This is a genomic window from Streptomyces sp. NBC_01306 (genome assembly GCF_026340465.1).
Taxonomy (GTDB): Bacteria; Actinomycetota; Actinomycetes; order Streptomycetales; family Streptomycetaceae; genus Streptomyces.
Map to the genome: position 1 here is coordinate 2,940,001 of NZ_JAPEPC010000001.1, position 230,686 is coordinate 3,170,686.

Annotated in this window: 189 protein-coding genes, 2 tRNA genes and 3 pseudogenes (2 of these 194 running past the window's edge); 80 read left to right on the forward strand and 114 right to left on the reverse strand. The window is 70.4% G+C overall.

What is annotated here, in order from left to right; translation table 11 throughout:
- A protein-coding gene (gene trpS, locus OG385_RS12800) for a tryptophan--tRNA ligase (protein WP_266854617.1) crosses the window boundary here: on the forward strand, nt 1-673 show its 3' portion. The gene continues 323 nt to the left of window position 1, outside the view; 673 of the gene's 996 nt are visible here — the last part of the coding sequence; its start codon lies beyond the left edge, outside the window; the stop codon is at nt 671-673.
- Nucleotides 674-697: 24 nt separating this feature from the next.
- On the opposite strand, the gene proC is transcribed toward trpS, so the two are convergent.
- The 4 genes from proC to OG385_RS12820 all read right to left on the reverse strand — a co-directional run bounded on the left by proC (nt 698) and on the right by OG385_RS12820 (nt 4,014).
- The gene (gene proC / locus OG385_RS12805) at nt 698-1,507 is read right to left on the reverse strand and encodes a pyrroline-5-carboxylate reductase (protein WP_266854618.1); all 810 of its coding nucleotides are present in this window, start codon (nt 1,505-1,507) and stop codon (nt 698-700) included.
- Nucleotides 1,508-1,661: 154 nt separating this feature from the next.
- A complete protein-coding gene (locus OG385_RS12810) occupies nt 1,662-2,399 on the reverse strand; it encodes an ABC transporter permease (protein ID WP_266854620.1) in 738 nt (245 codons plus the stop codon).
- Nucleotides 2,396-3,157, reverse strand: a complete 762-nt coding sequence (locus OG385_RS12815) for an ABC transporter ATP-binding protein (protein WP_266854622.1) — start codon at nt 3,155-3,157, stop codon at nt 2,396-2,398. The genes OG385_RS12810 and OG385_RS12815 overlap by 4 nt, the downstream gene beginning before the upstream one ends.
- A 104-nt stretch (nt 3,158-3,261) precedes the next feature.
- Complete coding sequence (locus OG385_RS12820) at nt 3,262-4,014, reverse strand: class I SAM-dependent methyltransferase (RefSeq protein ID WP_266854623.1); 753 nt, start codon at nt 4,012-4,014, stop codon at nt 3,262-3,264.
- Between the two features lie 102 nt (nt 4,015-4,116).
- Here OG385_RS12820 and OG385_RS12825 point away from each other — a divergent pair, with 102 nt between their 5' ends.
- Nucleotides 4,117-4,587: a hypothetical protein gene (locus tag OG385_RS12825; RefSeq protein ID WP_266854624.1), complete on the forward strand. Its 471-nt coding sequence runs from the start codon at nt 4,117-4,119 to the stop codon at nt 4,585-4,587.
- A gap of 74 nt (nt 4,588-4,661) precedes the next feature.
- On the opposite strand, the gene OG385_RS12830 is transcribed toward OG385_RS12825, so the two are convergent.
- The 7 genes from OG385_RS12830 to OG385_RS12860 form a co-directional block, all read right to left on the reverse strand.
- Nucleotides 4,662-5,420, reverse strand: a complete 759-nt coding sequence (locus OG385_RS12830; protein WP_323183753.1) for a methyltransferase domain-containing protein — start codon at nt 5,418-5,420, stop codon at nt 4,662-4,664.
- A gap of 173 nt (nt 5,421-5,593) precedes the next feature.
- Nucleotides 5,594-6,049 (reverse strand): hypothetical protein, encoded by a 456-nt coding sequence (locus OG385_RS12835; RefSeq protein ID WP_266860814.1) that lies wholly within the window; start codon nt 6,047-6,049, stop codon nt 5,594-5,596.
- A gap of 236 nt (nt 6,050-6,285) precedes the next feature.
- On the reverse strand, nt 6,286-6,873 hold the full coding sequence (locus tag OG385_RS12840; RefSeq protein WP_266854628.1) for a hypothetical protein: 588 nt from the start codon (nt 6,871-6,873) through the stop codon (nt 6,286-6,288).
- A gap of 114 nt (nt 6,874-6,987) precedes the next feature.
- Entirely contained in the window at nt 6,988-8,838 is a 1,851-nt protein-coding gene (gene ilvD / locus OG385_RS12845; RefSeq protein ID WP_266854629.1) for a dihydroxy-acid dehydratase, read from the reverse strand.
- 141 nt (nt 8,839-8,979) lie between these two features.
- The gene (locus tag OG385_RS12850; protein WP_266854631.1) at nt 8,980-9,651 is read right to left on the reverse strand and encodes a TetR family transcriptional regulator; all 672 of its coding nucleotides are present in this window, start codon (nt 9,649-9,651) and stop codon (nt 8,980-8,982) included.
- On the reverse strand, nt 9,648-10,466 hold the full coding sequence (locus OG385_RS12855) for a sugar phosphate isomerase/epimerase (RefSeq protein WP_266854633.1): 819 nt from the start codon (nt 10,464-10,466) through the stop codon (nt 9,648-9,650). Before OG385_RS12855 ends, OG385_RS12850 begins: the two co-directional genes overlap by 4 nt.
- A 66-nt stretch (nt 10,467-10,532) precedes the next feature.
- Nucleotides 10,533-11,465 carry a Ppx/GppA phosphatase family protein gene (locus OG385_RS12860; protein ID WP_266854635.1) on the reverse strand — a complete coding sequence of 311 codons (933 nt, stop codon included), beginning with the start codon at nt 11,463-11,465 and terminating at the stop codon, nt 10,533-10,535.
- A gap of 88 nt (nt 11,466-11,553) precedes the next feature.
- On the opposite strand from OG385_RS12860, the gene OG385_RS12865 reads away from it, so the two are divergent.
- Entirely contained in the window at nt 11,554-12,399 is an 846-nt protein-coding gene (locus tag OG385_RS12865) for a hypothetical protein (protein ID WP_266854637.1), read from the forward strand.
- A 192-nt stretch (nt 12,400-12,591) separates the two neighbouring features.
- On the opposite strand, the gene OG385_RS12870 is transcribed toward OG385_RS12865, so the two are convergent.
- On the reverse strand, nt 12,592-14,304 hold the full coding sequence (locus OG385_RS12870; RefSeq protein WP_266854638.1) for a hypothetical protein: 1,713 nt from the start codon (nt 14,302-14,304) through the stop codon (nt 12,592-12,594).
- Nucleotides 14,305-14,487: 183 nt separating this feature from the next.
- On the opposite strand from OG385_RS12870, the gene radA reads away from it, so the two are divergent.
- Together radA and disA are read left to right on the forward strand one after the other, a co-directional pair.
- Nucleotides 14,488-15,885, forward strand: a complete 1,398-nt coding sequence (gene radA, locus OG385_RS12875; protein WP_266854640.1) for a DNA repair protein RadA — start codon at nt 14,488-14,490, stop codon at nt 15,883-15,885.
- Between the two features lie 56 nt (nt 15,886-15,941).
- Entirely contained in the window at nt 15,942-17,093 is a 1,152-nt protein-coding gene (gene disA / locus OG385_RS12880) for a DNA integrity scanning diadenylate cyclase DisA (protein WP_266854642.1), read from the forward strand.
- 123 nt (nt 17,094-17,216) lie between these two features.
- Here the strand turns inward: disA and OG385_RS12885 are convergent, their stop codons facing one another.
- Nucleotides 17,217-18,065, reverse strand: a complete 849-nt coding sequence (locus tag OG385_RS12885; RefSeq protein ID WP_323183936.1) for a hypothetical protein — start codon at nt 18,063-18,065, stop codon at nt 17,217-17,219.
- Between the two features lie 183 nt (nt 18,066-18,248).
- Here OG385_RS12885 and OG385_RS12890 point away from each other — a divergent pair, with 183 nt between their 5' ends.
- The 6 genes from OG385_RS12890 to cseC all read left to right on the forward strand — a co-directional run bounded on the left by OG385_RS12890 (nt 18,249) and on the right by cseC (nt 23,485).
- The gene (locus OG385_RS12890; protein ID WP_266854645.1) at nt 18,249-18,857 is read left to right on the forward strand and encodes a phosphatase PAP2 family protein; all 609 of its coding nucleotides are present in this window, start codon (nt 18,249-18,251) and stop codon (nt 18,855-18,857) included.
- Nucleotides 18,858-18,933: 76 nt separating this feature from the next.
- On the forward strand, nt 18,934-19,884 hold the full coding sequence (locus OG385_RS12895; RefSeq protein ID WP_266854647.1) for an A/G-specific adenine glycosylase: 951 nt from the start codon (nt 18,934-18,936) through the stop codon (nt 19,882-19,884).
- A gap of 175 nt (nt 19,885-20,059) precedes the next feature.
- Nucleotides 20,060-20,611, forward strand: coding sequence for a SigE family RNA polymerase sigma factor (locus OG385_RS12900; protein WP_266854649.1), 552 nt, complete (start codon nt 20,060-20,062; stop codon nt 20,609-20,611).
- Nucleotides 20,599-21,348 carry a hypothetical protein gene (locus OG385_RS12905; RefSeq protein ID WP_266854650.1) on the forward strand — a complete coding sequence of 250 codons (750 nt, stop codon included), beginning with the start codon at nt 20,599-20,601 and terminating at the stop codon, nt 21,346-21,348. Before OG385_RS12900 ends, OG385_RS12905 begins: the two co-directional genes overlap by 13 nt.
- 12 nt (nt 21,349-21,360) lie before the next feature.
- A complete protein-coding gene (gene cseB / locus OG385_RS12910) occupies nt 21,361-22,059 on the forward strand; it encodes a two-component system response regulator CseB (RefSeq protein WP_266854652.1) in 699 nt (232 codons plus the stop codon).
- A 112-nt stretch (nt 22,060-22,171) separates the two neighbouring features.
- Nucleotides 22,172-23,485 (forward strand): two-component system sensor histidine kinase CseC, encoded by a 1,314-nt coding sequence (gene cseC, locus OG385_RS12915; protein ID WP_266854654.1) that lies wholly within the window; start codon nt 22,172-22,174, stop codon nt 23,483-23,485.
- Nucleotides 23,486-23,584: 99 nt separating this feature from the next.
- On the opposite strand, the gene OG385_RS12920 is transcribed toward cseC, so the two are convergent.
- Nucleotides 23,585-25,135: an MDR family MFS transporter gene (locus OG385_RS12920; RefSeq protein ID WP_266854655.1), complete on the reverse strand. Its 1,551-nt coding sequence runs from the start codon at nt 25,133-25,135 to the stop codon at nt 23,585-23,587.
- A gap of 132 nt (nt 25,136-25,267) precedes the next feature.
- On the opposite strand from OG385_RS12920, the gene OG385_RS12925 reads away from it, so the two are divergent.
- Nucleotides 25,268-25,900: a TetR/AcrR family transcriptional regulator gene (locus tag OG385_RS12925; protein ID WP_266854656.1), complete on the forward strand. Its 633-nt coding sequence runs from the start codon at nt 25,268-25,270 to the stop codon at nt 25,898-25,900.
- Here the strand turns inward: OG385_RS12925 and OG385_RS12930 are convergent.
- Nucleotides 25,857-26,549 (reverse strand): M23 family metallopeptidase, encoded by a 693-nt coding sequence (locus OG385_RS12930; RefSeq protein WP_266854658.1) that lies wholly within the window; start codon nt 26,547-26,549, stop codon nt 25,857-25,859. The genes OG385_RS12925 and OG385_RS12930 overlap by 44 nt on opposite strands.
- Nucleotides 26,550-27,055: 506 nt before the next feature.
- Here OG385_RS12930 and OG385_RS12935 point away from each other — a divergent pair.
- Nucleotides 27,056-27,925, forward strand: coding sequence for an alpha/beta fold hydrolase (locus tag OG385_RS12935; RefSeq protein WP_266854660.1), 870 nt, complete (start codon nt 27,056-27,058; stop codon nt 27,923-27,925).
- A gap of 123 nt (nt 27,926-28,048) precedes the next feature.
- Here OG385_RS12935 and OG385_RS12940 read toward each other — a convergent pair whose 3' ends face one another.
- On the reverse strand, nt 28,049-30,574 hold the full coding sequence (locus tag OG385_RS12940; protein WP_164264107.1) for an ATP-dependent Clp protease ATP-binding subunit: 2,526 nt from the start codon (nt 30,572-30,574) through the stop codon (nt 28,049-28,051).
- 429 nt (nt 30,575-31,003) lie between these two features.
- Here OG385_RS12940 and OG385_RS12945 point away from each other — a divergent pair, with 429 nt between their 5' ends.
- The gene (locus tag OG385_RS12945) at nt 31,004-31,678 is read left to right on the forward strand and encodes an SCO3374 family protein (protein ID WP_266854664.1); all 675 of its coding nucleotides are present in this window, start codon (nt 31,004-31,006) and stop codon (nt 31,676-31,678) included.
- Here the strand turns inward: OG385_RS12945 and OG385_RS12950 are convergent.
- From OG385_RS12950 to OG385_RS12995, 10 genes are all read right to left on the reverse strand, one after another.
- Nucleotides 31,657-31,992 carry an Lsr2 family protein gene (locus OG385_RS12950; protein ID WP_266854665.1) on the reverse strand — a complete coding sequence of 112 codons (336 nt, stop codon included), beginning with the start codon at nt 31,990-31,992 and terminating at the stop codon, nt 31,657-31,659. The two genes, OG385_RS12945 and OG385_RS12950, sit on opposite strands and share 22 nt — an antisense overlap.
- Nucleotides 31,993-32,137: 145 nt before the next feature.
- Nucleotides 32,138-32,659: an amino-acid N-acetyltransferase gene (locus OG385_RS12955; RefSeq protein WP_164264100.1), complete on the reverse strand. Its 522-nt coding sequence runs from the start codon at nt 32,657-32,659 to the stop codon at nt 32,138-32,140.
- 10 nt (nt 32,660-32,669) lie between these two features.
- Nucleotides 32,670-33,068, reverse strand: coding sequence for a BlaI/MecI/CopY family transcriptional regulator (locus tag OG385_RS12960; protein WP_266854666.1), 399 nt, complete (start codon nt 33,066-33,068; stop codon nt 32,670-32,672).
- 107 nt (nt 33,069-33,175) lie between these two features.
- On the reverse strand, nt 33,176-33,355 hold the full coding sequence (locus OG385_RS12965) for a hypothetical protein (protein ID WP_266854668.1): 180 nt from the start codon (nt 33,353-33,355) through the stop codon (nt 33,176-33,178).
- A 13-nt stretch (nt 33,356-33,368) separates the two neighbouring features.
- Nucleotides 33,369-33,935, reverse strand: coding sequence for a hypothetical protein (locus OG385_RS12970; protein ID WP_266860817.1), 567 nt, complete (start codon nt 33,933-33,935; stop codon nt 33,369-33,371).
- A 197-nt stretch (nt 33,936-34,132) separates the two neighbouring features.
- A complete protein-coding gene (locus OG385_RS12975) occupies nt 34,133-34,930 on the reverse strand; it encodes a type III pantothenate kinase (RefSeq protein ID WP_164267894.1) in 798 nt (265 codons plus the stop codon).
- A 3-nt stretch (nt 34,931-34,933) separates the two neighbouring features.
- Nucleotides 34,934-35,950, reverse strand: coding sequence for a carboxylating nicotinate-nucleotide diphosphorylase (gene nadC, locus OG385_RS12980; protein ID WP_266854671.1), 1,017 nt, complete (start codon nt 35,948-35,950; stop codon nt 34,934-34,936).
- 2 nt (nt 35,951-35,952) lie between these two features.
- The gene (locus OG385_RS12985; RefSeq protein ID WP_266854673.1) at nt 35,953-37,818 is read right to left on the reverse strand and encodes an L-aspartate oxidase; all 1,866 of its coding nucleotides are present in this window, start codon (nt 37,816-37,818) and stop codon (nt 35,953-35,955) included.
- Entirely contained in the window at nt 37,815-38,801 is a 987-nt protein-coding gene (panC, locus tag OG385_RS12990) for a pantoate--beta-alanine ligase (protein ID WP_266854675.1), read from the reverse strand. The genes OG385_RS12985 and panC overlap by 4 nt, the downstream gene beginning before the upstream one ends.
- The gene (locus OG385_RS12995) at nt 38,798-39,697 is read right to left on the reverse strand and encodes a Rossmann-like and DUF2520 domain-containing protein (protein WP_266854676.1); all 900 of its coding nucleotides are present in this window, start codon (nt 39,695-39,697) and stop codon (nt 38,798-38,800) included. The genes panC and OG385_RS12995 overlap by 4 nt, the downstream gene beginning before the upstream one ends.
- A 298-nt stretch (nt 39,698-39,995) precedes the next feature.
- Between OG385_RS12995 and OG385_RS13000 the strand changes: the two genes are divergently transcribed.
- Nucleotides 39,996-41,093, forward strand: coding sequence for a low specificity L-threonine aldolase (locus tag OG385_RS13000; RefSeq protein ID WP_266860819.1), 1,098 nt, complete (start codon nt 39,996-39,998; stop codon nt 41,091-41,093).
- Between the two features lie 48 nt (nt 41,094-41,141).
- Here OG385_RS13000 and OG385_RS13005 read toward each other — a convergent pair whose 3' ends face one another.
- Complete coding sequence (locus tag OG385_RS13005) at nt 41,142-41,438, reverse strand: hypothetical protein (RefSeq protein ID WP_266854678.1); 297 nt, start codon at nt 41,436-41,438, stop codon at nt 41,142-41,144.
- Nucleotides 41,439-41,543: 105 nt separating this feature from the next.
- Here OG385_RS13005 and OG385_RS13010 point away from each other — a divergent pair, with 105 nt between their 5' ends.
- Nucleotides 41,544-42,656, forward strand: coding sequence for a DUF5937 family protein (locus tag OG385_RS13010; RefSeq protein WP_266860821.1), 1,113 nt, complete (start codon nt 41,544-41,546; stop codon nt 42,654-42,656).
- 147 nt (nt 42,657-42,803) lie between these two features.
- On the opposite strand, the gene OG385_RS13015 is transcribed toward OG385_RS13010, so the two are convergent.
- Nucleotides 42,804-43,481, reverse strand: coding sequence for a response regulator transcription factor (locus OG385_RS13015; protein WP_266854679.1), 678 nt, complete (start codon nt 43,479-43,481; stop codon nt 42,804-42,806).
- A gap of 168 nt (nt 43,482-43,649) precedes the next feature.
- Nucleotides 43,650-44,849 carry a sensor histidine kinase gene (locus OG385_RS13020; protein WP_266854681.1) on the reverse strand — a complete coding sequence of 400 codons (1,200 nt, stop codon included), beginning with the start codon at nt 44,847-44,849 and terminating at the stop codon, nt 43,650-43,652.
- Nucleotides 44,850-44,945: 96 nt separating this feature from the next.
- Between OG385_RS13020 and OG385_RS13025 the strand changes: the two genes are divergently transcribed.
- Together OG385_RS13025 and OG385_RS13030 are read left to right on the forward strand one after the other, a co-directional pair.
- Nucleotides 44,946-45,902: an SAM-dependent methyltransferase gene (locus OG385_RS13025; RefSeq protein ID WP_266854683.1), complete on the forward strand. Its 957-nt coding sequence runs from the start codon at nt 44,946-44,948 to the stop codon at nt 45,900-45,902.
- A gap of 184 nt (nt 45,903-46,086) precedes the next feature.
- Entirely contained in the window at nt 46,087-47,229 is a 1,143-nt protein-coding gene (locus OG385_RS13030) for an NADH-quinone oxidoreductase subunit D (RefSeq protein WP_266854684.1), read from the forward strand.
- A 93-nt stretch (nt 47,230-47,322) separates the two neighbouring features.
- Here OG385_RS13030 and OG385_RS13035 read toward each other — a convergent pair whose 3' ends face one another.
- The 4 genes from OG385_RS13035 to OG385_RS13050 form a co-directional block, all read right to left on the reverse strand.
- Entirely contained in the window at nt 47,323-48,426 is a 1,104-nt protein-coding gene (locus OG385_RS13035; RefSeq protein ID WP_266854686.1) for a hypothetical protein, read from the reverse strand.
- 113 nt (nt 48,427-48,539) lie between these two features.
- The gene (locus OG385_RS13040; RefSeq protein ID WP_266854688.1) at nt 48,540-49,520 is read right to left on the reverse strand and encodes an ABC transporter substrate-binding protein; all 981 of its coding nucleotides are present in this window, start codon (nt 49,518-49,520) and stop codon (nt 48,540-48,542) included.
- Between the two features lie 145 nt (nt 49,521-49,665).
- On the reverse strand, nt 49,666-50,334 hold the full coding sequence (locus tag OG385_RS13045; protein WP_266854689.1) for an ABC transporter permease: 669 nt from the start codon (nt 50,332-50,334) through the stop codon (nt 49,666-49,668).
- A 2-nt stretch (nt 50,335-50,336) separates the two neighbouring features.
- The gene (locus OG385_RS13050; RefSeq protein WP_266854690.1) at nt 50,337-51,038 is read right to left on the reverse strand and encodes an ABC transporter permease; all 702 of its coding nucleotides are present in this window, start codon (nt 51,036-51,038) and stop codon (nt 50,337-50,339) included.
- Between the two features lie 170 nt (nt 51,039-51,208).
- Here OG385_RS13050 and OG385_RS13055 point away from each other — a divergent pair, with 170 nt between their 5' ends.
- Nucleotides 51,209-52,354, forward strand: coding sequence for an ABC transporter ATP-binding protein (locus OG385_RS13055; protein ID WP_266854691.1), 1,146 nt, complete (start codon nt 51,209-51,211; stop codon nt 52,352-52,354).
- Here OG385_RS13055 and OG385_RS13060 read toward each other — a convergent pair.
- Nucleotides 52,341-53,453, reverse strand: a complete 1,113-nt coding sequence (locus OG385_RS13060; protein WP_266854693.1) for an esterase family protein — start codon at nt 53,451-53,453, stop codon at nt 52,341-52,343. The genes OG385_RS13055 and OG385_RS13060 overlap by 14 nt on opposite strands.
- A gap of 151 nt (nt 53,454-53,604) precedes the next feature.
- Here OG385_RS13060 and OG385_RS13065 point away from each other — a divergent pair, with 151 nt between their 5' ends.
- From OG385_RS13065 to OG385_RS13090, 6 genes are all read left to right on the forward strand, one after another.
- A complete protein-coding gene (locus OG385_RS13065; protein WP_266854695.1) occupies nt 53,605-55,437 on the forward strand; it encodes a phosphatidylglycerol lysyltransferase domain-containing protein in 1,833 nt (610 codons plus the stop codon).
- Nucleotides 55,438-55,606: 169 nt separating this feature from the next.
- Nucleotides 55,607-56,467: a dihydropteroate synthase gene (folP, locus tag OG385_RS13070; protein ID WP_266854697.1), complete on the forward strand. Its 861-nt coding sequence runs from the start codon at nt 55,607-55,609 to the stop codon at nt 56,465-56,467.
- On the forward strand, nt 56,464-56,934 hold the full coding sequence (locus OG385_RS13075) for a nuclear transport factor 2 family protein (RefSeq protein WP_266854699.1): 471 nt from the start codon (nt 56,464-56,466) through the stop codon (nt 56,932-56,934). The genes folP and OG385_RS13075 overlap by 4 nt, the downstream gene beginning before the upstream one ends.
- Before the next feature lie 189 nt (nt 56,935-57,123).
- Nucleotides 57,124-57,483, forward strand: a complete 360-nt coding sequence (gene folB / locus OG385_RS13080; RefSeq protein ID WP_266854700.1) for a dihydroneopterin aldolase — start codon at nt 57,124-57,126, stop codon at nt 57,481-57,483.
- Entirely contained in the window at nt 57,480-58,091 is a 612-nt protein-coding gene (folK, locus tag OG385_RS13085; protein ID WP_266854702.1) for a 2-amino-4-hydroxy-6-hydroxymethyldihydropteridine diphosphokinase, read from the forward strand. Before folB ends, folK begins: the two co-directional genes overlap by 4 nt.
- 99 nt (nt 58,092-58,190) lie before the next feature.
- Nucleotides 58,191-58,673 carry a DUF3180 domain-containing protein gene (locus OG385_RS13090; protein ID WP_266854704.1) on the forward strand — a complete coding sequence of 161 codons (483 nt, stop codon included), beginning with the start codon at nt 58,191-58,193 and terminating at the stop codon, nt 58,671-58,673.
- Between the two features lie 78 nt (nt 58,674-58,751).
- Here OG385_RS13090 and folE read toward each other — a convergent pair whose 3' ends face one another.
- The 6 genes from folE to dacB all read right to left on the reverse strand — a co-directional run bounded on the left by folE (nt 58,752) and on the right by dacB (nt 66,448).
- Nucleotides 58,752-59,357 (reverse strand): GTP cyclohydrolase I FolE, encoded by a 606-nt coding sequence (folE, locus tag OG385_RS13095; RefSeq protein WP_266854705.1) that lies wholly within the window; start codon nt 59,355-59,357, stop codon nt 58,752-58,754.
- Nucleotides 59,358-59,464: 107 nt separating this feature from the next.
- Nucleotides 59,465-61,507: an ATP-dependent zinc metalloprotease FtsH gene (gene ftsH, locus OG385_RS13100; protein WP_266854707.1), complete on the reverse strand. Its 2,043-nt coding sequence runs from the start codon at nt 61,505-61,507 to the stop codon at nt 59,465-59,467.
- Nucleotides 61,508-61,724: 217 nt separating this feature from the next.
- Nucleotides 61,725-62,264 (reverse strand): hypoxanthine phosphoribosyltransferase, encoded by a 540-nt coding sequence (gene hpt, locus OG385_RS13105; protein ID WP_250305594.1) that lies wholly within the window; start codon nt 62,262-62,264, stop codon nt 61,725-61,727.
- Nucleotides 62,265-62,328: 64 nt separating this feature from the next.
- On the reverse strand, nt 62,329-63,453 hold the full coding sequence (gene tilS / locus OG385_RS13110) for a tRNA lysidine(34) synthetase TilS (protein WP_266854709.1): 1,125 nt from the start codon (nt 63,451-63,453) through the stop codon (nt 62,329-62,331).
- Nucleotides 63,454-63,623: 170 nt separating this feature from the next.
- Nucleotides 63,624-64,757: a zinc-dependent metalloprotease gene (locus OG385_RS13115; protein WP_266854710.1), complete on the reverse strand. Its 1,134-nt coding sequence runs from the start codon at nt 64,755-64,757 to the stop codon at nt 63,624-63,626.
- 149 nt (nt 64,758-64,906) lie between these two features.
- Nucleotides 64,907-66,448 carry a D-alanyl-D-alanine carboxypeptidase/D-alanyl-D-alanine-endopeptidase gene (gene dacB, locus OG385_RS13120; RefSeq protein ID WP_266854712.1) on the reverse strand — a complete coding sequence of 514 codons (1,542 nt, stop codon included), beginning with the start codon at nt 66,446-66,448 and terminating at the stop codon, nt 64,907-64,909.
- 108 nt (nt 66,449-66,556) lie between these two features.
- Between dacB and OG385_RS13125 the strand changes: the two genes are divergently transcribed.
- Both OG385_RS13125 and OG385_RS13130 read left to right on the forward strand, forming a co-directional pair.
- Complete coding sequence (locus tag OG385_RS13125; protein WP_164264904.1) at nt 66,557-67,051, forward strand: inorganic diphosphatase; 495 nt, start codon at nt 66,557-66,559, stop codon at nt 67,049-67,051.
- A gap of 175 nt (nt 67,052-67,226) precedes the next feature.
- Nucleotides 67,227-68,879: a threonine/serine exporter ThrE family protein gene (locus OG385_RS13130; protein ID WP_266854714.1), complete on the forward strand. Its 1,653-nt coding sequence runs from the start codon at nt 67,227-67,229 to the stop codon at nt 68,877-68,879.
- 26 nt (nt 68,880-68,905) lie between these two features.
- Here OG385_RS13130 and OG385_RS13135 read toward each other — a convergent pair whose 3' ends face one another.
- The gene (locus tag OG385_RS13135) at nt 68,906-69,604 is read right to left on the reverse strand and encodes a DedA family protein (RefSeq protein ID WP_266854716.1); all 699 of its coding nucleotides are present in this window, start codon (nt 69,602-69,604) and stop codon (nt 68,906-68,908) included.
- Between the two features lie 158 nt (nt 69,605-69,762).
- Between OG385_RS13135 and OG385_RS13140 the strand changes: the two genes are divergently transcribed.
- The gene (locus OG385_RS13140) at nt 69,763-70,128 is read left to right on the forward strand and encodes a YbjQ family protein (protein ID WP_266854717.1); all 366 of its coding nucleotides are present in this window, start codon (nt 69,763-69,765) and stop codon (nt 70,126-70,128) included.
- A gap of 168 nt (nt 70,129-70,296) precedes the next feature.
- Nucleotides 70,297-71,718, forward strand: coding sequence for a glutamate decarboxylase (locus OG385_RS13145; protein WP_266854719.1), 1,422 nt, complete (start codon nt 70,297-70,299; stop codon nt 71,716-71,718).
- 35 nt (nt 71,719-71,753) lie between these two features.
- On the opposite strand, the gene OG385_RS13150 is transcribed toward OG385_RS13145, so the two are convergent.
- From OG385_RS13150 to OG385_RS13160, 3 genes are all read right to left on the reverse strand, one after another.
- Nucleotides 71,754-72,395 (reverse strand): PadR family transcriptional regulator, encoded by a 642-nt coding sequence (locus OG385_RS13150; RefSeq protein WP_266854721.1) that lies wholly within the window; start codon nt 72,393-72,395, stop codon nt 71,754-71,756.
- Between the two features lie 21 nt (nt 72,396-72,416).
- The gene (locus OG385_RS13155) at nt 72,417-73,874 is read right to left on the reverse strand and encodes an aldehyde dehydrogenase family protein (RefSeq protein ID WP_266854723.1); all 1,458 of its coding nucleotides are present in this window, start codon (nt 73,872-73,874) and stop codon (nt 72,417-72,419) included.
- Between the two features lie 79 nt (nt 73,875-73,953).
- The gene (locus OG385_RS13160; RefSeq protein WP_266854725.1) at nt 73,954-74,787 is read right to left on the reverse strand and encodes a helix-turn-helix transcriptional regulator; all 834 of its coding nucleotides are present in this window, start codon (nt 74,785-74,787) and stop codon (nt 73,954-73,956) included.
- Between the two features lie 339 nt (nt 74,788-75,126).
- Between OG385_RS13160 and OG385_RS13165 the strand changes: the two genes are divergently transcribed.
- Nucleotides 75,127-75,618, forward strand: a complete 492-nt coding sequence (locus OG385_RS13165; protein WP_266854727.1) for an ATP-binding protein — start codon at nt 75,127-75,129, stop codon at nt 75,616-75,618.
- 230 nt (nt 75,619-75,848) lie between these two features.
- Here OG385_RS13165 and OG385_RS13170 read toward each other — a convergent pair.
- Together OG385_RS13170 and OG385_RS13175 are read right to left on the reverse strand one after the other, a co-directional pair.
- Nucleotides 75,849-75,986: pseudogene (locus OG385_RS13170) on the reverse strand (IS1380 family transposase); the annotation flags it as partial.
- Nucleotides 75,987-76,030: 44 nt separating this feature from the next.
- Nucleotides 76,031-76,642 carry a TetR/AcrR family transcriptional regulator gene (locus OG385_RS13175; RefSeq protein ID WP_266854729.1) on the reverse strand — a complete coding sequence of 204 codons (612 nt, stop codon included), beginning with the start codon at nt 76,640-76,642 and terminating at the stop codon, nt 76,031-76,033.
- A gap of 125 nt (nt 76,643-76,767) precedes the next feature.
- Here OG385_RS13175 and OG385_RS13180 point away from each other — a divergent pair, with 125 nt between their 5' ends.
- Nucleotides 76,768-78,219: an amidase gene (locus OG385_RS13180; RefSeq protein WP_266854731.1), complete on the forward strand. Its 1,452-nt coding sequence runs from the start codon at nt 76,768-76,770 to the stop codon at nt 78,217-78,219.
- Between the two features lie 111 nt (nt 78,220-78,330).
- Here OG385_RS13180 and OG385_RS13185 read toward each other — a convergent pair whose 3' ends face one another.
- A complete protein-coding gene (locus tag OG385_RS13185) occupies nt 78,331-78,576 on the reverse strand; it encodes a DUF397 domain-containing protein (RefSeq protein ID WP_266854733.1) in 246 nt (81 codons plus the stop codon).
- Between the two features lie 258 nt (nt 78,577-78,834).
- Between OG385_RS13185 and OG385_RS13190 the strand changes: the two genes are divergently transcribed.
- Nucleotides 78,835-79,323 carry a hypothetical protein gene (locus tag OG385_RS13190; protein WP_266854735.1) on the forward strand — a complete coding sequence of 163 codons (489 nt, stop codon included), beginning with the start codon at nt 78,835-78,837 and terminating at the stop codon, nt 79,321-79,323.
- Here OG385_RS13190 and OG385_RS13195 read toward each other — a convergent pair whose 3' ends face one another.
- From OG385_RS13195 to OG385_RS13205, 3 genes are all read right to left on the reverse strand, one after another.
- Nucleotides 79,324-81,408, reverse strand: a complete 2,085-nt coding sequence (locus OG385_RS13195) for an FUSC family protein (RefSeq protein WP_266854737.1) — start codon at nt 81,406-81,408, stop codon at nt 79,324-79,326. It lies immediately after the preceding gene.
- Between the two features lie 163 nt (nt 81,409-81,571).
- The gene (locus OG385_RS13200) at nt 81,572-82,702 is read right to left on the reverse strand and encodes a DUF2786 domain-containing protein (RefSeq protein ID WP_266854739.1); all 1,131 of its coding nucleotides are present in this window, start codon (nt 82,700-82,702) and stop codon (nt 81,572-81,574) included.
- A 184-nt stretch (nt 82,703-82,886) separates the two neighbouring features.
- Nucleotides 82,887-83,798: an NADP-dependent oxidoreductase gene (locus OG385_RS13205; RefSeq protein WP_266854741.1), complete on the reverse strand. Its 912-nt coding sequence runs from the start codon at nt 83,796-83,798 to the stop codon at nt 82,887-82,889.
- A 264-nt stretch (nt 83,799-84,062) separates the two neighbouring features.
- On the opposite strand from OG385_RS13205, the gene OG385_RS13210 reads away from it, so the two are divergent.
- Together OG385_RS13210 and OG385_RS13215 are read left to right on the forward strand one after the other, a co-directional pair.
- A complete protein-coding gene (locus OG385_RS13210) occupies nt 84,063-85,745 on the forward strand; it encodes a bifunctional 3'-5' exonuclease/DNA polymerase (protein ID WP_266854743.1) in 1,683 nt (560 codons plus the stop codon).
- 100 nt (nt 85,746-85,845) lie between these two features.
- The gene (locus OG385_RS13215; RefSeq protein ID WP_266854745.1) at nt 85,846-86,319 is read left to right on the forward strand and encodes a DNA starvation/stationary phase protection protein; all 474 of its coding nucleotides are present in this window, start codon (nt 85,846-85,848) and stop codon (nt 86,317-86,319) included.
- Nucleotides 86,320-86,416: 97 nt separating this feature from the next.
- Here OG385_RS13215 and OG385_RS13220 read toward each other — a convergent pair whose 3' ends face one another.
- Entirely contained in the window at nt 86,417-88,090 is a 1,674-nt protein-coding gene (locus OG385_RS13220; protein WP_266860823.1) for a SpoIIE family protein phosphatase, read from the reverse strand.
- A 395-nt stretch (nt 88,091-88,485) separates the two neighbouring features.
- On the opposite strand from OG385_RS13220, the gene OG385_RS13225 reads away from it, so the two are divergent.
- From OG385_RS13225 to OG385_RS13235, 3 genes are all read left to right on the forward strand, one after another.
- Complete coding sequence (locus tag OG385_RS13225) at nt 88,486-89,541, forward strand: aldo/keto reductase (protein WP_266854747.1); 1,056 nt, start codon at nt 88,486-88,488, stop codon at nt 89,539-89,541.
- A gap of 190 nt (nt 89,542-89,731) precedes the next feature.
- Entirely contained in the window at nt 89,732-90,961 is a 1,230-nt protein-coding gene (locus OG385_RS13230; RefSeq protein ID WP_266854749.1) for a hypothetical protein, read from the forward strand.
- Nucleotides 90,958-91,299 (forward strand): hypothetical protein, encoded by a 342-nt coding sequence (locus tag OG385_RS13235; RefSeq protein ID WP_266854750.1) that lies wholly within the window; start codon nt 90,958-90,960, stop codon nt 91,297-91,299. The genes OG385_RS13230 and OG385_RS13235 overlap by 4 nt, the downstream gene beginning before the upstream one ends.
- Here the strand turns inward: OG385_RS13235 and OG385_RS13240 are convergent.
- Nucleotides 91,241-93,574, reverse strand: coding sequence for a tetratricopeptide repeat protein (locus tag OG385_RS13240; protein ID WP_266854751.1), 2,334 nt, complete (start codon nt 93,572-93,574; stop codon nt 91,241-91,243). The two genes, OG385_RS13235 and OG385_RS13240, sit on opposite strands and share 59 nt — an antisense overlap.
- A 235-nt stretch (nt 93,575-93,809) precedes the next feature.
- Between OG385_RS13240 and OG385_RS13245 the strand changes: the two genes are divergently transcribed.
- Nucleotides 93,810-96,995 (forward strand): BTAD domain-containing putative transcriptional regulator, encoded by a 3,186-nt coding sequence (locus OG385_RS13245; protein WP_266854753.1) that lies wholly within the window; start codon nt 93,810-93,812, stop codon nt 96,993-96,995.
- A 340-nt stretch (nt 96,996-97,335) separates the two neighbouring features.
- Here OG385_RS13245 and OG385_RS13250 read toward each other — a convergent pair whose 3' ends face one another.
- Entirely contained in the window at nt 97,336-99,246 is a 1,911-nt protein-coding gene (locus OG385_RS13250) for a glycoside hydrolase family 2 protein (RefSeq protein ID WP_266854754.1), read from the reverse strand.
- Nucleotides 99,247-99,469: 223 nt separating this feature from the next.
- Between OG385_RS13250 and OG385_RS13255 the strand changes: the two genes are divergently transcribed.
- The 4 genes from OG385_RS13255 to OG385_RS13270 all read left to right on the forward strand — a co-directional run bounded on the left by OG385_RS13255 (nt 99,470) and on the right by OG385_RS13270 (nt 103,883).
- Nucleotides 99,470-100,501, forward strand: coding sequence for a LacI family DNA-binding transcriptional regulator (locus OG385_RS13255; RefSeq protein ID WP_266860825.1), 1,032 nt, complete (start codon nt 99,470-99,472; stop codon nt 100,499-100,501).
- A gap of 158 nt (nt 100,502-100,659) precedes the next feature.
- On the forward strand, nt 100,660-102,000 hold the full coding sequence (locus OG385_RS13260; protein WP_266854756.1) for an extracellular solute-binding protein: 1,341 nt from the start codon (nt 100,660-100,662) through the stop codon (nt 101,998-102,000).
- A gap of 11 nt (nt 102,001-102,011) precedes the next feature.
- On the forward strand, nt 102,012-102,971 hold the full coding sequence (locus OG385_RS13265) for a carbohydrate ABC transporter permease (protein ID WP_266854758.1): 960 nt from the start codon (nt 102,012-102,014) through the stop codon (nt 102,969-102,971).
- A 12-nt stretch (nt 102,972-102,983) separates the two neighbouring features.
- The gene (locus OG385_RS13270; RefSeq protein WP_266854760.1) at nt 102,984-103,883 is read left to right on the forward strand and encodes a carbohydrate ABC transporter permease; all 900 of its coding nucleotides are present in this window, start codon (nt 102,984-102,986) and stop codon (nt 103,881-103,883) included.
- Here OG385_RS13270 and OG385_RS13275 read toward each other — a convergent pair.
- From OG385_RS13275 to OG385_RS13320, 10 genes are all read right to left on the reverse strand, one after another.
- Nucleotides 103,876-107,322 carry an SAV_2336 N-terminal domain-related protein gene (locus OG385_RS13275; RefSeq protein WP_266854761.1) on the reverse strand — a complete coding sequence of 1,149 codons (3,447 nt, stop codon included), beginning with the start codon at nt 107,320-107,322 and terminating at the stop codon, nt 103,876-103,878. The two genes, OG385_RS13270 and OG385_RS13275, sit on opposite strands and share 8 nt — an antisense overlap.
- Nucleotides 107,319-108,341, reverse strand: a complete 1,023-nt coding sequence (locus OG385_RS13280) for a MoxR family ATPase (protein ID WP_266854763.1) — start codon at nt 108,339-108,341, stop codon at nt 107,319-107,321. The genes OG385_RS13275 and OG385_RS13280 overlap by 4 nt, the downstream gene beginning before the upstream one ends.
- Nucleotides 108,338-110,482 (reverse strand): trypsin-like peptidase domain-containing protein, encoded by a 2,145-nt coding sequence (locus tag OG385_RS13285; protein ID WP_266854765.1) that lies wholly within the window; start codon nt 110,480-110,482, stop codon nt 108,338-108,340. Before OG385_RS13285 ends, OG385_RS13280 begins: the two co-directional genes overlap by 4 nt.
- Before the next feature lie 2 nt (nt 110,483-110,484).
- Nucleotides 110,485-110,955 (reverse strand): CU044_2847 family protein, encoded by a 471-nt coding sequence (locus OG385_RS13290; RefSeq protein WP_266854766.1) that lies wholly within the window; start codon nt 110,953-110,955, stop codon nt 110,485-110,487.
- A gap of 320 nt (nt 110,956-111,275) precedes the next feature.
- Entirely contained in the window at nt 111,276-112,175 is a 900-nt protein-coding gene (locus OG385_RS13295) for a Gfo/Idh/MocA family protein (RefSeq protein WP_266854768.1), read from the reverse strand.
- Nucleotides 112,172-113,023, reverse strand: coding sequence for a carbohydrate ABC transporter permease (locus OG385_RS13300; protein ID WP_266854770.1), 852 nt, complete (start codon nt 113,021-113,023; stop codon nt 112,172-112,174). Before OG385_RS13300 ends, OG385_RS13295 begins: the two co-directional genes overlap by 4 nt.
- Nucleotides 113,020-113,976: a carbohydrate ABC transporter permease gene (locus tag OG385_RS13305; protein ID WP_266854771.1), complete on the reverse strand. Its 957-nt coding sequence runs from the start codon at nt 113,974-113,976 to the stop codon at nt 113,020-113,022. The genes OG385_RS13300 and OG385_RS13305 overlap by 4 nt, the downstream gene beginning before the upstream one ends.
- An 82-nt stretch (nt 113,977-114,058) precedes the next feature.
- A complete protein-coding gene (locus tag OG385_RS13310) occupies nt 114,059-115,312 on the reverse strand; it encodes an ABC transporter substrate-binding protein (protein ID WP_266854773.1) in 1,254 nt (417 codons plus the stop codon).
- Nucleotides 115,309-116,763: a sulfatase gene (locus OG385_RS13315; protein ID WP_266854775.1), complete on the reverse strand. Its 1,455-nt coding sequence runs from the start codon at nt 116,761-116,763 to the stop codon at nt 115,309-115,311. Before OG385_RS13315 ends, OG385_RS13310 begins: the two co-directional genes overlap by 4 nt.
- Nucleotides 116,760-117,806 (reverse strand): hydroxyacid dehydrogenase, encoded by a 1,047-nt coding sequence (locus tag OG385_RS13320; RefSeq protein WP_266854777.1) that lies wholly within the window; start codon nt 117,804-117,806, stop codon nt 116,760-116,762. The genes OG385_RS13315 and OG385_RS13320 overlap by 4 nt, the downstream gene beginning before the upstream one ends.
- 89 nt (nt 117,807-117,895) lie before the next feature.
- On the opposite strand from OG385_RS13320, the gene OG385_RS13325 reads away from it, so the two are divergent.
- Nucleotides 117,896-119,113, forward strand: coding sequence for an ROK family protein (locus OG385_RS13325; protein WP_266854779.1), 1,218 nt, complete (start codon nt 117,896-117,898; stop codon nt 119,111-119,113).
- A gap of 158 nt (nt 119,114-119,271) precedes the next feature.
- Here OG385_RS13325 and OG385_RS13330 read toward each other — a convergent pair.
- From OG385_RS13330 to OG385_RS13380, 11 genes are all read right to left on the reverse strand, one after another.
- Nucleotides 119,272-119,345: transfer RNA gene (locus OG385_RS13330), tRNA-Thr, on the reverse strand.
- Nucleotides 119,346-119,442: 97 nt separating this feature from the next.
- Entirely contained in the window at nt 119,443-121,011 is a 1,569-nt protein-coding gene (locus OG385_RS13335; protein WP_266854781.1) for an alpha/beta hydrolase, read from the reverse strand.
- A gap of 227 nt (nt 121,012-121,238) precedes the next feature.
- Nucleotides 121,239-122,450, reverse strand: coding sequence for a DNA polymerase III subunit delta' (locus OG385_RS13340; protein WP_266854782.1), 1,212 nt, complete (start codon nt 122,448-122,450; stop codon nt 121,239-121,241).
- Nucleotides 122,451-122,644: 194 nt separating this feature from the next.
- Entirely contained in the window at nt 122,645-125,959 is a 3,315-nt protein-coding gene (gene tmk, locus OG385_RS13345) for a dTMP kinase (RefSeq protein WP_266854784.1), read from the reverse strand.
- Between the two features lie 358 nt (nt 125,960-126,317).
- On the reverse strand, nt 126,318-129,194 hold the full coding sequence (topA, locus tag OG385_RS13350; RefSeq protein ID WP_266854786.1) for a type I DNA topoisomerase: 2,877 nt from the start codon (nt 129,192-129,194) through the stop codon (nt 126,318-126,320).
- Between the two features lie 438 nt (nt 129,195-129,632).
- Nucleotides 129,633-129,830, reverse strand: coding sequence for a hypothetical protein (locus OG385_RS13355; protein WP_266854788.1), 198 nt, complete (start codon nt 129,828-129,830; stop codon nt 129,633-129,635).
- 189 nt (nt 129,831-130,019) lie between these two features.
- On the reverse strand, nt 130,020-131,531 hold the full coding sequence (locus OG385_RS13360; RefSeq protein WP_266854790.1) for a class I SAM-dependent methyltransferase: 1,512 nt from the start codon (nt 131,529-131,531) through the stop codon (nt 130,020-130,022).
- Between the two features lie 198 nt (nt 131,532-131,729).
- Nucleotides 131,730-132,299 carry a small secreted protein gene (locus tag OG385_RS13365; RefSeq protein WP_266854792.1) on the reverse strand — a complete coding sequence of 190 codons (570 nt, stop codon included), beginning with the start codon at nt 132,297-132,299 and terminating at the stop codon, nt 131,730-131,732.
- Nucleotides 132,300-132,621: 322 nt separating this feature from the next.
- A complete protein-coding gene (locus OG385_RS13370; RefSeq protein ID WP_266854794.1) occupies nt 132,622-135,027 on the reverse strand; it encodes a sodium-translocating pyrophosphatase in 2,406 nt (801 codons plus the stop codon).
- A gap of 439 nt (nt 135,028-135,466) precedes the next feature.
- Entirely contained in the window at nt 135,467-135,931 is a 465-nt protein-coding gene (locus OG385_RS13375; RefSeq protein ID WP_266854796.1) for an ATP-binding protein, read from the reverse strand.
- A gap of 84 nt (nt 135,932-136,015) precedes the next feature.
- A complete protein-coding gene (locus OG385_RS13380) occupies nt 136,016-136,369 on the reverse strand; it encodes an STAS domain-containing protein (protein ID WP_003967428.1) in 354 nt (117 codons plus the stop codon).
- Between the two features lie 79 nt (nt 136,370-136,448).
- Between OG385_RS13380 and OG385_RS13385 the strand changes: the two genes are divergently transcribed.
- Nucleotides 136,449-138,968 carry a DEAD/DEAH box helicase gene (locus tag OG385_RS13385; protein WP_266854798.1) on the forward strand — a complete coding sequence of 840 codons (2,520 nt, stop codon included), beginning with the start codon at nt 136,449-136,451 and terminating at the stop codon, nt 138,966-138,968.
- Here the strand turns inward: OG385_RS13385 and OG385_RS13390 are convergent.
- From OG385_RS13390 to ssd, 7 genes are all read right to left on the reverse strand, one after another.
- The gene (locus OG385_RS13390) at nt 138,880-139,416 is read right to left on the reverse strand and encodes an Rv3654c family TadE-like protein (RefSeq protein ID WP_266854799.1); all 537 of its coding nucleotides are present in this window, start codon (nt 139,414-139,416) and stop codon (nt 138,880-138,882) included. The two genes, OG385_RS13385 and OG385_RS13390, sit on opposite strands and share 89 nt — an antisense overlap.
- The gene (locus OG385_RS13395; protein ID WP_266854801.1) at nt 139,413-139,922 is read right to left on the reverse strand and encodes a TadE family type IV pilus minor pilin; all 510 of its coding nucleotides are present in this window, start codon (nt 139,920-139,922) and stop codon (nt 139,413-139,415) included. The genes OG385_RS13390 and OG385_RS13395 overlap by 4 nt, the downstream gene beginning before the upstream one ends.
- A 43-nt stretch (nt 139,923-139,965) precedes the next feature.
- Nucleotides 139,966-140,157, reverse strand: coding sequence for a DUF4244 domain-containing protein (locus OG385_RS13400; RefSeq protein WP_266854803.1), 192 nt, complete (start codon nt 140,155-140,157; stop codon nt 139,966-139,968).
- Nucleotides 140,158-140,502: 345 nt separating this feature from the next.
- Nucleotides 140,503-141,306 (reverse strand): type II secretion system F family protein, encoded by an 804-nt coding sequence (locus tag OG385_RS13405; RefSeq protein WP_266854804.1) that lies wholly within the window; start codon nt 141,304-141,306, stop codon nt 140,503-140,505.
- Complete coding sequence (locus OG385_RS13410; RefSeq protein ID WP_266860827.1) at nt 141,303-142,121, reverse strand: type II secretion system F family protein; 819 nt, start codon at nt 142,119-142,121, stop codon at nt 141,303-141,305. The genes OG385_RS13405 and OG385_RS13410 overlap by 4 nt, the downstream gene beginning before the upstream one ends.
- 47 nt (nt 142,122-142,168) lie before the next feature.
- Nucleotides 142,169-143,359 carry a TadA family conjugal transfer-associated ATPase gene (locus OG385_RS13415; protein ID WP_266854806.1) on the reverse strand — a complete coding sequence of 397 codons (1,191 nt, stop codon included), beginning with the start codon at nt 143,357-143,359 and terminating at the stop codon, nt 142,169-142,171.
- Complete coding sequence (gene ssd / locus OG385_RS13420; protein WP_266854808.1) at nt 143,356-144,459, reverse strand: septum site-determining protein Ssd; 1,104 nt, start codon at nt 144,457-144,459, stop codon at nt 143,356-143,358. The genes OG385_RS13415 and ssd overlap by 4 nt, the downstream gene beginning before the upstream one ends.
- Before the next feature lie 483 nt (nt 144,460-144,942).
- On the opposite strand from ssd, the gene OG385_RS13425 reads away from it, so the two are divergent.
- Nucleotides 144,943-145,800 (forward strand): HAD family phosphatase, encoded by an 858-nt coding sequence (locus OG385_RS13425; protein ID WP_266854810.1) that lies wholly within the window; start codon nt 144,943-144,945, stop codon nt 145,798-145,800.
- 376 nt (nt 145,801-146,176) lie between these two features.
- On the opposite strand, the gene OG385_RS13430 is transcribed toward OG385_RS13425, so the two are convergent.
- Nucleotides 146,177-147,037, reverse strand: coding sequence for an oxidoreductase (locus OG385_RS13430; RefSeq protein ID WP_266854812.1), 861 nt, complete (start codon nt 147,035-147,037; stop codon nt 146,177-146,179).
- Nucleotides 147,038-147,139: 102 nt separating this feature from the next.
- On the opposite strand from OG385_RS13430, the gene OG385_RS13435 reads away from it, so the two are divergent.
- The 4 genes from OG385_RS13435 (at nt 147,140) to nhaA (ending at nt 155,500) form a co-directional block, all read left to right on the forward strand.
- Nucleotides 147,140-148,129 carry an ATP-binding protein gene (locus tag OG385_RS13435; RefSeq protein ID WP_266854814.1) on the forward strand — a complete coding sequence of 330 codons (990 nt, stop codon included), beginning with the start codon at nt 147,140-147,142 and terminating at the stop codon, nt 148,127-148,129.
- A 502-nt stretch (nt 148,130-148,631) separates the two neighbouring features.
- Nucleotides 148,632-151,406: a SulP family inorganic anion transporter gene (locus OG385_RS13440; RefSeq protein WP_266854816.1), complete on the forward strand. Its 2,775-nt coding sequence runs from the start codon at nt 148,632-148,634 to the stop codon at nt 151,404-151,406.
- Between the two features lie 216 nt (nt 151,407-151,622).
- Nucleotides 151,623-153,617, forward strand: a complete 1,995-nt coding sequence (gene acs, locus OG385_RS13445) for an acetate--CoA ligase (RefSeq protein WP_266854818.1) — start codon at nt 151,623-151,625, stop codon at nt 153,615-153,617.
- A gap of 518 nt (nt 153,618-154,135) precedes the next feature.
- Complete coding sequence (nhaA, locus tag OG385_RS13450) at nt 154,136-155,500, forward strand: Na+/H+ antiporter NhaA (RefSeq protein ID WP_266860829.1); 1,365 nt, start codon at nt 154,136-154,138, stop codon at nt 155,498-155,500.
- A 7-nt stretch (nt 155,501-155,507) separates the two neighbouring features.
- Here nhaA and OG385_RS13455 read toward each other — a convergent pair whose 3' ends face one another.
- Nucleotides 155,508-155,642, reverse strand: coding sequence for a hypothetical protein (locus OG385_RS13455; protein WP_266854820.1), 135 nt, complete (start codon nt 155,640-155,642; stop codon nt 155,508-155,510).
- 65 nt (nt 155,643-155,707) lie between these two features.
- Here OG385_RS13455 and OG385_RS13460 point away from each other — a divergent pair, with 65 nt between their 5' ends.
- The 3 genes from OG385_RS13460 to OG385_RS13470 all read left to right on the forward strand — a co-directional run bounded on the left by OG385_RS13460 (nt 155,708) and on the right by OG385_RS13470 (nt 157,461).
- Complete coding sequence (locus OG385_RS13460) at nt 155,708-156,226, forward strand: phage holin family protein (RefSeq protein ID WP_266854822.1); 519 nt, start codon at nt 155,708-155,710, stop codon at nt 156,224-156,226.
- Nucleotides 156,223-157,149, forward strand: a complete 927-nt coding sequence (locus OG385_RS13465) for an alpha/beta fold hydrolase (protein WP_266854823.1) — start codon at nt 156,223-156,225, stop codon at nt 157,147-157,149. The genes OG385_RS13460 and OG385_RS13465 overlap by 4 nt, the downstream gene beginning before the upstream one ends.
- 129 nt (nt 157,150-157,278) lie before the next feature.
- Nucleotides 157,279-157,461 carry a hypothetical protein gene (locus tag OG385_RS13470; RefSeq protein ID WP_266854825.1) on the forward strand — a complete coding sequence of 61 codons (183 nt, stop codon included), beginning with the start codon at nt 157,279-157,281 and terminating at the stop codon, nt 157,459-157,461.
- Nucleotides 157,462-157,476: 15 nt separating this feature from the next.
- Here the strand turns inward: OG385_RS13470 and OG385_RS13475 are convergent, their stop codons facing one another.
- From OG385_RS13475 to nth, 4 genes are all read right to left on the reverse strand, one after another.
- Entirely contained in the window at nt 157,477-158,955 is a 1,479-nt protein-coding gene (locus OG385_RS13475) for a 6-phospho-beta-glucosidase (protein WP_266854827.1), read from the reverse strand.
- Between the two features lie 166 nt (nt 158,956-159,121).
- Nucleotides 159,122-160,327, reverse strand: coding sequence for a MarP family serine protease (locus tag OG385_RS13480; RefSeq protein ID WP_266854829.1), 1,206 nt, complete (start codon nt 160,325-160,327; stop codon nt 159,122-159,124).
- Nucleotides 160,328-160,444: 117 nt separating this feature from the next.
- Complete coding sequence (locus OG385_RS13485) at nt 160,445-161,155, reverse strand: CoA pyrophosphatase (protein ID WP_266854831.1); 711 nt, start codon at nt 161,153-161,155, stop codon at nt 160,445-160,447.
- 133 nt (nt 161,156-161,288) lie between these two features.
- Entirely contained in the window at nt 161,289-162,401 is a 1,113-nt protein-coding gene (nth, locus tag OG385_RS13490) for an endonuclease III (protein WP_266854833.1), read from the reverse strand.
- Nucleotides 162,402-162,867: 466 nt separating this feature from the next.
- Between nth and OG385_RS13495 the strand changes: the two genes are divergently transcribed.
- Complete coding sequence (locus tag OG385_RS13495) at nt 162,868-163,542, forward strand: Crp/Fnr family transcriptional regulator (RefSeq protein ID WP_164258843.1); 675 nt, start codon at nt 162,868-162,870, stop codon at nt 163,540-163,542.
- A 231-nt stretch (nt 163,543-163,773) separates the two neighbouring features.
- Here OG385_RS13495 and OG385_RS13500 read toward each other — a convergent pair whose 3' ends face one another.
- The 4 genes from OG385_RS13500 to OG385_RS13515 all read right to left on the reverse strand — a co-directional run bounded on the left by OG385_RS13500 (nt 163,774) and on the right by OG385_RS13515 (nt 166,312).
- Nucleotides 163,774-164,604: an MBL fold metallo-hydrolase gene (locus OG385_RS13500; protein WP_266854835.1), complete on the reverse strand. Its 831-nt coding sequence runs from the start codon at nt 164,602-164,604 to the stop codon at nt 163,774-163,776.
- 82 nt (nt 164,605-164,686) lie between these two features.
- A complete protein-coding gene (locus OG385_RS13505; RefSeq protein WP_266854837.1) occupies nt 164,687-165,556 on the reverse strand; it encodes an NUDIX domain-containing protein in 870 nt (289 codons plus the stop codon).
- 130 nt (nt 165,557-165,686) lie between these two features.
- Complete coding sequence (locus OG385_RS13510) at nt 165,687-166,154, reverse strand: RidA family protein (RefSeq protein WP_266854839.1); 468 nt, start codon at nt 166,152-166,154, stop codon at nt 165,687-165,689.
- A complete protein-coding gene (locus OG385_RS13515; protein ID WP_164258849.1) occupies nt 166,151-166,312 on the reverse strand; it encodes a DUF4177 domain-containing protein in 162 nt (53 codons plus the stop codon). Before OG385_RS13515 ends, OG385_RS13510 begins: the two co-directional genes overlap by 4 nt.
- A 59-nt stretch (nt 166,313-166,371) precedes the next feature.
- Here OG385_RS13515 and OG385_RS13520 point away from each other — a divergent pair, with 59 nt between their 5' ends.
- Both OG385_RS13520 and OG385_RS13525 read left to right on the forward strand, forming a co-directional pair.
- On the forward strand, nt 166,372-167,331 hold the full coding sequence (locus OG385_RS13520; RefSeq protein WP_266854841.1) for an ArsA-related P-loop ATPase: 960 nt from the start codon (nt 166,372-166,374) through the stop codon (nt 167,329-167,331).
- Nucleotides 167,328-168,782: an ArsA-related P-loop ATPase gene (locus tag OG385_RS13525; RefSeq protein ID WP_266854843.1), complete on the forward strand. Its 1,455-nt coding sequence runs from the start codon at nt 167,328-167,330 to the stop codon at nt 168,780-168,782. The genes OG385_RS13520 and OG385_RS13525 overlap by 4 nt, the downstream gene beginning before the upstream one ends.
- 28 nt (nt 168,783-168,810) lie before the next feature.
- Here OG385_RS13525 and OG385_RS13530 read toward each other — a convergent pair whose 3' ends face one another.
- Nucleotides 168,811-169,158, reverse strand: coding sequence for a WhiB family transcriptional regulator (locus OG385_RS13530; protein WP_164258855.1), 348 nt, complete (start codon nt 169,156-169,158; stop codon nt 168,811-168,813).
- A 412-nt stretch (nt 169,159-169,570) separates the two neighbouring features.
- Between OG385_RS13530 and OG385_RS13535 the strand changes: the two genes are divergently transcribed.
- A complete protein-coding gene (locus OG385_RS13535; RefSeq protein WP_266854846.1) occupies nt 169,571-171,835 on the forward strand; it encodes a transglycosylase domain-containing protein in 2,265 nt (754 codons plus the stop codon).
- 208 nt (nt 171,836-172,043) lie between these two features.
- On the opposite strand, the gene OG385_RS13540 is transcribed toward OG385_RS13535, so the two are convergent.
- Nucleotides 172,044-172,508 (reverse strand): GatB/YqeY domain-containing protein, encoded by a 465-nt coding sequence (locus tag OG385_RS13540; RefSeq protein ID WP_266854848.1) that lies wholly within the window; start codon nt 172,506-172,508, stop codon nt 172,044-172,046.
- Nucleotides 172,509-172,585: 77 nt separating this feature from the next.
- Between OG385_RS13540 and OG385_RS13545 the strand changes: the two genes are divergently transcribed.
- The 7 genes from OG385_RS13545 (at nt 172,586) to OG385_RS13575 (ending at nt 184,278) form a co-directional block, all read left to right on the forward strand.
- Complete coding sequence (locus OG385_RS13545; protein ID WP_266854850.1) at nt 172,586-173,524, forward strand: metallophosphoesterase; 939 nt, start codon at nt 172,586-172,588, stop codon at nt 173,522-173,524.
- A 113-nt stretch (nt 173,525-173,637) separates the two neighbouring features.
- Nucleotides 173,638-173,711, forward strand: a tRNA-Pro gene (locus tag OG385_RS13550).
- Nucleotides 173,712-174,224: 513 nt separating this feature from the next.
- Complete coding sequence (locus OG385_RS13555; RefSeq protein WP_266854851.1) at nt 174,225-175,853, forward strand: class I adenylate-forming enzyme family protein; 1,629 nt, start codon at nt 174,225-174,227, stop codon at nt 175,851-175,853.
- A 1,206-nt stretch (nt 175,854-177,059) separates the two neighbouring features.
- Entirely contained in the window at nt 177,060-181,100 is a 4,041-nt protein-coding gene (locus tag OG385_RS13560) for an AAA family ATPase (protein ID WP_266854853.1), read from the forward strand.
- Nucleotides 181,101-181,651: 551 nt separating this feature from the next.
- On the forward strand, nt 181,652-182,440 hold the full coding sequence (locus OG385_RS13565; protein WP_266854855.1) for a GntR family transcriptional regulator: 789 nt from the start codon (nt 181,652-181,654) through the stop codon (nt 182,438-182,440).
- Nucleotides 182,441-182,443: 3 nt separating this feature from the next.
- The gene (locus tag OG385_RS13570; RefSeq protein ID WP_266854857.1) at nt 182,444-183,205 is read left to right on the forward strand and encodes a glycosyltransferase family 2 protein; all 762 of its coding nucleotides are present in this window, start codon (nt 182,444-182,446) and stop codon (nt 183,203-183,205) included.
- 140 nt (nt 183,206-183,345) lie between these two features.
- Nucleotides 183,346-184,278 carry an FkbM family methyltransferase gene (locus OG385_RS13575; protein ID WP_266854858.1) on the forward strand — a complete coding sequence of 311 codons (933 nt, stop codon included), beginning with the start codon at nt 183,346-183,348 and terminating at the stop codon, nt 184,276-184,278.
- 210 nt (nt 184,279-184,488) lie between these two features.
- Here OG385_RS13575 and OG385_RS13580 read toward each other — a convergent pair whose 3' ends face one another.
- Complete coding sequence (locus OG385_RS13580) at nt 184,489-185,712, reverse strand: amidohydrolase family protein (protein ID WP_266854859.1); 1,224 nt, start codon at nt 185,710-185,712, stop codon at nt 184,489-184,491.
- Between the two features lie 214 nt (nt 185,713-185,926).
- Here OG385_RS13580 and OG385_RS13585 point away from each other — a divergent pair, with 214 nt between their 5' ends.
- Both OG385_RS13585 and OG385_RS13590 read left to right on the forward strand, forming a co-directional pair.
- Nucleotides 185,927-186,376 carry a DoxX family protein gene (locus OG385_RS13585; RefSeq protein ID WP_266854861.1) on the forward strand — a complete coding sequence of 150 codons (450 nt, stop codon included), beginning with the start codon at nt 185,927-185,929 and terminating at the stop codon, nt 186,374-186,376.
- Between the two features lie 74 nt (nt 186,377-186,450).
- Nucleotides 186,451-187,026, forward strand: a complete 576-nt coding sequence (locus OG385_RS13590) for a hypothetical protein (protein ID WP_323183754.1) — start codon at nt 186,451-186,453, stop codon at nt 187,024-187,026.
- 159 nt (nt 187,027-187,185) lie between these two features.
- Here OG385_RS13590 and OG385_RS13595 read toward each other — a convergent pair whose 3' ends face one another.
- Together OG385_RS13595 and OG385_RS13600 are read right to left on the reverse strand one after the other, a co-directional pair.
- Nucleotides 187,186-188,139 (reverse strand): nucleoside hydrolase, encoded by a 954-nt coding sequence (locus OG385_RS13595; protein WP_266854862.1) that lies wholly within the window; start codon nt 188,137-188,139, stop codon nt 187,186-187,188.
- A 170-nt stretch (nt 188,140-188,309) separates the two neighbouring features.
- On the reverse strand, nt 188,310-189,632 hold the full coding sequence (locus tag OG385_RS13600; RefSeq protein WP_266854864.1) for an MFS transporter: 1,323 nt from the start codon (nt 189,630-189,632) through the stop codon (nt 188,310-188,312).
- 265 nt (nt 189,633-189,897) lie between these two features.
- On the opposite strand from OG385_RS13600, the gene OG385_RS13605 reads away from it, so the two are divergent.
- Nucleotides 189,898-190,716 (forward strand): GntR family transcriptional regulator, encoded by an 819-nt coding sequence (locus OG385_RS13605; protein ID WP_266854866.1) that lies wholly within the window; start codon nt 189,898-189,900, stop codon nt 190,714-190,716.
- A gap of 120 nt (nt 190,717-190,836) precedes the next feature.
- Here OG385_RS13605 and OG385_RS13610 read toward each other — a convergent pair whose 3' ends face one another.
- Nucleotides 190,837-192,966: a glycoside hydrolase family 3 C-terminal domain-containing protein gene (locus OG385_RS13610; RefSeq protein ID WP_266854869.1), complete on the reverse strand. Its 2,130-nt coding sequence runs from the start codon at nt 192,964-192,966 to the stop codon at nt 190,837-190,839.
- Nucleotides 192,967-193,426: 460 nt separating this feature from the next.
- Between OG385_RS13610 and OG385_RS13615 the strand changes: the two genes are divergently transcribed.
- On the forward strand, nt 193,427-194,467 hold the full coding sequence (locus tag OG385_RS13615) for a glycoside hydrolase family 16 protein (protein WP_266854871.1): 1,041 nt from the start codon (nt 193,427-193,429) through the stop codon (nt 194,465-194,467).
- A 144-nt stretch (nt 194,468-194,611) separates the two neighbouring features.
- Here the strand turns inward: OG385_RS13615 and OG385_RS37370 are convergent, their stop codons facing one another.
- From OG385_RS37370 to OG385_RS13635, 4 genes and pseudogenes are all read right to left on the reverse strand, one after another.
- Nucleotides 194,612-194,983 carry a chaplin gene (locus OG385_RS37370; RefSeq protein WP_323183755.1) on the reverse strand — a complete coding sequence of 124 codons (372 nt, stop codon included), beginning with the start codon at nt 194,981-194,983 and terminating at the stop codon, nt 194,612-194,614.
- Nucleotides 194,984-195,149: 166 nt separating this feature from the next.
- Complete coding sequence (locus OG385_RS13625) at nt 195,150-200,027, reverse strand: DNA repair ATPase (RefSeq protein ID WP_266854872.1); 4,878 nt, start codon at nt 200,025-200,027, stop codon at nt 195,150-195,152.
- A 181-nt stretch (nt 200,028-200,208) separates the two neighbouring features.
- The gene (locus OG385_RS13630; protein ID WP_266854874.1) at nt 200,209-202,287 is read right to left on the reverse strand and encodes a flotillin family protein; all 2,079 of its coding nucleotides are present in this window, start codon (nt 202,285-202,287) and stop codon (nt 200,209-200,211) included.
- Between the two features lie 123 nt (nt 202,288-202,410).
- Nucleotides 202,411-203,031 (reverse strand): annotated as a pseudogene (locus OG385_RS13635) (hypothetical protein); the annotation flags it as partial.
- A 392-nt stretch (nt 203,032-203,423) separates the two neighbouring features.
- On the opposite strand from OG385_RS13635, the gene OG385_RS13640 reads away from it, so the two are divergent.
- The 4 genes from OG385_RS13640 (at nt 203,424) to OG385_RS13655 (ending at nt 208,861) form a co-directional block, all read left to right on the forward strand.
- Complete coding sequence (locus tag OG385_RS13640; RefSeq protein WP_266854878.1) at nt 203,424-204,533, forward strand: CdaR family transcriptional regulator; 1,110 nt, start codon at nt 203,424-203,426, stop codon at nt 204,531-204,533.
- Nucleotides 204,534-204,774: 241 nt separating this feature from the next.
- Entirely contained in the window at nt 204,775-206,073 is a 1,299-nt protein-coding gene (locus OG385_RS13645; RefSeq protein ID WP_266854880.1) for an ArsB/NhaD family transporter, read from the forward strand.
- Between the two features lie 93 nt (nt 206,074-206,166).
- On the forward strand, nt 206,167-207,933 hold the full coding sequence (locus OG385_RS13650; protein WP_266860833.1) for a prolyl oligopeptidase family serine peptidase: 1,767 nt from the start codon (nt 206,167-206,169) through the stop codon (nt 207,931-207,933).
- A gap of 88 nt (nt 207,934-208,021) precedes the next feature.
- The gene (locus OG385_RS13655; RefSeq protein WP_266854881.1) at nt 208,022-208,861 is read left to right on the forward strand and encodes an SURF1 family protein; all 840 of its coding nucleotides are present in this window, start codon (nt 208,022-208,024) and stop codon (nt 208,859-208,861) included.
- Nucleotides 208,862-208,913: 52 nt separating this feature from the next.
- On the opposite strand, the gene OG385_RS13660 is transcribed toward OG385_RS13655, so the two are convergent.
- From OG385_RS13660 to OG385_RS13680, 5 genes are all read right to left on the reverse strand, one after another.
- Nucleotides 208,914-210,209 (reverse strand): hypothetical protein, encoded by a 1,296-nt coding sequence (locus OG385_RS13660; RefSeq protein WP_266854882.1) that lies wholly within the window; start codon nt 210,207-210,209, stop codon nt 208,914-208,916.
- A complete protein-coding gene (locus tag OG385_RS13665) occupies nt 210,206-210,784 on the reverse strand; it encodes a SigE family RNA polymerase sigma factor (RefSeq protein ID WP_266860835.1) in 579 nt (192 codons plus the stop codon). The genes OG385_RS13660 and OG385_RS13665 overlap by 4 nt, the downstream gene beginning before the upstream one ends.
- A 388-nt stretch (nt 210,785-211,172) precedes the next feature.
- Entirely contained in the window at nt 211,173-212,261 is a 1,089-nt protein-coding gene (locus OG385_RS13670) for an aspartate-semialdehyde dehydrogenase (RefSeq protein WP_266854883.1), read from the reverse strand.
- Nucleotides 212,258-213,541 carry an aspartate kinase gene (locus OG385_RS13675; protein WP_266854884.1) on the reverse strand — a complete coding sequence of 428 codons (1,284 nt, stop codon included), beginning with the start codon at nt 213,539-213,541 and terminating at the stop codon, nt 212,258-212,260. The genes OG385_RS13670 and OG385_RS13675 overlap by 4 nt, the downstream gene beginning before the upstream one ends.
- Before the next feature lie 195 nt (nt 213,542-213,736).
- Nucleotides 213,737-214,549, reverse strand: a complete 813-nt coding sequence (locus OG385_RS13680) for a helix-turn-helix transcriptional regulator (RefSeq protein ID WP_266860836.1) — start codon at nt 214,547-214,549, stop codon at nt 213,737-213,739.
- A 253-nt stretch (nt 214,550-214,802) separates the two neighbouring features.
- On the opposite strand from OG385_RS13680, the gene OG385_RS13685 reads away from it, so the two are divergent.
- The 7 genes from OG385_RS13685 to OG385_RS13715 all read left to right on the forward strand — a co-directional run bounded on the left by OG385_RS13685 (nt 214,803) and on the right by OG385_RS13715 (nt 225,102).
- Nucleotides 214,803-215,882, forward strand: a complete 1,080-nt coding sequence (locus tag OG385_RS13685) for a zinc-binding alcohol dehydrogenase family protein (RefSeq protein WP_266854885.1) — start codon at nt 214,803-214,805, stop codon at nt 215,880-215,882.
- A gap of 117 nt (nt 215,883-215,999) precedes the next feature.
- Nucleotides 216,000-219,554, forward strand: a complete 3,555-nt coding sequence (locus OG385_RS13690; RefSeq protein ID WP_266854886.1) for a DEAD/DEAH box helicase family protein — start codon at nt 216,000-216,002, stop codon at nt 219,552-219,554.
- On the forward strand, nt 219,551-220,957 hold the full coding sequence (locus OG385_RS13695) for a restriction endonuclease subunit S (protein WP_266854887.1): 1,407 nt from the start codon (nt 219,551-219,553) through the stop codon (nt 220,955-220,957). Before OG385_RS13690 ends, OG385_RS13695 begins: the two co-directional genes overlap by 4 nt.
- Nucleotides 220,954-222,516: a class I SAM-dependent DNA methyltransferase gene (locus OG385_RS13700; protein WP_266854888.1), complete on the forward strand. Its 1,563-nt coding sequence runs from the start codon at nt 220,954-220,956 to the stop codon at nt 222,514-222,516. The genes OG385_RS13695 and OG385_RS13700 overlap by 4 nt, the downstream gene beginning before the upstream one ends.
- Before the next feature lie 781 nt (nt 222,517-223,297).
- Nucleotides 223,298-224,125 carry a helix-turn-helix transcriptional regulator gene (locus tag OG385_RS13705; protein WP_266854889.1) on the forward strand — a complete coding sequence of 276 codons (828 nt, stop codon included), beginning with the start codon at nt 223,298-223,300 and terminating at the stop codon, nt 224,123-224,125.
- Nucleotides 224,122-224,337, forward strand: coding sequence for a DUF397 domain-containing protein (locus OG385_RS13710; RefSeq protein ID WP_266854890.1), 216 nt, complete (start codon nt 224,122-224,124; stop codon nt 224,335-224,337). The genes OG385_RS13705 and OG385_RS13710 overlap by 4 nt, the downstream gene beginning before the upstream one ends.
- A gap of 111 nt (nt 224,338-224,448) precedes the next feature.
- Nucleotides 224,449-225,102, forward strand: coding sequence for a hypothetical protein (locus OG385_RS13715; protein ID WP_266854891.1), 654 nt, complete (start codon nt 224,449-224,451; stop codon nt 225,100-225,102).
- A 24-nt stretch (nt 225,103-225,126) separates the two neighbouring features.
- Here the strand turns inward: OG385_RS13715 and OG385_RS13720 are convergent.
- From OG385_RS13720 to OG385_RS13745, 6 genes and pseudogenes are all read right to left on the reverse strand, one after another.
- Nucleotides 225,127-225,429 (reverse strand): annotated as a pseudogene (locus tag OG385_RS13720) (radical SAM protein); the annotation flags it as partial.
- Nucleotides 225,378-225,983, reverse strand: a complete 606-nt coding sequence (locus OG385_RS13725) for a DUF5753 domain-containing protein (protein WP_323183756.1) — start codon at nt 225,981-225,983, stop codon at nt 225,378-225,380. The pseudogene OG385_RS13720 and the gene OG385_RS13725, both read right to left, overlap by 52 nt.
- Before the next feature lie 322 nt (nt 225,984-226,305).
- Nucleotides 226,306-226,446, reverse strand: a complete 141-nt coding sequence (locus OG385_RS37375; protein WP_323183757.1) for a DUF6879 family protein — start codon at nt 226,444-226,446, stop codon at nt 226,306-226,308.
- A 25-nt stretch (nt 226,447-226,471) separates the two neighbouring features.
- Nucleotides 226,472-226,828, reverse strand: coding sequence for a DUF6879 family protein (locus OG385_RS13730; RefSeq protein ID WP_323183758.1), 357 nt, complete (start codon nt 226,826-226,828; stop codon nt 226,472-226,474).
- Nucleotides 226,829-227,168: 340 nt separating this feature from the next.
- Nucleotides 227,169-227,870: a class F sortase gene (locus tag OG385_RS13740; protein ID WP_266854892.1), complete on the reverse strand. Its 702-nt coding sequence runs from the start codon at nt 227,868-227,870 to the stop codon at nt 227,169-227,171.
- Nucleotides 227,871-228,029: 159 nt separating this feature from the next.
- Complete coding sequence (locus tag OG385_RS13745; RefSeq protein WP_266854893.1) at nt 228,030-228,308, reverse strand: hypothetical protein; 279 nt, start codon at nt 228,306-228,308, stop codon at nt 228,030-228,032.
- 21 nt (nt 228,309-228,329) lie between these two features.
- Here OG385_RS13745 and OG385_RS13750 point away from each other — a divergent pair, with 21 nt between their 5' ends.
- Nucleotides 228,330-229,163 carry a hypothetical protein gene (locus OG385_RS13750; protein ID WP_266854894.1) on the forward strand — a complete coding sequence of 278 codons (834 nt, stop codon included), beginning with the start codon at nt 228,330-228,332 and terminating at the stop codon, nt 229,161-229,163.
- Nucleotides 229,164-229,354: 191 nt separating this feature from the next.
- Here the strand turns inward: OG385_RS13750 and OG385_RS13755 are convergent, their stop codons facing one another.
- The gene (locus OG385_RS13755; protein WP_266854895.1) at nt 229,355-229,540 is read right to left on the reverse strand and encodes a hypothetical protein; all 186 of its coding nucleotides are present in this window, start codon (nt 229,538-229,540) and stop codon (nt 229,355-229,357) included.
- Between the two features lie 29 nt (nt 229,541-229,569).
- Between OG385_RS13755 and OG385_RS13760 the strand changes: the two genes are divergently transcribed.
- Nucleotides 229,570-230,313 (forward strand): phytanoyl-CoA dioxygenase family protein, encoded by a 744-nt coding sequence (locus OG385_RS13760; RefSeq protein ID WP_266854896.1) that lies wholly within the window; start codon nt 229,570-229,572, stop codon nt 230,311-230,313.
- A 94-nt stretch (nt 230,314-230,407) separates the two neighbouring features.
- On the opposite strand, the gene OG385_RS13765 is transcribed toward OG385_RS13760, so the two are convergent.
- Nucleotides 230,408-230,686, reverse strand: the end of a protein-coding gene (locus tag OG385_RS13765; protein ID WP_266854897.1) for a DUF5063 domain-containing protein. Its footprint extends 378 nt past the window's final position; the window shows 279 of its 657 coding nt (coding positions 379-657); its start codon lies beyond the right edge, outside the window — the gene reads right to left on this strand; it ends in the stop codon at nt 230,408-230,410.

The window sequence follows — 230,686 nt, forward strand, 5'->3', positions numbered from 1 at the left end:
GTACAAGGAGAAGAGCGCTCAGGCGAAGACGGCCGGGGACAGTGTGCGGCTCTCCCTTCTCACCTATCCGGCGCTGATGGCCGCGGACATCCTGGCGTACTCGGCCGACGAGGTTCCGGTCGGTGAGGACCAGACGCAGCATGTCGAGCTGACCCGGGATCTGGCTGTGCGGTTCAACCAGCGGTACGGACACACCTTTGTGGTGCCGAAGGCCATTGAGCCCGCGGTGGCCGCGCGGGTCATGGACCTTCAGGACCCCACGTCGAAGATGGGGAAGTCGCACGCGTCGGGTGCGGGGATCGTCTATCTCCTGGACGAACCCGCTGTGGTGCACAAGAAGGTCATGCGGGCCATGACCGACAGCGGTTCGGAGGTCGTCTACGACCGGGCCGCGAGTCCCGGGGTCGCCAATCTGCTGGAGGTGCTGGGCGCCTGTACGGGGAAGGAGCCCGGAGCGCTCGCCGGGACGTACGCGTCGTACGGGGCGCTGAAGAAGGACGCGGCCGACGCGGTGGTCGAGCTGCTGCGGCCGCTCCAGAAGAGGCATACGGCGCTGGTCGCCGATCCCGGGTATCTGGAGGAGGTCCTCAGGCGGGGCGCCGCGCGGGCACGGGCGATGGCCCGGCCCACGGTCGATGCCGCGTACCGGGCCATCGGGCTGCTGGAGCCGTAGCCGTCGCCGGCTGGGGGTGGCGGGTCAGCCGTTGCCGGAGGCCAGTTCGCGGCTGCGGTCGCGGGCTGCCTCCAGGGCGGCGATGAGAGCGGCCCGTACGCCGTGGTTCTCCAGCTCGCGGATCGCGTTGATCGTGGTGCCTGCCGGACTGGTGACCGCCTCGCGCAGTTTCACCGGGTGTTCGCCGCTGTCCCTGAGCATCACGGCAGCGCCGATGGCAGCCTGCACGATCAGGTCGTGCGCCTGGGCGCGCGGCAGGCCGAGGAGGATTCCTGCGTCGGTCATCGCCTCGACCAGGTAGTAGAAGTACGCCGGGCCGGAGCCGGAGAGTGCGGTGGCCGCGTCCTGCTGCGTCTCCGGGACGCGGAGGGTCTTGCCCACACCGCCGAAGATCTCGTCGGCGTGGACCAGGTGTGCCTCCGTCGCGTGGCTGCCGGGCGAGATGACGGACATCGCCTCGTCCACCAGGGCGGGGGTGTTCGTCATGACCCGGACGACCGGGGTACCGGCGGCGAGGCGCTCCTCGAAGAAGGAGGTGGGGATGCCGGCGGCGCCGCTGATGACCAGGCGGTCCGCGGGGACGTGGGGGGCGAGCTCGTCCAGGAGCTTGCCCATGTCCTGCGGCTTCACCGTGAGGATGAGGATGTCGGCTCGCTCGGCCGCTTCCTGGTTGGTGACCGGTTCCACGCCGTAGCGGGTGCGGAGTTCTTCCGCTCGGGCGGGGCGGCGGGTGGTGACGAGGAGGTTGGCGGGGGGCCAGCCCGCGCGGAGCATTCCGCTCAGGAGGGCTTCGCCGATCTTGCCTGTGCCTAGGACTGCGACTGTCTGGGCCATGGCTCTGTTCACCTCGCCGGTTGGGGCTTTCTGCCTGTCCGTCTGTCTGTCTCTTCCGTTCCCGGGTCATCCTTGCATCGGGGTGGTGGGTGGGCGCGGGGGTGTCCGACGGGTGGTACGTGGGGGTCACGTCCGGCTTCTCGGACTCCCCCTGTTACGTCGTCCGGCGGCGCAGTGTTGCCGCGCCCAGGGTCAGGACCAGGAGTGCGCAGCCTCCTACGATCCCGATGTCGCGTACGAACGTCGCCGTTACCGCGCTGTGGTGCATCACCTGGTTCATCGCGTCCACCGCATACGACATCGGCAGCACGTTGGAGAGGCCCTCCAGGAGCGGCTGCATCTGGTTCCGTGGGGTGAACAGGCCGCAGAGCAGCAGCTGGGGGAAGATCACCGCCGGCATGAACTGGACTGCCTGGAACTCCGAGGCCGCGAACGCCGAGACGAACAGGCCCAGCGCCGTGCCCAGCAGTGCGTCCAGGAGGGCCACCAGGAGCAGGAGCCAGGGGGAGCCCGTGACGTTCAGGTCCAGGAGCCAGACCGAGAGGGCCGTGGCCAGGGCGGACTGGACGATGGCCAGGAGGCCGAAGGCCAGTGCGTACCCGGCGATGATGTCGGCCTTGCCGATCGGCAGGGACAGCAGGCGCTCCAGGGTGCCGGACGTGCGTTCGCGCAAGGTCGCGATGGAGGTCACCAGGAACATCGTGATCAGCGGGAAGATGCCCAGCAGCGACGCGCCGATCGAGTTGAACGTCTGCGGGGACGCGTCGAATACGTACCGCAGCAGCGTGATCATGACGGCGGGGATCAGCAGCAGGAGCGCGATCGTGCGGGGGTCGTGGCGCAGTTGGCGCAGGACCCGGCTGGTGGTGGCGAGGGTGTGGGTGACGTTCACCGGGCCGTCTTCCGTGCCGCGTCGACCAGGTGGAGGAAGGCCGCCTCGACCGTCGGGGCCTGGGTGCGGGTGCGCAGTTCGTCCGGGGTGCCTTCGGCCAGGATCTCGCCGTCGCGCATGAGGAGCAGGCGGTGGCAGCGCTCCGCCTCGTCCATGACGTGGGAGGACACGAGCAGGGTGGTGCCGTCGTCGGCCAGGCGGTGGAACAGGGCCCAGAGGTCTCTGCGCAGCACCGGGTCCAGTCCTACGGTCGGTTCGTCCAGGACCAGGAGTTCCGGACTGCCGAGCAGGGCCGCGGCCAGGGAGACTCGGCTGCGCTGGCCGCCGGAGAGGCTGCCCGCCAGGGCGGTCGTGTGCGTGGTCAGGTCAACCTGTTCGATGACGCGCGGGACGTTGGCGCGGGCGCCGAGGATCGATGCGAAGTAGTCCAGGTTCTGCTCGACGGTGAGGTCGTCGTAGACGGACGGGGCCTGGGTCACATAGCCGATACGGCTTCGCAGCGGGGCGGCGCCCGCCGGGTGGTCCAGCACCGTGAGGGTGCCGGTGACCTTGGCCTGGGTGCCGACCACCGCCCGCATCAGGGTGGACTTCCCGCAGCCGGACGGGCCGAGCAGACCGGTGATCCGGCCGCGGGGGACGGTGAAGTCCAGGTCGCGCAGGACGGTTCGCGAGCCTCGGACCACGGACAGGCCCCGGGCGTCGATGGGGGGTGGCGGTGCCGCCGGGTGGTCCGGTGCGCAGCTCGGAGATTTATTCATCACGTGGTGAATAATTCTCCCGCCGGGTTGGTTCCGTCAAGGGACGTCGCCTGCCGCGGGTGCATGTCTGCCGGGGTGCGCGTCCGCCGGGTGCGCCGTCGCCGTCAGCGGATCGCCACGCAGAGGTCGACCGCGTACGCCTCGCTCACCATGCCCTGCGGGAAGAGGTCCCTCAGGACGGTGCGCTCCTGGTCGGCGAACTCCCTGGTGGCCTCCTCCCCCGCGACCAGGAACACGGAGTGGCTGGCCAGATTGGCGAGGTGCGTGTCGATGGAGACCTCGCGGGTCCAGTGGACGGTGCGGTCGGCGAAGTCCAGGCCGCCGGTCTGGAGTGTCCGCGCGGCCGTGCCGTGCGCGCCGAGCACGATGTCGGAGCCGCCGAAGAAGCGCTCGATCCTGTTCTTCTGGTCGGCGATCCACTGCACCCCGTGGTCCGCGATGTTCCACCAGAGGGCGAGCGCGCCGCCGGGACGCAGGACGCGCATCGCCTCGGGTGCCGAACGGGCCGGGTCCGTCCAGTGCCAGGCCTGGGCGTACGTGATGAAGTCCGCCGACGCGTCGGCGAGCGGGAGGTTGTTCCCGTCGCCGCGCACCACCGGTACGCCGGGCAGCGTGCGGCGGAACTGTTCCGCCATGCCGTCGCCCGGCTCGACCGCGACGATCCGGGCGCCGCGCTCGTGGAGGAGGGCGCTGGCTATACCCGTGCCCGCGCCGACGTCGGCGACCCGGGCGCCGGCCAGCGGGCGCCCCGCGAGTTCTTCGACGGCGTCGAGGAGAGCGGGCGGATAGGACGGGCGGTTCGCCGCGTAGGCGGCTGCTGCCGCGTTGAAGGAGTGGGCGCGTGAGGTGGTTGTCATACGCCAATTCTGCGCGCGCCTCAGGGTTTTGGCTCCCACGTCGGGGGTGCGTCAGGGGCATCCCCCATAGCCTTCGGCAGGTTGGCGGCGGACCGTTGGGGCATGACGCAGAACCTTGGAAAGTCCGGGTCGGAGATGTCCGGATCCGAGCAGCGCAGCCTGGCCGTCGCCTCCGCGACGCTCGGGCCGTGGCGGTCCGCCGCGGCCGTCGGCGCGATGGGTGGCGCGGTCTCGTTCGGGATCGCGGCGCTCGCCGAGGGGGTGGGGGCGCACGCCGTGACCACCGCGGTCTCGGTCGCGCTCACGCTGTTCTTCATCGTGGGCGGCGCGGGGGCCGCGCTCGGCGGGCGGCAGGCGGCGCGGGTCGACCAGCGGATCAGGCGGTGGTCCGCCGCGCACCCCTGGCGGGTCGCGGCCGTGCCCGCTGTGCTGATGGCTGTCAGTGACGTTGTGGTGCGCCAACTGCTCGGATCGGAAAGCTTTTTCAGCAGTTTGGGGGACGCGGTGTGGCGCGGTGTTGTCGTCGGTGGAGTCGTGGGACTTGTGGGGAGGTTCGGGGGGCGGCGGGGGTGAGAGCCGGTCCGGGGTACGGGTGACTGCGCTGGTTGCCGTTCCGGTTCCGGTGGCTGCTCCGGCTTCGGGGGAGGTCAGTTCGCCGGTTTCCGTACGGCCGTGAGGTTGATGACGTACTCCTCCCGCACTCTGCCCTCCGGGAAGATCCGCAGCAGTTCCGCCCGCTCGTCCGCCAGGGCCCGGGCCGCCTTCTCCTCGGGTGCGGCTGCCACGTACGAGCGGCTGCTCAGCTGGGCGATGTGGGTGTCGATGTCCACCTCGCGCGACCATTGCAGGCGTCGGAAGGCCGGGGTCAGGCCGTCGTACAGGGTCTTGATGATCACGGGGGCCTTCGGCGCCGTCCCGTAGCGGTAGTACTCGGGGAGCCGCTTCTTCAGCCGTGCCTCCTGGTCGGCGGCCCAGCGGACGGACGGGTCCGGGACGTTCCACCAGAGGGCCAGCACCCCGCGCGGCTTCAGGACCCGCAGGGCTTCGGGGACCGAGCGGGTCGGTTCCGTCCAGTGCCAGGCCTGCGCGTATGTGACGAAGTCGGCGCAGCCCGAGGCGAGCGGGAGCGCGTCGCCCACGCCCTGCACCAGCGGCACACCGGGGAGGGCGGAGCGCAGCTGTGCGGCCATGCCGGGGCCCGGTTCGACCGCCACCACCTCGGCGCCGCGGTCCCGCAGCAGTCCGGTGGCGATGCCCGTGCCCGCGCCGACGTCGACCACGTACGCGCCCTTGAGCGGGCGGTGCGCCATCGCTTCCACGGCGTCGAAGAGCTCGGGCGGGTATCCGGGGCGCGCTGCGGCGTACTGGGCGGCGACCGGGTCCGAGGACAGTGCGAGTTCCGTCATGTCTGACATCTTCGTGGCGGACGGCCGCAGGGAACAGAGGCAGGGGCGGGGGGAGACAGGGGGCCGGCCAGGCAGCAGGGCATGGGGCAATGGGGCATGGGGCACAGGTGGGCTCACGCGCCGGGGTGCCCGGATGGCGGGGTGCCCGGATGGCGGGCGGTGTGCGTGCGTCCTCAGCCGCGCTTGGACTTCGGCTTCCTGCGGGCTGCCGGGTTTCCGGCACGGGCTCCCCGGCGCTTCTCGTACGCCGCGGCGGCCGTCTCGTACTCGGTGCGGCGCAGTTTCTCGCCGGGGGCCTCGGTCAGGGAACGGATGAAGTACGCCAGGAGCGAGCCGATGAAGCCGATCGCCTTCAGGCTGCGCAGGGATTCCTCGCGGGCCGGATCGGCGGGGCGGCGGCGGAAGCCGTCCCAGGTGCGGGCGAAGGCGACGGCGCTGCAGACGGCGAAGACGGCCACGAAGAGGGCGGAGGCGAAGCTGCCGATGTCGGCGGTCTGCACACCCTGGTAGGCGAGCCGCATCACGAAGCACGCGGCGACCGTCGTGACCAGCGCGCCGGCCGCGACCGCGGCGCGCCGCAGCCCGTATCCGCTGTCGTGGCCGACCCAGGTCGTACCGAAGAAGCGGATGGTCTCGGGCTGCGGCCCGCCGGGCGTGCGGTCCTGGCCGGTCCGGCCGTGCCCGCCGGTCCGGCCGGCCCTGCCGCCCGGAGCGGCGGTCTTCGCGGTGCCGTCGCCGTTGTCGCCGTTCTCGCCGTTGTCGCTCACGGGCCCGATTATCCCTCGCTGCCGGGCGGCGGACGGCCGCCGGGGTCCAGCGGGTGTGGTTCGAGCCGGTGGAGTCCACGCGGGCCCGGTGCGGTTGTTCAGCCGCAGTGGGTCCATGGGCTGGTGTACGTGTACGTACCGACGCCGGCCTCGATCATGCCGCCCCACTGCACGCAGGAGTGGACGGCCTTGAGCCGCACCGGGCCCGCGTACGAGGAGAACGTGCCCTGGTCCTTGGCCTGGCCCTTGCCGTCGCCCTGGACGTCGATCCAGGCCCCGGTGGGCAGGGCCATGCCCGCGGTGGCGCGGCTGTGGTCGGTGACGACGCAGTTGTAGCCGGTCGTCGCGTTGTAGAGGAGATGGACGCGGGCGAATTCGACCCGCCCGTTGGTGAAGGTGTGGGAATCGATCTCCCGGTAGCCGGAGCCGCAGATGCTCGCGGGTGTGGCGGCGGGTGCCACGGCGGGCACGGCGGCGGGCGCGGCAGCGGGTGCCGCGGTCGCCGGGACGATCCCGAGCGCCGCGAGGCCTCCGACGGCTGCCGCGATGACGGCCGGCCTCTGGATGAACCGGCGGATGAGCCGGGGGACGGACCGGCGGACGGACCGGGCGATGGACTGGTGGGTGGGCTGACGGGTGGGCTGAAGCGTGGGCTGACGGGTGGGCCGGCAGATGGGCTGACGCATGGTGCCCCCAATGGTGACCAAGGCAGGGAAGGGGGCAGCGTAACGCACCGGCCCGGACACACACAGTGATGACAAGGTGTGGGTCCGGGCCGGCAGGCGGGTCGGTGCGGCGGGTCAGCCGAGCTTCGAGACGTCCCTCACGGCGCCGCGGTCGGCGCTGGTCGCCATCGCCGCGTACGCCTTCAGTGCCTGCGAGACCTTGCGTTCGCGGTTCTTCGGGGCGTACACGCCGTTCAGTGCGGCGCGGCGGGTCGCCAGCTCCTCGTCGGAGACCAGCAGCTCGATGGAGCGGTCCGGGATGGCGATGCGGATGCGGTCGCCGTCCTCGACGAGCGCGATGGTGCCGCCCGCTGCCGCCTCGGGCGAGGCGTGTCCGATCGACAGACCCGATGTACCGCCGGAGAAGCGGCCGTCGGTGACCAGGGCGCAGACCTTGCCGAGGCCGCGGCCCTTCAGGAAGGACGTCGGGTAGAGCATCTCCTGCATACCGGGGCCGCCCCTGGGGCCCTCGTAGCGAATGACGACGACGTCGCCCGCGGTGATCTCCTTGCGGAGGATCTTGTCGACGGCCTCCTCCTGGGACTCGCAGACCACGGCCGGGCCCTCGAAGTTCCAGATCGACTCGTCGACGCCGGCCGTCTTCACGACGCAGCCGTCCACGGCCAGGTTGCCCTTGAGGACCGCGAGGCCGCCGTCCTTGGAGTACGCGTGCTCGACGTCGCGGATGCAGCCGCCGGCCGCGTCCGTGTCGAGGGTGTCCCAGCGCTCGGACTGCGAGAAGGCCTCGGCGGAGCGGACGCAGCCGGGGGCCGCGTGCCACAGCTCGACCGCATCGGCCGACGGGGAGCCGCCGCGCACGTCCCAGGTCTTCAGCCAGTCGGCCAGCGACGGCGAGTGGACCGAGTGCACGTCCTCGTTGAGCATCCCGCCCCGGTACAGCTCACCGAGGATGGCGGGGATGCCGCCGGCGCGGTGCACGTCCTCCATGTAGTACGTGCCGCCGGGGGCGACGTTCGGCGCGACCTTGGACAGACACGGGACGCGGCGCGAGACCTCGTCCATCTCGGCCAGGCCGTACGGCAGTTCGGCCTCCTGTGCGGCGGCGAGGAGGTGCAGGATCGTGTTGGTCGAGCCGCCCATGGAGATGTCGAGCGCCATCGCGTTGTCGAAGGCGGCGCGGGTGCCGATGGCGCGCGGCAGGACGGTCTCGTCGTCCTGCTCGTAGTAGCGCTTGGCGATCTCCACGACCGTGCGGCCCGCGTTCTCGTACAGCGCCTTGCGGGCGGTGTGGGTGGCGAGCACCGAGCCGTTGCCGGGGAGCGCCAGGCCGAGGGCCTCGGTCAGGCAGTTCATCGAGTTGGCCGTGAACATGCCCGAGCAGCTGCCACAGGTGGGGCAGGCGTTCTCCTCGATACGGAGGATGTCCTCGTCCGAGACGTTCTCGTCGACCGCGTCGCTGATGGCGTTGATCAGGTCGAGCTTGCGGACCGTGCCGTCGACCAGGGTCGCCTTGCCGGCCTCCATCGGGCCGCCGGAGACGAAGACCGTGGGGATGTTGAGGCGCATGGCGGCCATCAGCATGCCCGGGGTGATCTTGTCGCAGTTGGAGATGCAGATCAGGGCGTCCGCGCAGTGTGCCTCGACCATGTACTCGACGCTGTCCGCGATCAGGTCGCGCGAGGGCAGGCTGTAGAGCATCCCGCCGTGGCCCATCGCGATGCCGTCGTCCACGGCGATCGTGTTGAACTCGCGGGGCACCGCGCCCGCCGCCTTGATCGCCTCGGAGACGATCCGGCCGACCGGCTGGAGGTGGGTGTGGCCCGGGACGAACTCGGTGAACGAGTTGGCGACCGCGATGATCGGCTTGCCGATGTCCTCGCTCGCTACGCCCGAGGCTCGCATGAGGGCACGGGCGCCCGCCATGTTGCGGCCGTGGGTGACTGTGCGGGACCTCAGCTCGGGCATCGTGGCTCGCTCCTTAGGCAGATGTGACTGCCGTCGAGCGTACGCCTGCCCTCCAAGATCCGGACGCCTCGTCCGGATTACGGGACGGACGGGGGGACGGTTCACGGGGCGGGAAGAGCCTGCCACGGGCCGCACGCGGCCTCACTCCGTCAGGTACCTCTGCAGCGTCGGGGCGACCATCGCCACGATGTCGTCCACCTCGGCCGACGCCATCGGCTCCACCTGGATCACGTACCGCATCATCGCGATGCCGATCATGTGGGAGGCCGCCAGCTCCGCCCGGAACTGCGGGTCCGGTACGTCGAGGTCCGCCGCCACCCGGCCGAGTACGCGCTGGAACACGAAGCCGCGCAGCACCTTCCCCGCCGCCTCGTGCGTCAGTGCCGAGCGGATGATCGCCAGCAGCGGGGTGCGGGTCCCCGGGTTCTCCCAGGCGCCGAGGAAGGAGCGGGCCAGCCGCTCACCGATGCCGTCGGGGCCCGCTTCGAGCAGCGAGGTGACGAGCTGGACGGGCTCCATGGTGACCTCGATCGCCGCCTCGAAGACCTCGTCCTTCGTACCGAAGTAGTGGTGGACGAGCGCCGGATCGACCCCGGCCGCCTTCGCGATGGCGCGTACGGAGGTCTTGTCGTATCCCCGCTCGGAGAACTCCCTGCGGGCCGACTCCAGGATGCGTTCCCGCGCACCGCCGCCCTCGGCCGCCCGGTCACGCGGCGGGCGGCCCCTGCGGCGCGCGGGGGCGGGACCGGGCGCGGACTCGGCGCCGGTGGGGGCGCCGCTGTCGCCGCCGGCCGGGCCGGGCCGGGGTGTCATGGGTGGCGGACCCGGGTCGCCAGGTGGAGGCGGGTGAAGGCGAGGGCCTCCGCCAGGTCGGCCTCGCGCTCCGCCGTGGACATCGCGCGGCGGGTGTTGACCTCGATGACGACATGGCCGTCGAAGCCGCTGCCCGCGAGCCCTTCGAGCAGCTCGGCGCAGGGCTGTGTGCCGCGGCCCGGCACCAGGTGCTCGTCCTTGCCGGAGCCCCGGCCGTCCGCGAGGTGCACATGGGCCAGCCGCGGGCCCATCCGGCCGATCATCGCCATCGCGTCGGTACGGGCGGTCGCCGTGTGCGAGAGGTCGGCCGTGAAGTGGCGGTAGTCGTCGCTGGTGACGTCCCAGTCGGGGGCGTACGCGAGCATCTCGCGGTCCCGGTAGCGCCACGGGTACATGTTCTCCACGGCGAACCGCACATCGGTCTCGTCCGCCATCCGCCAGATCCCGTCGACGAAGTCACGGGCGTACGAGCGCTGCCAGCGGAAGGGCGGGTGGACGACGACGGTGGAGGCCCCGAGCCGCTCGGCGGCCGACCTGGCGCGCTGGAGTTTGGTCCAGGGGTCGGTGGACCAGACCCGCTGGGTGATCAGCAGACACGGCGCGTGTACGGCGAGGACCGGCATCCGGTAGTGGTCGGAGAGTCTGCGCAGCGCCTCGATGTCCTGGCTGACGGGGTCCGTCCACACCATGACCTCGACGCCGTCGTAGCCGAGGCGCGCGGCGATCTCGAAGGCCGTCGCCGTCGACTCCGGATACACGGATGCCGTGGACAGCGCGACCTTCGCATCCGGGATGCGCACCACTGGTTCTGCCACGGAAGACAGCGTACGGGCCGCGCCCGGGGACCTCCGTCCGGATCCCGGGCGGATCGGGACGAGGCCCTACCTGACCGGCAGGTGGTCGAGGCGGCGCAGGATGACGCCCTCGCGCAGCGCCCAGGGGCAGACCTCCAGCTCCTCGACCCCGAGCAGGTCCATCGCACCCTCCGCGACCAGCGCTCCGGCGAGGAGCTGGGGGGCTCGGTCGGCGGAGACCCCGGGCAGCCGGGCGCGCTCCGCCGAGGTCATCGCGGCGAGCTTGGGGACCCAGTCCTCAAGTGACTTACGACTCAGTCCGCGCGGCACGTACGGGCCGTCGCCGGAGCGCGCGGCGCCCGCGATGCGGGACAGCTGCTTGAAGGTCTTGGAGGTCGCGACCACCCGGTCCGGCCTGCCGAAGCGGGTGAACTCCCCGACGGTCCTGGCGATCTCCGCGCGGACATGGCGGCGCAGCGCCCTGACGTCCTGCGGGTCGGGTGAGTCGTCCGGCAGCCAGGCGTGGGTCAGCCGGCCGGCGCCGAGCGGCAGCGAGACGGCCGCGTCGGGGTCCTCGTCGATGCCGTACGCGATTTCGAGGGAGCCGCCGCCGATGTCGAGCAGCAGCAGCCGGCCAGCGGACCAGCCGAACCAGCGTCGGGCCGCGAGGAAGGTGAGCCGGGCCTCGTCGGCGCCGGTGAGGACCTGGAGGTCGACGCCGGTCTCGTCGCGCACCCGGGTGAGGACGTGGTCGGCGTTGGTCGCCTCGCGCACGGCGGAGGTCGCGAACGACAGGACGCTCTCGGCGCCCTTGTCCTCGGCGGCCTGGAGCGCGTCGTTGACGGTGGCGACCAGCCGGTCTATGCCCTCGGGGCCGATCGCACCCTCGCTGTCGAGCAGTTCGGCCAGGCGCAGCCCCACCTTGTGCGAGTGCGCGGGCAGCGGTCGGGCGCCGGGGTGGGCGTCGACCACCAGCAGGTGGACCGTGTTCGAACCGACGTCGAGGACTCCGAGTCTCATGGACGGAACGCTACTGGGCGCGGGCAAGCGGGTGGCTGTCCGGGCTGATGGGGGCGGTGTCCCCGCACTGTCCCCGTACGCTGGGTGCGTGCCAAAGACGAAAAAGGCGAAGCCGGGCAAAGCCACCAAGCAGCCGAAGCCGAAGAGTGCCCAGAAGAGTAGCGACGAGCGCAGTAGTGACGAGCGCGTCAATGACGAGCAGGGTCTGGACTTCGCCCGGGCCTGGGTCGAGTTCCCGGACCCCGCCGATGACGAACAGGTCTTCCGCTGCGACCTGACCTGGCTCACCTCGCGGTGGACCTGCATTTTCGGCAGCGGCTGCCAGGGCATCGAGGCGGGCCGCGCCGACGACGGCTGCTGCACGCTGGGGGCGCACTTCTCGGACGAGGAGGACGAGCAGCGGGTGGCCGGTCATGTGGAACGGCTCACGCCGGACCTCTGGCAGTTCCACGACGTCGGTACGGAGACGGGGTGGGTCCAGCTCGACGAGGACGGGGAGCGCCAGACACGGCGCTGGGAGGGTTCCTGCATCTTCCAGAACCGGCCCGGGTTCGCGGGCGGCGCGGGGTGCTCGCTGCACATCCTGGCGCTGCGGGAGGGCAAGGAGCCGCTGGAGACCAAGCCGGACGTCTGCTGGCAGCTGCCGGTCCGCCGGACGTACGACTGGATCGAGCGGCCCGACGATTCGCGGGTGCTGCAGATCTCCATCGGCGAGTACGACCGGCGCGGCTGGGGTCCCGGCGGCCACGACCTGCACTGGTGGTGCACGTCGGCGACGTCCGCGCACGGCGCGGGTGACCCGGTCTATGTGACGTACCGGCCGGAGCTGATCGAGCTGATGGGCGCACCGGCGTACGACCGCCTGGTGGAGCTGTGCGAGGAGCGGGTCGCGGCGCTGCTCCCGATGGCCCCGCACCCGGCCGACCCTCGGTAGGACCGGCGGCGTCCGAGCCAGGGCTGGTCCGCGGGCTGGCCCTGGTTCGCGGCCGGTCCTGGTTTCCGGCCGGTCCTGGTTTCCGGAGCGGCCGGACCGCTGGTCTCCGGGTACGGCTTTCTCGTTACGGGTCTCTCGTGCGGGTCTCTCGTGCGGGTCTCTCGTGGCGGCTTTCCCGTGGCGGCTTTCCCGTTAGGACGCTGAAGGTGTGCCCGGAGTCGACGGCGGTGCTGTCGTCGGGGGGTCCGAGACGGTCGGGGTGGGGGTGGGCGTCGGGGCCGAAGAGGTCGGTGTCGGCGTGGGCGTCGGGCGGCCCGAAGGGGCCGGTCCCGAGGACGGACCGTTCGACGGGGTCGGGCTGCCGTGGCCGTGGTGACCGTGCCCATGGCCGTGGCCCCGGCCGTGGTTTCCGTCGCCCCGGCCGTACCCGTGGATCGACACGACGGCGCCCGACGGGTCCAGGGCGATCCGGGCCGACCAGGCGCCCGACGGTTCGCTGCGGTGGTCCACGTACACCCGGATCGTGATCGAGCCGCCCGGCGACAGGACCCCCGACGAGCTGCTGAGGTAGAGCCACGGCGCGCTCCTGGTGGCCGACCAGGAGAGGGGGCGGTCGCCGCCGTTGGTCAGGGTGATCGAGGTGCGTCCGCCGGACGCGCGGGCCGCGACGGTGAGGCCGCCGGCGGCCAGTGAGCCGTCACCCGCCTTCTGGTCCGCCGCGTCCGGGCTGATGACCTCGACGGACACGTCCGGCGAACTGCCGTCGTCGGCGAACGGGGTGTGCTGGGTGCGGGCGTTGCCCGCGTTCTCGTAGTGGTCGTACGGGCTCGCGCCGTTGCCGCCCTGCCCGTCGGCCTCGCTCGATGTCACCGAACCGCCGTGCCCCTCGCCGGTGGAGGGAGCGTGGCGGTACGCCACCCACAGGGCCAGCACCGGGGCGGCGACAACCGTCGCGACGACGGTGGTCGTCACGGCGCGCGAGCGCAGCCGGTCGCGGCGGGCGGCCCGGTCCTTCGGGTCCAGCGGGAAGCCCGTGCGGCCGAAGCGCGGGGCGTGGCCACGGGGGGCGTGCAGCATCGCCGTGTACGCGGCGGATCGTTCCGCCACGACGAGCGGCAGGGCCGCCGGGGTGGCCGGTGTGACGGTGGAGCCGGGCCAGGGGCCCGTCGCTCCGGCCCGCTCGGCGACCCGGCGGCAGCGCGGGCAGTCGTCCACGTGCCGGACGAGTTCGCGGCGGAGCGCCGTGGAGAGCAGGACCCGGTTGTCGCCGGTGAGCCGGGCGACGCTCGGGCAGTTGCCGGTCTCGACGACGGCGAGTGCCGCGCGGGTCCGCTCCACCTCGCAGGCTCCGGCGGCCAGCAGCTCGCGGGCTGCCGCGTGCTCCAGGCCGAGCACGGCGGCGACTTCGCGCGGGCCGAGGCCGTGGCGTACCGCGAGTTCCAGCGCCTCGCGCTGCTCGGGGGTGGTGCCGGCGGCCTCGGGCCAGGCGAGGGTGGCGAGATCGCGGCGCTGCCGCTCGGCGGCCTCGGCAGCTCCTGGCTGCTCGGGCGCGGGCGCGGGCTTGGGCTCCGGCGTGCGCCCGGTGTGCGCGCCGGGACGCAGCCGCTTCCGCTCGGCGAGCTTGCGCAGACAGGCCCAGCGCGCGAGGGCGTACAGCCAGGCCCGGCGGCTCTGTTCGCCCGAGGGGCAGCGGCTGAACTGGCGTTCCGAGACGGCGAGCACCTCGCCGAGTACGGCGGTGGCCTCCGTGTGGTCGCACAGAACGGAGAGGCAGTAGGTGAAAAGACCGTCCAGATATGCCTCGTAACGGACCGGCGGCCGCTGCTCCGCCGGGTGGGGGGCGCGCCGGTGCGCCCGGTGTGCGCCGGTGGTGTGTGTGGGGTTCTCCAGCCTGCTGCTCGTCACCCGGCGACGGTAGGCCGGTAATAGCCGCCTCCTAGCACCTCTTGAGGGCATTTAATCCTTACGGGTGAACGTATCCCTCAAAAGGGGACAGGAATCCCGGATTCCGGCAGCTGGCTCCCGGCCCCGCGCCCGCTGTCCCTGAGGCGTACGGCCACTGTCGGTGCGGCCGGTTACGGTGGCGCCATGGCCACCCGTGCGAAGACCAGAGAACGGCCGTCCTACCGCTGCACCGAATGCGGGTACACGACGGCCAAGTGGCTGGGCCGCTGCCCCGAGTGCCAGACGTGGGGGACGGTCGAGGAGCAGGGCGGCGGGCCCGCCGTACGGACGACCGCGGCCGGTCCGGTCAGCAGCGCCGCCGTCCCCATCGGCCAGGTCGACAGCCGGACGGCGACGGCCCGTTCGACCGGGGTCAACGAGCTGGACCGGGTGCTCGGCGGCGGTCTGGTGCCCGGCGCGGTCGTGCTGCTCGCGGGCGAGCCGGGCGTCGGCAAGTCCACGCTGCTGCTCGACGTCGCGGCGAAGGCCGCCGGCTCCGACCACCGCACGCTCTATGTGACGGCCGAGGAGTCCGCGAGCCAGGTCAGGCTGCGCGCCGACCGGATCCACGCGATCAATGACCACCTCTATCTGGCCGCCGAGACCGATCTCGCCGCGGTGCTCGGCCACCTCGACGCGGTGAAGCCGTCCCTGCTGGTCCTGGACTCCGTACAGACGGTGGCCTCATCCGAACTGGACGGTGCGCCGGGCGGTATGGCGCAGGTGCGCGAGGTGGCGGGCGCGCTGATCCGCGCATCCAAGGAGCGCGGGATGTCCACGCTGCTCGTCGGGCACGTCACGAAGGACGGCGCCATCGCCGGGCCCCGGCTCCTTGAGCACCTGGTGGACGTCGTGCTGTCCTTCGAGGGCGACCGGCACGCCCGGCTGCGGCTGGTCCGCGGTGTCAAGAACAGATACGGGGCCACCGACGAGGTCGGCTGCTTCGAGCTGCACGACGAGGGCATCACCGGGCTCGCCGACCCGAGCGGGCTGTTCCTGACGCGCCGTGACGAACCGGTGCCCGGGACCTGTCTGACGGTCACCCTGGAGGGCAAGCGCCCCCTGGTCGCCGAGGTCCAGGCGCTCACGGTCGACTCACAGATCCCCTCACCCCGGCGCACCACCTCCGGTCTTGAGACCTCCCGGGTCTCGATGATGCTCGCCGTCCTCGAACAGCGCGGCAGGATCAGCGCGCTCGGCAAGCGCGACATCTACACGGCGACGGTCGGCGGCGTGAAGCTCACCGAACCGGCCGCCGACCTGGCCGTCGCGCTCGCCCTGGCCTCCGCCGCCAGCGACGTCCCGCTCCCGAAGAACCTGGTGGCGATCGGCGAAGTGGGCCTCGCGGGCGAGGTCAGGAGGGTCACCGGCGTCCAGCGCAGGCTTGCCGAGGCCCACCGCCTCGGCTTCACCCACGCCCTCGTACCGACCGATCCGGGGAAGGTCCCCGCAGGGATGAAGGTCATCGAAGTGGCGGACATGGGGGACGCGCTGCGGGCCCTTCCGCGCCGTTCAAGGGCCCGCGCGCCCCAGGACGAGTGAGTGCGCCGGTAGACTTTGCCCTGGTCTCGCCTGTCCGTACGAGCCGGAGGAGTGCAGTGGCAGCCAATGACCGAGCAGCACCCGGGAGATCCGGCGGGAGCTCGTCCGGCAATGAAGCGCTGATGCGTGCCACGCTGAGCGCTGTCGCGCCCGGTACCGCTCTGCGCGACGGCCTGGAGCGGATCCTCCGCGGGAACACCGGCGGCCTGATCGTCCTGGGCATGGACAAGAGCGTCGAAGCGATGTGCACCGGCGGTTTCGTCATGGACGTGGAGTTCGCCGCGACCCGCCTGCGGGAGCTGTGCAAGCTCGACGGCGCGCTGATCCTCGACAAGGATCTGACCAAGATTCTCCGGGCCGGCGTCCAGCTCGTCCCGGACGCGTCGATCCCCACCGAGGAGACCGGCACCCGCCATCGCACGGCGGACCGGGTCTCCAAGCAGTGCGGCTTCCCCGTCGTCTCCGTATCGCAGTCGATGCACCTGATCGCGCTGTACGTGGACGGGGAGCGCCGGGTCCTGGAGGAGTCGGCGGCGATCCTGTCCCGCGCCAACCAGGCCCTGGCCACGCTGGAGCGGTACAAGCTCCGGCTGGACGAGGTGGCGGGTACGCTCTCCGCCCTGGAGATCGAGGACCTGGTGACGGTCCGGGACGTGACGGCTGTCGCGCAGCGTCTTGAGATGGTCCGGCGGATCGCCACCGAGATCGCCGAGTACGTGGTGGAGCTGGGCACCGACGGCCGGCTGCTCTCCCTCCAGCTGGACGAGCTGATCGCGGGGGTCGAGCCGGAGCGGGAGCTGGTGGTCAGGGACTACGTGCCGGAGCCCACCTCCCCCAGAGCTGCCTCCGGGAGGGGCCCCCAGCGTTCGCGTACGGTCGCCGAGGCGCTGGTCGACCTCAACACGCTCAGCCACACGGAGCTGCTCGAACTGCCCGTGGTGGCAAGGGCGCTGGGGTACAGCGGCTCCCCGGAGACGCTCGACTCGGCGGTGTCGCCGCGCGGGTTCCGGCTGCTGGCCAAGGTGCCGAGGCTGCCGGGGGCGATCATCGAACGGCTGGTGGAGCACTTCGGCGGGCTGCAGAAGCTGCTCGCCGCCAGCGTGGATGATCTGCAGGCGGTGGACGGCGTCGGGGAGGCGCGGGCCCGTAGCGTCCGGGAAGGCCTTTCGCGGCTCGCGGAGTCGTCGATTCTGGAGCGGTACGTCTAGGCAGTGGCCCGGGGTGGGTGGGGTGCGGGCCTTTTCGGGGCTCCGCCCCCGGACCCCGCTCCTCAAGCTCCCCCAGGAGGGGGGGCTTGAATTCGCCCGCCAGGACTTGATGTTTCCGGCTGGTCAGTCCTTCGTCAGGACCACCGATGTCTGCTTCACCGGCATTCCCGGGGCCTTCGCCTCGACCAGATAGGTGCCGGCCCCCGCCGTCTGCGGGCCCGGCTTCGTGCACTTCGGGGCCGACTTCTTGCGGTCCCATTCCACCGTGTGCTTGATGGTGCTGTTGGCCGGGACCTGGAGGAGCACGGAACCGCCGTCCTTCGGGCAGTCCTTGGACGACCAGACGGCATGGTCGTCCGTGGTCGAGGTGATCGTGAGCACGGTGGCCTTCGGGCCGAAGTCGACCTTGCAGGCCGTCCCCGAGGTGTTCTTGGCGATCAGGTCGAACTTCAGCTTCTCACCGGGGGGATAGCTGTTCTTGGGGTTGTGCAGCGTCAACTGGACCGATCCCGCAGTGCAGTCGGGGAGGCTGGAGCCCGCAGAGACTCGCCGGCCGTCGACGGCGCCTGCGGCGTCCGCGCCCGAACCGCCGCTTCCGGCCGTGCCGTTGGCACCGTCACCGCTGCCCGGGCCCGTACCGCCGGAGCCGCTGCCCGACCCGCCCGAACCGCCCGAGCCGGAGCCAGAGCCGGAACCCGTATCCGAACCGGAGGACGAGCCCGATCCGCCGGAGCTGCCCGAACCACCGCTCCCGCCGGGCGCTTGACTGATCGCGGGACCCGTTCCGGAGGGGCCCGGGGTGATGGAAGGGGCGGGATTGGCCCCCTTCGCGCCCGAACTGCCCTGCTTTCCTCCGCCGCCCGATGTCACCATCCACACGACCAGCAGGGCGAGCAGCGCAACCAGAGTCGCCGCTACTGCCCTCCGTCGCCAGTAGATGGAGGAGGGAAGCGGCCCGACCGGATTGCGCATAGATCCCACGGCGCAAACTGTACGAGAGATCAGACCCAACTCAGGCCCCACCCGCCGCCGTCCGTACAACTTTTACGGATCATCATTCCGCAGACCGTGCCCGGTGCCCCCGTCACGGGCCGCACAGCGTGAGCAGGATCGCTCGTGGTCACCGCTCCGGGATGATCCATACTGTCCGTCACCATGGACAGTTCTTCCGAGCTCTACCGAAATATCGTCGAATTCGCGCACTCCACGCCCTCCTGGGTGCAGCAGCTCATGGAGCTGTGGACCGAGGGCGGACTGCTGCTCTTCGCCGTGCTGTTCGTCTTCGTGTGGTGGCGGTCGCGTACGGCGTCCGCGCAGGCGATGGCGCTGGCGCTGATCGCTCCGCTGGGGACCGCCATCGCGTACGTCCTCAGCGAAGTGCTCAAGTCGGTGATCCACGAGGAGCGCCCGTGCCGGGCCGTGGCCGGGGCGATGAAACCGCTGATCGACTGCCCGGCGCCCGGCGACTGGTCCTTCCCCAGCAATCACTCGATCATCGCGGCCGCCGCGGCGGTCGGACTCTCCGTCGCCATGGTGCGGCTGGTCTGGCTGACCGTGCCGGTCGCGGTGCTGATGGCCTTCTCGCGGGTCTTCGTCGGTGTGCACTATCCGCATGACGTGATCGTCGGGCTGCTCCTCGGCGCGCTGATCGGGCTGCTCGTCATCGAGGGGCTGACCCGGCCCGTACGGTCGCTGGTGGAGACGGTGCGGTCGAGCGACATCAGCGCGGCGGCCTGGTTCGTGGGGCCGGGAGCCCCGAACTGAGAGGATCGGATGTGCCATGACTACAACCACTGAACCTTCGACGAATCCGACTAATCCCCCGAATCCGCCGACTCAGATGACTCCGACGCCTCAGACGCCCTCGGCGACTCCGGCGTCCGCTCCCGACGCCGCCGGCCTGCCGGACTCCGGCACCGCCGCCGGCCTGCACTCCTCCGTCATCACCTGGTTCGGCGCCAACGCCCGCGATCTGCCCTGGCGCCGCCCCGAGGCGGGCGCCTGGGGGGTCATGGTCAGCGAGTTCATGCTCCAGCAGACCCCTGTCGTACGGGTGCTGCCGGTCTACGAACAGTGGCTGGCCCGCTGGCCGCGCCCGGCCGATCTGGCGGCCGAGGCCCCGGGTGAGGCGGTCCGGGCCTGGGGCAGGCTCGGATATCCGCGCCGCGCCCTGCGCCTGCACGGAGCGGCCCAGGCCATCACGGAGCGGCACGGCGGCGAGGTGCCGTCCGAGCACGGGCAGCTGATCTCGCTGCCCGGTATCGGCGAGTACACGGCTGCGGCGGTCGCCTCCTTCGCGTACGGCCGGCGCCATGCGGTCCTGGACACCAATGTGCGGCGGGTCTTCGCCCGTGCGGTCAGCGGCGTCGAGTACCCGCCGAACGCCACCACGGCCGCCGAACGCAGGCTGGCCCGCACCCTGCTCCCCGACGACGAGACCACCGCGGCGCGCTGGGCCGCGGCCTCCATGGAGCTGGGCGCGCTGGTCTGCACGGCCAAGAACCCCGAGTGCGGGCGCTGCCCCATCGCCGGGCAGTGCGCCTGGCGGCTGGCCGGCAAACCGGCACACGCGGGGGCGGCGCGGCGCGGACAGACGTACGCCGGTACGGACCGCCAGGTACGCGGCAAGCTGCTCGCGGTGCTGCGGGACACGCCGGGTCCCGTACCGCAGTCGCAGCTCGACGCGGTGTGGCACGAGCCGGTGCAGCGGGCCAGGGCGCTGGACGGGCTGGTCTCCGACGGGCTGGTCGAGCCGCTGGCGGGCGGGGTCTACCGGCTGCCGCTGACCTGAACCGATCATCCGGATCTGCCCGTTCCCGTTTTAAACCTGATCGCCGTTACACAATCGATGGGCAGCCGTGCGTCTGCCGACGGCTGGTACGCACAGCTCCGTGACAACGCCTCCGTAGCTTCGTGGACAGACCACAGAGCAGTTTGAACACGGGGAACGACGGAGGCGGTTGGGTATGGCGCACGGTGAGGTGCTCGAATTCGAGGAGTATGTACGCACCAGGCAGGACGCCCTGCTGCGGAGCGCCCGCCGGCTGGTGCCCGACCCCGTCGACGCCCAGGACCTGTTGCAGACCGCGCTGGCGCGCACCTACCGCCGCTGGGAGGGCATCGCCGACAAGTCGCTGGCCGACGCCTACCTCCGCCGCGTCATGATCAACACCCGTACGGAGTGGTGGCGCGCCCGCAGGCTGGAGGAGGTCCCCACCGAGCAGCTGCCCGACGCGAGCGTCGAGGACGGCACGGAGCAGCACGCGGACCGCGCGCTGCTGATGGACATCCTGAAGGTGCTCGCTCCCAAGCAGCGCAGTGTGGTCGTCCTGCGACACTGGGAGCAGATGAGCACCGAGGAGACGGCTGCCGCACTGGGCATGTCGGCCGGTACGGTGAAGAGCACACTGCACCGGGCCCTTGCACGGCTCAGGCAGGAGCTGGAGAGCCGCGACATCGACGCGCGTGCGCTGATCCGTGGGGAACAAGAGATGGGGCGGGAGCGGTGCGCGGCCTGACAGAGGGCCCGGAGGACGGTCCGGGCGGCCCCGGAGACGACGACGGCCGGGGTGCGGTGGCCGGGTCCAGGGTGGCCAGAACCAGAAGAGGGACTCTGGCGGCGAGCGTCACGGCGGTGGCCGGGCTCGCCGTCGTCGGCCTGTTCGTGGCGGGCTGCGACTCGGGTGGTACGGGGACACGCGACGAGGGAGCGGCCCATTCGGTCCCCGCGGTCGCGCCCACCAAGGATCCGGGGTCGGCGGCCGCGACCAAGCCCGGCGAGCGGGTGAACCCGGTGGATCTCCTGAAGCAGGACCCGATGGTCAGCCCGGCGGTCAAGCGCGACCTCAAGCCGTGCTCGGGCAGCGACTACCCGGTCGACGTCTCGTACGCGCGGCTGACCGGCGGCGACGTCGCCGATGTCGTGGTGAACGTGATGACGTGCCGCAGTGCGGTGGGGGTCGCCACGTACGTCTACCGCGCGCACGGCGGCTCGTACAAGAACGTCTTCGGTTCGGAGGCCGCGCCCGTCTACTCCGAGATCGACCGGGGCGATCTCGTGGTGACGAAGCAGCAGTACGCGAAGGGCGACTCGATGTCGTACGCGTCGAGCGAGGACGTCATCACGTACCACTGGACGAACAACAAGTTCGCGCAGACCGACGCCGTGCACACCGACTTCAGCCGGGCGGTCGGTGATGGGGACACCGACGGAGACACCGGCGGGGACACCGCCACCACCAGCCCCAGCAACTGAGAGAGCAGCGGGATGGCCGAGACCCATGTCCTCTTCGTCGAGGACGACGATGTGATCCGCGAGGCGACACAGCTCGCCCTGGAACGGGACGGTTTCCGCGTCACCGCGATGCCCGACGGGCTCTCCGGACTCGACGCGTTCCGCACCAACCAGCCCGACATCGCCCTGCTCGACGTCATGCTGCCGGGGCTTGACGGGGTCTCCCTGTGCCGCCGGATCCGTGACCAGTCGACCGTCCCGGTGATCATGCTGTCGGCCCGCGCCGACTCGATCGACGTGGTGCTGGGGCTGGAGGCCGGAGCCGACGACTACGTGACCAAGCCGTTCGACGGCGCGGTCCTGGTGGCCCGCATCCGGGCCGTTCTCCGCCGGTTCGGACATGCGAGCGGCGCAGGTACGGACAGCGACGCCGAGCCGGACGAGCGCGGCGTGCTGGCCTTCGGCGACATCGAGGTCGACACGGAGGGCATGGAGGTGCGCAGGAGCGGCACCCATGTGGCGCTGACCCCGACCGAGATGCGGCTGCTCCTGGAGTTCTCCTCGGCGCCGGGCACGGTGCTCTCCCGCGACAAGCTCCTGGAGCGGGTCTGGGACTACGGCTGGGGCGGTGACACCCGGGTCGTGGACGTCCATGTGCAACGGCTGCGGACAAAGATCGGACAGGACCGGATCGAAACGGTCCGCGGCTTCGGATACAAGCTGAAGGCATGAAGCACCTCGCCCTGCGCACCGGCGTCCGGTGGCTGCGTCCACCGGGGGACAACCCCCGGACCCCCTGCCGGAGAAGCCCCGTGGTCGGCCCGCGTCGAACAGGAACGCCGACATGAAGCACCTCGCCCTGCGCACCGGCGTCCGGTGGAAGATCAGCATCGCCATCGCCGGGGTCGGCGCGCTCATCGCTGTCGCGCTCAGCCTCGTCGTCCACAACGCGGCCCGCGTCTCCATGCTCGACAACGCACGGGACACTCAGGTCGTCCGGCTCCAGTTCGCCCTGCGGCTCTTCGAGGCGAAGAAGCAACAACAGCAGCAGCCGCAGCTCGGCTCCAAGGTCAATGACCCCAGCCTGCCCAGGGAGCTGCGGCGCCGGGCCGCCGAGAACCGGATCTCCACCCTGGTCGTCGAGCACTCCAACGGGATCCCCGACGTCTGGGCGGCCGCCCCGCTCTCCGACGGCGACGTGCTCTCGCTGCACAGCCGTTACGGCAGCAGCGCCTCCGTCCTGCAGGACCTCGACCGGGCGCTGATCATCGGCTCGGTCTCGGTGGTGCTCGGGGGCAGCGCGCTGGGCGTGCTGATCGGCGGCCAGCTCTCGCGGCGGCTGCGCAAGGCGGCCGCGGCCGCGACCAAGGTGGCACAGGGCGGCACGGACGTCCGGGTGCGGGCCGCCATCGGCGGTTTCGTACGGGACGAGACGGATGAGCTGGCCCGCGCCGTGGACGCGATGACCGACACCCTGCAGGAGCGGGTGGAGGCCGAGCGCCGGGTCACGGCCGATATCGCGCACGAGCTGCGTACGCCGGTGACCGGGCTGCTGACGGCCGCGGAGCTGCTGCCGCCCGGCCGGCCGACCGAGCTGGTACGCAACCGGGCGCAGGCGCTGCGGACCCTGGTCGAGGACGTACTGGAGGTGGCCAGGCTGGACAGCGCGTCCGAGCGGGCCGAGCTCCAGGAGATCGCGCTGGGCGAGTTCGTCAGCCGCCGGGTGTCGATAGTGGCGCCGGACGCGCAGGTCCGGGTGGTGCACGAGTCCTGGGTCAACACCGATCCGCGGCGCCTGGAGCGGATCCTCGGCAATCTCCTCGGCAACGCGGCCAAGCACGGCGGGACGCCGGTGGAGGTCACGGTCGAGGGACGGGTGGTGCGGGTGCGCGACCACGGGCCCGGCTTCCCCGACACGCTGCTGCGGGACGGGCCGAGCCGCTTCCGTACGGGCAGCAGCGACCGGGCGGGTGTCGGGCACGGTCTGGGGCTGACGATCGCGGCCGGGCAGGCCAAGGTGCTCGGGGCGCGGCTGACGTTCCGCAACGCGGCACCGGAGGGGGCGAAGGAGACGGGCGGCGCCATCGCGGTGCTCTGGCTCCCGGAACACGCGCCGACCGTCACGGGAAGCTTCCGCGCCCTGACCCGGCCCTCGTGACCACATAACGGCGGTTCCGGCGCCGGTATATGTACGCGTACGAAGCGGGCCCCGGATGCATCGCGCATCCGGGGCCCGCTCTCGTACACGTACTGCGGCCTACGGCTCCTGCACCGGTGCAGGGACGTCAGGGCCGCCGCGCAGGGCGACTTCCTTGACGAAGACGGCGGCCGCGATGACCGCGAGTCCGGCGACGGCACCCAGCAGGAATCCGCCGTGGGTTCCCGCGGCGACCGCGTACTGGTAGGCGTCCCGGGCCTTCTCCGGCAGCTTCGCCAGGCTCGCCGCGTCCAGCTGCGCCGAGGGGAGCGAGACGCCCTTGCCCATCCGCGCGGTCATCTCGTCCTGCACCTTGCTGGTGAAGAGCGCACCCATGATCGAGACGCCGAAGGAGGAGCCGAGCGTACGGAAGAGGGTGGTCGAGGACGAGGCGACGCCCATGTCCTTCATCTCGACGCTGTTCTGCGCGACCAGCATGGTGATCTGCATCAGGAAGCCCATACCGGCGCCGACCACGGCCATGTAGACACCGGTCGTCAGCCGGGTGGTGTGGACGTCCATCGTGGACAGCAGATACAGCCCGACGATCATCAGGGCGCCGCCCGCGATCGGGAAGACCTTGTACTTGCCGGTGTTGGTGGTGATCCGGCCCGCGACGAGCGAGACGGCCATCATCGCCAGCAGCATGGGCATCAGCAGCAGACCGGAGTTGGTCGCGGACGCGCCCTGCACCGACTGCTGGAACAGCGGCAGGAAGAGCATCGCGCCGAACATCACGAATCCGGTCAGGAAGCCGATGACCGACATCAGTGTGAAGTTGCGGCTGCGGAAGATGTGCAGCGGCACGATCGGTTCGGCGGCCTTGGTCTCCCAGAAGACGAAGCCGATCAGCGCGGCGACGCCGATGAAGATGAGCTCCATGACGATGGCCGAGCCCCAGGCGTACTGCGTACCGCCCCAGGTGGTGACCAGCACGATCGAGACGATGCCGATGGTGAGCAGCGCCGTACCGAGATAGTCGATCCGCCCCCGGGACCGCTTCTTGGGCAGGTGCAGCACGGTCGTGACCATGGCGAGCGCGACCGCGCCCAGCGGCAGGTTGATGTAGAAGGTCCAGCGCCAGCCGAGGTGGTCGGTGATGGCACCGCCGACGAGCGGCCCGCCGATCATCGCGACCGCCATGACGCCGGCCATCATTCCCTGGTATTTGCCGCGCTCACGCGGCGGAATCAGGTCGCCGATGATCGCCATGACGCCGACCATCAGGCCGCCGGCGCCGAGGCCCTGGATGGCCCGGAAACCGATGAGCTGGCTCATGTCCTGCGCCATCCCGCTCAGCGCGGAGCCGATCAGGAAGATCACGATGGAGGCGAGGAAGGCGCCCTTACGCCCGTACATGTCGCCGACCTTGCCCCAGATGGGCGTGGAGGCCGCCGTCGCCAGTGTGTACGCGGTCACCACCCAGGACAGGTGTGCCAGCCCGCCCAGCTCGCCGACGATGGTCGGCATCGCGGTGTTCACGATCATGTTGTCGAGCATCGCGAGCAACATCGCGATCATCAGCGCGAACAGCACCACCCGGACGCTGCGCGGCTGTGGCTCGGTCTTGCCCCCCGCTTCCGATCTCGCCAGTTCTGCGGTTTCCGACACGTACCCCACCACTCCCCTGAACCTGCCGGGCTCGGTCTGTTTACTTACTTGCCGCCCGGCTAGTTTGATTACACCGGGAGAAGGTAGCCTTGTACTAGCCGGGCGTCAAGTAAGTATCGCGGGAGAGCACCAATGGGCAGCAGAGGAAACACCCGCCAGCGGATCCAGGACGTCGCGCTGGACCTCTTCGTCGAGCAGGGATACGAGAAGACCTCGCTCCGGGAGATCGCCGAGAAGCTCGATGTCACCAAGGCGGCGCTGTACTACCACTTCAAGACCAAGGAAGACATCCTCATCAGCCTCTTCCACGACCTCTCGGCACCCATCGACGAGGTCATCGCGTGGGGCCAGGGCCGGCCGCGCAGCCTGGAGACGAAGACGGAGGTCCTGCGGCGCTACAGCGAAGCACTCAGAGGCGCGGCCCCGCTCTTCCGCTTCATGCAGGAGAACCAGGGGACGGTACGGGAGCTGAGCGTCGGCGAGAACTTCAAGGACCGGATGCTGCTCCTGCTCGACCTGGTCAGAGCGCCCGACGCGTCACTGACCGACCAGGTCCGCTGCTTCTCCGCGCTGTTCACCATGCACGCGGGATCGTTCGCGCTGAAAGACGCCGAAGGCGACCCCGAGGACAAGCGCAAGGCTGTCCTCGAAGTCGCCATCGATCTCATGACCCAGGCCCACCTGGAGGCGGGCGCGGGGCGTCAGGATCCGACCGGGCAGGTCAGAACTTCACGCCGTGGGCCTTCAGGAACGGCATCGGGTTGAAGCCCGAGCCGTAGTTCGGTCCCGTGCGGACCTCGAAGTGCAGGTGCGGGCCGGTCACGTTGCCGGTCGCACCGGACTTGGCGATGACCTCACCGGTCTTCACGGTCTGGCCTATGTGGACGTCGATCTCCGACAGGTGCGCGTACTGCGAGTACGTGTTGTCGCTGTGCTTGATCTCGATCGCGTTGCCGTACGCCGGGCCGTCGCCGCCGCCGTTGGGGCCGGCCTTCACGACGGTGCCGCCGTGCGCGGCCATGACCGCGGTGCCGGTCGGGACGACGAAGTCCTGACCCGAGTGCTTGTGGGACCACATGTGGCCGGCCTCGCCGAACGGCTCACCGATCACGGGGTGCGCGACGGGCGAGATCCACTCGTTGGCGGCCTTCTTCGCCTGGGCGGCCTTGGCGGCCTTGGTGTCCTTCGCCGTCTTGGCGGTGTGCTGCGCGGCCTTCGCCTGGGCGCTGGCCTGGTGGGCGAGCGCGGTGGCGACGTTCGGGGTTCCTGCGGCTGCGGTGGCCGGGTGTGCGTCGGCAGCGACCGCGACCCCGGCTCCCAGCGCGACCGACACTCCGAGCCCGGCGGCTACGACCGCAGCGCGGGTGCGAAGCGGGGACCGGCGGGACACGTGGGACGTGGTGTGCTTCTGCATACGTGGGATCTCCGTACGTAAGTGGACCCAACCGAACAGGTCGGGCGGACCACTCATTGGTAACCCATTCCGCGTAGCACCCAAAACGTCCATCTACGACATTGCGTCGTAGGGCAAGCGCGGGAGAAGTCCCCTCGGATCACGGGCCCGGACCGCCCCGCATCCATGGACACCGATCCGCGCGGGGACGTTTAAGCGCAGATCGCCCGGGCAGGGATCGGCCCCGCGCGGTCCGTGCCCGCCGAGGGCCGAAAGTCCCGGGCGGCCCGGTCCGGAAGGCCCGGCAGCCGTCGGCACCGCGCCCCCTAGGCCGGGTAGTAGGCCAAAACACCCCTGTGGTCCATGTCACCGGCGAGGGACCAACGCCTGTCCGTTTCGGGACCTTCGGCGGGGTCTTCCCTGTCGGTCCTGGTGCCATTACCTCCGGCGTAATCGACCCGCGGCGGCGTCTGCAGCAGGCTCTTGGCTTGCAAGCACCGAAGCCCGGACCGACAGGGGAGGCCCCGATGCCGTACTTCACCACCACCACCGATGGCACCCGGCTGCACTACATCGACTACGGGGACCGCGAGGCGGACCGGACCGTCGTCTTCATCAACAGCGCGTACTTCGGTACGGAGATGTGGGAGCGCCAGATGCTTCCGCTGGCCGCCGACGGCTACCGCTGCGTCGGCCTGGACCGGCGCGGCCACGGCCGGTCCGACGACGTGTGGGGCGGGTTCGATCTCGACACGCTCGCCGACGACATCGGGGCGCTCCTGGACCATCTCGGTCTGACGGACGTCACGCTCGTCGGGCACTCGCTCGGCGCGGCGGAGGCCGTCCGGTATCTGACCCGGCACGGCAGCGGGCGGGTGGCACGGCTGGCACTGGTTGCGGGTCTGGTGCCCGGGCTCGTCCGTACCGCCGACCATCCCGGCGGGCTGGACCCGGCGGCCGTGGAAAAAGGCAATGAGGCGATCCGCCGGGACCGGTACGCGTTCTTCGCGGACGGGGTCGATGCCTTCTTCGCTCTGCAACTCCCCGAGAACCAGCGCCGGCTCCCCGATGGCCGGCATCCGGAGAACCGCCTCTCCGACGCGTACATGAGCCATCTGGCAGCTCGCTGCACCGGAGCGACCCTGCGTGCCACGGCTGCCATGTGCGACCTGGTCGTCACGCTGGACCTCGCCCCGGAGATGTCCGCGATCGACGTCCCGGCGCTGGTGGTCCACGGGACGCACGACGCCTCGACGCCCCTCGACCTCACCGGGCGCCGCTCGGCCGCGCTGATCCCGGAGTCCGAGCTGCGGATATACGAGAACGCCGGGCACGGCCTGTTCGCCACTCACGGGGACCGGCTCACCGCGGATCTGCGGGAGTTCGCGAAGGCGTGAGCTGCGGACGGCACCGGCCCGGGCGAGGGCAGGGCTGCCGGTGACGCATAAAGGGCGGCCCCGGAACCGATGACCGGTTCCGGGGCCGCCCTTTCGCTGCTCGGGCCGTTCAACGCATCGGCGTCAGACGTCCTTCGTCATGTTCGGGCCGGAGCCACCGGCCGCCTGCTCGATCGGCGGGGCGTCGGGCAGAGCCGACTTCTCCTCGCCGCGGAAGGTGAACTTCTTCTCCTCACCCTCGCCCTCGACACCGACGACCACGATGTGACCGGGGCGCAGCTCACCGAAGAGGATCTTCTCGGAGAGGATGTCCTCGATCTCCCGCTGGATCGTGCGCCGCAGCGGACGCGCGCCCATGACCGGGTCGTAGCCGTGCTTGGCGAGGAGCGACTTGGCGTCCGGGCTGAGCTCCAGGCCCATGTCCCGGTCCCGCAGCCGCTCGTCGACCTTCTCGATCATGAGGTCGACGATCTGGATGATGTCTTCCTCGGTCAGCTGGTGGAAGACCACCGTGTCGTCGACACGGTTCAGGAACTCGGGGCGGAAGTGCTGCTTCAGCTCCTCGTTGACCTTGGCCTTCATCCGGTCGTATCCGGTCTTGACGTCGCCCTGGGCCGCGAAGCCCAGATTGAAGCCCTTGGAGATGTCCCGGGTCCCGAGGTTGGTCGTCATGATGATGACCGTGTTCTTGAAGTCCACGACCCGGCCCTGGGAGTCGGTCAGACGACCGTCTTCCAGAATCTGGAGCAGGGAATTGAAGATATCGGGGTGGGCCTTCTCGACCTCGTCGAAGAGAACGACCGAGAACGGCTTCCTGCGCACCTTCTCGGTGAGCTGGCCGCCCTCTTCGTAACCCACGTATCCGGGGGGAGAACCGAAGAGACGGGAAACCGTGTGCTTCTCGCTGAACTCCGACATGTCGAGGGAGATCAGTGCGTCCTCGTCGCCGAAGAGGAATTCGGCGAGCGTCTTGGAGAGCTCGGTCTTACCGACACCGGACGGGCCGGCGAAGATGAACGAGCCACCGGGGCGCTTCGGGTCCTTCAGACCCGCACGCGTACGGCGAATCGCCTGCGACAGGGCCTTGATGGCGTCCTTCTGCCCGATGACGCGCTTGTGGAGCTCGTCCTCCATGCGGAGCAGCCGCGAGGACTCCTCCTCGGTGAGCTTGAAGACCGGGATACCGGTGGCCGTGGCCAGGACCTCGGCGATCAGCTCGCCGTCGACCTCGGCGACGACGTCCATGTCGCCGGCCTTCCACTCCTTCTCCCGCTTGGTCTTCGCGGCCAGCAGCTGCTTCTCCTTGTCGCGGAGCGAAGCTGCCTTCTCGAAGTCCTGGGAGTCGATGGCCGACTCCTTGTCGCGGCGGACGTTCGCGATCTTCTCGTCGAACTCGCGGAGGTCCGGCGGCGCGGTCATCCGGCGGATGCGCATCCGGGAGCCGGCCTCGTCGATCAGGTCGATCGCCTTGTCCGGCAGGAAGCGGTCCGAGATGTACCGGTCGGCCAGGGTGGCGGCCTGGACCAGGGCCTCGTCCGTGATGGAGACACGGTGGTGGGCCTCGTAGCGGTCCCGCAGACCCTTGAGGATCTCGATGGTGTGCGGGAGGGAAGGCTCCGCCACCTGGATCGGCTGGAAGCGGCGCTCAAGGGCCGCGTCCTTCTCCAGGTGCTTGCGGTACTCGTCGAGCGTGGTGGCACCGATGGTCTGGAGCTCTCCACGGGCGAGCATCGGCTTCAGGATCGAAGCCGCGTCGATCGCGCCCTCGGCGGCGCCCGCACCCACCAGGGTGTGGAGCTCGTCGATGAACAGGATGATGTCGCCGCGGGTGCGGATCTCCTTGAGGACCTTCTTCAGCCGCTCCTCGAAGTCACCGCGGTAGCGGGAACCGGCGACGAGCGCGCCGAGGTCGAGGGTGTAGAGGTGCTTGTCCTTGAGGGTCTCGGGCACCTCGCCCTTGACGATGGCCTGCGCCAGGCCCTCGACGACCGCCGTCTTTCCGACGCCGGGCTCGCCGATGAGGACCGGGTTGTTCTTGGTACGGCGCGACAGCACCTGCATGACCCGCTCGATCTCCTTCTCGCGCCCGATGACCGGGTCGAGCTTGGATTCGCGGGCGGCCTGGGTGAGGTTGCGACCGAACTGGTCCAGGACGAGCGAGGTCGAGGGCGTGCCCTCGGCGGGACCGCCTGCGGCGGCGGTCTCCTTGCCCTGGTAACCGGAGAGCAGCTGGATGACCTGCTGCCGTACCCGGTTCAGATCGGCGCCCAGCTTCACGAGGACCTGGGCTGCGACGCCCTCGCCCTCGCGGATCAGGCCGAGCAGGATGTGCTCCGTACCGATGTAGTTGTGGCCGAGCTGAAGAGCCTCCCGGAGCGACAGCTCCAGAACCTTCTTGGCACGAGGGGTGAAGGGGATGTGGCCGGACGGGGCCTGCTGCCCCTGACCGATGATCTCCTCCACCTGCTGGCGGACCGCCTCGAGCGAAATCCCGAGGCTCTCCAGGGCCTTAGCGGCGACACCCTCACCCTCATGGATAAGGCCCAGGAGAATGTGCTCGGTGCCGATGTAGTTGTGGTTGAGCATCCGGGCTTCTTCCTGAGCCAGGACGACAACCCGCCGCGCGCGGTCGGTGAACCTCTCGAACATCGTTAATCGCTCCTCAGAGCGGTCGGGCAGCGAGGGGTCGGTCCCCTCCCAGTCCTTCCGCATGCTAGTCCCGCGGGGCGGGACAGCTCATTCCAACTGCCGACACCCGTCCATGGCCTCCGGCCCGAACAGCCGACAACTGCTCCAACCCGATGGTGCGAGACGATGTTCCCGCAGGCCAGGCAGATACCCCTGTCTCCAGTACGCCGATGGCGAACGTGAGACCGCCTGAACCGCGTGTCGCCCCTCCCCACTAGGTATGTCTTACCCGCAGACACTGACAGTCCATGCGGCGCGCGACGGTTCCCCTCAGCTACGGGCGAACATCCGGGCGCCCCTGAACACATCCGCGCGCCTCTTGTTCATCAACAGAACGCAATCAAACGGAAGCACTCCGTAACCCTGGCGCATTCCGGGAGTTGCTCAGTCATGGCCTGTACCGTTCCGTCCCCCCGCGAACCGGCCGACAGCACGCGCACCATCACCGGAAGCGCCAGAACCGGAAGCGGCAGCGGCAGCACCGACAGCACCCTGCACTGGTACGAGTCCCGGCTGGGCTGGGCCGCGGTGGCCGGACCGCCGGTCCGGCTGCTGACCGGGCTGCGTTTCGACGTACTCGACCTGCCGTCCGACGCCGGGTTCGCGCTGCTGCGCAGGACGCCCGTCACGGGACCGGTGGCGCTGGAGGGCTCCCGGGTGCGGCTGCTGGTGGCGGCGGGCAGCGCCGACGAGCTGCCGGGGCTGCTCGACTGGCTGGAGTGGGGCGGGATCGCACTGGATCTGACCGCCATGGGCGCGGGCGGCCTGATCGGGGCTCCCGTGCCTCCCGGACTGCGCGGCGCACAGGGGGCCGCCCGCTGGTTGCGACCCCCCGGGCCGGGGCGCGATGTGGAGCCGGCCCTGCCCGTGTTCAGCCGGTTCGGGGAGCGGGGCGGCGCTCCCGACCTGGTACGGCTCGTGGAAGCGGCGGCGACGGAATGCCACCGGGCCCGGATGGTGCGTATCGCTGCGGCTTTCCGGGGGGCGCCCCCCGGAGCCCGGACTACGGTTGTCCGGGGTGCGAACCCCGGACCTCCCGGAAATCAGCCGTTGGCCTTCTCGTAGGCCTCACGGATGTCCGCGGGCACACGGCCGCGGTCATTCACGTTGTAACCGTTCTCCTTGGCCCACTTACGGATCTCGGCGGTGTCCTTGTTGCCGCCGACCGCGATACGGGCCTTGCCGCGGCCGCCCGCGCCACGGCCACCGGTGCGCCGGCCACCCTTGGCGTACGGCTCAAGCAGCGTGCGGAGCTTGTCCGCGTTCGCCGTGGTGAGGTCGATCTCGTAAGTCTTGCCATCCAGAGCGAACGTCACGGTCTCGTCCGCCTCGCCGCCGTCGAGGTCATCGACAAGAAGGACCTGAACCTTCTGTGCCACTGGATTTCCTTTCATCGAAAAATTCAGTACGCGGAAAGGAAACCGCTTTTCCCTGGAAAACACAAACCCCCGGCAGAGGTTCAGGAGTGCAAGAACACGGGAAACATGCGCGATTCGGACATAGGGTTCCGATGCGAAGTGCCCCTCACAGGTGCAGAAGCATCCGGCTGTTGCCCAAGGTGTTCGGCTTCACCCGTTCGAGACCGAGGAACTCGGCGACTCCCTCGTCATAGGAACGCAGCAGCTCGCTGTAGACATCTCCGTCGACAGGAGTCTCACCGATCTCGGTGAAGCCGTGCTTCGCGAAGAAGTCGACTTCGAAGGTCAGGCAGAATACCCGGCGCACCCCGATCCACCGCGCTGTCTGCAACAGCTTGTCGAGGACCTGGTGGCCCACTCCGGCGCCCTTGAACTCGCGGTCCACCGCGAGAGTGCGCACTTCTGCGAGGTCTTCCCACATCACATGGAGTGCGCCGCAGCCGACGACCCTCGCGTCGTCGTCGCGTTCCGCGACCCAGAACTCCTGGATGGACTCGTAAAGCGTCACCGTCGCTTTGTCGAGCAGGATCCGCTCGCGCACGTACGCGTCCAGGAGTCCGCGCACCGCCGGGACATCGCTGGTCCTGGCTCTGCGGACGGTGAGGGCTTTTGCTCGCGTACCTGGCATGTGCAAGACGTTATCGCCCTGCGTCTCCCTCACGGTCATCGCGGTCCGCATCCCCCTGAACGATGCGCAAAGCATCACGGAGTGCATCGCGCTGCTCGGAGGACATCATGCCGAAGAAGGCGACAAGCGCGGCCGCGGAGTTGTCACTCGTGGACCAGGCTTCGTTCATCAGTGCGGCCGAGTAGGCGGCTCGGGTGGAGACCGCCGTATATCGATAGGCACGGCCGTCCACTTCCCGGCGTACCCAGCCCTTCTGATGGAGATTGTCCAATACGGTCATCACGGTGGTGTAGGCGATGGTCCGGTCGCGTTCGAGGTCTTCCAGGACTTCCCTGACAGTGACCGGACGGTTCCACTCCCAGACCCGTGACATCACGGCGTCTTCCAGCTCTCCCAATTGACGGGGCACATCTGCACCATAGTGCGAGATGTCACGAATAGCTGGTTATTAGCGCAGAAAACACAGAAAAGGGCGTACGGCATGAAATGCCGTACGCCCTCCGAGCACAGACGCGGTCAGGCGGTGCTGCCGCCTGTCGGCTGGACCGCGGCCTCGGCGCGAGCGATGGCCGCGTCCACGGCCGCGTCTTCCTTGGCCTTGTTCGGGCCGCCCTGGGTCTTCACGATCGTTCTCACGACGATCGTGAAGAACACGGCCATCACCACGGGGGGCACAAGCGCGGAAACGTAGTCCATACGGACAGAGTAGCTATCCGGTCAGTGAGTGTTGCGACGGGGGCGCCGCCGGCTTGCGGCGTGGCGGGAAGACCTCGGACGGCTTGGGGGCCGGGCGGGGCTTGACCGGGGCCTTGTCCGGTGCCGGACGCTTCGGCTGTTCGGGGTCGTCCGACGTGCGGCCGCCGGGCAGTGCGAGCAGCCGGGTGCGCGGGCCGGGGGTCACGGCGCGGCCGGCGAGCCGGGCGCGTACCGACTGCTCGGCCAGGGCCCGGCAGCGCCTCAGCAGGGCCTCGCCCGACGGTGCGCCGCGCAGGGCGCGCAGTGCGGCGAGGTCCTCGGGGCGGGGGTCGTAACCGGCGGCCAGGGCGTCCTGGAGCAGCTCCGTGTAGCTGCTCGCCGTGCCGGGGAGTGCGTCGCGGTAGCGGGCGAGGTCGGCGAGGAGGAAGGCGCGCAGTCTGCCCGTCTCGGCGATGGTCTCGTCCACGGACTCGGCGAGACGCAGACAGTCCTGGACGTCCTCTTCTGCGACGGGGGTCGGGTTGAGGGCGATGGCAAGGGCGCGTCGGAGCACACGCAGCTCATCCGCGCTGAAGGCCATGCCGCCTCGGGATCCGTAGGGCGTGGGCATGGAACGACGATACGTACTAAAGGGACAATATCCGCTTAATGGACTGGTGGCGGCGCGGCGGGGGATACGGCGGGGATACGGTCGGCCCCGCCCGCCCCGTGCAGTCGCCCCGCCCCGGCCGCCACCCGCGTCATGGACCGGGGTGGCGGCTGCGTCCGGCTACCGGTTCACAGCCGGGCGACGTTCCGCTCGTACACCAGGCGCAGCCCGATCAGCGTCAGCCACGGCTCGTGCTCGTCGATGACCGTGGCCTCGCTGAGCACCATCGGGGCGAGACCGCCGGTGGCGATGACCGTGACGTCCGCCGGGTCGTCGGCGAGTTCCCTGGCCATCCGGTTCACCACGCCGTCGACCTGTCCGGCGAAGCCGTAGATGATGCCGGACTGCATCGCCTCCACGGTGTTCTTGCCGATCACGCTGCGCGGGCGGGCCAGCTCGATCTTGCGGAGCTGGGCGCCCTTCACGCCGAGCGCCTCGACCGAGATCTCGATGCCGGGGGCGATGACACCGCCGGTGTACTCGCCGCGCGCCGACACCGCGTCGAAGGTCGTCGCCGTACCGAAGTCGACGACGACGGCGGGGCCGCCGTAGAGCTCGACGGCGGCGACCGCGTTGATGATGCGGTCCGCGCCGACCTCCTTCGGGTTGTCCACCAGGATCGGGACGCCCGTCCTGATGCCGGGCTCGACCAGGACGGCCGGGACGTCGCCGTAGTAGCGGCGGGTCACCTCGCGCAGTTCGTGCAGGACGGAGGGGACGGTCGAGCAGACCGCGATCCCCTCGATGCCGTCGCCGAGTCCGCGGCCCAGCAGCGGGTGCATACCCATCAGGCCCTGGAGGAGTACGGCGAGTTCGTCGGCGGTGCGGCGGGCGTCGGTGGAGATGCGCCAGTGCTCCACGATCTCGTCGCCGTCGAACAGGCCGAGGACGGTGTGGGTGTTGCCGACGTCGATGGTGAGCAGCATGGATTACTCCGCCTCGCGCAGGTCGAGACCGATGTCGAGGATCGGCGAGGAGTGCGTGAGCCCGCCGACCGCCAGGTGGTCGACGCCCGTCTCCGCGTAGGCGCGGGCCGACTCCAGGGTGAGCCGCCCCGAGGACTCCAGAAGGGCGCGGCCGCCGACGAGTTCGACGGCCTCCGCGGTCTGCTCCGGGGTGAAGTTGTCCAGCAGGATGAGGTCGGCGCCCGCGTCCAGGACCTCGGTGACCTGGGCGAGGGTGTCCACCTCGACCTCGATGGCGAGGTCGGGGAACTCGGCGCGTACAAGCTTGAACGCCTCGGCGACACCACCGGCCGCGACCACGTGGTTGTCCTTGACCAGGGCCGCGTCGGAGAGCGACATCCGGTGGTTGACACCGCCGCCGCAGCGCACCGCGTACTTCTCCAGGGCGCGCAGCCCCGGTGTGGTCTTGCGGGTGTCGCGGACCTTGGCCTTGGTGCCTTCCAGTACGTCGGCCCAGGCACGGGTCGCGGTCGCGATGCCGGAGAGGCGGCACAGCAGGTTGAGCGCGCTGCGCTCGGCGGTCAGCAGGTCACGGGTGCGGGTGGTGACCGAGAGCAGCTTCTGGCCGGCGGTGACGCGCGCGCCGTCCTCGACGTGCCGCTCGACCTCGAAGGCCTCGGTGCAGACGATGGAGAGCACCGCTTCGGCGACGCGCAGGCCCGCGACCGTACCGGCCTCGCGCGCGGTGAAGTCGCCGGTGGCGACGGCGTCGGCGGGGACGGTCGCGACGCTCGTCACGTCCACGCCCCCGTCGAGGTCCTCGTCGATGGCGAGGTGCGCGATGTCCTCGACCAGCACCGGGTCGAGCCCCGAAGCGGCCAGGAGCTCGGCGAGGGCGGGGTCGAGACCGCACTCCATCGGGTCGGCATCGGCGTCGCCGAAGCCGTCGCCGCAGGCGCACGCGTCGCCGCAGCCGCCCGCCGGCTCGGCGCTCACGGCGTCGTCGCCGATCTGGTGGAGGGGGAGGTCGGGGGTGGTCACGGTCACTGCTCCTGGGGACGGTGAGGGAGGGTCGGTGGGAAGTCGGCGCTGTCCGTGGTGTGCACGGCGAGCGAACGGTCGGGGCGCAGCCGTACGACGAGGTGGCGGCGCCAGGCGTTGTCGTCGCGGTCCGCGTGGTCCTCGCGCCAGTGGCAGCCGCGGGTCTCCTCGCGGCGCTGCGCTGCGGCGGTGAGGACGCGGGCGACACAGAGGAGGTTGGTCGCCTCCCAGGCCTCGACGCCCGGTTCGGCGGGCTTCAGGGCGACGGCGGGCAGCGCTTCCGGGGCTCCCGCCGCTGCCGCGTCCATGGCGGCGCCCGCCGCCGCTTCCGCCACTGCTTCGGCTGCGGCTTCCGCCTCCGCCTCGGCGCGGATCGCCTCCAGCCGGTCCGCCGCACCCGCGAGGCTCTCCCCGGAGCGGAGCACTCCGGCGCCCGCCGTCATGATGCGCTGGATACGGAGGCGGGCCTCGGGCGGCAGGAGCGGGAGCGTAACGGGCTCCGCCGGGAGGACGGCCGCTCCGGCGCGCACGCCCGCGCCCGAGCCGGCCGTGCCCGAGCCGCCCGCGCCCGTACCGGCCGTGCCCGAGGCGGCCGCACCCGTACCGGCCGCGCCTGAGCCGGCCGTGACGATGTCGTCGGCGATGCGCTCCGCGAAGACCAGGCCCTCCAGGAGGGAGTTGGACGCCAGGCGGTTCGCGCCGTGCACGCCGGTGCAGGCGACCTCACCGCAGGCGTACAGACCGGGGACGGTCGTGCGGCCGTGCAGGTCGGTGCGGACACCGCCGGAGGCGTAGTGCGCCGCCGGCGCGACCGGGACCGGCTCGGTCACCGGGTCGATGCCGTGGCTGCGGCAGGCGGCGAGGATCGTCGGGAAGCGCTGCTCCCACATCTCGGCGCCGAAGTGCCGGGCGTCGAGATACATATGCTCGGTGCCGTGCTCCTGCATCCGGCGGGTGATGGCCTTCGCCACGATGTCGCGGGGGGCCAGCTCGGCCAGCTCGTGCTGCCCGGTCATGAAGCGGACGCCGTCGGCGTCGACGAGATGGGCGCCTTCGCCCCGTACCGCCTCGGAGACCAGCGGCTGCTGGCCCTCGGCGCCCGCGCCGAGGAAGAGCACCGTGGGGTGGAACTGGACGAATTCCAGGTCGGAGACCTCCGCGCCCGCCCGGAGCGCCAGGGCCACGCCGTCGCCGGTGGAGACGGCGGGGTTGGTGGTCGCCGAGAAGATCTGGCCCATGCCGCCGGTGGCGAGCACCACCGCGGGTGCCCGGACCGCGCCGACGCCGTCGTGCTGGCCCTCCCCCATGACGTGCAGGGTGACACCCGCCGTACGGCCTTCGGTATCGGTGAGGAGGTCGAGGACCAGGGCGTTCTCCACGGTGCGCAGCGCGGCCGCGCGGACCGCGTCGACCAGGGCGCGGGAGATCTCGGCGCCGGTGGCGTCGCCGCCCGCGTGCGCGATGCGGCGACGGTGGTGGCCGCCCTCCCGGGTGAGTGCGATCCCGCCGGTCTCGTCGGTGTCGAACTGCGCGCCGGTCGCGATCAGCCTGCGTACGGCATCGGGGCCCTCCGTCACCAGGGTGCGGACCGCCGCCTCGTCGCAGAGCCCGGCCCCCGCGACCAGCGTGTCGTCGAGGTGCTGCTGGGGGGTGTCGCCCTCGCCGAGCGCGGCGGCGATACCGCCCTGGGCCCAGCGGGTCGAGCCGTCGTCGAGGCGGGCCTTGGTCACGACGACGGTCCGCAGCCCTGCCGCTGTGCAGCGCAGCGCGGTGGTCAGGCCGGCCACTCCGGATCCGACGATCACGACGTCCGCGTCGATCTCCCAGCCGGGGGCGGGTGCGTGCAGGCGTATTCCGGTTCCGGTCACTGTGGTTCCCCGAAGGTCAGCGGGATGTTGTCGATCAGACGCGTCGTACCGACCCGGGCGGCGACCGCGAGGACCGCTTCGCCCCGGTGGCCGTCGGTGGCCTCGGTGAAGTCGGACGGGTCGATCAGGGACAGGTAGTCCAGGGAGAGCGCCGCCCCGTCGAGGACGGCCTGCGCGGCGGCGCGCACGGCCGCGGGGGTGGCGGAGGCGGCGCCGGTGAGGGCGTCCCGGCCCGCGAACAGGGCGCGGGACAGGGCCAGCGCGGTGGCCCTGTCCCCGGTGGAGAGGAAGCGGTTACGGCTGGACATCGCCAGCCCGTCCGGCTCCCGGACCGTCGGCACGCCGACAATCCCGACCGGGAAGTTGAGGTCGCGCGCCATCCGCCGTACCAGGGCGAGCTGTTGGGCGTCCTTCTGCCCGAACAGCGCGACATCGGGGCGGGTGAGGTGCAGGAGTTTGGCGACGACGGTGAGCATCCCGTCGAAGTGGCCCGGGCGCGCCGCGCCTTCGAAGCGCTCCCCCATCGGGCCCGCCGCGACCCGGACCTGCGGCTCGCCGCCCGGGTAGACCTCGTCGGCCGAGGGAGCGAAGACGGCGTCCGCGCCGGCCAGTTCGGCGATGGCGAGGTCCGCTTCGAGGGTGCGCGGGTAGCGGTCGAGGTCTTCACCCGCGCCGAACTGCAGCGGGTTGACGAAGACCGTCACGACGACCTGCCCGGCCTCGCCCACCTGCTCCCTGGCCGCCCGGACGAGGGTGGCGTGGCCCTCGTGCAGGGCGCCCATGGTCATGACGACGGCGCGGGGGGCGGGGGGCTGCGTTGTGCGGGCTCCGTGGGCTCCGGGTGTGCCGGTGCCGGGCTCGGTCCCCGTCCCGGGCCCGGTGCCTGGCTGCGTACGCCCGGTCCCGGCAAGCCCGGTCCCGGTGCGCCCGCGCGGCAGGGCGTGCAGTTCGGCTGCCGTGTGCAGCAGCGCGGTCGTGGTCATCGCGTCTCTCCGTCCGCGAGGACTCCCAGCAGGTCCTCGGCCAGTTCCGGCTTGAGCAGCCCGTGTGCGAGGGCGCGGTCCGCCGTCGTACGGGCCATCGCGAGATAGCCGGCGACGGCCTGCGGGGCGTGCTTGCGCAACTCCTCGACGTGCGCCGCGACCGTACCCGCGTCGCCCCGGGCGACCGGCCCGGTCAGCGCGGCGTCGCCGGACCTGAGGGCGTTGTCGAGGGCGGCGCCGAGGAGCGGCCCGAGCATCCGGTCGGGGGCCGCCACCCCCGCCTTACGCAGCAGCTCCATCGACTGGGCGACCAGGGTGACCAGGTGATTCGCGCCGAGGGCGAGCGCCGCGTGGTAGAGCGGACGGGACTCCTCCGAGATCCACTCGGGTTCGCCGCCCATCTCGATGACCAGCGCCTCGGCCGCGAGCCGCAGCTCATCGGGTGCGGTCACGCCGAAGGAGCAGCCGGCCAGCCGCTGGACGTCCACGGATGTGCCGGTGAAGGTCATCGCCGGGTGCAGTGCGAGCGGCAGGGCTCCGGCGCGCAGGGCGGGGTCGAGCACTCCGGTGCCGAACCGGCCCGACGTATGGACCAGGAGCTGTCCGGGCCGGACGGCGCCGGTCTCGGCCAGGCCCTCCACCAGCGCGGGAAGCGCGTCGTCCGGCACGGTCAGCAGGACCAGCTCGGCGCGGGCCAGCACCTCGGCCGGGGTGACCAGGGGGACGTCGGGGAGCAGGACGGCTGCCCTGCGGACGGATGCGTCGGAGACACCGGACGCGGCGACCGGGCGGTGCCCGGCGAGCTGGAGCGCGGCGGCGAGCGCGGGGCCCACCCGGCCCGCTCCGACCACGCCGACGGTGAGCCGCGCGGGGCGGGATTCTGCTGATGCGTTCACGTGGGACGGCCTTCCGTTCCAGTCCGCGAGGGGTACCGGACGATTTCCCCGTCATGCTACGCCCAGGATTCGGGGGAACTCGTTGGACTGTCCACAGGCTGCGGACGAGGATCGGCGCATGACGAACGAGGCGGACATCACCGGGACCGACGGCGCCGGGCAGCACAGCAGGACCGGGCACGACAGTGGAAAGAAGCAGGCCGGCGGGGGCGAGCAGCCCCGGCGGGCCGAGCAGAACGAGCAGAACGAGCAGGCCGAGCAGCCCCCGCAGGACGCTGCGCAGCGCAGGGTCGCGGCGATGCGGGGCGCGAAGCGGGTGCTGTCGAGGCCGCACGCGATCGTCACCCTGGGCGAGCAGCTGACCGCACTGGCGGCGGACGCGGGCACGGTGTACGACCTGGACGAGCCGGTGGACATATACGGCGGCGGGGTCGTCGCCGCGCTGGAGGAGCGGGTCGCCGGGCTGCTCGGGTTCCCGGCAGCCGCCTTCTTCCCCACCGGCACGATGGCGCAGCAGGTCGCGCTGCGGTGCTGGGCGGGACGTACCGGCGATCCGGTGGTCGCGCTGCATCCGATGGCCCACCCCGAACTGCACGAGCGGGGCGCTTTCGGAGCCGTGAGCGGGCTGCGTACGGTCCACCCGACGTCCGCGCCCCGCCTCCCCACGGCCGCGGAAGTACGCGACTTCGAGGAGCCGTTCGGCACCCTGATGCTGGAACTCCCCCTGCGCGACGCCGGTTTCGTCCTCCCGACATGGGACGAGCTGGTGGCCGTCGCCGGGGCCGCCAGGGAACGTGATGCGGTGGTGCATCTCGACGGCGCGCGACTCTGGGAGTGCGCCCCGCACTTCGGCCGCGAGCTGGCGGAGATCGCCGGGGTCGCGGACAGTGTGTACGTCTCCCTCTACAAGTCCCTCGACGGCCTTTCGGGCGCCGTGCTCGCGGGACCGGCTTCGCTGATCGACGAGGCCAGGACCTGGCGCCACCGGTACGGGGGCGCGCTCTTCCAGCAGTACCCGGCCGCGCTGTCGGCCCTGCTGGGGCTGGAGCGGGAGCTGCCCCGGCTGCCCTCGTACGTCGCGCACGCGAAGGTCGTCGCCGCGGGGCTCACGGACGGGTTCCGGGCGGCGGGTGTGCCCTGGTTCCGGGTCAATCCCGAGGTGCCGCACACCCATCAGTTCCAGGTGTGGCTGCCGTACGAGGCGGATGTGCTGTCGGAGGCGGCGGTCGTGCAGGCGGAGGAGACGGGGGTGGCGCTGTTCCAGCGGTTCCATCCGGCGCCGGGCGGGGTGCCGGGGGTGTCGCTGGCCGAGGTGACGGTGTCGGCGCCGGGGCTGTCGTGGAGCGCGGCGGATGTGACGGGGGCGGTCGGGGAGTTCGTACGCCGGGTGAGGTGACACAGGGGCGAGGGGGCTGAAGGGGCTGAGGGACGGAGGGGCGGAGGCTCAGCGGGGATCGGATGTGTGCTGTCCGTTGGTGGTCCGCGCCGGGGTCAGCAGCCTCCGCAGCCGGCCGTTCCGCGACAGCCAGTGCGTCCGGGCCTTCCCCCTCGCTCTCTTCTCCGTCGCCCTCTTCTCCGTCGCCCTCTTCTCCGTCCGTCTCGCGCCCGGCCGCCCCGTGCTCAGGTGGTCGCGGATCTCGCCGATGGCCTCCCAGTCGTGCCGGCCCGGCAGGGGCGGCGCCGTCTCTCCCCGCTGGGCGGCACGGTAGGCGTCGAGCATGTGCTGCTGGTTCGCGTTCATGGCCCCACCCTGGGCACCAGCCGGGGCCCAGGGCTCTCCATTTGACGAGCGCAGTCAATCGACGGCCGGACTGTCGGTGGGGGCAGGCACGATGGATCCATGAGCGTGGACATCGACATCACGGGGCTGCCGCCCGGGGGGATCACTTTCGAACTGTCTCCCCTGGCGGAGCTCGGCAATGCCCTGCATGTGCTGTCCGAACCGGGACACCATCCGGGGCTGCACGGCTGGGCCACGGCGACGGCCGCCGGGCTGGAGCCGGACCTCGCCGACCGGCTGCACGAAGCGGACTTCCTGTGGCGCTCCACGTTCTCGGACATCTTCCTGCCGTTCGCGGGCGCCCGGCACGGCGGCGGCAGGCCCGGGGCGACTCTCGCCGAGGATCTGGATCTGCTCGACCTGCTGCCCGACGACGAGTTCGTGAATGTCGCGCTGGAGTTCACCTGCTCCGTCACCTACGACCTCGGCGGCCCCTCACCGCTCACGGACACGGGGGTCCGCAACCGCGCGCTGGATCTCGCGGCGGCCCGCGGGCCCCGGCAGCTCGACTTCACCGGACATCTGCTGAACGACCCGGTCACCGTGCGGGCCTGGATCCGGCGGCTCTTCGAGGACTGCGAGCAGGCGTTCTTCGGCGACACCTGGCGCCGGGTACGGATCCAACTGGCGGCCGACGCCCGGCACAAGACCGAGATCCTGCGGCACAAGGGCCTGGCCGACGCGATGACCGCGGTCTCCGCCGCCCTGTCGCTGGACAGCACCGGGACCAGGATCAGCGCCGACAAGCTCGCGGAGGGCCGTTCGGCCGCGGTGGGCGCGCCCGCCGGGGACGGGCTCACCTTCGTACCGACCAGTTTCGGCTGGCCCCATCTGCTGGTGCTCCACCGCCCGGACTGGCGCCCGGCGATCCAGTACCCGGTCGCCGCACCCGAGTTGCCGTCCCCCGCGTCGGTCGAGCTGCTGAAGCTGCGGCTGGAGGCGCTGGCCCACCCGATGCGGATGCGGATGTGCCGGGGGCTGGCCCGCTCCCCGCGCACCACGGGCGAACTGGCCGACACACACGGCATATCCGCGCCGGAGATCTCCCGCCATCTGGCGGTCCTGAAGCGGGCCGGCCTGATCACCACCAGGCGGCGTGGGCGGTATGTCCTGCACCAGCTGGACCTCACCGTGGTGGCCAGGCTCGGCAGCGACTTCCTGGAGGGGGTGCTGCGCTGACGGCCGCCTCAACGCGCCCGGCTCAACGTGCCCGGCTCTACGCGCCTGCCTGCCCTGCCGGTCTCAGTACCCCGGCCTCACCCTGCCTGTCTCAGCGCGCAGGCCTCACCCTGCCCAGCTTCAGCACGCCCGCCTCACCTGCCGGTCTCAGCGCGCCCCGGAGCCGCCGGCCCGCACCAGACCCGTCTCGTACGCCATCACGACCACCTGCACCCGGTCCCGCAGTTCCAGCTTGGTGAGGATGCGGCCCACATGCGTCTTCACCGTGGCCTCCGACAGCACCAGCAGCGCCGCGATCTCGCCGTTCGACAGGCCCTGCGCGACCAGCAGCATCACCTCGCGCTCCCGGTCCGTGAGCCGCTCGATCTCCTTCTGCTGCGGATCCGCGACCGTGCTCGGCAGCATCGGTGAGAAGCGGTCGAGCAGCCGCCGCGTGGTCGACGGCGCGACCACCGCGTCGCCGCTGTGCACGGACCGGATCGCGCCGAGCAGTTCGGCGGGGGGCACGTCCTTGAGCATGAATCCGCTGGCGCCCGCCTTCAGCCCGGAGAAGGCGTACTCGTCCAGGTCGAAGGTGGTCAGGATCAGCACCTTCGGCGCATCCGGCCGCGCACAGATCTGCCGGGTCGCCTCGACACCGTCCAGCTTCGGCATACGGACGTCCATCAGCACCACGTCGACCGCCGTCGACCGGAGAACGGCGATCGCCTCCGCGCCGTCGCCCGCCTCCGCGACGACCTCCATGTCCGGCTGGGCGGCGAGCACCATCCGGAAGCCGGTGCGCAGCAGCACCTGGTCGTCGACGAGCATCACGCGGATCGCCATCTCGTAAGGATCCCTTCTCATGGGCCGGTGCCGATGGGCACCCGGGACAACGGCAGGCTGGTGGGCTGGTGGCAGGCTGGTGGGCTGGTGGCTGGCTGGTGGGCGGGCTTGTGGCGTGGTGGGCTTGTGGGCTGTGGTGGGCTTGCCTGTGGTCCGGCCAGTGGCCGGCTAGTGGGCCGGTTTGAGCGGCAGCAGCGCGCTGATCCGGAAGCCGCCGCCCGGCCGCGGGCCCGCGTCCAGCGTGCCCCCGACCATGCCGATGCGCTCCCGCATACCGATCAGACCGTGCCCCTGACCGTCCGCCCCGCCGTCCTGGTACAACTCGTGCGCCGCGCCCCGGCCGTCGTCCTCGACCAGCAGGCCGAGCCCGTCGTCGAAGTAGACGAGACGCACGCTGGCGCCCACGTCCGGTCCGCCGTGCTTCCGGGTGTTGGTGAGCGCTTCCTGCACAATGCGGTACGCGGTCAGCTCCACGCCACTGGGCAGCGGCCGCGGCGTCCCCTCGATACGGAAGTCCACGGTCAGCCCGGCGACCCTGACCTGCTCGACGAGGTCCTCGATCTGCTGCACATCGGGCTGCGGCACGTACTCACCGCTCTCCGGCGCGTCACCGGTCCGCAGCACCCCCAGCAGCCTGCGCATCTCGGCCAGCGCCTGGCGGCCGGTGGACGAGATCGTCTCCAGCGCCTGTTTGGCCTGGTCGGGCGAGGCATCCAGGACATAGGCGGCGCCGTCCGCCTGGACGACCATCACCGAGACGTTGTGCGCCACGACATCGTGCAGCTCGCGGGCGATCCGGGCACGCTCACCGGCGACCGCCACCTTCGACTGCGCCTCCCGCTCCCGCTCCAGACGGGCGGCCCGCTCCTCCAGCTGCGCGAAGTAGGCCCGGCGGGTCCGTACCGAGTCACCCAGCACCCAGGCCAGGACGAACGGAACCGTCGCCACGACCGTGAAAACCGCCTGCTGCACCCAGCCGGTGACCCCCGCCTCGTGCCAGCGCAGCTGCGCGAGCGTCCCCGCGCACAGGCCGCCGATCAGGCCGAGCCGGGAGGCCCAGCGCTCCCCGTCGGCGGCGACGGTGTAGATCAACGCCAGCATGGCGAAGTCGGCGGGCCCCGTGCTGACGTCGAAGACCAGCTGCGCCACCCCCAGCACCGTCACGAGCAGCAGCATCTTCTCGGGCGCCCGGCGGCGCAGGGCGACAGCCGTACAGAGACCCAGGAAGACCGGGACGGCCTTGTAGTTCCACCCGTGCTCCATCCGGGACGCGTCCCACTGCATCGCGGAGAGCCCGAGGAGGATGACGGCCCAGAAGCCGTCGACCAGAGTCGGGTGTCTGCGGATGAAGGCGTAGAGACGCTGCACGTAACCCAGCGTAGGGAAGCCGGACAGGTGCAAGGGTCAACCGGAGGACCGATCCGGTCGCCCATGGAGTACTCCCCAAGGTGGAGACTTGACGCCGTGACTGATGAGTGGCGCGGGTGGCGTGAGGCGACGGAGGCCGCTCTGTACGGGGCGGACGGCTTCTATCTGCGGCCGGAGGGCCCCTCGGCCCACTTCCGCACCTCGGTGCACGCCTCCCCCCTGTTCGCAGCGGCCGTCGCCCGGCTGCTGACGGGGCTGGACATCGCGGAGCCGGCCCTGGTCGACATGGGGGCGGGCCGCGGTGAGCTGGTGACGGGGGTCCTGGCCGCGCTGCCCGCGGACTTCCCGGTACGGGCGTACGCCGTCGAGCGCGCGCCCCGTCCGGCCGGGCTCGACGAGCGCGTCGTCTGGTGCGCCGAGCCGCCGGCCGGGGTGCGCGGGCTGCTCTTCGCGAACGAGTGGCTGGACAATGTGCCGGTCGACATCGCGGAGGTGGACCCGGCCGGGACGCCGCGCTATGTGCGGGTCAGGACGGAGGACGGCGCCGAGCGGCTGGGCGAGCCGGTGACCGGGGCGGACGCGGAGTGGCTCGACCGCTGGTGGCCGCCGGACGGCCCGGGCACCCGCGCCGAGATCGGCCGTCCGCGCGACGAGGCGTGGGCGGCGGCGGCCGGAACGCTGGAGGCGGGTCTCGCGGTGGCCGTCGACTACGCCCACCCGCGCACGGCCCGCCCGCCCTTCGGCACGCTCACCGGCTTCCGGGAGGGCCGCGAGGTGCGGCCGGTACCGGACGGGAGCTGCGACATCACCGCCCATGTGGCGCTGGACGCGTGCGCGCTGCCGGGAGCGGAGCTGCGGACCCAGCGGGAGGCCCTGCGCGCCCTGGGGATCAGTGGCGAACGCCCACCCCTGGCGCTGGCGTCGACGGACCCGGCGGCATACGTCAGACGCCTGGCGACGGCGGGCGAGGCCGCGGAACTGGTGGCGCGGGGCGGGCTGGGGGACTTCGGGTGGCTGATGCAACGGGTGGGCGGGCCCGGCCAGGGGCGGTGACGCGGAGAGGCCGGGGCACGGGCAGGAGACGCGGGCAGAAGCCGGGACACGGGCGGCAGCCGGGCAGGGCACCGGACACCGGCGGCAGCCGGGGCACGGGCATGAGCCGGCACCGGCGCACCGGCAGGGCACCGCGCGCGGGCCCCGGTGAGGCCGCAGCCGTCCGCCGGGGATACTGGCCCGTATGACGGAGACGACGGTCGGCATCGGCGGTGCCGCGGAGAGCACCGACATGGTGCTCAACATCGGCCCCCAGCACCCTTCCACCCACGGAGTGCTCCGCCTCCGCCTGATCCTGGACGGCGAACGCATCCAGCAGGCCGAGCCGGTCATCGGCTATATGCACCGGGGCGCCGAGAAGCTCTTCGAGGCCCGCGACTACCGCCAGATCATCATGCTCGCCAACCGCCACGACTGGCTCTCCGCCTTCTCCAACGAGCTGGGCGTCGTGATGGCCGTCGAGCGGATGCTCGGCATGGAGGTCCCCGAGCGCGCGGTCTGGACCCGCACGCTCCTCGCCGAGCTGAACCGGGTGCTCAACCACCTGATGTTCCTCGGCTCGTACCCTCTCGAACTCGGCGGTATCACCCCGGTGTTCCACGCCTTCCGGGAACGCGAGGTGATCCAGGCGGTCATGGAGGAGGTCTCCGGCGGCCGGATGCACTACATGTTCAACCGGGTCGGCGGCCTCAAGGAGGACCTCCCGGCGGGCTGGCTCGGCCGGGCGCGGGACGCCGTCGCCGATGTCCGGTCGCGCATGGACGTGTACGACGACCTCGTCCTCGGCAACGAGATCTTCCGGGGCCGCACCCGGGGCGTGGGGGCCCTCTCCGCCGCCGCCGTGCACGCGTACGGGGTGAGCGGCCCGATCGCGCGCGGCTCGGGCGTCGACTTCGATCTGCGCCGCGACGAGCCGTATCTCGCGTACGGCGATCTCCAGGACACCCTGAAGGTCGTCACCCGCGAGGAGGGCGACTGCCTGGCGCGCTTCGAGGTGCTGCTGGGCCAGACGCACAACTCGCTGGACCTGGCAGACGCCTGTCTGGACCGGCTGGCCGCGCTGGCTCCCGGACCGGTCAACCAGCGGCTCCCGAAGGTGCTGAAGGCCCCGGAGGGTGAGACGTACGCCTGGACCGAGAACCCGCTCGGCATCAACGGCTACTACCTGGTGTCCAAGGGCGAGAAGACCCCGTACCGGCTCAAGCTCCGCTCGGCGTCGTTCAACAACATCCAGGCGCTGACCGAGCTGCTGCCCGGCACTCTGGTCGCCGACATGGTGGCGATCCTGGGCTCGCTCTTCTTCGTGGTCGGCGACATCGACAAGTAGGCCGGCTGCCGGCGGGACAGCTGCCGCAAGCGGTCCGGACGCAGTGCGGCCCGGACCCCGCCGGGGTCCGGGCCGCACACGATCGGTCCGCCGCTACGAGATCGCGGTGCGCAGCACGCCCACGTCGATCTGCTCCGTCTCGTCGTGCTCGGTCAGGTCGATGACCTGGCCCACCCCGCGGTCGGTCTCGTTCCCGAAGCTGTCATCCGCACTGTCGTCCGCGCTGTCCGCCGGGCCCGACCCGGCCGCGGAGACCGACGCGGCGGCGTTGTGTGCCGCGATGGCCTCCGCACCCACCACGTCCGCGAGGTCCTCGTTCTGAACCGAGGCCAGCTGCGCGGGCTCCAGGGCCGAGGCGGACGTCCTGTCCTTCTGCGTGTTCTGCATGTTCTGCATACCGAAGAAGTCGAAGCCGCCCACGGGCCGGGGCGCGCGGCCCTGCTGCGGGGTGTACGGGGTGATGGCGCTCGCCGGAACGCGACGCGGAGCAGGGAGAGCCGACGGCGGGCGCGTGTGCTCGGCGGCGGCCGCCGCCGGCTTCCCCTCCGGATCGGCCGTCTCCCGCTGTTCGCGCTGCTGCCGCTGCTCCCGGTGCTCGCCGTGGTCCCGGCCCTCGCGCTGTTCGCGCTGGGCCGCCGCGTTACGGCTCAGCGCACCGAGTGCCTGGGCGGCCTTCGCGTACGCGGCCGGAGTGGGGGTGGAGCGCGCGGCCGGCAGCGCGGCCCGGGTCGGGGCCGGGGCCGCGGCCTCGATCGCCAGGAGCCTGCGGCCCTCCAGCGCACCGGCCCGCGCGGTCTCGGCGGTCGCGTACCGGCGCAGCAGCGCGGCGTGCTCCCCGCGCAGCCCGGCCAGCTCGGCCCGCTTGGCCCGCAGCTTCGTCTCCAGCTTGACGCGCAGGGCGCGCGACTCCTCCAGATCGCCTTCCAGTTCGGCGGTGCGCTCCTCGGCCCGCCACTCCTCGGCGGCCCGTGAACGGGTCAGTTCGGCGACCCTGCGGCCGGCCACCCGGTCCCAGTTGCGCATCAGGACCGCGCCGGTCACCGCGGCGGCGGCCGCTGCCGCTGCCAGACAGCGGAGGACCAGGGGATCCGCGAACAGCCAGGCGCCGGCGGCGAAGAGAAGCGAAGCACCGGCAACGGCCGAAGGCTGGAGAAGCCGGTGCAGGGGTGGGGAATGGCGGTGGCGTCCACGTGGCATGGCCCGAAATTTACCGTGCGGGTGAGCCGAATGGATGACCGCACCGGGATTTGTTCCCCAGCGGTTACCTCGAACGGTTACCCCGGTGCTCCCGCCATTCCCCCGGGAACCCGCTAGTTGATCAAGCTCTTCGACTTCAGATAGTCCTTCGCGACATCGTCGGGCTTCGCACGCTCGGAGTCGACCTTGCGGTTCAGCTGGACCAGATCGGCGGTCGTCAGCGCGGAGGTGAGCTTGGCGAGAGCGGCCGCGATGTCGGGGCTGCCCGCGTGCTCGGCATTCACGACCGGCAGGACATTGTCCGCGTTCTGGAGCTTCTTGTCGTCCTGGAGCAGCACCAGACCGTAGGTGTCCAGCGTCGCGTCGGTCGTGGTGGTCAGCACCAGCTGGTCGGTGCCGTCCTTGACCGCCTGCTTGGACTGCGGGGTGCCGACGCCCTTGGGGTCGATGCCGGTGACATCAATGCCGTACTTCGACTTCAGGCCCGGTGCGCAGAACGGCCGGACCGTGCATTCGTCACCCGCGGCGATCTTGACCTTCACCTTCGACTTCCCCAGATCCGAAAGGGTCTTGAGCTTGTTCTTGGCGGCGAATTCCTTGGTCACGGCGAAGGCGTTCTGGTCGACCGCAGCGCCGGCCGGAAGCACCTTCAGCCCGCGCGGCCCGGCGAGCTTCTTCAGGGCTGCCACGGTCGCCGCGGCATCACCGGAGGCGACGGGCTTCTTCTCGGCCTGCTTGGCGCCGTTCGTCTTGGCGTTGAGGAATTCGGCGAGGGTGGCCGCGTATTCCGGTACGACGTCGATCTGCCCCTTCTCCAGCGAGGGTTCGTACAGTTCGCGGTTGTTCACCGAGGTGACCGAGGTCTTGTATCCGGCGTTGGCCAGCACCTGGCTGTACAGCGCGGCGAGGACCTTCGACTCGGTGAAGCCGGCCGCGCCGATGACGAGCGAGCCCTTCTTGCCCGAACCGGTCGCGGCACTCGACCCGCCGCCGTCCTTGCCCTTCTCCAGGCTGTCGCCGCCGCACGCCGCGAGGGAGCCCGTCAGAGCCACCACGCCGAGCACCGCGCCCGCTATTCGCGAGGTCTTGATCATGAGGTCCACTCCAAGTGACAGGTGATTGAAGAACGTTCGAGAAATTCAGCGTAGGAAAGCGTAGGAAGCAGAGAAGGCAGCTTGAGCAGAAGCACCAGCGCCGGCAGACGCAGCAGCAACGCAGCGCAGCGGACGCGGGCCGCCCTCAGGCCGCCCTGCGCCGCGGGTCGAGCAGCCGGTCCGCCACCACCAGCAGCCCCTCGACGACGAGGGCCAGCGCGGCGACGAGCAGCGCGCCCGCCACCACCTGCGCGGTGTCGTACGTGTTGAACCCGGCGGTGATGATCCGGCCGAGGCCCCCGCCTCCGGTCATCGCGGCCAGCGTCGCCGTGGCGATCACCTGGACCGCGGCCGACCTGAGCCCGGTCATGATCAGCGGATAGGCGAGCGGCAGCTCGACCCGCAGGAACAGCTGACGCCCCGACATCCCCATCCCCCGGGCCGCCTCCACCACCGACCGGTCCACCTCACGCATCCCGGTGTACGCGTTGGTCAGCAGCGGCGGCACCGCGAACAGCACCAGGGCGATCACGGTCGGCAGATCGCCGTGCGAGCGCAGCGGGGTCAGCAGCAGCAGCGCGAGCACCGCGAACGTCGGTATCGCGCGCCCGGCGTTGGAGATGTTCACGGCCAGCGCGCCGCCCCGGCCGATGTGCCCGAGCCGGAGCGCGACCGGCAGCGCGATGAGGCACGCCAGCGCGAACGCGATCCCGCTGACCGTCAGATGCTCGGCGAGCCGGTGCTCCGCACCGCTCTCCCCCGACCAGTTGGACCCCGTCGTCAGCCAGGTCCAGGCATCGGTCAACTCACCCATGATCAGCCCGCCTCAGCCGTACGGACCGCTCGCGGCGTCCGTATTCGGGTCCAGGGCGTGAGCAGCCGCTGCACGCCGAGCAGCATCAGATCGGCCAGGACGGCCAGCAGTACGCAGAGCACGGACGCGGTCAGCACCTGCGCCTTGAAGAGGGTCGGCAGCGCGTCCGAGATGAGATTGCCGAGCCCGCCCTTGCCGACGATCGAGCCGACCGTCGTCAGCGCGACCGTGGAGACCGTGGCGATTCGCAGACCGGCGAACAACGCGGGCAGCGCCAGCGGCAGTTCGACCTCCCAGAGCAGCCTGACCGGTCCGTACCCCATCCCCCGCGCCGCCTCCCTCGCGTCCTCGGGGACCGCGGCGAGACCGGTCATGATGTTCCGTACGAGGATGGTCAGCGAGTAGAGCACCAGGCCGGTGACCACCAGGGCGGCCGACAGGCCGAACCACGGCAGCAGCAGCGAGAACATCGCCAGCGACGGCACCGTGTAGAGCACGGTCGTCAGCCCGAGCACCGGCCCCGCGAACACCCGTCCGCGGCGCGCAAGCAACGCCAGCGGCAGGGCCACCACCAGCCCTATCGCCACCGACACCGCGGTGATCCAGATGTGCTGGACGGTCGCGTCGGTCAGCTCCTGGCTGCGGGATGTGACGTAGTCCCAGCAGAGCCAATCGTTCCTCGCCATGCAGTTCTGCCCGCTCATCGCGCCCCGCTTCCCGGCCCCCGCCGCGCTCCGGCCCGACAGGACCCGTTGTCCGCCCCCATCGGTTTCCTCAACTCAGTGGCGACCCTATCCCCGGCCACTGACAATGCCGGGATCCGTCGCACTGCAGCAACATGGCCTTCACAACCGGCCCGTCACAATGGGGAATCATGATCCGATTCGAAAACGTCACCAAGCGGTACGCCGACGGCACGACCGCCGTCGACAACCTCTCCTTCGAGGTCGCCGAAGGTGAACTGGTCACGCTCGTCGGCCCGTCCGGCTGCGGGAAGACCACCACGATGAAGATGGTCAACCGGCTCATCGAGCCGACCGGCGGCCGGATATTCGTCGACGGGGACGACATATCCGCCACCAACCCCGTCGAACTCCGCCGCCGTATCGGCTATGTGATCCAGCAGGTCGGCCTCTTCCCGCACAAGACGGTGCTGGACAACACCGCGACGGTCCCGCACCTGCTGGGCATCAAGCGCTCCGCCGCCCGCGCCAGGGCCGCCGAACTCCTCGAACTGGTGGGCCTCGACCCGTCCGTCCACGGCGGCCGCTACCCCGAGCAGCTCTCCGGCGGCCAGCGCCAGCGGGTGGGCGTGGCGAGGGCGCTGGCGGCCGACCCGCCCGTACTGCTGATGGACGAGCCGTTCGGCGCGGTCGACCCGGTCGTGCGCGAACACCTCCAGAACGAATTCCTCGCGCTCCAGAAGTCCGTCCGCAAGACCGTCCTCTTCGTCACCCATGACATCGAGGAGGCGGTTCGGCTCGGCGACCGCATCGCGGTGTACGGGCAGGGCACGATCGAGCAGTTCGACGCCCCGGCCGCCGTGCTCGGCGCCCCCGCCACCCCCTACGTGGCGGACTTCGTCGGCGCCGACCGCGGCCTCAAGCGGCTCTCCGTCACCCCGATCGAGCCCGGCGACCTGGAACAGCCCCCGGTGGTGCACCTCGACGACCCGCTGCCCGCCACGCTCCCGGGCTGGGCGGTCGTCCTGGACCGGGACGAGAATCTGCACGGCTGGATCTCCGCGGGGCAGGCCGCCACCGCCAGGGGGGCGGTGCGTGAACACGCCCGCCGCATGGAGGCCCGGCTGCCCGTCGGGGCCTCGCTCAAGCAGGCGTTCGCCACGATGCTCCAGCACGACGCCGGGTGGATCGCGGTGATCGACGAGGCCGGCGCCGGCCGCTTCCTGGGCGTGCTGACCCCGGCCCGGCTGCACGAGGCGCTGCGCCGCTCCACCGCGGCCGACGCCCGGGACATCCCGCGCGACGAAGTGGAGCTGGACACCGTCAGCGGCCGGTGAGCCGCTGGCTCAGCCACACCATGCCCGCGGGGATCTCGCGGCGCCAGGTGTTGAAGTTGTGCCCACCGCTGGTCAGGGTGATCGACGAGAGCCGGGTGGGCGGCTTCACCTTGTCCATGAACCGCATCGTGCTGCGGTAGTTCCCCTCGCCCTTCTTGCTGGTGGTCACCAGGAGCGAGGTGGCCGGGGCGGGCCGGTGCTCCAGGCTCCACGTCAGATCCGCGCGCCGCCGCTCAAGGCCGTTGCCCTGGAAGAGGTCGCCCGTCGTCGGGTCCTCGGCCGCGCGGTAGTACGCGGAGAGCCCGGCCCCCGCCCCGTACACACCCGGGTGATGGACCGCCAGTTTCAGCGCGCAGTAACCGCCCGTCGAGTCCCCTATGGAGCCCCAGTTCCCGGGCCCGGGCCCGACCCGGTACGCGGCCCTGACGGCGCCCGGCAGGTCCTTCGCGAAGAACGTCTCGCTCTGCGGTCCGCCCTTTATGTCCACGCACTCGGTGTCCCGCGGCGGGGCGACCGTCGGCCGCAGCATCACCAGCACCATCGGCCGCATCTTCCCGGCCTTCAGCTGGTCGAACTCCGTCCTCGGGTAGTGCAGACCGTGGATCAGGTTCTCCGCCGTGCCCGGGTAACCGGTGAGCACCACGGCCGCCGGGAAAGTTCGCTTCATGTACGCCCGCTGGAAATACTGCGGCGGCAGATAGACGTAGGCGGAGCTGGCTATCTTCGACGTACGGCCCTGGATCACGACCTTCTGTATCTGCCCGGCGAGCTCCGGCTTGGTGCCGCCGGGGACGTCCAGGCCCTTCCTCGCCACGACCCGGACGTCACGGCTGCCCGCGTCGTGGTCGACGACCACGCCCGGCGTCTGCTCCTGGCCGAAGAGGTCGGCCCACGACCCGTAGAAGAGGAAGGAGTTGTTGGCGATGAGCCCGACCGTGACGAAGACCGCCAGCTGGGTGGCGAGGAACAGGCCGACCCGTCCGGCCACCGCGCGGCCGCTGCGCCGCGCGAGCCGTGGCCAGAGCCAGATCGTCGCGGCGAACAGGGCGATGGCCAGCAGTGCGGCGAGCGCCAGAACCTTGTGGCTGGTGAGACCCATGAGGAGCCGAGCTTTCTGGGGAGAGATTTTTCCGGGTGACGGATGAACCCGCGCCCCGTAATTGCCGTCCTAGAGGACACAAAATGTCCGGATGCTGCGCCGACTTCGGCGATCGGCGGACACAGAACCTCTTGTGGAGCCGTGGGAAGCGATGTCTGTGCCGGTAGATGGGGAAAAGTCGGTAATGGTTCCGAAGAGTGTCCGACGGATCTTCCGGGGCCCCCGCCCCGAGACCGTCCCCTCCCTGGTCGGGACGGCCTGTGCGGTCGTCGGCCTGCTCGACATCGCCGGCGGGGCGTTCCCCCGGTTCCGGCACAGCCGGATGCATACCGTCGCGGAGGTGCTGCCCGGTGCGCTGGGGCCGTTCACCGCGGCGCTCGCGCTCTGCGTGGGGGTGCTCCTGCTGCTCCTCGCCCATGGCCTCAAACGCCGTAAACGCAGGGCCTGGCGGGCCGCCGTGGTGCTGCTTCCGATCGGCGCCGTGGCGGAGTTCGGCTACCGGCACTCGATCGTCGGGGTGCTGATCTCGCTGGTGCTGCTGACCCTGGTCGTACGCCACCGCTCCGAGTTCGAGGCGCTGCCCGACCCGCGCAGCCGGTGGAAGGCGCTCGCCAACTTCGTACTGCTCGGCGCGGGATCGCTGGGCCTCGGCCTGGTCATCGTCAGCGTCCACCCCGGCCGGGTCGTCGGCAGCCCCAGCATCGCCGACCGCCTCCAGCACGTGCTGTTCGGGCTGTTCGGCTTCGAGGGCCCGGTCGAGTACCAGGGCAACACCTCCTGGACGGTCGCCTACTCGCTCGGCTCCCTGGGGCTGCTCACCGCCGTCACCACCATCTATCTGGCCTTCCGGCCCGAACACCCGGCGGCGCGCCTCACCGACGAGGACGAGAAGCAGCTGCGGGCCCTGCTGGCGAAACACGGCGGACGCGACTCGCTCGGCCACTTCGCGCTCCGCCGCGACAAGGGCGTCGTCTTCTCCCCGAGCGGCAAGGCGGCCGTCTGCTACCGGGTCGTCTCCGGGGTGATGCTCGCCAGCGGTGACCCCATCGGCGACGTCGAGGCGTGGCCCGGAGCGATCGAACGCTTCATGGACGAGGCCAAGCTGCACTCCTGGACCCCCGCGGTGATGGGGTGCAGCGAGACCGGCGGTGAGGTCTGGACCCGTGAGACCGGCCTTGACGCGCTGGAACTCGGGGACGAGGCGGTGGTGGATGTCGTGGATTTCTCCCTCGCCGGGCGGGCGATGCGCAACGTACGCCAGATGGTGAAGCGCATCGAGCGCGGTGGCTACGAGACGCGGGTCCGGCGCGTCCGTGACGTGGGCGAGGTCGAGCTGGAGCGGATCAGGGCGGCCGCGGCGGCCTGGCGCGGTACGGACACCGAACGCGGCTTCTCGATGGCGCTCGGCCGGATCGGCGATCCCGGCGACGGGGACTGCGTCATCGCGACCGCCCACAAGGCCGACGGGCCCGAGTCCCCGTTCGGCGACCTGAAGGCGATCATCCACTTCGTGCCGTGGGGCAAGGACGGCATGTCTCTGGAGCTGATGCGCCGCGACCGCGCCGCCGACCCCGGCATGAACGAGCTGCTGATCGTCGCGGCCCTGGAGGCGTCCCCCGGGCTCGGCGTCGAGCGGGTCTCGCTCAACTTCGCGATGTTCCGCTCTGCGCTGGCCCGCGGCGAGAAGATCGGTGCGGGTCCGGTCCTGCGGGGCTGGCGGGGGCTGCTGGTCTTCCTCTCCCGCTGGTTCCAGATCGAGTCGCTGTACAAGTTCAACGCGAAGTTCCGGCCGCGCTGGGAGCCGCGCTTCGTGGTCTTCCGCAACACCGGCGACCTGCCGCGCATCGGTTTCGCGGCAATGCAGGCCGAGGGCTTCGTCAATCTGGGCCTGCCGTGGCCGTTCGCACGGCGCGGACGGGTGGCGGACCGTCCGTGCACCCACCTCAAGGGCGCGAACGGCGAGAGCGGGGCCCGGGCGGCGTAACGCGGCCCGGGGCCCGCGGCCACCCCCGCGATCACCCGCCCGGAGGCACGCGGCCCGGCCCACCGCCTCGCCCCGGCCCCGCCCCGGTCCCGCAGTCCGCCTCCCCGCCCGTACGGCATCCGGCGTCCAGGCCAGATCTGAGCCGCAAAAAAGGCCCTAGGCTGGGGGTATGAGTACGTTGCACGGGCGGGGCCGGGTGGCAGGGCTGCCGGAGTGGGACCGCTGCGCGGTCATGGGTGTCGTCAATGTGACGCCCGACTCCTTCTCCGACGGCGGTCGCTGGTTCGACACCAACGCCGCCGTCAAGCACGGCCTCGACCTGGTGGCGCAGGGCGCCGACCTGGTCGACGTGGGCGGTGAGTCCACCCGCCCGGGCGCCAGCCGTGTCGACGCCGGTGAAGAGCTGCGCCGGGTCGTCCCGGTCGTACGGGGGCTGGTCTCCGAGGGCGTCACCGTCTCCGTCGACACCATGCGCGCCGCCGTCGCCGAGCAGGCGGTCGAGGCCGGTGCCGTCCTGGTCAACGACGTCAGCGGCGGGCTCGCCGACCCCGCCATGGTCCCGGTGGTCGCCGCGGCCGGAGCGCCGTTCGTGGTGATGCACTGGCGCGGGTTCAGCGAGTCGATGGCCGGACGCGCCGTCTACGCGGACGTGGTCGCCGAGGTCGTCGCCGAGGTGCGCGCCCGGGTGGACGCGGCGGTCGCCGGAGGCATCGCACCCGAGCGGATCGTGGTCGACCCCGGCCTCGGCTTCGCCAAGGACGCCGAGCACGACCTGGCGCTCGTGGCCCACCTGGCGGAGCTCCGCGCGCTCGGCCACCCGCTGCTGGTCGCCGCCTCCCGCAAACGTTTCCTCGGCCGGGTACTGGCCCGGGAGGGCGCGGCCCCGCCGCCCGCCCGCGAGCGGGACGCCGCCACCGCCGCGGTCTCCGCGCTCGCCGCTCACGCCGGTGCCTGGGCCGTCCGGGTCCATGAGGTACGGGCCACGGCCGACGCGGTCCGCGTGGCCCGCGCCATCGAGGGTGCCGCATGACGGCGGCCACCGACGTGGAAGAGGTCGAGCTCGCCAACACGGCCTTCTACGAGACGATGGAGCGGGGCGACTTCGACGTCCTTTCCACGCTCTGGCTGGAGGACGAGATCTCCTGCGTCCACCCGGGCTGGCCGGTGCTCTCGGGGCGCGGTGACGTGCTCAGGTCGTACGCGCTGATCATGGCGAACACCGAGTACATCCAGTTCTTCCTGACCGATGTGGTGGTCAACGTCGCCGACGACACCGCTCTGGTCACCTGCACCGAGAACATCCTCAGCGGCGGTCCGGCCGAGGAGGCCGGTGAGCTGGGCCCGCTGGTCGGACAGCTCGTGGTCGCCACCAACACTTTCCGCAGGACGCCCGACGGCTGGAAGCTCTGGTCCCACCACGGCTCGCCCGTGCTCGCCGATACGGGCGAGGGCGAAGGCGGCGAGGGTACGCCCGAGGGCGACGAGGCACCCGCCTGAGTGGGTTGTGCCCTCCGCAGGGTTCATTCCCGCAGTCGGGGGTAGGGGCGAATATCACCCACCCGGAACCATGACCACAGCCCCCGTGGCGGGGTGCTGTCGGTAGCCGCAGGTAGATTCGAATATGTGGGCCGCGCCGACCGCATTCGGCGCCGGCCCGCCTACCGACGAACAGCAGGAGTGATTCGCGTGGATCGTGTCGCGCTGCGCGGCCTCAAGGCCCGTGGGAACCATGGCGTCTTCCCGAAGGAACGCGCGGAGGGCCAGACCTTCATCGTGGATCTGGTGCTCGGCCTCGACACCCGGCCCGCGGCGGCTGACGACGACCTGACGAAGACCGTGCACTACGGGGTGGTGGCGGAGGAGGTCGTCGATGTCGTCCGGGGTGAACCGGTCGATCTGATCGAGACCCTGGCGGAGCGGATCGCCCAGCAGTGCCTCAAGCACGAAGGCGTCGAGGAGGTCGAGGTGATCGTGCACAAGCCGGATGCCCCGATCACCGTCCCCTTCGACGACGTGACCATCACCATCATCCGGAGCCGAGTATGACCGTGTATCCCAGCGAGCCGCAGAGCGACCCGACCGTACAGCCGGTACCGGCCTCCGTGGTCGCCCAGGTCGATGCGGCCGATGTGACGCTGTCCAATCCGAAACGGGCCGTGATCTCCCTCGGCGCCAACCTCGGCAACCGCCTGGAGACTCTCCAGGGCGCCATCGACGCCCTGGAGGACACCCCGGGTCTGCGGGTCAAGGCTGTCTCCCCGGTGTACGAGACGGAGCCCTGGGGCGTCGACCCCGGCTCGCAGCCCTCGTACTTCAACGCGGTGGTCGTCGTGAAGACGACGCTGCCCCCCGACTCGCTCCTGGAGCGCGGCCAGGCCATCGAGGAGGCCTTCGACCGGGTGCGCGACGAGCGCTGGGGCCCGCGCACCATCGATGTGGACATCCTGTCGTACGCGGACGTGGTCTCCGACGACCCGGTGCTGACGCTCCCGCACCCCCGCGCGCACCAGCGGGCCTTCGTCCTGGTGCCGTGGCACGACGTGGATCCGGCGGCCGAGGTGCCGGGCCGCGGTCCGGTCGCCGAACTGCTGGCGGCGGTCGGCAGCGAAGGTGTGCTGCCCCGCGCCGATCTGGAACTCTGCCTGCCCGAGTAGCCGTTAGCCTCTGGGGGATCGCTCCGGGTGTCCGGCGCGGCAGAGGGACGGGCCCACGGCAGGGCAGACAAGGAACAGCAGAGTGAAGAGCAGAATCACGTGAAGCAACTACGGCTCGGGGTACTGGCCGGCCTGTTCGTCGTCGCCGGAGTGCTCTCCTGGGCGGGCGCGCGGCTCTGGAACTCGGTGGGCACCCTGCCGAGCGTGCCGCTCGCCGCGCCCATCGTGCTGGGCGCCATCGCGGTGGTGCTGCTCGCCACGGCGCTCTCGCTCCGTGCCCGGCTGCGGGCCCAGCGGGAGCGCCGGCCCGGCGCGAAGGGCGTGGACCCGCTGATGGCGGCCCGCGCGGTGGTCTTCGCGCAGGCCAGTGCGCTGGTGGCGTCGCTGGTCTGCGGGATGTACGGCGGCACGGGCGTCTATCTGCTCAGCCACCTCGGCGACCCGGCCCGCCGGGACCAGGCCATCTATGCCGGCTTCTCACTGGTGGCGGGGGTCGCGGTGGTCGCGGCTGCGTTCTTCCTGGAGCGGGTGTGCAAGCTCCCGGACGACGATGACCACAACGGCCGGGACGCAGCCGTCTGACCCGGGGCGCGGCCGAGCCGCCCGAACCAGGGATCTGCTCCGGCTCACCAGGCCTTACCGCTCGTCGGGCTCCACGGCTCAGCGGGCCATGATCAGGCTCATCGCTTCGGCGCGGGTCGCCGCGTCGCGCAGCTGGCCGCGGACCGCCGATGTGATCGTCTTCGCCCCCGGCTTCCGGACCCCGCGCATCGTCATGCACATGTGCTCGCACTCGATGACCACGATCACCCCGCGCGGCTCCAGTATGTCCATCAGCGACTCCGCGACCTGCGTGGTCAGCCGCTCCTGGACCTGGGGGCGCCGGGCGAAGACGTCGACGAGCCGGGCGAGTTTCGACAGGCCGGTGATCTTCCCGTCGGATGACGGGATGTAGCCGACGTGGGCGACCCCGGTGAACGGCACCAGGTGGTGCTCGCAGTGGCTCTGCACCTCGATGTCCTTGACCAGGACCATCTCGTCGTGGCCGAGGTCGAACGTCGTCGTCAGTACGTCCTCGGGCTTCTGCCGCAGACCGGCGAAGATCTCCTTGTACGCGCGCGCCACCCGGGCCGGTGTCTCCAGCAGCCCCTCGCGGTCCGGGTCCTCCCCGACGGCGATGAGCAGCTCCCGTACGGCGTCCTCGGCCCGCTTCTCGTCGAACTCGCGGATCTGGCTCGCGCCGTCCAGCGTTATCGGGTCGGTCATCTGTTCCTCGTTCCTCGTTCTCCAAGAAAAACGCCGCGTCCCCCAGGCTAGAACCTGGGGGACGCGGCATACATTCCGGGGCCTGCCCGGTAGGGAAGGGCTCCGGGTCAGCTCTCCGGCCGGTCCTCGGGGACGGCCTCGATGCCGCCGCCTTCCGAGGGGGTCGTGCCGTTGGCACCCGCGGTGACCGCACCGACGGCGCCGTTGGTGAGCGCCAGCTCCCTCGGGGAGAGCACCGGCGGGCGCGTCGAGGGCGTACGCCGGTTGGAGCCGGTCCACGCGGGGCGGGCCGGACGCTTCACAATGCCGGAGAAGACCTCAGCGATCTGCTCCTTGTTCAGCGTCTCCTTCTCCAGGAGCTGGAGGACCAGGTTGTCGAGAACGTCGCGGTTCTCGACGAGGATCTCCCAGGCCTCGTTGTGCGCGGTCTCGATGAGCTTCTTGACCTCTTCGTCGACCAGCGCCGCGACCTCTTCCGAGTAGTCGCGCTGATGACCCATCTCCCGGCCGACGAACGGCTCGGTGTTGTCGCCACCGAACTTGATCGCGCCCAGGCGCTCGGTCATGCCGTACTGCGTGACCATCGCGCGAGCGGTGGCCGTGGCCTTCTCGATGTCGTTCGCCGCGCCCGTGGTCGGGTCGTGGAAAACGAGCTCCTCGGCCGCGCGCCCGCCCAGCATGTAAGCCAGCTGGTCGAGCATTTCGTTGCGCGTGGTCGAGTACTTGTCCTCGTCGGGCAGGACCATCGTGTAGCCGAGAGCACGGCCTCTGGAGAGGATCGTGATCTTGTGGACCGGGTCCGAGTTGGGAGAAGCCGCCGCGACCAGGGCGTGTCCGCCCTCGTGGTACGCGGTGATCTTCTTCTCCTTGTCGGACATGATCCGGGTCCGCTTCTGCGGGCCCGCCACGACACGGTCGATCGCCTCGTCCAGCGCCTCGTTGTCCACGAGCTTCTGGTTGCCGCGCGCCGTGAGGAGCGCCGCTTCGTTCAGCACGTTGGCCAGGTCGGCACCGGTGAAGCCGGGCGTACGACGGGCAACAGCGCCCAGATCGACGTCCGGGGCGACCGGCTTGCCCTTCTGGTGAACCTTGAGGATCGCAAGACGGCCCTGCATGTCCGGACGGTCGACCGCGATCTGCCGGTCGAAACGGCCGGGACGCAGCAGCGCCGGGTCCAGGATGTCCGGCCGGTTGGTGGCGGCGATCAGGATGACCCCGCCCTTCACGTCGAAGCCGTCCATCTCGACGAGCAGCTGGTTCAGCGTCTGCTCGCGCTCGTCGTGGCCACCGCCGAGGCCCGCACCGCGGTGCCGGCCGACGGCGTCGATCTCGTCGACGAAGACGATCGCCGGAGCGTTCGCCTTGGCCTGCTCGAAGAGGTCACGCACTCGGGAGGCACCGACACCGACGAACATCTCGACGAAGTCGGAACCGGAGATCGAGTAGAACGGCACGCCGGCCTCGCCCGCGACGGCGCGCGCGAGCAGCGTCTTGCCCGTTCCGGGCGGCCCGTACAGCAGGACGCCCTTGGGGATCTTGGCGCCGACGGCCTGGAACTTCGCCGGCTCCTGCAGGAACTCCTTGATCTCATGGAGCTCTTCGACAGCCTCGTCGGACCCCGCCACATCGGAGAAGGTCGTCTTGGGGGTGTCCTTGGTGATCAGCTTGGCCTTTGACTTGCCGAACTGCATGACCTTGGAGCCGCCGCCCTGCATCTGATTCATCAGAAACAGGAAGACCACGACGATGAGTACGAAGGGCAGCAGCGAAAGCAGGATCCCGACGAAGGGGTTCTGCTTCGACGGCGAGACCGTGTAGCCCTTCGCGATGTCGCCGCTGTCGACCTTGCTCTGCAGCTTGGCGGCGAGGGCAGTGCCCTGTGCGTCGCCGATGTAGTTCGCCTGGAACTTGCCGCCCGACTCGCCGCCCAGCTTCTGGCCGTTCTTCAGCTCGATCTTGATGACGTTCTCGTCACCAGTCGTGACCTTGGCCTGCTCGACCTGGTTCTTGTCGATCGCCTGGACGACCTTGGAGGTGTCCACTGACTTGTAGCCGCCCGACGAGCCGACGACCTGCATCAACACGACCACGGCGAGGACGGCCAGCACGATCCACATGACCGGCCCACGGAAGTATCGCTTCACGTCCATCCATACGGGGCGGAACTACGCCCCGTCCCTCCTGCCCGTAGGTAAATGCTGCTGTGAGTAAAGAGTGTTCTTCGGACGGTACCCCAGCATTGCCGCCCGCGACCTCACGGGAGTGCCGACGAACCTGCCTTCCCCTGCTCCAACGGCGGGAAATAGGTGAGGGTTCCCGTTCGGCTCACGGCTGAATGCGGGTCGCCCGGCAGAGCCGGACGGGGAGTCAGCCGCCGTACACGTGCGGAGCCAGCGTGCCGACAAACGGGAGATTGCGGTACTTCTCCGCGTAGTCGAGTCCGTATCCGACGACGAACTCATTCGGAATATCGAACCCGGCCCACTTCACATCGAGGGAGACCTTGGCGGCATCCGGCTTACGGAGCAGCGTGCAGACCTCCAGCGAGGCGGGCTCGCGGGATCCGAGGTTCGACAGCAGCCAGGAGAGAGTCAGACCCGAGTCGATGATGTCCTCGACGATCAGGACGTGCTTGCCCTTGATGTCGGTGTCCAGGTCCTTGAGGATCCGGACGACACCCGACGACTGCGTACCGGCGCCGTACGACGACACCGCCATCCAGTCCATGGTGACCGACGTGGACAGCGCACGGGCCAGGTCGGCCATCACCATCACAGCGCCCTTGAGAACACCGACGAGCAGCAGATCCTTGCCCGCGTACTCCGCGTCGATCTTCGCGGCCAGCTCCGCGAGCTTGGCGTCGATCTCTTCCTTGGTGATGAGCACCGACGCGAGGTCGGTGCCCATGTCTTTCTCGTTCACCCGGGCCACTTTCAGTTGCTTGTGCTTCGGCTTGCGGCGCAGCTTCGCGTCAGCCTTGCCGGATAACCAGTCTGCCACCCTGCCGCTGAGCCTCGACGCGGCCCGGGAGGTTGATGGCACCCTGCCCGCGCCAGCCGGTGATCAGCCGGTCGATCTCCTCGATGTGGCGGGCGAAGAGGGAACCGGCGGGCGAGCCGGCGGCGATGGCGGAGCGGCGCAGCACCCGGCTGCGGACGGCGGGCGGCAGGGCGTAGAGCTTGGCGCACTCCAGCTGCCCTGCCTCGTCCCTGGACGCCTCCTCGGCGTTCGCCGCCCAGGCGTCCAGGGCGTCGGCGTCGTCGCGGGAGAGGCGTGCGGTGCGGGCCAGCGCCTCCACGACCCCTTTGCCGAGTGACTTCTCCAGGGCGGGCAGCCCTTCGTGGCGCAGCCGGGAGCGGGTGTACGAGGGGTCCGTGTTGTGCGGATCGTCCCAGACCGGGAGGTGCTGGACGAGACAGGCCTTGCGGGCCGTCTGGCGGTCGAGCTGGAGGAAGGGCCTGCGGTACCGGCCGGCCGCCCCCGAGACGGCCGCCATACCGGACAGGGAGCGGATCCCGGAGCCCCGTGCGAGGCCGAGGAGGACGGTCTCCGCCTGGTCGTCCCTGGTGTGGCCCAGGAGGACGGCCGCGGCGCCGTGGCGCTCCGCCACGGCGTCGAGCGCGGCGTACCGGGCGTCCCTTGCCGCGGCCTCGGGCCCGCCGGCGCGGCCGACCGTCACGGCGACGGATTCCACGGGGCCGAGTCCGAGGCCCCTGAGCCGGGAGACGACTTCGTCGGCGCGGGAGTCCGAGCCGTCCTGGAGACCGTGGTCGATGGTGACGCCGCCTGCGCGGATGTCGAGTTTGCGGGCCTCGAAGGCCAGGGCCGATGCGAGCGCCATGGAGTCGGCGCCACCGGAGCACGCGACCAGCACCAGTGGCCGGTGCTGCTCGGACGGGGTGCCTCCGGGGCGCGCACCCGGGGAGTGCGGGGCCGCGGGGTGTCCGGGCCCTTCGCCGGGGGCCGGGCGTCCGGCCGGGGTTCCGTCACTGGCCGTGCGACCGCTGAGGTCGATGGCCGTCTGTTCGTTGAGTACGTCGTGGAGTACGCGGCGGACCGCCAGGCGTATCGCTGCGACCGCAGGATGGGGACCCATATCCGGTGCCCTTCGGTGGAGTTGGGGGGGTGCCTCGGAGGACGGCTGCGTCACACAGAGTGCATAGATGGTGACAGAACCAGGCCGTTACCCGAGCATCGCACGCCAACTCCTCGCCGACGGTCCCTCGGATGGGTGATTACCACGGCGTACTTCTGCCGTGGGCCGGGTCAGAGCGCCTTGTCGCCCTTACCGTGCACCCGCGCGATCCAGTCCGCCGGTTTGGCGATCTCCGCCTTGGTGGGCAGCGTGTTCGGCGAAGTCCAGACGCGGTTGAAGCCGTCCATGCCGACCTCTTCGACCACCGCCCGTACGAAGCGCTCGCCGTCGCGGTACTGGCGGAGTTTGGCGTCAAGACCGAGCAGCTTGCGAAGGGCCTGGTCGAGGCGGCCCGCACCCTGTGCCCTGCGCTTCTGGAACTTCTCGCGGATGTCGTCGACCGACGGCACGACCTGGGGGCCGACGCCGTCCATCACGTAGTCCGCGTGCCCTTCGAGGAGCGACATGACCGCGGTGAGCCGGCCGAGGATGTCCCGCTGGGCAGGCGTCTGGACCAGTTCGACCAGTGAGCTGCCGCCGTCGCCCTCGTCGGCCGGACGGTTGCCCGCGAAGGACTGGGCGGCCTCGCGCAGCCGCTCCAGGACGGTCATCGGGTCGACCTCGGTCTCCTCCAGGAACGACTGGATTTCGCCCTCCAGATGGTCGCGGAGCCAGGGCACACCGGTGAACTGGGTGCGGTGGGTCTCCTCGTGCAGGCAGACCCAGAGGCGGAAGTCGTGCGGGTCGACGTCCAGCTCGCGCTCCACATGGACGATGTTCGGCGCGACCAGGAGCAGCCGGCCGCCGCTGCCCGCCCCCGCGGGCAGGTCACGTCCGGCGGGGGCGAACGTCTCGTACTGCCCGAGCACCCGTGAGGAGAGGAACGACAGCAGCATCCCCAGCTCGACACCGGTGACCTTGCCGCCCACCGCGCCGAGCACGGCCCCGCCCGGCGAGTTGCCGCGCCGGTCCTGCATCTTCTCCAGCAGGGGTTTCAGGACCTCACGGAATCCGGCGACGTTGGCCTTGACCCACCCCGCGCGGTCCACCACGAGGACCGGGGTGTCCTCCAGGTCCGTGCCCTCGGGGATCATCCGGGTGAAGGCGCGGACGTGCTCCTCGGCGGACTTGGCGTGCCTGCGCAACTCCGCCACCACCGCTCGGGCCTCGTCCCTGCTGACGTCCGGACCCTGCTTCGCGAAGCGGGTCGCAGTCGCCGTGGCGAGGTTCCAGTCGACCATCTCGGCACCACCGATGCGCGTCATGCGTCAACCGTACGTTCTCGGATCCGCGGACGGTGAGGTGTTGCACCGGCTGCTCACGGCTCACGGGCGGTGCACACGCGGCGCCGTACGGACGGGGGGTGGGCCACCGAAGCCTCCCGGGGGAGCTCCGGGCGGGCTCCCGGAGGGCTTCAGCCGGTGCAGCCGCAGGCCGCCACGGCCGTGCCCAGGCGGTCGAGGGCCGACTGGGCCGCCGTCGGGGACGCGGTGTCCGACGCCATGAACGCGAAGGCCAGCAGCCTGCCCCGGGTGTCCACCACCGTCCCGGCCAGGGTGTTCACCCCGGTCAGGGTGCCGGTCTTGGCGTGGATGAGACCGGCAGCACGGCCGGCGCCCGACGGGTCCGTGAAGCGTCCGTCGAGTGTGCCGGTGAATCCGGCGATCGGCAGCCCGGTGAGGATCGGGCGCAGTTCGGGGTGGGCCGGGTCGCCCGCCCGGGTGAGGAGGGTGGCGAGCAGCGTCGGCGAGACCTTGTCCTGCCTGTTCAGCCCGCTGCCGTCGGCGAAGTGGGCCCCGCCCAGGGGCAGGCCGAGCTTCTTCAGCCGGTCCCGGACCGCCCGGCCCGCGCCCGCGAAGCTCGCTGGTTCGTGCGCGGCGAGCGCGGTCTGCCGGGCGACGGCCTCGGCGATGTCGTTGTCGCTGTTGGTGAGGGCCCGCTCGACCAGCGCCGAGAGCGGCGCCGAGTACGTGCTGGCCACCGTCTTCGCGCCCTTGGGGGACTTGCCGGGCGACGGTGCGCCCTTGCTGTGGACGGACCGGTCGGCCAGCATCGAGGCGAACGTACGGGCGGTGTCGCCCGCCGGGTCGCCGGAGCGCGGGGCCGGTCCGTGGTCCCCTTCCTCCGGGGAGCCGGCCGAGCCGCCGGAGGAACTGGAGTCACTGGAGTCGCTGGGGTCCCCGGAGCCGCCGGAATCCCCGGAGCCGCCGCCCAGCCGCCCCTCGTCCGTCATGAGGGCGCTGACCGGGGCGAGGTTGTCGTTGGGGCCGATGGGGTGCAGCACGGGTCCCGAGTAGAGCGAGGTGTCGTACGAGATACGGACGGAGCTGACGCCCCGGTCGCGCAGCACCTTGGCCGTCGCGTCGGCGAGCGCCCGCAGCCCGTCCCGGTCCAGGGTCGGGTCGCCGCCGCCCCTGAGGGTCACCCGCTTCCCGTCGGGGGTCGCGGTGACGGTGGTGGCGATGCGGTGGCCGGGACCGAGCGCGGAGAGCCCGGCGGCCATCGTCGCCAGCTTCACCGTGGAGGCGGGGGTCATGAGCCGGCCGGCGTCCGATCCGTACAGGGTCCGGCCGGTGACGGTGTCGATCACCACGCCGCCCGCGGTGGGGCCCAGCGCCGGGTCGTCCATCAGGTGGCCGAGCGCATCGCCGAGCCCTTTGCCGGTCGGTGCGGCGCTGCTGCCGAGTGCGGCCAGCACGCCGGGCGCATGGGGCGCGGGCGCCGGGCCGGCCGGACCGCCGGGGTGCGCGGGGCTCCCGTGATGTGCGCCACCTGTCCGGTCCCGGGCAGCGGCCCAGTCCCGCTCGGCCTTACGCTGACCTGAGTCCCAGGGTCCGGTCGCCGCGATCAGCCCGGCCGCGAGCGCGAGACCGATCACGGCGGAGCCCGCCGAGAGTTGCCACGTCGTCACCTTCGGCACCGGCACCTCGGAGCAGCCCCTTTCGCGATCACACATCGTCGTGGGGGACACTTAACCACTGCGTTTGCCGTGCGCGCGGCATCCGGCCGGTCCGGCAGGACGCAGCACCACCCGAAGTTCGTGTTGATCATGGAGGAGCCACCCGTGGAGTTCGACGTCACCATCGAGATTCCGAAGGGTTCGCGGAACAAGTACGAGGTGGACCACGAGACCGGCCGGATCCGTCTGGACCGTCGGCTCTTCACCTCGACCAGCTACCCCGCGGACTACGGATTCGTCGAGAACACCCTCGGCGAGGACGGCGACCCGCTGGACGCCCTTGTCCTGCTGGACGAGCCGACCTTCCCCGGCTGTGTCATCAAGTGCCGCGCGATCGGCATGTTCCGGATGACCGACGAGGCCGGCGGCGACGACAAGCTGCTCTGCGTCCCGGCCTCCGACCCCCGGGTGGAGCACCTGCGCGACATCCACCACGTGTCGGAGTTCGACCGCCTGGAGATCCAGCACTTCTTCGAGGTCTACAAGGACCTGGAGCCCGGCAAGTCCGTCGAGGGCGCCGACTGGGTCGGCCGTGCCGACGCCGAGGCCGAGGTCGAGAACTCGTACAAGCGCCTCCAGGCGCAGGGCGGGTCGCACTGAGCCACAGCTGATGCGGTGCCGGCCGCACAGCCCGGCCCGTGCCGAGACTGCTCCTGCGGGCGGTGTGTCCCTCCGGGGCGCACCGCCCGCAGTGCGTCCGGAGGCGGTACAGGCGGTATCCGTGCGCATACTGGGCAGGCGCTGATCAGGTACGGGAGAGGTGGGAGCGGAGCGAGTGGCTGAGACCGACGGTCCCGAGGACCGCAAGCCGCAGTCGGACGAGGTACGGAGCGCCTTCGTACCGCCGACGGGCACGGGGACCCCGGCCCCCGAGGACTCCTCCACCACCTCGGAGTTCGCCGTGCCGCCCGGGCTGGCCGCCGAGACGCCTTCCGAACCCGAGGGTTCCGCCTTCACCACCCCGCAGACGTACAGCGCCCAGAACTCGCCGCCCGCCTTCACCCCGGCCCATGGCTTCCCCATGATCAAGCTGGCCAAGGAGGCGCCCTGGCAGGACCGGATGCGCACGATGCTGCGGATGCCGGTCCATGAGCGGCCGACGGTGGAAGCGGCGCAGAAGCAGGACGACGAGTCGGGTCCCGCCGTACCGCGCGTGCTCGACCTGACGCTGCGTATCGGCGAGCTGCTGCTCGCGGGCGGCGAGGGCGCCGAGGACGTCGAGGCGGCGATGTTCGGCGTCACCCAGGCGTACGGGCTCGAACGCTGCGAGCCGACCGTCACCTTCACCCTGCTGTCGATCTCGCACCAGCCGTCGCTGGTGGACGACCCGGTGACCGCGAGCCGTACCGTACGCCGCCGCGGCACCGACTACACCCGTCTGGCGGCGGTCTACCACCTCATCGACGACATCACGTCCGAGGACGTCGACGTCTCGCTGGAGGAGGCGTACCGCGGCCTCGCCGGGATCCGCCGTAACCGCCACCCCTATCCGGGCTGGGCGCTGACGACCGCCAACGGGCTGCTGGCCGGTGCGGCCTCCGTGCTCGTCGGCGGTGGCGCGCTGGTCTTCATCGCGGCGATGGTGGGTGCGATGCTCGGCGACCGGCTTGCCTGGTTCCTCGCCGGGCGCGGGCTGCCGGAGTTCTACCAGTTCTCGGTGGCGGCGATGCCGCCGGCCGCGGTGGGGGTGCTGCTCACGATCCTGGACGTGCCCGGCCTGCGCGCCTCAGCGGTGATCACCGGTGGGCTCTTCGCCCTGCTGCCGGGACGGGCGCTCGTCGCGGGTGTCCAGGACGGTCTGACCGGTTACTACATCACCGCGTCCGCGCGGCTCCTCGAAGTCGTCTACTTCTTCATCTCGATCGTCATCGGCGTGCTGATCGTGATCTCGGCGGGGCTCCAGCTCGGCGCCGGCGGGCTCAACGCGGAGGCGGCGCTGCTGAGCGTCAACAGGCCCGTCGTCCAGATCATCGCCGCGATGGTGCTGACCTTCGCCTTCGCGATCCTGCTCCAGCAGGACCGCTCGACGGTGCTGATGGTGACGCTGAACGGCGGGGTGGCCTGGATCGTCTACGGGGCGCTGCACTACGCGGGACGCATCTCGGCGGTGCCGTCCACCGCCATCGCGGCCGGACTCGTGGGTCTGTTCGGGCAGTTGTTCTCGCGCTACCGGTACGCATCGGCGCTGCCGTACGTCACGGCGGCGATCGGGCCGCTGCTGCCCGGTTCCGCGACGTACTTCGGGATGCTGTACTTCGCACACAGCGACGTGAACAAGGGGCTGGCCTCGCTGACCAAGGCGGCCGCCCTGGCGCTGGCCATCGCGGTCGGGGTGAACCTCGGCGGTGAGATCTCCCGGCTCTTCATGCGGGCGCCCGGCGTGGTCGGCGGCCAGCGCCGGGCGGCGAAGCGGACGCGCGGCTTCTGAGCCGTAGCCGTGTTTTGAAAGCGCCGCTACCGCTTGGCGTGCCGGCGGCGCTGTGTGCCGGACCCCTGGCCCTCCGGTGCGTCGCCGCCCGGCGTGCCCTCCCGGGCGGCCTTTCCGCGTGAGCGCAGGTACTCGATCACGATCGGCACCACCGACACCAGCACGATGGCGACGAGGATCAGCTCGATGTGCGCGTTGACGAACGCGACCTTGCCGAGCCCCGCGCCGAGCAGGGTGACGCCCACGCCCCAGAGCGTGCCGCCGATGAGGTTGAAGATCACGAACGAGCGGTAGTTCATCCGGCTCACGCCCGCGATGATCGGCGTGAACGTCCGCACGATGGGCACGAAGCGGGCCAGTACCAGGGACTTCGGGCCGTACTTCTCGAAGAAGTCGTGCGCCTTCTCGACGTTCTCCTGCTTGAAGAGCTTGGAGTCGGGGCGCCGGAAGAGCGAAGGTCCGACCTTGCGGCCGAACAGATAGCCCACCTGGTCGCCCGCGACGGCGGCGAGCGCGACCAGCACGCAGAGCAACCAGAGCGGAGTACCGAGCTTGCCGGTGGTGACGAGCAGACCGCTGGTGAACAGCAGGGAGTCGCCCGGCAGGAAGAAGCCGATCAGCAGCCCGGACTCGGCGAAGATGATCACCAGCAGGCCGGCCACCCCGAAGGTGCTGATCAGGTAGTCCGGGTCCATCCAGCTCGGTCCGAGCGCGAGAGTAGTCACGGGTTCCGGGCTCCTGGGGTCAGTCGGCATGGGTGCCATGCGGGTAATGGCTGGCCAAAGTTATCAACGCCCGCGCGGGGTTACTGGTTCCATCGCCTCGCCACGGGTGCGAGGTGACCTGGTTTTCGGGCAAGGTGATCACCAGGAGGTGATGCCGGATGAGCATCGCGGATTACGGCGGCGGCCAGTCGCCCCAGGCCGACGTACTGGTCGTCACGACGAACGACGTCCCCGGGTACACGGTGCAGCAGGTCGTCGGCGAGGTGTTCGGGCTCACAGTCCGCTCCCGCCATCTGGGCAGCCAGATCGGCGCCGGCCTGAAGTCGATGATCGGCGGCGAGCTCAAGGGGCTGACGAAGACCCTGGTGGAGACCCGCAACCAGGCGATGGAGCGACTGATCGAGCAGGCCCGCGCGCGCGGCGCCAACGGTGTGCTCGCGATGCGGTTCGACGTCACCGAGGCGGCCGACATCGGCACCGAGGTGTGCGCGTACGGCACGGCGGTCGTGATCGCCAAGCAGTGACGGCGGGGCGGTACGGGTACGGGCGCCCCGCCCAGCACCCGTACCGTCTCCCCCGCCGCCCCCGCCTGCCCCACCTCGCACACCGGCACGGCCGGGCGCACCACCCGCACCATTTGTCCGCATCGTCGCGACAGGAGAGCGCGGCTCAGAGGAAGGCGAACGCGAACCATGCCACTGCACCGAGGCGCGAACGGGTCCGACGACTCCGGGAAACCGTCCACCATCGCCGTGAACCCCTTCTTCGGCGACGCGAACCCCGTCGGCGGCATGGACACCGCCCCGCCCAAGCACCGGCTCCCCGACGGCCCGCTGCCGCCGATGAGCGCGTACCAGCTGGTCCATGACGAGCTGATGCTGGACGGCAACTCGCGGCTCAATCTCGCCACGTTCGTCACGACGTGGATGGAGCCGCAGGCCGGGGTGCTCCTGGCGGAGTGCCGCGACAAGAACATGATCGACAAGGACGAGTACCCGCGCACCGCCGAGCTGGAGCGGCGCTGTGTGGCGATGCTCGCCGACCTGTGGAACGCGCCGGATCCCACGACCGCCGTGGGCTGTTCGACGACCGGTTCCAGCGAGGCGTGCATGCTCGCGGGCATGGCGTTCAAGCGGCGCTGGGCGAAGCGGAACGCTGACCGCTATCCGGCCACCGCGCGGCCGAACCTCGTCATGGGGGTCAATGTCCAGGTCTGCTGGGAGAAGTTCTGCACCTTCTGGGAGGTCGAGGCGCGGCAGGTCCCCATGGAGGGCGACCGCTACCACCTGGACCCGCAGGCCGCCGCCGATCTCTGCGACGAGAACACCATCGGTGTCGTGGGCGTGCTCGGCTCCACCTTCGACGGGTCGTACGAGCCGATCGCCGAGCTCTGCGCGGCCCTGGACGCCCTCCAGGAGCGCACCGGCCTGGACATCCCCGTCCATGTCGACGGGGCGTCGGGCGCGATGGTCGCCCCCTTCCTCGACGAGGAGCTGATCTGGGACTTCCGGCTCCCCCGGGTCTCGTCCATCAACACGTCGGGCCACAAGTACGGGCTGGTCTACCCGGGTGTCGGCTGGGCGCTGTGGCGCTCCGCCGAGGAACTGCCCGAGGAGCTGGTCTTCCGGGTCAACTACCTGGGCGGCGACATGCCGACCTTCGCCCTCAACTTCTCCCGGCCGGGCGCGCAGGTGGTGGCGCAGTACTACACGTTCCTCCGGCTCGGCAAGGAGGGATACCGCGCCGTCCAGCAGGCAACACGCGACGTGGCGCAGGGACTTGCCGGCCGGATCGAGGCGCTGGGCGACTTCCGGCTGCTGACCCGGGGCAATGAGCTGCCGGTCTTCGCCTTCACGACGACGCAGGACACCACGAGCTTCGACGTGTTCGACGTGTCACGCCGGCTGCGCGAGCGGGGGTGGCTGGTGCCCGCGTACACCTTCCCCGAGAACCGGCAGGACCTCTCGGTGCTGCGGGTGGTCTGCCGCAACGGGTTCTCCGAGGACCTGTCCGATCTGCTGATGGACGATATGGAGTCGCTCCTGCCCGAACTCCGGCGCCAGTCCGGACCGTTGGAGCGGAGCAAGGCGCAGGCCACGGCGTTCCACCACTAGGTCCTTCCCGACCGGCTTCGGGCCGGCCGCACCCGTCAGGCGCTGTTCCCCGGGTGCGGCCCGCCACTCGCGTACGGGTTCTCCTCGCCATCGGCGAGTACGCCCACGAACGGCTCGCCCTCACCCGCGAAGACATACGCCCCGCCCTCGATCCGCGCGATCAGTCCGCGTGTCCACTCGGCCCCGCCGTCCGCCGTGTGGACCCAGAGGTTCATGATCTCCCCGATGTGGCCGAGCTGCTGCGGGCCGCCCTCGGGGATGTAGTGCTCGGTGACCGAGGCCCGCCAGGTCTCCATCGCCCGGACACGTTCCTTCAGGAGCGCGACGGCCTCGGCCCGCTCCAGGTCGACGATGCAGCCGAGCGCGGCCGACATGACGTCCATCTTCTGGTCGTAGGTGACGAGCGCCTCGCGGAGCAGTCTGAGGTACTCCTCCCGGCCCGCCGACGTCATCTCGTACTCGGTACGCGGCGGGCCGCCCGCCGTGCTCGGAGCGGTCTCGTGAGCCAGCAGCATTCCCTGCTTCGCCAGCTGCTTCAGGGCGTGGTAGATCGACCCCGGCTTGGCGTTGGACCACTCGTGGGCGCCCCAGTACTCCAGGTCGTTGCGGACCTGGTAGCCGTGTGCCCGCCCGTGCTGGCGGACCGCTCCGAGGACGAGCAGACGGATCGCTGACATGGGGCCAGCCTAGATCCTGTCTCAGAACGGGAAGCGGCTGCGCCCGTGCTGGATCGAGATCCACTGCTGGGTGGTGAACACGTCGACCATCGACTCACCGTTCAGCCGCCCGAGCCCGGAACGCTTCTCGCCGCCGAAGGGGACGATCGGCTCGTCGTGCACGGTGCCGTCGTTGATGTGGATCATTCCGGTACGGACCCGCCGGGCGAGCCGGACACCGCGCTCCACGTCCCCGGTGTGCACCGCGCCGCTCAGGCCGTACGGGGTGTCGTTGGCGATACGGACCGCCTCGTCCTCCCCGTCGAACGGGACGAGCAGCGCCACCGGGCCGAAGATCTCCTGCTGGAGCGCCGGGGAGTCGGGGGCCAGACCGGTCAGGACCGAGGGCGAGACCAGGCTGCCATCGGCGCGCCCCTGCACCAGGGCCGTCGCTCCGGCGGCCACCGCCTGCTCGACGACCGAGGTGACGGCCTCGGCCTGCGAGGCGTTGATGAGCGGGCCGATGTGGGTGGCCGGGTCGGCCGGGTCGCCGGTCCTGAGCGTCCGCACCTTGGCGACGAACTTCTCGGTGAACTCCTGCTCCACGCTGCGGTCCAGCAGGATGCGGTTGGCGGCCATACAGACCTGGCCCTGGTGCACGTACCGGCTGAAGACCGCCGCGTCGACCGCGTAGTCGATGTCGGCGTCGTCCAGCACGATCAGCGCGCTGTTGCCGCCGAGCTCCAGGATCGCGTGCTTGAAGTGGGCGGCGCAGACCGTGGCGACGTGCTGGCCGACCTTGTCGGAGCCGGTGAAGGAGATGACCTTGGGCACCGGGTGGGTGAGCAGTGCGTCGCCGATCTCGGCGATGTCGGTGACCACCACGTTCAGCAGGCCGGCGGGCAGTCCCGCCTCCTCGAACACCTTCGCCACCAGGGTGCCGCCGCAGACCGGGGTGTTCTGGTGCGGCTTGAGAACCACGGCGTTGCCGAGCGCAAGTGCCGGGGCGACCGACTTCATGGAGAGCAGGAAGGGGAAGTTGAACGGGCTGATGACACCCACGACGCCGACCGGGACGCGGTAGACGCGGTTCTCCTTGCCGTCGACCGGCGAGGCGAGGATGCGGCCCTCGGGGCGCAGCGCCAGCTGCACGGCCTCGCGCAGGAACTCCTTGGTGAGGTGCAGCTCGAAGGCGGCCTTCAGCCGGGTGCCGCCCAGCTCGGTGACGATCGCATCGGCTATCTCGTCCTCGCGCTCCTCGATGATGCGCAGGGTGCGTTCGAAGACGGTGCGGCGGGTGTAGGGATTCGTCTCGGCCCAGGTCTGCTGGGCGCGTTCGGCGGCGCGGTACGCCTGGTCCACTTCGGCTGCGGTGGCCACCGTGACCGAGGCCAGCTTCGTCCCGTCGTACGGGTTGAAGTCGATGATGTCCCAGGAACCGCTGCCGGGCTTCCACTCACCGTCGATGTACTGAAGAGCCAGCTCGCTGAAGAAGGACATGGAATCCCTAACTGCCGCTGCCGCGCGCGCAGATGCTCATGACGCCAAAGGCCTGATGGCATCTCATCGTACGTGCGTTTCAGGCGGTGCGGAGGATGTCCCTGATGATGGCTCGGGCGTCTTCCGGCGGCGGGCTGTCCTGCTGGAGCTGGCTCATCGCCCGGTCGTACTGGGCGACTTCGTCTCCCTTGTCGAGATAGAGGGAGCCGGTCAGCTGCTCCAGATAGACGAGGTCCGACAGGTCCGACTCGGGGAAGCGCAGCATCGCGAACGATCCGCTCTCGCCGGCGTGCCCGCCGAAGCTGAAGGGCATCACCTGGAGGGTGACGTTCTCCATCTCGGAGATCTCGATGAGGTGCTCCAACTGGGCCCGCATCACGTCCCGTTTACCGTACGGACGCCGCAGGGCGGACTCGTCCAGTACAGCGTGGAACTGCGGCGCGTGCTCGGCGACGAGGACCTTCTGGCGCTCAAGACGCAGCGCGACCCGGCGGTCGATGTCGGAAGCCGACGCCGAGGAGTTGCCCCGGGTGACGACCGCGTGGGCGTACGCCTCGGTCTGCAACAGGCCGTGCACGAACTGCACTTCGTACGCGCGGATCAGCGAAGCGGCGCCTTCGAGGCCGATGTACGTCTGGAACCAGCCCGGCAGTACATCGCCGTAACTGTGCCACCAACCGGCGAGGTTGGCCTCCTTGGCCAGACCCAGCAGCGCTTCGCGCTCGGTCGCATCGAGCACTCCGTAGAGCGTGAGGAGGTCCTCGACGTCCCTGGACTTGAAGCTCACCCGTCCCAACTCCATGCGGCTGATCTTGGATTCCGAGGCCCGGATCGAGTATCCGGCGGCCTCCCGGGTGATCCCGAGTGAATCGCGCAGCCGTCTGAGCTGTGAGCCCAGGAGGATGCGCCGCACGACGGACCCACCTCCGGTGCTCAGCGTCTGGGAAGACCCCCAGGACTCGCCTGCTGACACTTTCCAACCCTCCCCGGTCGTGATGTGGGGGGCAGTCTGCCACTAAAACGCTCCGCCCTGTACTCGATCGATTACAGAAAGAGCAAAGCCCGGCAGGCGGCTGTAAGAAGAGGGCAAGAAGAAATCCGCAAGAACCGGCACGGGGCCGCTCAAGTCCGGCGCGTGCACGTGCATCTGCCCTTGCATCTGCTGTGCGCATTCGGAACCATGGGCCCCGCGCACCTGCGTTCTCGTACCACCGCACGCTGGCCACGGCCGCGAATCCGGGGAGTGCCTCGCATGGGGACGAATGGATCGACCATGCTCAAGCCGTTAAGGCAGGGGCTTCCTCCCATTGACCCCTCGACCGTGTCGAGTTCCGCCTCCTGCGCATTGCCGCCGAAGTTCGAGGCAGTACGGGGTGCACGGCACTTCACCAAGTCGACGCTCACGTCCTGGGGCATCGGCGAGCGGTTCGACGATGTGGCGCTGGTCGTCTCGGAACTCGTCACCAACGCCCTGCGCCACGCTCTGCCGACCGACGCCCCGCGCGACGAGGACGCCCCGGTGCGGCTGCACCTGATGCGGTGGACCACCCGCCTGGTGTGCGCGGTGCGCGACCCGAGCGACAGCGCCCCCGCGGCCCGCCCGACGGACGACTTCGCGGCGGAGTCGGGCCGGGGCCTCTTCCTGGTCGACTCCTTCTCCGACAGCTGGGGCTGGCACCCACTGGCGGGAACACTGCACGGGAAGGTCGTCTGGGCGCTGTTCCGGTTGCAGGCGGAGCAGTAAGGGGCGCGGCGCCCAGGAAGCCGACACGGCCGACGCCGCAGCGTCATGCGCCTGTGCTGGAAGTCCAACCAGGCGTCAAGCAGGGCGCGTTCACCGGCGCAAGGTGATGGGACGAGCCGCCCCTCCGAAGTCGTACTCACACGGGGCACCTTTGCACGGAGTGCCGGGCGCGCGACAGACCACCCGTGGCTGCGCGGGCAGGACAGCCACCGCCGCCACCGGGTGAGCCGGGCCACGAAGTCGTGGGTGCCGCCCGCGGAGTCGGCGCGGATCAGGGCCCGCCGCCCGCGCCGGTACTTCTTCGGCAGCTGGGCCAAGGCCAGTTGGGCGGCGGTCATGTGGTCGGCCGCCGTATTCGATCCCGTGTCGTCACTTGTATGCCCACGCTGAGGGCGGCGGTCGGGCGGGGCGGTCAGTAGGCGCCGAGGTGGGAGCGGTGCCGGTCCACGATTCCCTCGACGATCTTCATCAGTCGGTCTCCCGTCTGATCGATGCTTCCGTTCTGTGTGCTGACCTGCGCCCCTTCGAGTACGAAGGTGATCTCGGCCGCGGCCTGTCCGGGGTCGGGCATCCGGGCTTTGGTGCACATGCCGATCAGCCTGCGGGTCTGGTCGGCCTTGTGCTCCTCGATCACTTGCCGTGCCGGATGGAGGCGGTCGGGCAGCTCGGCAAGGGAGTTGATGAACGGGCAGCCCCTGTATGAGATCGCCGGCAGCCCCTCGGCGATGAAGCGGGCCAGGCCCAGAATCTGCTCCTCGGGTCGGTCGGGGTATTCGGTTTCCACGCGGTCGAAGGCCGCCCGATAATCGGCGGCGACGATCCGCAGCCATTCCGCGACCAGCGCGTCCTTGGTGTCGAAGTGCCGGTAGATCGCCATCTTGGTGGTCTCGGCCTTGTCGGCGATCGCCTGAACCCCCACCTGCCGGATCCCTTCTCTCTGGAAGAGCTCTTCGGCGGCGTCGAGAATGCGCTCACGAGGCGGCAGCTTCGCCACTCTGCTCGGCCTTCTGGGGGTCGATGCCATGACTACTCCGTCACTCCGGCCGGTCGATCGTGGGGTTCGCACCCCTTACGGTACCAGCCCGACCCTTTCGATACCGTAGGGTATCGTCCGGTGCTCGACGGTATCGTTCTTGTCAGGGAGTGACAGTGAGAGTTTCTGAATACGTGAGCTTTGACGCGGTCGGGCTGGCGGAGCTGGTGGCCAGGGGCGAGGTGCTCCCCGCCGAACTGGAGGCAGCCGCACGCGAGGCTGCACAGGCAGTTGATCCGCAGATCAACGCCGTCATAGAGACATGGCCGACCGACGACGAACCTGTCCCCGGCAGCGCACCACTGGCCGGCGTCCCTTTTCTGATCAAAGACATCGCGGTGGCCATGACCGGGAGGCGAATGGAGCTGGGAAGCCGTCTGGCGGCCGGTAACGTCGCCGGCGCCGACTCCTCACTGATGCTGCGCTTCCGTCGCGCCGGCCTCGTGACGTTCGGGCGCACCGCGACACCGGAGATGGCTTACGGCATCTCGACGGAATCAGCGTTGTACGGCGCGACCCGCAACCCGTGGGACCTGGAGCGGAGCGCGGGCGGATCCAGTGGAGGCGCGGCCGCCGCTGTCGCCGCCGGGGTGGTCCCGATCGCCCATGGCACCGACGCCGCCGGATCGGTCCGCATCCCCGCCGCCTACAACGGCCTCTTCGGGATCAAGCCCACCCGTGGCCGGGTCTCCATGGGGCCCGACATGGACGAGGTCTTCAGCGGCCTGGCCGTACACGGTAGCGTCAGCCGCACCGTACGCGACAGTGCGGTACTGCTCGACCAGATACGCGGCCCGGAACCGGGCGACCCCTACTTCGCCCAGCAGCCGTCACGGCCGTACGCGGAGGAAGTCACCCGTCATCCGGGCTCTTTGCGCATCGGTGTCCTCGCCCAAGCGTGGGGCGGACGCCGCACTACCGCACCGGTGACCGACGCCCTCTCCCGCACCGTGCGGTTGCTTGAATCCCTCGGCCACCAGGTGAACGAGGTTGAGGTCGACCTCGGCGCCGACTGGGAGGAATTCGTCCTGGCCAATGCCCGGCTCATGACAGTGAATCTCACCACCCTGGTCGACGGGTTGGCCGCCGCCTTCGGCCGTCCCATCGACTCCTCGACCCTTGAGCCGGCGACCCTCGCCGGCTACCACTACGGGCAGCGGGTCGGCGGCGCGCAATTCCTCACCGCTCTCGCGATGCGGAACCGGGTGGCCCGAAGCCTGGCGCGGTACTTCGACGCGTACGACATCCTCCTCACGCCGACCCTGCCGGAGCCTCCAGTCCCTCTGGGCACCCATACCGAGGGCGCGGAGACACTGGACGGCCTCGGCTGGATCGAGCGCATCAACGACCTGTCGCCGTTCACCATGCCGTTCAACGTGGCGGGCACGCCCGCCATGTCCGTACCCGTGACGGCCGACGCCGGGACGGGGCTCCCGGTCGGTATGCAGTTCGCTGCCGGATACGGCCTTGAAAGCCGGCTCTTCCGCCTCGCCGGACAACTCGAACAGGCAAGCCCGTGGTCAGGCCGAACCCCCACGGTATGGGCTGGGAACCACCCGGGCCGCTGAAGAACGCCGGACCAGCGCTTCCAGCACTCCATCGAGATCAAGTACTACGGATGTCCCACTGTCCGGAGACGGAGCTGCCCTGGCCTTCACCGCACCCAAGTAACCGTCTACTCAAGCCTGTTCCGCGACCAGGTGGTCGAACTCCCCCGCCTTCGCGCCGTGCAGCATCGCCGCTATCTCGGCCGGGGTGTAGACGAGAGCCGGTCCGTCCGGGTGGCGGGAGTTGCGTACCGCCACGTCTCCGCCCGGCAGCCTGGCGAACTCCACGCACGAGCCCTGCGAGTTGCTCAGCTCGCTCTTCTGCCAGATGACCCCGTGAAGTGCCGTTGACGCCATGCCGTTGTACGCGTGGTGCACAGGTCGCTCCCGGGTAGTGCAGATAGTGCAGAAGTACGCGGTACCGGAGTACGGGCGTACAGAAGTACAGGTCTCAACTGTCCTGGATCATAGCTGTGTTCACTTGCATCTGCATGAGCAGATGCACGTGCACGCGGGGTGGTCGCTCCACTACAGCCTTGCCGGTGAAACGTTCCTCATGCACTGGGACGCACCGCGTCCCGATCCGGCTCCCTGGTAGTTTGGCGCGTTCCGTCATCCAGATCAGGGGGAAACGAAGTGAACAGGTTCGTACGTACCACCGGCATAGCGGTCGCCGGGCTTGCGGCGGCGCTCGTGATGAGCGGGTGTTCCAGCAGCGACAGCAAGAGCTCCGACGCGTCGAACGACCAGGGCAAGGGCGCGAACACCGCGGCCCCCGCGCCCTCCTCGTCCAGTGGCGGCGGCGCCGACGGTGCAGGTGCGAAGGCCGGGGCCATCGAGGGCAGCTGGATCGCCATGACCGGCGGCAAGTCCACCGCGCTGGTGATCCAGGGCAAGCAGGCGGCCATCGCCGGGCAGCACGTCTGCACCGGCGTGGTCGCCGCCATGGGCAAGCAGATGCTGACCCTCAAGTGCCCCGACGGCAACAACGACCGCACCATGGGGACGATCGACTCCTCCGACGGCAACATCATGAAGGTGTCGTGGGAGGCCGGGATCAAGGACACCTTCCGGCGGACCGATGGCGCGAAGCTCCCCGACGGGCTGAAGATGCCCAAGCCCTAGCTAGGGGCTGTCGTCCGGATCGGGCCGCGGGCGGGGCGGCTCCTCGTCCAGGGCCGCGGTGAGTTCGTCGAGGGTGTCGAGCAGCAGCCCCGCCCCGCTGCGTACGACCTGGTCGGGTACGCCTTCGCCGTCCCACGCTGCGAGGTTCTCGCGCACCTCGTCCCAGTGCGGTACGCGCCGCTGCCGGATGTCCTTGGCGCCCCGCTCGACCGCGTGCAGCAGCGCCTGCGCGACGTCGCGCGCGTCCGGTACGGGGGTGGTGGAGCGGCTGGGCAGATGGGCCTCCATCAGCATGGCGGCCCGGCCCAGTTGTGCCATCGCCTCCTCCGCGTCGGCGGCTGCCGACCTGGACAGGCCGCGGTGGCGCACCGGTTCGTGGGTGGCCCGCTCCACCGCCTCCTGCCAGGCGATCCTGGCGGTGCGCGCGGCCAGCACCGCGTCCCGGACATCGGTCCTGCGGGCGCCGGCCGGGTCGGCGTAGTGCGCGACGACCGCCGCCGCGTAACGGCCGTCGGCGAGCAGCCAGTCGGCGAGCCGGTTGCGCAGCCTGGGTGTCTCCCAGGCCGGATAGACGGCGTACGCGACCATCGCGAGCAGTCCGCCGATCAGGGTGAGCAGCACCCGGTCCCGGACGGTCTGGCCGACGTCGAGTCCGCTCATGCCGAGCAGGAAGACCACATAGGCGGAGACGCAGGCCGAGCCGGCCGCGTACCCCGTGCGCATCAGGAGGAACATCAGCCCCGCGCAGACCACCGCGAGCGCCCCGGACGGGTACGGCCCGGGATGCGCCAGCTGGACGACCGCGGTGGCGACCGACACTCCGACGAGCGTGCCGCCGAAGCGCGCGACGGCGCGGCCGTACGTCTGGGCGAAGGCCGGGCGCATCACCATCACGGAGGCCAGCGGCACCCAGTAGCCATGCCCGAACGGCAGGGCGACGCCGATGAGATAGCCCACCGCCGCGACCACCGCGGTGCGGATCGCGTGGCGCAGGACCGCTGAGTCGTGGCTGTGCAGTTCCTTGCGCATGGTCCGCAGCACGACCGGGGCCATCCGTACCAGCGTGGGCCGTACCAGCGGCTCGGTGTCGTTCGTGGTGCCCTCGCCCTGCGCCGTCTCGACGACGTCGCGGAGCAGGGTCGCCAGCCGGGCGCCGGCGCGGCGGGCGGGTCCGGTGAGCACGTCGGGGTTGTCGGGGGCCTCCAGTACGGCGAGGGCCGGGGCGGAGATGACCACCGGTTCGCCGTGCCGGACGGCGTGGGCGGCGGAGTCCAGTACGGAGCCTGCGGCGGCCAGGAGTTCGCGTACCCGGTCGCGTTCGGGGCCCTCGGCCGCGGCGCCGACGGCCGGGTCGGCGAGGGAGGCGAGCACCGGCCTGACCCGCTCGGCGAGGCCGCGGGTGCCGTGCAGTTCGGCGGGGCGCCTGCGGGCCTCCCGGCGGGTGACGGCGGCGGCACTGCGGGCCGTCACGAACGGCTCCGGGTCGAAGGGGGCGATCGGGTCCTGGCGCAGCCTGCGTGCGTAGTCGGCCTCGGCGGCCAGCGCGTCGGCGAGGGCGTCGCGCTGGGCTCCCCATCGCCGGACGGGGAAGAGGACGATCAGGCCGGCCTGGACGACCGCGCCGCAGGCGATGATCGCGGCGTGGCCTGCGGCGGCCAGCACGGAGGTGGGGAGGGTGACGGTCACCAGCATCATGGCGACGTTGGAGGCGGCGATGATGCCCGCGGTGGGGCCCACGGCCCAGGCCAGCCCCGCCACGAACGCCCAGAGCGCGATCAGCGTCATGAACAGCGCGGTGTGCACGCCGGAGAGATAGCCGAGGAAGGTCGACACGGCCAGCGTCCCGCCCGAGAACAACGCCAGGACCGGCCGGGCGCGCCAGCTGCGCTGGAAGCTGGCGATGGCGGCCTGGTAGGCGCCGAAGGCGGAACTCGCCGCGACGGCGGGGCCGAAGAGGTCGAGGCTGAGCAGGACGACCAGGGCGAGGCCCGCGGCGCCGCGGAACGCGATGAGCGGTTCCAGGCGCCGCCGTTCGATCGTCAGCCCGGAGCGGGCGGTGGCGTACAGGGCCCGGAGCCAGGTCATGGGTCTGAGAGTAGCGGGATATGGGGGCATATCGGGCGCATGGAAGTACGGGGGGGGGAGGCGGGGGGCGCTGGAGTGTTGGGGCGCTGGAGTGCTGGGCGGGCTCGCCCGCGGGGGAGGGCCGCCCGCACCTGGCCGTTGGGGCCGGGGACGGCCTCCGCCGTCAGGCCCCCGGCTCCAGCCGGGCCTTCGGCCCCAGCCCCGCCGCGTCCGCCGCCGCCGTGCCGTCCAGCCAGCCCGCCTCGTCCGTGACGCCCCGCACCCGGCTCACGGTCGTCTCGGGGAACATCCGGTCCGCCTCCGACACCACCGCCACGTCCCGCTCCGCGAGCACGGGCAGCAGCGAGCCCGCGGCCTCCGCCGTCACCTCGTCCGCCGTCCGGGCGAGCCGGTGGCCGAGCCTGCTGGCGTACGCCGCCAGGAACGACTGCCGGAACGTCTTGGTCCGCTTGCGCCCGCCCGCGCGCTGCGCCGCCTCCGCGCGGGTCATCGCAGCCGTCCCCTGGACCAGGAGTGAGGTGTGGAGCAGTTCGACGACCTCCAGGTCGGGCTCGAAGCCGACGACCGTGGAGAAGCCGAACGCGCTGTTCCACACCGCGCGGCAGCGGTTCGCGGTGGCGACCGCGTCGAGCAGGACCGCCTTGGCCGTCTCGTACGGGGCGTCGACGCCGATGCGGCAGGCCGCCGGGGTGTCCGTACCGTGCCCGTCGGCCGCGAGCCGCGCCTCGTCGATGCTGTGCCGGGCCATCAGCTCCTGCGCCTTCCCGCTGAGCGCCTCGGCCTCCGCCGCGTAGTCCGTCGCCTCGGCCTTGGCGAGCAGCGCCCGGATCCGGCCGAGCGTCCGCGGCTCGGCGTGGTGGTGGGGCGGGAGGAGTACGTCGGCGCCCGGCGCGGGGCCCACCGGTTCGATGGCCGGGAGGCGCAGGAGCAGCCGGTACAGCTCCAGGAGCGCGGTCGCGTACGAGAAGCGGTCGGCCTCCCAGGGCGGTGCGGCCAGTTCGTCCAGCTGGGTCTGCCAGCGCGGCGGCAGCCGCTTGTACGCCCGTACCTCCGCCGTGATCAGCGCCGAGAGCAGCCGGACGTGCCGGTCGGCCAGATCGCGCCGGACGAGCCGTACGACATCGGCGGGCTGCCACCCCCGCTGCCAGGCCCGGCGCAGGAACTCCTCGCCGCGCCGCCCCACCTCCGCGTCGGCGGCCGGGTCGGCGGCGAGCAGGGAGGCTCCGGTGTCCAGGCCCGCGTCACTCTCGCTGTAGAGGGCGGCGGCGAAGGCCCGGTCGGTCACCGATTCCATACGTCGTCCCCGCGCCCGGCATCCCTGCGGCCAGTCTCCATACCGCCAGTCTCCATGCGGCCAAGGGTAGGTCTCGGCCGGCACCGCTGTGGTCTTGACCGGCACCGCCGCAGGGGGCACCCCGGGCCGTGAAGCCCGACGGATTCTCTGTCCACAGCCTGTGGACAGAGAATCCGTCGCCGCCTCACACCCTCAGCACCAGCTTCCCCCGTACATGCCCCTCCTCGCTCAGCGTCTGCGCCTGCGCGGCCTGCTCCAGCGGAAGCACCTTCGCCACCTCCACACGCAGCGTGCCGTCCGCCGCCAGCAGGGCCTGCTCCGCCAGGTTCTCCGCCGCGTCGGCGGACATGGAGCCCCCGCTGAAGACCACACCCAGCTCCCGCGCCGCCGGGTCGGCGATCGTGACGACGCGGTCCGTCGTACCGCCGCGCAGCTCGATCGCGTCCGGGAGCGCCCCCTTGCCCGCGATGTCGAAGACCGCGTCCACCCCCTGCGGGGCGACCGCGCGGACCCGCTCCACGAGCCCTTCGCCGTATGTCACGGGCGTCGCGCCGAGCTCCCGCAGGAAGTCGTGGCTGGCCTCGGACCCGGTGGCGATGACCGTCGCGCCCCGGGCCGCCGCGAGCTGGACGGCGATCGAACCGACCGCCCCCGCACCGCCGTTGACGAGCAGCGTCTCGCCGTTCTTCAGCTCCAGCAGGTTCAGGACGCGCTGCGATGTCTCACCGGCCACCGGCAGCGCGACCGCCGACTCCCAGGGGAGCGCGTCGGGCTTGGGCGCGTAGGTCTCGACGAGTGCGTAGGGCGCGTACCCACCCATGACGCTCCAGCCCACCACCTCGTCGCCGATCGCGGTCCCGGTGACGCCCTCACCGATCTCGTCCACGGTCCCGGCGACCTCCGACCCCGGGATCGCGGGCAGCACGGTCGGGAAGAATTCCTCCGCCCAGCCGCTGCGGATCTTGTAGTCGAGGGCGTTGACCCCGGCGGCGGCCACCTTCAGACGGACCTGGCCGGGCCCCGCGTGCGGCTCGGCGGTCTCCTTGAGCCGGAGCACCTCGGGGCCGCCGAACTCCTCGAACACGATCGCTTTCATGGAATCTCCTCCGTCAGTCGCAAAGTCTCGAAGTCGCAAAGCCGCAAAGCCGCGGGGCCGCGGGGCCGCGAAGCCAGTCGCAGAGTCAGTCGCCCTATCGTTCCCGGCCCCGCCCGTCTTCCACACGGTTCCACCCGTCCGAACGGACCGGGGCCGGTACAAGTGCCGCCCGTACGCAGTCGTTGCCCGGCGGCTGAAGCCCCCTCACCGTGCCCCACCGCGGCATCCGGCCGATTGTCAGTGGTGGCTGCCACACTCGATCGCATGACCGATCGGTGGGCTCTGGCGACGGCGGAGGGCGGCGGGGCACACCTCGCGCCACTCGGCGGAGACGGGCTGCCCGCCGGGGACGTGGTGTTCGAGCCGGACCTGGCCGAGGCGGTGCGGGCCCGGCCGGATGTCGGGCGGTGGGTGTGGCGCTCGACCGCCGAGATCTATCCGCGGCTGCTCGCCGCCGGGGTGCGGGTCGAGCGGTGTTACGACATCGAGGACGCGGAGCTGCTGCTGCTCGGCCACGACGGGCGGTACGGCGAGCCACGGTCCGCTGCGGCGGCCTGGGCCCGGCTGCACCGGGCGCCCGTGCCGCCCGATCCGCGCCCCCGGTCGGCCGAGCCCGGCGCACAGTCCTCCCTCTTCGAACCGGCCCCCGTCCCCATGGAGTTCGGCGCGCTCCTGGAGGTGTACGCGGACCAGCTCGTCCGGTACGGGACCACCACCCACCCGGACCGGATGCGGCTGCTGACCGCGTCGGAGTCGGCGGGGATGCTGGTGGCGGCCGAGATGCACCGGGACGGGCTGCCCTGGCGGGCCGATGTGCACCGGGCCGTTCTGGACGAGCTGCTCGGCGAGCGGTATGCGGGCGGCGGCGAGCCGCGCCGGATGGCGGAGCTGGCGGACGAGGTGTCGGCGGCCTTCGGACGCCGGGTCAGACCGGAGCTGCCCGCCGATGTCATCAAGGCGTTCGCCCAGGCCGGGATCAAGGTGAAGTCGACCCGCCGTTGGGAGATCGAGGGCATCGCACATCCGGCGGTGCGACCCCTCCTCCAGTACAAGAAGCTGTACCGGATCTGGACGGCCAACGGCTGGAGCTGGCTCCAGGACTGGGTGCGGGACGGGCGTTTCCGCCCGGAGTACCAGCCGGGCGGGACGGTCTCCGGGCGGTGGACCACCAATGGCGGCGGGGCACTTCAGATCCCGAAGGTGATCCGGCGGGCGGTCGTCGCGGACCAGGGCTGGCGTCTGGTGGTGGCCGACGCCGACCAGATGGAGCCCCGGGTGCTGGCGGCGGTCTCCCGCGACCGGGGCCTGATGGAGGTGGCAGGACAGGACAGGGATCTGTACTCGGCCCTCTCCGACCGGGCGTTCAGCGGGGACCGCGACCATGCCAAGCTCGCACTGCTCGGCGCGGTCTACGGCCAGACCTCGGGGGACGGCCTGAAGAACCTCGCGGCGCTGCGGCGCCGGTTCCCGGCAGCCGTGGCCTACGTCGACGACGCGGCGAAGGCGGGCGAGGAGGGGCGGCTCGTACGGACCTGGCTGGGGCGGACCAGTCCACCGGCGGCCGGGGCCGAGGACGGCGACGAAGCGGGCATCCCGCAGGAGGACCCGCCCCACGGCCGGTTCCCGGAGGCCGGACCCCGCTCGTCGGACGCCCGCGCCTGGGGCCGGTTCACCCGGAACTTCGTGGTCCAGGGCAGCGCGGCCGACTGGGCGCTGCTGATGCTGGCCGCGCTGCGCCGCGCTCTGCACACCGCGGGGCTCCGCGCCGAGCTGGTCTTCTTCCAGCACGACGAGGTGATCGTGCACTGCCCGCGGGACGAGGCGCCACAGGTGGTCGAGGCGATCCGCGCGGCCGGTGAGCTGGCCGGGCGGATCGCCTTCGGGGAGACGCCGGTGCGGTTCCCGTTCACGACGGCGGTGGTGAAGTGCTACGCCGACGCGAAATGACCGGTTCGCACCGCGACGACTGTTCGCCGGGCCGTCGGGTACGCGGAGGGACGAGCAGACAGCAAGCGAACAGCGAATCGACGCAAGGAGTGCACGCACCATGACTGCCACCGTGAAGAGCACCCTGCCGGACCCGGCACGTGAGACCACCGGGAAGGCGCTCCAGGACGCCCTGGTCGATCTGCTCGGCCTCTCCCTCCTCGCGAAGCAGGCGCACTGGACCGTGGTGGGGCCTCGTTTCCGCTCCATCCACCTCCAGCTGGACGAGGTGGTCACCACGGCCCGCGACTACGCGGACACGGTCGCCGAGCGGTCCTCGGCCATCGGCGTGCCGCCGGACGGGCGCATCACCGCGCTGGCCAAGACGAGTGAGCTGCCCGAGCCCGCCACCGGCTGGACGCCCGACGACGACGTCGTGGCGCTCCTGGTGGACGCGCTGGGTGGCACGATCACCCGGCTGCGCGCCGGGATCGCGGCGACCGAGCAGGCGGACCCGGTGTCGCAGGACCTGCTGATCGGACTGACCGCCGAGCTGGAGAAGCAGCGCTGGATGTTCCAGGCGGAGAACGTCTGACCCGGCCCCGCCCTCCCTCGCCGACTACCGAGCCGCCGCCCTACCCCTGGGCCGTGTTTGAGAAGTCCCGTCTGTCGCGCCCTCCGGGCAGACGACGCTACTTCTCAGACACTCCCTGGGTCCGCCCCGAGCGGATCCGGGACGCGAGGACCGCGATGTCGTCCGTGGCGTCCCGGCCGAACCGGTCGAGCACCTCGTCGAGCAGGCCCTCCAGGGTCCCGCCGACCGGCAGCCGCAGGTCGGCCAGCCGGTTGACGGACACATCGATGTCCTCGTCCCTGCGTTCCACCAGGCCGTCGGTGTACATGAACAGCACGGTTCCCGGGCCGCAGGGCAGCGAGGCGGTCCGGTAGCCGCCGAGCCCCGTGCCGAGCGGCGGCCCGACCGGTATCCCGGCGATCACGGCGCCCGCTCCGTGGTCGATGAACACGGGCGGCAGATGACCGGCGCTGGCCACCTGACACTCCCCCCGGAAGCGGTCCACGACCGCCAGCAGACAGGTGGCGGCCCGGTCGATGCCCGCCTTCTCCACCATCAGGTCGAGCCGTTCCAGGATGACGTGCGGCGGCAGTTCGTCCTGGGCGAGGAGCCTCACCATGGACCGGTAGTGGCTCATCGCCACGGCCGCCTCCACCCCGTGCCCCATCACATCGCCCATGACCTTCAGATGGCGGGCGTCCGACAGGGGTACGACGTCGAACCAGTCGCCGCCGACCTCCGCGCCCTGGCCGACCGGCAGATAGCGGGTGGCGACCTCGATGTGCGGGTGCGGTTCGCGCGGCTCGGAGAGCAGGGCACGCTGCAGTTCCAGGGCGATGCCGTGCTCACGCGTGTAGCGGCGGGCGTGGTCGAGGTCGACGGCGGCCCGGACCGCGAGCTCCCTGGCGACCGCCACGTCCTGGTCGGTGAAGGCCGGCGAGTCCCCGGCCCGTACGAGTGCCAGGCAGCCCAGCGGACGGCCCCGGGAGGTGAGCGGCACGATGCACACGGAGTGGAAGCCGAGCGCGCGGTAGACGGCGACCCGCTCGGGGCTGGGGGCGGACGCGGTCAGCTGGGCGTCGGTGGAGAGGTTCTGCACGACGGGCTGGTTCGTCTCCAGACAGACCGGGATGGCTCCGCCGTCCTGGTAGTCGGCGTACTGCCCCGGCTCCCCGAACTGCCGTACCGCCTCCGCGAGACCCGGTACGGCCGCCAAACCCGCTCTGCGCAGCCGGACCACCCCGGCGGGCGGCGGCCGGACCGGATGGCCGATCTCCGGTACGAACACCTCGACACTCGCCACGTCGGCGAGCTCGGGGACCACGAACTCGGCCAGCTCCCGGCAGGTGGTGTTCATGTCCAGTGTGGTGCCGATCCGGTTCGTCGCCGTGTCGAGCATCGTCAGATGCCGGCTGACCCGTTCGTACTCCACATGCCGGCGGCGCGGCGCCAGGACCTCCAGCATGATCAGGACGAGCCCGCGGACCTCCCCGTCCTGTTCGACGCGGTGACATGCGCCCTGCCAGAACCGCAGCCCAGGATGGTCCGACGAGGGCGTACGGCCGCTCGACGCCACCTCACGGGCCCGGCCGTCGGCCAGCGCCCCGCGCAGCAGGTCCGTGGGCACGTTCAGCTCCGGAAGGATGTCCTCCACGGTGCGGCCGAGATGTTCGGCTGCCGGAATGCCGTGCATCTCTTCGAGTGCCGGGTTGACGTACAGATAGCGCAGCTCGGTATCCAGCACGCAGATACCCGCCGGGGTGCCCCTGAACAGCGATTCCAGGCATTCCACGCCCTCTGGGGGCTCGACAGGCGGAACATCCGGCGCATCGGCGCACACGGGACCTCCTGGGACGGGACGGTGATCGCCCTGACCTCCATGGTCGGCCGCGCCGGCGCCGCGCGCATCTGCCAGGGTCCGTCCGCCGGGGCTCGTCCGCCGGGGCCCGGCGGATGCGCGCGGCGCCGGTGCGGGACCCCGGAGGCAAGACCCCAGAGGCAAGGCCCCGGAGACGGAACCCCTGAGACGGGGCTTGCGCTGGAGCGCGCTCCAGCTCCTAGCGTCGTGCCTCGTGCCCACCACGCCGTGCGTACCACGCCGTACGTATCGCGTCACGCCGATACGTATCGCATCACGCCGTACGTACCGCCACCGTACGTACCACCACCCGACCGAAGGGCAACACCGTGCGCTACACACTGTTCGGCAGGACCGGTCTGCGCGTCAGCGAACTGAGCCTCGGCGCCATGACCATCGGCGACGACTGGGGCTGGGGCGCCGCCGAGGACACGAGCGAACGCATCGTCAACTCCTATGCCGAAGCGGGCGGCAACTTCATCGACACCGCCAACAAGTACACCGACGGCAGCTCGGAGCGCATTCTCGGGAAGCTGCTGGAAGGGCGCAGGGACCGGTTCGTCCTGGCGACCAAGTACACCTGCGCGATCGACCCCGACGATGTCAACTCGGCGGGCAACCACCGAAAGAACCTCGTGCAGTCGGTGGAGGCCAGCCTCGGCCGGCTGCGTACCGACCGGGTCGACGTCCTGTGGGTGCACGCCCGTGACAACTTCACCCCGGTCGACGAGGTGATGCGGGCCCTGGACGATCTGGTCAGGTCCGGAAAGGTGCAGTACATCGGGGTGTCCGACTGGCCCGCGTGGGAGATCGCGCAGGCGAACACCCTGGCCGAGCTGCGCGGCTGGACCTCCTTCGCGGGCTCCCAGCTGCGCTACAACCTTCTGGAGCGGACCCCGGAGCGCGAACTCCTGCCACAGGCCCGCGCGTTCGACCTGGCCGTGCTGGCCTGGGCACCGCTCGCGGCGGGCAAGCTCACCGGCAAGTACCGCAGGGGCGAGACCGGCCGTCTGGACGGCGCCGATCCGGACGACCGGGACCAGAACGAGGACGCGGTGATCACCGCGGTCCTCGACGTGGCCGAACAGGGCGGCTGGACCCCGGCCCAGGTGGCGCTGGCCTGGCTGCGCAGCCGCCCCGGCAACATCATCCCCATCATCGCCGCCACCAAGGAGAGCCAGCTCGCGGACAACCTGGCCTCGGTCGACGTCCGGCTGGACGACGAAGCCCTGGCCCGCCTGAACGAGACGAGCGCCGTCCCGCACGGCTTCCCGCACGACTTCCTGCGGGAGCCGGGCACCACCCGGACGGTGTACGGGGACCACTGGGCGGAGATCGACGACCGCCGCTCCACCTACCGGCGCACCACGGGGGAGGTGCTCTGAGCAGTGGCGGGGCGGCGTCCCCCAGCGAACCTCCCGGGCCCGAAACCCGCGTTCTCCGGGCCTCTCCGCGGCAGTGCAAGGTTTCGTCAAGGCCGCGGCAAGGCTCCTGCGCCGCGCCCCGGGCAGGCCCTCTGTGCACGGATCCCGCTCCGGGGTCCGTGACAGGCGCTCAAAGGCAACGGGGGAACGCATGCCAGTAAGCGAAACCGGAAGGCAAGCAGCGGCGGAGGGAGCCGGGGCGGCGCAGTGGCGCACGCTGCCCGAGCGGAAGAAGGTACTGGTACTCGTCCACACGGAGGTCTACGGCAAAAGGCTCCAGGAGGTACTGCCCCTGCTGGATTCCGATCTGCGCGTCGAAGTCGCTTTCACCGTCGCACCGCACGCGTTCAACGACGGCGCGGCGCACTTCCTGCGCGGCATCGGTGCGACGGTCATGCCCTGGCGCGAGGCGAGGAGGACCCGGTTCGACCTGGCGCTCGCGGCGGGATCACAGGGCATGGAGCAGGTACGGGCCCCGCTGATCCGGATGTCCCACGGCGGCGGTCACATGTCGCTGGCCCGATCGCCGGAGAGCGGCGGCCGGGACACCGAACGGGAGCCGGGCGGGATCACCGGGCGCAAGCATCTGACGTGGAAGGGGAGGGTCGTGCCGCGCGCGGTCGCACTGCCGCACCGTGATGATCTCGGCGCGCTGAGGCGGTGGTGCCCGGAGGCGCTGCCGGTCGCCGAGGTGGTGGGCGACCCCTGCTACGACCGCATCGCGGCGAGTCTGCCGCTGCGGGAACGCTACCGCGCGGCACTCGGCCTGCGGCACGACGAGCGACTCGTGCTCGCGACCTCGACCTGGGGCCCCAAGTCGGCGTTCAACCGGCTCGACGCCCTGCTGCCCCGGCTGCTCACCGAACTGCCCGCCCGCCGCTACCGCACCGCGCTGCTCGTCCACCCCAACGTCTGGTCCCGGCACGGCCACTGGCAGGTACGGGCATGGCTGGCCGACTGCCGCCGGGCGGGCCTCATCCTGATCCCGCCGGACGTCGACTGGCGGGTACCGCTGATCGCGGCCGACTCGGTCATCGGGGACTACGGCTCGGTCACGCTCTACGCGTCGATGACCGGCGCCCCCGTCATCCTGTCCCGCTACCCGCACCACGACGCCAATCCGCTCTCGCCCGGGGTGGGCCTGGCGCTCGCCGCGCCCTCGCTGTCCCCCACCCGGCCGCTCGCGGAGCAGCTCGAATACGCGGCCGCGGAGTATCCGCGGCGGGCCTACCGGCGCATCGCGGCGGGCATCTCGTCCGAACCGGGCCGGTTCAACCGCCGGATGCGGAAGCTGATGTACCGGGTCCTGGGCCTGGGGCGGCCCGCCTGCCTGCCGGCCACCGAGCCCGTACCGCTCCCCGACCGCCAGGTCGCGGCATGACCGGGGTGACGGTCTCGCACGACCACATCCGGGTGGACATCGACAGCGACCCGGGCGACACGTGGCTCTGCTGCGCCGATGTCCTGTACGGAACCGGCAGCGCCGGCCGGGCCGTCGAGACGGCGCGCAGCTACCCCGGCTGCCAACTGGTCGCGCTCCGCGATCCGGCGGACGGCCTGTGCGTGGTGGTGGTGCGCGGTCGCGCCGCCTTCACGGTGGGCCCGCTGTGCGGGGCCGGGGACATGGGGCCGCATCTCTCGGTGCTCTACCGGTGGCTGCTCAGCCCGCGTCCAGGGCCCGAAGCCGCTCCTGGAGACGCCGGGTGTCACCGGGACTGACCGGCGCGTAGCGGGCGAGGGACTGCCGGTACCGTGCCGCGGCGGCCCGCCGGTCGCCGCGGTCCTCCGCGCACTCCCCGAGCATCTCCAGCACCCGCCCCTGCCAGTGCACCGACCCGGTGGCCGCGAACTCATCGAGTGCCAGAAGGAGTTGGCGGTCGGCCGCGGCGAAGTCCGCGATGCCGTCCGCCGCTCTGGCCCGGCCGAGAAAGGCCAGGGCGCGCGCAGCGTCGTAGGGGTCGGGTACCGCGAGCAGGTCGCTCCGCGCGCGGGTCAGCAGTACGACGGCACGGTGCGGGTCCCCGGTGGCGAGCGCGATATCGCCCAGGCACAGCCTGCTCAGGGCCGCGCCCCGCACGTATCCGATCTTCTCGCGCAGAGCGAGGGCCTCAGTGAAGTACCCAGTGGCCCGGTCCAGCCGCCCCGCCAGCCGGTGCGACTGGCCCAGGCCGTGCAGCGCCTGGGCTTCCGCCCGGCGGTCGGCGTCCCGGCGGGCGCCGTGCAGGGCCCGGGTGAACCACCTCACCGCCTCGTCGTAATGGCCCGCGTTGTACAGCCCGCTGCCCCCGGTGGTCAGCATGCGGCTCTCGCCGTCCGGATGACCGGCCAGGCGCGCGGCGGCCAGCCCGTACCGGTGGGCCTCGATCCACAGGTCGTAGGGGCGCAGCCGCAGGAACAACGGCTGCATGCTGTCGGCGAGTTGCCACACCGGAGCGGACCAGCCGTGCTCCACAGCGGCCCGCAGCGCCGTCATGAGGTGCAGCCGCTCGCTGTCCAGCCAGCGCAGGGCGTCCTCCGCGGAGCTGAAGGGCGTCGGCAGCCCGACGGGCTCGTAGGCGTAGTCCCTGCGCAGCGTGCGGTGCGTGGGTGAGAGCAGCGCCCTGGCTTCCGTCGCGGTGCGCAGATACCAGTCGACCGTCCTGCGTACGGTCTCGTCGCGGGTGCCGGGGGTGTCCTCGGCGGCGGCCCGCTGGGCCGCGTGCAGCCGCACCAGATCGTGGAACCGCCAGCGTTCGGAGCCGAGTTCCTCGATGAGGTTGACCTCGATCAGCTCGTCGAGCACCCGTTCCGCTTCCTCGGCGGAAAGGGCGCAGGAAGCGGCTGCCAGGAGCGGTCCGAACTCCCCGACCGGCAGCAGGCCGAGCCGCCGGTAGCCCCGGGCGGCACCGGCGGAGAGCGTCCGGTAGGAGTCGTCGAGCGCGGTCTGCACGGCCCGCTCACCGCCCGCGTTGAGGGCGCCGAGGCGGTCGTCGGACCTGCTCATGGCAGCGGCGAGGGAGGCAAGGGACTGCTGGGGCCTGGCGGCGATACGGGCTGCGGCGACACAGACCGCGAGAGGCAGCCCGGAGCAGGATTCGGCGAGCCGGTGCGCGGCGGCGGGCTCGCCGGCCACCCGTCCACCGCCGAGCCGGTGGCTCAGCAGCTCGACGGCGGAGCCGATGGCCAGGCCGTCCAGCTGGTGGAAGGAGGCGCCGTCCAGGGTGAGCCCGGGCAGCCGCCGTCTGCTGGTCACCACGACGAGCGCGCCGGGACCGGCCGGGAGCAGCGGGCGGACCTGCGCCGCGCTCAGCGCGTTGTCCAGCATGACCGCGACGCGCAGGTCGGCCGTGACCGTACGCCACAGGGCGGCCTGTTCTGCCAGCTCGGCCGGTACGTGATCGATACCGAACGCCCTCAGGAACTGGCCCAGGGCCTCGCCCGGACGGAGCGCCGCGTGCCGGGCGTGGCCGCGGAGGTCCACGTAGAGCTGACCGTCCGGATACTCGCCGGCCACCGCGTTGAGCCAGTGGGCCGCCAGGGCGGTCTTGCCGACTCCGGCCGCGCCGGTGACCACCACGGTCGGCGGCGCGACGCCGGGGTGGCCGGTACGGAGTGCCTCCAGCGCTGCCAGGTCCGGGGTCCGGCCGGTGAAATGGGCGGGCCCGGGGATCAGTTGCCGGGGCCGGCCGGAGCGGTGCGGGGGCGGTGTCAGCTGGTGGACATGGACGTTCTTGATGTCTCTCGCCTGGACGACCGTTCCCTCGACGCGCGCCTCTCCCCCGATGCTGTTGGTCATGGGCACGGCCGTCAGCCAGAGGCGGAGGGCCGCGCCCAGCTCCTGGCGGGCGGCGGCCGCAGCCGCCAGTGCCTCGGCGAGAGCCGCCGTCCCCACGGGATCCGTCGGCGGACGCCGCGGAAGTCCCTGCCCGGGCAGCAGATCCGCCAGTGCCTGCCACGCAGCGTCATCGACCCGGCCGAGAACGGTGGCGAGCCGGGCGGCGGTCACCGGTTCCATGGCCGACCCCCCTGGTGTCGCCGTTTCCTACCCGCGCTGCGACCCGGTGCCCCGGACCGGTGGAATCCAGAACCGGTGGAATCCAGAACTCTCTCCCGACCTTGAAAGACCGAAGGCGGCAACATAAGGAACATTTGAGCCAAGCATGAGAGCCAACTGGTGTATCTATTGACCAGAGTTGACGATCTGTCACCCTTGTTGGTCTACCTGTCGGGCCGGCCGGGGGGAGCTGCTGGTGCACTTCGACATTCTTGTTCTGGGACCGGTCGAACTGCGCGTGGACGGGCGCCGCGAGATGTACGGGTCCGCGAAGGCCGTCCATATGCTGGCCGCGCTCGCCCTCGACGTCGGCACCCCGGTGCCGCTGAGCACACTTGCCGAACGCCTCTGGGACGACGACCCACCCGGTAAACCGAACTCGTCACTGCACTCCTACGCCACCCGGATCCGGAGAAGACTCGGTGCCGACCGATTACCCAACGAGGCACACGCATATGCCCTGGACATAGATCCGGACGTGGTGGACCACCATCGGTTCCTCCGTCTCACCACCCAGGCCCGTTCGCTGTCCGACAGCGGCGACGACACCCAGGCGCTGGCGCTCCTGCGGCAGGCGGAGAGCCTCTGGCGCGGGGAGCCGCTCACCGGTCTCGGCGGCCTGTGGGCAGAACGGATACGCCGCGGCCTCGGCGAACGCCTGCTCGCGGCGACGCTGTTGCGGGCGGAGATCGAACTGGGCATGGGACGGTTCACCGCGCTCGTCCCGGAGCTCACGGCCCTGGTCGAACAGCGGCCCACGGACGAGACAGTGGCGCGCCACTTCATGACCGCCGCCTACGGCTGCGGCCGGCAGACCGACGCCCTGCGCGCGTACGAGACGCTGCGCACGCTCCTGCGCCAGGAGGGCACCGAACCGGGCGAGGCCCTCAACCGCACCTACCGGCTGATACTGGACCGCTCTCCCGTCGGCGAACTGCTCCCGCAACGCGTACCGGGCGCCCCGGCCGCGCCCGCCCCGGACAACCTCCCCGCTCACGCGGAACTGGTGGGCCGCACGAGCGAACTGCGCCACCTGGAAACGGAATCACCCGACATCACCTACGTCCACTCCGTCTCCGGGATGGCGGGGGTGGGTAAGACCCTGCTCGCACTGCACACCGCGCGCCGGCTCTCCCAGCACCATCCGGAAGGTCTCCACTACCTGAACCTCCACGGCCACAGTGCGGGCCGGCAACCGCTCCCGCCGGAGACGGTGATCGCCACGCTGCTGCGTCAGCTCGGCGTCCCGGCCGGAGCCGTTCCGCACGAACTGGACGAACTCAGCGCACTGTGGCGCACCGTGCTCGCCACCCGCCGCGTGGTCGTCGTGCTCGATGACGTCGCGGACCCGCGGCAAGTACGGCCGCTCCTGGCCGGAAGCCCCTCATCCGTGGTGCTCCTCACCAGCCGCCGGCGCCTGAGCGGGCTGCCAGGTGTCCGCCACATCAGTCTGGATGTGCTGCCCGCGAAGGAGTCGGCCGCGCTCTTCGCCGGGCTGGTCGGCCGTGAGCGGGGCGGGACCCCGTCCGAGCGGTCCGCGCTCGCCACTCTCTGCGGCCACCTGCCGCTGGCCCTGGAGCTGGTCGCGGGACGGCTCAACTCCCGTCCCTCGTGGACCGTCGCGCACCTCATCGAGCGCATGTCCCGGCCCAGTGACCGGCTCTCCGAGATCCGCGACGGCGACACCGAGATCGCCTCCGCCTTCGCACTGTCCTACGACACACTGCCGGCCGACCATCAAGAGGTCTTCCGCCTCCTCGGCCTCCACTTCGGCCATGACTTCGGCCCGCACGCCACCGCCGCCCTCACCGGCCGGTCCGTGGGAGCCACCGAGCGCATCCTCGAATCGCTGCTCGACTCGCATCTGCTGCAGGAACCGGCCCCGGACCGTTACCGGTTGCACGACCTCATCGGGGAGTTCGCCCTCGGCCTGACCACCGCGCACGACACAGTGTCCGCCCGGGAGGCCGCGCGGGACCGCCTGGCCGACTTCTCCCTGCACGCGGCGGCGGCAGCCGTGCGGCTCGCCCACCCGCGTCGCTCCCCCGAAGTCCTGCCCGGCCGGCCGGCTGCCCGGGCACTCCCGGGATGGCAGGAGCCCGAAGAAGCCAGAGCCTGGCTCGTCGCGGAGCAGGCCGCCCTGCTGGCCGTGGAGCGCCACTCACGGAGCCACGGCCGGCCGGCCAGGGCCGCGCGCCTCGCGCATGTACTCGCCGACTTCCTCGACGCCGAGGGCTACTGGGAGGCGGCAGAGCTGCACACCCACGCGGTCGGCCACTGGTGTGCGGTCCATGACCGGGCATCCGAAGCCCGCGCCCTGGTCGACCTCACCACCGTTCAGTACCGGACAGGGCGGTACGGGCAGGCCGAAGGGAACGGGCACCGCGCCCTCGAACTGGCCAGGGCCATGGGTGACATCGCCACGGAGGCCGAGTCGCTGCGAATGCTGGGACTGCTGGCCTGGGACGTCGGCCGACTGGACGACTCGCTCGTCCTCCAGCGGGAGGCACTCGACATCAGATCAAAACTCGGAGACCCCTGGCACATCGCGCGGTACCAGAATAATCTTGGTATCACTCTCCTCCAGCTGGGCGACCACGACGGCGCGATGAAGAACTTCCGGCTGTCGCTTTTCGGCTTCGTGCGCGCCAAAGACGAAAGGGGAGAGGCGCAGGCCCTGAACAATCTGGGCGACCTGCACCTCCACCGAGGGGAGAACGAGGCAGCTCGCGCCTCATTCTCCCGGTCCCTCGACCTCGTCATGCGCGTGGGCAGCAGAACGGAACAGGCAATTGCCCAGCTGAACCTCGGGAGCTCACTCCTGACACCGGAGAATTCAAGCCAGGCTCTCACTCTCCACCGCCAGGCTCTTTCCACTTTCCGCCTCATCAATGACAAAAGGTGCGAGGCAATCACCCTGAATGCTGTCGGGAAGAACATGCTCTCGGCGGGCCGCCCGATGGAGGCTTCGGCTCACTATGCGGCGGCACTCGACCTGGCGCGGCGCATAGGTGCGGTGCAGGAAGAGATTCAAGCGCTCCGGGGTGTGGCCATGGCCGAGTTGAGTTATGGCCGCGGCGCCGACGCCGAGGAGCAACTGACCACGGCCCTCTCGCTGGCGGAGCGGATCCACGCGACGGATGAGGAGGCGGGCTCCCACGCGGACCTCGCCACATTCCATCTCGCGGCAGGACGGCAGGGTGAGGCCGCGGCACACCTGGAGGAAGCCATCGCCTTCTTCAGCGGGCACAACGAGAATGAGTCCGACCGCCTCCGGAGACTGCTCCTCGACATCCGTGCCGATCAGTCCGCAGAGGCTCAGGAAGCTGCCGGACACAGCCAGAACGGGCACCCCAAGAACGGTACGTACAAGCGATTTTGAACCCGCGCAGCCCGTGTCGTATGGTCCTCGCGAAAGATCACTGTGAATCACATCACGAGGACACTCCTTGCTCATGTTCGTGCCATACGTGCCGCCTCAGCATTTCCCGGTCACGGTCAATTCGGCCGAATCTTTCATACCCTTCGGGTCGGCCCGGGCGTACGGAACTCCCCGAGCCGACCCTTCGGTTCTGACAGAATTCGACACATCCGTCGTCGTGCCGGTCCTGCCGGTCCACTGCATGTCCTCCCGGGTTTATTCCAGCAGGTAGACATCCCCGATCGCGGACCGAAAACCGAGCGTCTCGGACTTCGGTCCGCATACGCCGCCCCGCCCCCGCTCAGCCCCCCGCAGCGCCCTCCGCGCCCGTCGCCCCCTTCGTTCCCTCCCCGTCCACGACCCCCGTGACAATCCCGCGGATCGTCTCCAGTGGCAGTTTGGGGGTGCCGTCCGGGAAGAGCAGGCCGTTCGTCTCCTGTGCGGTGTCCATGAACTGCGTGTAGCAGAAGCCCGCGACCAGCGGGCTCTTCCGCAGTTCGCCGAAGAGGGCGCCGAGCAGTTCCGCGTACTGGGTGCCCGAACTGGTCTGCGTGTAGAAGAAGTCGTCGTCGCCGCCCCCCAGCGAGAGGCCGCCGAACTCCGTGATCATCAGCGGTGCTTCACCCGCGGCGAAGCGCTCGGTCTGCCGCTCGGAGAGGGAGACCACGCGGCCCTGCGGGCCACCGCCCGCCAGCACCGCCGCGAAGCCCTTCGCATCTCCGTAGCGCTCCTTCAGCAGAGCCGCGTCGCCGGCGTAGTCGTGGACGCCCAGGATGTCGCTGTCGGTGTGCTCCCAGCCCTCGTTGGACAGCACCGGGCGCGTCGGGTCCAGGGCCCGGGTCAGGGCGGCCAGGGCCGTCGAGTACTGCTGCTGCGCCGGGTCGTGCGCGATGTCGGAGAGGCCCCAGCTCTCGTTGAAGGGCACCCAGGTGACGATCGACGGGTGGCTGCGGTCGCGCCGCACCAGGTCCAGCCACTCACGCGTGAGCAGTTCGACGGCGTCCGTGCCGAATTCGTACGCCGCGCCCGTCTCGCCCCAGACGAGCAGGCCGAGCCGGTCGGCCCAGTACAGGAACCTCGGATCCTCGGCCTTCTGGTGCACGCGGACCGCGTTGAAGCCCATCTCCTTGATCAGCTCGACCTCGCGGCGCAGTTCGGCGGTACCGCTGTTCGCGAGCAGGGTCCGCGGCCGGTAGCCCTGGTTCAGTACGGAACGCACGTAACAGGGACGGTCGTTGAGCAGGAAGGCACCGCCCCCGACGCCCGCGCTGCGCAGGCCCAGATAGCTGTCCACGCTGTCGGTGGTGTGGGCGGTGTCGGTGGTGTGGGCGGTGTCGGCGCACTCGGGCGTTCCGGGGTCGCGCACGGTGACCCGGGCGTCCACCAGGGTGGGCGATTCCGGGCTCCACCACAGGGCTTCCCGGTCGATGCCGTTGCGCAGGGCCGGGATCGCGATGTCGATCCGGGTGCGGCGGCCGGTGGTCACGGTGGAGGTCTCGGCCAGCACGCGGTCGCCGACGCGGAGCACGATGTCGACCGTGAGCGGCCGGGGCAGCGGCCGGGCGAGGACGAGCTCGGCCACGACTCCGCGCTGGGGGTCGGGGATCCAGGCGAGGTCGGTGATGTGCTGGTCGGGGACCGTCTCGGTCCAGACGCTCTGCCAGATCCCGGTGGTCCGCTCGTACCAGACGGCGTGCGGCCGCTCCTGCCAGTCCTGCTTGCCGCGCGGTACGGAGAGGTCGGCCGGGTCGTCCTCGGCCCGTACGACGAGTACGTGCTCGGTGGCGCCCGGCCGCATCGCGTCGGTCACGTCGGCGGTGAACGGGGTCTGGCCGCCCACGTGTTCGGCCACCAGCCGGCCGTCCAGCCAGACCCGGGCGCGGTGGTCGACCGCACCGAAGTGGATCAGCGTGCGGCCACTGGAGGAAGCGGCCGGGACCAGCGTCTCGTGGGCGATGCGGCGGCGGTACCAGACGATCGGGTGCGGCGCGGTCTCACCTATCCCGGAAGCGGGCGCCTCGGGCGGGAAGGGGACGGTGATCTCCCGGTCGAATCCGCCGGCGAGGTGACCGGCGTCGCCGGAGAACCACGACTCTCGCTCGCCCGCGTCGGCGTCGTCGTACCCGAAGTCCCAGGTGCCGTCCAGGCTGTTCCACTGCTCACGGCACATGAGCGGCCTCGGATACGTGCCCTCCTGCTCGCTCGCCCTCACGGCTCCTCCTTCTTCTGCCTCACCGGCCATCGGGTTTCGTACAATCGAATTCCGCTCATCATGAGTGAACCTTTGCATCGATGCAAGGAACAGCGGAAAGCCCGAACCAGGCACGAACAGCAGCACAGCAACGAACAGCAGCACAGCAGCACAGCAACGCACGACCGCCGGCCACCACCGGCGGGAACCGACCGAGAGGGACGCGCCGGTGGGCAGGGTACGGATGCGGGACGTGGCCGAGCACGCCGGTGTATCGGTGCGGACCGTGTCCAACGTGGTCAGCGGCTACACACACGTCAGCCCGGAGATGCGCGCCCGCGTGCAGCACTCGCTGGACGCGCTGGGCTACAAGATGGACTACCTGGCCCGCGGCCTGCGTTCGGGCCGCACCGGGTTCGTCGCGCTGGCCGTGCCCTTCCTCGCCGAGCCGTACTTCGCCGAGCTGGCCCAGGCCGTCATCCGCGCCGCGGCCCGGCGGGGCATCACGGTGCTGGTCGAGTCGACGGAGGGCGACACCGAGACGGAGCGGCGCATCCTCGCGGGCGGCCTGACCAATGTGGCCGACGGCGTCCTGTTCAGCGCCCTGACCGTGCCGGCCGCCGACGTCGCAGCCAGCGCTCCGGACTTTCCGCTGGTCATGCTCGGCGAACACGATGTCGGCGCCCGCTTCCCGCGCGTCGGGATCGACAACGTGGCCGCCGCCCGCACCGCCGTGGAACACCTCGTGGAGCAGGGCTGCCGCCGTATCGTCGCGCTCGGCCGGAACGGCAGCGAGAACGGCCGCCAGCGCGTCGAGGGCTACCGGCAGGCCCTGTCGGCAGCCGGGGTGCGGCGGGTGAACTGGCTGGTCGAGCCGGTCAAGGACTGGAACAGGGCCCAGGGTTACGAGGCCGTGCGGCAGCTCCTGGAAGGCAGCGGCCCCCTGCCGGACGCGATCTTCGCCTTCAACGACGCGCTGGCCGTCGGCGCCCTGCACGCGCTGAACGCCTCCGGCGTCCGGGTGCCCGACGACGTCGCCCTGGCGAGCATCGACAACGTCCCGGAGTCGGCGTACACCCACCCGCCGCTCACCTCGGTCGCCCCCGATCTGGACGTCATCGCGGAGCGCGCCCTCACCCTGCTCGACGAGCAGATCAACCGGAAGCCGGACAAGGGAAACACCGGCCCGGATTCAGGTGATGCTCCCGCCCGGCGGGAGTCGACGCCCTTCCGGCTGGTCGTCCGCGAGTCCTCGCAGCGCCTGCGTACGAGCTGACCCCGGCCCTCCACCGCCTTCACCTGTACCGATAGCTGCACCGATAGCTGCACCGATAGCTGCACCAAACAGCCGTACCGATCTATTGCATCGATGCAAATCGTATGCCAAGGTCTCGGCCATCGAGTTCACATCGAATTGACGAGGTGAATACCCTTATGAGCGGAGCGATGGCGCGCCGGCGCTTCCTGGCTCTCGGCGGCGGTCTGGCCCTGGCCGGCGGGCTGTCCGCGTGCTCATCCCCGCTGGCCTCCGGACTGACGGGTTCTCAGCCGAACACCGCCGACGTCATCTTCTGGAACCTGTTCACCGGCGGCGACGGCGCCAACATGACGCTGATGGAGAACTCCTTCCGCAGGACGCATCCCGGAACGACGGTCGAGGCGACCATCCTGGGCTGGGGAAACCCCTACTACACCAAGCTGGCCCTGGCGACGGCGAGCGGTACCCCGCCCGACGTCGGTATCTCCCATCTGTCCCGGCTGCCGCTGCTCGCGGCCTCGGGCCTGCTGGAGCCGGTGGCCGAAACGGGCGTCACCGAACTGGGCGTCACCCCGGACCGGTTCACCCCGGCGGCCTGGAAGAAGGCCACCGTGAACGGCACGGCGTACGCGGTGCCGCTGGACACCCACCCGTTCGTGCTCTTCTACAACGTCGCCCTGGCGAAGAAGGCCGGCCTGCTCAACGACGCTGGTGACGGGCTGAAACCGATGAAGGGCAGGGCCGCCTTCACCGACGCGGTCAAGGCGATGAAGGAGGCGGGCGCGCAGTACGGCGCCGCCATGTCCATCACCGCCGACCCGTCCACCGCCTGGCGCTGGTTCAGCATGATCTACTCCGGCGTCGCGGGCCCCGTCGTCACCGGCTCCGGCACCACGATCGACATCGACGCCGATGCGATGCAGGAGACGTTCGACTTCATGCAGAGCCTGACCGGGCCCGGCCTGATGCCGAGCAGCCTCAACGGGTCGGGCGCGAACGCCCTGTTCAGCACCGGAAAGGCAGGGTTCCTCTTCGACGGGGAGTGGCAGATCCCCTCGTACCGGCTCGTCAAGGGCCTGGACTTCAACGTGGTGCCCTTCCCCGCCCTGCTCGGTCCTGAACCGGTGGCGTACGCGGACTCGCACGCGCTCGTCGTGCCGCGCAACCCGAAGCGCTCCCCCGCACGGACCGCGCACGCGGCGCAGTTCATCAAGAGCCTGCTCGACAACAGCGCCACCTGGGCGCACGGCGGCCATGTGCCGGCCTGGCTCCCCAGCCAGCGCAGCAAGGCGTTTCTCGGGCAGTCCCCGCAACGCAACTACGTACAGGCGGCGTTCAACGCCCAGTACGACCCCGTCGCCTGGTACACCGGCGCCGGTTCGGACTTCCAGAACACCGTGGGTGCGACCGTCATCGAGGTCCTCGCGGGGCGGCTCGGGCCGAAGAAGGCGGTCGCCGCCATGCGGGCGGATCTGAAGCGCTACACCACGGCCCGACCACCGGTGACGATGAAGTAGGAGGCAGTTCCATGACGACCGTCGCCTCGACGCGGCCGGCCCGGCGCCCAGCACCCGTGCGGACGGCGCGCGGCCGGCCGCCCCGCTCCGACCGGCGGGCGGGCCTGCTGCTCAGTACCCCGTTCCTGGTCGTCTACCTGCTGTTCCTGGGCGGCCCACTGCTGATGGGCATCGTGCTGAGCTTCTTCAACACGACCACCGTCAAGGACGGCCTCGGCGACTGGGTGGGGGTGTCCAACTACACCCAGGTGCTGCGGGACTCCCTCTTCTGGGACGCCATGTGGCACTCGGTGCTGTTCACCCTGATCACCACCCCGCTGCTGGTGGTCCTCGCGCTGCTGTTCGCCGTCCTCGCGTCCCGGATCCGGCGCGGCCGGGTCTTCTACCGGCTGGCGTTCTTCGCGCCGTACGTGGTGCCGTCGTCCGTGGTCGCCCTGATCTTCCTGTGGATGTACACACCCCAGGTCGGGCTGCTCCCCAAGCTGTTCGGCGCCGTCGGCCTGCCGGTGCCCGACTTCATCGGCAGCACGTCGGGCGGCTGGACCGCGGTCATCCTGATGACGCTGTGGTGGACGTTCGGCTTCAACTTCGTCCTCTACACGGCCGCGATCCAGGACGTACCGCCGGATGTGTACGAGGCCGCCGCGATCGACGGGGCGAGCCCCTGGCAGCAGATCCGGCTGATCACCGTGCCGCTGCTGCGCCCGACCACCGGGCTGGTGCTGATCCTCCAGATCCTGGCCTCGCTGAAGGTCTTCGACCAGATCTACCTGCTTCTCGGCGGCGGCCCCGACCAGTCGACGCGGCCGGTCATCGAGTACATCTACGACACCGGATTCACCTCCTACCGGGGTGGCTACGGCGCCGCCGCCACCATGGTCTATTTCGTCATCATCGTCGCGATCTCGACAGCCTGGTACGTGCTGCGCCGCCGGTCCGCGACCCCGGCCGCGCCCCGCACCGCGGCCTGAGCGGAGGACACCTTGAGCAGCATCACCCAGCCGCGGCCCGCCGGCGCCGGGGGACCGGCCGCATCGACCGGCTCGCACCCACCGCCCGGCGTCAACGGCGCGAAACTCTTCAACCGGCTCTGCGCCGTCTGTCTCACCCTGTTCGCGCTGATCTGGCTCGTCCCGTTCGCGTGGGCGCTCATCACCTCGCTGCGGCCGGACGGCTCGATCACCGCGAACCCGACGTCGCCCTTCGCCGGGGGCTGGTCCCTGCACGCGTACTCGTACGCCTGGGACACCTATCCGATCGGCTCCTGGTACCTCAACAGCCTGGTCATCGGGGTCCTCGCGGTGGTCTTCACCGTGGCGTTCTGCTCGATGGCGGGCTTCGCCCTGGCCTTCCTCCGCTTCCCCGGCCGGAACGTCCTCCTGGCGCTGGTCACGGCGGGGCTGATGCTGCCGACCGAGGCGCTGATCCTGCCGCAGTTCATCGAGTACCGGTCGCTGCATCTGCTCGGCACCTACTGGGCGCTGGTCCTGCCTTCGGTGGCCGCGCCGGTGTCGGTCTTCATCTTCCAGGCGTTCTTCAAGGGCATCCCGGTCCCGCTGATCGAGGCCGCGCGCATCGACGGGGCGAGCTGGTGGCGGGTCTACTGGACGATCTGTATGCCGATCTGCCGTCCGGCGGTCTCGACGGTGTCGATCCTGACGTTCATCAACTCGTGGAACGCGTTCCTGTGGCCGCTGCTCGTCCTGAACCAGACCAAGTCGCAGACGATCCCGGTGGGTCTGGCGTCCCTGGTCAACAACAGCAACATCCAGTACGCGGAGGTCATGGCGTCGTCGGTGCTCGGATTCCTGCCGCTGATCGCGGTGTTCCTGGTCTTCCAGCGGCGGATCGTGCAGGGCGTGGCGACCACCGGGATCAAGTAGCGGGCGGGGAACCGGGATCCGGGGCCGGCGCCGGCGCCGGGTCTCCGGCTCCGGTGCCGTCGGCGCCCAGGACCAGCTCCGCGAGCCGGAGGTACGCGTTCACGGTGGCCGCCCGCAGCCAGCCGAGCTCCCACCCGGGCGACTGCAGCGCCGTGTCGAAGGGGACGTGCACCACCTGGCCGGGGTCCACGCCGAGCCGCCCGGCGAAGGAGGCGGGCAGCCGCCGGCCGGACGACCCGCCGACCTCGGCGGCCACCACGACCGCCTCGCTCGCCATCCGCTCGTGCCCCGCCTCCCGTACGTCGTCGAGGGTCCGCACCGCAGCGTCGAGGAACCAGTCCGCGGTGCCGCAGCAGAGGACCAGCCGGTCGGTGTGATCCAGGACCACCTGGGCCGAACGGTCGAGCCGCAGCCGGGACCAGTCGGTCAGCACACAGGAGTAGTGCCGAGCGGTCTGCGCCAGCACCCGGGCGTACTCGTGTGCGTGCGCCGGATTCTGGCTGAAGTGCCCCCCGCGGTGGGCCATCACTTCGAGGCCGGACGGCAGCCGGGTGGTGAGGGCGCGGATCTCCGCGTACGAGGGGGTGGGTTCGAGCGCAGCCAGATCACGTACGACGGCCTCGTTGCGCCGGGTGAGGAAGGCGTCGAGCGACCCCTCGGACGCGGCGCCGTCGAGGGCCAGGACCGGCTCGGCGCGTACGGAGGCGAGCAGCGAGCCGAGCACCATCGTCGCCGTGGCCCGCCCGCTGTAGTGGTAGGCGCCGGCCAGGGTCACCCGCCTGCTGTACGGCAGTGGCCTGCGCAGCCGCTCCAGGCGCGCCAGCGTCTCGCGGCGGGCGGACCCGAAGCGCGGCAGTCGCAGCCCGCTCCCCGCCGGCCGCTGTTCGTTCTCGTCCCGGGGCGGGTCGAGCGGCACCCGCGCCGACGGCCGGTGGCTGCCGGTGGCGAGCGGGGCGGGGCCTTCGGCGCCGCCGCGCTGGAGCCGCACCCTGGCGACGTACCGGGCCAGGAGTTCGGCGACCTCGCTCGCCGCGGGACGCCGCGCCGGATCCACGTCGAGGCAGCGCAGCACCAGGTCGCGCAACTGGTCCCAGGCGCCGCCCTGCCACAGGTGCATCCCTTCCGGCAGGCCCGGCAGCTCATAGCCCACCTTGCTGCTGATGAGCTGGAGCAGCTCGCCGAGGGAGCGCATGTTGTCCTCGCGGGTGGGGACCGGTCCCGACCCCGCATACACCCCGTCGACCGCACAGTCCGAGAGATCCGCGAGCACCACGGAGCGGCGCAGGACGAACACACTGTCGGCACTGAGGTCGGCGAGCACGATGCCGTTCACATGGCACACGCTGAGGGCGTTCGCGAGGTAGCAGGCGACGAGCAGCCCGCGCAGGATGTCGAAGGGAGCGGTGTAGCCCCGCACGGCCTGCGCGTAGATGTCCCCGAGGCGCGGGGGCTGCGCGGCCGGCGAGTCCGCGTCCGCGATCGGCGTCATCGCGAGCCAGCGCGGCGAGTCCCGGAGCCCGTCGGCGAGCAGGACGGGTGCGCACTGCCCCTGGAGCCGGCGGAGCACCTCGGCCTCCACGTCGATCAACCGGCCGTTGGACGCGGGGAGATCGGGGCGCGGTATCCGCAGCACGGCCTCCTCGCCCTCTGGATCGACTCCCCGGTAGACGACCGTGCGGCGCCCGCGGCGACGGCCGCGCAGCTCGTACCCGCCGAGCCGGCGCGGGTCGTCGTCGGTGAGCGGTTCCCAGTGGTCGGCGTCGGGGCCTTCGGGCTCGCGCTCAGGGCCCGGGGTGGACGCCGGGTCGCCGAACGAGACACCGAACCGGCTGAGCAGCCGCCGCTCGACGCTGGTGAACGGCTGGTGCGAGCCGGGCAGCTGGGCGGAGCCTTCCGGATGGGCCAGCCAGGCCGGGAAGTCGGGCGAGTTTCCGGCGAGTTCCCCGAGGCGGCGTCCGATCCGGCGGCTGGTGTGCAGGAGTTCGGCCTGCGGGACCGCGTCGAGCAGTACGGCCTTGGTCTCGTCGGAGAAGTCGAAGACCCGGTGCTTGGCGGGCAGCGGACCTGGTACGGGCGCCGGATGCGGGCGTACGAGCCCACCGAGGAACACCTCCGCGAGGTCGGACGTACCGGCCTTCCAGGGCACCGCGCTCTGCACCAGCCGCATCACCGGTACGGACAGCGGGGAGACCGCCGCGAGATGGGCCGCGAGGCGGTACGCCTCCGGGGTGGCCGCGTCGCGGAAGTGCTGGACGCTGCTGAGGTCCCGGGAGGGGGCCACGGCCCCGAACCGGCCGGGCCCGGCCAGCAGCGGCAGCTCCACGGTGGTGCCCGGCGAGGCGAGCAGCCGCGCCCAGTCCCGCAGCGAGCGGGCCGTCGGCTCAAGGACGGGCACCGGCACCCCGTCGAAGTCGGCGAGCCCCGGAGGCAGTACCGGATCCGCGATCTCCCAGGAGGTGTTGGCGCCACCGATGCGCCGGGTGGTGGCCCGCCAGCTCTCGGCGGATATGCCCGACGCCTCCCACATGTCGGGCGGCAGGGTGTGCAGCACCGCGACCGGGCCGCGCGCCGCCCGCACGGCCAGCAGCTCGTGCATCGTGCCGGACCGCCAGGCGGCGCCCATGCCGTCGCTGACGACCAGCAGGAGGGTACGGCCCGACGGGTCGTTCACGATGCTCAGCGGCAGCTCGGCGCCGTCCGTACGGAACGGCCGGGCGTGCAGCCGCGGTTGGTGCGGAGTACGGGTGTCGAGACCGAGTACGCGGATGGTGGCGAAGGCGCCCAGCCGTTCCAGCAGGGCGCGCAGCTCCGCACCGAGGCGGTGCCACAGCAGCATGGACAGACCGTCGTCGACGAGCAGGACGAGGTTCAGCCAGCGCTCGCGCACCGGCCGCTGCACCACGTCGGCGAGCCGGGTCTCGGCGAGTCCGGCCGCCGTGCGCTCCTCGTCGATCTCGGTGCGGTGCCGGCTGTCCCGTCTGCGGCGCAACGGCCGCAGCGCCCGGCCGAGTTCGAGCTCGTCGGCGAGTGCCTTGTCCTCGGGGATCCGCAGCGGCATCGCCCTGCGCGGCCGCGGGCCCGGCTCGGGCGGGCGCGTTCCGGGCGCGGGGCCCTGGCGGGCCGCCGCGTACAGGGCCGGGGTGGTGAGGTCGGGCAGATCCGGGTCGTCGGCCTCCGGTACGGGCTGCCGCGGGCCGCCCGCCTCCGGTCCGGAGTCCGGCGGCTCGGGGGGCGGCGGTGCGGCGGGCTCGTCCCGGTGGAGCGGCGCGTGTTGGCCCGCGGGCAGCCTGCGGGCCAGCCAGAGCACGTCGAGGACCTGGTCCGCGTCCAGGTCGTGACCGCAGGCGGACAGGACCCGCAGCGCGTCGGCGAGCGGGCCGCCGGGGGTGGCTGCCGCCCCCGGACCCGCCGCCGCCTCCGGATCGCCCGCCGTGGTCACATCGCCCCGGTGAGCTGATGCAGTACGGCGTCCAGCAGCCCTTCAGCGTCCAGGTCGATACCGCCCGCTCGCAGGAACACGGCGTTGAGCAGCTGGTCGGTGGCGAGTTCGCCCGGGGCCCGGCGGCGCAGGAAGACCTCGATCAGGTCCTCGGCCTCCCGCAGCGCCTCCTCGCCGAGGTGCGCGGCGACGATGGCACGCAGCCGCTCCTCGTCGGGCACCGGCAGGTCGAGCCGGACGCAGCGGCGCAGGAACGCGGGCGGGAAGTCGCGCTCGCCGTTGCTGGTGATCACCACGACGGGGAACTCGGCGCACTGGACGAGCCCCTGGTGCACCCGGACCGTGCCCCGGTGGTCCAGGTTCTGCACCTCCACGTCGGCCATGTCCTCCGGGAGCCGGGTCAGCTCCGCGATGTCGAAGACGCCCTCCTCGAAGACGGTGAGCAGGTCGTTGGGCAGATCGACGTCGCCCTTGTCCATCTCGTCGATGAGCAGGGCGCGCGGGGTGGACGACGGCACCAGGGCGGTGCCGAGCGGGCCGAGCCGGATGAACGTACCGATGGACGGCTCGCGTTCGCCGCGGTCCCGGCTCAGCGTCGTCTCGCGCAGCCGGCCGATCGCGTCGTACTGGTAGAGGGCGTCCTTCACGGTGGAGCGGCTGTTGACGGGCCAGCGCAGCAGCTCCCCCAGCCGCAGTTCGTGCGCGATGGCGCGGGCCAGCGACGACTTGCCGGTGCCTGCGGGGCCGGTCACCAGCAACGGACGGCGCAGGTGCAGCGCCGCGTTGACGACGTCGGCGTGCCGGGGCTCGATCAGATACGGCAACTCGGGGCGCATCGACCGTACGGGCGTGAAACGCCGCCAGGGCGGGGCCGACGGGAGGGCGATGGCCCGGGGCACGCCGTCGCCGCGGAAGAGCCGCCAGTCCGCGTCGGCACCACCTGCACCACCTGCACCACCTGCACCATCGGCAGGGGCACCGGCATCGGCGTCGGGAGCGGGACCGGGAGCGGATGTCATGTGCTCTCCTGTGGTTCGGTCAGGTGCAGTCGGGGCACGGTGCGGTCGGCGTCGGCCCAGGCGAGGACCGGGCGGCCGGGGAACTCGGGCGGACTGGCCATGGCGTTGGCCCGGTAGCCGCGCACCCCGTCGGGCAGCTCCCGGGTGGCGACGTCCGCCATGTGCTCGACGACATGTGACGCTCCGTCCCCACCGCGGTCCCACACCACCACAGGTATGCCCAGCGCGAGACAGATCTGCACGATGCCGTCACGCGGGCCGGGTGGTACGTCCACGGAGACGCGCACCGTGTCGAGTTGGTTGACAAGGGTGGAGTAGACGGCGTCACGGTCCATGGACTCCGAGACGACAATGGTCTTCCCCGAGTCGAGCCGGTTCCACCGGGTGCGCCAGTGGGACATGAACCGGCCGTGTCTGCGCAGGAGTTCGGGGCAGTGCACGACCAGCGGGTACTCCACGCCGAGCACCCCCGGCACGATCTCGTCCGGGTCCCGCGCCTCCCACTCGTCCACGGGCAGGTTCAGGCTGCCACGGTCCACCAGCACCTCGACCAGGGGCGGCCGTTCGTCCCCGTCCGGTGGCCTGAGCGAGTCCAGTACGCGCAGCACCTCGCGCGCCGCCTCCGACGCCGAGTACGACACGGCGCTGTCCGTCGACACCTGCCGGGGCCCGGCCCCCTCGTCGCACCAGCTCCGCAGGTGGTGGCGGCCCGGCTCCGCCCGTGTCACCTGCACCAGGACGCGCACCCGCGCGGAGCGCTCGCGCACGGAGCGCACCCACTCCTGGGCATCGGCCCGGCGCTCGCCGAGCGCAGGCCGCGGGATACCGAGGCGCTGGGCCACCCCGTCCGCCCACATCCGCAGCTGCGCCCGCCGGGGCCCGGTGCTCAGCGCACCGACGTACTCCATGACGCGCAGCAGCGCCGGGACCCGGCGTTCCCGGCCGGTGGAGTGACCGTCGCCCGGCAGCACCTCCAGATGGTCGAGGAGCTCGTCCAGGGAGTCTCCGCCGGGCTGGGCCGCCAGATGCGGCAGCGCGGCGCGCACCGCCTCCGGGAACCGGTCGAGCACGGCCCGGTCCATGGCCCGCAGATGCTTGCGCAGTGCGGTGTACTCCTGCGGGGACAGCAGCCTGGGCGCGCGCGAGAGGCTGCCCGCCGCGAGCAGCCGGTCGGCGGCTTCCGGGGTGTCGCGGCGCATGATCCCGGAGAGGGCCGCCAGGGCGCGCGGGTGCGTGAGGAGGAACGCCGCGAACTCCTCGGGGGTGGGCGGGGTGACGCCGCTGCCGTTCGGGATGCCGCACGCGGTGGCCAGCCGCTGGGCGCGGTCGATGCGCTCGCTCATCACCGGCAGGAGTTCCACGATCGCCTCCGTCAGCAGCAGGAAGGCGGGGTCCTCCATGTCGAGGGGTGCGGGGAGCACCGCGTCGAGGATGCCCAGGGGGCGCAGTTCGGCCTCGACGCGCTGCCAGGGGACGGCCCAGCTGCGCCGCACGAGATGCTGGGGGCTGTACGGGAGCGGGGCCCCGGTGCCGGGGTCGCGCGGCGGCATGAAGTGCGCGACGACCAGGCCGACGACGGCCCGCTCGTGCCGGCACCAGAGCGGTCCGCCGCTGTAGCCCGGGCCGACCGGCATGCCGCTGAGCTCGCCGTCCAGGTAGCCCAGGGAACGGTGGAGCGAGGCGACGGTGAGGCGGGCGAGGGTGGCGGCCCGGCCGCCGCCGTGCCAGGCCCCCACCTCCTGGCCGACCGCCATGGCGGCCCGGCCGGCGGCGGGCAGGCCCCCGGCGGGCCCGTCGACGCGCAGCACCGCGAGGTCGCCCAGCCACTCGTCGTCGCCCCTGCGCACCGCGCCGCCGTCCCGGCCGCGTGGCGGGATCCAGTGCGCCACCCGCGCGGGGTACCGGTACCACCGCACCGCGTCGCGCAGCTCCACGGGAATCTCACCGGACCCCGGCGACCGGAACTCGAACATGTCGCGTCCCAGGGCGTCGTTGACGACGTGGGCGCAGGTCAGCACGGTGTCGGCGCCGAGTACGAAGCCCGCTCCTGCGGCCTTGTCGCCCTCGGCCCGCAGTACGGACACGACGTGGAGGGACGGGTCGTCGTCGTCCACGTCCCCCGCGGAGCGGAACCACCCCACGCTCACTCCCCGTCGGACGTCGGGGCTGCGGCCGGGGCGGAGTTGGCGGGCGGGGCAGCGGGAGCGGAGTTCGTGGCGGGGGCGGAGTGGGCGGTGGAGTTGGTGGCGGGCTTCCAGCTGGCGGTGACGGTGAGATGGGCCTGCCCGTTGGAGCCCACGATCCCGAACTTGAGGTCCTGGCCGACCTGCACGCCGAAGGTCACGCTCAGCTCCGTGGGCGGCTCGGGCGCTGAGGAGACGGCGTGGTGCACCTCTTGGAGCAGCGGACCCAGCGGCTTGAACACCCCGCGCAGGGCCCCGGCCGCGAAGTTGGCGACGGCCCGGCCGCCCGCGGCCACCGGCACGGCCTGCCCCATGCCTTCCGGGAGGTCACGGTCGGGGGCGGCAGGTGCGGGGTCCGCGCCCTCGACGGGGGTGAGCAGGAAACGGACCGGCGTACCGTCGTCGAGTTCGAGGTCAGGCGTAGTAGACACGTGCACATTGTCGCCAGTCGAACGCGTCCGGGGTGCACCGAACCGGTAACTCGGTTACCTGATCGGTGCATTGGGTGTTGCGCATGATCGAGCCGGCCCCTTCGCGCCGGCGCCAGTCCGCGCCCGGGATCTCCCGCCACCACGGTGTCGTCGCCACGGGACGCGTGCCGCGCATACCGTGGGGCAGGAGCCCCGCGCGAATACGAACGCCGGTTGGCGAGCAGACACTGGGCCTGGGAGACGTGCAGAGGGGGACCTTGCGTACCGGCCCCTCACCGTCGCGGCCTCGCGGCTCGCGGAACAGCACGAACGCTGATGGATCACGCCAGGTTCACCGGTGCGCCGCTCGTGCGGCTGCGGTGGGCGGCCTCGACGATCGCGACGATGTCGAGCACCTCCGCCTCGGGGACATTGGGGGTGCCGGTGCGGCAGGCGTCGACGATCGAGGTGAGCAGCCCGGTGAGCATGGGCGGTCCGGCCTCGATGGTGAACTCCGCTGCTCCGCCGGGACCGCTGACGCGCCCCGTCGTGAGCGGTGACCACCGTTCCTCGCCGCCGAGGGTCGCCGTCCGCCCGTCCGGCCAGGTCAGCGTGACCCTTTCGCCGGTCGAGGCGTCGACTTGTGCGCATCCCGGTCCGAGCGCCGCGACCGCGAGGTCGACCAGGTGCACGCCGTACCAGGCCAGGAACGGATGTCCGGGCTGGGTGGGCAGCGGGCCGGTCAGGTCGACGCGGTCGGGCCGGCCCCGGTTGGCGGCGCGGCGGAACTCGGGCGTGAAGCGCTTCGGCGAGCCCGCCAGCGGCAGACACCCGTGGACACCGGCCGTCGCCAGCATGGCCCTGGCGTCCTCAGAGGTGAGAGCGAAGCGCGTGTCGACGTAGACCGGCTTGCCGAACGGAGCCAGCCGGGTGAAGTGGTCCGCGTGGGTGCGGGCGTCGGAGGCGACGACGAGCAGAGCGTCGCAGCCCTCGGCGACCTGCTCAGGGGTGGCGTACAGCGGGACCCCGAGTTCTGTCACCTCCCGGGCGAAGGAGTCGATGCGGCCCCGGCCGAGCGGGAAGTCCGCGGCCACCATGCCCTTCCAGGCCGCGGCGATCGTGCCGCCCGGCACGTTGCCGTTGACACCGTCGCCGAACAGGCGCGTGAAGGACGGCGCGTGCGGGGAGTCGAGGCCGATGAGTCCGAGGCGCAGCGGCGGTTCCGGCGATCGGGGCGTCATCCCTTCACCCCCGAGGACGTGACGCCGGCGACAATGTGCCGCTGCAGCACGATGAAGATCACGAAGCAGGGGATGAAACTGACGAAGGCGGCGGACATGATGCTCGGCGTCGACACGGTCTCGGTGTGCAGCGTGGCGAGCCCGACGGTCAGCGTGCGGGTCTCGTCGGTCTGGCCCACGACCAGCGGCCACAGCAGGTCGTTCCAGTGCCACAGGAAGACGAAGATGGCGAGCGTGGCCAGCACCGGCCGGATCAGGGGCAGCACGATCCGCGCGAAGGTGCGCCATTCCCCCGCTCCGTCGATGCGTGCCGCGTCGAACAGCTCGTCGGGCAGGTCGCGGACGAACTGCCGGATGAGGAACACGGCCTGTGCGTTGGCGAGGGTGGGCATGATCAGGCCCCAGAGCGTGTTCACCCCGTTCATGCGGGCGACGAGGATGAACGTGGGGATGAGCGTCGCCTGCATCGGCACCATGAGAGTGGCGACGATCGCCCACAGCACGGCGTTGCGGCCCGGGAAGCGCTTGCGTACCAGGGCATAGGCGGCCATCGACGCGGTGAGCAGGATGACCACCACCGAGACGACGGAGTAGATGAAGGAGTTGAGCAGCCAGAGCGGGAAGTCGCCGACCTGGAAGATGCGGGTGATGTTGTCGAGGGTCAGCGAGTCGGGCAGCGCGTCCGGCAGCGTGGGGGCGTCCTCAGGCGAAAGGGCCAGGACGGCAACGGCGAGCAGCGGGCCTACCGTGAACAGCGACATGAGGGTCAGCAGGAGGGCCGCGACGCGCCGGCTGCGGTGCGTGGGGCTCCCGCGTCGCGTGCCGAGGGTGGTGGACGGGGAGGTCACTTGGCGTCCTTCCTTTCGACGAAGTGCCGCTGGATGAGGGAAAGGATCAGCACGATGGCGAAGAGCACCATGCCGATGGCCGCCGCGTAGCCGAAGTCGAGGTACTTGAAGCCCTCGTCGTAGAGGAAGTAGATGAGGCTGTAGCTGGCCCTGTTGGGGCCGCCGCCGGTCATGACGTAGATGGTGTCGAAGACCTGGAAGCCGACGATCGTCTCGATCACGAGGACGAAGAACAGCACGGGCTTGAGCAGCGGCAACGTCACGTGCCAGAAGGCCTGCAGGCTGCTCGCCCCGTCGATGCGGGCCGCCTCGTGCACCTCCGCGGGCTGGGCCTTCAGGCCGGCGAGGAAGACGAGCATGGAGTAGCCGAAGCCCTTCCACACCGACACCATGGCGAGGCAGCCGATCACCAGCCACTGGTCCCCGGACAGGAAGGGCACCGTGCCGGCACCGAGTCCGCGCAGCGCGGCGTTCAGCGGTCCGTCGGTGTCGAAGATCCAGGACCAGATGATGCCGGCCATGACGAAGGAACTCAGGTAGGGCACGAAGAGCAGGGCGCGGAATGTGCCGGTGAAGCGCACCAGCGTGTTCAGCAGCAGCGCGCCGCCCAGGGACACGGCGATGGTCAGCGGCACGAAGATGACGACGTAGACGGCGGTGGCCGTGAGCGACTGCCAGAAGTTCGGGTCGGAGAAGAGGCGTTGGTAGTTCTGCGTCCCGAGCCAGGACACGTCGCCGTTGAGCCGGTACTGCGTCAGGCTCATGGCGCCCGCACCCGCGATGGGGAGGAACTTGAACAGGCCGAAGATGACGAGTGTCGGAAGGACGAACAGGATGCCTGCGACCGCTTCGCGACGGTGGGCCGCACGGCTGCCGGCAGAGGTCTTCACCGCGGCCGGGCGGGACGCCGCTCGGCTGTCGGGTGCTGTTCTGGTGGGTGTGCGCACGGGCATGGCGGCCAATCGACGTGGCGGAGACGGTTCGGGAGCGGTGCGGCCTCTCTCGGGGCCGTGGCCGCATGGCTCGTCTGCTGGGTCAGGAGCGGGCGAGCAGGGCGCGGGCTTCCTTCGCGGCCTTGTCGAGCGCGGCCTTCGCCGAGAGGTCACCGCCGAGCGCGGCCTGGATGCAGGGCGCCAGCGCCGACATCACCTGGCGGGCGGCGGGCGAGGGTTCGCCGGGGTTGGCGTACTTCAGGGCCTTCGTCATCGTCTTGAAGTCCGGTCCGGTTCCGGGGGCCTGAACGTCGGTGCGTGCCGGGAAGTTGCCCGCCGCGGCGTTGAGGGAGGCCTGCGCCTTCGCGGAGGACAGGTAGGACAGCACTTCGTAGGCGGCCTTGCGGTTGCTGTCCTTGTTGATCGAGGTCAGGGAGAGCAGCCCGGGGTTGCCGTAGGTCGCGCGCGCCTGGTCCTTCAGCGGGAGGCCGAGAGTGACGCTGTCCTTGCCGAGGGCGGCGCGCATCTGCTGCAGTTCGGGCAGTGAAGTGACCGGACGCATGGCGACCTTGCCGGCCGCGATGGGGGCACCCTGGACGGCGGGTCCCGCGATGGCGGCGCCGGCCGGCAGTCCGCCCTTCTTCTTCAGGTCGACGAGGAACTGCAGCGCGGAGACGCCGGCGGCGGAGTCGAACGCCACGTCCTTGCCGTCCTTGGTGAAGACCGCACCGCCGGCCTGCCACAGCAGCGGGTAGAAGGAGAGGTTGAGCGTCTGTTCGGTGCTGCCGGCGTAGTCCATGACCGCGATGCCCTTCTTGGCGAGCACGGGAGCCGCCTTGAGAACGTCGGCCCAGGTCCTGGGCAGTTCGAGACCGGCGTCAGCGAAGATCTTCGTGTTGTACGCGGTGGCGTTCACGTTCTGGAAGAGCGGCACCCCGTACAACTTTCCGTCGAAGGTGGCGGCCTTGAGAGTCCCTGGGTAGAAAGCCCCCCGCTGGTTCGCCACGGCGTCGTCCACGGGCAGCAGCCCCTGCACCTTCTGGTACGTGGCGGCTTGGTCGGGGGTGATCAGTACGATGTCCGGGCCGGAGCCCGCCGCGAGTGCGGCGGATATCTGGGCGTCCCGCTTGTCAAAGGTCTGCAGATCGATGTTCAGGTCGATGCCGGGGTGGGTCTTCTCGAAGTCGGCCTCGGTCTTCTCCCAGTACTTCTTGCTCGCCGCCGCGTCCTTGATGACGGGGTACATCCACAGCGTCACCTTGGCCTTGCCGTCGGAGCCGGAGGACGAAGAGCAGGCTGTGAACGCCAGAAGTGCGGCGGCTGCCAGGGCCGCGTAGCGGAGCTGTCGGATACTCATGCGGTCTCTCCCTCTCGTGGTCCTTCTGGTCCTTCGACGGCCTGGGCGAGGGCCGGTCCGTTCGCGGCGGCAGAGAACGGACCGGGGGCCGTGGCCGCGTCGGGCCCCTGCGCGACGGCGGTCAGGGTCGCGAGGGCGTCCCGGTGACGGGCGAGCAGCGGTTCGCCGGTCAGCAGGGGGTCGGCGGTGTCGCGCATCCAGCCGAGCAGCGCGGCGGCGAGCCCGGTCAAGGCGTCCCGGCAGGTGAGGTCGTCGGCTCGGTTGTCCGTCTCGTGCGGGTCTCGCTCCAAGTCGTACAGCTCCAGCAGGGGGCTGGAGCCGATGGTGGGACCGTTGAGATCGGCCGGCAGGCTCCGGTGCACCCAGGACTGCGTGGGGTCCATCGCACGGGGGGCGTTGGCGAGGTTGACGATCAGCTTGTGCGTGGCGGAGCGTGCCGAGCGCTTCGGGTCGTAATACGTGTGGTGGGTGAGCTGGCCGAAGGTGTGCTCACGCGGGGGCCGGCCGTCCGCCGCCAGCGGGACGAGACTCGTGCCGGCGAGGCCTTCGGGCCGGGGCAGACCGACCAGGTCCAGGAGCGTGGGCAGCACGTCGACGTGGCTCACCATCGGGGCGAGACGGCGTCCCGCCCATGGGGCGCGGCCCGGGACCCGCATCATGAGGGCCACTTCCAGGCCGGGGTCGTAGAGGGTGCACTTGGCCCGGGGCAGGGCGAGACCGTGGTCGGTGGTGAAGACGACGATCGTCTCCTCCCGCAGGCCGACCGCGTCGAGGTGGTCCAGGATGCGGCCGACACCTTCGTCCATGTGCCGTACAGCGCCCTGCAGTTCGGCGATCTCCTCGCGGGCACCCAGGTCGTCGCGCAGGTAGGGGGGCACGGTGTGGCCGAGAGAGCTGTCGGGTCGTACGGCGTCACCGAGGAAGCCCATGACGCCGGGCGGGTCGTCTCTGGAGGGTGTGCGGTGCGGTTCGTGGAAGCCGACCTGCAGATAGAACGGGGCGTCGGAGGCCGAAGCCCGGTTCAGAGCGTCGGTGGTGCGCTCGACGACCACGTCGCGGTCGCCGCCGCTGCGCACCCGGTCGAAGCCGAGGCGCGCGGCCACGGTGTCGTCGGGAAGTACGCGGGACTCGTGGTGCACGCCGATGAGTTCGGTCCGGTAGCCGGCTGACTTCAGACGGTGGGCGATGTGGGTGTTCGGCTCGTGCAGGTCCCAGCCGAAGGGGTCGTGGGTGAGGCCGAGCACGCCATTGGTCTGCGGGTAGGTGCCCGTGAACAGCGACGCCCTGGCGGGGCTGCAGTGCGGCGCCGTGGCGAAGGCGGTCTCGAAGACGGCCGACTCCGCGGCCAGTTGATCCAGGCGGGGGGTCACCACGGTGGGAACGGCGTACACGCCGAGGAACCGCCCCAGGTCGTGGCAGTGGACAAGCAGGATGTTGCGCGGCTCGGTCATCCCATCCGCTCCAGGTCCGTGCGCGTGAGCGCGTGCTGCAGAGGCTGCCCGGCGAGGTGCCGGCGGATCTCGTCGACGACAATGTGTCCGGCACGCCGCCGGGAGCCGGCGCTGGCTCCGCCCAGATGCGGGGTGAGCAGGACGTTGGGCAGGCCTCGCCACCGGTCGTCCCCGGGAAGCGGCTCGATGTCGAACACGTCGAGCGCGGCGTCGATCCGGCCGGAGGCGACCGCCTCGAACAGGGCGTCCATGTCCACGAGCGAGGGGCGGGCCGTGTTGACGAACAGGCCCCCGTCGCGGATTGCGGCGATCTCCGCAGCACCGATCATGCCCCGGCTCTCGGCGGTGTCCGGGGCGTGCACGGCGATGACGTCTGCCCAGGACAACAGGTCGGGCAGGTCAACGGCCAGTGATGCCAAGGGATCCGGCGGGATCAGGTAGGGGTCGTACACCCGGACCTCGGCGCCCAGCGCCCGGCAGGTCTCGATGTATGGCCGTCCGGTGCGTGAGGCACCGATGACGGCGATGCGGGCGTCACGGATCTCGCGGGCACGCTCGACCGCGCGGGCTTCCTGCCAGCTCCTGCCCGAGCGCAGAGCGTGGTCGAGGCGGTGGGTGCGGCGCAGCAGGGAGAGCGTGAATGTGAGCGAGAGCTCGGCGACGGAGGACGCCATCGCGGCGCCGGCCTGCGAGATCTGCACACCCGCGGCCCAGAAGTCGTCGCTCACCAACGTCTGTACGGAGGAGGCGGCGTGCATGACGAGACGCAGCTCGGGGGCGAGCGCCAGACGCGTGGCGTCCAGCCGCGGGAACCCCCATGCGGTGACGAAGACGTGCACGCCTGCGGCGGCCGCGCGGAACGCGTCCGGGTCCTGCAGTGCGCTCGGCTGGATCTCGGTGACCTCGCCGAGCTGCTCCAGGGCGCGGACCGTCTCCGGCGGGAAGAACGCGTCCGCCTCGGCAGCGGGGACGCTCAGCAGGATCCGCGTGGGTGAGCGACGGGGAGCGGAGGCTCCCCGGTGGGCTCCGAGGTGATGGTTCATGGCGGCGAAGCTAGTCAGGAGGAGTAACTTCTGTCAATGACCGAAAGAACTACAATGGAGCCCTGTTGCCGTTGAGGAGGCCTGTTTTCATGCCGTCGTCCAGCTCCCCTGATCCCGAGGGCCCGCCCGCGACGAAGCCGCGCGCCGGGAGCAAAGCCCTGATCCGCGAGATCAACGAGGCACTGGTCCTCGATGTCGTGCGCGCGCAACGTCCGGTGGCGAGGGCGAACATCGCGACCACCACCGGACTCAGTCCGGCCACCGTCACCGGGATCACTTCCAAGCTGCTGCGCGCGGGGCTGCTCATCGAGACGGACGTCGTCCGGGGCACCGGAGGCCGGCCGGCCCGCCTGCTCGACCTGGGCAGTGACGCGGTGGTCGCCGCCGGTGTGCGGCTGTCGGACTCGGACGCGTTCGTACTGCTGGTCAACCTGCGCGGCGAAGTGGTCGCCTCGCACCAGGAGCCGCTCGCGTCCACCGACCCGGACGACGTCGGCAAGGCCGTAGCCCGGGCCGTGCGCGCAGCAAAGGCAGGCCGGGCCTCCGCGACGCTCATCGGTGTGGGTATCGCCGTCTCGGGCGTGGTGGACCACGCGGGAGGCGCCGTACGGCACAGCGGTTCGCTCGGCTGGGACGACGTCCCGTTCCAGGCACAGTTGACGTCTCTGCTGGAGGCTCCCGTCGCCATCGACAGCTACGTCAACTGCGTGGCATCGGGCCTGCTGCTCTTCGACGGCCGCCTCGCCGGACGCGACCTGCTGGTGTTCAGCGTCGGAACGAGCCTGGGGGCCTCAGTGGTGGTGCAGGGACGCATCCACCGCGGCTTCAACGGCGCGGCCGGCGGGTTCGCCCACTCCCGCGTCGGCGCGGGCGCCGAACGCCCGTGCCACTGCGGTGCACTGGACTGCCTCGAAACCTGGTCGAGTCACTGGGGCATACAGCGCGAACTCGAACGGCGCGGCCGGCCGGGCGACGGCTTGGCCGAGCGCGACGACGACCTCATCACCGAAGCAGCCGACCGTCTCGGCATCGCCATGGCCAACTCTTCCAAGATGTTCGGTCCCGAACACGTGGTGGTCGCCTTCACCCAGGAGATGAACATGCCCGCACTCACCACCCACGTGGAGAAGGTGTTCCGTCGGCAGTACGAGCACGACAACACACCCGCCCCCGACCTGGAACTGACAGCGACGGACCCCTCCACACATGCCCGTGGCGCCGCCTACACCGTACTCGCGCAGATGTTCACCACCGCCACCCATCACGCTCACGTCACCAGCGGCCGGAACGCGTTCACGGCCGGATGAGTTCGACAACGGCTTCGAGATCCAGTGGGAGCCGTTCCTCGAACGCGTGGCCACCAGCGGCGACCACAGCACCCCGGAAGCGGCGTCCAGTTGCCGCGAATTGTTCTTGGAAAGCACAAAACCCCAGGTCACGGCGAGTGAGTCCTGGGGTTTCGCTGGGCCGCCTTCGGGATTCGAACCCGAGACCTACGCATTACGAGTGCGTTGCTCTGGCCAACTGAGCTAAGGCGGCACGCCGTCCTGACCATGGTGCGGTCAGCAGCGACGCCAAGTCTACACAGTTTCCGGGGGTGCTCCGGACAGCCCCCGGCTGGGCCACTCCGTGCAGGTCAGGAGCACTTCTTGCCGTTCTTCGGCGGCGTGCCGTCCAGGAGGTACTTGTTGATCGCCGTGTCGATGCAGGTGCTGCCGCGGCCGTACGCGGTGTGGCCGTCGCCGTCGTAGGTGAGCAGCGTGCCGGAGTCGAGCTGGGCCGCCAGGGCCTTCGCCCACTTGTACGGGGTCGCCGGGTCGCGGATCGTGCCGACCACCACGATCGGGGCCGCGCCCTTCGCCGTGATGCGGTGGGCGGTGCCGGTGGCGTGGAGCGGCCAGTACGAGCAGTTCAGGGCGGCCCAGGCGAAGCCCCTGCCGAAGACCGGGGACGCCTTCTCGAAGGACGGGAGGGCCTTGGTGACGGCAGCGGGGTCATGGAAGGCGGGGGGCAGGTCCAGGCAGTTCACGGCGGCGTTGGCGAACATCAGGTTCGCGTACTTGCCCTTGCTGTCGCGCTCGTAGTACGAGTCGGACAGGGCGAGCAGGCCGGCACCGTCGCCGGCCATCGCGTGGGTGAGCGCGGTGCGCAGCTGGGGCCAGGACGTCTGGTCGTACATGGCCGAGATCACGCCGGTCGTGGCGAGCGACTCGCCCAGTTTGCGGCTCTGGCCGGTGGGCACCGGTTTGGCGTCCAGGCGCTGGAAGAAGGCCTCCAGCCGGTGTGAGGCGTCAGCGACGGACGTGGTGCCGAGCGGGCAGTCCTTGTGTTTGATGCAGTCGGCCGCAAAGGACTTGAAGGCGGTCTCGAAGCCTGCGGTCTGGTCGCGGTTCATCTGCAGCGACGTCAGCGACGGGTCCATCGCACCGTCCAGGACCAGCCGGCCCACCCGCTTCGGGAAAAGTCCCGCGTACGTCGCGCCGAGGAAGGTGCCGTATGAGGCGCCCACGTAGTTCAGCTTCTTGTCCCCGAGGATTCCGCGCAGGATGTCCATGTCCCGGGCGGCGTCGACCGTGGACACATGCGGAAGGATCTTGGCCGAGTGCTTCTCGCAGCCCTGCGCGAAGTCCTTGAGCGACGTGGTGAGCTTCTTGGTCTCCCCCGAGTTGTCCGGGGTCTGGTCGACCTCCGTGTAGGAGTCCATCTGCTTGCCCGTAAGACATTCGACGGGCTGGCTGCGGGCCACCCCGCGCGGGTCCATGGCCACCATGTCGTAGCGGGCACGGACGGACGCGGGGTAGCCGATTCCCGCGTACCCCTGGAGGTAGTCGATCGCCGAGCCGCCCGGCCCGCCCGGGTTGACCAGCAGGGAGCCGATCCGCTTTCCGGGGCCGGTGGCCTTCTTCCGGGAGACGGCAAGCTTGATGTCGCCGTCCGAGGACTTGGTGTAGTCGAGCGGCACCTTCATCGTGGAGCACTGGAACCCGGGGGCACCGCAGGAGCGCCACGTCAGCTTCTGGTCGTAGTACTTGGTCAGATCCACCGACGGTGCGGACGTCGCAGCCCCGGCCGAACCCGCGCCGGACGCCGAGGCCCCGGCCTGCGACGCGGTGGGGGCCGAGCCCCCCGACGAACAGCCCGAAACAAGCAGGCCGGCCATGGCCAGCACGGTGGCCGGAGCGGAGAGCAGACGCCTGAAGTCCATTCCCGGAGCGTAGTCCGGCCCCAGCCGAAGCCCCTCTTTTCCGGCCCGTACGAGTGAGCCGTCAACCCGCGCAGACCGTTCCGGCCGGGCAGCTCTGCCCGTCTCGGCAGGGTCGTCCCTGCCTGTCTCGGCTAGGTCGGCCCTGCCCGTCTAGGCCCGGATCAGCCCGTGTCATGCCGCCCGTCCGTCAGCCCGCCCGTCCGTCCGTCCGTCAGCCCGCGCGTCCTTCAGCCCGCGCGCAGTGACACCGCCATCGCCTCGACTGCCAGCAGCGGTGCCACGTTCCGGTCGAGGGCCTGGCGGCAGGCGGTGATTGCCTCGATCCGGCGCAGGGTGCTCTCCGGGTTGGAACTCAGCGCGATCCGGTCCAGCGAGTCCCTGACGTCCTCGTTGGCGATGGCCACCTTGGAGCGCAGCTGGAGCGCCAGCACGTCCCGGTAGAAGCCGGTCAGATCGGTCAGCGCGAGGTCGAGCGTGTCGCGCTGGGTACGGGTCGAGCGGCGCTTCTGCCGGTCGGCCAGTTCCTTCATCGCCCCCGCCGTGCCCCGGGGCATCCGCCCGCCGGCCGACGCACCGAGCGCCGCCTTCAGATCCTCGGTCTCCTTGGTGTCCGTCCCCTCCGCGACCTCCTTGGCATCCTCGGTCGCGGCGTCGATCAGCTCCTGCGCCGACTTCAGACAGCCGCCGATGTCCTCGACACGCAGCGGCATCCTGAGCACTGCGGCGCGCCGAGCCCGGGCGCGCTCGTCGGTGGCGAGGCGGCGGGCCCTGCCGATATGGCCCTGTGTCGCACGGGCCGCGTCCATGGCCGCCTGAGGGTCGATGCCGTCCCGTCTGACCAGGATGTCGGCCACCGCCTCCACGGGCGGTGTGCGGAGGGTGAGATTGCGGCAGCGGGAGCGGATGGTCGGCAGCACGTCCTCCAGGGACGGCGCGCAGAGCAGCCACACCGTACGGGGGGCGGGCTCCTCGACGGCCTTCAACAGTACGTTTCCCGCGCCCTCGGTGAGGCGGTCCGCGTCCTCCATGACGATGACCTGCCAGCGGCCGACCGCCGGCGAGAGCTGAGCGCGGCGAACCAGCTCACGGGTCTCCTTCACGCCGATGGAGAGCTGGTCCGTGCGGACGACCTCGACATCCGCGTGCGTACCGACGAGGGCGGTGTGGCAGCCCTCGCAGAAGCCGCAGCCCGGGACTCCACCGAGCGCGCGGTCCGGGCTGACGCACTGGAGGGCCGCCGCGAAGGCACGGGCCGCGGTGGACCGGCCGGATCCGGGCGGGCCCGTGAAGAGCCAGGCGTGCGTCATGGTCGACTTCGACATGGCGTCGGTGGAGGTGCCCTCGGTGTTGGCGGTGACGAGCGCGTCGGCGTCACGGGCGGCGGCGGCGAGCTGCGTCTGGACGCGGTCCTGGCCGACGAGGTCGTCCCATACGGGCATGCGGTCGCCCCCCTCTCTACTTCTTATGGTGCTGCGCGGTTCCTGCCCCGGTGTGGTGCGGATTCCATTGTGGCGCAGGGGTCTGACAGTACGGTCCTGTCCTCGTCCCGTGGACCGGACCTCCGGCCTTCCGGCGGCCGACAACAGCACCGCGGGCCCGGAGGACAGGTGTCCTCCGGGCCCGCGGGGGTGAGTCAGCTGCGGCCCTTGCCCCGGCCTCTGCCCCTGTTGTCGTGGTCCTCGTCCTCACGGTCCGAGCCCAGCAGTTCGTCCGCCAGCGAGGGCAGATCGTCCAGCGGAGTCTCCTCCGCCCAGTCCGAGCGGCGGCGCGGGCGGTCCGGATCGATCTGCGGCAGCTCGCGGGTGCGCTCATTCGCGTTCTCCGGCGGCGACTGGTGCGGCTGCGCGGGGTGCTCGTCCCGGAAGTACCCGGGCGGGACCCGGTCCGCGGGGGTGGCGCCGTGCAGGTGCGCCTGCGGCAGTACCGTCGTCTCCTCCGAGTCCCCGGTGGAGCCCGCGGCCCCGGCCCCGGAAGCGGACCCGTCCGCCGGCTCCGACGGCCTCGCGGCCCACGAAGGACCGGCGGACCGAGCGGACCGCCCAGAGCCTCCCGACTGCGCGGAGCCCTCGGACTGCGAAGGCTGCGAAGGCCGAGCGGACTGCTCACCGCGTGAAGAGCCCGAGCCGCCCGAAGAGCCGGACGTACCGGAGCTGCCGGAAGACCCAGAAGAGCCGGACGTACCAGAAGCACCAGACGTCCCGGATTCCCCAGGAGTCTCCGCGATCTTCGGGATGACCCTCGTCTCGTCCGCGTCGGACTCCGGCGGCGTGGGGTGCACCGCGACCGGCTGGGTCACCTCGTTGGCGCCCATCACCGGCGTCTCGACAGTCGTCTCGTTGTCGGCCGCCGCTGCCGCCTTCGCCGCCTCGGCAGCCTCCGCCTCGGCCTGCCTGCGGGCCTCCTCGGCCCGGAGCAGCGCCTGCTCGGCCTTGCGCTGCTTCTCCTTGCGGCGCTCCTCGGCCTCGGCGCGGAGCCGCGCCTCTTCTTCCTTCTGCTTACGGAGCCGCTCCTGCTCCTGCTCCCGCGCCTGCTCCTCGGCTTCGCGGCGGGCCCGCTCCTCCTCGGCGAGCCGCCTGGCCTCCTCGGCCTGACGGCGCGCTTCCTCGGCCTGGCGCTCCTCCTCGCGCCGCCGCGCCTCTTCGAGTTCGCGGCGCTTGCGCTCCTCTTCCTCGGCCCGGAGCTTCGCGAGCTGCGCCTGGCGCTCGCGCTCCAGCCGCTCCTCCTCCGCCTTGCGGGCCGCTTCCTCCTCGGCCTTCCTGCGGGCCTCCTCCTCGGCGGCCTTCCGCGCCTCCGCCTGAGCCTTGATCTCGGCGTCGGAGAGCGGGAGCAGCTGGTCGAGACGGTGGCGTACGACCGTGGTGATCGCTTCCGGTTCCTGCGCCCCGTCCACCACCAGATACCGGCCGGGGTCCGCGGCGGCGAGCGTCAGGAACCCGGACCGCACCCGCTGGTGGAACTCCGCGGGCTCCGACTCCAGCCGGTCGGGCGCCTCCGTGAAGCGCTCACGTGCGGCCTCCGGGGAGACATCGAGCAGCACCGTCAGATGCGGTACGAGGCCGCCGGTCGCCCAGCGGTTGATACGGCCGATCTCGGTCGGCGCCAGTTCACGGCCCGCGCCCTGGTAGGCGACCGACGAGTCGATGTAGCGGTCGGAGATGACGATCGCGCCGCGCTCCAGGGCGGGCAGGACGACCGAGTCGACGTGCTCGGCGCGGTCGGCCGCGTACAGCAGCGCCTCCGCGCGGTTGGAGAGACCGGCCGACGCGACGTCCAGCAGGATGGAGCGCAGCCGCTTGCCGACCGGCGTCGCACCCGGTTCGCGGGTGACGACGACCTCGTGGCCCTTGGCGCGGATCCACTCCGCGAGCGCCTCGACCTGGGTGGACTTTCCGGCCCCGTCGCCGCCTTCGAGGGCGAGGAAGAAGCCGGTCGCCGCGGGAGCCTGGACCGGGTCGGCGCCGCCGCGCAGCGCGTCGCGCAGATCGTGGCGCAGCGGTACGCCCGTACGGTCGTCCGCCTTGACCAGGACGAGCGCGGCCACCGGCAGCAGCAGCGCCCCGACCAGCATCAGGGTGAAGGCGGCACCGCCGTGGGCGAAGACGAAACTGCCGTTGCCGAGGTGGTGCGGACCGATCAGGGCTGCGACCAGCGGGGCCACGATCGCGCCCAGCGCGACAGCGACCCGTACGACCGCCTGGAGGTGGTCGGTGGTCCGGGCCCGCCTGCTGTCCTCGGTCTCCTGGTCGACCAGCGTGTGCGCGGTGTTCGCCGAAACCCCCGCCGCCCAGCCGGCGACTGCGGCGATCAGTACGACGGTCGCGGTGTCCGGGACCAGGCCCATCACCAGCAGCGCCACACCGGTCAGGGTGATCGCCAGGGCGAGCAGCCTGCGGCGGGAGAGACCCGGGAGGGTCTTGGGCGCCGTACGGATTCCGGCGGCCGTGCCCGCGGTCAGGACGAGGACGAGCAGCGCGAAGGCGAGCGGGCCTCCGTCCAGGTCGGTGGCGTCCAGTACGGCGACGGCAACGGCGGAAGCGATGGCTCCGGCGACTGCGGCGGCCGCCAGGACGAGCAGCGGGACCGTGCCCGTGCGGCCCTTGTCGGGGCCGTTGGCACCCGCCGGACGGCGCAGCCCCTCCAGCGGGGAACGGGCGCGCGGCGTCTGGCCGTCGGGCAGTTCGAGGAAGTACAGCGTCGAAACGGACGCGGCGAACAGACCGGCCGCGGCATAGGAGCCGAGCGCGGCCTGGTGCAGCGAGAACCAGTCGATGCCCGATCCCAGCAGCTTGCTGATCAGCGTGGCGACCAGCAGTGCGGCGGCGGCCGCCGGAATGGCGAGGAAGGCCGTACGCAATGAGAGCCTGCGCAGCGCGTCCAGGTGGTCGGGCAGGCCCCGCACCGCCACGCTCTCTGGCGGCGGCTTCGGCAGCAGCGCGGGCGCGGTGCTCTCCTTGGCGACCGTCCAGAAGCGCTCGGCGACGCCCGCCACGAAGACCGTGGCCAGGAGCGCGGCAGGCGCGTTGGCCGGGGTCCAGTTGACCCACAGCGGGGCGATGATCAGCAGCGCGACCCGCAGGCCGTCCGCGCCGATCATGGTCCAGCGCCGGTCGAGCGGCCCGTTCGGCGCGGTCAGCGCGGCCACCGGGCCGAGCAGTACGGCGCCGAAGAGCAAGGTGGCAAGGGCCCGCGCGCCGAATACGGCTGCTACGGCGAAGGCGGCACCGCGGTACCCGCCCCCGATGGATTCTTGCGAGACCGCCGCCTGCAACGAAAGAAGCAGCAGCACGAGAAGGGCGAGGGCATCGCCGATATTGCCGACGAGCTGGGCGCTCCACAACCGCCGGAGCGGGGGGATGCGCAACAGGGCTCGAACGGCACGCTCGCGTGAGTCTGCGGCTAGTTCGTCGGAGGTGGGGCTCACGACCGTTGGCTGCTCGGCTCGCGTCATCCGACCAGCCTATCCGGAAGGGTCAAACCGCCGCCGGGCCCCCCGAACATTTGGGCGGCCGGTACGCCGCGCCCATTCCGCACGCGCCGTACCGGCCGTTCGCTTCACCGGGCTCCCGCCCACCCGGACTGCGATGAGCCCGGACTCCGGTGCACGGCGCACGGGTTCACCGAATCACGCGGCTCACCTCGGCACACGAATCACCCGCGTCACACGTCACACAGTTCACGGGAGCACATGGCAGCACACGGCTCACCCCGCGCCACACGGCTCATCGCAGCGCACGGATCACCCACACCGCGCCTCACCGCAGTCCACAGCTGACCGCGTCACACGGCTCACCGGCCTCCAGCGATTCCTACTCGTCGGCGGAGGAGGTCGCGCCCGTCTTCTGCGTGGCCTTCTTCGCAGGAGCCTTCTTCGCAGGAGCCTTCTTGGCAGGAGCCTTCTTCGCCGCCGCGGTGGTCTTGTCCGCAGTGGTCTTCTTCGCGGCGGTCTTCTTCGCGGCCGTGGTGGTCTTCTTGGCCGCCGTCTTCTTCGCCGCCGTCTTCTTGGCCGGAGCCTTCTTGGCGGTCTTCTTCTTCACCGGGCCCTTGGCGCGCTTCTCGGCGAGCAGTTCGTAGCCCCGCTCGGGAGTGATGTCCTCGACGCTGTCGCCGGTCCGCAGCGTCGCGTTCGTCTCGCCGTCCGTGACATAGGCGCCGAACCGGCCGTCCTTCACGACGACAGGACGCTCGCTGACCGGGTCCGTGCCCAGCTCCTTGAGCGGCGGCTTGGCTGCGGCGCGCCCGCGCTGCTTGGGCTGGGCGTAGATCGCCAGCGCCTCGTCGAGCGTGATGTTGAAGAGCTGGTCCTCGGTCTCCAGGGAGCGCGAGTCGGTGCCCTTCTTGAGGTACGGGCCGTACCGGCCGTTCTGCGCGGTGATCTCGACACCCTCGGCGTCCGTGCCGACCACCCGGGGCAGCGACATCAGCTTGAGCGCCTCGGCCAGCGTGACCGTGTCGAGGGACATCGACTTGAAGAGCGAGGCGGTCCGCGGCTTCACCGCGTTCTTGCCGGTCTTCGGGGTGCCCTCGGGGAGGATCTCCGTGACATAGGGGCCGTAGCGGCCGTCCTTCGCCACGATCTGGTTGCCCGACTCGGGGTCGGCCCCCAGCTCGAAGTCACCGCTCGGCTTGGCGAGCAGCTCTTCGGCGTACTCGACGGTCAGCTCGTCGGGCGCCATGTCGTCGGGGACATCGGCGCGCTGATGGTTCTCGGAGTCCTTCTCACCGCGCTCGATGTACGGGCCGTACCGGCCGACGCGCAGCACGATGCCCTCACCGACCGGGAAGGACGAGATCTCCCGGGCGTCGATGGCACCCAGGTCGGTGACGAGCTCCTTGAGCCCGCCGAGGTGGTCGCCGTCGCCGTTCCCGGCGGCGGCCGCCGCGCCCGCGTCGCCCTCACCGAAGTAGAACCGCTTCAGCCACGGCACGGACTTGGCCTCGCCCCGCGCGATGCCGTCGAGGTCGTCCTCCATCCGTGCGGTGAAGTCGTAGTCGACGAGCCGCCCGAAGTGCTTCTCCAGCAGGTTGACCACGGCGAAGGAGAGGAAGGAGGGGACCAGCGCGGTGCCCTTCTTGAAGACGTAGCCGCGGTCGAGAATCGTGCCGATGATCGACGCGTAGGTCGACGGACGGCCGATCTCGCGCTCTTCCAGCTCCTTGACCAGCGACGCCTCGGTGTAGCGGGCCGGCGGCTTGGTGGAGTGGCCGTCGACGGTCATCTCCTGGGCGGAGAGCGCGTCGCCCTCGGCGACCTGCGGCAGCCTGCGCTCGCGGTCGTCCAGCTCGGCGTTCGGGTCGTCGGCACCTTCGACGTACGCCTTCATGAAGCCGTGGAAGGTGATCGTCTTGCCGGACGCCGAGAACTCGGCGACCCGGCCGTCGGACGAGGTGCCCGCGATCTTCACGGTGACGGAGTTGCCGACCGCGTCCTTCATCTGGGAGGCGACGGTCCGCTTCCAGATCAGCTCGTACAGCCGGAACTGGTCACCGGAGAGACCGGTCTCGGCAGGCGTACGGAACCGGTCACCCGAGGGGCGGATCGCCTCGTGCGCCTCCTGCGCGTTCTTGACCTTCCCGGCGTACGTGCGCGGCTTGTCCGGCAGGTAGTCGCTGCCGTACAGCTGCGTGACCTGGGCACGGGCCGCGCCGATCGCGGTGTCCGAGAGGGTCGTGGAGTCCGTACGCATATAGGTGATGAAGCCGTTCTCATACAGCTTCTGGGCCACCTGCATGGTCGACTTCGCGCCGAAGCCCAGCTTGCGGCTGGCCTCCTGCTGGAGGGTCGTCGTACGGAACGGGGCGTACGGCGAGCGGCGGTACGGCTTGGACTCGACCGAGCGCACCGCGAAAGCGGAGTCGGTCAGGGCGGCGGCGAGCGCGCGGGCATTGGCTTCGTCCAGGTGCAGGACGTCGCTCTTGAGCTGCCCCGTGGAGTTGAAGTCACGGCCCTGGGCGACCCGGCGGCCGTCCACCGAATTCAGCCGGGCGACGAGGGTCGACGGGTCGGAGGCGTCGCCCTGGCGGCCGGTGGAGAACGTACCGGTCAGGTCCCAGTACTCAGCAGAACGGAAAGCGATGCGCTCGCGTTCCCGCTCGACCACGAGGCGGGTGGCGACGGACTGCACGCGGCCGGCCGAGAGGCGCGGCATGACCTTCTTCCACAGGACCGGGGAGACCTCGTAGCCGTAGAGACGGTCGAGGATCCGGCGGGTTTCCTGGGCGTCGACCATGCGCTTGTTGAGCTCGCGCGGGTTGGCGACGGCGGCCCTGATCGCTTCCTTGGTGATCTCGTGGAAGACCATCCGGTGGACCGGGACCTTGGGCTTCAGGACCTCCTGGAGGTGCCACGCGATGGCTTCGCCCTCGCGGTCCTCATCGGTGGCGAGGAAGAGTTCATCGGACTCCGCGAGGAGATCCTTGAGCTTCCTGACCTGCGCCTTCTTGTCGGCGTTGACGACATAGATGGGCTGGAAGTCGTTGTCGACATCCACTCCGAGGCGGCGCACCTCGCCGGTGTACTTGTCCGGTACCTCAGCGGCACCGTTCGGCAGGTCGCGGATGTGCCCGACGCTCGCCTCGACGACATAACCCGGGCCGAGGTAGCCCTTGATCGTCTTCGCCTTGGCGGGCGACTCGACAATGACGAGTCGGCGGCCGCCGTGTGCGGTCTCGCTGGTCGGGGACAACGTGGCTCTTCTCTCCGGTCGGCACTCGGTGGTCATGCTCGCTGCGGAGTGTGACGGTACATCCCGTCCCCGTGTCAAACGGCAAAAGCCCGCAACGGCCACTGGAACGGTAACCCGACTACCGGCATTTCTGCCGCCCGGATCGGCTCAGTGCCCTCCCCGGGGCTTGCCTCACACCCCTCCAGGACCCCCTTCAGGACTCCGTTGTGGAGTTCTTCCGGCGGCTCGGCGGGTAGGGCGATAAGTGCGTCCATGCGCCGGTACGGCCGATTCCGGATCCAGTACCGGAGGTGGCGCCGGAGCCCGTACGGGAGGTGATGCAGGAGGCGATGCGGAGCCGTGCCGGAGGCGACGAGGGCGGGGCCGTTTCGGCCGCAGCCCCCGACGCGTGACCCAGGCGTGCTCCGAGGCGTGCCCCGGGGTGTGCCCCGAGCCGCATCAGAGGCGGGTGAAGCACCACACTCCCAGGGCGAGGGACACCACGCCGAACGCCACCGCCAGGGTGCGGGCGCGGGCGGGATTCACCCCCGCGGCCACCGGAGCACGACGGCGGGTCCGCGTCCCGGTCCACAGCAGCAGCGCGCCCCCGAACAGTGCGAATGTCGTTCCGGCGAAGACCGCGGGCGCGCTCTCCATGTCCGTACCATCCCGTCCCCCGAGTTCCAGGACGGTGAGGCTGGCACCCCGGGACGACACCGGCACGAACGACGGGTGAACGGTGGGTGCGGAACGCCCGGGGAGACGGGCGCGGGACGCCTGCGGAGGCCGGCCCGAACGCTGCGGGTCAGTGCGCTCCGGCGGGGGTCAGACCGACGCGGGCGGGCGTCAGACCGACGCGGGCGGGCCCACCGGATCGAGGAAGCCCTCCTCGACCAGCGTCCTGATGGACTGCGGGGTGCGGTCCCTGAGCACCACCGGGTCCTCGCCGAGCAGTTGGGCGATGGCATCCAGGATCTGCCCGGCGGAGAGCGTCCCGTCGCACACTCCCGCGAAGCCGGCACCCACCGTGTCGACCTTGGTGGCCCTGCGCATACCGCGGTTCTGCCGGAGGATCACATGCTCGGGATCCTCGGCGCCCGGCATACCCACCTGCTCCTGCACGACCTCGGGCGCGAGCCTGAAGTGGCCGGCCAGCAGGGCGGCGTCGTCGTGGTCGCGCAGATAGTCCCGGCGCTCGAAGTGCGCCCGCACGGTCTCGCCGAGCGGCTGCTCGACCGGGTGCGGCCACTCCTCCACGAGGATCGACGGACGGTCGGATCCCGACTTGTACAGCGTGATCCAGCCGAAGCCGACAGCCTTGGTCCTACGGGCGTCGAACTCGTCGAGCCACGCCTCGTACCGCTCGGCATAGACGTCCGGGTCCGTACGGTGGTCGCCGCTGTCCCGCAGCCACAGCTCCGCGTACTGCGTGATGTCCTGCACCTCGCGCTGCACGATCCACGCGTCGCAGCCGCGCGGCACCCAGGAGCGCAGCCGGTCCTGCCACTCCTCGCCCTCCACGTGCTGCCAGTTGGCCAGGAACTGCGCGTATCCCCCGGCGTTCAGATGGGCGCCCGCCTCCGAGACGAGCGAGCGGCAGAGGTCGTCCCCGCCCATCCCGCCGTCCCGGTAGGTCAGCCTGGCTCCGGGCGAGATGACGAAGGGCGGGTTGGAGACGATCAGGTCGTACGTCTCACCCGCCACCGGCGCGAAGAGCGAGCCCTCACGGAGATCCGCCGCGGGGGCCCCGGAGAGCGCGAGGGTGAGACGGGTGAAGGCGAGTGCCCGCGGGTTGAGGTCGGTGGCCGTCACACCCGTGGCGTGCTGCGCGGCGTGCAGCGCCTGGATACCGGATCCCGTACCGAGGTCGAGCGCTCGTCCGACTGGCGTACGAACGGTGATCCCGGCGAGCGTGGTGGACGCCCCTCCGACCCCCAGCACCACGCCTTCGTCATGGCTGCCGATGCCTCCGGCGCCGCCGACCCCGCACCCCGGATCCGAGACGATGAACCAGTCCTGCCCCTCCGGGCCTCCGTACGGCCGGACATCCACCGTCGCCCGTACTCCACCGTCCGTACGCGCCACCCAGCCGTCGGCCACGCATTCCTCCAACGGCAGCGCGGCCGCCGCCTGCCCGGCGGGAACGGACTGCTGGAGCAGGAAGAGCCGCACCAGCGTCTCCAGCGGTGCCCCACCGCGCGTGGCACGCAGGGCGGGAACCGTCTCGCTGCGGGCCAGCGCGGCGTACGCGGGTGCGCCGAGCAGGTCGAGCAGGCCGTCCGCGGTGAAGGCGGCGGCAAGCAGAGCCTCGCGGATCAGGGGCGAGTGGTCGGGCGCGGGAAGACTGGTCGTACTCACCCGCCCATTGTGGCTGCTCCCACTGACAACGCCCGCACCGAGCGCCCGCGAACACCCGGACACGCGGACGGCGGGGACACGCAGCCCCCCGGACACCGGACACGCAGACAGCGGAAAACCGTCGATGACCGGCGCCCCGACCGCTGTCGGGGCGCCGGTCATCGACGGTCGCCGGCCGGTCCGTCAGTCCCCGCTGTACTACGCCTTGGAGGGCGCGACGGTGGGGGACGGCGAGGACGTCGCGACCTTGCACGCGTCCTGGTTGAGCAGCGCCTTGCCCGTGTCGCCGGAGAAGAGCTTCTTGTAGGCGGTCTCGTTGATCTTCTTCATGTTCTCGCCGACGCTCTTGAGACCGTCGGAGAACTTCTGCTGGTCCTTCACGTCCAACGCGTCGACCTGCTTCTTCAAGTCGGCGTACGCCTTCGAGTTGGTGTTCAGCTCGGTGATGGCGTCCTGCTGGATCTGCTTCCCGTTGTCGACGGGCGGCGGTCCGGCCTTCTTGAGATCGGCGGCGATGGCCGCGTCAGCCGAGGACAGATCCTGGAACGCGGCCGAGTCGGCCTTCTGGATGTCTGCGGGCTTGCCGTCCGCCGCTACGGCGGTGATCTGCTGGTTGGCCTTGTTGATCTTCGTCAGCTGAGGCCCGATGTCGCCGCAGAGCGACTTGGCCCAGTCGTCCGTCTTGTTGCTGCTGTTGTCGCTGCAGCCCGACAACGCCAGTACCAGTACCGCACCGCCGGACAGTGCGGCAGCAAGCTTCTTGTTCACCGGATTGGTCCCTTCCAAGGCTCTCGGCCCCGGAACATACACGCCAAGTGGGCGACATTCGCGTGTCGTAAGCCCGTTTTTTACCGTATTGAAGCCATTTGCACCAAGACGGATGGGAGAGACAAGGCTCACGGGCGCGGAGCCGTGCGACGGCATACGACAGGGGGCGGACGGGCCGTCAGCGCGACCTGTCCACCCCCCGCCTGATGGGGCATTACCGAACTGACCGCCCGCCTCATGGCCTGCCCTGTGCGGCCTGTCGCCAGTGCTATGGCGGCCAGTGCTGCGCGCGGCCGGCTCTGTCGCCGTCCGCCGGCCTGTCCTATGGCCCGTCCTGGGCGACCACCGCCGGGCCCGTCAGCTCGCCGGCCTCTTCCGCCCCGTCCTCGCCGCCCACGGAGATGCCTCGCCGCTTCGACACATACACCGCGCCGACGATGACCAGGATGGCGACCGTCGCCACTACCGCACGCACCGGAGCACTGGCGTTGTCGCCGTAGCTGAACTTCACCACCGCGGGTGCGATCAGCAGCGCCACCAGGTTCATCACCTTGAGCAGTGGGTTGATCGCCGGGCCCGCCGTGTCCTTGAACGGGTCGCCGACCGTATCGCCGATGACGGTCGCCGCATGGGCGTCGCTGCCCTTGCCGCCGTGGTGGCCGTCCTCGACGAGCTTCTTCGCGTTGTCCCACGCGCCACCGGAGTTGGCGAGGAACACAGCCATCAGGGTGCCCGCTCCGATCGCACCCGCCAGGAACGAGCCGAGCGCCCCCACACCGAGGGTGAAACCCACCGCGATGGGTGCCATCACCGCGAGCAGACCCGGCGTGGTCAGCTCGCGCAGGGCGTCCTTGGTGCAGATGTCGACCACCCGGCCGTACTCGGGTTTCTCGGTGTAGTCCATGATCCCCGGATGCTCGCGGAACTGCCGCCTGACCTCGTAGACCACGGATCCGGCCGACCGCGAGACCGCGTTGACGGCCAGTCCGGAGAAGAGGAAGACGACCGCGGCGCCGAACATCAGGCCCACCAGATTGTTGGGCTGGGAGATGTCCATGCTCAGGCCGAGTTCGCCCGCTTTGGCGTGTACGTCGTCGACGGCGGTGGCAAGCGCGTCACGGTACGAGCCGAAGAGCGCCGAGGCCGCGAGCACCGCTGTCGCGATGGCGATGCCCTTGGTGATGGCCTTGGTCGTGTTGCCGACCGCGTCCAGGTCGGTGAGGACCTGGGCGCCCGCGCCCTCGACATCACCGGACATCTCCGCGATGCCCTGCGCGTTGTCCGAGACCGGGCCGAAGGTGTCCATGGCGACGATGACACCGACGGTGGTGAGCAGCCCGGTGCCGGCCAGGGCCACCGCGAAGAGGGCGAGCATGATCGACGTACCGCCGAGCAGGAACGCGCCGTACACACCGAGCCCGATGAGCAGCGCGGTGTAGACGGCGGATTCGAGCCCGATGGCGACACCCGCGAGCACCACCGTGGCGGCGCCGGTGAGCGAGGACTTGCCGATGTCCCGGACCGGACGGCGGCTGGTCTCGGTGAAATACCCGGTCAGCTGCTGGATAAGGGCGGCCAGGACGATACCGATGGCAACCGCCACCAGGGCGAGTGTCCTCGGGTCGCCGCTGTGCGCCCGGATGGTCGCATCGGTGACGCCGTCCAGGTCGCCGTACGACCCGGGCAGATAGCTGTAGACCGCCACGGCCACCAGGACCAGGGAGATCACCGCGGAGATGAAGAATCCGCGGTTGATGGCGGACATCCCGCTGCGGTCGGAGCGCCGCGGGGCGACCGCGAAGATGCCGATCATCGCGGTGACCACGCCGATCGCCGGGACGATCAAGGGGAAGGCGAGCCCGAAATTCCCGAAGGCGGCCTTGCCGAGGATGAGGGCCGCGACGAGCGTGACGGCATAGGACTCGAAGAGGTCGGCGGCCATGCCCGCACAGTCGCCGACGTTGTCACCCACGTTGTCCGCGATGGTCGCCGCGTTGCGCGGGTCGTCCTCCGGAATGCCCTGCTCCACCTTGCCGACCAGGTCGGCGCCGACGTCGGCGGCCTTGGTGAAGATGCCGCCACCGACCCTCATGAACATGGCGATCAGCGCGGCGCCCAGTCCGAAGCCCTCCAGCACCTTGGGCGCGTTGGCCGCGTAGACGAGGACGACGCAGGAGGCACCGAGCAGGCCGAGGCCCACCGTGAACATGCCGACCACACCGCCCGTACGGAATGCGATCTTCATTGCTTTGTGCGAGACAGCGGTGAGATCCTTTTCCGGCTCACCCTCCCCTGGAGTTGCTTCCCGGGCGGCTGCCGCCACGCGCACATTCGCTCTTACGGCCAGCCTCATGCCGATGTATCCGGTGACCGCCGAGAAAAGCGCGCCGACCAGGAAGAAGGCGGAACGCCCCGCACGCTGGGACCAGTCGTCGGCCGGCAGCAGGAAGAGCAGGAAGAACACGACGACGGCGAAGATGCCGAGTGTGCGCAACTGCCTGCCCAGATAGGCATTCGCACCTTCCTGCACGGCTGCCGCGATTTGCTTCATGGAATCGGTGCCCTCGCCGGCGGCCAGCACCTGACGTACCAGCAGCTGGGCGACGAGCAGGGCCGCCAGCGCCACTACGGCGATGACGATCACGATGATCCGGTTGCCGTCGGTGAGGGCCGCGGCTGCGAGGGTTGTGGAGTGTTCGGACTGCTGTGGGTTAAGGAGCCCCGCCATTCGTCCTCCTTGACGCTCAGAGCTCAAGATGTGACGGATTGTAGGGAGCGGACCCTGATCAAAACAGTGCGTGGTAAACGGAATTGAACCTTGCCTGAATAAACCTGTCCGGGGATGCAAAGGAAAAGTAATGGGGCAGAGGCATTCAATGGGATGCATGCCGCGGAACGCATTATGACTCAAAGATCAAGACAAGGATCAAGGAAAACAAAAAGGCCCTGCTCAGCAGGGCCGATAAAGGGATCAGAGATCCGAACGGAGAAGCAGAGATCCGAACGGAGAAGTCAGCAGTCAGGACCCCGGTCGCAGCAGGATCCCGGTCCGGCGGATCTCTGCCAGGGCAGGATCCCGGTCAGGGTCGGGTCCCCGGTCAGGGTGGGATCCCGTCAGGGTCGGAATCTGGGTCAGGGTCGGAATCTGGGGGGGGGCGGGACCTGCGTCAGGGCAGGGCCGTTGCCGATGCCGTCGGCCACGTCATGCGGATGACTCCCCCGTACTCGCCGGAGGTGACCTCCACATCGTCGACGAGACCGCTGATGACCGCGAGGCCCATTTCGTCCTCGCCGTCCGCGGACGCGTCGAGGGACGGATCGGCGCCCCCCACGGCCGGAGCGTCGGGCGCCCCGGAATCCGCGGAGGCCGCACCACCCGCACTCGGCACCTCGTCCCCGACCTCGATGGAGAAGGACTTCTCCTCCTCGATCAGTACGACGCGGACGGGGGCCGCGATGCCATTGCCGCGGTGGAGACCCACCGCACGGGAACACGCCTCGCCGACCGCGAGTCTCACTTCGTCCAGCACAGCCTCATCGACCCCGGCCCGGCGTGCCACGGCGGCCGCCACCAGGCGAGCCGTCCTCACATGTTCGGGCTGGGCGCTGAAACGGAGTTCAACGGTGGCCATGCGATCCCCCTCAGACGTACGGGCGTGCTTCTCGGGGGGACCGGGCTGGAAGCCCGGTACCCCTGCGTTCTTCCTCCGGAGCCGTCAGTCGGTTGCCGCGACGGCTTCATCGACCGTGGTGTGGATCGGGAACACCTTGGTCAGACCGGTGATTCGGAAGATCTTGAGAATGCGCTCCTGGTTGCAGACCAGGCGCAGCGAGCCCTCATGGGCACGCACGCGCTTCAGGCCGCCTACGAGCACGCCGAGTCCGGTGGAGTCGAGGAAGTCCACGCCCTCCATGTCGACGACCAGGTGGTAACTGCCGTCGTTCACCAACTCGACCAACTGCTCGCGCAGCTTGGGCGCGGTATATACATCAATCTCGCCACCGACCTCGACGACCGTACGGTCGCCACCAGGCCCGGACACATTGCGAGTCGACAGGGACAGGTCCACGGATCCTCCAGCACCTTGCTATCGAGCGGCCGCCCACGTGGTCTCCCCGGCGGAGCCAGGGAACGGATCGCCAGCCGCGATGGCATTCAATCACTTACCAGCAGGCGTGCACGACGCCTTGAGCCCATTGTCCGTCATGCCAGTGACACACTCGGTACCGATGGCCAAGAATCACCGCACCGGGCGACCCACTGCGGACACGGGTGCACGACCCGGTCCACGGCAGATACTCGAGCGTCTCTCCGCGGGGCAGAGCCGGGCTTCGCGCATCACTCATACGGAGCACCTGCCCCCGCGTGCGGGGCGTCATGCCGTCTGGCCCGATCGCATCCGGCCTGAAGTGATTGCCGCCATTCGGGCACGTGGCATCGAACATCCATGGGCCCATCAGGCCACAGCTGCCGAGCACGCGCTCGACGGCGAGTCTGTGATCATCGCCACGGGCACCGCTTCGGGCAAGTCGCTCGCCTACCTCGCACCGGTGCTCTCGGCTCTCCTCGACGGGTCGGAGGCGCCCAACGGACGGGGCGCCACGGCCCTCTACCTCGCTCCCACCAAGGCCCTGGCCGCCGACCAGCGGCGCTCCTTCCGGGAGCTCGCCGCACCGCTGGGCCACGGCATCAGACCGGCCGTGTACGACGGGGACACACCCGTCGAAGAGCGTGAATGGGTACGTCAGTTCGCCAACTACGTCCTCACCAACCCGGACATGCTGCATCGCGGGATCCTGCCCTCCCACCCGCGCTGGGCCTCCTTCCTGCGCGCTCTGCGGTACGTGGTCATCGACGAGTGCCACACCTACCGGGGCGTCTTCGGCTCGCATGTGGCCCAGGTGGTGCGCAGACTGCGCCGCCTCTGCGCCCGTTACGGCTCCGACCCCGTCTTCCTGCTCGCGTCCGCCACTGCGGCGGAGCCCGCCGTGACCGCAGGCCGCCTCACCGGCCTCCCCGTGCATGAGGTGGCTGACGACGCCTCTCCCCGCGGCGAACTGGTCTTCGCCCTGTGGGAGCCACCGCTCACCGAACTCCACGGCGAGCAGGGCGCTCCTGTACGCCGTACCGCCACTGCCGAGACCGCCGACCTCCTCACTGATCTGACCGTGCAGGGTGTCCGCTCGGTCGCCTTCGTACGGTCCCGGCGTGGCGCGGAGCTCATCTCCGTCATCGCCCAGGAACGTCTCGCCGAGGTCGACCGCTCGCTGGTCTCCCGGGTCGCCGCCTACCGGGGCGGCTATCTCCCCGAGGAGCGACGCGCCATCGAAGCCGCCCTGCACTCCGGCGAACTGCTCGGCCTCGCTGCCACCACCGCCCTGGAACTCGGCATCGACGTCTCGGGGCTGGACGCCGTTGTCATCGCCGGCTATCCCGGCACCCGGGCGTCCCTGTGGCAGCAGGCGGGCCGTGCCGGCCGGGCCGGCGGCGGCGCCCTCGCCGTCCTGGTGGCCCGTGACGATCCGCTGGACACCTACCTCGTCCATCACCCCGAGGCCCTCTTCCAGCAGCCGGTGGAGTCCACCGTCCTGGACCCGGACAATCCGTACGTCCTCGCCCCCCATCTGTGCGCGGCCGCAGCGGAACTACCGCTGACCGCGTCCGATCTTGAACTCTTCGGTCCGGCGACCGCCGGGCTGATGCCACAGCTGGAGACCGCGAAACTGCTGCGCCGGCGGGGAAAGTCCTGGTACTGGACCCGGCGGGAGCGGGCAGCCGACCTCACCGACATCCGGGGCGAGGGCGGACGACCCGTCCAGATCGTCGAAGCGGGCACAGGGCGGCTGCTCGGCACGGTCGACGAAGCCTCCTCCCACACCACCGTCCACGACGGCGCCGTCCACCTCCACCAGGGACGCACATACGTGGTGAAGCACTTGGATCTGGAGGATTCCGCCGCCCTGGTCGAGGAGGCCGGCCCGCCGTACTCGACCACCGCCCGGGACACCACCGCCATCGCCGTCCTGGAGACCGACACCGAAATCCCCTGGGGCACCGGGCGGCTCTGCTACGGGTCCGTCGAGGTCACCAACCAGGTCGTCTCCTTCCTCCGGCGCAGGCTCATCACGGGGGAGGTACTCGGCGAGACCAAACTCGACCTGCCGCCCCGCACTCTGCGCACCCGAGCCGTGTGGTGGACGGTCACCGAGGACCAGCTCGATGCCGCCCGGATCAATCCGGAACAGCTGGCGGGCGCCCTGCACGCCGCCGAACACGCCTCCATCGGCATGCTGCCGCTCTTCGCCACCTGCGACCGCTGGGACATCGGCGGCGTCTCCATCCCATTGCATCCGGACACCCTGTTGCCGACGGTCTTCGTGTACGACGGCCACCCCGGCGGGGCCGGCTTCGCAGAACGGGCCTTCCACACGGCCCGCGAATGGCTCACCGCGACCCGGGAAGCCATCGCCTCCTGCGAGTGCGAAGCGGGCTGCCCTTCCTGCATCCAGTCCCCGAAATGCGGCAACGGCAACGACCCGCTCCACAAGCGAGGCGCCGTACGCCTCCTCGCAGAACTTCTCAGGGAAGCTCCTGCCAGCGATTCGCCCGAGCGGGGGAGTCGTCCGGAGACGGCAGAGGCAGGAGACCGCCCCGCGGCGGAGGCGTAGGCGACGCAGGCGGAGTCGGAAGCGGAGGTGGACGTGGAGATAGGGGCAGCGGAGGTGCAGGTGACGGCGCCGGGCTTGGAAGGGCTTCGGCCTGACCCGCCCCATCCGGTGGACCGGCCCGCGCCCTGACCTTCGGCGTGTACGGCCCGAACCGCGCCTCGGCCGTCACATCGGCGATCTCACCCCTCACCGCGCACCGCACCACCCTGGCGCCCTGCGCCACGGCCACCCTCCCCGCCGCAGCGCACGCCGTTCCCTGCCCCTGGAGCGCCCGGTCCGCGGCTGCCAGGGCTGCCAGATCCGCCGCACCACCGGCACGGTGACGGGCCGCCACGCTCTGGCCCATCGCGAGCAGAGCCGCGAAGACCACGCAGAGGGAGGTCATCGCCATGGCCACCCACACCGTCGCCGAGCCGCGGTCGTTCAGATGTCCCCCGATCCTCCTCATGTCCGCACCACCCAGCCGTCGGGCCGAGCCCGCGTTTCGCCGTTCGCCGTCCCGGGATTGCCGGGGCTGTTGGGGCTGTTAGGGCTGTTAGGGCTGGGGCTGTTAGGACTGTCAGCGTCGCTAGGGCCGCTGGGGCCGCTGGGCCCACTCACCTCGCCCTCGTCCAGCGCCGCCGCTTCCGCCTTGAGTGTCAGTGTGAGGGGGCCAGGTCCCGGCGTTGGCGCCTCCACCCGAACCCGCCACAGCTCCCCCACGCGGCCCACCGTGACGCGTGCGCCGCGCGGGGCTGCCGAACGGGCGGCGGCGAGCGCAGCCGCCCCTGGCTCCGACCTGGCAGCCGCCCGCGCACCGATCCGCGCCGCATCGACGCACTGGATCTGGGCAGCTGCTGCGGTCAGAGCCCAGACCAACGCCATCGTGAACAGCACCAGCGCCGGAATCACCACCGCAGCCTCAGCCGATACGGACCCCCGGTCGGCCGGCCCCCTACCGGCCGTCCTGCTCAAGACCGGCCCCCTACTGACTGGCCTCTCACCAGTGTCCGAAGTGTCAGAACTTCGCATGGAGCGCCTTCTCGACCACGGATTGCAGCGCCGCAGCCACAGGCCCGCTGGTAACCACCTTGTAGAGCACGGCCGCGAATGCGCAGGCCGCGATGGTGCCCATTGCGTACTCGGACGTGGACATCCCCGCGTCGCCCCTGCCGGCCCCGAACCTCAGCAGATGCCACCGATCCCGCATCCACCTCCATGCTCCTGAGCCACCCGACTCACCCGGCACTCCGGGCTCCACCGGCCGACCCGACCCGTTCGGCCCGCCCGAACCGTTCGACAGATTCCGTTCGTTCACCATGTCAAGCCCCGTTCTTTCCTGTGCTGTTCGCGCGGCCGGGACGGTCACTCACCCGGCTCGCAGTCCTCTTTCGCGCTTCGCACCACTCAGGAGTGATTCAGCCCATTGATCCGATTCAGCCGATCACTTCACTCCAGTCATCCCGTTCGATCGAGGGAGAGTTGGGAGAGTTGGACGAATTTGTCGAGTTAGTCGAGTTGTTCCAGCAATTTCCTCCGCTTTCAGCCGAGTTCGTCAGCTCGCCTTCAGGAGGTGGCCCGCCAGGCCGATCACCACAGGCACCACCCCGACTGCCAGGAACGCGGGCAGGAAGCAGAGACCAACCGGCCCGGTGATCAGAACGCCCGCCCGGCCTGCCCTGTCCTTGGCGGCTCTGGCCCGGCCCGCTCTGAGGCCTGCCGCAAGCCGGGCAACCGGATCGGCGGCCGGGGCCCCCGTCGACGCGGCCCGCTCCAGGCAGCGGGCCAGGGAAGTCGCCCCCGGTATCGAACCGAACCGCCCCCAGGCCTCGGCGGGTTCACTGCCGAGGCGCAACTCCGCCGCAGCCCGGGCCAGGGCGTCACCGACCGGTCCGCCCAGCGATTCCCCGACTGCCTCGGCCGCCTCACGAGGGCCGGCCCCGGCGGCGATGCACGCCGCCAGGAGCTCGGCAGCAAGCGGCAGTTCATGTGCGGCGGCCTTCGCAAGGGCCTCGTCGGCTCCGGACGACGAACGCCGGCGCTGGTAGCGCCGCACTCCGTACCCGGCTGCGAGGCCGAGCGCGCATCCGGCCCATCCACCCATCAGGACGCAACCGGTGGCCACTGCGGCCAGCGGAGCGCCCCACCGGGCGGCCCACGCTCGGTACTCGGGGCGCCATGCCGCCCTGCCCGGTGCCACGGCCAGCAGTGCGGCGGCCCGCTTGCGTGACAACCGGTCGTGCCGCCGCCCGGCCCAGGCAAGGCCCAGGCGGGCTGCAGCCGCCACGGCGCACAGCACTGCCCCCAGCCTGTGGACAACCTCACCCGTCATGACGCCGCCCCCAGCGGCCCCGGTCATACGTCCTCCCCGGCCCGTACGATCCGCGCTGCCCAGAAGAACCCCGCGCTCTCCAGCACCCCGCCCGCGAGCAGGCAGCACAGCCCCGCCGGAGTGTGCAGCAAGGTCCACAGCGGATCGGCCCCAAGGGCAGTGCCCAACAGCAGACCACCGACCGGAAGCAACGCGAGGACCAGCACCGTGGACCGCGCACCGGCCAGTTCTGCCCGGAGGCCGGCTCGTTGGTCACGCTCGGCGCGCAGCGCGCCCTCCAGCCCTTCGAGGCCGGCCGCGAGTCCGGCGCCCCCGTCCACCGACACCCGCCAGCAAGCGGCCGCACCGCGCAGGCCACCCGCTCCTGGCTCCCGCGCCGCACGCCGCAGCGCCTCGGGCACGTCCCCGCCGAACTGCGCCGCCGCCAGTACCGCGGCTCCGGCCGCACCCAGGGCCCCTGAACCCCGTCCGGCAGCCAGCAGCGCCTCTCCTGGCTGTTTCCCGGCCCGCAGTTCGGCAGCCACCGCCCCGCACAGTGCGATCACCGCGTCGGCCCGCGCCAGCCGGTCCCGTGCCGCAGCCGCGGCTCGCAGCCGTCGGCCGAGGAATGGCACGGCCAGCACTCCCACCAGGAGCGGCAGCACCGATCCGCCCAGTACCGCCACGGCTCCGGCCACCACCGGACAGAGCCACTCCGGCCGCAGACGGTCACTCACCCGGCCGCGGAGCGAATCGCCCCACGGCGCGACGCCCTTCCCCGATACCCCGCGCGTGTGGCGCACTGGGCCGCCCGCGAACAGCAGCCGTCCCCTGCGCAGTCCCCGCTCCCACGCGCCCAGCATCCACAGAGCCGTACCCGCGCAGAGCACGGTCAGAAAGACCAGGGCCGTCACAGCGCGCCCCCGATCATGGTCCGCAGCCTGGGCCATCCGCGTCCCTCGGTGAAGCCCTCCGTGCCCCAGCGCAGGGCGGGCACGGTCATCACCAACCCCGTCGCATCCCGCTCCAGCACATGCACCTCGGCGACCCTTCGCCGTCCGCTCCGATCCCGTACGAGATGCACCACCACCGCGAGCGCCGCCGCCAACTGACTGTGCAGGGCTGCCCGGTCGAGCCCTGCGGCCGTCCCGAGTGCCTCAAGGCGGGCCGGAACATCCGATGCGGCATTCGCGTGCACAGTCCCGCACCCTCCTTCGTGTCCGGTGTTCAGCGCAGCCAGCAGCTCGGTGACCTCGGCCCCGCGCACCTCACCCACCACCAGCCGGTCGGGCCGCATCCGCAGGGCCTGACGCACCAGATCCCGCAGAGTCACCCGGCCCGCGCCCTCCTGGTTCGGTGGCCGCGACTCCAGCCGGACCACGTGCGGGTGCTCGGGGCGCAGTTCCGAGGAGTCCTCTGCCAGCACAATCCGCTCGGCGGTCCCCACCAGGCCCAGCAGCGACGACAGGAGCGTGGTCTTGCCCGAGCCGGTGCCACCGCTGACCAGGAAGGACAGCCGGGCGTCGATCAACGCCCGCAGCACCTGGCCGCCGCCCGGCGGGACCGTGCCCGCCGCCACCAGCTCCTCCAGTGAGAAGGCCTTCGGCCGCACCACCCGCAGCGAGAGGCACGTCGACCCGACGGCCACTGGTTCGAGCACCGCATGCATCCGCGTCCCGTCCGGCAGGCGTGCGTCCACCCAGGGCCTGGCATCGTCGAGCCGCCGCCCGGCCACGGCGGCGAGCCGCTGCGCCAGGCGGCGCACCGAAGCCGCGTCCGGGAAGGCCACATCGGTCAGTTCGAGTCCGGCACCACGGTCCACCCAGACCCGGTCGGGCGCGGCGACCAGCACATCGGTCACCGCGGGATCGGCGAGCAGCGCCTCCAGCCTTCCCGAGCCCACCAGTTCGGACCGCAGTTCCTCGGCGTGCCCCAGCACCTCGGCGTCCCCCAGCAGCCGCCCCTGGGCGCGCAGCGCAGCTGCCACCCGTGCCGGGGTGGGCTCGGCCCCGCTCTCCGCGAGCCGCTGGCGTACGGCGTCGAGCAGCGGCGGCGTACCGGCGGGAGACGATGCCCCGACGGACGCGGGTGTCGTGATCATGAGACACCTCGCCCCGACAGCGCCTGGTCCCAGAACGCCGTACAGAACCTGGCCAGTGGCCCCCGGGCCCGACCGCCCGGCGGAGCGCCGCCGCTCTCTGCTGCGAGCAGCCCCTCCTCGGTGGGCAGTTCACCCGCGAGGGGCAGCTCCAGGGCCCGCGCCACCCACTCCTCGTCCAGACCTGGCGCATAGGGCCCGCGAACCACCGCCCGCAGGTCCTGGAGGACCATGCCGGCCATCGAGGCCACCCTGGCTGCGGCAGCGACCGCCCGAAGCTCCCCCGGCACCACCAGGAGACCGAGATCGAGCTGGGCGAGCGCCTCCGCGACGCCCTCGTCGACCCGCCGGGGCAGATCCACGACGACCACTCCGCCGCCCCTGCGTGCGGCTGCCAGAACGGCACGCATCGCCTCTGGTGCGATCACGACGGAGTCCGTCCGGTCCCAGCTGAGGACGCGGAGCCCGTGCAGTTCCGGCAGGGATTCCTCCAGCGCGCTCCCGGCCAACCGCCCCTTGGAACGGGCGAAATCCGGCCACCGCCTGCCCTGCGCGTGTTCGCCCCCGAGCAGCACATCGAGCCCGCCGCCCAGCGGGTCCCCGTCGATGAGCACGGTGCGCTGTCCGCTCCGGGCCGCGGTGACCGCCAGCGCACACGCCAGCGTGGATGCCCCGGCCCCGCCCCGGCCGCCGATCACTCCGACGGTGAGGGCCTGGTCCCCCGCCCCTTCGGCCACGTCCGCGATCCGCTCGACGAGCCAGCTCTCGGCGTCCGGCAGCCGCAGCACATACTCCGCTCCGATCTCGACGGCCCGCTGCCAGACATCCGGGTCGTCCTGGTCCTTTCCCACGAGGTACACCCCTGGTCTGCGGGTGCCTCCGCGCACCCGGGCCGCCGCGTCGTCCCCGACGAGGATCAGCGGCGCGCTCTCCCAGCCGCCCTTGTGCTCGGGCACCCCGTGATGGACCTCCGGCTCGGCGCCGGCCGCGGCGCACAGCCGCAGCAGGTCGTCGAGGAGCACCGCGTCCTCGGTGACGATGAGCGGCCCGCCCCGCCGCTTCCCGGCCGCCGGCAGCCGATCAGGTGTGATGGATCCAGCCACGATCCCGCCTCCTCTGACAGTGATTCCTTCATGCCTCGAAGTCGCAGCGAACGGCCGCTGACTTCGCGATGGGAATCACCGTGCGGGGATCCGGGAAATTAAGTGGATCTTGCTTGAAAACTGTGGACAACTCACCGGTTGTGAATATGTCCCCCACTCTTTTCGGTGACTTCCGGAGAGGAGTGCAACGACTACAGAGCGTCACGCGTATCCAGTGTTGAGGACCACCGCAGCCGACCGGAGGAGAGTGCCGCAGATGACCGCAGAGCCGCTGCTGACACGGGAGCACGCCCGAAAACGTGTCCGGACATGCGACGACCCCAGCCGGGGGGGAGAGCTGGGGTCGTCCCCACGTCCGACTCGGGGGGGGAGGAGCCGGACGGGGATAACACGGTCGCGAACGATCCGTGACTTCCATGGTGTACCCGAGAGCCTTCTCAGGCAAACCCACGCGCCGCCGCGTAAGCCGAATGGCGGGCACCTATGCTCAGAGTTGTGGAAAACCACTCGTCGCCGCGTACCGCCGCCTTCTTTGACCTCGACAAGACAGTCATCGCCAAGTCGTCGACACTGACCTTCAGCAAGTCCTTCTATCAAGGCGGCCTGATCAACCGCAGGGCTGTACTGCGTACGGCGTACGCTCAGTTCGTATTCCTGGCAGGTGGCGCGGATCACGACCAGATGGAGCGGATGCGCGAGTATCTCTCCGCCCTCTGCAAGGGCTGGAACGTCCGGCAGGTCAAGCAGATCGTCGCCGAGACCCTGCACGATCTGATCGACCCGATCATTTACGACGAGGCCGCTTCTCTCATCGAGGAGCACCACACCGCCGGGCGCGATGTGGTGATCGTCTCCACCTCCGGCGCCGAGGTGGTCGAGCCGATCGGCGAGCTTCTCGGCGCCGACCGGGTCGTCGCCACCCGCATGGTGGTGGGTGCCGACGGATGCTTCACCGGCGAGGTGGAGTACTACGCCTACGGCCCCACCAAGGCCGAGGCCGTGAAGGAGCTCGCCGCCTCCGAGGGGTACGACCTGGCGCGCTGTTACGCGTACAGCGACTCGGCGACCGACGTGCCCATGCTGGAGTCGGTCGGCCACCCCCACGCGGTCAACCCGGACCGGGCACTGCGCCGCGAAGCAGGCGCCCGCGAGTGGCCGATTCTCGTCTTCAACCGGCCGGTGCGGCTGAAGCAGCGGCTGCCCGCCCTGCGGATGCCGCCGCGGCCCGCACTGGTCGCCGCAGCAGCGGTCGGCGCCGCGGCAGCCACGGCCGGCCTCGTCTGGTACGTGAACAGGGGCGGCCGGAGCAGCGTCCGACGTGGGCGCTTTGCCCGAGTTTGAGGATAAAAGTAAAGAAGTGGAGCAGAGGGTTCCCCTCGCCCCGTGAAGAGGAGTACAAAGGAGTCAACGGCCCGCGAGACCAAGGACATCCGAGAGGAAGACCTGAAACCGCAGAAGGCCCCACGGACCGAGCACGAAAACTGAGTACCCACGCGACGTCGACCCGTCGATTACGGGCCAGCCGCACCAGGCAACGGGCGAAGCTCCCGGCCTGATGGGCACATATTCGAGGACGCTTGGTAACCCGGTGGACGTGCCAGCGGCGGCACCTTTCGGTGCCGCCGCATTTTCGTGGAACGGGCCCGGACCGCCAGCAGCCGACCCAGGCCTCAGCCCGCTCCGACCCGCCTCGGCGTGATCCAGACGGAAGACCCTGCTAGGCCGCCCCGCGCTGAAGCGCCTCACATACGGCTGTCGACTCCCGGACGCCCAGCTCGACCGCACGGCCGCAGTGCACGATCCACGCCGCCATACCCTCCGGGGTTCCCGATACGTAACCGTCCAGCGCCGCCACGTACGCCGCGCGGCCCAGCTCCGCGTGGCCGACCTCCGCAGGGCAGATGGACTTGGGATCGAGACCGCTGTTGATCAGCACGACCCGCTCGGCGGCCCGCGCGACGAGGCCGTTGCAGGAAGTGAAAGGGCGCAGCGCGAGCAGTTCACCGTGCACCACTGCCGCCGTCACCAGCGCCGGAGCAGCGCTCCCCGCGATGACCAGCTGCGAAAGGCCTTCAAGCCGGGCGGACACCTCGTCGGCACCCGGCAGCGGGAGCTCGATCAGCGGCTCGTCGGCCTTCTCCCCCGCCAGTCGCGGACGGCCGACCGCGTCACCGGAGTCCGCTGCCGCCACCAGATGCAGCCGGGCCAGCACCCGCAGCGGCGACTGCCGCCAGATGGACAGCAGTTGACCCGCCTCCGCGGACAGCCGCAGCGCGGCGCCGACCGTGAGGGCCTCCGGGTCGCCGCCGAAGTCGGTTCGCCGGCGCACCTCCTCCAGAGCCCAGTCCGCGCCCGACAGGGCAGCCGACCCACGCGAGGCACGCAGCGCGGCCTCGCCCGTGACCTCGGTGCTGCGACGTCGCATGACACGGTGCCCGTAGACCCGGTCGACGGCTTTGCGTACGGAGTCGACAGCGGCGCCGACACCCGGCAGCTGGCCCAGTGCGGCAAGAGGATCTGAGTGATCTGGAGGAGTCACCGGGGCTCCGGCGGCCGCCTTCCGGGAGAACGCAGTCATAGGAAGCGAGGCTACGCGTCCATAGCAGCCGCCCCACCTTGGAGTGGTCTTCTTCACTCACCGCACCCACGCACCGCATTCACCCCACTACCCTTTGTGAACATGAAGATCGCTTTCGTAGGGAAGGGCGGCAGCGGCAAGACCACGCTGTCCTCTCTCTTCATCCGCCACCTGACCGCCAACGAGGCCCCCGTCCTCGCTGTGGACGCCGACATCAACCAGCACCTCGGTGCCGCGCTCGGTCTCGACGACGCGGAGTCCGCCGCGCTGCCCGCGATGGGCGCGCACCTTCCACTGATCAAGGAGTACCTGCGCGGCTCCAACCCCCGGATCGCCTCCGCCGAGACGATGATCAAAACGACTCCGCCGGGCACCGGCTCCCGGCTGCTCCGGATCCGCGAGGACAATCCGGTGTACGGCGCGTGCGCCCGTCACGTCGCACTGGACGACGGCGAAATCAGGCTGATGGCGACAGGGCCGTTCACCGAGTCGGATCTCGGCGTCGCCTGCTACCACTCCAAGGTCGGCGCGGTCGAACTCTGCCTGAACCATCTGGTCGACGGACCCGAGGAATTCGTCGTCGTCGACATGACAGCCGGTTCGGACTCGTTCGCCTCCGGCATGTTCACCCGCTTCGACATGACGTTCCTGGTGGCCGAGCCGACCCGCAAGGGGATCTCCGTCTACCGCCAGTACAAGGACTACGCACGGGACTTCGGCGTCGCACTGAAGGTCGTCGGCAACAAGGTGCGCGACGCGGACGATCTGGAGTTCCTGCGCGCCGAGGCCGGTGACGACCTGCTCGTCACCGTCGGCCACTCCGACTGGGTCCGCGCGATGGAGAAGGGCCGCCCGCCGCGCTTCGAGATGCTGGAAGCGGAAAACCGGCTGGCACTCCAGTTCCTGCAGAACGCCGCCGAGGACAGCTACGCGCACCGCGACTGGGAGCGCTACATGCGCCAGATGGTGCACTTCCATCTGAAGAACGCGGCGAGCTGGGGGAACGAGAGGACGGGTGCCGATCTGGCTTCCCAGGTCGACCCCGCCTTCGTCCTCGGTGAGCAGTACGCCGAGGTCAGCACCGCCTCCTGAGGCTCTCTCCGGGGCTGACGCGGAGACCGACCGGACGGACCGGGGAGGGGTTGGGACGGGCGAACAGCCCGCCCCGACCCCTCCCCGACCCATGCCCGGCACCCTCCCGGCGCCTCCACCCGCACCTTCCCGGCACCTTCCCGGCACCTCGCGACTTCGGACCTGCGCGTCTCGATACGAACGGCCTGACCCGCCCCGGAGTAGAACAACGAACCGCAGCGGCTCCTGCCCCGGTTCCATCCGCCTTGGCCCCACCCGTCGCGGCCACATCCGCACCACGCCCTGACGGACCGACAGCGATTCGAACTGACGTCCGGTCAAGCTGCCCAATCACCGGATCGAGTGAACCACTCGACCATTTGCACTGAATGTCCATTCCCGACCTTTACTCTGGATTACGATCTATTTACCGAGAGTTGATAATCCCGCCGCTGCACGCCGTGTCCCACGGCCGCGTCCCCACTTGTTCCGCGACCGCGTCGCCCCGGAAGAGACGGGAACCATGCCTGCCTGCGTCCCCACCCGTACCGAGAACCCTTCCGACTACTCACCCAGCACTCGCGTCCACCCATCGCGCAGGCCGCCCCCAGGCGGAGACGGCCATCGCCCCCGCTTCCGGATTTCGGGAGCCGATCTGTCCGCCTCGATCACGGTCTTCCTGATCGCGGTCCCCATGTCCCTGGGGCTCGCCGTCGCCATCGGCGCCCCCCTCGAAGCCGGGCTGCTCGCAGCGGCCGTCGGCGGCATCGTCGCCGGACTGCTCGGAGGCTCCGCGCTCCAGGTCAGCGGCCCCTCAGCCGGGCTGACCGTAGTAACGGCCGGACTCATCCAGGACTACGGCTGGCGCACGACCTGCGCCATCACCGTCGCCGCGGGCCTGCTCCAGCTGGTCCTGGGCTCGCTGCGCACCGCCCGCAGCGCGCTCGCCGTCTCCCCGGCGATCGTGCACGGCACTCTCGCCGGCATCGGTGTCGCCATCGCGCTCGCCCAACTCCATATCGTGCTCGGCGGTACACCCCAGAGTTCGGCCGTCGCCAATGCCCTTGCCCTGCCCGGGCAATTCGCCCGCGTCGCTCCGGCCGCACCGCTGATCGGCCTGCTCACCATCGCCGTACTGGTGCTGTGGCCGCGGATCCCCGGTCGAGCGGGACGGGCGCTGCGCAGAATCCCCGCAGCCCTTGCCTCGGTCGCGGCGGCCACCGCGCTGGCCGCCGTCGCCGCGCCCGGTATCGCGCGCGTCGATCTCCCGTCCTGGAAGGCGCACGCTCTGCCCGAGCTGCCGCATGGTCCGGTACTCGGCCTGCTCGGTGCCGTGTTCACCGTGATGCTGGTGGCGAGTCTTGAGTCGCTGCTGTCGGCAATGGCCGTGGACAAGCTGACCGCTGACCGCCCCGGAGGTACCGGCAGACGCGCCGACCTCGACCGCGAACTGCGCGGTCAGGGCATCGCCAACACCGTGTCCGGGCTGCTCGGCGGCTTGCCGGTGTCCGGCGGAGCGGTGCGCGGCACCGCGAATGTCCGGGCGGGAGCCACCGGCCGGACCTCCACCGTGCTGCACGGCGTGTGGATGCTGCTCGCCGCAGGACTGCTGGTCGGCGTCCTGGAATGGATGCCGCTGGCCGCGCTGGCCGCTCTCGTCATGGTGGTCGGCCTCCAGATGGTGAGTTACGCGCACATCCGCAACGTCCACCGGCACCGGGAGTTCCCGGCGTACGGGGCAACGGTCGCCGGTGTCGTGGGCTTCGGTGTACTGGAGGGGGTCACGGTCGGAATCGCCGTCGCGGTCGGCACCGCCCTGCACCGGCTGACCAGGACCCGGATCACTCTTCATGACGACAGTGGCACCCATCGGCTGCGGGCACGCGGGCAGTTGACGTTTCTGGCCGTGCCCCGCCTGAGCCGGACACTCGGGCAGATCCCGCCCGGGGCGAACGCGGTGGTGGAGCTGGACGGTTCGTTCATGGACCACGCGGCGTACGAGACGCTCCAGCACTGGCAGGAGGCGCATGTCGCCCAGGGCGGCACAGTCGATGTGACAGGCAGGACAGGCAGGACAGGCAGGACAGGCAGCCGGATCGTCGAGCCGACTTCCGCAGCCCACACCTGCTGCCGCCCCTGGACGCCCTGGCGCAACCACCACTGCGATGACCGCGCGCTCGACTCGGCGGGCACCGGCGGCCCGGCCTCCGTGGCCGGCCCACCCGACTCCGGCTCGCCCGACTCCGGCTCGCCCGACTCCGACTCCGACTCCGACCCCGCCCCTCAGTCCGGCCCCGGGTCTGCCCTTCTCAGTACAACGTCCCGCTCAGCAGCACCGCGTACCGCAGTACATCCAGTCACCACGCCGGAGAAGACGATGCCCCACGCCACCACCCCAATCGCCCATGAACCCCACTCCCCCGCGGTCCAGGACGGCACCTCCGCCACTGCGTCCGCCCCGCCCGTCACGCCCATCGCGCCCGTCACGCCTGTCACGCCCGTCACGCCCGCGGCGTCCGCCGCGTCCCAGCGGCCGGGGAGCCGTCAACTGGCCAGCGGCCTGAGCTCGTTCCAGCGTGATACCGCTCCCCTCGTGCGGGACGAGCTGGCGCGTCTCGCCCGGGAGGGCCAGCAGCCTTCGCAGCTCTTTCTCACCTGCGCCGATTCCCGGCTGGTGACCAGCATGATCACATCGAGCGGTCCCGGGGATCTGTTCACCGTGCGGAACGTGGGCAATTTCGTACCGCTGCCCGGCGCGGAGGCTTCCGACGACTCGGTGGCGGCTGCGATCGAGTACGCGGTCGACATCCTGAGAGTCGAGTCGATCACTGTCTGCGGACACTCCGGCTGCGGTGCCATGACCGCACTCCTGAACGACCCACCAGACGCCCCCTCCAACCCTGCTGGCACCTCCACCTCCACCTCCACCTCCACCTCCACCTCCACCCCTGCTGGCACCTCCACCTCCACCCCCACCTCCACCTCCAGCGCGGCGAGCACACCTCTGCGGCGATGGTTGCGGCATGGGCAGCCCAGTCTGGACCGGATGCTGAGCCGTCATCACTCCTGGGCGCGGATCTCCGGGCGGATGCCGGCCGACGCGGTGGAGCAGCTCTGCCTGACCAATGTGATCCAGCAGCTGGAGCATTTGAGGGCGCACGAATCGGTGGCGCGCCGGCTCGCGGAAGGCACGCTGGAGCTGCACGGCATGTACTTCCACGTCGGCGAGGCTCAGGCGTATCTGCTCACCGACTCTCACGAGCTGGACGGAGTCTTCGCCCAGGTGGCTCCCGCCTGACGGGTTTTGTGTGTGATGTGCCACTGGATCTCCTCCCGGCCCATATGGCCCACAAACACCCGTAACCGTTCCTGATCGCGCACGCCCCGCCGAAGAGCCGCCGCAGAACCCCTCAGAACCGCACCGGAAGGAACCTCTGCCTGCTCCCAGCCATAGAGGTCTAAACCAATTGATTCGCGTGAGCCCTTGTCAGAGTGGCTTACGGGCTGATGAGCTATGAGCTGGGACACAAGGCTTTGTCGAAAGGGCGATCTCGTGAGCAACGAAAGCTTGGCCAACCTGCTCAAGGAGGAGCGACGCTTCGCGCCGCCCACCGAGCTGGCCGCGAACGCCAACGTCACAGCGGCGGCGTACGAGCAGGCGGCAGCGGACCGGCTGGGCTTCTGGGCCGAGCAGGCCCGGCGGCTGACCTGGGCCACCGAGCCCACCGAGACGCTCGACTGGTCGAACCCGCCGTTCGCGAAGTGGTTCGCCGACGGTGAGCTCAACGTCGCGTACAACTGCGTGGACCGGCACGTCGAGGCCGGCAACGGCGACCGCGTCGCCATCCACTTCGAAGGTGAGCCCGGAGACAGCCGGTCGATCACCTACGCGCAGCTCAAGGACGAGGTGTCGCAGGCCGCGAACGCCCTCGCCGAGTTGGGCGTCGTCAAGGGCGACCGGGTCGCCGTCTACATGCCGATGATCGCCGAAGCCGTCGTGGCGATGCTCGCCTGCGCCCGGGTCGGCGCCGCGCACTCGGTGGTCTTCGGCGGCTTCTCCGCCGACGCCGTCGCCTCCCGCATCCAGGACGCCGACGCCAAGCTCGTCATCACCGCCGACGGCGGTTACCGGCGCGGCAAGCCGTCCGCGCTCAAGCCCGCGATCGACGAGGCCGTGGCGAAGTGCCCGCAGGTCGAGCACGTCCTCGTGGTCCGGCGCACCGGCCAGGACACGGCGTGGACCGAGGGCCGGGACGTCTGGTGGGACGAGTTCGTGGGGCGCCAGTCCACCGAGCACACCCCCGAGGCGTTCGGCGCCGAGCACCCGCTGTTCATCCTCTACACCTCGGGCACGACGGGTAAGCCGAAGGGCATCCTGCACACGTCCGGCGGCTATCTCACCCAGGCGGCGTACACCCACCACGCGGTCTTCGACCTCAAGCCGGAGACGGACGTCTACTGGTGCACGGCCGACATCGGCTGGGTGACCGGCCACTCGTACATCACGTACGGACCGCTGGCCAACGGCGCGACCCAGGTGATCTACGAGGGCACCCCGGACACCCCGCACCAGGGCCGGTTCTGGGAGATCGTCCAGAAGTACGGCGTCTCGATCCTCTACACGGCGCCGACCGCGATCCGTACGTTCATGAAGTGGGGAGACGACATCCCCGCCAAGTTCGACCTGTCCTCGCTGCGGGTCCTCGGGTCGGTCGGTGAGCCGATCAACCCCGAGGCCTGGATGTGGTACCGGAAGAACATCGGCGCCGACAAGTGCCCGATCGTGGACACCTGGTGGCAGACCGAGACCGGCGCGATGATGATCTCGCCGCTGCCCGGAGTGACCGAGACCAAGCCGGGATCCGCGCAGCGCGCGCTGCCAGGCATCTCAGCGACGGTCGTCGACGACGAGGCGCGCGAGGTACCGGACGGAGGCGGCGGCTATCTGGTCATCACCGAGCCGTGGCCCTCGATGCTCCGCACGGTCTGGGGCGACGACCAGCGCTTCATCGACACCTACTGGTCGCGTTTCGAGGGCAAGTACTTCGCGGGCGACGGTGCGAAGAAGGACACGGACGGCGACCTCTGGCTGCTCGGCCGGGTGGACGACGTGATGCTGGTGTCCGGGCACAACATCTCGACCACCGAGGTCGAGTCGGCGCTCGTCTCGCACCCGGCCGTCGCCGAAGCAGCGGTCGTGGGCGCAGCCGACGAGACGACAGGTCAGTCGATCGTCGCCTTCGTGATCCTGCGGGGCACGGCGGAGGAGTCGGCGGACCTCTCGGCGGAGCTGCGCAACCACGTGGGCGCGGTGCTGGGGCCGATCGCCAAGCCGAAGCGGGTCCTGCCGGTGGCCGAGCTGCCCAAGACCCGGTCCGGGAAGATCATGCGGCGTCTGCTGCGTGACATCGCGGAGGACCGCGAGCTGGGTGACGTCTCCACGCTCACCGACGCCTCGGTGATGGGCCTGATCCAGACGAAGCTGCCGAGCGCCTCCAGCGAGGACTGAGCCGGAGCCCGGGGACAGAGCCAGTTCGGCGTTGGTTCAACTCAACGTTGGTTCAACGCAACAGGGCCCGGGAGCAGCACAGCAGCAGGACGAGCAGGACAGCAGGACCCTCAGCAGCGCGCGTAGCAGTGTGAGTACGGGCCGGCAGGGGGCAGCGGAGCGCCGGACGGGCTTGATATGCCCGTCCGGCGTTCTGTCCGTAAGGTGACGAAGAGACGATCACCGGATGCTCCCTGCCACCCCGCCGAGCCGCCCCGCCTCTGGGCCTCTGGAACAGACCGCCCTCAGCCCAGCCCCGCCTCGGATAACGTAGAGGCAGACGAAAAAGGTAAACGGGTGCGCCGGGAAGTCTGGTCGGCATGTGTTCTGTGCTGTCCACCTGACCGGAGGTCCCCCGCGTGACCGCGCCCGCCCCGAAGCCCGAGCCCGAGCCCGATTCGAAGAACCAGCCCGAGCCGCAGGACCAGCCAGCGTCGCAGGACCCATCAGCGTCGCAGCGCTCAGGGCCCACGTCGTTCCTGGGGCGGCTCCCGCTCCCCGAACGGACCTATCTCGCTGACGCACTGCGTGCCGAGACGGTCGGAGGCCTGCTCCTCCTCGTCGCCGCCATTGCCGCCCTCGTCTGGGCGAACACCCCGTTGAGCAGCAGTTACGCCACTGTCAGCCACTTCCATCTGGGGCCGGGCGCCATCGGTCTGCACCTCTCCGTCCAGCACTGGGCGGCCGACGGGCTGATCGCCGTCTTCTTCTTCGTCGCCGGGATCGAGCTGAAGCGCGAGATGGTCGCGGGTGAGCTGCGCGATCCGAAAGCCGCCGCGCTGCCGGTCATCGCGGCGGTGTGCGGGATGGCGGTACCGGCGCTGGTGTACGCGCTGGTCAACGTCGTCGGCGGCGGTTCGCTGGGCGGCTGGGCCGTGCCGACCGCCACCGACATCGCCTTCGCGCTCGCCGTCCTCGCGGTCATCGGGACCTCGCTCCCCTCCGCCCTGCGCGCCTTCCTGCTCACGCTGGCCGTCGTCGACGACCTCTTCGCGATTCTGATCATCGCGGTGTTCTTCACCAGCGACATCAACTTCGCGGCGCTCGGCGGTGCGGTGGCCGGGCTGGCCGTCTTCTGGCTGCTGCTGCGCTTCGACGTACACGGCTGGTACATCTACGTCCCGCTCGGACTGGTCATCTGGGGGCTGATGTACAACAGCGGCGTGCACGCCACCATCGCCGGTGTCGCCATGGGGCTGATGCTCCGCTGCACCCGCCGCGAGGGGGAGCGGTACTCCCCGGGAGAGCACATCGAGCATCTGGTGCGGCCGTTCTCGGCGGGCCTCGCCGTACCGCTGTTCGCGCTGTTCTCCGCCGGGGTCTCGGTGTCCGGCCGGGCGCTCGCCGACGTGTTCAGCAGGCCGGAGACGCTGGGCGTCGTCCTGGGCCTGGTCGTCGGCAAGGCGGTCGGCATCTTCGGCGGTACGTGGCTGACCGCCCGCTTCACCAAGGCCGAGCTCAACAAGGACCTGGCATGGGCCGATGTGTTCGCGGTGGCCTCCCTCGCCGGGATCGGCTTCACCGTCTCGCTCCTCATCGGGGAGCTGGCCTTCGCCGGGGACCCCACGACGACCGCCGAGATCAAGGCATCGGTGCTGCTGGGCTCGGTGATCGCCGCCGCCCTCTCGTCCGTACTGCTCAGAATGCGCGACCGCCGGTACCGGGTCCTGTGCGACGAGGAGGAGCGCGACGAGGACCACGACGGGATCCCCGACATCTACGAGGAGGACGAAGCCGCGCACCATCTGCGCATGGCTGCGATCCTTGAGGGGAAGGCGGCCGAGCACCGCCGTCTCGCCGAACGGGCGGGGGCAGCAAGCGAGGATGAGGACCGTCCGGCATGATCTGAAGTCAGATCACTCCGGACAGACCGTTTGTGACGACCGTGCCGACCAGGATGACCGGGACGACCAGGATGACCGGGACGACCGTGCCGACCGGGACGACCGGTATGACACACACGGCGACGCACTCGGCGACGCCCATGACGATGCCGCGCGGATGACCGCTCGTACAGACGAACGCTCGCGCAAGAGAAGAGGGATTCAGCGATGAGCCACCCCAGCAGCCCGGCCGGCACCGCCGACCGCAGTCTCGGTCAGCTGGTTGCCTCGGCGACCGCCGAGATGTCCGCCCTGGTGCACGATGAAATCGCCCTGGCCAAGGCCGAGCTCCGCCAGGACGTCAAGCGGGGCGCCGTCGGCAGCGGCGCGTTCATGGCGGCCGGGATCGTGCTCCTCTTCTCCCTGCCGATGCTGAGCTTCGCCCTCGCCTACGGCATCCGGACCTGGAGCCACTGGAACCTGGCGATCTGCTTCGTCCTGTCCTTCGCCGCGAATGTGCTGGTGGCCCTGATCCTCGGGCTGATCGGGATGGTCTTCTTCAAGAAGGCAAAGAAGGGCAAGGGCCCGCAGAAGGTCGTCGCATCCGCCAAGGAGACGGCGGCTGTCATCCAGGGCGTCAGGCCGCACCCCCGCCCGTCCCTCGACAAGGCGGCCGTGCTGGTCCCCGCGGATGCCCCCCTCGCGGTCATCGGCGAGCCGTCAGCTGTGGCACGCTCGTCGGCATGACCGCTTCTGCCGAAATGGGCTCCGTTGTACGGATCAACGGGCCCTGGACCCACCGCGATGTCGCCGCGAACGGCGCGCGCTTCCACATCACGGAGGCCGGTGACGGGCCACTGGTGCTGCTGTTGCACGGCTTTCCGCAGTTCTGGTGGACCTGGCGTCATCAGCTGACCGCGCTCGCCGACGCCGGTTTCCGGGCCGTCGCGATGGATCTGCGGGGCGTGGGCGGCAGCGACCGCACGCCCAGGGGGTACGACCCCGCCAACCTGGCCCTCGACGTCACCGGAGTGATCCGCTCCCTCGGGGAGCCGGACGCCGCGCTCGTCGGGCACGACCTGGGCGGATATCTGGCGTGGACGGCGGCCGTGATGCGGCCCAAGCTGGTGCGCAGGCTCGCCGTGTCCTCGATGCCGCACCCCCGCCGCTGGCGCTCGGCGATGCTCTCCGACTTCTCGCAGTCCCGGGCCGGTTCATATGTCTGGGGCTTCCAGCGGCCGTGGCTGCCGGAGCGGCAGCTCGTCGCCGACGACGCGGCGCTGGTCGGTGAGCTGGTACGCGAATGGTCCGGGCCCGTCCGGCCGGACGAGGACGCCGTGGAGATGTACCGGCGCGCCATGTCGATCCCGTCCACGGCGCACTGCTCCATCGAGCCGTACCGCTGGATGGTGCGGTCGCTGGCGCGGCCTGACGGCATTCAGTTCAACCGCCGGATGAAGCGTCCGGTGCGGGTGCCGACACTGCATCTGCACGGATCGCTCGACCCGGTAATGCGCACCCGCAGCGCGGCGGGGTCGGGGCAGTACGTCGAAGCGCCGTACCGCTGGCGGCTGTTCGACGGCCTTGGACACTTTCCCCAGGAGGAGGACCCCGAGGCGTTCTCGGCGGAGCTCATCAACTGGCTGAAGGACCCCGAGCCCGACCGCTGACCTCAGCCCGGCCTCGCCCGCGACCGTACGGGAACGCTTGTCCTACGAACAGCCAAATGCCTGACGCATAGGCCAATTGGCCCCGTGGGACGCGATTACCGACCATGAGGCACGGGCAAACACGGTGGTATGGGCTGGACGCACGACTACGGTGACGCAGCACGCAACCGCCGCTCGGCCACAGGCCTGAGCACATACGAGAGGGGCGGATCACACGACGGGGAGGACGACGATCCACGTCTCGGTATTCCGCGCATCATCCGCCGCCGGGCCCGCTGGGTGTCGGCGCGGTTACGCCACTCCAGGCCGTGAGCGGACGCTCAGCGCTCAGCTCTTCGTGAGGTAGCCGAGGCCCGGGTGCACGTCCCGGTAGCCGTCGAGCAGCCTTCCCGCCACATTCACGGAGTCGACCAGCGGATGCAGGGCGAATGCCCGCACCGCGGCCCGCGCCGATCCGCTCTCCGCCGCTTCCAGTACGGAGCGCTCCACCGCCTTCACCGCTGACACCAGAGCCGCCTCATGGCCCGACAGCTGCGAAACCGGCAGCGGGCGGGGGCCGTTCGCGTCGACCTGGCACGGGACTTCGATGACGGCGGCCTCATCGAGCACGGCGAGTGTACGACCGCCACCGGAGGCGCCGGAGCTGCCGATGCCAGTGCCCATGCCGATGCCGATGCCACTACCGCTACCGCTACCGCTGGGTGAGCTTCCAGCGGGTGCGCTGCCGTTGGGTGTGCTGCCGCCAAGTACGTTGCCATTGGGGACGTTCAGGATCAGCGTGGCGCTCTCGTCCCGCGCGATGGCCCGCATCAGAGCCAGTGCGACGTTCTCGTACCCGCCCGACTCCAGGTCGTCGGCCTCCCGTTCGCCCGCCCCTGCGGCCTCGCGGTTCTCCGCCATGTACGTCGCCTCGCGCTCGGCACGGGTACGGTCCCAGGCCGCGAGCGCGGGCGTCGACGGGTGCGCCATCTCGTCGTAGAACCGGGCCTGCTGGTCGTGCAGGAAGGCTCCGCGGGTCTGCTCCGCCTGCTGATAGGCCGCGACCGTCTCGCGGTTGAAGTAGTAGTAGTGCAGATACTCGTTGGGCACCGAGCGGATCGAGCGCAGCCACTCCGCCCCGAACAGCCGGCCCTCCTCGAAGGAGGTCAGCAGCCGCTCGTCGTCGAACAGCCGGGGCAGCACGTCCTGCTCGTCCACGTACAGACCGCGCAGCCAGCCCAGATGGTTCAGCCCCACATAGTCGAGCCGCGCCGACCCGGGGTCCGCCCCGAGGACCCGGGCGACCCTGCGGCCGAGACCGACCGGCGAGTCACAGATCCCGACGACCCGGCGGCCGAGGTGGGCGGCCATCGCCTCGGTGACAAGACCCGCCGGGTTGGTGAAGTTGATGACCCAGGCGTCCGGGGCGAGCCGGGCGACCCTGCGGGCGATGTCGACGGCGACCGGGACCGTACGGAGTCCGTACGCGATACCGCCCGCGCCGACGGTCTCCTGGCCGAGGACGCCCTCGGCCAGCGCCACCCGCTCGTCGGCCGCACGGCCCGCGAGCCCGCCGACCCGGATCGCGGAGAAGACGAAGTCGGCGCCGCGGAGGGCGTCGTCGAGGTCGGTGGTGGTACGGACCTCGGGCGCATCCGGTACGTCCGCCGCCTGGTCGGCGAGAACACGGGCCACGGCCGCCAGCCTGGCGGGGTCGAGGTCGTGGAGCGTGAGGTGGGTGACCCGGCCCGCCGCGTGGTCGCGCAGCAGCGCCCCGTACACCAGCGGCACCCGGAATCCGCCGCCGCCGAGAATCGTGAGCTTCACCGTGCGCCTCCCGCTGTCGTCACCGATTACGCCTTCCCCGCGGTGTACGTCGCTGTGGACGCATTCCCCGCGGTGTACGCCGCTGTGTACGTCACTGGCTGCGTTACTGGGTTCGGCCCCTGTGTGCGGCCGGGTCCAGCCATGTCTCCAGCCCTCGGGCCCGTCGTCACAACGCGCACCCCTGAGTGTCCACCTGCTGGCTCGCGGTGCGGCCCTGGGCGATGTCCTGGCGGATCTCGTCGGCCGAGAGCGCGTACCCGGTCTTGCTGTCGTCGAGCGATTTGGCGAAGACCACCCCGTACACCTTGCCGTCGGGGGTCAGCAGGGGGCCGCCGGAGTTGCCCTGCCGGACGGTCGTGTAGAGGGAGTAGACGTCGCGGGTGACCGTCCCGCGGTGGTAGATGTCCGGGCCGCTGGCGTTGATCCGGGCGCGGACGCGGGCGGAGCGGACGTCGTAGCCGCCGTTCTCGGGGAAGCCGGCGACGATCGCGCTGTCATTGGTGTGGGCGTCGTGGTGGGTGTCGGTGAACTTCAGCGCGGGCGCGCGCAGGTCCGGCACGTCCAGGACGGCGATGTCGCGTGACCAGTCGTAGAGCACGACCTTCGCGTCGTACAGCTTGCCCTCGCCGCCGATCTGCACGGTCGGTTCACTGACGCCGCCGACGACGTGGGCGTTGGTCATCACCCTGTGGTTGCCGAAGACGAAGCCGGAGCCCTCCAGGACCTTGCTGCACCCGGTCGCCGTGCCGACGACCTTGACGATGGACTTCCTGGCGCTCGTCACGACCGGACTGTTGGCCAGGGCCGGGTCGGGCGCCTTGACGTTGGTGATCGGTTCATTGGCGAACGGGCTGAAGACCTGGGGGAAGCCGTTCTGCGCGAGGACGGATGTGAAGTCCGTGAACCAGGTGCTGGCCTGCGACGGCACCACCCGGGAGACCCCGATGAGCACCTTGGAGGTACGGACCTCCTTGCCGAGGGTGGGCAGCGTCGTACCGGCCAGGGCCGATCCGATCAGCCAGGCGACCAGCAGCATGGCCACCACGTTCACCAGGGCGCCGCCGGTGGCATCCAGGGCGCGCGCGGGTGACCAGGTGATGAAGCGGCGCAGTTTGTTGCCCAGGTGGGTGGTGAGAGCCTGGCCGACCGAGGCGCACACGATCACGATGATGACCGCGACGACCGTGGCCGTCGTGGAGACTTCGGACTTCTCCGTGAGCTCGTCCCAGATGATGGGCAGTACGTAGACGGCGACGATGCCGCCCCCGAGAAAGCCGATCACCGACAGGATGCCGACGACGAAACCCTGGCGGTAACCGATGACCGCGAACCACACAGCGGCCAGCAGCAGCAGGATGTCCAGCACGTTCACCGTCGGGAGCCTCGCTTTTCGTCGCCGGTCACGGTCCGCCGGCCGGTGGTGCGGCCCGTCGGGGAGCCACAGTGGTTCGCAGCGTCGCCCGAGTGGCCCAGTACTTCGGCCACCCTGTCATGCGCGCCAGTCGAGCGGGACCTGTCTGGAGCGGTCCCAGGGGCGCTCCCAGCCCGCGAAGTGCAGAATCCGGTCGATCACTCCGGCCGTGAAGCCCCAGACCAGGGCGGATTCGACCAGAAATGCTGGGCCCTGGTGACCGCGCGGGTGGACACTCGTCACCCGGTTGGCCGGGTCAGTGAGATCCGCCACGGGAACCGTGAAGACCCGGGCCGTCTCCCCGCTGTCCATGGCCCGTACGGGAGTGGGCTCGCGCCACCAGCCGAGCACCGGCGTCACGACGAAGCCGCTCACCGGGATGTAGAGCCGGGGCAGCACACCGAAGAGCTGCACGCCCGCTGGTTCGAGGCCGGTCTCCTCCTGGGCCTCGCGCAGCGCCGCCCGCAGCGGGCCGGTGGTCTGCGGATCCCCGTCCCCGGGGTCGAGGGAGCCACCGGGGAAGGAGGGCTGTCCCGCGTGGGAGCGCAGGCTGGAGGCCCGCTCCATCAGCAGCAGTTCGGGCCCGGCCGGGCCCTCGCCGAAGAGGATCAGCACAGCGGACTGCCGCCCGCCACCGCCCTCGGGCGGCAGGAACCGGCTGAGCTGCTCGGGGCGCACCGTATCGGCCGCACGCGCCACGGGCGCCAGCCATCCGGGCAGCCCGGACTGCGTCACGGCGACCGGACTCTCCTGAGTCCGGCCCGTGTGTCTCTCTCCAGCGCGCGTCATCGGCACCCCCGCCTCTTCCAACGCCTGCGGCGGGCCTGATCGTTCCGCACGAACGGGTGGTTCCGCACTTCGACTTCGTCCCGCACGCGGACGGCGGGGTGATCCTGGCCCTGCGGGCCGGTACGGGCCGCCGTCACCCGGCCGCCATCGGTGGGGCCGGCTGCCCGGGATAGTCCGCCGGGGGCTTCAGCCGCTGGCCGGGCCGGCCGCCCTTCTCGTACTTCAGCAGCTTCCGCGCCTTCTCCGGGTCCGTCTCGCCCTCACCGTACGAAGGGCAGAGCGGGGCGATCGGACAGGCACCGCAGGCCGGTTTACGGGCGTGGCAGATCCGGCGGCCGTGGAAGACGACCCGGTGCGAGAGCATCGTCCAGTCGCTCTTCGGGAAGAGCGCGCAGATCTCCGCCTCGACCTTCTCCGGGTCCTGCTGCTCGGTCCATTTCCAGCGGCGCACCAGTCGCCCGAAATGGGTGTCCACGGTAATTCCAGGGACTCCAAAAGCATTACCGAGAACAACATTTGCCGTTTTCCGCCCGACTCCGGGCAGCGACACCAGGTCCTCCAGCCGGCCCGGCACCTCGCCGCCGAAGTTGTCCCTGATGGCGGTGGAAAGCCCCAGGACCGACCTCGCCTTCGCCCGGAAGAACCCGGTCGGCCGCAGGATCTGCTCCAGTTCCTCGGGGTCCGCCGCCGCCATGTCCTCCGGCGTCGGGAACTTCGCGAAGAGCGCGGGCGTCGTCTGGTTGACCCGGAGGTCGGTGGTCTGGGCGGAGAGGACCGTCGCGACCAGCAGCTCGAAGGGGTTCTCGAAGTCGAGCTCGGGATGGGCGTACGGGTAGACCTCGGCCAGCTCACTGTTGATCCGGCGCGCCCGGCGGACCAGGGCGGCGTGGGACTCGGACTTGGGAATCCGGACAGCCGCGGGCGCGGGCCCGGACTTCTTGGCGGGGGCGGCTTTCTTGGCGGGCGCGGACTTCTTGCCGGGCGCGGTCTTCTTCGCTGACGCGGGCTTCTTCGCTGACGCGGGCTTCTTCGCCGCCGGGGCCTTTTTCGCTACCGCCGCCTTCTCAACGGGCGCAGCTTTCTCGGCGAGTACGGCCCTTTTGGCGGGCGCAGCCGTCCTGGCGGGCGCAGCCTTTTTCGCCGGGACGGTTTTCTTCGCCGGGACGGTTTTCTTCGTGGCGACAGCCTTCTTGGCCACCACAGCCTTCTTTGCTGCTGCCGTCGTCTCCTTCGTGGGGGCAGCCATCCCGCCGGGCACAGCCTTCTCCCCGGGCGCAGTCTGTTGCGCGGCCGTGGTCTTCCTTGCGGGTGCGGCCCTCTTCGCGACCGTTCTCGCAACCTGCTTCCCGGCTTCCTTCGCCGGCCGAGCCGCCTCTGCCATCTCGGCCCCTTTCACCGGTTCGCCGGTTTCATCACGTTTGCGGCCTCTTTCGCCCGGGTGGGCGACTGTTCGCCCACAGCGGAATTTCGGCTCGGCGACACCCGTTCAGCCCCCCTGCCCCTCTGCTCTCACCGGCGTTCTGGACACCCGGCCAGCCTAGAGCCAGCCACTGACATCCGCCCCGGTCACAGCTAATTCCGAACCCAATCGGCCCCCTCCCGCACAAGCCGCAGCGCCAGTGCGTCAAACTTGTGACTGATCACACTGATTGACCCGTCCGGCATGATGGGAACCAGCCGGTTCCCTGAGCAGGTCGACAAGGAGAGAACTCGTGGACGACGTTCTGCGGCGCGCCCCGCTCTTCGCGGCGCTCGATGACGAGCAGGCCGCTGAGCTGCGCGCCTCGATGAGTGAGGTGACGCTCGCCCGCGGCGACGCCCTCTTCCACGAGGGCGACCCCGGCGACCGCCTCTATGTGGTCACCGAGGGCAAGGTGAAGCTGCACCGCACTTCCCCCGACGGCCGCGAGAACATGCTGGCCGTTCTCGGCCCCGGCGAGCTGATCGGTGAGCTGTCCCTCTTCGACCCGGGCCCGCGTACCGCCACGGCGTCGGCGCTGACCGAGGTCAAGCTGCTCGGCCTGGGCCACGGCGACCTCCAGCCCTGGCTGAATGTCCGCCCCGAGGTGGCCACGGCGCTGCTGCGCGCGGTCGCCCGCCGTCTGCGCAAGACCAACGACCAGATGTCCGACCTGGTCTTCTCGGACGTTCCCGGCCGGGTCGCCCGCGCGCTCCTCGACCTGTCGCGCCGCTTCGGTGTGCAGTCGGAGGAGGGCATCCACGTGGTCCACGACCTCACCCAGGAAGAGCTGGCCCAGCTGGTCGGCGCCTCCCGCGAGACGGTCAACAAGGCCCTCGCGGACTTCGCAGGCCGCGGCTGGCTGCGGCTGGAGGCCCGTGCGGTGATCCTGCTGGACGTGGAGCGCCTCGCGAAGCGGTCCCGCTAGCCCGGACCCGTTCCTGCCTGTACGTACGTGAAGGGGCGCCCCACCGCGAGTGGGGCGCCCCTTCACGTACGTACAGACACGGACACCTCCGCGTCCTCCCACCGCGCGGCTCGCGGCTAAGCCCAGTCCGAGCGCGTGATGCAAGAGCCCGAGGCGTGATGCAAGAGTCCGAGCGCCTGAGGCAAGCGCGTGGTGCCGACGGGGGATCCGCCGGCGGGGATCCGCAGCCGTTCAGATCAGCCCGTGCTCCCGCAGATACTCCAGCTGCGCCCGCACCGACATCTCAGCCGCGGGCCAGAGCGACCGGTCGACATCCGCGTACACCTGCGCGACGACCTCCGAAGCCGTCGTGAAGCCCTTCTCCGCCGCCGTCTCCACCTGGGCGAGCCGGTGGGCGCGGTGCGCGAGGTAGAAGTCGACGGCCCCCTGCGCGTCCTCCAGCACCGGCCCGTGCCCAGGAAGCACCGTGTGCACCCCGTCGTCCACCGTCAGCGAGCGCAGCCGCCGCAGCGAGTCCAGATAGTCGCCGAGCCGGCCGTCCGGATGCGCGACCACCGTCGTGCCCCGGCCCAGGACCGTGTCGCCCGTCAGCACCGCCCGGTCGGCCGGCAGATGGAAGCAGAGCGAGTCCGCGGTGTGGCCCGGCGTCGGTACGACCCGCAGTTCCAGGCCGCCGGTGGTGATGACGTCCCCGGCGCCCAGTCCCTCGTCGCCGAGGCGCAGCGCGGGGTCCAGCGCCCGTACGGACGTACGCGTCAGCTCGGCGAACCGCGCCGCACCCTCCGCGTGGTCCGGGTGGCCGTGCGTCAGGAGCGTCAGCGCGACGCGCTTGCCCGCCCCTGCCGCCGTCGCGACGACGGCCTTGAGATGGGTGTCGTCGAGCGGTCCCGGGTCGATGACGACGGCCAGGTCGGAGTCCGGCTCGGCGATGATCCAGGTGTTGGTGCCGTCGAGCGTCATCGCGGAGGCGTTCGGCGCCAGGACATTCACCGCCCGTGCGGTGGCGGGCCCGGACAGGACCCCGCCCCTGGGCTGGCCGGGGAGGGCTGCGGCATCACTCACGCGGGGTCTCCTGTCGTCCGGACCGTCACTCGGACCGTCACCGGGGCAGTCACTCGGGCCGTCACTTCGGGGACCCGGCCCGTCATTCCGGCGTCCCGGTCGCCGGAAGCCGCCGGGTGAATTCATCATGACCCGGCCAGCTCAGCACCAGCTCACCGGCCTCCAGCCGGGCCCGTGCCAGCACCGGGGTGAGGTCCTGGGCCGCCGCACCCGCCAGGGTGTCGGCCACGGTCGCGTACGGCTGGAGCGAACGGAGCGTCGAGATCGTCGGGGGCATCATCAGCAGCTCCCCCTTGTCGTACGCCGCTGCCGCCTCCTCCGGCCGGACCCAGACCGTGCGGTCCGCCTCGGTCGAGGCGTTGCGGGTCCGCTGCCCGGCGGGTAGCGCGGCCGCGAAGAACCAGGTGTCGTACCGCTTCGGCTCGAACTCCGGCGTGATCCAGCGCGCCCACGCGCCCAGCAGGTCGGAGCGGAGGACGAGCCCCCGCCGGTCCAGGAAGTCCGCGAAGGAGAGTTCGCGGTCGACGAGCGCGGCGCGGTCCGCCTCCCAGTCGTCGCCGGAGAGGTCGCCGACGACGGTGGAAGCGGTCTCGCCCGCGAGCAGCACACCGGCCTCCTCGTACGTCTCCCGGACGGCTGCGCAGACGATGGCCTGGGCGGATGCCGCGTCGACGCCGAGCCGCGCGGCCCATACATCGCGCGGCGGCCCGGCCCAGCCGACCGGGCGGTCGTCGTCGCGGGGGTCCACCCCGCCGCCCGGATACGCGTACGCGCCTCCGGCGAATGCCATGGAGGCGCGTCTGCGCAGCATGTGCACGGCGGGACCGGCCGCGGTGTCGCGCAGCAGCATGACGGTCGCGGCTCTGCGCGGCGCGACGGCGGTGAGCTCGCCGGCCGCCAGGGCACGGATACGGTCGGGCCATTCCGGCGGGTACGACTGACCTTGGGACATGGCCGGAGGCTAACCGCTCTCGCGCCGATGTTCGAGGGTGTGGGCAGGGGTGCTGCTTGCCCACCGGGTGCCGACGGAGCGGGGGCGCCCGCCCGACCGGCCCCCGCTCACCCCGTCAGCCCTCGTTCCCTCAAGCCTTCAGCTCGACCTGGATCTCCACCTCGACCGGCGCGTCCAGCGGCAGCACCGCGACGCCCACCGCGCTGCGCGCATGGACCCCGCGGTCGCCCAGGACCTCGCCCAGCAGCTCGCTCGCACCGTTGAGCACGCCCGGCTGACCGGTGAAGTCCGGGGCCGACGCCACGAATCCCACGACCTTCACGACCCGCTCGACACGGTCCAGGTCACCGGCGACCGACTTCACCGCCGCCAGCGCGTTCAGCGCGCACGTACGCGCCAGGTCCTTCGCGTCCTCGGCCGTGACCTCGGCGCCGACCTTCCCGACCAGCGGAAGCTTGCCCTCCACCATCGGCAGCTGGCCCGCCGTGTACACGTACACACCGGACTGCACGGCCGGCTGGTACGCGGCCAGCGGCGGTACGACGTCCGGAAGCGTCAGTCCCAGCTCGGTCAGGCGCGCTTCGACGACCCCGCTCATGCGGACTTCTCCCGCTTGAGGTACGCCACGAGCTGCTCGGGGTTGTTCGGTCCGGGCACGACCTGGACGAGCTCCCAGCCGTCCTCGCCCCAGGTGTCCAGAATCTGCTTCGTCGCGTGCACCAGCAGCGGCACAGTCGCGTATTCCCATTTGGCCATACGGCGACTGTAGCTGCCCTCGGGCGTACCACCGTGCCCGACTGGTTAGGCTCGAATACGTGAGCAGGCTTCAGGTCGTGAGTGGCAAGGGCGGGACCGGAAAGACCACGGTCGCCGCCGCGCTGGCGCTTGCCCTCGCGACGGAGGGCAAGCGCACTCTCCTCGTCGAGGTGGAGGGCCGGCAGGGCATCGCCCAGCTCTTCGAGACGGAGGCGTTCCCGTACGAGGAGCGGAAGATCGCCGTGGCACCCGGCGGCGGGGAGGTGTACGCCCTCGCGATCGACGCCGAACGCGCCCTGCTCGACTACCTGCAGATGTTCTACAAGCTGGGCAGCGCGGGCCGGGCCCTGAAGAAGCTCGGCGCGATCGACTTCGCCACGACCATCGCACCCGGCGTACGGGACGTGCTCCTCACCGGCAAGGCCTGCGAGGCCGTACGCCGCAAGAACAAGCAGGGTCGTTTCGCCTACGACCACATCGTCATGGACGCGCCGCCGACGGGCCGCATCACCCGTTTCCTCAACGTCAACGACGAGGTGGCAGGGCTCGCGAAGATCGGGCCCATACACAACCAGGCCCAGGCCGTGATGCGCGTCCTCAAGTCCCCCGAGACTGCGGTGCACTTGGTGACGCTGCTCGAAGAGATGCCGGTGCAGGAGACCACGGACGGCATCGCCGAGCTGCGCGCTGCCGACCTCCCCGTGGGCAACGTCATCGTGAACATGGTCCGCCCGGCGCTCCTGGACGAGCAGACCGTACGGACCGTGTCGGGCGACCGCCGCAAGGAGGTGGCCAAGGCTCTGACCCGCGCGGGCGTCAGCGGCGCGGCGAAGCTGGTGACCCCGCTGCTCGCCGAGGCCGTCGACCACGCGGAGCGGGTGGAGCTGGAGCGCGAACAGCGTGCCGTACTGGCGGAACTGGAGCTCCCCACCTACGAACTCCCGCTGCTCGGCGACGGAATGGACCTGGCCGGGCTCTATCAGCTGGCGACGGAACTGCGGAGGCACACCACGTCATGACCCTGGACAGCGTGCCTCTCCTCGACATCGACCCGCTGCTGGACGACCCGGCCACCCGCATCATCGTGTGCTGCGGCTCCGGCGGCGTGGGCAAGACCACGACCGCGGCCGCGCTGGGGGTGCGGGCGGCCGAGCGCGGGCGCCGGGCCGTCGTGCTGACCATCGATCCGGCGCGCAGGCTCGCCCAGTCCATGGGCATCGACTCGCTCGACAACATCCCGCGCCGGGTGGCGGGCATCAAGGCCACCGGGGACGGTGAACTGCACGCCATGATGCTGGACATGAAGCGGACGTTCGACGAGATCGTCGAGGCGCACGCGGACGGCGAGCGGGCCGCCGCCATCCTGAACAACCCCTTCTACCAGTCGCTCTCCGCGGGCTTCGCCGGTACGCAGGAGTACATGGCGATGGAGAAACTGGGCCAGCTGCGGGCCCGGGACGAGTGGGACCTGATCGTCGTGGACACCCCGCCGTCGCGGTCGGCGCTCGACTTCCTGGACGCGCCGAAGCGGCTCGGGTCGTTCCTCGACGGCAAGTTCATCCGGCTGCTGATGGCCCCGGCGAAGGTCGGAGGCCGGGCCGGGATGAAGTTCCTGAACGTCGGCATGTCGATGATGACCGGCACGCTCGGCAAGCTGCTGGGGGGCCAGTTCCTGCGCGACGTGCAGACCTTCGTCACGGCGATGGACACCATGTTCGGCGGCTTCCGCACCCGCGCCGATGCCACGTACCGGCTGCTCCAGGCACCCGGTACTGCCTTCCTGGTGGTCGCCGCGCCGGAGCGGGACGCGCTGCGGGAGGCCGCGTACTTCGTGGAGCGGCTGGCCGCCGACGGAATGCCGCTGGCCGGGCTCGTACTCAACAGGGTGCACGGCAGCGGGGCCGCGCGGCTCACGGCGGAGCGGGCGCTGGCCGCCGCGGAAAATCTTGACGACAGCGGCATTGTGGATCAGGAGGCCGGGAATGAAGCAGTTCGTGACTCCACGGGCCCCTCCCCCGAGCCCGGAACCGCGGAGCACGCAGAGCTTTCACAGCCCCCTGAGGACACTGAGCACACCGAGAACGCTGAACACACTGAGCACGCTGAGAACCCCGAGAACACAGCGACATTCACAGCGGCACACACCGCGAAAGCCACCGCGAAACCCACCGCGACTTTCACAACGCCGTCCGCAGCGACATCCCCGGAGGCCGACACACCAGAATCCACACCGGAGCCGGCGCAAGCCGTGCCGGAGCCGACGGTCGATGCACTGACCGCCGGCCTGCTCCGACTGCACGCCGAGCGCATGCAGGTGCTCGCCCGTGAGCAGCGCACCCGCGACCGTTTCACCGCGCTCCACCCCGAGGTGGCCGTGGCCGAGGTGGCCGCGCTGCCCGGCGACGTCCATGACCTGGCGGGGCTCCGGGCCATCGGTGACCGCCTCGCGACCGGTCGTTCTCCGGCCTGAGTCCGCCCCAGGCTGTCCGCCCGGCGCCCTACCCCACGGCGGCGTACGTCTCCTCGAACGCTTCGTCGTCCGCGACGATCGCGGGCAGGATGCCCGTGCTGCGCTCGTACTCGGTACGCGCGGTCTCCAGCAGCCGACGCCACGAGGTGACGGTGGGACGCCGACGCAACAGTGCGCGCCGCTCCCGCTCGGTCATGCCGCCCCACACGCCGAATTCGACGCGATTGTCGAGCGCGTCGGCCAGGCACTCCGTACGCACCGGGCATCCGGTGCACACCGCCTTGGCCCTGTTCTGCGCTGCCCCTTGTACAAACAGTTCGTCCGGATCCGTAGTGCGGCAGGCTGCCTGCGCACTCCAGTCAGTTACCCAGCCCATCCCGGCGCCGTCCTCTCCCGAATTCGAGGCTCCCCCACGGCGGTAGCGGCATATTCACCGCTGCCAGTTGAGGACGTTACGGAAGGTGGGCACAGCGCAACACCCCCTTCGGGCCCAATCTTGAATGGTCCGAACGGACTATGCGTACGCGGCAGATCACCCAACGGAGTGAGCGGGGGACATTCTTCATAACCCTGGCAAACCAGGACGGTTCACCCACGCCACATCGGACACCGGGCTACACATGGGGCATATTCGGACGCGCATTCACCCCATTCGGGAAGGGGAACATCGCGCCGGGGGGCTTGATACGGGAGGGCACTGCTGTGACAGTTAGGTGCAGCTTAGGCCAAGGCATGTCCGCGTGTCCGGCGAATGAAGTCGCTCCTTCTCCACAACGTAGGCTGCCCTCATGCCAAAGAATCGCTCCGGCGGGGGTCTCACCAGGACCCAGCAGGCCGCCAAATTCCTCGGTGTCGCCGCGCTCTCCGGAGCTGTACTGGCGGGCATCGCGCTGCCGGCAGCCGGAGCACTCGGGCTCGCGGCCAAGGGCACCGTCAAGGGATTCGACGACATCCCCGCCAGCCTCAAGACGCCGCCGCTCAGCCAGCGGACCACGATTCTGGACGCCGACAACAACCAGATCGCGTCGGTTTACGAGCGGGACCGCACGGTGGTCAAGCTCCAGGACATCTCGCCGTACATGCAGAAGGCGCTCATCGCGATCGAGGACGCGCGCTTCTACCAGCACGGCGCGATCGACGTCAAAGGCGTGGCGCGCGCGCTGAACCGCAACGCGCAGGAAGGCGGCGCGGCCCAGGGTGCGTCGACCCTCACCCAGCAGTACGTCAAGAACGTCTTCGTCGAGGAGGCGGGCGACGACCCGACCAAGGTCGCCGAGGCGCAGCAGAAGAGCCTCGGCCGCAAGGTCCGCGAGCTCAAGTACGCGATCCAGGTCGAGAAGTCGCTCGGCAAGAAGAAGATCCTGGAGAACTACCTCAACATCACCTTCTTCGGTGAGCAGGCGTACGGCGTCGAGGCGGCGGCCCAGCGGTACTTCTCCACGTCCGCGAAGGACCTGACGATCGGTGAGTCAGCGCTGCTGGCCGGTCTCGTGCAGTCGCCGAGCCGGTACGACCCGATCAATGACATGGAGGAGGCCACCAAGCGGCGCAACACCGTGCTGCAGCGGATGGCCGATGTCCATGCCATCTCGCAGCCCCAGGCCGACAAGGCGATGGGCGAGCCGATCAAGCTGAAGGTGACCAGGCCGCAGAGCGGGTGCATCACCGCGGTCAAGGGCGCGGGCTTCTTCTGCGACTACGTCCGCAAGGTGTTCCTGACGGACCCGGCCTTCGGCAAGACCAAGGAGGAGCGCCAGAAGCTCTGGTCGGTCGGCGGTCTGACCGTCAAGACCACCCTGGACCCCAAGGCCCAGGCGTCCTCCAATGTCGCGGCCACCTCCCGGGTCAACAAGAACGACAAGATCGCGGACGCGGTGGTGCAGGTCCAGCCCGGCACCGGGAAGATCCTCGCGATGGCCCAGTCCCGCCCGTACGGCCTGGACCCGTCGAAGCACGAGACGGTGCTGAACCTCTCCGTCGACAACAAGATGGGCGGTACGTACGCGGGCTTCCAGGTGGGCTCGACGTTCAAGCCCATCACCGCGGCCGCCGCGCTGGAGAAGGGCATCAGCCCGGCGCAGAGCTTCACGACGGGCTCGCACATCTCCCTGCCCGGTTCGAGCTTCCGCAACTGCCAGAGCCAGCCGGCCGACAGCAGCCCCTGGCCCGTGGGGAACGAACTCACCACGGAGAAGGGCACCTTCGACATGACCAGCGCGCTGGGCAAGTCGATCAACACGTACTTCGCGAAGCTGGAACAGAAGACCGGCCTCTGCGAGACGATCACCATGGCCAACAAGGTCGGTTACATCCGGGGCAACAACAAGCCGCTCCAGGCGGTGCCCTCCACCACCCTCGGTGGCCAGGAGTCGACCCCGCTGGCGATGGCCTCGGTGTACGCCACCTTCGCCAACCGCGGTACGTACTGCTCCCCGATCGCCGTCGAGTCGGTGACCGCGCCGGGCGGCAAGCAGATCCCGGTGCCGAAGTCGACCTGCGCATCGGCGATGAGCGAGCACACGGCCGACACCATCAACCAGATGCTGAAGGGCGTGGTCGCGGACGGCACCGGTAAGCAGGCCGGGCTGAGCGACCGCGACAACGCGGGCAAGACGGGTACCACCGACGAGCGCAAGAACGCCTGGTTCGTCGGCTACACGCCCAACCTGGCCACGGCCGTCTGGGTCGGCAGCGACGGGGCCCGGCAGATCCCGATGACCAACATCAACATCGGCGGCCACTACTACGACGAGGTCTGCGGTGGCTGTCTCCCCGGCCCCATCTGGAAGACGGCGATGACCGGCGCGCTGTCACCCTCCGAGACGCCCTCCTTCAACAAGGTCGACGTCCCGCGCGGGCACGGAAGCGGCGGCAAGAGCCACGACCACCACCAGACGGGCGGCGGCGACCAGGGCGGCGGCGACCAGGGCAACGGCGGAACCGACGGCAGCACGAACGGCGGCGACGACGGCAACGGCGGCCAGCCCGGAGGCGGCGGCATCTCGTTCCCGCCGGGCTTCATCGGCGGCAACAACGGCCACCACCGGAGATAGCGGGCCGGCGGACGCGGTACGTAGCACTCCGCAGCAGAAAGGGAGGGGCGCCCGGTGAATTCACCGGGCGCCCCTCCCTTTCCGGCTTTGCCGACTTTGCCGACGGGCGGGCTCAGCCGACTTTCCAGACGGGGAAGCTCGACCCGGCTCTTCCGACAGGGAAGCTCAGCCGGCCCGCTCTCAACTCAACTCAACTCAACAGGCGGGCTCAGCCCGCGAGCCGCTTCTTCACCTCGGCGGCCACCCGGCCGCCGTCGGCGAGCCCGGCCACCTTCGGGTTCACGATCTTCATGACGGCACCCATCGCACGCGGCCCCTCGGCGCCCGCGGCCTTCGCTTCCTCGACGGCCTGCGTGACGATCGCGCCCAGCTCGTCGTCGCTCAGCTGCTTCGGCAGATACGTGGCGAGCAGCTCGCCCTCCGCCTTCTCCCGAGCGGCGCTCTCGGTACGGCCGCCCTGCTCGAAGGCCTCCGCCGCCTCGCGGCGCTTCTTCGCCTCCTTGGCGATCACCTTCAGCACCTCGTCATCGGTCAGCTCGCGAGCCGACGTACCCGAGACCTCTTCCTTCGTGATCGCGGAGAGGGTCAGCCGGAGCGTCGAGGAGCGCAGCTCGTCACGCGCCCTGATGGCCTCGGTGAGTTCTGCGTGCAGCTTGGACTTGAGCGTGGTCATACGGCCAAGTGTCGCAGGTACGGTTCCCCCGCCGCCCACAGATTTTGCGGTGACCCGCTGTCTGCGACGATGGAGGTATGCGCGCACGCTATGGGATCCCCCTCAAAGTCACCGCAGGAATCACGGCCGTTGGCGCGGCAGGCATCGCCTATGCCGCCGGATTCGAGGCGCGCTCGTTCCGCCTCCGGCGGGTGACCGTACCGGTGCTGCCACCGGGTGCCCGGCCCGTACGCGTACTCCAGGTCTCGGACATCCACATGGTCGGCGGCCAGCGCAAGAAACAGCGCTGGCTCCAGTCCCTGGCCGGGCTGCGGCCCGACTTCGTGGTCAACACCGGGGACAATCTCTCGGACCCGGAGGGCGTACCGGAGGTCCTGGACGCGCTGGGGCCGCTGATGGAGTTCCCGGGGGTGTACGTGTTCGGGTCGAACGACTACTACGGCCCGAAGTTCCGCAACCCGGCCCGCTACCTCTTCGAGAAGGCGCAGGGCAAGCACGGCCTGAACGGCAAGGCGCCGGCGGTGGGCGTGGTGCACAACCCGTGGGAGGGCCTGCGGGACGGCTTCGATGCGGCGGGCTGGGTGAACCTCACCAATACGCGCGGCCGGCTGAAGGTGGACGGCATGGAGATCGCCTTCACCGGTCTGGACGACCCGCACATCAAGCGGGACAGGTACGCCGAGGTGGCGGGCGGCCCGGAAGCGGGCGCCGACCTCTCGGTCGCGGTGGTACACGCGCCGTACCTGCGCGCCCTGGACGCGTTCACGACGGACGGCTATCCCCTGATCCTCGCGGGCCACACCCACGGCGGCCAGCTGTGCATCCCGTTCTACGGAGCGCTGGTCACCAACTGCGACCTGGACACCGACCGGGTCAAGGGCCTCTCCGCCCACGAGTCCGGCGGCAACCGCTCCTACCTGCATGTTTCGGCGGGCTGCGGCACGAACCGCTACACCCCGGTGCGCTTCGCGTGCGCCCCGGAGGCCACGCTGCTGACGCTCACAGCAAGGCGGTAGAGCCGCCGCCCGGGACAGAATCCGGCCCCACCCGCCCGCCAGGGAAAACCGGATTTCGTCTCAGGCCACGGGTCCGCTAAAGTAAACGATGTCGCCGCCACGCGAGCGACAATCGGGGTGTAGCGCAGCTTGGCAGCGCGCTTCGTTCGGGACGAAGAGGTCGTGGGTTCAAATCCCGCCACCCCGACAGCTGAAACACCAGGTCAAGGGCCTGATCCTCTCTGAGGGTCGGGCCCTTCCTGCGTCTCCGGATCGTTTGGGAGAAATCTGGGAGATGACCTTGGTCTGGGTCTCCCAGCCGCCCTCCCGACCCTGGTCGGCTTCGGCTCGACCGCTCCGCCCATCGGTACCCGCAGCCGCTGCGGGAGAAGGCGGGATCCGTAGCGGCGGCGCAAGATCGGTCCACGTGGCGGATGCGGATCCAGCCCTTGAGCGGTGAGCGCGCTGAGGACCGTTTTGTGTCCTTCAAAGGCGACACCGGGTGCGTGGTGGCTGGGCGGGCGCTTCCGGGGGCAAAGGATGGAGGGCAGTCAGTGTTCAGTGTTCCTTGCCTCTCCTCTCCGGACGACGCCACCTGGCAACACCGATTGCGGAGAGGTAATTTGCCCGTCCCGGACCGGGGCACGGTACTCCACCGCCTGATGGCCAAAAACGCCCCCTGCGCTGCAATGGCTCCCGGGCGGCATGTTTGCATATGTTCATGATCAGTAACGCACACGGGATATCCGAGCCCCGGACGTACGTGGACCACATCCTGGAGCACTGGCACAAGGACGAGGACGCCGAGGCGCTCGTCCAGGGTGCGCAGCGGTTGACCCGGGGGGAAGCTCGGCAGCGGTTGTTCCGTCTGGGGCACGCGCTGCGCCGGCAGGGGCTGGAACCCGGCGACGGAGTGGGGCTGTTCCTGGCCAACCGGGTGGATTCCGTCCTGGTGCAGCTCGCGGTCCACCTCATCGGCTGCCGCGTCGTGTTCCTGCCGCCCGAGCCCGGCCCCGGCGAACTCGCCGCGCTGGTCGAGCAGTCCCGGGCTCGCGCCGTGGTCACCGACCCCCTGTTCGCGGAGCGGGCCGCCGACGCGGCCGGCCGCAGCGTTCACGCCCCCGTGCTGCTCAGCCTCGGGCCCTGTGAGCAGCGGTGTGCGGACCTGCTGGCGCTGGAGGCCGAGTGCCCGGCGGAGCGCCCCGACGGAGTGCCCGCGCCGGGAGCGGACGAGGCCGTCACCGTCCTCTACACCGGCGGCACCCTGGGCCGTCCCAAGCTCGCCGCGCACAGCCACCGGCTCTATGACGCGCTGGTGGGCCTGGTGGAGGGAGCTCTGCAGGGCTCCCGGCCGACGCCCTTCCCGGCCATGGATCCGGGCACGGACCGCGTGCTCGCCTCCACACTGCTCACGCACGGCAGCGGCCACCTCACCACGATTCAGGCGCTGGTGACAGGGTCCACCCTCGTCGTGCTGCCCGAGTTCGAAGCGGGCGCGGCGCTGGCGGTGCTGCGCGAGGAGCGGATCACCGCCACCATGTTCGTACCGCCGATGCTGTACGCGCTTCTCGACCACCCGGAGTGCGTGCCGGGGGCTCTCCCCGCACTGCGGCGGATCGTCGTCGGAGGCGCGGCCTCGTCGCCCAGCCGGCTGCAGCAGGCGGTCGAGGTCTTCGGGCCCGTACTCAGCCAGGGGTACGGGCAGTCCGAGGCGCTGGGGATCGCAGCGTTCAGCGCGGAGGCGCTCGCATCGGAGGGAGCCCAGCGGCCCGAGCTCTGGCGCAGCTGCGGTCGCGCGATTTCCGACACCGAGATCGAGATCCGTGATGAGGGCAGCGCGGTGGCGCTCGCCGTCAGGCAGGTCGGCGAGGTGTGTGTCCGGGGCGAGACGGTGATGCTCGGCTACTACGAGGATCCGGAGCGCACCGCTGAGGCGCTGCACGACGGCTGGCTGCGCACCGGGGACGTGGGCTACCTCGACGCCGAGGGGTACCTCTATCTCGTCGATCGGGCCAAGGACATCATCGTCACCGGCAGCACCAGCGACAACGTCTACTCCCGGGTCCTGGAGGACTTCCTGCTCACGCTGCCCGGTGTGCGCAACGCGGCGGCTCTGGGCATACCCGACGAGGAGTACGGGGAGGCCGTACAGATCTTCCTCGCCACGGCCGAGGGCGCCGACATCGACCCGGATGCGGTCCGTGCCTCGGTGACCGCCGAGTTGGGAGAGCTGTACACGCCCCGGAAGACGGTCCTGCTGGACCGGCTGCCGACGACCAAGGTCGGCAAGGTGGACAAGAAGGCACTGCGCGCCGCGTGGACGAGTGCGGCCTTGGAGGCCACGCCGTAGTCGCCGCGGCGGGAGGGAAAGAGCCGACGCCGCGCGACCGGGCCCCTGGGCTCCGGGCTCTTCCCTCCCGCTGGCCGTCCCGCTTGCGAGCGGAGGTCCAGCCCGTCGGCCACGGGCAGCATGACGGCTTCCACCCGGGTTTCGGGTGGCCGGAGAAGGTGCTGGTGCCCGCGCACTGTCAGGTCGCTCAGGTTCGTGGTCGGCGTCCGGAGGACGGCGAAGCGTCGAGCGACAACTCGCCGCCGTCTCATTTCTGACCGGGCACTACTGACCCCGACCCGCCTGCCCGAAGCGACCGAAGCGACCGAAGCAACCGAAGCAACCGAAGCAACCGCTGGACCTCAGACCCAGCGGTCCACGGATGTGCCGGTGGGCTCGGCGAAGTAGTCGCCCTCTTCCAGGTCCTCCAGCAGGCTCCGGTGTGTCGCTGTCCAGCCGAGGAGTTGGCGGGCGGCTGAGGCGTCGGAGCGGGCCGGGCCGGTGACGGTGTGGCCCGCCCGGATGAGCTCGGAGACGACTTCACCCAGGCTCTGAAGGCCAGCACCGCGGATCTCCTCACGATCACCGCCGGTGTCAGCAGCCCCGTAGAGCTGCCGTAGAACTCCTGTAGAGCTGCCGCTGGAGCTCCCGCAGAGCTGCCTTTACCGCATGCCGTACACGCCGTATACGCCGTACACGCCGTACACGCCGAAGAGGCTGCCCTCTCGTAAGAGGACGGCCTCTTTGTCTGCATACGCCGCGTCGTCCGGCACCGGTCCCTCCCCTCGTGGGGACCGGTGCTGAACGACGCGAGCGGCGTCGATCCGTGCCGTGTCGTCGTACCGGCGTGGATCGAGGTCTGGCTCGACCCGTGTCCGCCGTGGTCGATGTTCGACGTGAGTCGATGTTCGACGTGGTCGGTACGGCAGCCGTCCGGACGGGACGACGGCTCCACGGGTCTCTCGGGCTCAGGCGGCGAGACCGCCGCCGCTCTCTCGTAACTCCGGTGGAATTTGACCGAGAACATGCGGCGTCATGATGCGTCTCTCCGAGCGCTGAGCTGGTCGGCTGGCCGGGCGACGCCCGGTTGATGCGCTGCTGGGACGTGATCCTGCCATCTACGGCGCCCGCCAAGGATGTTCCGGCGCCTGGCCGACGACTAACCCCAGGTCAGCCCTATAAGGTGAGTTTTCCGGTCCGGAAGCCAGGCGTGGGGGGAAGTAAGGAGTGGAGACCTTGAGTTCCGACTCAGGGGCACGCACAGCCTTGGCGGAGCGTCTCGCGCTCCTCTACAAGGAGGCTGGCAACCCTCCCCTCAAGAGCGTGTCCGACGCGGTCGTCCGGCTCCAGCGGGCCGACGAACGAGGGCGGCCCGTACGGGTGTCCGCGCAGCGGATCAGCGACTGGCGACGGGCCAGGAACGTGCCGGCCCAGTTCGTCGCCCTCGCAGCGGTGCTGCACGTCCTGATACCTCAAGCACGGCGCGCGCAGCCCGTGCCGGTCTCCGCCGGCCTGTACGACCTGGCCCAGTGGCAGCGCCTGTGGGAGCGCGCGGTGGCCGACCCGGTCGGCGAGCACCCCGCGGCATCCGCGGAAGAGAAGGGACGCCCGTCGGGTGAAGAGGCCCCGACCGTCCCGGGTGGGGTGTGCCCCTACCGGGGGCTGGCTCCGTACCGCCGGCAGGACGCCAGGTGGTTCTTCGGCCGGGACCGGAGCACGGACGCCCTCGTTACTCAGCTCCGGTCGGCGGAAAGTACGGGCGGCCTGGTCATGCTCGTGGGCGCCTCGGGGTCGGGAAAGTCCTCCCTGCTGAATGCCGGCCTGGTGCCCGCGCTGCGGGACGGCGCGCTGCGCGACGGAGGCGGTCAGGCGGGGGACGTGCTCCAACTGGTGCCGGGAAACGATCCTCTCGCGGAGCTGACCCGCCGGATACCTGAGCTCGCGCACGTCGTTTCGGAGGCGCAGGGGCGGGAGGTGCGGCCCGCCGGGGAGCGGCCGGCCGGAGTGCCCGGTACGCGCCGGTTCGCTCGCGCGGCGCGGGAGGCCGTCACCGCGTGGGCGCATCGCGAGACATCGTCCCCCGGTCGTCCGGTCGTCATCGTCGACCAGTTCGAAGAGGTCTTCACCCTCGGCTCCGACGCCACGAACCAGCGCACTTTCATCCAGCTCCTGCACGCCGCGTGCACGCCGAAGGACACGGGTGAACCCGCCCCCGTGCTCGTAGTCCTCGGGATACGCGCCGACTTCTACGAACAGTGCCTGGGGTACCCCGAACTGGCCGATGCGCTGCAACACCGGCACATGGTGCTCGGACCGCTGACCACCTCGGAGTTGCGCGAAGCGGTGACGAGCCCGGCCAAGGCCGTGGGTCTGGAGCTCGAACCGGGGCTGGCCGAACTGATCGTCCGGGAAGTGAGCGACGACGGCCCCCGCGGTACGCACGCGGGCGTGCTGCCGCTCCTCTCCCACGCCCTGCTCGCCACCTGGCAGCGGCGTAAGGCGGGAAGGCTGACGCTGGCCGGCTACAGCGCGGCGGGCGGAATCCAGGGTGCGGTGGCGGCGTCCGCCGAGCGGGCCTGGTCCAGCCTCGACCCGGCAGCACGCACGGCCACGAGACTGCTCCTCCTCAGGCTGGTACGAGTGGGCGAGGACACCCAGGCCACCCGCAGGCGGGAGACGCGGCGCCAGCTCGCGGAGGAGTCAACAGACCGTCACAAGGCGGAGGAATCGCTCGAAGCACTGGTGAACGCCCGATTGGTGACACTCGACGCGGATACCGTCGAGATCACCCACGAAGCACTGCTCCACGCCTGGCCGCGCCTGCGGGACTGGATCGGCGAGGACAGGAACGGCAACCTGCTCCGCCAGCAGTTGGAGGAGGACGGCAGGGCCTGGGAGGGCACGGACCGGGACAGTTCACTCCTCTACCGGGGTTCGCGTCTGGAGCAGGCCCGCAGCTGGGTGAAGTCCGCCGGTGACCCCTTCCTGACCCGGAGCGCGGTGGAGTTCCTGGCCGCTTCGGTCAGGCTGCGCAAGCGCACCGTCTGGATCAGCCGTGGTGCGGTGGCGGCCCTGGTCGTCCTGGCGATGGTGGCTGCCGGTTCGGCGGTGGTCGCCCGTCAGCAGCGGGACGATGCCGTGTTCGAGCAGGTGGTGGCCGAAGCCGATCGCGTCCAGTTCACGGATCCGTCCTTGTCGGCCCAGCTCGACCTGGTGGCACACCGTCTGCGGCCGCTCGACGAGGCCACCAACAACCGTCTGATCTCGATCGTGAACGCGCCGCTGGCCACGCCGCTGCTCGGCCACACCGGCGCCGTGTACCTCACCTCGTTCAGCCCGAACGGGCGGGTCCTGGCCACCGCCAGCTACGACCGGACCATCCGGCTGTGGGACGTGGCGGACCCGACTCACCCCACACCGCTGGGCAAGCCCCTCACCGGCCACACGAGCTGGGTGAGCAGTGCGGTCTTCAGCCCGGACGGGCACACCCTCGCCAGCACGTCGGACGACGGCACGATCCGGCTGTGGAACGTACGGGATCCCAGCCGGCCGAAGCCGCTGGGCACGCCGCTGACCGGCCATGGCGGCACGTCGTACCTCCTGGCCTTCAGCCCCGACGGGCGCACTCTGGCCTCCGCCGACGAGGACCACACCGTGCGGCTGTGGGACATGGACCACCCGAGCCGGCCGAAGGCGATCGGCACGCTGACGGGCCACACCGCCGCCGTGCGCTCCGTGGCGTTCAGCCCGGACGGACGGACACTGGCAGCGGGCAGTGACGACAGCACGATCCGGCTGTGGAACATGGCCGACAGGCGTCACCCGAAACCGGTCGGCAAGGTCCTGACCGGCCACACGAGCACGGTGCACTCCGTGGCCTTCAGCCCCGACGGCCGCACTCTCGCCAGCGGCAGCGCGGACAACACCATCCGGCTCTGGAACGTGACCGACCCGCGCCATGCCTCCTCGCTCGGCGCGCCCCTCACCGGCCACACCGGCCCCATCTGGTCAGTGGCCTTCAGCCCCGACGGAACCAAGCTCGCCGCCGGCAGCGCGGACAGCACGGCGAGCCTGTGGAACGTCCGTAATCCGGCGTTTCCTTCCCAGGTCGGCGAGCCGCTCTCGGGAAGCAGTGGCGAGATGTACGCCGTCGGCTTCAGCCCCGACGGGCGGACCCTCGCGACCGGGAGCGGTGACAACAAGGTCCGCCTGTGGTCGATACCGACGTCGGACATGATCGGCCGGATCGGAGCGTTCCGCCCGGACGGGCGGCTGCTCGCCACGGCCTCGCGCGACGGGAAGATCCGGCTGTGGAACGTGCAGACGCCCAACTCGCCCGTGCTGCTGAGTGCTCCGTTCATGCCCGGGAAGGGGGACGTGCGTTCGCTGGTGTTCTCGCCCGACGGACACACCCTCGCGGTGCTGACCGGCAGCCGAGCGGTGCAGTTGTGGAACGTCTCGGACCCGGCCCGGCCGGTCCCCTACGGTCCGCCCGTCGCGCTGCGGACCCGCTTCGCGGGCCCCGACGTGCTGGCGTTCAGCCCGGACGGCCACACACTGGCGACCGCCCTCGACGACCGCACCATCCGGTTGTGGAACGTCAGCGACCCGGCCCGTCTCCGTCCGCTCGGCGCACCGCTCAGCGGCCAGACGGGCTGGGTCAACGCCTTCGTCTTCAGCCCCGACGGCCGGACTCTCGCGAGCGGCAGCGCCGACGGCGCCGTCCGGCTCTGGAACGTGGCCGACCCACGTCATGCCACCCGGCTCGGCGCACCGCTGAAGGGGCACCTCGGGCCCGTCAACGCGGTCACCTACAGCCCGGACGGCCGCACACTGGCCAGCGGCAGCGACGACGGCACGGTCAGACTCTGGAACGTCACCGACCCTCGCAGGGCCACACGGCTGGGCCCGTCCCTCACCGGCCATACCGAAGCGGTAGTTTCCCTGACATTCAGTCAGAACGGGCACACCCTGGCGAGCGGCGGCAACGACGACACGGTCCGGCTCTGGCAGGTCACCCACCCGGCCAGGGCCACCCCCATCGGCCAATCGCTGAGCCCTAATGCCAAGACGGGCAATTTCCTGTCGTTCAGCCCCAACACCCACCTGCTCGGAGTGTCCAGCGGCGCCGATAGCGTCCGGCTGTGGAACCTCGATCCCGACAAGGCGATCAGTCGCATTTGCTCGTTCACACGGGGCGTCCTGACACCGCAGAAATGGCACGAGTATCTACCCCGCCTCCCGTACGACCCTCCATGCAATCAGTGACGGAGCCGGGGCTCCGCGTGTACCCCTACTGGTGATCTAGGTCACAACTCCGCTTTGTGGCCGAGCAGTTCTCCCCCTGCGCAGGCAAGCCTTGTTACTGTTGGATACAGCCCGATCGCTGATGCATCCCCCGTCGTCAGCGATCGGGCGTTGTCATGCCGTACGGACACGGGGCACATCGGCGGCCGGGCCACATTGAAGAAAATTCAAGAAGATTGAAGAAAATTCAAGAAAGCGGCATCCCGCGCCTTCCCGCGATATCCGGTCGCGGTTGATCCTCGATTCTCCAGAATTACCAAAGGCCCGCCCTCCTCGGCCAACAGCGCCTCCACAAGGACGGCCCCTTGCCCGTCACTTGCTGCTCATCGCTTACTGCTCATCACTCGCTGCTGATGACTTGCCCCTCCTGACTTGCTGCTCATGACGTGCTGCCCATGACGTGCTGCCGATGGCACCAGCGGGCCGCGGCCCGCCCGCGCCGCCTCCACTCGTCAGGACCTCTTGAGGAGTCGTAGGGTGAGGACGTCGGACCAAGGGAGCGGTGGACACCAGTGGCGAAGGCGTACGAGCGGATCGCGGACGAGCTCCGGCAGTCCATCCGTACGGGCCGGCTGAGGCCCGGCGACCAACTGCCCGCGGAGACAAGGCTCGCGGAGCAGTCGGGGCGGAGCGTGCCGACGGTCCGGGACGCCCTGCGTCTCCTCCAGGCCGAGGGGCTGATCGAGAAGGTGCACGGCCGCGGCAGCTTTGTCCGTCGCGCTCGCACGCGAGTGCAGCGGACGAACGCCCGCCATCAGTGGGAGAAGGACCGGGCACGCCAGCCGCACGAGAAGCGCGCGCAGACCGGGGCGACGGAGCACGACACCGGACTTGAGGTCGACGACCTGGTCTTCCGCGCCGCCTATCGCGAGATCACGGCGGACGAGGACATCGCGGCGGCCATGGGGATCGCCGAGGGGACGGTCCTCGTCGAGCGCACCTACCGGACGCGCTACAGCGCCGAGCGCGCGCCCCTCAGCCTGGTCACGTCCTACCTGGTCCGCGAGCGGATCGAGAGCAACCCCGACCTCCTGGACGAGACCAAGGAGCCCTGGCCCGGCGGCACCTGGAACCAGCTCCACACCGTCGGCGTCGAGATCGACCGCGTCGAGGAACGCGTGAGTGCCCGCCCGCCGACAGCCGAGGAGGCGGAGGAGCTGGACCTGCCGCCCGGGACAGCGGTCCTGGTGCTCCGCAAGACCCTGGTCGACACCGGAGGCCTCATCGCCGAGATGTCGGACGTCACGCTCCCCGGTGACCGTACGGAAACGCTCTTCACCACTCACTTGGAAAGGTGGTGAGCCGTGACCCGGCGCATCATCATCGTCACGGCCGTGCACGCCCCTTCCGCCCGGTTCCTGCGGGACGCGTACGCATCCCTCTGCGCCCAGGAGCTCCCCGGCGGCTGGGAATGGCACTGGCTGATCCAGGAGGACGGCACGACCGACGAAGTCGCCCCGTACGTCCCCGACGACCAGCGGATCACCTTCGGCCAGGGCCGCCACGGTGGCCCCGGAGTCGCGCGCACCATCGCCCTGGCGCGCGCCGACGGCGAGTACGTGAAAGTCCTCGATGCCGACGATCAGCTTCCCCCGGGCGCGCTGGCCCGCGACCTCGCGGCGCTGGAGGCCGACCAGGCCATCGGCTGGGCGACCTCGCGCGTACTCGATCTGCTCCCCGACGGGTCGACCGCCGGCTTCCCAGGCGACCCGGACCACGGGCCGGTCGACCGCGGGGCCGTTCTCGACTACTGGGCGGCGCACGACTTCCGCGCGCAGGTCCACCCGGCGACGCTGTTCGTACGCCGCGATCTCCTCGTTGCCCTCGGCGGCTGGATGGCGCTTCCGGCCTCCGAGGACACCGGCCTGCTGCTCGCCCTGAACTCGGTCGCGCGCGGCTGGTTCTCGTCCGATGTGGGGCTCCTCTACCGAAAGTGGGAGGGCCAGGCCACCGGGCAGGCGGCGCACACCGACACCGCCGAGCGGGACGCCCGCATGGCGATCGTCGAGGCCCGGGCGCGGGCGCTGGGCTCCTTCCAGTGGCGCTATCCGGTCAGCAAGGAGTGACCGGAGGCGCCGGGCAGTTCGGGCCTGGCCCGGCGGTACTTCACGTGTCCGGCTCGGCTTCCGGGCCGGAGCATCGGCTCGGCTTCCCGGCTGGGACATCGGCTGTTGCCGGGGACCGGTCCGCCTCATACCGTCACGACATGCCTCCTGCCGCCCGCCTTCGCGCATCGGACCTCATGGCCACGCTGGTCCGTGGATACGTCCGCAACGCCCCCGGCTCCTTCCTCAAGGGGCCTCTCGTCGCCAACTACCTGAACCCGTACCTCCGTGACCACCCGCGCCGGCGCGTGGTCACGACCCGGTTCGGCGCGCTCATGGCCTGCGATTCGCGGGATCTCATCCAACGGTTCGTCCAGCTGTCCGGCGTGTGGGAACCGCATATGACCCGTTGGCTTGAGGGGCGCCTGACCAGCGGCGATGTCTTGATAGACGTCGGTGCGAATGTCGGCTACTTCGCGTTGCTCGGATCGCGGCTCGTCGGCCCGACGGGCCGGGTGGTCACCGTCGAGGCGTCACCGGCGTTCCACGAGCGGGTGCTCCAGCACGCGGCACTCAACAACTGCGACAACATTCGCGCGGTGAACGCCGCGGTGTCGGACCGGCACGAGACGCTGACGTTCGTGCTCGCCAGCTCGGCCAACATGGGGGCCAACTCCATCGTGCCGTACGACGGACCGGCCGAGTCGGCCTTTGAGGCGAAGGCGTACCCGCTGGCGGAGTTGTTGGAGGCGGACGAGATCTCCCGGGCCCGTGTCGTCAAGATCGATGTCGAGGGCGCCGAGGGCGGTGTGGTCCGCGGGCTGGCCCCGGCACTCGACCGGATGCGTCAGGACGTGGAGATCGCGGTGGAGGTCACACCGGACCGTATGACCCAACTCGGCCACTCCGCCGCGGAGTTGCTGGAGACCATGCGAAGCCGCGGCTTCCACGCGTACCGCCTGCCCAACGACTACCGGCCCGAGAGCTACCCACGCGCCCTGCGCCACCCGGAGCCGCCGCGCCGGTGGAACCGGCCGGTCGTCGGGGAGACTGAGCTGGTCTTCTCCCGCATCGACGCCGACGTGCTGGACTGACGCCGGCGCGGGTCTTCCCTCGACGGGGAAGGGCCGCACCGGCGGGTCTTCCTGCGCCGGGGGAAGGGCGGGCCGCACCGGCGACGATGGTTACCACTGATCGGGGATACGGACCTCCGGGCCGGAGACCGCTTCTCCGCGACCCGCGAAGCAGAGGTCGGATCAGTTGCGCCGCCATACAGACCGGGTGCGTGACGACGCGGCTGGTGCCTACGCGATTCCCCCCGGCTTACGGTCACGGTCGAAGGGGAGATCCAGCATCCGGATGGCGTTGCCCCGCAGAAGCTTGTACGTCACCTCGTCGGACAGCCCGGCCATGTGGTCGGCCGCCACCTGCTTCGTGTGCGGCCAGGTCGAGTCGACGTGCGGATAGTCCGTCTCGAAGGTCGCGTTGTTGACGCCGACCGTCTCGATCGCCTCGATCCCGTGCTTGTCCCGGAAGAAGCAGCAGAAGATCTGCCGGTAGTAGTACGTCGAGGGCGGCTCAGGGATCAGATCCTTGACCCCGCCCCACGCCCGGTGCTCCTCCCATACGTCGTCGGCGCGCTCCAGGGCGTACGGAATCCACCCCATCTGGCCTTCGCTGTACGCCAGTTTGAGGCGCGGGAACTTCACCAGGACCCCGGAGAACAGGAAGTCCATCATCGACGCCATGGCGTTGTTGAAGCTCAGCGACGCCTGCACGGCAGGAGGAGCATCGGGTGACGCCGCAGGCATCTGCGACGACGACCCGATGTGCATGTTCACGACGGTCCCGGTCTCCTCGCAGGCCGCGAAGAACGGGTCCCAGTAGCCGGAGTGGATGGACGGGAGCCCGAGGTACGTCGGGATCTCGGAGAAGGTGACCGCGCGCACGCCGCGCGCGGCGTTGCGCCGGATCTCCGCGACGGCGAGGCCGACGTCCCAGAGCGGGATGAGGCACAGCGGGATCAGCCGGCCGCCGCTGTCACCGCACCACTCCTCAACCATCCAGTCGTTGTAGGCGCGGACGCAGGCGAGGCCCACCTCCTTGTCCTTGGCCTCCGCGAAGGTCTGCCCGCAGAAGCGCGGGAAGGTCGGGAAGCAGAGCGAGGCCTCGACATGGTTCAGCTCCATGTCCTCCAGCCGGGCCTTCGGGTCCCAGCAGCCACGACGCATCTGTTCGCGCGTGATGCCGTCGAGGGTCATCTCGTCCCGGGAGAAGCCGACTGCGGCAATGATCCGCTTGTACGGGAAGATGCTCCCCTCGTACTCCCACCAGTCCGTGATCTGCCCGTCCGGATCGGTGGTGAACTTGTACTTCCCGCCGACGTACTCAAGCTCGCCGATGCCCGCCGTGAACGGCTTCGGTCCCCGGTCCCGGTACTTGCTCGGTAGCCAGGTCTCGAAGAGATGCGCGGGTTCGATCACGTGGTCGTCCACGCTGATGACCCGGGGAAGCTCACTGCTTTCCATTTGCTTGCTGGCCTTGCTGACCACGCCACATACCCCCAACTGCCTGCCGGTTTCACCGACTCGAATCTGACGATCCATCAGATTCAGGGTATGGCGTACACCGAACGACGACAAGCACCCGACCGGAACCGACCCCCGGCGCACCCTTGCGGGATCAGGGCGCATCCGTTGAACTGACGCCCCATCAGTTCGATTCTTCGAGGGAGTGCCGCCGATGCATACGATGTGGATCAGCGGAGCCGAGTGGTTCGCCGTGCTCCGGATCGGTCTTGGCCTCTGGTGGCTGGAGAGCTGGCGCCACAAGGACAAGAAGACCTGGTTCGGCGGCGGCGGAGTCCAGTGGGCGGCCGGCATCGCCGACAAGCACCGCTGGGCCCTGGTCCGTTCGGGCTTCGACGTGGTGGTGAAACCCCGGCCGCGCACGATGGCGTACGTCGTCGCCTACGCGGAACTGGCCCTCGGCCTCGGGCTGATCGCCGGTCTCCTCACGCCGATCGCGCTGGTGGCCGGCCTGGTTCTCAGCCTGATCTATCTCGTCCTGATGATCCACGACGTGTCGGAGCAGGGCCAGAACCTGATGATGGCGCTGATCTCCGCCACCGGGCTGCTCGGCATGTGCTGGCAGGCGTGGTCACTCGATGCCGCGATGGGGCTGTTCGTCTGAGAGGTGGAGCCGGAGCGGCGATTCCCTACCCCGCGCCGACCCGCACTCATAAGATCGTCCAGGCCGATTCAGGAGTGGACCGACTGGGGGAATTCGTGGGTACCGGGGCGCAGTTCGTCACGATCGCCGCTGTGCTGCTGGGTGCGCTGACCACACACGTCACGAACTCCCTCATGGAGCGGCGCCGCATGAAGTACCAGCTCATGACGCGGTGGGACGACAAGAAGCTCGATGCGTACGACGGGTACGTGGACAGAGTCCGTGCCTGCATCTTCCTCGCGGTCCAGCTCTACGAGACGACGGAGGGCCTCCGCGAGCGCGAGCAGACCGATGCCGAGATTCTGGCCGAGATGAAAGAGGCCGGCCGTCTGCGCGGGCGGGCCTTCGAACGGGTCATGCTGCTCGGCGGAGATGACGTGATCGAAGCGGCACATGACCTCAGTTCGGCGTCGGTGAAGATCGACTGGCAGGCGAACGGGAAGGTCACGGGGACTCTGGAGGAGTGGCGCGACCTTCACCGGGCTGTGTTCCGTTCGATCAACGCGTTCCATGAGGCGGCGCGCGCGGACCTCGGTGTCAGCGGAAACGTGACCGGCGAACAGCACCCGCACCGCGACCTCCTCCTGCCACCTCCTCGCACCGATGCGTGACGTACCCGTGGGCCGGCCGGCTCGAAGGACACGGCTCCCCGCACTCACCCTCTCCCCCGCCGCCTGCTCGGTGTTCGCCGCGCAGGCGGGTGTCGGCCAGGGCTGACGGAGGAGCGGGCGGAGGAGCGGGCGGAGGGGTGGGCGGAGCGGGCGGACCGGTCAGAGGGTCAGGAGGCGCTCGACGAGGTGTGCGGCCGAGTCCGGGCCTGCCTTCAGTACGACGCGGCAGTGGGCGCCCTTCTGCGGCGGATAGTTGAGGAACTGGCCGCGCAGGTCGCAGATGGTCTGGCCGCGGCCGGGGCCCTGGGTCGCGTCGACCACGACGTCGACGTTGGGCGCGAGCGTCGGCACCACACCGCCGACGGCGATGGCCGCCGCCAGCGGGTCGTGCACCGCGCAGCAGCGGCGGCCGAACGTCTCCAGGTAGAAGTCGTAGTAGAGGTCCATCATCTCGCCCAGGGCGACGGGCAGCGGGCGGCCCGAGTCCAGCAGGCGCCGGCGGTCCGCCTCTTCGAGGGTGTGGGCGAGGGTGACGTCGAGCGGGACGAGCGTGATGTCCCAGGGCGCGGCGAGGACTTCGGCGGCGGCCTCGGGGTCGTTGTGGATGTTCGCCTCGGCGACCGGCGTGACGTTTCCGCTCTGCTGCGCGGCGCCGCCCATGATGGTGATGTCCTGCACCAGGGAGGGCAGTTCGGGCTCACGGCGGAGGGCCTCGGCCACGTTGGTGAGCGGGCCGGTGGTGAGCAGCCGCAGCTTTCCCCGGTGGGTGCGGGCCAGCTCGATGATCATGTCGGCGGCGTCCTGCGCGACGGCCGACTGGGCCGAGTCGGGCACGGTGATGTCGCCGATGCCGTTGTGGCCGTGGATGTGCGGCACGGAGCCCCCGTACGTACCGGCCTGGGGGTCGGCCGCGCCGACGGCGACGGGGATGGTGGCGCGCCCGGCGAGCTGGGTGAGCGCCAGGGTGTTACGGGCCGCCTGGGTGGAATTGACGTTGCCGCTGACGGTGCCGATGCCGGCTATCTCGATCTCGGGGGATGCCAGCAGATAGGCGAGTGCCATCGAGTCGTCGATGCCGGTGTCGCAGTCGAAGTAGAGCGGCTGGGCTGTCATGGGAGGACGTCCTTCGCGGTCGGGGCAGTGGATGCCGGTGGGGTGGGTGTCGGGGCGGGTGGGTGTCGGGGCGGGTGCGGGGGCCGCGGTGGATGTGGCGGTGTGTGTCGCGCGGCTGGTGCCGGTGCGGCTGTCGGGCCGCTCGCCGGGTGCCTGTGCGGGTGTGCCGGTCAGTCTGCCCGCCGCGTGATGAACAGGCTGGCCACCAGGGCGAGGACGGTGATTCCCACCGAGATCCACAGGGCCGTGCTGTAGCCGGCGTGCGTGGCGCGGGCCGCGTACGGGGCGACGATACCGATGCCGGTACTCGCGCCGATCCCGAAGGCGGCGCTGTTGAGGCCCGGCAGCGCGGCGGGCGCGTCCTTGGGCGAGTTGAGGACGCCCAGGCCGTTCACCGTGGTCAGGACGAGGCCGTTGTACGTGATGCCGAGGAAGGCGACCGCCGCGAAGACGGTCCACTTCTCCAGCGGGTACGAGGCAATGACGCACAGCGCCACGATGCTCAGGACCAGACCCACGCGGAGTGTGATCAGCCAGCCCCGCCGGTCGGCCAGCCGCCCGGCCATCGGCGCGGCGGCCAGCCCGATCAGCGCCGCGGGTGTGAGGAACAGCAGCGACGACTCCGTGGCGGTCATACCGAAGCCGGTCTTCGGGTTCTGGCTGATGACCACAACGGTGAAGTTGATGACCGCGAAGATCCCGGACAGCGCGATCACGGTCGTCGCGATGACCGGCCACACCTGGCGGGACTTGAGGTGCTTGAGCGCGATCAGCGGGGTGGCCCTGCGGCGTTCGACCATTCCGAAGGCGACGGCCGAGACGACCGTGCCTGCCAGGTAGCCGAGGGTGCTCGCGCTGTGCCAGCCGTCGGCGAAACCGTGCGAGACGAGGTACGTGACGCAGTACAGCGCGATCGACAGGGTGGCCGCGCCCCACCAGTCCATCCGGCCCTTGACGGGCTGCCCGTCCTTGGGCAGGACGAACGCCACACAGACCGAAGCGGCGACACCGATGACCAGGATCACGGCGAAGATCGACCGGTATCCGAGGGCGTCGGAGAGCCTGCCGCCCAGGAGCCCGTCCACGCCGCCGACACCGCCGTTGATCGCGGTGATCACTCCGAGGGCGGTGGCGAAGACCTTCTTGCTGAGGCGCTCGTTGAGGACGACGTACGCGATCTGGAAGGCGGCACTCGACGCGCCCTGGAGCACCCGGCCGGTCAGCAGGACCGGCAGGTTCGGGGCGGCGATGCACAGCACCGTGCCCACGGAGGTCACGATCAGGACCGCGATGAGGATCCTGCGGCGTCCCCAGAAGTCGCTGAGGCGGCTCAGGACGACGCCCGTGATCGCTCCGGCCAGGAAGAACAGCGAGGAGACCTGGGCTATCCCGTCCACGCTTCCGTGAAGCTGACGCGCCATTTCCGGCAGCGCCGGGGTGATCATGCTGGCGTTCAACTGGTAGGCGATGACGCTCAGCAACAGCGTCGCCACCAGGACGGCCGCCTTCCTCCCCTGGAGGAGTGGCGTTCCGCCTGGTGTTTCACCCGGCTTTTCACCGTTTTTCGACGGGTTTGGGTCTCTGATTCCTGAGCTGCCGCCCGGACTGCCTGTGTTCACAAGGAACCTCATCGTTACATTGAGTCACACTCTTGGCTGATGTGAGATGTTATACCTCTCCGTCCGACATGCGTCTAGTGTCGATGGATTTCTGGTTAGATGGACCGGATCACCGGCCCGTAGCGAAGCGAGGTACGCCGTGACCGGCACCGCCGTCACCGTCGATGGGTTCCTGGCCGAACCCATGACCGTCTCCGTGGGCCAGCCGCTGCGGGTGGCCGTCTACTCCCGCCTCGCGCAGGGCATCCGGGACCAGGTCTTCCCGCTGGGCTCGGCCCTGCCCAAGGAGGCCGACCTCGGCACCCGGCTCGGGGTGAGCCGCACGGTGGTGCGCGAGGCCCTCATGCTGCTGGAGGAGGACGGGCTCATCCGCACCCGTCGCGGAGTGGGACGGTTCGTCAGCCAGACCCTCCCGCGCCAGGGCCTGGAGCAGTTGCAGCCCTTCGAGGAGACCCTCACCACGCCCGAACAGCCGGTGCGTGCCGAGCGCCTGGAGATGAACCTCCAGCGCACGACGGACTTCGTCCTCCAGGGCCTCGGGCTGGAAGAGGGCAGCAACGCCTGGTTCTGTGAGACCCGGCTGACCCGTGGTACGGAGCAACTGGCCCTCGTCCAGGAGCACATCGCCTGCGGTTCGGAACTCCGCGCGCTCTCCCCCGTGGTGGCCGACCGGGTGCAGGAGCTGCACGACAGTCCGCGCACCCTGCTCGGCGCCATGACCGGCATACTCGGGCCGGTCTTCGGCCCTGGTGAATGCACGATCACCGCCGGCATCGCCGGAGCCACCCGCGGCAGGCTGCTCGGGCTGCGCCCCACCGATCCGCTGCTCATCATCACGCAGACCGCGCAACTGGGCGGCAAGCCCGCCTACCTGGCCAAATACCTCGTCGCCCCCACCGGCGACCCGCTCTCCATCCTCCAGCCGCCCCAGCCGGGCGCGGCTCCGGCCCGCCCCTGACACGTACGGCTGCGGCTGCGGCTGCGGCTGCGGCTGCGGCTGCGGCTGCGGCTGCGGCTGCGGCTGCGGCTGCGGCTGCCTAAGGATTCGTACGACACGGCCGCGTCATCGGCTGCCGCCTCAGCCGATCCGCACCTTCGTCTCCAGTGGCAGGTCCGCCGACGACCGGCCGACCGCCACTGTGTAGGTCCCCGGCACCACCGTCCAGCCGGTCTCGGTCGTCTGCCACACCGCGAACGCCTCGCGGGGCAGGGCGAGTCGTACCGTCCGGCTCTCGCCCGGTTTCAGGGTGACCTTCTCGAACGCCTTCAGCTGCCGGGACGGTTCTCCGGCCGCCGCGGGCGCCGTCAGATACAGCTGGACGACCTCGCTGCCGGTGCGGTGGCCGGTGTTGCGGAGGCCGACGCTCGCCCGGTAGCCGTCCCCGTACCGGTCGAGCCGCAGGTCCGACAGCCTGAACGTGGTGTACGAGAGGCCGTGGCCGAAGGGGAACAGCGGCTTCTCGCCCGAGCTCTGATACCAGCGGTAGCCGACCGCGAGTTCCTCGTCGTAGTAGACCTGCACCCCGTCGCCCGGGTACTGCACGGTCGTCTTCGCCGGGCCCTGCTGCTCGGATGCCGGGAAGGTCTCCGGCAGCCTGCCGCCCGGCTCGGCGTCACCGAACAGCATCGCTGCCAGGGCACTGCCCTGCTCCTGTCCGCCGTACCAGTTGGCGATGACGGCCCCGGCGCCGTCGAGCCACGGCATGAGGACCGCGCCCGATGTGTTCAGGACGACGACCGTCCGGGGGTTCGCGGCGACCACCGCCGCGATCAGCTCGTCCTGGCCGTCCGGCAGGGACAGCGTGGTGCGGTCCGTGCCCTCGCTGGTGTAGTCGCCCGCCACGACGACGGCCACGTCCGCCGCCCGCGCCGCGTCGGCGGCCCCGGCGAGGTCCTTGGTGTACGTCACCGGGATGTCCCCGGCCCGTGCCCTGATCCCGGCGAGCGGGGTGACGACGGTGCCGTTGGCCTTGACGGCGCCCGAACCGCCGCCGTGCGTACGGGCTCCGGCATCGGCCGCGTCGCCGATGACCGCGAGGGAGGCCGGGCGGGCGAAGGGCAGCACCCGCTCGTTCTTGAGCAGCACGCTGCCCCGGACGCTGATGCTGCGGGCGAGCGCGAGATGCGCCTCGGTGCTGACCACCTTGGAGAGCACGGTCGCCGGGTCCGGCAGCCGGTGGTCGAAGAGCCCGGTCCGGTACATCGCGGTGAGGACGTGGACCGCCATCGTGTCCACGGTGGCGGCGCTCACCGTGCCCGCGCCGACGGCGTCCTTCAGCTTGCCACTGAGGTAGGTGGAGCCCGGCATCTCCATGTCGGAGCCCGCCCGGGTGGTGAGCACGGTGCTGTGGGTGCCGCCCCAGTCCGACATCACCAGACCGTCGAAGCCCCAGGCGTCGCGCAGGGTGTCCTGCACCGCGGTGCGGTTCTCGTGCGACCAGTGGCCGTTCACCTTGTTGTACGAGGTCATCACGGCACCGGCGCCGCCCCGCTGGACGGCGGCGCGGAAGCCCGGGTAGTAGATCTCGTGCAGGGCTCGCTGGGAGACCACCACGTCGATCGAACCGCGCAGGGTCTCCTGGTTGTTGGCCGCGAAGTGCTTGACGGTGGCCATCACCGGGTTGCTCTGGATTCCCTCGACCACCCGGGCGGCCAGCTCCGCGTTGAGGCAGGGGTCCTCGGTGAAGGTCTCGAAGGACCGCCCCCAGTACGGGACCCGCAGGATGTTGATGCAGGGCGCCAGGGCGATGTTGTGCCCCTTGGCCGCCTGCTCGGCGCCGTAGGCGGCACCGTAGGTCCGCACCGTGTCCGGGTCCCAGGTCGCCGCCAGGGTCTTGCAGTCGGGCCACTGGGTCACGCCGGTCGAGCCGTTGCCCACGCCGTTCGGCCCGTCGCCGAGGTACAGGGCCGGAATGTCCAGCCGGGTGTTGGCGAGGACCCGGCCCGCGTACCCCACGGTCCCGGTGGACCAGCCCTCACCGTGCAGCAGGGCGATCTTCTCGTCCAGGCTCATCTTCGCGACGAGTGCGGCGGCCCTGGCGGCGGCATCGGACGAGCCGGTCCGCGCCGCCGGGGCCGTACGCACCGCCCCGGGGGCGACGCCCGGTACGGCCGCGGACGCCCCGGTGGCCGAGGCCACCGTGGTGACGCCGGCGGCCACTGTGCCCGCCCCGGCCAGCTTCAGTACCGATCTCCGGTTGACGTTCATGTGCCCTCCCGAGTCGCTGTCATGGATGCGCGCATGGCATGTCATGGGTGAACGAGTGCACGGACGTGGACGCACGGGTGCACGCCCACACGGGTGCAGTGAGCAAGAGCTACAGAAGTGACATGTACATGAGCACAGAGATCGCCCGAGGCGTCAATGGTTCTTACGCGCTTCGCCGAATCCGGCCCCTCTGCGGCCCCTCCGGCCTCGATAGCGGAACACCGAACGCCAACTGGCTCGATTTATGGCCCAGTTGGCTTCAGGGAGTGAACGCGGCACGCCCCTTGACGGGGTCAGCCGCGGTGCTCGACAGTCGTCCGGAAGGCGGTTGAGAGCGCTCTCACACGCGGTCTCACCCGCGCACTCCCGTACGTGCTCTCGCGTACGCGCTCTCTCCTACGTGCTCTCAGACGGCTTCATCCCCCACACCCCCACGAAAGCCCCCACGAAAGCAGCCCCCATGAACAGGATCGCTTTCTCCGGCTCATCCCCCGGCTCCTCCCCCAGCACCTCCCGCGCTCCGGGCCGCCGCCGCGGACACCACCCCCGGCGCCGCCTGCTGACCGTGCTCGCCGCGCTCGCCCTCCCGCTGGCCGGGCTCACCGGTCTGGGCGGTCCCGCCGGACTCTCCGGCTCCGCCGCTGCGAGCGAACCGGCCGCACCGGTCCGTACGGGCGCTGCCGCCGACTGGACCACGGTGTTCAAGGACGACTTCGACGGTGCGGCCGGATCGGGCCTGAACACGGCCGACTGGCTCTACGACAAGGGCACCGGCTACCCGGGCGGCGCCGCCAACTGGGGCACCGGCGAGATCGAGACATCCACCGACTCGACCGACAACGTCTACCAGGACGGCTCGGGCCACCTGGTGATCAAGCCGGTACGCGACGGGTCCGGGCACTGGACGTCCGGCCGGGTGGAGACCCAGCGCACCGACTTCGCCGCACCGGCGGGCGGACAGCTCCAGCTCAGCGCCTCCCTGAAGCAGCCCGACCCGGCGAGCGGGCTGGGCTACTGGCCCGCCTTCTGGGCGATGGGCGCGGACGCCCGGCCGACCGGGGCCACCAACTGGCCCAGCATCGGCGAGCTGGACATCATGGAGGACGTCAACGCGCTCAGCCAGCACTCGACCACGTTCCACTGCGGCCAGTGGGCGGGCGAGTGCCACGATCCGGACGGGATCAGCAGCGGGTTGCAGGCGTGCACGGGCTGCCAGTCCGGCTACCACACGTACTCGGTGGTCGTGGACCGTACGAACGCCTCGGCCGAGCAGCTGCGGTTCTCCCTCGACGGCGTCCAGACCTTCGTGGTCAACCAGAACGAGGTGTCCGACGCGACCTGGAAGGCAGCGGTCGACCATGGGTTCTTCGCGATCTTCGACGTGGCGATCGGCGGCTCGTACCCCAACAAGGTCTGCGGCTGCACCTCTCCTTCGGCCGACATCAGCTCCGGTGCGGGGATGAGCGTGGACTGGTTCTCGGCCGAGGTCAGCCAGTCATGAGCCCGTCGTAAGCCGGTCGTGAGCGGGTCCTGGTCCGGTAGCGGCAGCAGACAGCGCCGTGCCCCGGAAGGCCGGGAGGATGGCCGTCCGGGGCACGGTGCTCACTGATTCACTGCCGGTGCACTACTGGCCCGGTGAAGGTGCTCAGTTCCAGCCGTGGTTACGGCCGTGGTCGCGGCCGTGGTCCCAGCCGTGGTTCCAGCCGCCGTTGTCACGGCCGTGGTCGCGCCCGTGGTCACGGCCGTGGTCGCGGTCGTGGTCACGCCCGTGGTCGCGGCCGCCGTTCACGCAGGTGTTGCCGAACGCCGGGTTGAGCAGGCCGATGACGTTGACGCTGTTGCCGCAGGCGTTGATCTGGGCGTCGATCGGCACCTGGACGACGTTGCCGGAGAGGACACCGGGCGAGCCGATGGCCACGCCCTCGGCCCCGCTGTCCGCGGAGGCGACTGACGCACCCCCCAGCACAGTGGCGGCCGCGATGGCAGACAGCACGGTCATCCGCACGATTCGAGACATGGACACAAACCCTTCCGTTGGAGCACTCCAGGGCCGGTTGCACACGGGCCCTTTTGTGTGGTCCTCCGCAATGCCTGCCCGCTGGGGTGCGTTCCGCATCGTCTCTTCACCCGAAGAGACGCGGTGCTGAACGGGCACACCCGTGGTGGGCTGCGAAAACGCCGGGCTATCCAGGGCCAGTTGCCCGGCTGATCGCCGTCTCGACCGCCGCGATCCGGTCCGCCAGCAGCCCCAGCGCCGCCACCGCGCGCGGCAGCGGATCGTCGCCGGGCCCGCCCCCGAGCGTCCGGGTACGGACGTCGGCCGCCTTGACCTCCGCCCAGCGCGCCGCCTGCGCCTGCGTCAGCGTGCCGCGCAGTTCGGCCAGTTTCAGCAGGTTGGACTCGGCTCCGCCGGCCAGCGTCTGAGCCTCGCCGGTGTAGTGGTCGTCGATCACCGCGGCCAGCTCCGCGCCGTTCATCACCGGGTCGATCCGCGCCGCGATCTTGTTCATGTTGCGGTACGAGCCCTGGAGCTGGAACGGCGGCTCGGTGCGGGCCGCGTCGGACTGGGCGGCCGACGCGATGTACGCGGCGTTGACCGCGAGCACCGTGGTCCTGGCCGCCAGCAGATGGCGCAGCACCGCCACGATCCGGTCCAGCTCTCCGGGTGCGTACGGGTGCTGGAGCCGGTCGCGCTGTGCGGTGGGATCGTCCGCCGCCAGCCGTACGAGCAGCGCCAGGTCGTCGCGGTCCCGGCCCGTGAGCGGGGCGAGCACCGGATTGGCGGTGAGAGCGTTCTCCACGAAGCTCAGCGCGAAGACGTCCTCCTTGCCGGTGAGCACGTCGCCGAGGTTCCAGACGTCGGCGCGGTTGGCCAGCATGTCGGGGATCCGGAAGCGCTGCCCCGACTCCGTGTACGGGTTGCCCGCCATGCAGACCGCGAACCGTTTGCCCCGCAGGTCGTAGCTGCGCGCCTCGCCGTCCCTGACGCCCTCGATCCTGCGCTGGGCGTCGCAGAGCGGGATGAACTTCTGGAGCAGTTCGGGCGAGGTGTGCTGGATGTCGTCCAGATACAGCAGGGTGTTGTTGCCCGCGGCCAGCGCGAAGTTGATCTTCTCGACCTCCTGGCGCGCGGTGGCGTCCGGCGCCTGCGCCGGGTCGAGCGACGTCACCCGGTGGCCGAGCGCCGGGCCGTCGACCTTGACCAGGACCAGGCCGAGCCGGTCGGCGACGTACTCCATGAGCGTGGTCTTGCCGTAGCCGGGCGGCGAGATCAGCAGCAGCAGGCCGTTGCTGTCGGTGCGCTTCGAGTCGCCCGCAGTGCCGATCTGCTTGGCCAGGTTGTCGCCGATCAGCGGGAGGTAGACCTCGTCGATGAGCCGGTTGCGTACGAACGACGACATGACCCGGGGGCGGTAGTCGTCCAGCCGCAGCCGCGCGCGCTCGGCGGCGACCAGGGCGGTGCGCTGCCGCTGGTAGGCGCGGAAGCCGGGCACCTCGGTCCGGTGGAACTCGGCCGCCGCCGAAAGGAGTTCGTCGATACGGACGGTCAGGCGGCGGCGTTCGATGCGCGGGTGCGTGCCGAGCAGGCCTTCTACCGTCTCCGCCAGCGGGGCTGCCGACTCGTAGCGCGTCAGGTCCGGGCAGAGCTCGACGGCGACCGCCTCTGAGAGATCGCCGGGGCGGGTGTTGTCCTGGCCGCCGGAGAGGGTGTACGCGGTCAGCCAGTTCTCCACCAGCTGGCGGCGGGCCGCCGGGTCGTCGTCGCCGATGCCGGCCAGGTCGTCGTCGTACGCCGAACTGCCCACCGCACGGCGGAACTTGTCCAGCAGCGTGCGGGCCGCCGCATGGGTGACGAAGCCGTCGGGGCCGCAGGTCAGCTCCTCGAAGAGGTACGCCGCGGCGTCCGGCGCGTCCGGCCCTCCGATCACTCCCGCCAGCTCGGCCTGCCAGTCCGCGATGGCCGGGGCGAGGCCGAAGGTCTCGCGGGCGCGGGCCATCGAAAGCGCCCTGCGGGTCCAGGCCTGCCGTACCGCGTCCGTCGCGGAGTGCGCCCAGAACAGCTGGGCGGCTGCGCGGGCCTGCGGCGGGAAGCGCAGCAGACCGGCGTCGGAGTGCAGTCGCAGCAGCGCGCCGAGGATCAACGTGGCGTCGTGGTCGTGGACGCCGCGTTCGTACCCCTCGTCGTACGCGGCCTCGGCCGACTGCCGTACCAGCGACGGGAGATCGGCGGCGGCGAGTGCCGCGGCGCCGTGTTCGGCGAGCAGCCGGGCCGCCAGGTACTCCGCCCGGTAGAGCGCGGGTGACTCGGACGGCAGGGTGCGGCCCCAGTACGGGCGGCAGGCGGCGAACGCGGGGTCGGTGACCGGGGAGCGGTAGTCGGTGCCGGTGAGCGCGAAGGCCAGGCCGGCACCGGCGCCGTTCTCGCCCTTGCCGTCGCTGTTCCCCGACCCGCCGTACGGGACCAGGGTCAGGTCGAGCGGCTGGGAGTTGACCGCGAAGCGGTGCCGGCCGAGCCGGATGACGGCGCCGTCGTCCGCGTACAGATCGGTGCGGTCGCGCAGCGCACGGACCGCCTCCTGGCGGGCGGCCGCGATCCGGCCCGCCAGCTCCTCTGCCCGCACCCGGTCGCCCAGTTCGCGCAGTTCGGCAGCGGTGCGGCTGACCTTGGCGACCAGCGGGTCGGATGCGAAGAACGTGCTGATCGCGTCCGCGGAGCCGAGCGAGGCCGCCCGGCGGTCGATGGTCTCCAGGACGCGCGAGGCCGAAGCGCCGAGCCGCTCCGCGCGGCGGGCGCGGTCGTCCTGGAGGGTCTGCTTACGGGCCGAGAACGCCTCGTACACCTCGGTACGCTGCGCGCCCAGCTCGGCCAGGAAGTCGTCGGACCCGGCGAACCGCGACTCCAGGTCCTCCACCCGCAGCAGCAGGCCGGCGAGCTGGTCGTCGCAGGCCTCCGGGGTGCCGGCGGCGGCCAGCGCGCCGGTGACCGACTGCCCCAGCAGGGCCCGCTCGGCGGCGAATTCGGCGCGCCCCTCGTGGTCGAGCAGCTCCCGGCGGCGCGCTTCGAGCGTCGCGCGGGCGCGGTTGACCGCGCCGACGACCTCGGCGATCCGCTCCAGCACCGAGGTGCGGACCGTGGTGTCGCCGATGTCGAGGCCGGTGACGACCTCGGTGACGGTACGCAGCCCCTCCGCCAGCTCGTCAAGACGCCCGGTGACCGGCGCGGCCCCGGCGACCGTCCCGATCGCCTCCGCGTCGGCGGTGAGCTGCTCGGTCTCCGTGTGGTACCCGGCGAAGGCGTCGTCGCGCCGCAGCTGCCCGACGGCGCGCTGGGCGAACGCGGCGATTTCCGCCTCCACTTCGCCCGCGAGCGTGTCGATGCGCGCGGTGTCCGCGTACCGCTGCTCCTTGAGCGTCAGCACATGCCCGTGGGCGCGGCGCAGTTCGGTCAGCCGGGTGACCCACTCGGCGGCCGAGCCGGGCACCTCGCCGCGGATACGGCGCACCAGACCGGCGATCCGCGCCTCGGCGGCGTCCAGTGCCTCGGCGGCCTGCCGGGTCAGCGTCCGGACGGTCTCGAACTCGGCGAGCACCTGCCCGGCCGTGGTCCGCAGCCCGTCGAGCGGTTCCAGCAGGTCACCCGTGCCCTCGTCGCCCAGCCAGTGGTGGGTGTCGGCGGCCCGTACGCAGGAGGCCAGCAGCGTCTCGTACACACCGGTGGTGGGCGCGGTGTTCTCGGTGACCGCGCGGGCGAGCGACAAGCAGTCGGAGATCCCGCGCACCAGGTCGGCGTTGCCGATGCGCGCGAGGGGGCCTTCGCCTGCCGGGGCTGCGTCGGCGTAGGTGTCCGAGACGTACGGTGAGCGCCAGCGCTGGAGCGGGTGGACGCGGGCGGGCTCGTCGGACTCGCCGCGCAGGACGATGAGGGTGCCGTCGTCGAAGAGCGCGTACCCCCGGCAGACGACCGGGGTCCCGGTCTCCTTGCGGATCAGGTTGTACGGCAGGAGCAGGGTGCGGCCGTCGGCGCGGGCGTGGAAGACGTACAGCACGTCCTCGCCGTTCGGGGAACGGATCTGCCGCTCGAACTCCAGCCCGGCCGTGTCGAGTTCGAAGGTCTTGTACGGGCCGGTGGCCAGGCAGTATCCACCGGGGAAGACGATGCCCTGGTCCTCGGGGAGGCTGCGGCAGGCCTGTCCGATGCCGTCGAGGCGGACGACCGCGCGGGTGACCGTGTTGAAGACGAGGTGGCGCCGGTCCTCCTCCTTGTACGGGCGTACGCGCAGCAGGAGCAGCGCGCCGACGCGGGCGTGCTCCACCTCGGCGTCGGCGAGCGACTGGAGCGGTTCGTCGACCGGCTCGGACCAGATGCCGTCGGGCGTCTCGGTGTTGTCCTCGTCCTTGACGGTGAGGGAGCCGCCGACCGTCGTCACGTACACATCGCCGGGCAGGGCGATGTGCGGGTGGCGGCCGAGCACCTGGTCCTGGCGTGTGGTGGCGGTCCACTCGAAGTCGTGTGACGGCGGGAGGACATGGTCGCGGTCGCCGCGCGCGTCCTGGTATGCGGCGCTGCCGTCGGCGGCGAGCGTCCAGCGCAGCACGCGGATGTCGTCGGCGGTCTCGCCGGTACGGAACACGGCGAGCAGCTTGCCGCCGATGTGGCGGAGCTGGAGGAGGCTGGCGTCGCGGTAGTAGCGGTAGAGCTCCGCGAACTCCCTGGTGAAGGCGGGGTCGTCGAGCAGGCCCGGCACGGCGGTGTCGGGGAGCCGGCCGAGTGCGGTGTCGTGCAGGGCGAAGACGTCGGCCGGCCCGGAGGTCCGCTTCTGCCCTGGCGGGATGTTGCAGCCGATGAGCAGGCGATTGCCGATGGCCACGGTGTCGCGGGGGACGCAAGTGGTGTCGGTACGGAGGTGTTCCGTGCCGGTGAGGGCCAGCTCCATCGAGCCGAAGGTCTCGGTCCTGCGGGTGTTGAGGACGGTGGCCCTGCGGGCCAGCTCGGCGGCCTGAACGGTCAGCCGGTCCCGGAGCACCTCGTAGGTGCCGGCGTCTACGGAGGTGGCGGTCATCGGCTGCTTTCTGGGGTGGGGTGGGGTGGGGTGTTGGTGGACTGGGCTGGGCCGGGCCGGGCCGGGGATGGTTGGGTCCGGCACCACCCAACGCATCGCGGCACAATCAAGCCCGTCCTGGGGGCACCTCCCAGCGGTAGCTGGGGAAGATTGAGGACCAGGGGGGCAGCGCCCCCGCTCCTCAGACCTTCGCCGCCCCGTTCAGCGCAGCGACCGGCACATCCGAAAGCCCCAACCGAGCTGCCTGGTCCAGAAGTTGCTGGACCGGGCCCGCCTCCGCACCCCCCGACTTCAGCAGCTGCATCAGCACCGCCGACACCGTCAGATTCCGTACGCCACCGCTCGACACCGACCCGAGCATCTTCGTCAGGTCCTCCGGGAAGCTGGCCGAACCGTCAAGCCACGGCTTGGCGAGCGTCTGGGCCGTCTTGGAGTTCTCCATGAAACCGTCGAAGCCCTTGCCGAGCGAGATCGACGACACCAGGCGGTCGAAGAAGACCGACTCGCCGCCGACGATGCTGATGTCGGCGTTCTCCAGGCCGGTGGCGAGCACCGTGGCCTGTGCCTCCGCGACCTGGCGCTGGACGTCGATCCCGGCCAGCCTGATCTCCTTCTCGGCCGCGACCCGCAGCCGGTACTCCTCGTGTCCGCGTGACGCGTCGTCCAGTGCGGCCATCGCCGTCGCCTTCTCGGTGAGGCCCGCGGCCTCCGCCTTCAGCTTCTCGCCGATCATCGCGGCGTCCGCGGTAGCCTGGGCGCTGGTGCCCTCCGCCGCGGCCAGTGCCTTCAGACGCGCCCCCGACGCCTCGGCCCTGAGCCGGGCCTCGGTGGCCTCCGCCTCGGCGCGGCCCGCCTTCTCGATGACGTCGGCCTCCTTGTCGCGGACCTGGACAGCGGCCAGTCCGGGCGCGGCGGCCTCCGCCTGGATCGCCTCGGCGAGACGCAGCTTGGCCTGCGCGTCGAGGTCGGCGGACTTCAGCCGGGCCTCGGCCAGGGTGAGTTGCTCGGCCGCGTGGTGCGTGGCCGCCGCCTCCGCGGCCTCGGCCGCCTTGATGTCCTTGACCAGCCGTTCCTGCGCCTCCGCCTCGGCCGCGATGATCACGGCCTGCCGGGTGCGCTCGGCCTCCTCGACCATCCGCAGCTTCTTGATCGACTCCTCCTGCTCGGCGACCGTACGGTCCACCGCGATCCGCTCCCGGATCACATCGGCCACCTCGCGGCGCTCCGCCTCGACCTCCTTGTCCCGGGAGATCATCGACAGCTGCGTCTCGCGCTCACGGCCGATGACTTCGAGCAGCCGGTCCTTCTCGATCCGCTCGTTCTCGACGGCGATGACCCGCTCGCGGTTCTTCTGCGCCACGGCGATCTCGCGCGCCTGGTTCTCGCGCTGCACCCCGAGCTGCTCCTCCGTACGCAGGAACGCGGTCTGCGCGCCCAGACGTTCCTCCTCCTGGACCTTGGCCGTCACCGCCTCCTCGCGGGCCCGCAGCGTGTCGACCTCACGCTGCTGCTTGATCTCCGCCTCGGCCTGCCGGCGCTCCAGCTCCAGGATGGTCTCCCGGGCGTCGACGTTCTGCCGGGTGATCTCCTTCTGCTCGGTGCGCTGGAACTCGTTGGTACGGACGTGCTCGACGGCCGTCAGTTCGGTGATCTTGCGGATGCCCTGGGCGTCCAGGATGTTGGCGCCGTCGAGCTGCGCCATCGGCGTCTGCTCCAGGAAGTCGATGGCCGCGTCGTCCAGGTGGTAGCCGTTGAGGTCGGTGCCGATGACCCGGATGATCCGGTCCCGGAACTCCTCGCGCTTCGTGTACAGGTCCACGAAGTCCAGCTGCTTGCCCACGGTCTTGAGCGCCTCGGAGAACTTGGCGGCGAAGAACTCCTGGATGGCCGCCTTGTCGCTGGCCCGCTGGGTGCCGATCGCCTGGGCGACCTTGGCGACGTCCTCGACGGTCTTGTTGACCCGTACGAAGAACGAGATGTGGATGTCGGCCCGGATGTTGTCCTGACAGATCAGGCCCTCGCGCCCGGTCCGCCTGATCTCGATGATCTTCACCGAGATGTCCATGTACTCGGCCTTGTGCAGCACGGGCAGCACCACGGCACCGGTGAAGGTGACGTCGACCTTCTTCGTCTTGGAGATGATCAGTGCCCGGCCCTGCTCCACCTTGCGGAACAGCCTGCTGAGCACCAGGACGAGTGCGACGGCTATGAGCAGGACAACGGCGACGAGCACGCCGATGCCCAGGGAGATGGCATCCATGAACATTCCTCGAAGGGTGTCTTGAACGGTGGCTTGTGGTGCGGCTGCGCGCAGCGCGAGTGGGGCCCCCGGCCGAAGGCTGGGGAGGGAGGGCCGCCGGGCGCGGGCTCAGCCGGTGCCGCGTGGATCGAGCGCGGCGTCGAACGGCGCGATCCAGAAGAACTCGCCCGGTTCGTCGTAGGCGTACAGCAGCGCGGTGTCCCCGGACCGGAGCCCGCGCAGGACGTCGTCGCCCTGGACCCTGACCTGGACCACGGCGGTCGAGCCGTCGTCGGACGCGACCTCGGCCTGCCCGAAGTCGGCCGTCACCGAACCGGTGCGGACGGTGCAGACGAGCCCGACGAAGTCCAGCCGGGAGGGCGGTGGTTGGGCGGGCAGGAGGGCGCGCAGCCGGCGGACGGCGAAACGCGTCACGATCCAGGCGGCCAGCAGCGCGGCGACCAGCACGGCGGCGTCGAGCGCGGTCCGTACCCCGTCCGGTGGCTCGGCCCTGCGCACCAGCACCGAGCCCGCGAGACTCGCGAACCAGGCGAGGAGGGTGAAGAGCGATACCGGCACGGTGACGGGCACGCCGCTGCCCCCCGCAGCGGCCGTGCCCGTGTCCCCCGTGCCGAGGTGCAGATGGAAGGCGTCGTGCTCGGCGGCCCCCACCAGTACGAGCAGCCAGAAGGCGATGACCACCAACAGCGCCGCACCGAAGAGAACCGCCGGAAAACCCAGCACGGCGCCCATGAACTCATCCATCGGGCAGCCCCCTTTTCCCCCGTTGCTCCCCCGTGTTTCCCCCGCGGTTCCCCCGTGCAGAGCGGCCCCGGCGCCGGGCATACGTTTCCGTATCCCGGCACCGGTCCGCTCTCCCCCGTTTCCGCAATGCCCATTCTGGAGGGACTCCGCCCGTCGCCGCATTGCCGTAACCGGGCAATGTTCGCTGTCGCCGGGTGCCGGGGCCGCGCCCTCCGCCCCGGCAGCTTTCCGGCATCCGTCGCGGTCTGTCACTCTTGCCGCTGTGCGGCGGCGCGAACACTGCCGGAGCGGCCGCCGGGCGGCCGTCCGGACCGCCGCCGGGACGCGGACCATCGCCGGGACACGACCCGGCCGTACCGTCGCCGGGACGACAGGCAGAAGCAGGAGAGCGTGTGACAGGGCCCGACATATCCGAGAAGCACCCCGGGACAGACAGGACATACGGGGCATATCTGGAGGGGTATGCCCACCTGCTGGCCGATGTCCTGGCGACCGGCCGGCGCCCGACCCGGCCCGAACTCGACGCGCGCCGCGCCTTCGGCGAGCAGGCGGCGGAGGACGGCCACTCGCTGCGCTCCCTGGTCGCCGCGCATCTCGCGGCCGCCCGTACGGCCTGGCCCACCGGGGCCGCCGCGGTGAGCGGGAGCGCGGCGGGCACGGTGCTCACCGCCGTCGAGCTGGCCGTCGACGCGTTCGCGGAGGGGTACGAGCGGGCCCAGCGCATGGCCGTACGCCAGGAGGAGGCCGTGCGGCGGGAGTTCATCGACGACCTGCTGTACGGGGGCAGCGACCTGGGACGGCTGGCCGAGCGTGCCGAGCGGTTCGGGCTGCGGCTGTCCCGTACCCACGCGGTCGCGGTCGCGCAGTGCGCCGGCGCGTACGACGAGGGCGCCGCCGCCACCCGCACCGTGGAGCTGGCCCTCTTCAGCCGGTTCGGCAACCGCAGCATCCTGCTGACCACGAAGGACGGCCGGCTGATCTGCATCGCCCCCGGCGACCAGGACGACGTCCTGACGTACTTCGCCAAGCAGGCGTACGCGGCCACCGCCGACGACGGCGTGCAGGTCGCGATAGGCCGCCCGCACCCGGGCTCGGGCGGCATCGTGCACAGCTACGAGGAGGCGCTCAACGCCCTGGAACTCGCGGCCAGGATGGACCTGGAGGGCCCGCTGCTGCGCGCCGCCGACCTGCTCGTCTACCCGGTGCTCACCCGTGACCGGGAGGCCCTGGTCGATCTGGTGCACAGCGCGCTCGGCCCGCTCCAGCAGGCCCGGGGCGGCGCGCAGCCGCTCGTCTCGACGCTCAGCCACTACTTCGACGCGGGCTGCGTGGCGGCCGAGGCCGCCCGCCGGATGTCACTGAGCGTACGGGCGCTCACCTACCGGCTGGAGCGGATCCGCCAGCTGACGGGCGCCAACCCGGCCGATCCCGGCCACCGTTACACACTCCAGACCGCGGTCATCGGCGCCCGGCTGCTCAACTGGCCGGCCCAGGAGATCTGACCGCAGGTCCGGCCGCTCAATGCCTGCTCCCGGCAGCGTTCTTCTGTCCCGTTCTGCGGGGCCCGGACCTGTCGTCGCGGCACGGCACGGCCGTAGCGTTCCCCGAGGCACGCCGGGCCGGCCCGGCGCGTGCCTACGCCCCGGACCTGGGGCTGCCGCCGCTGAACGTCCCGCGGGACCGGCCGGTTGGAAAATCCGCGAGCTGCCTGCGAGCTGTCTGTGAGTGAGCTGTGAGTTATCTGTGAGTGACTGGCATGCCTGGGCGGCCGTCGCCGTCTTCGCCGGCACCTATGTGCTGATCATCAGCGAGAAGGTCCACCGGGTCGCCGCCGCGCTCGGCGGTGCCGGGCTCATGCTGGCGCTCGGGGCGACCGACGACGGGGCTGCCTTCTTCTCGCAGGACACCGGCATCGACTGGAACGTCATCTTCCTGCTGCTCGGCATGATGGTGATCGTCGGTGTGCTGAAGCGGACCGGCGTCTTCGAGTACCTGGCGATCTGGTCGGTGAAACGCGCGCGGGGCAGACCGTTCCGGGTGCTGGCCATGCTGGTGGCGATCACCGCGCTGGCCTCGGCGCTGCTGGACAACGTCACCACCGTCCTGCTGATCGCCCCGGTCACCCTGCTGGTCTGCGAACGGCTCGCGCTGGCCGTCGCGCCGTTCCTGATCACCGAGGTCTTCGCGTCCAACATCGGCGGCATCGCCACCCTCGTCGGCGACCCGCCCAACATCATCATCGCCGGGCGGGCCGGGCTGACCTTCAACGACTTCCTGGTCCATCTCGCGCCGCTGGCCGTGCTGTTGACGGCCGTACTGATCGGAGTGTGCCGGTTCCTGTTCCGCGGGGCGTTCACGTACGACGCGGAGCGCGCCGCCCGGGTGATGGAGCTGAACGAGCGGGACGCGATCCGCGACCCGCGCCTGCTCGGCCAGGGTCTGGCCGTACTCACCCTGGTCATCGCGGGATTCATCCTCCATCCGGTGCTGCACTACGCGCCGAGCGTCGTCGCGCTCCTCGGGGCGGGGCTGCTCGTCGCCGTCTCGACGGTCCGCACGGGCGAGGTGCTCGCCGAGGTCGAGTGGCCGACGCTGGCCTTCTTCGCGGGCCTCTTCGTGATGATCGGGGCGCTCATCGGCACCGGTGTCGTCGGCGAGGTCTCCACGGCGCTCTCGCACGCGGTGGGCGGCCGGGAACTCGGCGGCTCGATGCTGCTGCTCGGGGCGTCCGGGGTGCTGTCGGGGGTGGTCGACAACATCCCCTACGTCGCGACGATGGCCCCCATCACCGCGGGCCTCGTGCACAGCGTGGGCGGCGGCAGCGACCACGTGATGTGGTGGGCACTGACACTCGGCGCGGACCTCGGCGGCAACGCCACGGCGATCGGCGCCAGCGCGAACGTCGTGGTCCTCGGCATCGCGGAGCGCAACGGCACCCCCATCTCCTTCTGGCAGTTCACCCGGTACGGCCTGGTGGTCACGGCGGCCACCCTGGCGCTGTCGGCGGGGTACATCTGGCTGCGGTACTTCGTACTGGGGTGAGGGACCGGCGTGAGCGGCCGGTGCTCCGGCCGTCCGGTCCGGTCCGCCGCTGCCGTGCGGGCCACAATGGGGCGCATGACTGACGAACACACCATGCCCGACTGGGAGAAGCGCTTCCGGGCCCCGCGCGTAGGGCTGCCCGACTGGGCCGAGGACGCCCCGGACCGCTCGCTCTTCGTCTCCAACGCGACCGGCACGTACGAGCTGTACGCCTGGGACCGTACGAGCGGCGAGCAGCGCCAGGCCACCGACCGGCCGCAGGGAACGACCGACGGGACTCTCTCGCCCGACGGCGAGTGGCTGTGGTGGTTCAGCGACACCGACGGGGACGAGTTCGGGGTCTGGATGCGCCAGCCCTTCGGCGGCGGGCCCGACGAACCCGCCACCCCCGGCCTCGATCCCTCCTACTCGGGCGGTCTGGGGATCGGCCGGGACGGCACCGCCGTGGTCGGCCGGTCGACGGACGAGGACGGCTCGACGGTCCACGTCGTACGGCCCGGCGCCGATCCGGTCGAGATCTACCGGCACCGGGAGTCCGCCGGGGTCGGCGACCTCTCGTACGACGGGACGCTCATCGCGCTGGAGCACACCGAGCACGGCGACGCGATGCACTCCGCGCTGCGGGTGGTCCGCACCGACGGGTCCACCGTCGCCGATCTAGACGACACCAAGGGCGGCACCGAGGAGCTGGGGCTCCAGGTGCTCGGGTTCGCGCCGGTCGCCGGGGACACCCGGCTGCTCGTCGGGCACCAGCGGCGGGGCCGCTGGGAGCCGATGGTGTGGGACGTGGCGGCCGGCACCGAGACCGCCCCGGCGATCGAGCTGCCCGGCGACGTCAGCGCCGAGTGGTATCCGGACGGGTCCGCGCTGCTGGTCGTGCACAGCTTCGAGGCGCGCAGCGAGATGTGGCGGTACGAACTGGCCACCGGGCAGCTCGTCCGCGTCGAGACCCCGGCGGGTTCGGTGTCCGGCGCGACCGCCAGGCCCGACGGCACGGTCGAGTACCTGTGGTCGTCGGCCGCGCTGCCGCCGGTCGTGCGCTCCACGTCGGGCGCGGTCGTGCTCGACCCGCCGGGCATGAAGGCGCCGGAGTCCGTGCCGGTGCGGGACGTCTGGGTGGAGGGTCCGGGCGGACGGATCCACGCGCTGGTGCAGCAGCCCGCGGGGGGCGGCCCGTTCCCCACGGTCTTCGAGATCCACGGCGGCCCGACCTGGCACGACAGCGACGCGTTCGCCTCGGGCCCGGCGGCCTGGGTCGACCACGGCTACGCGGTCGTACGGGTCAACTACCGGGGCTCGACCGGCTACGGCCGGGCCTGGACCGACGCGCTCAAGCACCGGGTCGGGCTGATCGAGCTGGAGGACATCGGCGCCGTCCGCGCCTGGGCGGTCTCGTCGGGCCTCGCCGACCCGGCCCGGCTGATCCTGGCGGGCGGCTCCTGGGGCGGCTATCTGACGCTGCTCGGGCTCGGCACCCAGCCGGACGCGTGGGCGGCGGGGCTGGCGGCGGTGCCGGTCGCGGACTACGTCACGGCGTACCACGACGAGATGGAGGGGCTGAAGGCGATGGACCGGACGCTGCTCGGCGGCACTCCGGAGACCGTGCCCGAGCGGTTCGCCGCTTCGTCGCCGCTGACGTATGTGGACGCGGTGCGGGCGCCGGTCTACATCTCGGCGGGCGTGAACGACCCGCGCTGCCCGATCCGGCAGGTCGAGAACTACGTGGACCGGCTGGCCGGCCGCGGGGCGGTCCACGAGGTGTACCGGTACGACGCGGGCCACGGCTCGCTTGTGGTGGAGGAGCGGATCAAGCAGGTCCGCCTGGAGCTCGATTTCGCGGAGCGGCATGTGAAGAAGTAGCAGGCCGTACGGGGCGGGGTCCGGGACGGAACGTACGGGGCGGGGTCCGGGGCACCGGCCCTGAACCGCGCCCCGTACCGTAAGAGATGTGTACCGGTTCCTGCTGACACCCCGCTGGCTGGGGATCACCGTCTTCGCCCTGCTCGCCATCCCCTTCTGCATCTTCATGGGGTCCTGGCAGCTGAGCAGGTTCGAGGCCCGGGTGGCCACCCACCGGACAGACGAGCACAAGCCCGACCCGGCCCGTCAGGCGTCGGCGCCGCTCGACTCCCTGCTGCCCGTGAACCTCGACACGTCCGGGCGGCAGGCCGGCGCGACCGGTAAGTACGGCGAGCAGTTCCTGGTGCCGGACCGGGTCGTGGACGGCAAGGAGGGGTCGTACGTCCTGACCCTGCTCCGCACCGACGGCGGCAAGGCACTGCCCGTGGTGCGCGGCTGGCTGCCGCACGGCGCGAAGGCGCCCGCGGCGCCGAAGGGCGATGTCAAGGTCACCGGATCGCTCCAGCCCTCCGAGAACAGCGGGACCGACGGCGCGTACACCGGGGCCGGGCTGCCGGCCGGCCAGATCGGGGTCATCAGCGCGGCCTCTCTGGTGAACGTCGTGTCGTACCCCGTGTACGACGCGTGGATCACCCTGCCGCGCGCCTCCCCTGGTCTGAAGCCCGTGCCGGCGGCGGCGCCGCAGAACAGCGGGCTCGACCTGCAGTCCTTCCAGAACCTCGGCTACACCGGCGAGTGGTTCGTCTTCGCGGGCTTCGTGGTCTTCATGTGGTTCCGGCTGGCCAGGCGCGAGGCCGAGGCACTCAGGGACCTGGAGCTGGGGATCACACCCGAGGACGTGGAGCCGGCCACCGCGGCGGTGACCGCGGAAGCCGGAGTGGCGTCGTCCGACGCGGCGGCCACTCCGGAGGTGTCCGGCCGCCGGTAGGGCCTGGAGCCGGGCTGCTAAGAGGGCGCTACGGAGCCGGGGCAGCGGCCCGTCACGGCGCGGTCAGCAGCCCGGTGCGGTAGATCGTCCCCGCGCACGCGTTGGGGATGGTCGCCTCCGCGGCCGGTACGCCCGGCTCCGCCTCGTGCACCACGGCCACGCTGCCGTCCGACGTGCCCTCACCGCTGCCGAGCTGGGGGGTGCTGTCCGGGCCGCCGCCGTCGGCCGGCGGGCCGCCGTCTCCCGTTCCCGCCGAGCCCGCCGATCCTCCGGTGCCGGCGGAGCCTCCCGACGGGGTCGGGTCGGGGGTGGCGCCGCCTCCGGTGGGACAGGTCTCGGTCGGCACCCAGGCGAACTTCACCTCGTACGCCTGGGACGGGCCGAGGACCAGACCGGTCGCGTCCTGCGAAGGGTCGGGCAGACCGGCCGCCGCGTCACCCGACGTGTGGTCGACCACGGTGATGCGGGCCGCGTCGGCCGCGCCCAGCGCCTGGAAGTTGACGGTGCCGGCGTCGCTGACCGCGCACTGGCTGTGCGAGACGTTGGAGACCCGGAAGGTTCCGTAGACCGTGCCGTCGGCGTTCGGTGCGCCGGTGGCCGCCGATGTGACCCCGAGCTGCTGGGCCGCGCAGGCCGGCAGCGTGTCGAGCGCCTTGCCGGACGGGTCGGTGGCCCCGCCGTCAGAACCGCCGTGGCTGCCGCTCCCGGACCCCTTCGCCGCGCCCTTCTTTCCGTCCCGGCCATCGTGGCCGCTGTCGTCGGACGCCTTGCCCTTGCCCTTCTTGCCGCCGTCGGGGGCCGTGGCGTCCGGGCCGCCGGGCGTGCGGTGACCCTGTCCCGCCATCGCGGGGCTGTTCGTGACCCCGTCACCCGCACCTGCGACATGGATGAAGGCCGGGATCGCGGTCCCGACGAGCAGCGCGGCCGCGGCCGTGCCGACGACGATCTGCCGCCGCCGGGCCCGGCGCGCGGGTACGGCCCTGCGCAACTGGTCGAGCGCGTCATCGGACGGGGTGAGTCCCCGTACGGCGCCGTGCATCATCCTGCGCAGTTCGAGTTCGTCCTCGTCGAGGCCGTCAACAGCGTCGTCGGAACCGTCGTTCTGCATTCCGTTCCCCGCCTGGTTGTCCACGGACCGGATGGGCCCGCCGTACCGCTTGCGCCACTCGGCGGGCATGTCCCACTCGTCGGGCGTGCGAGGGCCCTGGGGCCTGTCGGAGCCGTCCTGCCCGCCGTCTGCGCCGCTTCCGTTGTCCGTGTCGCTTCCGTTGTCCGCGCCGTTCGCGTCGTCCGCGCCGTTCGCGTCGTGGTCCCGGCCGTACCGCCCGAATCGATTCTTCTCGCTCATGCCGGTGCCTCCATGGCCACCCGCAGCGCGGCGATGCCGCGCGAACCGTACGCCTTCACCGAACCCAGCGATATCCCCAGCGCGTCGGCCACCTGCGCCTCCGTCATGTCACCGAAGTAACGGAGCACCAGGACCTCGCGCTGGCGGCGCTGGAGGTTGCGCATGGCCTTCTTGAGCGCGTCGCGCTCCAGGAGGTCGTACGCACCCTCCTCCGCGCTCGCCATGTCCGGCATCGGCTTGGAGAGGAGCTTCAGCCCGAGGATGCGCCTGCGCAGCGCGGACCGGGACAGGTTCACCACGGTCTGGCGCAGATACGCGAGCGTCTTCTCGGGGTCCCTGACCCGTTTGCGTGCCGAGTGGACGCGGATGAATGCCTCCTGGACGACGTCCTCGCAGGAGGCCGTGTCGTCGAGAAGGAGCGCCGCGAGCCCCAGCAGCGACCGGTAGTGGGCGCGGTAGGTCTCGGTGAGGTGATCGACGGTGGTGCCGGCGGCCATGGAGTCGTCAGCGCCCTCGCCGCTCTGGGACGCGACAGCGCTGGGGCGGGTGGTCGGCACGGGCGCGATCACCGGCATACCGCCGGGCACGCGCGGTCGTCGGAGCGGGCGGACCACTCCGCCCCGTCCTGACACCGCTGCAATATCGAGAACCTCTGCCACGCCAGTTGGACACGCTTCCCCCCGCCAGGGTTGTACGCGTATGGCATCGCCTTTGACGATGCGGCCAATGCCCTCATGCGTACCCGATCTCCCCCAATGCCCCTTTTTCCACGGCATCTTGCGCAGTAAGGAGCCTCTCCCCAAAGACGCACCCGCCCCGACTGCGGTTGCAGACGCTCGGGAGACTGAATCGTGTAACAGGCGCGAGCCTCAGTACAAGTGGTTCAGGCACACGTCTTGCTCACAGGGCACACACAGATCCTACAAAGGATCACTGACGGGGTGCGGGGCGCCTGATCCCGGATCAGGCCTCCGGCACCCACAGCTCGGCCGCGACGGCCTCCGCGATCTGAGCGGCGTTGAGCGCGGCCCCCTTGCGGAGGTTGTCGGCGCAGACGAAGAGGTCGAGCGCCTGCGGATCGTCCAGCGACCGCCGTACGCGCCCCACCCAGGCCGGATCCGTGCCCACCGCGTCGGCCGGGGTCGGGAAGTCCCCCGCGTCCGGGTCGTCGAAGAGCACCACACCGGGCGCGGTCGCCAGGATCTCGTGCGCCCGCCCCAGCGTCAGCTCGTTCTCGAAGCGCGCGTGCACGGAGAGGGAGTGCGTGGTGACGACCGGGACCCGTACGCACGTCGCCACCACCGGAAGCGCGGGCCGGTCCAGGATCTTGCGGGTCTCGGCGCGGAGCATCAGCTCCTCGGACGACCAGCCGTCGGCGGCGGGCGAGCCGGACCAGGGCACCACGTTGAGCGCGATGGGGGCCGCGAAGGGCCCGGTGTCGTCGCCCACGGCCCGGCGTACGTCGCCGGGGTGCGTCCCCAGCTCCGTACCGGCGACGAGCGCGGTCTGGCCGCGCAGGGCCTCCACACCGGGGCGCCCCTCGCCGCTCACCGCCTGGTACGTCGAGACGATCAGCTCACGCAGCCCGAACTCGGCGTGCAGCGCACCGACCGCGACAATCATCGCGAGCGTGGTGCAGTGCGGGGACGCGATGATGCCGCGCGGCCTGAGCCGTACGGCGTGCGGATTGACCTCGGGCACCACGAGCGGCACGTCAGGGTCCATCCGGAAGGCACCGGAGCTGTCCACGACCACCACGCCCTTGGACGCGGCGACGGGCGCCCACTCGCGCGCGACGTCGTCGGGGACGACGAAGAGCGCGACCTGGACGCCCTCGAAGGCTTCCTCGGTGAGGGGGAGCACTTCGGACTCCTCCCCGCGCACGACCAGCTTGCGGCCGGCCTTGCGCGGGGAGGCGATGAGTCTGATGTCGCCCCAGATGTCGGCGTGCTGCGACAGCATCTGGAGCAGCACAGTGCCCACGGCCCCGGTCGCTCCCACGACCGCGAGCGCAGGCTTACGGCCTCCTGCCCGGAGGCCGGTGCCGGTCATCGCCCGGTGCCCCCATAGACGACTGCCTCGTCGGAGTCGCTGTCGAGACCGAAGGCGGTGTGCACGGCGCGCACGGCCTCGTTGACCTCATCCGCACGGGTGACCACCGAGATACGGATCTCGGACGTCGAGATCAGCTCGATGTTCACGCCGGCGTCCGAGAGCGCCTCGAAGAAGGTCGCGGTGACGCCGGGGTTGGTCTTCATACCGGCGCCGACCAGGGAGATCTTGGCGATCTGGTCGTCGTAGCGCAGTGAATCGAAGCCGACGACCGGCTTCGACTTCTCCAGCGCGTCGACGGCCTTGCGGCCCTCGTCCTTGGGGAGCGTGAAGGAGATGTCGGTCAGACCGGTCGAGGCCGCGGAGACGTTCTGCACGACCATGTCGATGTTGACCTGGCTGTTCGCGATGGCACGGAAGATCGCGGCGGCCTCACCCGGCTTGTCGGGCACACCGACGACCGTGATCTTCGCCTCGGAGGTGTCGTGCGCGACACCGGAGATGATGGCCTGCTCCACTGTCGGTTCCCCTTGTGCTTCGACTCGTGCTTCGTTGCTGACCCATGTGCCCTGGAGCCCCGAGAACGAGGACCTGACATGGATCGGGATGTCATAGCGGCGTGCGTACTCCACGCAGCGGTGCAGCAGCACCTTGGAACCGGAGCTGGCGAGCTCCAGCATGTCCTCGAAGGAGATCCGGTCGATCTTCCGGGCCTTCTTGACGACCCGGGGGTCGGCGGTGAAGACACCGTCCACGTCCGTGTAGATCTCGCAGACCTCGGCGTCGAGGGCCGCCGCGAGTGCGACGGCAGTCGTGTCCGAACCGCCGCGGCCGAGGGTGGTGATGTCCTTCTTGTCCTGCGACACACCCTGGAAACCGGCGACGATGGCCACGTTGCCCTCGTCGAGAGCGGTACGGATCCGCCCCGGCGTGACATCGATGATCCGCGCTTTGTTGTGGACCGAGTCGGTGATGACACCGGCCTGGCTTCCCGTGAACGACTGGGCGTCGTGGCCCAGGTTTTTGATCGCCATGGCCAGCAGGGCCATGGAGATCCGCTCTCCGGCGGTCAGCAGCATGTCGAACTCCCGCCCGGCAGGAATCGGCGACACCTGCCCGGCAAGATCGATCAACTCGTCCGTCGTGTCGCCCATCGCTGACACCACGACAACCACCTGGTTGCCACTCTTCTTGGCGTCGACGATTCGCTTGGCAACCCGCTTGATGCCTTCGGCATCGGCTACGGAGGAGCCTCCGTACTTCTGCACGACAAGGCCCACGTGCGCTCCTCGATCCAGTCATTTCTGCGGTCGGCTCAGTCTAACGAGCGGCCGCACGACACCCCGTATGTATCAGATCGTGAGATGTCCCGCTCACTCAATGATCACCGTCTGGTGGCACGGCCGCTCGGTGAGAATGCCTGCCCGGGATCAACCAGGACACTCGGAACGTGGGGCGCGTCACACCCGTGCGGGTCACTCCGGGGTGGCGGCCGGGCCGTCGACCGGTGTGTAGACCGTGAGCCGCAGCGCGGGATCGTCGTTCGCCTGGAAGGTCGCGTACTCGAAGCGGAGCAGACCCCGCCGGGGATGGTGCAGAACCTTCTGTCCCGCCTCACCGCCGGTACGGATGTCGTGCTCCTCCCACCAGGCGGCGAACTCCGCACTGCCCCGCCGGAGGCGCTCGGCGAGGCCGAGGAAGGCCGGATCGCCGGCCCATACGTCGTGCGCCGCCCGGAACTGGCCCACCACGCGCCGCGCCTCGTCCGGCCAGGCGGGCCCGAAGAGGCGCCGGGCGTCCGGATCGGTCAGCAGATAGACGAGGACATTGCGGTCCCGGTCGGCCAGCCGGGCGAAATCGGTGAAGGTGTCCGCCGCGGCGGCGTTCCAGGCCAGGACGTCCCAGCGGCGGCCCGTGACATAGGCGGGCTGACCGAGACCGGCGACCAGCCGCCGGATCGCGTCCGGCACGGCCTCACGGGCGAAACCGCGGCGGCCGGACTGTCCGGCCAGGGTGCGCAGATGGGCGTGCTCGGCCGGGCCGAGACGCAGCGCACGGGCCAGCGAGTCGACGGTGGCGGCCGAGGGACTGACGGCCCGCCCCTGCTCCAGCCGGACGTACCAGTCGACGCCGATGTCCGCGAGTTCGGCCACCTCCTCACGCCGCAGCCCGGGTGTCCGGCGCCGCCCCCCGCTCGCGAGCCCCACCGCCTCGGGGCTCAGCCGCTCGCGCCGCGACCGCAGGAAGTCGCCGAGCCCGCCGGGGACCGCATCCGCCATGGACGCCATGGACACACCAATCTCCTCACTGGCGCTGCCCTCGCCGGTGGTTGGCCGGCGAACTCCCAGGAAGTCGCCGGGAAGTTGCCAGGGAGTCGCCAATCCTAGGATCGCGCCGGTCCTGGATACGAACGCGAGGCGCGGTGAGGCTGGCACCGGCACAAGGCCCGCACCACGCGCAGCGCACCACCCGCACCACGCGCACGCACCCCGTGCAGCGCACCGCGCACCCCGTACAAGGACAAGAAGGAGGACGAGGCACATGAAGGCCGCAGTCCTGAAGGCATTCGGATCACCCCTGGCCATCGAGACCCTCCCCGACCCGGTGCTCGGGACCGGCGAGGTGATCGTCGACGTCGTGGCAGCGAGCGTACTGCCCTATGCCGGCGAGGTGTTCAGCGGCGAGCGGGGCTATCTGCTCGACCTGCCGGTGGTACCGGGGGCCGGGGCGATCGGCCGGGTACGTGCGGTGGGACCCGACGCCACCCGGCTCTCCGTGGGCGACTGGGTCCTCTGCGACCCCATCGTCCGCGCACGCGACGGCGTGCCGACCCCCGACATCACGCTGCAGGGACTGAGCGCCCGCGGCGACGGCGGCCTGCTCCTCCAGCGGTACTTCCACGACGGCGCCTTCGCCGAGCAGATCCGCATCCCGACGGAGAACGCCGCCCCCATCGGCCCGCTCGACCCGGCGGACGCCGGACGGTGGGCCGCTCTGCACCTGCTCCTCGTGCCGTACGGCGGTCTCCTCGCGGCGGACCTGCGCGCGGGCGAGACGCTCCTGGTGAGCGGCGCCACCGGGAACTTCGGCAGCGCCGCCGTCGCCGTGGCGCTGGCCATGGGGGCGGGCTGCGTGGTCGCGCCCGGCCGCAACGAGAAGGCCCTGGCCGACCTGGCCGAGCGCTTCGGCCCCCGGGTCCGCCCCGTACGGCTCACCGGCGACGGGGACGAGGACCGCGAACGGATGAAGCGCGCGGCCCCGGGTGCGATCGACTGCGTCATCGACCTGCTGCCGCCCCAGGCCGGGACGGCGCCGGTCCGGGCGGCGGCGATGACGGTTCGCGAGTTCGGCAGGGTCGTCCTGATGGGCGGCGTCGGCATGGGGGGCGGCGACGACCTCGGCCTGCCGTACCCGTGGCTGATGCGCAACAGCATCACGGTCAGGGGCCAGTGGCTGTGCTCCCGCGAAGCAGTCCCCCGGCTGACCGCCCTGATCCACTCGGGCCTCCTGGACCTGAGCCACTTCACGGTCACGGACTTCGCCCTGGACGACGCGAACGAGGCGGTGGCTCATGCGGCGGATGAAAAGGGGCGGTTCCGGCTCACGGTGATCAGGCCGTGAGGGGGTAGCTGACGAGGGGCCGAGAACTGCCATCCGGCTCCGGCACCGCCCCGCTCTTCCGTAAGCTTGCGGACTCGGGGACCAATGGGCGGCGAGCCCAGAAACGGGGCGGGCCACATGGACGAGCGGCTGGAAAGACTCGCGAAGTCGTCACCGAACTTCGGTGTCCTTTTCCCCTTGCAGGCCCTGCTCTCCATCTACGGTGCGCAGGCCGAGGCCACGGTTTTCACGAACCCGAATGCCTCGCTGGTTCAGGCAGGCCAGTTCGGCGAGGTTCTCGCCGAGGAACTGGTCAGCCGCACCGCCCTGCGGGTCGACGGCACCCGCCAGATCGACCGGCTGAACGCCCTGACGAGAACCGGCGTACTCGTCCCCGAGATCCGTGACGACTTCGACCAGCTCCGGCGGGACCGCAACCAGGCGGCTCACAGCCACCTCTTCGATTCCACTCGCGCACTCGCCGCAGTGCGGGTCTGCTACAAGCTCGGGCTCTGGTTCCACGATGCCATTTCCGGCAAGCGGACCGTCGCCGAGTTCGTTCCGCCCACAGAGCCCGAGGCACATGTCTCCGACCCGGCAGAACTCGCCGAGCTGCGCGAGGCCCTGGACGGACATCGTGTATCCCTCGCCCAGTCCCGCGTCCGCCTCACCGAGAACGCCAGCCAGCTGGAGGCCGAACGCCGGGCCCGCGCCGAGGCCGAATCGCTGATCGCGGCCGCCGCCGCCAACAAGGACGCCCTGCTCTCCCAGATCGAGCAGTTGACGTCGCAGGTCGACACGCTGCGGACCACTCAGCGCTCGTCGTACGAAGTACTGCGCAAGACCCCACGCCAGGTCGATGCCGCGGCCCGCGACGCGATCGTCCACCGGGCGCAGCGACCCGCGCCGCTCAACGAGGTGCAGGCACGGGAGACCATCGACGCGATGCTGCACGCGGCGGGCTGGCAGGTGCAGGACCGGGACCAGGTCAATCCGGGGGCCGGAACAGGTGTCGCGGTCCGCGAGTTCACCCTGGCCAACGGCCGGGCCGACTACGTCCTCTACGTCGACGGCAAGATCGTCGGCGTCATTGAGGCCAAGCGGGAGGGTGATCACCTCAGCAGCGCCGTCGAGCAGAACGACCGCTATGCGGCGGGAGTACTCAAGGAACACCGGCTCGCCGTCTGGCAGCAGGACGAGCCCTTCGCCTTCCGCTACGCGACGACCGGCGCCGAGACCTACTTCATCAACCGTCTCGACCCCGACGCCCGCTCCCGCGAGGTCTTCTCCTTCCACCGTCCCGAGACGGTCACGGCCTGGATGCGCCGCGCAGAGGAGAAGCCGACGGCGCCCACTTTCCGGGCGGCCCTGCGCAAGATGCCGCCCCTGGAGCCGAACGGCCTGCGGCTCGCGCAGATCGACGCGGTCACCGGCCTGGAGGATTCCCTGGCGAAGAACCTCCCGCGCGCGCTGATCCAGATGGCCACCGGAGCGGGCAAGACGTACACGGCTGTGGCCGAGACGTACCGGCTCCTCAAGTACACCAAGGCCCGGCGGGTGCTCTTCCTCGTCGACCGCAACAACCTGGGCAAGCAGGCGTACGACGAGTTCCGGCGCTTCACGACACCCGACGACGGCCGCAAGCTGTCCGACATCTACAACGTCGACAGACTCGGGGCTGCCGGGCTCCAGGAGACCTCGTCGGTCGTCATCTGCACGATCCAGAAGATGTACTCGCTGCTGCGCGGCGAGGCTCTCGTCGACGACGACGCGGCGGACGAGGCCGCGGACAGCCTGGCGCACGAGGACACCTACGCCACGTCCCGGCCCATCGAGGTCTCCTACAGCGCCGACGTACCGATCGAGTCCTTCGACCTGATTATCGTTGACGAGTGCCACCGGTCGATCTACGGCCTGTGGCGCGGTGTACTGGAGTACTTCGACACTCATCTCGTGGGCCTCACCGCTACTCCGACGCTCCAGACCCTCGGCTTCTTCGGCCGGAATCTGGTCTCCGAGTACACCTATCCACAGGCTGTGGCTGACGGTGTGAACGTCGACTTCGACATCGTCCGGATGCATACCGATCTGCGGGAAAAGGGCAGCGCCACCATCGACTCCGGTACGACGGTCCGGATCAAGGACCGCAAGACCAGGCGTCAGCGGTACCAAGAGCTGGACGACGACTTCACCTACACCACCCGCCAGATCGGCCGGTCGGTTGTCGCTGTCGACGAGATCCGGGCCGTCCTGACCGCCTACCGGGACAACTGGCAGAGCTGGTTCCCTGGACGGCAGGAGCTCCCCAAGACGCTGATCTTCGCGGTCGGCGAGGATCACGCCGAGGATGTTCTCGCTCAGGTCAAAGAGGTCTTCGGACGGGGTGACGACTTCGCGAAGAAGATCACGTACAAGAGCCGCCAGGCAGGCGAGGACCCGGACGAACTGATCCGCGCGCTGCGCACGTCACCGCGTATGCGGGTCGCCGTCACGGTGGACATGATCGCCACGGGTACGGACGTGAAGGCCCTGGAGTGCGTGCTCTTCCTGCGCGAGGTGCGCAGTGCGGTCCTCTTCGAGCAGATGAAGGGACGCGGCGCCCGGACCATCGACCAGACCGAACTGCGCGAGGTCACCCCGGACGCGGACGCGTCCGTACGCAAGGACCGCTTCGTCCTCATCGACGCGGTCGGCGTGACGGACTCCCCGCTGGTCGACGCCAAGCCGCTGGTGCCGGCGGGCGAGCGGCAGGTCGCGCTGTCGAAACTGCTCGACAAGGCCGGTACGAAATCGATCACCGCCAATGAGGCGGAGATCCTGGCGGGCCGGCTGGCCCGGCTCAACCAGCAGCTGTCGGAGGACGAGCGGGAGCTGCTGACCAACGCTGCCGGCGGCAGGACTCTGTCGGAGATCGCAGGCGCCATCGTGAAGGCGGTCGACCCGGACCGGCAGGAGCGGGTGACCGATGAGCACGGGCTGGCGGAGGCACGGCAGATGGTGGTCGACGCGATCGCGCCCTTGACGGAGAACCCAGAACTGCGGCGCCAGATCATCGAGATCCGCCGTGACAAGGACTACCTGATAGATGAGTACACGGCAGTGCAGGTGACCGACGTCAAGGCCATCCCTCCGGAGGAGCGGGCACACGAGGAGGTCGGCCGCTGGAGCATGCTCCTGAAGGACGAACGTGACCGGCTAGCTGCGGTCGATGTGGCGCTCAGCAGCCCCCGATCCGTCTCGCCCGCAGAGGCGTACGCCGCGCTGAAGGAACTGGCGATAGAGATCCACCGCCCGCAGTACGCATGGACGCCGAAGCTGCTGTGGGAGTACTACGAGGATCTGGGCAAAGCGGCTCACCGGCCGGACACCGGGGCGGGCATCCCGGACCTGATTTCGCTGATCCGCTTCGAGCTGGGCGTCGACGACGAGCTGAAGCCGTACCGTGCGACGGTGGAGGAACGCTTCGAGGCGTGGCTGCTCAAGCAGAGCCAGGCGGGGGCGGACTTCTCGGAGAAGCAGCTGTGGTGGCTGCGGTCGATCCGTGACGTGGTGGCGAGTGACGTGGGTATCAGTACGACGGAAATCAACGCGGAGCCTTTCCGGGGGAAGGGCGGGGGCCGTGGACTCCACCACGCGTTTCCGGGGCGCGATGTGCGGGCCCTTCTGAGTGAGCTGAATCGAGAACTGGCTTGAGTGACGCGGAACTTCCGGCGGGATGGGCGCATGTTCGCCTAGAAGAGATCGCCGAGGTCAGGCTGGGGCGGCAGCGCTCACCGAAGAACCACGCAGGCGACCAGATGCGTCCGTATCTGAGGGCGGCGAATATCAAATGGACCGGCCTTAGCCTCGGCGACGTTAAAGAGATGAATTTCACTGACTCAGAGGCAGAAACTTACCGCCTTCTCCCTGGTGACATCTTGTTGAGCGAGGCATCCGGGAGCGCCAGCGAGGTGGGGAAGTCGGCACTATGGGCCGGCCAAATCACCGAGTGCTGCTTCCAAAACACTTTGATCCGCGTTCGGGCAGCAAGCGGAGTTGATCCAAGTTACCTTCTCCACTTTCTGCGCCACGAAGCTCTTCGTGGATCATTCGCAAAGGGCTCACGGGGTGTCGGGATCCATCACCTCGGTGCCGCAAAGCTGGCCGCGTGGCGAATCCCGCTTCCGTCCCGCGCCGAGCAGCATCGCATCGTCGAGGCCCTCGAAGGTCACCTCTCCCGCCTCGACGCGGCCCTGAACTCCCTCAAAAGAGCCACACAGCGTATCGAGTCACTGCGTGGCTCCCTCATGTTTTCGGCTCTGAGAACAAGCGAAGCAACTGAGGGTTGGGCTTCTACGACTATCGGTGAGCTTGCCACAGTAGGAACCGGCGCCACTCCACTCAAATCCCGCGCTGACTACTACGCCGACGGGGCAGTACCCTGGATCACCAGCACCAGCCTAAATAGTCCCACCATCACGAAGCCGGATAAATTCGTCACCGAACTCGCGGTTGAGCAAACATCAATCAAGCTATACCCGGCTGGCACCATTCTCGTCGCAATGTACGGCGAAGGAAAGACTCGCGGAAAATCATCCGAGCTGACATTTCCTGCGACTACGAACCAAGCATGTGCAGCCATCATCCTGAACAAGGATTCAGAATTCCGCAAACCGTGGATCAAGCTTGTCTTGGAGTCAAAATACCGCGAGCTGCGACGCCTAGCTTCTGGCGGCGTTCAACCCAATCTGAATCTCACCCTGATTAGAAATATCTCGATCCCCCTCCCATCACCAGCCACGCAGGATTCCCTACTGAACACGCTGGACGCCCAGTCGACTGCGCTGCATCGTTTGCAAAATTCTTGCGGCAATGCTCAAAGAGGGTCCCAGCTCCTCCGGCGAGCCATCCTCAGCCAGGCATTCACCGGCAAGCTCGTCCCCCAGGACCCCGCAGACGAGCCCACCTCCGCCCTTCTCAACCGCATCCGCGCCGAGCGCGAAGCCCAACCCAAGCGCACCCGCCGCCCCCGCACCACGCCCCGAACACCCCAAGCGGCTGCTCCCACCCCAACCCCCGCCCCCCGCACCGCCATTCAGCAGGAGTTCGAGCTGTGACCACCGATATCAAGCCGCTCCCCCCGCAGGCGGTCGCGCAGACGAACTCCCTTGTCGCCAAGCTCTGGAACTACTGCAACGTCCTCCGCGACAACGGTCTTTCCACCATCGAGTACGTCGAGCAGCTCTCGTATCTCCTCTTCCTCAAGATGGCCGACGAGATCGCGAGCGACCCCTTCACCGAGTCCGACGCCCACTCCGTCGTACCGTCCGAGTACGACTGGCAGTCGCTCGTCTCCAAGAAGGGCCTGGACCTCGAAGTCCACTACCGCAAGCTCCTCGCCGAACTCGCCAAGAACCCCGGCACCACCCTCGGCACGATCTTCGCCAAGTCCCAGAACCGCATCACCGAGCCCGCCCTCCTCGAAAGGCTCGTCGTCGAGCTCATCGGCAAGGAGGACTGGACGATCCAGGGGACGGACCTCAAGGGCGACGCGTACGAAGGCCTGCTCGCCAAGGGCGCCGAGGACACCAAGACCGGCGCCGGCCAGTACTTCACACCCCGCGCACTCATCGACGCCATGGTCGACGTCATGCAGCCCGGCCCCGAGGACACCATCACCGATCCCGCCTGCGGAACCGGCGGGTTCCTCATCGCCGCACACAGCTACATCCGCCGACACCACATGTCTGACCTCACCCGCGAACAGCGCCTCGCGCTGGGCGAAAACAAGGTCTTCGGCAACGAGCTGGTCACTGGAACCGCCCGCCTCGCCGCGATGAACATGCTCCTCCACGGCATCGGCAACAGCGAGGGCGATAGCCTCATCACGGTCAGCGACGCCCTGGCCGAGAAGCCCCAGCGGCACGCCTCGCTCGTCCTCGCCAACCCGCCATTCGGCAAGAAGTCCGCGATCACCGTCATCGGCACGGACGGCAAGTCCGACCGTGAGGACATGTCGTACGACCGCGAGGACTTCCGCGCGACCACGACCAACAAGCAGCTCAACTTCCTTCAGCACATCATGTCGCTGATGGAGATGGACGGCCGCGCCGCCGTCGTCCTCCCCGACAACGTCCTTTTCGAAGGAGGCGCGGGCGAGAAAATCCGCCGGCGCCTCCTCGAAGAGTTCGACCTCCACACCATCCTCCGCCTGCCCACCGGTATCTTCTACGCGGGCGGGGTCAAGGCGAACGTCCTCTTCATCGAGAAGAAACGTCCGCGCACGGGCGGCAAGCCGAACACGTCAAAGCTATGGGTCTACGATTTCCGCACGGCCAAGCACTTCACGCTCAAGCAACACCCGCTGCGCCGCACGGACCTCGATGAGTTCGTCGCTGCGTACCTTCCGGGCGGGGATCGCTCCGAGCGCGTCGAATCCGAGCGGTTCAAGTGCTTCGACTACGACGAGCTGACCGCCCGCGACAAGGTGAATCTCGACATCATCTGGATGAAGGACCCTGCGCTCGACGACGCCGACAGCCTCCTCGCACCCGAAGTGATCGCCCAGGAGATCGTGGAAGATCTCCAGGCCGCCCTGGACGAATTCGCCGCGATCGCCGAGGCGTTGGGCGGCGAGGTCAAGCCGGACGCCGAGGAATCCACCTCGGAGGACTGAAGCAACCCCTGAGTCACCGGCCCCTCTGCCGCAGCCGGTGCAGTTCGGCGATGGCTCGCAACTGCCGGCGCTCATAAGGGGAAGCAGGGCGCACACAGACGCGGCTGGTCTGCCAGACAAGGCCCGTAGGGCGCTTCAGACGGACCAATACGCCCACAAAGTCGAATACCACGCCGGGCATTTCGTAGTGCGAGTCGTAGACAACCATGCCGAGGCGAAGTCGTTCCGGCGCCGGGAGCGGCGGTGAGTGTGGCTCGGATCCGGAAAGGGTCACTGCCACTCCCCCGCCCTGCTGTCCGTCGCCCGGCGGTGGGGGTGGTTCCGCAGTTCGTCATTGCAGTCCTGAACGGACAGACGAGCGCGCGCCGTCCGCGCTTCCTCCCGCTGCCTGGCCAGCGCGGCACACACATCACACCCCGGCACGGGAACGGGCTCAGGGAACGGGGATGGCGCTGCCACGCTCGTCCCGCAACCACAGTCGCTCACTCCGCGGCCCTTTCCAGCCCGTCACGTACCCGCTCCAGGAGGCCTCTGGTCAGCGGGTCGTACGTCCGGGGGATGCACTCGGGGACCAATCGCCAGAAGCCTCCGTCGTGAATGACTGCCTCCAGCTTGGCCGCGCCCCGCAGCTCTGCCGTCCGAGGGTCGCGATCACACATGACCGCCCCTTTCGTGTTTGCGCGATTACCGTCTGTGCTTCAAGAGTCGGCTTCCGCGCGTACGCTCGACAGGGAGGAAGCTTGGACAGCAGCAACTGTCCATAGGGCATGCGGGGGTTCGTATGACTGTCGAAAACGAGAACGGGCATTCAGTGGGCTCCGCCGTGTCCCCTCTCGCGCACTTCGGGGCAGAGGTACGGCTGGAGCGCGAGCGCCTCGGCATGTCGCGTGCGGAGTTGGGCAAGTCAGCTCATTGCGGATACTCGCTCGTGGCGAAGATCGAGGCGGGGGACCGAGTACCGGCACTGGAGTTCGCGGAGGTCTGTGATCGCGTCTTCCCATATTCCAACGGGCGCTTTGTTCGCCTGTGGCCGCTCGCTCTGCGATATGCGTTCCCACCCTGGTTCCGCAGGTACGCCGAGCTTGAATGGATGGCCACGGGTCTGCGTATGTTCCACCCTCAGCTTGTGCCCGGGATCGCACAGACTGAGGAGTACGCCAGGGCGGTTCTGCGCACGGGCCGCCCGGCGAACCTTGAGGATTTCGTCACAGCGCGTATGGAGCGCCAGCGCATCCTTGAGCGGAACAAGCCGACACGACTCTGGCTCGTTCTCAATGAAGCCGTGCTTCGGAACGTCGTGGGCAGCGAGGCTGTCATGCACGGCCAACTAGCGGTTCTGCGGGATCTGGCACAGAAGCCCCCGCACACAGTGCAGATCGTCCCCAGCACAGGCACCAACCACCGTGTGGCGAGTCCTTTCGGCATGTTGTCATTCAGTGAGGGCAACGATGTGGTCCACGTGGACGGGTTCCCCCGCGGCTACCTTCTGGCTGACGCAGACGACGTATCCACAGCGAACGATGCCTATGATCTGCTCAGAGCAATGGCCGCCCCGCCGGACGAGTCGGCAGACATGATCGACACCATCTCGAAGGACTGCTACTCATGAGCAAGTTCGCGCACGTCGCTGAGCCCAACTGGCGGAGTTCTACGTACAGCCAGAGCAACGGTGGAGAATGCGTACAGGTAGCTGCTGGCACCCCAGGCTTCGTCCCCGTCCGGGACTCCAAGAACCCCACCGGCCCTGCCCTCGCCTTCCCCGCCTCCGCCTTCTCCTCCTTCATCGAGGCCGTGCAGCAGGACACCATCGGCCGGTCCTGACACCCGGAGCAGCGCCCCCAGCCCCTCATTGATCATGTCCGGGAATCCGCTTGCCCCACCGGTGCCCGTTGACGATGGTTACTCGTGAGTGATCACAAGGGGTGGGTACAGGTGAGCATCGCAGAGCCGGACACGCGACAGTTCCTGTCGTTCAAGACGAACCTTGAGTACGCCAGGAACTTGATCACCGCCGGTAATAGCCTCCGTGGGCTCCAGCCCGGAGCCCTGGACATCAACGACCTCTATCGCGCCGCCTGGGTGCAGGGTGTCAGCGCCATAGACCACTGGCTGCACGAGGAACTCTTCCGCCGCGTGGCAGAGATCTCCGCGAACTCCACCGGCGGCGCACTTCCCGCTCAACTGCGCCGGTTCGAGCTCCCGCTCTCGGTCATCGAGGATGTACGGGTCGGACAGCAGGAACTGGCAGATGTGGTCGTGGCGCATGTGCGCGCCAAATGGGCGTACGCACCCCTGCACAATCCGAAGAGGATCACCGAGGCCTACCGGCTGATCACGGACGAAGACCTGTGGGCATCAGCAGCCACGAAGATCAACGCATGGCACCACCACCGTACGCATTACTCGGCCCAGAGTTTGAAGCAGCAATTTTCGGCCATCATCCAGCGCCGCAATCTCATCGCCCACTACGCGGACCTGGAAGACGGCCACCTCAAGCGGCGTCGCCCGATCACAGACGCAGAGGCCAGTGACGCTCTCAACTGGATCGAGCGCATCGCCCTGGCCATCGCCGCTGTACTGGGCTGACGCTCACTCCCGGAAGCTACGAGCTCAGCCCGCGCGTGACGGTGCGCGGTGTAGCGCTGACAGCCGTGCCAGCTCGTCGTCCCTGAAGTCCGCCACCTCCTGGCACAGCCGGCTCATCACGAAGTACCCCAGCGGTACGCAGAGGTCCATCCGCTGGATGCACACGCCGACCATGAACGGACCGTCCTTCGCACGGTAGAGACGCACGCCGTAGTAGCCCTCCTGGCAGTCCCGGTCGTTGTTGAACCGGCAGTCGGCGCAAGTACTCGGGAGTCTCACGGGCCGGATGCTCTTCGCGTACAGGGCGCGGCCATCCGGCAGGCGGTAGCCCTCGCTCCGTGGACAGCCATGGTGGACAGGCGTGAGAACGCCCGGAGGCAGAGCGCCACCTCACTCGGGTTCTTGACGGTGATGTCCGCGGACAGGGTCTCCACCTGCACCTGTTCGTCATCGAACGCGAGGAATCCTTCGAGGGTCCACATGTGGCGGGTGGCCGTTCGCGGGATCACGTCGAGCGACACCGTGGGCAGAGCCATCACCGCCATCAGATACCCGAGCTGGCCGGCCATCGTCTCGGCGTCACCGAAAGGGAAGTGCAGCACGTCTTCTTCCACCAGGAGGGCGAAGCGCTTTGACCCGTCGTACAGCACCTTGGACCGTTCGACACGCGCCGTGGCGGCGGCCGGTGCATCGTTCACCGAGCCTTCGAATTCGGCGATCCTGGCCAGCAGGGCCTCGGCGTAACCCTGCGTCTGCAACAGGCCGGGAATCACGTTCGAGCAGTAGACACGCATGTGCCGGGTGCGCTGGTAGAGCGGAACTGTCGACACCTGGTTGTGCTTCAGGCCCGCGCGCTGGAGGTGCCGCCACTCCCGATACATCAAGTCCGCGGTGCGGGAGGCGGAAATGATCTCGGATGCCTGACCGGCGGCGCCACACGTGCGGCACCAAATGCGGATATCCGCGTCCGAGGGTGTCGTCCTGGCGTTCTCGATACTGACGTCTTCGCGAGGTGCCACCCGCACCGGACGGCCAGCTCACGTCCGCTGAGCCCGGCGTCACGGCGCACATGGCCGAGGCGGACGGCGACAGCCTCGCATGCCTCTTGAACGCTTGAGGAAGGCGAGAGGGGCATGAACGGGCTGTCCAGAGCTTGTTGTTGGGCTCGTTCGTTGAGGCCGTTGGGGGGGGCTCAACGCTGGTTCAGATCTTGTATTCGGTGTGCGCGACAGCCCTGTTCCACACGACATCGAAGGCCGACGCGCACAGCGCCGCGACGGCCGGATCCGTGTTCACCTCCGGCTCCACGGCGTCACCGTCCCCCAAGAAGAGATTGAAACCCACCGCTTGGCCGTCGATCAGCCAGAAATCAGCTGCGGGCAGGGGATATCGAGGTGGCCCGTCTGCGGGCCAGCCAGCGGACCTGCTCGCCTGCCTGCTCGTTCAGGGGCGTGGTGAAGTGCTCGAACGCGACGTAGTCCGACACCGGCTCGGACACGATGCGCGCTCTACGGATCACCACACCGCGATCCACCGTGCGCCGCACGAGGGCGAGCCACTCCCCAAGAGCTTCCCAGCTGTCTTCAAGGGTCCACTTCCCAGCCGCCCAGAGAGCGAGGTCGTCCTGCTCCTCGGCAACCGCGTAGGTGTCTCTCATCTCCAGGTGCACTGCGGAGTGCTGTGCGGAGTCGAGGAGCGCGTCGATGCTAGGAACTTTCGGCTTCATCGCACGCCTTCCCGATCAGTGCGACCATGCGGTACGGGAGACGCACGATGCCTTCGGAGTCAGGGCATGGGCTGTACCTGGCCCAGTCCGCCTCCGTGCCGGCATCGGGATTCCAGCCCTGGAACAGGATTTCCCTCTCCTCGTCGTCAACCTACACAGCAGGGCAGTTGCCACTGTTCGTGTTCGGGTCGAGACCGATGAACTGTAAAGCCATGGTGACCTCATCTGCCGACCGGGGCTTGCATGCGATTGCACGACCCTCACGCTTCGGGGCACATGCGTCAAGAGCGTGATTCCGATCAGGGTGCACCTGGCGGCGGCGTCGTCAACAGGCCGCCCCTCAGGCCCCCTTGAACGAGTCGAGGTGGGCGAAGACGACCACGTTGTCCTCGTAGTCCTGGGCCGCCCTGTTGTACTCGCCGCCGCAGGTGATCAGGCGGAGCTGGGCGTCGGGGGTGTCGCCGTAGACACGTTTGTCGGGGAAGTCGGCCTTGCTGAACGTCTCCACGGAGTCGACCTTGAACGTGGCGACCGTGCCGTCCTTCCTGGCGATGTCCACCTCGTTTCCCCGTTTGAGGGTCCGCAGCAGCAGGAACACCGCCGGGCCGGTCTTCGTGTCGACGTGGCCCGCGACGATCGCCGCGCCGCGCTCTCCGGGGGTGGCGCCGCCCCGGTACCAGCCGACCATGTTGGTGTTGTCCGCGGGCGGCGGGTTGAGCTTGCCGGATGTGTCGAGGTCCAGCGGCGTGAACGGTGCGTCGACCGCGATCGTCGGGATCGTCAGCCTCGTCGGTTCGGAGCGGGGCAGCGGGGCTGCGGCTGCGGGCAGAGGCGTCCGGGGGGTCGCGGAGGCCGCGGCCGCGGACTGCACCTTGGCGTCGCCCGCCGGGTTTCCGAACCCGATTCCGAAGGAGTTGCAGAGCAGGAGAGCGCCCACGCCCGCTGCCGCGACAGGCCACAGCAGTACGCGGTGGAGGGGTCGCACAACGTTCTTCGGGGACGGGACGGAAGGCTTCGGCTGGGGAAGCTTCTCAGCGGCCATCGGGTGATGCCTTTCGGGCGCGGGGGGGGCGGCGGAAAAGGTGGGGCGGGGGGTGTTGTGGTGCGGGTGCGGTGGTGCGGGTGCGGTGTACAACCGTTGCGGCCACCGCCCCTCGGGGCGGTGGCCTCGTCAACGCCGGATCTGCAAGCGGTGTGGCGGTCAGGCCATCGACAGGCCCGAGGCGTTGCGACGGCGGCGGACCAGGTAGATGCCCGCGCCGACGCCGCCGAGGAGCAGCACCGAACCGGCGGCCACTCCGCTGTTGGTCGCGAGGCCGCCACCACCGGTGTGCATACCGCCGTGCGGCCGGTGGTCACGGCCGCCGTCGTCGTTGTTCCAGCCGTCCTGGTCGTTCCAGGAGCCGTCCTTCCAGGAGCCGTCCTCGTCCATGCCGGAGGACGAGCTGCCGTCGTCGCCCGTGGTCAGCGCCGTGTTCATGGCGAGGGCGCCACCGCCGGTGTGCATCCCGCCGTGCGGGCGGCCGTGGTCGTGGTCACCGTGGTGGTCACCGTGGTCGTGGTCACCGTGGTGGTCGCCGTGGTCACCGTGGTCGTGGTCGCCCTGCCCGTGGCCGTCATCCCCGTGCCCGTCGTCCCCGTACGCGTCGCCGCCGTCATCGCCCGTGGTCACCGCCGGAGTCATGGCGAGAGCGCCACCGCCCGTACGCATCCCGCCGTGCGGGCGGCCGTGGTCGTGGTCACCGTGGTGGTCACCGTGGTCGTGGTCGCCCTGCCCGTGGCCGTCATCCCCGTGCCCGTCGTCCCCGTACGCGTCGCCGCCGTCATCGCCCGTGGTCACCGCCGGAGTCATGGCGAGAGCGCCACCGCCCGTACGCATCCCGCCGTGCGGCCGGCCGTGGTCGTGGTCACCGTGGTCGTGGTCACCGTGGTGATCGCCGTGGTCACCGTGGTCGTGGTCACCCTGCCCGTGGCCGTCATCCCCGTGCCCGTCGTCCCCGTACGCGTCGCCACCGTCATCGCCCCTGCTCACCGCCGGAGTCATGGCGAGAGCGCCACCGCCCGTACGCATCCCGCCGTGCGGGCGGCCGTGGTCGTGGTCGCCGTGGTGGTCACCGTGGTCGTGGTCACCGTGGTGATCGCCGTGGTCACCGTGGTCGTGGTCACCCTGCCCGTGGTCATGGCCGTGGTCGCCACGGCCGCTGCCGTCGCTGTTGCCGGGGGTGTCATGGTCGCTACTGGAGGAGGCGCCGCTGTCCGAGGCCGGCGCGCCGGACGTCGTCAGGGCGTACGCGGCGGGAGCGGAGAAGGCAAGGGCGGCAGTCACAGCAGCTGACGCGAGCAAGGTACGGGCAGTGCGCATTGAGACGATTCCTTTCGCCACGACTGCGAAGGCTGACACTCCGTCGGCTCATCGATTCGCAGAAGCGACGTCCTCACCATCAGCAGGAATCTGACGCCCCGCCACTGGAGACCGGGGCATCCGAGTGAAGCCATGGGCTCAATGAGTTCAGGACCGGCCGATATTCACCCGATGGACGGCACGTCGTACCCCAGCAGCGCCGCCGCGATGAGGTAGGGACACGGGTGAGCGAGAGGGAGAGCACCCCTGGAGAGCACCCCCGTGCATCCGGCGCTGATGTTCGCCGAGACCCCCGGCGCCGTGGCCGGGTCGTCAGCGCCCCGCACCGCCCGCGAAATGCGGTCGCCCATGCCGCAAGGGCCGAACTAGCTTGGCCCCCATGCCGGATGACGTACGACTGAGCCAGGCACAGGTGGCCGAGTTCGCGCAGCGCGGTTTCCTGCTGATCCCGCGAGCCGTTCCCGGAGAGCTGGTGGCCGCCGGGACGCGGGTCATCGACGGGATGGCAGAACGCCGTCCGCCCGGCCCCGGTGTACGCGGGCCGCACAACTACTTCCCCGCCGCCGAGCGCGTTCCGGCCCTCGCCGCGCTGCTGACCGGCAGCCCCGCCTGGTCCCTGGCCGAGTCCCTGACCGGCCCCGGCACGCTGGAAGCGCCCGGCCAGGTGCAGGCCGTGCTCAACATCCCGCCGTACCCGCAGCAGCCCGGTATGCACCACCTCGACGGTTTCCCCGCCAAACCGGACGGGCGGCCGGGCACCTTCACGCTGCTCGCCGGGGTGCTGATGTCCGACCAGCTCGACGAGGACGCCGGCAATCTCTGGGTGTGGCCCGGCACCCACCTGACGCATGCGGCGTACTTCCGCGAGCACGGCCCCGACGCGTTCCTCGCGGCGGGCGGCTACCCGCCGATCCCGCTCCCCGAGCCGGAGCAGATCCGGGGCCGGGCCGGGGATCTGCTCCTGGCGCACTATCTGCTGGGCCACAACATCGGCGGCAACACCTCCCGGGCGGTCCGGCGCGCCGTCTACTTCCGGGTGAAGCGCACCGGGCACGACCCCCGCTGGCGGGAGTTCCTGCAGGACCCCTGGCTCGACTACGACGCCGTACGCACCGCCGCCTGATCCGGCCCGGCGGCACGGCAGCCGCACTCGACACTCAGGACTCAGCCCTCAGCACTCAGCGATCACCGCTCAGGACTCACCGCTCAGCCCGGGATCAGACCGACGGAAGCCCCAGCGGAGCCCCGATCTCCTCGGCCATGACCCGGCCCGCCTCCTCGGCCAGCGTCTCCTCGCTCAGGTCCTGGTCCGTGTCCAGTCCGTCGAGAGCCGGGAGCGGCTGGTCGAGACGGACGTGGGCGACCAGGGACTGGAGTGCGCGCAGCGCGGCCGCCGCGGTGGAGCCCCAGTTGGAGAAGTACGAGAACTGCCACCACCACATCGCCTCGGTAGTCCGGCCCGCGCAGTAGTGGGCCATACCGTGGCGGAGGTCCGT

Excerpts from the sequence above, each read along its gene's own strand:
- proC (WP_266854618.1), bottom strand. The coding sequence starts at position 1,507 with ATGGCCCAGACAGTCGCAGTCCTAGGCACAGGCAAGATCGGCGAAGCC.
- OG385_RS12815 (WP_266854622.1), bottom strand. The coding sequence starts at position 3,157 with ATGAATAAATCTCCGAGCTGCGCACCGGACCACCCGGCGGCACCGCCA.
- OG385_RS12820 (WP_266854623.1), bottom strand. The coding sequence starts at position 4,014 with ATGACAACCACCTCACGCGCCCACTCCTTCAACGCGGCAGCAGCCGCC.
- OG385_RS12825 (WP_266854624.1), top strand. The coding sequence starts at position 4,117 with ATGACGCAGAACCTTGGAAAGTCCGGGTCGGAGATGTCCGGATCCGAG.
- OG385_RS12830 (WP_323183753.1), bottom strand. The coding sequence starts at position 5,420 with ATGACGGAACTCGCACTGTCCTCGGACCCGGTCGCCGCCCAGTACGCC.
- OG385_RS12840 (WP_266854628.1), bottom strand. The coding sequence starts at position 6,873 with ATGCGTCAGCCCATCTGCCGGCCCACCCGTCAGCCCACGCTTCAGCCC.
- ilvD (WP_266854629.1), bottom strand. The coding sequence starts at position 8,838 with ATGCCCGAGCTGAGGTCCCGCACAGTCACCCACGGCCGCAACATGGCG.
- OG385_RS12850 (WP_266854631.1), bottom strand. The coding sequence starts at position 9,651 with ATGACACCCCGGCCCGGCCCGGCCGGCGGCGACAGCGGCGCCCCCACC.
- OG385_RS12860 (WP_266854635.1), bottom strand. The coding sequence starts at position 11,465 with ATGAGACTCGGAGTCCTCGACGTCGGTTCGAACACGGTCCACCTGCTG.
- radA (WP_266854640.1), top strand. The coding sequence starts at position 14,488 with ATGGCCACCCGTGCGAAGACCAGAGAACGGCCGTCCTACCGCTGCACC.
- OG385_RS12885 (WP_323183936.1), bottom strand. The coding sequence starts at position 18,065 with ATGCGCAATCCGGTCGGGCCGCTTCCCTCCTCCATCTACTGGCGACGG.
- OG385_RS12890 (WP_266854645.1), top strand. The coding sequence starts at position 18,249 with ATGGACAGTTCTTCCGAGCTCTACCGAAATATCGTCGAATTCGCGCAC.
- OG385_RS12895 (WP_266854647.1), top strand. The coding sequence starts at position 18,934 with ATGACTCCGACGCCTCAGACGCCCTCGGCGACTCCGGCGTCCGCTCCC.
- OG385_RS12900 (WP_266854649.1), top strand. The coding sequence starts at position 20,060 with ATGGCGCACGGTGAGGTGCTCGAATTCGAGGAGTATGTACGCACCAGG.
- cseB (WP_266854652.1), top strand. The coding sequence starts at position 21,361 with ATGGCCGAGACCCATGTCCTCTTCGTCGAGGACGACGATGTGATCCGC.
- cseC (WP_266854654.1), top strand. The coding sequence starts at position 22,172 with ATGAAGCACCTCGCCCTGCGCACCGGCGTCCGGTGGAAGATCAGCATC.
- OG385_RS12925 (WP_266854656.1), top strand. The coding sequence starts at position 25,268 with ATGGGCAGCAGAGGAAACACCCGCCAGCGGATCCAGGACGTCGCGCTG.
- OG385_RS12930 (WP_266854658.1), bottom strand. The coding sequence starts at position 26,549 with ATGCAGAAGCACACCACGTCCCACGTGTCCCGCCGGTCCCCGCTTCGC.
- OG385_RS12935 (WP_266854660.1), top strand. The coding sequence starts at position 27,056 with ATGCCGTACTTCACCACCACCACCGATGGCACCCGGCTGCACTACATC.
- OG385_RS12940 (WP_164264107.1), bottom strand. The coding sequence starts at position 30,574 with ATGTTCGAGAGGTTCACCGACCGCGCGCGGCGGGTTGTCGTCCTGGCT.
- OG385_RS12945 (WP_266854664.1), top strand. The coding sequence starts at position 31,004 with ATGGCCTGTACCGTTCCGTCCCCCCGCGAACCGGCCGACAGCACGCGC.
- OG385_RS12955 (WP_164264100.1), bottom strand. The coding sequence starts at position 32,659 with ATGCCAGGTACGCGAGCAAAAGCCCTCACCGTCCGCAGAGCCAGGACC.
- OG385_RS12965 (WP_266854668.1), bottom strand. The coding sequence starts at position 33,355 with ATGGACTACGTTTCCGCGCTTGTGCCCCCCGTGGTGATGGCCGTGTTC.
- OG385_RS12970 (WP_266860817.1), bottom strand. The coding sequence starts at position 33,935 with ATGGCCTTCAGCGCGGATGAGCTGCGTGTGCTCCGACGCGCCCTTGCC.
- OG385_RS12975 (WP_164267894.1), bottom strand. The coding sequence starts at position 34,930 with ATGCTGCTCACCATCGACGTCGGCAACACCCACACCGTCCTCGGCCTG.
- panC (WP_266854675.1), bottom strand. The coding sequence starts at position 38,801 with ATGACCACGACCGCGCTGCTGCACACGGCAGCCGAACTGCACGCCCTG.
- OG385_RS13000 (WP_266860819.1), top strand. The coding sequence starts at position 39,996 with ATGCGGGGCGCGAAGCGGGTGCTGTCGAGGCCGCACGCGATCGTCACC.
- OG385_RS13005 (WP_266854678.1), bottom strand. The coding sequence starts at position 41,438 with ATGAACGCGAACCAGCAGCACATGCTCGACGCCTACCGTGCCGCCCAG.
- OG385_RS13015 (WP_266854679.1), bottom strand. The coding sequence starts at position 43,481 with ATGGCGATCCGCGTGATGCTCGTCGACGACCAGGTGCTGCTGCGCACC.
- OG385_RS13030 (WP_266854684.1), top strand. The coding sequence starts at position 46,087 with ATGACGGAGACGACGGTCGGCATCGGCGGTGCCGCGGAGAGCACCGAC.
- OG385_RS13035 (WP_266854686.1), bottom strand. The coding sequence starts at position 48,426 with ATGCCACGTGGACGCCACCGCCATTCCCCACCCCTGCACCGGCTTCTC.
- OG385_RS13040 (WP_266854688.1), bottom strand. The coding sequence starts at position 49,520 with ATGATCAAGACCTCGCGAATAGCGGGCGCGGTGCTCGGCGTGGTGGCT.
- OG385_RS13045 (WP_266854689.1), bottom strand. The coding sequence starts at position 50,334 with ATGGGTGAGTTGACCGATGCCTGGACCTGGCTGACGACGGGGTCCAAC.
- OG385_RS13050 (WP_266854690.1), bottom strand. The coding sequence starts at position 51,038 with ATGAGCGGGCAGAACTGCATGGCGAGGAACGATTGGCTCTGCTGGGAC.
- OG385_RS13055 (WP_266854691.1), top strand. The coding sequence starts at position 51,209 with ATGATCCGATTCGAAAACGTCACCAAGCGGTACGCCGACGGCACGACC.
- OG385_RS13060 (WP_266854693.1), bottom strand. The coding sequence starts at position 53,453 with ATGGGTCTCACCAGCCACAAGGTTCTGGCGCTCGCCGCACTGCTGGCC.
- OG385_RS13065 (WP_266854695.1), top strand. The coding sequence starts at position 53,605 with ATGTCTGTGCCGGTAGATGGGGAAAAGTCGGTAATGGTTCCGAAGAGT.
- folP (WP_266854697.1), top strand. The coding sequence starts at position 55,607 with ATGAGTACGTTGCACGGGCGGGGCCGGGTGGCAGGGCTGCCGGAGTGG.
- OG385_RS13075 (WP_266854699.1), top strand. The coding sequence starts at position 56,464 with ATGACGGCGGCCACCGACGTGGAAGAGGTCGAGCTCGCCAACACGGCC.
- folK (WP_266854702.1), top strand. The coding sequence starts at position 57,480 with ATGACCGTGTATCCCAGCGAGCCGCAGAGCGACCCGACCGTACAGCCG.
- folE (WP_266854705.1), bottom strand. The coding sequence starts at position 59,357 with ATGACCGACCCGATAACGCTGGACGGCGCGAGCCAGATCCGCGAGTTC.
- ftsH (WP_266854707.1), bottom strand. The coding sequence starts at position 61,507 with ATGGACGTGAAGCGATACTTCCGTGGGCCGGTCATGTGGATCGTGCTG.
- hpt (WP_250305594.1), bottom strand. The coding sequence starts at position 62,264 with ATGGGCACCGACCTCGCGTCGGTGCTCATCACCAAGGAAGAGATCGAC.
- tilS (WP_266854709.1), bottom strand. The coding sequence starts at position 63,453 with ATGGGTCCCCATCCTGCGGTCGCAGCGATACGCCTGGCGGTCCGCCGC.
- OG385_RS13115 (WP_266854710.1), bottom strand. The coding sequence starts at position 64,757 with ATGACGCGCATCGGTGGTGCCGAGATGGTCGACTGGAACCTCGCCACG.
- dacB (WP_266854712.1), bottom strand. The coding sequence starts at position 66,448 with ATGTGTGATCGCGAAAGGGGCTGCTCCGAGGTGCCGGTGCCGAAGGTG.
- OG385_RS13140 (WP_266854717.1), top strand. The coding sequence starts at position 69,763 with ATGAGCATCGCGGATTACGGCGGCGGCCAGTCGCCCCAGGCCGACGTA.
- OG385_RS13145 (WP_266854719.1), top strand. The coding sequence starts at position 70,297 with ATGCCACTGCACCGAGGCGCGAACGGGTCCGACGACTCCGGGAAACCG.
- OG385_RS13150 (WP_266854721.1), bottom strand. The coding sequence starts at position 72,395 with ATGTCAGCGATCCGTCTGCTCGTCCTCGGAGCGGTCCGCCAGCACGGG.
- OG385_RS13155 (WP_266854723.1), bottom strand. The coding sequence starts at position 73,874 with ATGTCCTTCTTCAGCGAGCTGGCTCTTCAGTACATCGACGGTGAGTGG.
- OG385_RS13165 (WP_266854727.1), top strand. The coding sequence starts at position 75,127 with ATGGGGACGAATGGATCGACCATGCTCAAGCCGTTAAGGCAGGGGCTT.
- OG385_RS13175 (WP_266854729.1), bottom strand. The coding sequence starts at position 76,642 with ATGGCATCGACCCCCAGAAGGCCGAGCAGAGTGGCGAAGCTGCCGCCT.
- OG385_RS13195 (WP_266854737.1), bottom strand. The coding sequence starts at position 81,408 with ATGACCTGGCTCCGGGCCCTGTACGCCACCGCCCGCTCCGGGCTGACG.
- OG385_RS13200 (WP_266854739.1), bottom strand. The coding sequence starts at position 82,702 with ATGGAATCGGTGACCGACCGGGCCTTCGCCGCCGCCCTCTACAGCGAG.
- OG385_RS13205 (WP_266854741.1), bottom strand. The coding sequence starts at position 83,798 with ATGAAAGCGATCGTGTTCGAGGAGTTCGGCGGCCCCGAGGTGCTCCGG.
- OG385_RS13210 (WP_266854743.1), top strand. The coding sequence starts at position 84,063 with ATGACCGATCGGTGGGCTCTGGCGACGGCGGAGGGCGGCGGGGCACAC.
- OG385_RS13215 (WP_266854745.1), top strand. The coding sequence starts at position 85,846 with ATGACTGCCACCGTGAAGAGCACCCTGCCGGACCCGGCACGTGAGACC.
- OG385_RS13230 (WP_266854749.1), top strand. The coding sequence starts at position 89,732 with ATGCCAGTAAGCGAAACCGGAAGGCAAGCAGCGGCGGAGGGAGCCGGG.
- OG385_RS13235 (WP_266854750.1), top strand. The coding sequence starts at position 90,958 with ATGACCGGGGTGACGGTCTCGCACGACCACATCCGGGTGGACATCGAC.
- OG385_RS13240 (WP_266854751.1), bottom strand. The coding sequence starts at position 93,574 with ATGGAACCGGTGACCGCCGCCCGGCTCGCCACCGTTCTCGGCCGGGTC.
- OG385_RS13255 (WP_266860825.1), top strand. The coding sequence starts at position 99,470 with ATGCGGGACGTGGCCGAGCACGCCGGTGTATCGGTGCGGACCGTGTCC.
- OG385_RS13260 (WP_266854756.1), top strand. The coding sequence starts at position 100,660 with ATGAGCGGAGCGATGGCGCGCCGGCGCTTCCTGGCTCTCGGCGGCGGT.
- OG385_RS13265 (WP_266854758.1), top strand. The coding sequence starts at position 102,012 with ATGACGACCGTCGCCTCGACGCGGCCGGCCCGGCGCCCAGCACCCGTG.
- OG385_RS13280 (WP_266854763.1), bottom strand. The coding sequence starts at position 108,341 with ATGACATCCGCTCCCGGTCCCGCTCCCGACGCCGATGCCGGTGCCCCT.
- OG385_RS13295 (WP_266854768.1), bottom strand. The coding sequence starts at position 112,175 with ATGACGCCCCGATCGCCGGAACCGCCGCTGCGCCTCGGACTCATCGGC.
- OG385_RS13305 (WP_266854771.1), bottom strand. The coding sequence starts at position 113,976 with ATGCCCGTGCGCACACCCACCAGAACAGCACCCGACAGCCGAGCGGCG.
- OG385_RS13310 (WP_266854773.1), bottom strand. The coding sequence starts at position 115,312 with ATGAGTATCCGACAGCTCCGCTACGCGGCCCTGGCAGCCGCCGCACTT.
- OG385_RS13315 (WP_266854775.1), bottom strand. The coding sequence starts at position 116,763 with ATGACCGAGCCGCGCAACATCCTGCTTGTCCACTGCCACGACCTGGGG.
- OG385_RS13320 (WP_266854777.1), bottom strand. The coding sequence starts at position 117,806 with ATGAACCATCACCTCGGAGCCCACCGGGGAGCCTCCGCTCCCCGTCGC.
- OG385_RS13325 (WP_266854779.1), top strand. The coding sequence starts at position 117,896 with ATGCCGTCGTCCAGCTCCCCTGATCCCGAGGGCCCGCCCGCGACGAAG.
- OG385_RS13335 (WP_266854781.1), bottom strand. The coding sequence starts at position 121,011 with ATGGACTTCAGGCGTCTGCTCTCCGCTCCGGCCACCGTGCTGGCCATG.
- OG385_RS13340 (WP_266854782.1), bottom strand. The coding sequence starts at position 122,450 with ATGCCCGTATGGGACGACCTCGTCGGCCAGGACCGCGTCCAGACGCAG.
- tmk (WP_266854784.1), bottom strand. The coding sequence starts at position 125,959 with ATGACGCGAGCCGAGCAGCCAACGGTCGTGAGCCCCACCTCCGACGAA.
- OG385_RS13355 (WP_266854788.1), bottom strand. The coding sequence starts at position 129,830 with ATGGAGAGCGCGCCCGCGGTCTTCGCCGGAACGACATTCGCACTGTTC.
- OG385_RS13370 (WP_266854794.1), bottom strand. The coding sequence starts at position 135,027 with ATGGCGGGGCTCCTTAACCCACAGCAGTCCGAACACTCCACAACCCTC.
- OG385_RS13375 (WP_266854796.1), bottom strand. The coding sequence starts at position 135,931 with ATGGCCACCGTTGAACTCCGTTTCAGCGCCCAGCCCGAACATGTGAGG.
- OG385_RS13385 (WP_266854798.1), top strand. The coding sequence starts at position 136,449 with ATGGCATTCAATCACTTACCAGCAGGCGTGCACGACGCCTTGAGCCCA.
- OG385_RS13390 (WP_266854799.1), bottom strand. The coding sequence starts at position 139,416 with ATGAGGAGGATCGGGGGACATCTGAACGACCGCGGCTCGGCGACGGTG.
- OG385_RS13400 (WP_266854803.1), bottom strand. The coding sequence starts at position 140,157 with ATGCGGGATCGGTGGCATCTGCTGAGGTTCGGGGCCGGCAGGGGCGAC.
- OG385_RS13405 (WP_266854804.1), bottom strand. The coding sequence starts at position 141,306 with ATGACCGGGGCCGCTGGGGGCGGCGTCATGACGGGTGAGGTTGTCCAC.
- OG385_RS13410 (WP_266860827.1), bottom strand. The coding sequence starts at position 142,121 with ATGCTGGGCGCGTGGGAGCGGGGACTGCGCAGGGGACGGCTGCTGTTC.
- OG385_RS13415 (WP_266854806.1), bottom strand. The coding sequence starts at position 143,359 with ATGATCACGACACCCGCGTCCGTCGGGGCATCGTCTCCCGCCGGTACG.
- OG385_RS13425 (WP_266854810.1), top strand. The coding sequence starts at position 144,943 with ATGCTCAGAGTTGTGGAAAACCACTCGTCGCCGCGTACCGCCGCCTTC.
- OG385_RS13430 (WP_266854812.1), bottom strand. The coding sequence starts at position 147,037 with ATGACTGCGTTCTCCCGGAAGGCGGCCGCCGGAGCCCCGGTGACTCCT.
- OG385_RS13435 (WP_266854814.1), top strand. The coding sequence starts at position 147,140 with ATGAAGATCGCTTTCGTAGGGAAGGGCGGCAGCGGCAAGACCACGCTG.
- OG385_RS13440 (WP_266854816.1), top strand. The coding sequence starts at position 148,632 with ATGCCTGCCTGCGTCCCCACCCGTACCGAGAACCCTTCCGACTACTCA.
- acs (WP_266854818.1), top strand. The coding sequence starts at position 151,623 with ATGAGCTGGGACACAAGGCTTTGTCGAAAGGGCGATCTCGTGAGCAAC.
- OG385_RS13455 (WP_266854820.1), bottom strand. The coding sequence starts at position 155,642 with ATGGGCGTCGCCGAGTGCGTCGCCGTGTGTGTCATACCGGTCGTCCCG.
- OG385_RS13460 (WP_266854822.1), top strand. The coding sequence starts at position 155,708 with ATGAGCCACCCCAGCAGCCCGGCCGGCACCGCCGACCGCAGTCTCGGT.
- OG385_RS13465 (WP_266854823.1), top strand. The coding sequence starts at position 156,223 with ATGACCGCTTCTGCCGAAATGGGCTCCGTTGTACGGATCAACGGGCCC.
- OG385_RS13470 (WP_266854825.1), top strand. The coding sequence starts at position 157,279 with ATGGGCTGGACGCACGACTACGGTGACGCAGCACGCAACCGCCGCTCG.
- OG385_RS13485 (WP_266854831.1), bottom strand. The coding sequence starts at position 161,155 with ATGACGCGCGCTGGAGAGAGACACACGGGCCGGACTCAGGAGAGTCCG.
- nth (WP_266854833.1), bottom strand. The coding sequence starts at position 162,401 with ATGGCTGCCCCCACGAAGGAGACGACGGCAGCAGCAAAGAAGGCTGTG.
- OG385_RS13505 (WP_266854837.1), bottom strand. The coding sequence starts at position 165,556 with ATGTCCCAAGGTCAGTCGTACCCGCCGGAATGGCCCGACCGTATCCGT.
- OG385_RS13510 (WP_266854839.1), bottom strand. The coding sequence starts at position 166,154 with ATGAGCGGGGTCGTCGAAGCGCGCCTGACCGAGCTGGGACTGACGCTT.
- OG385_RS13515 (WP_164258849.1), bottom strand. The coding sequence starts at position 166,312 with ATGGCCAAATGGGAATACGCGACTGTGCCGCTGCTGGTGCACGCGACG.
- OG385_RS13525 (WP_266854843.1), top strand. The coding sequence starts at position 167,328 with ATGACCCTGGACAGCGTGCCTCTCCTCGACATCGACCCGCTGCTGGAC.
- OG385_RS13530 (WP_164258855.1), bottom strand. The coding sequence starts at position 169,158 with ATGGGCTGGGTAACTGACTGGAGTGCGCAGGCAGCCTGCCGCACTACG.
- OG385_RS13535 (WP_266854846.1), top strand. The coding sequence starts at position 169,571 with ATGCCAAAGAATCGCTCCGGCGGGGGTCTCACCAGGACCCAGCAGGCC.
- OG385_RS13540 (WP_266854848.1), bottom strand. The coding sequence starts at position 172,508 with ATGACCACGCTCAAGTCCAAGCTGCACGCAGAACTCACCGAGGCCATC.
- OG385_RS13545 (WP_266854850.1), top strand. The coding sequence starts at position 172,586 with ATGCGCGCACGCTATGGGATCCCCCTCAAAGTCACCGCAGGAATCACG.
- OG385_RS13555 (WP_266854851.1), top strand. The coding sequence starts at position 174,225 with ATGATCAGTAACGCACACGGGATATCCGAGCCCCGGACGTACGTGGAC.
- OG385_RS13575 (WP_266854858.1), top strand. The coding sequence starts at position 183,346 with ATGCCTCCTGCCGCCCGCCTTCGCGCATCGGACCTCATGGCCACGCTG.
- OG385_RS13580 (WP_266854859.1), bottom strand. The coding sequence starts at position 185,712 with ATGGAAAGCAGTGAGCTTCCCCGGGTCATCAGCGTGGACGACCACGTG.
- OG385_RS13585 (WP_266854861.1), top strand. The coding sequence starts at position 185,927 with ATGCATACGATGTGGATCAGCGGAGCCGAGTGGTTCGCCGTGCTCCGG.
- OG385_RS13595 (WP_266854862.1), bottom strand. The coding sequence starts at position 188,139 with ATGACAGCCCAGCCGCTCTACTTCGACTGCGACACCGGCATCGACGAC.
- OG385_RS13610 (WP_266854869.1), bottom strand. The coding sequence starts at position 192,966 with ATGAACGTCAACCGGAGATCGGTACTGAAGCTGGCCGGGGCGGGCACA.
- OG385_RS13615 (WP_266854871.1), top strand. The coding sequence starts at position 193,427 with ATGAACAGGATCGCTTTCTCCGGCTCATCCCCCGGCTCCTCCCCCAGC.
- OG385_RS37370 (WP_323183755.1), bottom strand. The coding sequence starts at position 194,983 with ATGTCTCGAATCGTGCGGATGACCGTGCTGTCTGCCATCGCGGCCGCC.
- OG385_RS13625 (WP_266854872.1), bottom strand. The coding sequence starts at position 200,027 with ATGACCGCCACCTCCGTAGACGCCGGCACCTACGAGGTGCTCCGGGAC.
- OG385_RS13630 (WP_266854874.1), bottom strand. The coding sequence starts at position 202,287 with ATGGATGCCATCTCCCTGGGCATCGGCGTGCTCGTCGCCGTTGTCCTG.
- OG385_RS13650 (WP_266860833.1), top strand. The coding sequence starts at position 206,167 with ATGCCCGACTGGGAGAAGCGCTTCCGGGCCCCGCGCGTAGGGCTGCCC.
- OG385_RS13660 (WP_266854882.1), bottom strand. The coding sequence starts at position 210,209 with ATGAGCGAGAAGAATCGATTCGGGCGGTACGGCCGGGACCACGACGCG.
- OG385_RS13665 (WP_266860835.1), bottom strand. The coding sequence starts at position 210,784 with ATGCCGGTGATCGCGCCCGTGCCGACCACCCGCCCCAGCGCTGTCGCG.
- OG385_RS13670 (WP_266854883.1), bottom strand. The coding sequence starts at position 212,261 with ATGACCGGCACCGGCCTCCGGGCAGGAGGCCGTAAGCCTGCGCTCGCG.
- OG385_RS13680 (WP_266860836.1), bottom strand. The coding sequence starts at position 214,549 with ATGGCGTCCATGGCGGATGCGGTCCCCGGCGGGCTCGGCGACTTCCTG.
- OG385_RS13685 (WP_266854885.1), top strand. The coding sequence starts at position 214,803 with ATGAAGGCCGCAGTCCTGAAGGCATTCGGATCACCCCTGGCCATCGAG.
- OG385_RS13690 (WP_266854886.1), top strand. The coding sequence starts at position 216,000 with ATGGACGAGCGGCTGGAAAGACTCGCGAAGTCGTCACCGAACTTCGGT.
- OG385_RS13705 (WP_266854889.1), top strand. The coding sequence starts at position 223,298 with ATGACTGTCGAAAACGAGAACGGGCATTCAGTGGGCTCCGCCGTGTCC.
- OG385_RS13710 (WP_266854890.1), top strand. The coding sequence starts at position 224,122 with ATGAGCAAGTTCGCGCACGTCGCTGAGCCCAACTGGCGGAGTTCTACG.
- OG385_RS13725 (WP_323183756.1), bottom strand. The coding sequence starts at position 225,983 with ATGTATCGGGAGTGGCGGCACCTCCAGCGCGCGGGCCTGAAGCACAAC.
- OG385_RS13730 (WP_323183758.1), bottom strand. The coding sequence starts at position 226,828 with ATGAAGCCGAAAGTTCCTAGCATCGACGCGCTCCTCGACTCCGCACAG.
- OG385_RS13740 (WP_266854892.1), bottom strand. The coding sequence starts at position 227,870 with ATGGCCGCTGAGAAGCTTCCCCAGCCGAAGCCTTCCGTCCCGTCCCCG.
- OG385_RS13745 (WP_266854893.1), bottom strand. The coding sequence starts at position 228,308 with ATGAACACGGCGCTGACCACGGGCGACGACGGCAGCTCGTCCTCCGGC.
- OG385_RS13755 (WP_266854895.1), bottom strand. The coding sequence starts at position 229,540 with ATGGGCGACCGCATTTCGCGGGCGGTGCGGGGCGCTGACGACCCGGCC.
- OG385_RS13760 (WP_266854896.1), top strand. The coding sequence starts at position 229,570 with ATGCCGGATGACGTACGACTGAGCCAGGCACAGGTGGCCGAGTTCGCG.